We start from the raw sequence: 224,919 nt of genomic DNA on the forward strand, positions 1-224,919 counted from the left end.
GAGGCTGCTGAAGCGGGGTTCCTGGATCGTCGTCCGGAGAATGCAAAAGTTTCGGGACGTTTTGAGCCGTTGGAATGGCGGCGATCTTTCGATGACGGAGGCCGGCGAGTTGCTTGGCATGTCGGAGCGGCAATTCCGACGCTACCGCGATCGGTACGAAAAGGCTGGGGAAGCTGGCTTGCTCGATCGGCGTCTGGGCAAGAATTCGACTCGTCGGGTCATGATGCTGCATCAGGACGGCAGACGCGTTCTCAGGCTGGCGTCAATCTCGATCATGTCGGCGACGCTGCCCGTCCAGGTCCGTGACGGTGAAGCGATCTCTGGCAACTCGGCCAGCTGGGCTTGCTTGCGTCGGATATCGGCAAGGATCGGGATCGCGCGAAGATAATTCGCGATCGTATCGAGCCTGGCCGACAGCACCGACCGCTCGGCGATGCTGCGGTCGTAGTTTTCTGTCGCGTCCAGGCGCTCTGTCTCAAGGGTTTCGAAGGTCGACGCCAAGGTGTCGATCGCCTCCCTCCTCGACTTCAGTTCCGCAAGCCGCTTCTTGAACAGAGCAAGCTCGGTTCCGTGTGCCTGCTTGCGATAGAGCCTGTCCGCCTCGGCCTCGAGCAGGCTCAATGTATCGCTTGCATGCCCGAGGCCGGCGCTGGCCGTGAACAGCAGCTTGCCGAGGTCACCGCGCGATTCCAGGATTGATTTTCCACCTGCTTCCAGCGTTTCGTCGTCCAACGAGAACATGGTCTCGTAGGCGTCGCGCGACAGGCCGGCGAGATGGGATGATATCGCCATTTCGCTGACTGGTTGGCCAGTCGCGTTCAGCAACGAGTTGGTGCGCTGTTTGGTGCGTGTGAAAATCTGCTCCGCGCCGCCAAGTTCGAGCACCCCGCCGATGCGCATTGCGCTGTACTCGTGCACGAAATTGTAGCGGCTGCGCTCCTCGATGCCGAACAGCAGATCTCGAGATAGCCGGAAAGCACCGTCGACTTGCCGGCCTCATTCAGGCCGAAGACGACATGCAGGTCGGGACCGGATTCCGGTTTCGGCCCGAAGTCGATCGTCCTGTCGGTGAACTTGCCATAACGGATGAGATCAAGTCGCCGCAGCCTCATTGTGACCCACCGGCCTTGAGGCGGGCGGTAACAAGGTCGGCGCCGCTGGCAACCACCCTCTCCAGGAACAACTCCTGCTCAGTCTCGTCCTTGCCGGCGAAATCGCGCCCGTCAGGCGGAAAATCCGCGATCATCTTTTGGACCAACGCCCTCGCCTCGGCACGGAAGGCTTCCGAGCCGGCATCGGCGCGCATGGACTCTGCGAGCTCGAAAATCGGATCGGCGACGCCCTCGGATGTTTCGGCTGCGGGTGGCGAGACGTTAAGTTCGAGCTTCTCCACCCAGGTTTCGCCTACCTGGTCCGCGACCTGCTCAGCTTCCGCGAGCAGCAGATCCCGGTCGCGGATCAGTGCCCACGATAGAGGTGACGCCCCGGTCAGGCCGAGGCGAACCACAGCATGACGGGATCTAACGGAGGCGCGCACATCTTCGAGCGCGGATCGGACACGCTCGACGATCTCGGACCATTCCACCGTTTCGGTCACGTCGACGTTCACCCGCTCGAATTGCGCGATACTGGTGAGCCTTTCCTCGATCTCGATGGTGCGGTCGTCTTGTATCGTCACCAGGGTGACGGATTTCTCGCCGGCCTCGTTGATGTCCCTGCCCTGTGGAATTCCTGGCATCACCACGGTGCTTGCCCCGGGATGGACTTGGCGGACATGGATGTGCCCAAGCGCCCAGTAGTCGAAACCGTGGCCGTGCAGGTCAGCGACATTGCAGGGGGCATAGACGTCGTGGCCCGGCGATCCGGCCAGGCTGGTATGCATGATACCGACATTGACCGCGCCCTCGCGCGGCGCTGAGTACTTCGGGAGTAGACTGTCCGGCGCCTTGGGGCTGGCAAAGCTCAAGCCGTGGAACATGACGTCAAGCCCGCCGGCTGTCTGCAGCACGGTCTGGGGACGGCCGCCGAAGATCGTGACCGTGTCAGGGAACACCAGCTGTTTCGATATCCGCGACAGGGCGTCATGATTGCCACGGATCTTGAAAACCCTGATGCCGGCCTGATGAAGCCGTGTCATCTGTGACGCCAGGAAGCGGGCCGTTTTCATCGAAGTCTGATCGCCATCATAGAGATCGCCGCCAATGACCAGGGCATCGACACGTTCCGTGAGGCAGAGGTCAGCGATCGAGACAAACGCCTGACGGCTGGCGTCTCCGACGAGTTCGGCAAGGTCGGGGTTTCGCATCGCCAGCGAACGCAGCGGCGAGTCGAGGTGGATGTCGGCGGTGTCGACGAATCGAAATGGCATTGGAAATCTCCGGTTTGAACATACCGGTGTTCGACCGCGGCTCGACAGGGAAAATCTTAAGAAAATCCGGCGGCCGATACCGCCGCCCCCCTTCCGCATGAGTTCGCCGACATCTTCCGAGCTAGAAGTCTGTTCGCTTATTCGAGGACCGAGCGCGACGCTGCGGGACAGACCCTCCACAGATAAAAGCGCTGGGAAATGGTGGGGCAATGTATTGACGATACCCCCAACATTGCAGTGATACGTGATGAGCTTAAATCCCTCTGCAATGTTTAGGATGCTGACTTAACAACTCTTCCATTTGATGTCGCACGGTGTGCGTTGCTCAATTCGGCCGAACGAGGCAGTGTGTGGATTCGGGGCCTCGTCTCGGCTATGCACACACGATGGACGACAGATCCTTGTTTATGAAATCCAGCATCGACCACCTCCCGCCACCAAAGCAGCGCGAGCTGAGAAAGACGGTTGAGCTGCTCCTCGAGGAGTTTGAGGATGCCCTCAAGGGAGGGATGACCGACTTCAAAAAGCGCGGGCGCATTCTCAAGATCATACTTTTCGGGTCCTATGCACGTGGTGGCTGGGTCGACGAGCCGCATACCAGGAAGGGCTACCGTTCGGATTTCGACCTGCTTGTGGTGGTGAACAATCGCAAACTGACCGATTTTGCCGGCTATTGGCAGACGGCAGCAGACCGGTTGATGCGCGAAATCAGCACGCCAGTCAGCTTCATTGTACATTCCCGCCGGGAGGTGAACACTGCCCTCAGGGAGGGTCAGTACTTCTTTGTCGACATCCGTCGCGAGGGAATTGTCCTCTACGAGCTCGACGAAGAATCGCTGGCGCATCCGGCACCTACGAAGCCGGCCGATGCATTCCAATTAGCAGCCGAACACCTCGAAGACAGGCTGCCGCACGCCCGAGTATTTGCAAAGACAGCTGGATTTCTTCTCAGCGAATCCAATTTCAAGGAAGCGGCCTTTCTCCTTCACCAATCAATCGAGCAGGCCTACGCGGTGTTGTTGTTGGTTCTAACAAATTACAGCCCTGCCTCTCACAACGTCAAATTCCTTCGCAGCCTCGCTGAAGATCAAGCACAGGAACTTGCCGAAGTTTGGCCCCGCGACCAGCAGCGTTTCGTAGCTTGGTTCAACGTCATCAACGAGGCTTATGTGAAAGCGCGCTATTCGAGGCACTTCGAGATCACTCGCGAAGCGCTCCAGTGGCTTGCCAAGCGGGTCTCCGAGTTGATCGATCGTATCGAAATGATCTGCCGATCACGGCTTGAAAAATTGAGGAGCGAGGCAAATACGGCTGATCAGCAAGCGGGCTAACTTCGCGATTGCACCAATTCCGGTGTGATGTTCGGAATTATCTGTCGTCGTCCGAATTTAAGTGGGGCTGCCCACGTCGTGTGCGAAGTCGTTTCGGCACTCGTATAGAACCTTGAGCACATCGCTGCCGCACGACATGCCGCGAAGCGTGGTCTCTATCCGGGGAAGACGAATGCTGCCGAAGCCGCTGGTACCCGCAGCGCAATTCTGGAGGAGATGGCACAGCGCGCGAAGGGAGGTGTTTTGCCCGTAGGTGGCGATTGCCACGTAGGCGTCGGCTCCTTCAACGTTGTGTTCGGCGTCAATCCTCAAGCAGTCCTCCCGCGTCGGCTGCCCGATCTCGAAACGCATGCCGATACGGCTTTCGATCTGATCCATAGCATGGGTATCACGCCTCGTGCCCGCTAACCGATGAGTGTTGCCGGCGAGCAGTAAAGCGAAGCCGCATCGCTCCTGAAGATGCAGCAGCTCCCGCAAAACAGTGGGTGTGAAGTTCTGATATTCGTCCACCAGCAACGGGCGCGTCGGGCCGTATCGGGCGCCCAAAAAATTCATGCAATCCTTCGCAAGATCGTATGTGTGCTTGCTGTCCCTTTGGACGCCGTAGGCGTCGTGCAGCATCAGGAACATCGGCCTGATAGCCTTGGTATGCTGCGCAACCTCACAATAGGCAGCTCCGCTTTGGGCGGCTATCCAGTTGAGCGCTACAGTCTTTCCGAGTCCTCGGGTGTCTGGTCGGGCTTGCCGGTTTCCGGGTCTCGCGCGTGCAAATGCAGGATCGCGGCACCGGCCTCGGCCGCGGCGATCGCCTCCGACGCGATCTGGTCCGGTGTGATCGGCAGGTAGGGCGACATGGTCGGGGTGTGGATCGCCCCGGTCACCGCACAGGTGATGATGACCTGGTCGCCGTCGCGCCGGGCTTGCGGCTGGTTTCTTTCATTGTCCGAACTCCTGATCCGATTTTTTCTTGTGTGCCGCCAGCGCCATCAGCCGGCGATCCCGCCAGACCTGCCGGTCACCCAGTTTTTTCCTTGGCAGGCGCTTGCTGCGCTCGGCCTCGACGGTTGCCATGACCTCGCCCGCCCAGTCGACCCGGCGCAGCATCTGCGGGAAGATGTTGGAGTAGATGCCCTGGTAGCGATCGACATAATCGCGCACGCCGCCGGGCGCATTGAGGTCGATGGTCTCGAACGGCCCCATGAATGACCAGCGCAAAGCCAACCCGTCGCGGATGCCGATGTCGACATCCTCGACGCTGGCATAGCCGTCGACGAGCCGGAAGGCTTCCTCAAGCAAGGCGCCCTGCAACCGGTTCATGATGAAACCGTCGAGCTCGCGCTTCATCACCAGCGGCGCATGACCGGCATCGATAAGGAAGGCGCGGGTTCTTTCCAGCGTCTCAGCGGACGTCCATGGCGCTGGCACCACCTCGGCCGCCGGAATGAGGTAGGGCGGATTGATCGGATGCACGACCAGGCAGCGGTGCCGCCCCTGCAGATGGTCGGTGAACTTCGACGGCAACAGCGCCGAGGTGGAACTGGCGATCACCGTTTGCGGGCCGGCCAGACTGTCGATCAGGGAGAACACTTCCCGCTTCACATCGAGGTTTTCAGGCGTGTTCTCCTGGACATGGATTGCTCCAGCCAGCGCCTCCTCCAGTTCGACCGCGATGGCGATGCGGCCAAGCACGGTGTCGACGGACTGCCCACGCAGCAGGTCGTTCGAAGAAAGATCGCCAAGCACGCCTTCTATGTAGTCGCGCGCGCCGCCCGTCGCGGCGGGCGACTGGTCCCACATCCGCACGTCATGGCCGGCGCGAGCGAAGCTGATCGCCCAGGCCCGCCCAATGAAACCGCTGCCGACAATCGCAACCTTTGCCATGGATCGGCCCTCCTCAGAGCGTTTCGACGTTGCCGTCGACGCCGAGCGACTGCCCGGAAATGTTGATGCCGGCGTCCGACAGCAGGAAGGCGACCATCGACGCGACATCATAAGGGCTGGTCATGCGACGCAGCGAAATGTTTTGGAGATAACGATCGGTCATCTCCTCGTGGCTGATACCGACCTGCTTGGCGCGCGCCGAGATAACACCTTCGATGCGGGGTCCCTCGATGATGCCGGGCAGGATGGCGTTGACCCTGATGCCGTGCAGCCCAAGCTCCTTGGCGAGGCTTTGCGTGAAACCGATGACACCGCACTTGGCCGCCGAATAGGGCGTGCGGAACGCATAGCCGTGGCGGCCAGCCGCCGACGACATCGACACGATCGAGCCCCCGCCCGCCGCCTTGATCAGCGGCACGGCGCGCCGGGCGCACAGGAACTGGCCGGTCAGGCAGATGTCGATGCAGCGCCGCCAGTCGTCCGGATCGATCTCGTCGACACCGCCTGTCGGCCCGGCAATGCCGGCATTGTTGATCAGCGCATCGAGCCCGCCGAGTTCTTTCTCGACCGCCTCGAACAGCCGGTCGACGTTATCGTCGCGCGAGACGTCGGCCTTCACTGCCGCGATCAGGTCGATCTTGTCGGGCGCAGCGGCGAGCGCTTCGTCGGAAACGTCGCAGACAACGACGCGGGCGCCGAGCCGCGACAGCGTGTCGGCTATGGCAAAACCGATGCCCCCCGCACCCGCTGTCACCAGAACGCGCTGGCCTTTCAGCCCAGCCAGAAATTCGTTTGCGGAGTATGGCGCGCTCGAACTCATGATCGTCCCTCTGACAAGCTCGGCCGGAAATGATACACCCGGCGAAAAGTGACGACCGTCAGCACTTGGGCGGACGAGTTGCTTGAGCGTAAACCGGAACGGCAGGTCACAGTCGCTCTCGCCAACAAGGTAGGACGGATCGATAGCGCGTGAGGAAAGCTACCGCGCGCCGCACCCTTGAGGATGACCGACAGTCGCACGAAAAGACGTCCCCTTTCGGCAGGAGAGAACGACATCAGTGATGGAGATCCGGGCAACCCGAGGATCGGGAGAAGTGATTCAAAGCCCATCGCAGTGCAACAGCTTGATGAGGGCCGATCAACCGTCACTATCACGGGATCGTTCACACATCTTCCAGGAGAAATCCCATCTTCGGGCAAAGTATGTCGCTTCGCTCCAGCGGTTCCTTTGATTAGGACGACAAAGATGAGCACGATGCCCGGCATCATACATCTAGCCGTCCAACGGGGGCGCGAGGTGGGGCGGCAGGATCTGTACTGCGGGATCGCGCGCCAACCTTGCTGCATGTTCCTCCTTAGCTGAAGCTAGCAGATCGGGGTGGCTAAAGAGGTCCGCCGCCGTCGCCGCCAGCGCTTTGGCAACATGGATCATGCCCTTGTGTGCATGTGGCGATTTGCCCTGCGCCGTTACTTGCCATGTGTGCAAAGGCGTGCCGATGGCATAGGTCGCGCCATATGCCTGCACGGTCGGTACGGCCCAGCTCACATCGCCGACATCAGTCGATCCAAGCATCTGCTTGCCACCGGAAGCGGCGCCGACGATACCGTCGCTGAGAGCGCTGTCACTCTCCTGAAGCCGGAACATCGCATAGGCTGATTGGATGTGCTCCCTTGTCAGCGTGGCCTGGATCTGCCCCGCGAACGCTTGGTCAGCCGCATCGAATTCCGGCGGCCCCAGCATCTCGAAATTCTGCGCCATCGCTCCCTCCATAACGCGATTGCCAAGCAGGCTGTTCATCGCACAGACAAAGCGCGACTCCACTTGTGTCTCGCTCATCAGCGCTGCACCCTCCGCGATGCGCTTGACCCGCTCGACTAGCATCAACACCTCGGAGGCTCGCGGCGACCGAACCATGTAGCGCACAATTGCGGCCGCCTGCACGATGTTCGGCGCCGGACCGCCCGCATTGAGATAGGCGTAATGAACCCGGCAATCGGAGGGGATGTGTTCGCGCAGATAGTTGACGCCGACGCTCATCAGCTCAACGGCGTCGAGCGCGCTGCGGCCGAGATGCGGCGAGCCCGCAGCATGGGCGGACCGTCCAGTGTAAGAAAAATCAAGGATCGCGTAAGCGAGCGAGGCCGGCTCCATTACGCCCGCGAACGAGAAGGGGTGCCAGGAAAGCGCCGCGTCGACGTCAGCGAAAACCCCGTCGCGAACCATAAACGCCTTGCCCGATCCGCCCTCCTCGGCCGGGCAGCCATAATAGCGTACACGCCCGGGCAGGCTGTTCGCGGCCAGCCAATCCTTCGTCGCCGTAGCGGCGAGCAGTGCGCCGGCCCCGAGCAGATTGTGTCCGCAGCCATGTCCCGGTCCATTGCCGGAAAGACGCCGGTGTTCCGCTACGCCGGCTTCCTGGCTTAACTCCGGCAATGCATCGAACTCGCCGAGGAAGGCGATGACCGGGCCGCCTTCGCCTGCCTCGCCCATGATGGCCGTCGGCATGCCGGCAAGGCCGGTAGCAACTCGGAAGCCCTGATCGTTAAGCGCCTTCAGATGCTCGGCCGACGACCGATGTTCCTGATAGTTCAGTTCGGGCGTTTCCCAAACCCTGTCGCTCAGTTCGATGAAGCGCCCGGCCTGACCGTCGACATGCATCCATATTCCATGGCCGTTGCTCATTATCGCTCCGGAACTCCCTCAGACTGCGACAGTCTTGTGCTCGATGTAGTGATTGATGGCTTCCGGGCCGAACTCGCGTCCCACGCCGCTTCGCTTGAAGCCGCCAAAGGGGGAGAGCAGGTCCGAGGCCGCGTTGTTGATCGTCAGCCCGCCGCTGCGGATGCGGCGGGCGATCGCCAGACCCTGGTCAGTATCGTTCGTCCAAACCGAACCGGAGAGACCGTACTCCGACTCGTTGGCGAGCCGCACTGCCTCATCCACCCCGTCATAGGGGATGACGCAGACGACTGGGCCGAAGATCTCCTCCTGGGCGATGCGTGAGTTGTTGTCGACATTGGCAAAAACCGTCGGCTTCACGAAGGCGCCGTGATTGATGCCTTCCGGCATTCCAAGGCCGCCCGTCGCAAGTTCCGCGCCGCTTTCCAGCCCAGACTGGATGTAGTCACTGACCCGCTGGCGCTGGCGCTCGGCAGCAACCGGACCGAGGAAAGTTTGCGGGTCGGCCGGATTCCCGATCTTCATACCCGTAACATTGTCCACCAGCGCCGAGGTGAAGGCATCGTGGCGCCGGCGCGATATGAGTTCCGAGTCTGCGCAACGCAGACCTGGCCGTTGTTCGGAAACGAGCGGTAACGCAGCGCCTCGACCGTTTCGCCGATATCCGCGTCGTCTAAGACGAGCGCCGCGGACTTGCCACCCAGTTCTAGGCTGACTCGCTTCAGCTGCGCACCGGCGAGGCTGGCGATGCGGCTTCCGGCGGCGGTCGACCCGGTAAAGCCGATCTTGTCCACTCCCGGATGCGTGACGAGATACTCGCTCACTTCCCGGTGCGCTACCAGGATGCTCAGCACGCCGTCCGGCAGTCCGGCTTCGCTGAAAAGTTCGCCCAGATATTGGCCGTCAATCGCCGTCTCCGGCGCCAATTTCAGAATCACCGTGCATCCGGCAAGCAGAGCCGGAAAGAGTTTCGCTAGCGCGACCTGATGCGGTGCATTCCAGGGGATGATGGCGGCAACCACGCCGACTGGTTCGCGGATCCAGATGGACGTCCCTTTCGGGAAGCCCTCGCGCTTCACTTCCCAGGGATAGTGTTCGGCCGCGGTCAGATAAGCCTGGCCCTGATCACGGATCAGGGCCTGGATCGCCGCGGCGAACCACGCGGGAGCGCCCATTTCTGCCGTGACCAGTCGGGCAAATTCCGTGGACCGCGCCTCGTAGAGGTCGGTGAATTTACGGATGACCGCGATGCGCTCGGCTACCGGCATGCGCGGCCACGGCCCTTCGTCGAACGCTTTGCGCGCCACGTCGACGGCAAGGTCGATGTCCGCCTGTGCGGCGAGCGGAGCCGTGCCGACCAGGCTGCCGTCGTAGGGCGAACGAACTTCGATGGACTCCGGGCCGAGCGGGTCGACGCGCCTGCCGCCGATGAAATTGTGCTTGAAATTCCTGGTCATTGCCCGTCTGGCTCCTGTTCCGGCTTGCCTGGGATCAGGGATGGATGAGATCCGCCGCCCGCTCGCCGATCATGATTGCAGTCGCGTTGGTGTTGCCCGCGATGTGGCGCGGAAAGATCGAGGCATCCGCCACCCACAGCCTCTCGGTGCCGCGCACGCGCAGTTCCGGCGTCACCACCGCCTTATCGTCGATCCCCATCCGGCAGGTCCCGACCGGGTGAAGGAAGGGGACCGTTGCCTTGCGCACATACTGCTCCTCCGCATCGCGGCCGGCCCCCTCGGGCGGCACGTCGATCAGCTCGCGCACGTGGTTTCCGAATGGCGGCGTCGAAGCAAGGCGGCGAATCCAGGCCAGTCCGCGTAGAACGCAGTCCAGGTCGTCTGGGTGGTCGAGGAGCCGCGGATAAATCGCGAGCGGCGTGCGCGGATCGCTGCTGCGTAGTTCCAGACGGCCAGTACTCTTGGGGTAATTCACGTTCGCCAGAATGGTGACGAGATTGCGCGTGGGGACGCGCAGGCGTCCGCTTTCGCTGAAATAGCCGAACGGGAAGAGGTGGAACTGGAGGTCGGGCACCTCCTGCTCGGGTGTGGATTTGAGGAAGGCGAGCACCTGCGCGGTCGGCACGCTCAGCACGCCACTGCGCGACAGCGCCCACTGCCCGGCGGCGCGCAGCCGGCCCAGGGCCGACGCATAGGCATTGCCCGTCTTGACGTCCATTTCGGCGCGGACATAGAGGCCCGGATGCTCCATCAGGTTGCGCCCGACGTCGGGGCTGGCGACGCGCACTTCGATGCCATGGCGACTCAGTTCGGCCGGATCGCCGATGCCCGAAAGCATTAGGAGCTGTGGCGAGTTGATGGAGCCTGCAGACAGGACCACACCGCGGCGTGCTGTTGCCCGGATTGTCTTGTCCCCGCGCATGATGTCCACGCCCGAGGCCCGCTTACCCTCCATGACGATACGCTCCACCAGCGCGTCGTCCATGAAGGTCAACTTATTGTCCTTGAGACGTGGGAGGACGAAGGCGTCGAACGCCGAATGACGCAAGCCCCCTGTCGTGGACCCTTGATTCCAGGCGACCCCTTCATGCGAGCTCCCGTTCAGGTCCGGGTTGCGGGGCACGCCGGCATTGACGAAGCTGTCAATGAATTTCTGCGATAGTGGGTGTTTCCAGCGCAGCGATGAAACCCGGAGCGGACCCATCCCGCCGCGGTGAGAATTGTCCCTGTCGTCGTCCGCCGTCTCCATCTTGCGGAAATAGGGAAGCACGGAGGCCCAGCCCCATCCCTTGTTTCCCAGCGCCTCCCAAGCGTCGTAGTCGCCGGCCGCGCCACGAATGAAGATCATCCCGTTGATGGCCGACGAACCACCCGGAACCCGCCCGCGCGGCCAGGCTTCCTGCAGTCCGTTACGGCTCGGATCAGGCTCGGTGACGTAGTTCCAGTCGTACCGGTTGTTACCGATCGTATACATGAGCGCGGCCGGTACGCGCGTCAGGTGGAGCTTCTCGCGCTTGCCCGCTTCGAGGAGAAGGACGCTCGCACCCTTTTCGACAAGCCTGGCGGTGAGCGGTGAACCCGCACTGCCCGAACCTACGACGATATAGTCGAATTCCATGATACGCTTGCCTCATCGGGATTGCGGGGCACCGCGCCGGGGTCAGGGGCGCCCAGGACGGTCAGGGACTGCGCCGCTGTTACGGGCCGCTCAGATCGACCGCCGGCATCAGCCTTGGCGCCGACAAGCCGGCCTCGACGAGATGGCACGCGGCGTAATCCACGTCGCTTCGTTTCAGCAGCGCCGGATCCTCCGTGACGCAGCGGTCAAAAGCGAACGGGCAGCGTGTGCGGAAGGTGCAGCCGGAAGGAATGTCGATGGGGTCCGGCGGCTCGCCTTCAAGGAGATAGGTCGCCGTGTCGTAGGGCTTGTGCTCGATCGCCGGAACCGCACTGAGCAGGGCTCGCGTGTAGGGATGGCCGGGATCGAAGAACGTCGCCTCGTTGCCGGCGAGTTCGGCGATGCGACCGAGATACATCACGGCCACGCGATTGCAGACGCGGCGCACCATGCTCAGATCGTGCGAGATATAGATGTAGGTCATGCCGTGGCGGGCCTGCAGACGCTCGAAAAGATCGAGCAGCTTGCCCTGTTCCACTTGGTCGAGTGCCGACAGCGTCTCGTCGAGGATCAGGAGTTCCGGGTCCAGCACCATGGCGCGGGCGATGTTGACGCGTTGCCGCTGGCCCGCACTGAGCCCTACCGGCAGTTTGTCCGTCAGCTCGGGGCGCAACCCCACCTCGTTCATCGTGTAGGCGACCTTCTCGCCGATCTCCTTGGCGCTCATTCCGCCATGGATGCGCAGCGGTTCGGCGATCGTCCGGCCAATGGCCAAATGTGGCGGGATGGCGTTGTAGGGATCCTGCAGCAGCAGCTGGAACCGACGGCGCAGATCAAGCAGCTTCTTTCGGCCGAGATGCGCGATGTCCTGGCCCTTGAACAGGATCTGGCCGCGATTGGGTGCTTCGAGGCGGCTGAGTAGACGCGAAAGCGTCGACTTCCCGCAACCGGATTCGCCTACGATGCCAAGATTATCGCCTTTGTAGACGTCGAACGAGACGCCCCGGACGGCCTGGACAACCCGGTACGCAAACAGCCTCTCACGGTCCTTGGTTGCGTAGGAACGGTAGACGTCGCGGACCGAAAGGATGATTTCGCGTGTGTCGTCCTTGGCCAAGCCCGGCGCGGCGGTGACCTGCTCGGCGCCCCAGATGCGCGGCACGCTCTTGATGAGGTTGCGCGTGTAGTTGTGCTGGGGTTCGTCGATCAGTTTACGGGTCTGCTGGCACTCGACCACGCGGCCATCGGCGAGCACGAGGACGTTGTCTGCGATCTCGTTAACCACACCGAGCGCCGAGGAGACGAAGATGACCGCCGTGCGAAAATCGCGCTGGAGATCCCTCAGTAGGCGAAGAATCTGGGCGGCGACCGTCACGTCGAGCGGCTGCGTGATGTTGTCAGCGACGAGCAGGTCAGGGTTGGTGACCAGGGCATCGACAATCAGCACGCGCTGCATCATCCCGCCGCTGAACTGGAAAGGAAATTCGTGAAAGCGCTGCGCCGGGGAAGGAATGCGGACCGCGTCGAGGACACGAAGCACGCGCGCCTTGGCTTCCGCAGTCGAAATGCCCGGCTCGACGGCGCGCAGCTTCTCGATGATCTGCTGTCCGACCGGGATGGTCGGATCGAGTGCGCTGCCAGGGTCGGAGCCTATATAGGCCACCTTGCGCCCTCGCAATCTCTGCATCTCGGCGGGCGCGAGATCGAACAGGTTGCGGCCATGGTAGGCAATCGTCCCGCCGGTCACGACCAGCGGCGGGCTTATCCAGTTGACGAGTGCGCGCGACAGGACGGTCTTACCCGAGCCGCTTTCACCGATGATGCCGAGGACCTCGTCCTGGGAAACCGAGAGATTGACGTCCTGAAGAACAGCGCGCCTTGCGCCGCCTGGCAACGCTAGATCGACCGACAGGCCCGAAATCTCGAGAATGCTTACACTCTCCCCGCTCATAGGACACCTTGGAGTAGCTTGTTGCGGGAGCGCTCAAGGGCACCGCCCATGAGGTTGATGCTGCACAGCGATATCGCCAGCAGCAGGCCGGGAATGGTGGTGATCCACCACGCATTCAGGAGATACTTGGTGCCGTCGGCGATGATCGTCCCGAATGTAGGCGTGGGCGGCTGGATGCCGATGCCGATGAACCCGAGGATGGCTTCGAAGATCATCATGCGCGCGACGTCGAGCACGGCGACGAATGCGATCGGGGGCAGGATGTTCGGCGCGATATGCACCAGCAGTATCCGGACGTCCGATGCGCCGAGGATCTTGGCGGCGCGCACATATTCCTTGCGCCGCTCGGACATGGTGACGCTACGCGCCACGCGTGCGTAGCCTGGCCAGCCCGCGAGGATGAAGACGAGGATGACCGTCAGCGGCGTCGGCCGCGTCACGCCGAGGATGGTGATGGCGAGGATGATCACCGGGATCGACATCTGCGCATCCGTGATGCGCATCAGGATCAGGTTGGTCCAGCCGCCGACATAGCCGGCCACCATCCCGACCGCCGAACCTAGAACGAACATGCCGATGACGCTCGTAATGCCGATCATCAGGGCGTTCCGCAGGCCGATCAGCGATCGGGCTAGAAGATCGCGGCCCAACTGGTCGGTCCCTATGAAATGAGGCCAGACCGAACCTTCGGCAGGCCAGGGCGGCGAGAACTTGAGGCCGACGTTGAATTTCGTCGCGGAAAGGCCGAGCAGCCCCGGCGCGGCGACCGAGAGCAGGATCACGGCGATGAAAATGACCGCCCCGACCCGGAACTCCGGCGTCTTGAATGCTTGAAGGAAGATATTAGCGCCGAGGCTTCGGGCTTTTGGGGGAACGCTGACTTCCGCGTCGACGATGGTGTGTTCGGACATCAGTACTGGAGCCTTCTGTCGATCGTGGTCGATGCGAAATCGACGAGGATGTTCACACCGACGAGCCCGGCGCAGGCGAAGATCGCGATCGCCTGGATGATCGGGAAATCGCGCTGGAACACCGCATTGATCATGAGCAGGCCGATCCCCGGATAGTTGAAGAGGTATTCGACGACGAACAGCGAGCCGAGGATCAGGCCGACCGCCTGGATGCCCAACACGTTCAGAAGGGGTATCCCGGAGTTACGCAGAACATGCGCCGAGATCATGCGCCGTCGGGTCAGCCCGCGGATTTGGCCAACATAGACATAGGGCTCGAGGAGGTTGGAGGAGACCGAAACCGAGAGCGACCGGACGATGATCGGAATCAGTTCCACCGCCAGGACCAAGGCCGGCAGGATCGCATAGGTCCAGTTCTCGTAGCCGATTGCAGGTAGCCAGCCAGTCCTGGCCGACAACAAATAAATGAACACCAGTCCGAGCCATACATTGGGCAGCGAGACGAGGACCGAACTCAGGTAAAGCGCGAATCGGTCGGGCGCCCTGCCCGCGTTAAGGCCGGCCCAGATGCCGAGCGGAACCGCGATCGACAGTGAGATCAGGAAGGCCAGGCCGGCCAGCAGCAGGCTGTAGGGCAATGTCGCGCCGATCAGATCAATGACCGGCGCCCGGTTGCTGGCATCGAAGGTCGATTCGCCGCGCGAACCTCCAGTGCTGCCGCCCTGGGCGCTGCGCACGAAGGATCGGCCGAAATCGCCGCGGACGATCTGGGTCATATACCGCCCGAACTGGACGATTATCGGATCCCGGAGGCCGAGCTCCTTGGCCGTCTGCTCCGCCACGGACTGCGAAACCATCGGGCCGAGCATCAGCCGCACGGGGTCGCCGGGCACCACGCGCAGCAGGGTGAAGATCAACAGGGCGATGCCCGCCACAATGATCACGCCTTGGGCAAGACGGCGAACGAAGAAGTCTATTGCAAAAAGCATAACGGCAGGCTCACGAAGGAGCAGCGCCGCCGGATGGCGACGCTGCTGGGCCAAAGGTTAGACGAGATCCGCCTTCGACAGGTCGATAGGTCCGTAGGGCAGGTAGACCGCGCCTTCAAGGTTCTTGGCGGCGCCGTGGAAGGTGAGCGCAGAGAACAGTGAGAAGCTTGGGACTTTCTTGGCCATCGTCGGGAAGGTTTCCTCGGTGAGGATCTTCAGCCGCTGTTCCGGATTGGGCGCGTTGCGCTCCTTGTCCAGGACCGCGTCGATCTCGGGATCATTGATGCCCGAAATCAGCGCCGCGCTGGAGTGCCAGTTGGGCCGCAGGACGAGGTCCGGCTCAGGCGACGGCGTCATCCAGCCGACGTCGCACATATGGCCCTGGCCCTGACCGTCGGCGCGGCGATAGATCGCCACTTCCCAGGCCGCTGGCTCGAGCACCGTCAACTGCACGTTGAAGCCCTGCTCCTGGAGCATCGCGGCGATCAGTTCGCCATACTCCTTGGTCTTGGGATAGAAGCCGATCGAAGTGATATATTCGAGCTGCGGCAGCCCCGCCCCGTTCGGGAAGCCGGCTTCGGCCAGCAGACGCTGCGCTTCCTCGGGATTGTAGTCTGGATATCCCTTGATGTCGGTGAAGCCGAACTTCATCGGGGAGACGTAACAGCTTGACTCGAGCGCCGCTTCGCCCATCAGTTCGAGGATCTGCTTGCGATCGATCGAATGGCATGCCGCCAGGCGGATGCGCGGATCGTCGAAGGGCGCCTTGTTGCAGCGAAAATGCAGATATTTGTTCTCGGTCGTGAGACCCTTGCGAGTGGTGACCTTCGGATTTCCGGCGAGCGATGCGTACTGTTCCGGCTCGAGACGTTCGGCGATGTGGTACTGGCCGTTCAAGAGGCCGAGAACCCGCGTGTTGGCATCCGGAACATAGGCATAGACGACCTCATCGATCTTCGGACGCCCGCCGAAGAAGTCGTCATAGGCGTGAAGAATATTTTTGTCGCCGTTGGTCTCGACATACTTGAAGGCGTTCGTGCCGTTCGGACGCTTTTGGAGAATCTTCGGATCAGCAACATCCTTCGCCGAGAGGATCGGGATCACGCTTGAAATAAACCACCAAGCCGATGCCGGATAGCCGTGCTTCTCGGTGTGCAGTCGCACCGTAAGGCGATCGACAATTTCGACATCGACCTTTCCGGGGCAAAAGGAAGCCGCCGGGCGGGCCGGGTCGCAGGAGTATTCGAGCGTCGCCTTTACGTCCTCGGCGCTGAATTCCTTGCCGTCGTGAAATTTCACGCCGTCGCGCAGCTTGAACTCGAACGTGTTGGTGTCGATCAGCTTCCAGCTTTCCGCCAGCGCGGGTTCGAGCAGGTCCGCCTCGCCGTCCCGCATCGGGGCACGCGTCAACGCATTGAAGACGAACTTTTCGAAATTGCCCTGACCAAGGGTCGTGTGGGAAGTCGGATCCCAATTACCCGTGACGGGCCCCATCGACGCGAGCACGAGTGACTTCTTGCCCTGCGCATTGGCCGGCACCGCGAGCTTGCCGAGCACGCCGGCCACGCCAAGCGCGCCCGCGCCAACCATAATGTCTCTACGCGTAATCATTGATCCTGTTCCCCTTTTTGTATCGGCGGTTGTTTTGCCGATGTGCGGTTTAGTTTTCTAGGACCCGCTCGGCGCCGGCCCGTTGAACTCCATCCTTCGACCTGCAGCATGGCACTTATTCGCCATTGCCAGACGAGCCTTCCAAATCCTGACTGGACGCCAGATCCATCCTCAAACCGATCCAATTTCTCAAAACACACAAATCGGTCAAAAACACCAATATCGACACATTTGCCTGTGGTCAAGCGCGGCTTGGCCTACTCTCGGCGAGTGCCCAGTCCCGAACAGGTCTAAATCTCAAGGCTGTTAGACCCTAGGACTGTTGAGCGACTAAGACGGATTTGACTGGTTTGAGCATGTCGACTAGCTTGGCGCCGGGATTTTCGGTCTTCCGGCATCTCGCAGTGTTCGACGTGCTCGGGGATATGTTAAGTCCGGAAAGACCCAAATGGTCACAGGCAGATTCGGTCCATGAGATTTTCTGAGTTTCGCCAGGAAAAAATCCTGGAAATACTGCGCGCGAATGAGCGCGCGAGTGTCAATCTGCTCGCCGATCGCCTCGAAGTCAGTCCGGAATCCATCCGGCGCGATCTGCGTCTACTCGAAACAAATGGCTTGGCTCGGCGCGTCTACGGCGGTGCGGTACTGACGCCAAAAGAGGGGGACAAGCCGTTTGGCGAGCGCAGCCGGGTCAATGCGCCGGAAAAAAACTTGATCGCCGAAAGGGCTGCCAGCCTTATCCAGAACGGTATGAAGATCTTCGTCAGTTCGGGAACCACTACGCTGGCCTGCGTGAAGCACCTTGACAAGCATGCAGACCTGACGATCTTCACGAACTCCATCGCCATTGCGGCGCATTTTTTCTCCCACGGCTGGGGCACCAGTGTCCGCGTGCTCGGCGGTCCGATGGTGCCGGAATATCAGGCCACATTCGGGCATTCTACCATTACCGCGCTGAAAGGGCACAGGTTCGACCTGGCTTTGATGGGTGCCAGCGCCGTCCATGTCGATCACGGCTTCATGGGCTTTGGTGAGGACGAGGTTGCACTGCACGATGAGGCGAGGCGTCAGGCCGGCACCACCGTCATGGTAGCCGATCGATCGAAGTTCGGACGCTTCGGCTCGGTTCGTGCATTCGGCCTTGCCGACGCCCAACATGTCATCACCACTAAGGGTGTCGGCGAAGAATTCGTCCAGCGCTTCGCCGAACTGGGCGTCGACCTCATCCGCGTTTAAGTGCATCTCGGCGCCGATAGGCACGTCGGCACTTTACTCACGCCCGCATAGATATAGCATTGCGTTTCCTGCTGGCGCGCCTGTCCCCCGCTCCCTTTCGTGGACGGGCCGTCGCTGGTCGGTTGTGCTTGCTTGGATTACAAGGGTTCCGCTGGCTTCATGGAAATTGGTCTGTCGCGAAAGGGTATGGATCGCCGCATCGGCCCGATGGACATTCATCGTCTCCCGTCCGCAACAAAAGAAGTCCGTTCCCTTTTTGCGGATGACCTCACGGCGCCGGCCGACCTCTGTCTTGTGACGCCCGACGAGCCCGCCTGCTCTGGTGCCGGACCGCAGCTGTGCAGATCGGCACAGGAGATGGAGCCGGGCATTCTCGTCCCGTCGCATCGTGGCGTGGACAGCACCCGCCTGCTTCTGTCGGTCGATGGCCAGCATCCGTCGCTCCTGCTCAAAACCATTCAGCCCGACCAGCGCCGCTTCATCGATGCGGCCGCATCCTTCGATGCGCAGCGCAAAGCGGCCGGCCTCGGCTGCGCGCCCAAGATCCTTGCCATCGATGCGCGGCGCGCGACCTGCATCATGGAATATCGCGACGGCTGGGCGACCGCCCGTGTCAGCGACCTGAAAAAGCTGGACGTCCTCAATGAGGTGATAGGTGTTAAGCGCAGGGTCCACGGCGGACTGCGCTTCACGATCCCGGTGTCGCCGTTCGACCGGATCCGCGCGCTGAAGCAGGAATGCGATCGGCTCGTGGCCCAGGCTCCTCCCGACCTTCCGGTCCTGTTCGAGCAGGTTTTGCGCTTTGAGCGCATGATCGCCGCATCGGGGGTCGACAGTGTGCCCTCCCATGCCGACGGCCTGGCCTCGAACATCCTCATCGGGCCGGATGGTCGCATCGAGCTCGTGGACTTCGACGGTGCCGGCAACGTCGACCCCTATTATGAGATCGGGATCCTGATCAACGAGGTTTTCGAAGACGAGAAGGACTTCCTCCCGGCCCTCGAAATGTTCGAAGGCACGCCGAGGCCGGCAAGTCTCCGTCGCGTGCGTCTCTACGCGATCGCCGACGATCTCGCATGGGGTCTCTGGGGTCTCGTGATGGACGCCACCTCGCAGCGCAAGGATGTCGAGTTTTACCGCTACGGGTTCTGGCGCTTCATCCGCTGCCGCGCCGCGCTCGGAAGCCTCGATTTCGGCTCGTACGCCCGAATGCTCTGAGAACCCTTCATGGAACGGAAGTGCGGAGAAGGCCAATCGGCCTCCGAACTGGCATTGGAAACAATGCTTTCCTTGGTACCCCCATGGCAGGGCAAAGACATCTTTTACCGGCCAATCTTCGGGGGCTTTAGCAATTCTAACTGGCACGTCAGGATCGGAGGTGAGCGTCAGACGTTTTTCCTTAAGATGCCAGGCCCCGGGACCGAGAAGTTTATCGATCGGAGCGCTTCGCTCGAGGCCGGCAGGCGCGCGCACGAACTTGGCATCGGGCCTCGGATCTATAGTGATCTCAGCGACCGCGGCGTGGAAATCAGCGACTTTGTAGAGCGGTCTCGTCCCTGCACCACCCGCGACTTCCACTCCGCCGAGATTAGGGCGCCCACTATTAACTTGTTCCGCACCTTCAACAATTCTGCCCCGCTTCGCTTAACCAAGACCCTGTTTGACATGATCGATGAACATATCGTTCAATTGCGTGAGCTCGGGGCGGCATTCCCGCACGATTTTCCTACCATTCACATGAAGTACCGCACCGCTCGCGCCGCGCTGGAAGCGTCAGGACTGGACATCGTTCCTTGCTGCAACGATCCGGCACCAGCTAACTTCCTGCTGACTGAAGACAGGATCCTGATCGTCGACCTCGAATACGCGTCGAACAACGACCGCTGCTGCGATCTCGCCACCTGGTGTGGGGAAATGGTCCTGAGCGACGTGATGCAGGATGAGGCGATCGAATGTTATTTCGGTCGCGTCGAAGCCAGCACCAAGGCGCGCATGTTTGTCTACCAGATGCTGGGCGACTTGAAATGGTCGCTGTGGTGCATGGTCCAGAACATTACCTCGAGCATCGACTTCGACTTCTACAAATACGGCGTGTGGAAGCAGATGCGCCTGCGCTCGACCCTTCAGAATCCATATTGGGACCGCGCCCTCACGTCCCTGTAGGAGCCCGCCAGCTTCTGGCTCGAGGCTTCCCTTGCCATTCGAGGATTGTTGCTACATCTGGGCAGTGGAGGCCACCGGTGGAATGACTGCTTTCTGCGCTGAAAGCAGACCGTCAGCTTCGTTGTTGGCCACAACCGCGGGAGCCTCGGGTTTGCGCAATGTTGCGAGTGCCAACGCCGGAGGAGGAAGACCGTGGCCGGTTGAGCAGAGTGGGCAGATTAATTAATTGCGAGCAGGGAGTCTCGAAGTCCGGCAATCCTAGGCTCCGGCCGACGCTTGTCTAGGTTGCGTGGGTCTGGGTGCCCCATCAACCCAATTCGCACTGAGCCAGTGGTTCAGGGCGCGAGTCATCCCGAATGGTGGCCGGTGCAAGAAGGCGGCATGGTCGCCCTCGCTCGGAAACTGTTTGTTGCGCTGTGGAAATACGTGAATTCCGGAGTCGTTATAGAAGGAGCTCTCCTGACGAAACCATCAGCATAGAGTAACCGCCCGATTGTCACCGCCTATTCCTAGAGCGCCTCCGAGACGCCTTCGACGCCGGCCAGCTTCGCTTCTTCAGCGATCTCGCTAGCCTGGCCGACCCTGCTACTTTCTGCGCCCAACTGGCTGGACTGAAGCGGATCGAGTGGTCGTTTACGCCAAGCCCCCGTTCGGCGGTCCAAAACAGGTCCTCGCCTACCTTGGTCGCTACACCTACCGCGTCGCCATCGCCAACAGCCGCCTCGTGAGCCTGGATCATGGAGTTCTGGTCAGCTTCCGCTGGAAGGACTATCGCCACCACGACAAGTCCAAGCACAAGCTCATGACCAAGATCACACTTGCGGGGCTGATTAAGCCAGCAACCGAGAATGTCTCAAGGTAAGCCGAGCAGACGACCAATTCTTCAGACAGAATGTCAGAGGAAGCGAGGCTCACTGCTATAACATGGGGTTTCACATTGTCGTTTCGGTGAGTCAGATTTGGATCATCCGTATCAGGCTGCGATAGGTCTTCTCCAACGCGTCAAAGCCACCTTCGCCCAGTGTAATTGGCGCGGCGTTGTCGGCGATCGCCGCGAACAGCAGCGCGGCGTCGCCGGGCACGACATTCGGCGACAACTCGCCGCGCCGGCCCGCCGCCGACAGCGCGCCGGCAAACAACGCCGAGAGCTCCGCGCTGAAATGGCCGAGCATCTTCTGGCCGTCGGCATCAAGGAGGTCGGCATCCTGCCGCAGCCTCGAAATCAGGCTCCAGTTTTGCCCTTCTGTGCCGGCTGGGTTGAAATGCCGGAAGCGGGCGCGGCTGTAGGCGATCATCGCCTCGACCTGCTCCTCGAGGCTTGACCCCTCATGCGACCAGACAGCCCGCAAGCCGCTCAGCGTCGCCTGCATGTAGTCGTCAAGCACCTCGTCGACGAGCGCCTGTTTGTTGCCGAAATGATAGTGGATGTTGGCGCGCGTCGTGCCGAGCGCCGCCGAAATATCCCCGAAGCTGGTGCCGCGATAGCCGTGGCGCACCAGAAGCTCCAGCGCCGTATCCTTGATCGCCTGTCTGGTGTCGGTCTCGTCCATGCTTCCATCATAGCCAAATGCGTTGGCCGTGGACGCCGAAGCTTTGCTGCATCCCCAGCATTTGACGGAACACTGACTTGCAGGTAAGTAAGTAGAAAATCAGCGGGAGGATACGTGGTGCGGATGCGGACATTCAGCGATATCGAAGGATCGGCGCCGCAGGCCGTCCGCGCCGGTGACCTGGTCTTCATCGGCGGGCTGATGGCGACGGACGTCAGCGGCAATATCGTCGCAACCGGCATAACGGGTCAGGCGCGCGTCATTTTCGATCGGCTGGCGGCCCTTCTCGCCCAGGCCGGCGCCGGCATGACCGATGTGGTCAAGCACAACATCTATTTCAGTTGCAAGGCCGATGCCGTGGGCGCCTTGCTCGACGAACTCGATGCCGTGCGCGCCGGCTGTTTCACCGCTCCCGGCCCGACCACCACCGAAATCCGCTGCGGCCTCGACCGCGAGGGCGCGCTGCTGATGGTCGACGCCTGGGTGGTGATCGGCGGCAAGCGCGAACTGCTCGACCCCCCGGGTCACTGGCGCTGGCGCAGGGAGCTGCCCTTCGTCCATGGCTGGAAGGTCGGCGACATGCTGTTTGTCGGCGGCCAGCGCTCGCTCGATGCCGAAGGCAATGTGCTCGGGCTCGGCGACATCGAGGTGCAGACCGACGAGGCCTTCCGCAACCTCGACACCATGCTGCGGTCGGGCGGCGGCGACCGCCACAGCCTGATGCGCCAGAACACCTATTTCCGCTTTTTCGGCGAAGGCCGCGAGGTCACCGACTACTGGGAGAAGATGACCAATGTGCGCCGCCGCTACATGTCGGTGCCTTCGGCGGCCGGTGCCGGACTGCGCATCCAGGGCATGGGCAATGCCGGCGAACTGATCCAGGTCGAGGGCATCGGCATGCTCGGCGACGACAAGCAGCGCCTGCAGCCGGCCAACCATTGGGACTGGAGCATTCCCAACACCCAGTTCACGCAAGGTTGGAAGATTGGCGGGCTCGCCTTGATCGGCGGCCAGATCTCGGCCGACAACAAGGCGCAGGCCGTCGGCGACGACATGGAGACGCAGACCCGCAACGTCTTCGAGTTCATCCGCCGCACGCTGGCCGAAGGCGGGCTCGACGAAAGCGACGTCGCCAAGCTCTATATCTACTATCACGCCGAAGGCAGCTGGGCCGGGATCGAGGCGACGCGCGCGGTGATTGCCCGCGTGCAGCGCGAATTCTTCCCCGAGCCCGGTCCGGCGGTGACTGCGATCCGCGTCGCCGGCTTTGCCTTCGAGAACCTGCTGATCGAGATCGAGGCGATGGCGGTGACGCGAGGCTAATGTCGAAACACGATTTCACCGCCGCCGAATTCGCCGATCGTCTGGCGCGTGTCCGCGCCGCCATGGCCGCACGCGACCTCGACTGGCTGATTGCCGTTCACCCCGCCTCCATCCATTGGCTGACCGGCAGCGACGCCAAGAGCTACCAGGAATTCCAATGCCTGCTGGTCGGCGCGCGCAACGAGCCGCTCGTCGTGCTGACACGCCAGGGCGAAGTGCACGAATTCGAAACGGATTCAGCTGCCGACGAGGTGCATGGCTTCGGCGGCGGCGAGAACGAGGATCCGGTCGCGGCCTTCGCCGACGTGGCGCGGCGCCACGACGTGCTAGGCAGGCGCGTCGGCCTCGAAGTGCCGGCCTACTATCTTCACCCACATCATTGTCTCGGCCTTCGCGCCGTCATCGGCGATACCTTGCTTGCCGAGGCGACGGAACTGATCGCCGGCCTGAAGCTGGTGAAGTCGCCGGCCGAGATCGCTTATATCAGGCGCGCGGCGGCCCTTGCCGACCTTGGCATGGAGCGTTTTGCCGGCGAGTTCGCGGCGGGCCTGTCGGAACTGGCGCTGGCCGGCACCATCCACGAGACCTTGCTGCGCAACGGCAGCGGCATCGCCGCCAGCCCGATCAACCTCGTCTCCGGCCCGCGCTCCGCCTACAGCCACGGCGCGCCGACCGCGCGCCGGCTTGAACATGGCGATTTCGGCAATCTCGAATTCGGCGCCACCTTCAACCGCTACACAGCCACCATCGGCCGCAATTTCGCGCTGGGCAAGCCGACGCCGCGCATGGCCGAACTGCACGACATCGTGCTGCGCGCCGGCGACGCCATGATCGCGGCGATTCGCGACGGCGTGCCGGCAACCGTGCCGCACCAGGCGGCCCGCGCCGTCATCGGCGAGGCCGGGCTCGAAGCCTGCCGTGTCCACACGTCCGGCTATGCGCTGGGGCCAGGCTTTCCGCCGAGCTGGGCCGAGCCGCTGCACATGATCGGCGACAGCCCGCACATGCTGAAGGCCGGCATGGTGGTCACCATCGAGCCGCCGGTCTATATCGGCGCCGAAGGCCTTGGCGCCCGCATCATCGACAATGTGCTTGTCACCACGGCCGGTGCGGAGGTGCTGTCCCGCACGCCGCGCGACATCATCGTCGCGGGCTGAGCCTCCCTACCCTCCAAGCTCATGCGCGATCTCGGCACAAGCGAGCTTCAGCCGCGCCAGCATGGCCTCGAAATTGGGCGCGGCGCTGCGTCGGCTGACCGCCGCCACCGTCACGCAGGCCACGGCGCGCCCGTCGCCGGCGATGATCGGACAGACGACGTCGGTCACGCCGATGATGTCGCGGCTCTCGTGGATGATGGCGCCGCGCTCGCGCACCGCGTCGAGTTCGGCGGCGAGCGTCGTCGGGTCCGGCGGCTCACGCATCAGCATCAGGCATTCGGCGATCATCCGGTCACGCACGGGCTTGGGCTGGAACGCCATCAGCACCAGGCCGGAATGGGCATCCGCCAGCGGCCGGCGATAGCCGAGCTTGAGCGAGAAGTTCATGTCCGCCCCGCCCGATGCCGCCGCGATGATGACGGTTTCACCGCGATGCGCGACGACCAGATGCGCCGCCTGGTGCACCTCCTCGGCGAAGCGCTCGACGATGGGGGCCGCCGTGCTGACCAGGTCGCGGGCGCGCGCCGTCTGCATGCCAAGCCCGAACAGCTTGTTCGACAGCATCAGCCCCTCGCCGCCCTCATCGCGCTGGAGGTAGCCGCGCGCAAGCAGCACATGGACCATGCGGAAGATCTCGTTCTTCGATCGCCCCAGTTCCTCGGCGATCTGGCGCGTGCCCATGCGCTGGCCGGCATTGGCCAGCAATTCGAGGATATCCAACCCCTTTTCCAGGGCCGGCGCGCTGTAATTCAGCTTGTCGTCCGTCATTTGCATCCGCTTCATAGATGACGCTTGACGTCACATATGAAGCGACGATAGCGTGGTGTCCAGCAAATCCGAGCGGAAAATAGCGATCTGCCTGGAGTTGCATAGGGGGACGCTCTACTTCCATGAGCTATAATTTCAAATTTGATGTCCTGCTGCGCTATATCCCCGAGATTGTGCAAGGCGTGCTGCTGACCTTGCAGTTCTCGGTCGTCACCATGCTCTGCGGCCTTGCCATCGGCTTGATCGTCGCCATGGCCTCGATCAGCCCGCTGATGCCGCTGCGCGCCTGCGCTCGCGTCTATGTCGAGGCGCTGCGCAACACGCCGCTGCTGGTGCAGCTGTTCATCGTCTTCTTCGGCCTGCCTTCGATCGGCATCAAGCTTGGCGCCAACACCGCTGCGCTGATCGCGCTGTCGATCAACATGGGCGCCTATGGCGCGGAGATCCTGCGCGCCGGTTTCCAGTCGGTGCGCCAGAGCCAGGTCGAGGCTGGCCGCTCGCTCGGCCTCACCGCCGGCCAGACCTTCCGCCATGTCGTGCTGTTCCAGGCGGTCAAGACCATCTACCCGGCGCTGGCCAGCCAGTTCGTGCTGATCATGCTGACCACCAGCGTCGTCTCCTCCATCGGCGCCACCGAGCTGTTCCACCAGGCCGCCTTCATCGACTCGCGCACCTACCGCTCCTTCGAGACCTACACGCTGATCACCATTTCCTATCTCGTGCTGACCCTGGGCTTCCGGGCCTTCTTCGCCGGCGTCTACTGGATGGTCTTCGTCAGGAGGCCGCGCCGATGATCCGCGAATTTGGCGGCACCGATATCGTCTACCTGATCGAGGCCGCGCGCTGGACGATGCTGCTGGCGCTCACCGCCACGGTGGGCGGCGGGCTGCTCGGCATCGTCGTCGCCGTCCTGCGCGTCATCCCATTCAAGCCGCTCAACTGGCTGGCCATCGCCTGGATCAACCTGATCCAGGGCACGCCGCTACTCGGCCAGCTCTTCGTCTTCTTCTTCGGCCTGCCGCTGATCGGCCTCTCGGTCGACGCCTGGACGGCGGCGGCACTTTCCCTGTCGATCTACGCTTCGGCCTTCTTCGGCGAGATCTGGCGCGGCAGCCTGCAATCGGTGTCGCAGCGGCAATGGGAGGCGGGTGCCGCGCTCGGCCTCACCTACGCGCAGCGCCTCGGCCATGTCGTGCTGCCGCAGGCGATCCGCATCTCCGTCGCGCCGACCGTCGGCTTCCTCGTCCAGTTGGTGAAGAACACCTCGCTCACCGCGCTGATCGGCTTCGTCGAACTGACCCGCGCCAGCCAGATCATCAGCGGCGCGACCTTTGCCCCGCTGCCGGTCTACCTCACCGCCGCCGCCATCTATTTCGTCATCTGCTTTTCCCTCTCCCAGCTCGCCCGCATGCTGGAAAGGAGACTTCATGTCGCTCGTTGAAATCGCCGATATCCGCAAGCGCTTCGGCGCCATCGAGGTGCTGAAGGGCATCTCGCTCAACGTGGAAAAAGGCGAGATCGTCGCCGTCATCGGCCGCTCCGGCTCGGGCAAGTCGACCATGCTTCGCTGCATCAACGGGCTGGAGAAGGTGCAGGCCGGCCGCATCGTCGTCGACGGCATCGACGTCACCGCGCCCAGGGCCGACCTCAACCTTCTGCGCCAGCGCGCCGGCATGGTATTCCAGAGCTACAATCTGTTCCCGCATCTCAATGTCGAGCGCAACGTCACGCTGGCGCTGAAGCTGGTGCGCAAGCTCGACACGCCGGCCGCCCGCGAAGTCGCCCGCGCCGTGGTCGCCAAGGTCGGCCTCGCCGACAAGCTGCTTGCCTATCCCGACGAATTGTCCGGCGGCCAGCAGCAGCGCGTCGCCATCGCGCGCTCGCTGGCCATGCAGCCGACCCTGATGCTGTTCGACGAGATCACCTCGGCGCTCGACCCCGAACTGGTCGGCGAAGTGCTGCGCGTGCTCGAAAGCGTCGCCAGCGAAGGCATGACCATGATGCTCGTCACCCATGAGATGAACTTTGCCAAGAACGTCGCCGACCGCGTGATCTTCATGCATGAGGGCCGCATCCACGAGGATGGGCCAGCGCGTGAGACCTTGCTCGAGCCTCGTACGGCCGAACTCAGGAGCTTCCTGAGCGCCGTCCTTCACTAGGAAAAGAAAGTCCAACCAGAAAAAGGGGAAGTTCCATGTTCAAGCATCTCACCAGGATCGTCACAGCCGTGCTCCTGGCCGGCGCCGTCTCGGCAATGCCGGCGCGAGCGGCCGACCTGCAGAAAATCCTGTCCGCTGGCACGGTGCGCATCGGCGTGCCGATCGACGTGCCGCCCTTCGGTTCGGTCGACGCCAAGAACGAGCCGGTCGGCCTCGATGTCGACATGGCCAGGAAGATCGCCGAGGCGCTGGGCGTCAAGCTCGAACTGCAGCAGATCACCGGCGCCAACCGCGTGCCCTATCTGGTCACCGACCGCCTCGACATCGTCATCGCCGCCATGGGCGCGACGCCGGAACGCGCGCTGCAGATCGCCTTCACCTCGCCCTATGCGGCGCTTTCGATCGGCGTCTTCGGCCCCGACAGCATCACGGTGAAGAGCCCGGCCGAGCTCAAGGACGAGACCATCGCGGTGGCGCGCGGCACGACGCAGGATCTCGAACTGACCAAGGCCGCGCCCAACGCCAAGATCGTGCGCTTCGACGACGACGCCACCGCCGCAGCCGCTTTCACCTCCGGCCAGGCGCAACTGCTGGCCACCGCCGATGTCGTGGCCAAGGATTTGATGGACAAGGACGCCAAGGTGCAGCTGAAACCCAAATTCATCCTGCAATTCTCGCCCTGCTACATCGGCATCCAGCAGGGCAGCCCGGAGCTGCTTCGCTGGCTCGACACCTACATCCATCTCGGCATGCTCGACGGCTCGCTCTCGGCGCTGTCGCAGAAGTGGATCGGCACCACGCTGCCGACCCTGCCGCCGATCTGACTTCTTCGGCGGCGGGGGCCTTTCCGCCCTCGCCGCCTCTCCCTCGCCACCTCCATCCCCTAGAGTTTCAAAGAGAAACATGGCCCGCATGTCCACCGCCCGCACCACCATCGATTTCGACCGTTCCGGCAAGCAGATCGGCTTCGTCGACATTCCGCATTCGCCGCATGACGACGCCTGGGGCGCGACCCGCATTCCGCTCGCGGTGATCCGGAACGGCAGCGGGCCGACCGTCATCCTGCAGGCCGGTAACCATGGCGACGAGTATGAGGGGCCGATCACGCTCGGCGAACTCATCCGCGATCTCGACCCGGGCATGGTCAGCGGCCGCATCATCTTCCTGCCGGCGATCAACCTGCCGGCCGTGCTGGCCGGCCGCCGCACCTCGCCCGTCGACGGGCTGAACCTCAACCGCACGTTCCCAGGCGATCCAACCGGCACCATCACCCAGCAGATCTCGGCCTATGTCAGCGACGTCGTCATGCCGCTTGGGCATGCCTATATGGATCTTCACTCCGGCGGTTCCTCGCTCAACATCCTGCCCAGCGCCATCATCGAGCCGGCGCCCGACGCCGCCCACCGCAAGCGCAACACGGAGGCGGTGCTCGCCTTCGATGCTCCGCTCACCGTCGTCATCGACAATCTCGGCGAGCCGCGCACCTCCACGGCCACATCGGTGCGGGCCGGGCTGACCACGGTCGGCACCGAGATGGCCGGCGCCGGCACGGTCTCGCTCGACGCGCTCGGCATCTGCCGCAAGGGCGTGCGCAATGTGCTGAGCCACCTCGGCGTGCTGCCGCCGACAGGCAGGCCGCCTGCCGCGAGGCCCGAAAACATCCTGCGCATTCCCGGCCATGACGGCTATGTGCTGGCCACCACCAATGGCGTGTTCGAACCGTTCCACGCGCTGGGCGCCGAGGTCCATGCTGGCCAGGACGCCGGCCGCATCCACGACCTGGCCGACCCCGGCCGCGCGCCCGAGACCGTGCGCTACCTCTCGGACGGCATCGTCTATGGCCGCCGCCAGCCCGGCCGTGTCGTTGTCGGCAATTGCTGCGTCACCGTCGCTACGCGCTATGAAGGAGAGCTGGCGTGATCGCGCTGGAAGACATCCGTACTGCCGCCGCGCGCATCGAAGGCAATGTCAGGCGTACGCCGATGATTGCCGCCGGCAACCTCAAGACGCCGCTGGCCGGCGGCGTCGACCTGCTGCTGAAGCTGGAACTGCTGCAGGTCACCGGATCGTTCAAGGCACGCGGCGCCACCAACAGGCTGCTCTCGCTCGACCCCGCCGCGCTGGAGCATGGCATCGTCACCGCGTCGGGTGGCAACCATGGCATAGCCACCGCCCGCGCGGGCCTCATGGCCGGTGTGCCGGCCACCATCTTCCTGCCGACCAACGCCTCGCCGGCCAAGATCGAGAAGCTGCGCGCCTGGGGAGCGGCCACCCACATTGTCGGCTCGGCCTGGCACGAATCCAACGAGGCCGCGCAAGCCTTCGTCCGCGAAACCGGCGCCGTCTATTTCCATCCCTTCGCCGACCCGGCTGTGGTCGCCGGGCAAGGCACGGTCGGCCTCGAAATCCTCGACCAGATGCCGGATGTGACGACAGTGTTGGTCGCCATGGGCGGCGGTGGGCTGGTCAGCGGCGTGGCGACAGCGATCAAGGCGCTGGCGCCGCATGTGCGCGTTATTGGAATTGAGGCCACAGGCTCGCCGGTGCTGCTGCGCGCCCTCGAAGCCGGACACAATGTGGCCCTGGACAAGATCACGACATCTGTCGCGACGATGGCCTGCGCCAAAACCGACGATCGCATCTTCGACATTGTGCGCGATAGCGTCGATGAGATCGTGCTTGTCGACGATTCCGAGATGCTGTGCGCCGCCAAAAGCTTGTGGTTCGAGATGGGCCTTGCGGCTGATCTAAGCGGTGCTGCCGCGGTTGCCGCAATTGCGGAGGGTCGGGTGCGGTTCAGCTCAGGCGAGTGCGTCTGTGCCATCATCTGCGGCGCCGGACCAGATGGAATTCAAGGATAGAGCTGACCGAATGTCAGCAGCGAAAAATACCAGACCAAGTTCCAGACTGCGTTTTATGCGACTTTCGAGCACAGACCGGAAACATCGACCGTTTCCGTTCATCGCCCAAGGCCAGTGTAGCGTTGGAAAGCCAAAGTGGGGGTGTCGTTCGTGCGTTTCATATTCGGTGGGGAACCTGTTGACGGTTACTCCAAACAGGTCAACCCGACAGGCCCGGACCAGTGGTCGAGATGACTTCCCCCGTTGCAAGGTTCTCCAGGAATGTCGTCGACGGGACGAAGAACAATGTGCCAGTGACTGCGCGGCTGAAGTCCAGTAACCGATCGTAGTTGCCTGGCGGCCGGCCGATGAACATGTTTTCCAGCATCTGCTCGATTCTGCGCGGAGAACGGGCGTAGCCGATGAAATAGGTACCGAACTCACCCTTGCCGACGTCGCCGAACGGCATGTTGTCGCGTACGATTTCCAACTGCTCTCCGTCCTCGACGATCGTGGTCAGCGCATTGTGCGCCGAGGTCGGTTTCACGTCATCGTCCAGTTCGATATCTGAGAGCTTTTTTCTGCCAACAATTCCCTCTTGATCCTCGATTGGAAGCGCGTTCCATGCTTTCAGATCATGCAGGTACTTCTGCACGATCACATAGCTGCCTCCGGCAAATGAGGGGTCCTCCTCGCTGATGATCGCGGCCTTGACGGCGCGCTCATCCACCGGGTTCTCTGTGCCATCGACGAAGCCGATCAGGTCGCGGTCATCGAAATAGTTGAAGCCGTGCACCTCATCCGCCGTGGAGACTGCGCCGTCGAGCTGCGACATGATCTGTGTCGCCAGTTCGAAGCAAAGGTCCATACGCGATGCACGAATGTGAAAGAGGATGTCGCCCGGCGTCGAGACGGCATGATGCTGACCTTGGATTTCGCGAAATGCATGCAGGTCCTTCGGTCTGGGGGCTCCAAACAAGCGGTCCCAGACATCGGAACCAAACGCCATGACACACGAGAGCCGGCCCTCGAGGTCACGGGAGCCGACCGCGCGCAGAAGTGTGGAAAGATCGCAACATAAGGCGCGCACGGTCGCTTCGTGTTCTGGTCCGGAAATGACCGTCACAACAAGAAATATCGCGGCCCGCGTCAGTTGCGCGACGACCGGTTGAGCAACAGCGGATGGCAATGTCGAATCCACAACAGATCCCTTTCAATCTTGATCGAAACGCCACTGGTCGACCGGCATAGGGCCGGAGGGGCGGAGTTGGATTTACCCAATTCGCGGATCATCTCCGCATCAGTTGGTCACGAGTTCGCCCGATCAGTATTCGCCGACGTCTATGACTGCCTGGGCGAAAGCCTGTGGGGCTTCCTGCGGCAAGTTGTGGCCAATTCCGCCCGTGATGGTCCGATGCGCGTATCTGCCCGAAAATTTCTTGGCATAGGAACTGCTGTCGGGGTGGGGTGCGCCATTGGCATCCCCCTCAAGGGTGATGGTCGGCACCGTGATCAACGGGCTCTCGGCCAGCCGTTTTTCCAGGCCGTCATATTCCGGTTCGCCTTCGGCAAGCCCGAGCCGCCAGCGGTAATTGTGAATGACGATGCTGACGTGATCCGGGTTGCCGAGGCTCGCCGCGCTGCGCTCAAAGGTGGCGTCATCAAAATCCCATTTCGGCGAGGCGATCCGCCAGATAAGGTTTGCAAAATCGCGCCGGTATTGTTCGTAGCCGGCCCGGCCGCGTTCCGTCGCAAAATAGTACTGATACCACCATTGGAGCTCGGCCTTCGGCGGCAGCGGCATTCTGTTTGCCGCGAGACTGCCGATCAGATAGCCACTGACCGAAACGAGAGCTTTGCAACGCTCCGGCCAGAGCGCCGCTATGATGCAGGCTGTGCGCGCGCCCCAATCATAGCCGGCGACGATTGCCTCGCCGATGTTCAGCGCGTCCATCAATTCGATGACATCGACAGCCAGCACAGACTGCTGGCCGTTGCGGACAGTCTGACTTGAAAGAAAGCGCGTGGTGCCACAGCCACGCGAATAGGGAACGATCACGCGATATCCCGCCATCGCCAACAGGGGAGCGACATCGACAAAGCTGTGGATGTCGTAGGGCCAGCCATGAAGGAGGATAATAACGGGACCATTGGACGGACCAGCTTCAGCGTAGCCGACGTTCAGCAGGCCGGCGTCGATTTGCCTGAGCGCTGCGAACGAGGCAGCCGGCAATGGTCCTGCCGTTGCTCCGTCCAGCCCTGAAACGCGTTGCGCCTCGGCTGAGCGAACTGTCGCGAACTGAGCAGCAGCCAGACCCATTGCAGCAACGCCGACGAACGCCCTGCGATAGGGATCAATTTGTCCCGGCCGTCTTGTATTTTCCATTCTTGCAACCTCTTTCACGGCACCGTCCGGATGCCACCTGTTATGGCGCGGCGCCGGCATCAGCTTCATTCATCGGCTTGGCGTTCCCGGCCGGCATGCCTTGGCAACCCCCTTGGACAGCCGAGGCGTCGGTGGCTCCGCCGAGCGCTGTTCAGACATACATTGAGCTGGAATGACGCGATCACATGGGAAGGTCATGCCGAGTCCCGCCTCGCCTTCCATGCTTAGAAATTCGGGGCGTAGCCCGTCGCCGCGCTTGGTAGCGATCAGGTGGAGGTTCTGCAGGAACAGAAGCATGGACAAACTCCTTCGTAATGTGTCGTGGCTGAAGGTTGACACGACACGCGGCCGGTCTCGCACTTAGACAAGGCCCTCGCGCTTCATTGCGATGCGAACGGCCGGACGGGCCGCTATTCGGGCGCGCAACGCTTCCAAAGGAGCTGGAACAGGGACTTGGAAGCGGACTGCCCAAAGAAGCATCACGAAAAGGTAGAAGTCCGCTACGCTGGGTTTCTCGCCGAACAGAAAATCCGTCTTGAGACCGTCCGCGAAGAGATCAAGTTGCGATGTAATCGTGGTCCGCGCCTTGGCCTTTTCAGCATCGCTGCCTTGGTGCCACATGGGTTTGAAGCTTCGGTGTATTTCGGTCGAGACGTAGGTCAGCGCTTCGAGAACGCGGGTACGGCCCATTGGCCCTTCCACTCCCAGTGCCGGGTACTGCGACGCAATCCAATCGAGGACGGCGATATTTTCTGTCAGCGTTTCCCCGCTATCCAGCACGAGGGCAGGAACATACCCCTTGCGCGTGACCGTGGTGAAATCATCACCGGAGCCCGTTCGTTTGGTTTTGAGATTGACCGTTTCGCGCTCGAAGGCGGCACCCGCCTCCTCCAGTGCTATGTGGTCGGCCAGGCTGCAGGCGAGAGGGCTATAGTAAAGTTTCACGGGTTTTCCCTTTTTGAATCCTGACGAAGCTTCGCAATTGTCCGGCGGCGGCGCCCGCCTAGCTGGGCACTTGCCAGCGGCGTCCATCAGGTTCCAGAAGATCTCACTTGCCGGGGAGGAAGGCTACGACACCGACAGGTAGGCGTGCCTATGCCGAGGTATGATCAAGCCAAGCAATCGTTCTGCGATTGCCCGTGCAATGCCGGAATCCCGCTCAAGTGGGGAACGGCAACAACCAAGGATTCGCATCCACTACGCCTGGCGTCCTCGAAAGTCCCGCAGTCCTTCGCTCAGGGCTCATAAACGAAAGTATTGGACACATGGGCCCTTGGCACGATGGCCCACATCCCGCTGCGGCCGGCATAGTTCAACTCGAAATGAGCAAACGCGAACGGCGAAAGGCCGCGGCCGGGTTTTCCGACTGCACGCCGACGCACTGAAGCAGCTTTCCAATCAGAGGAGTCGTCGTCATGGCCGAGCTATCCCAGACCGAAACCGGCACTGCCGCATTGCCCGCCGAGGCTGTGGCCGCGGTGGAAGTCGACGTCTCCTCGCTGATGCCGGGAATGTCGCTGGTCGTGCAATGGCGCGGCAAGCCCGTCGTCGTGCGCAACCGCACGGAGAAGGAAATCAAGGACGGCAGAGCTGTCAGCTTGGCCGAGCTCAAGGATTCGGTCGCCCGTAACGCCAATCTGCCGGCCGATGCGCCTGCAATCGACGCCAACCGCACAGCGCCGGGCAAGGAAGCCTGGATCGTGATGGTCCAGGTCTGCACGCATAGCGGCTGCATCCCGGTTGGTCAGCAAGGCGAGTTCGGAGGCTGGCTCTGCCCGTGCCACGGCTCGCAATACGATACTGCCGGCCGCATCCGCAAAGGCCCAGCGCCCGAGAACATGGCGGTGCCGGTGTTCCAATTCATTTCCGACACCAGAATCCGTATCGGCTGAGATGGGGCAATTTCGATGAGCGACAAAAATTCGACCTATACGCCCAAGACCGGTATCGAACGCTGGTTCGACGCCCGCCTGCCGCTGCCGAGGTTGGTGCACGATAGCTTCATCGTCTATCCCGTCCCGCGCAACTTGAACTACGCCTATACGTTCGGCGGCATTCTCACGGTCATGCTGGTTTCGCAGATCCTGACCGGGATCGTGCTTGCCATGCATTACGATCCAGATACCGGGTTGGCCTTCAATTCAGTCGAGAAGATCATGCGCGACGTGAATTCGGGATGGCTGCTGCGCTCTCTCCACGCGAACGGCGCCTCCTTCTTCTTCATTGCCGCCTACATCCATATCTGCCGCGGGCTCTACTACGGCTCTTACAAGGCGCCGCGTGAGCTGCTGTGGGTGCTCGGATGCACCAACCTCTTGCTTATGATGGCGATCGCCTTCATGGGCTATGTGCTGCCCTGGGGACAGATGTCGTTCTGGGGAGCCACCGTCATTACCAACTTTTTCACGGCCATCCCACTGGCCGGCGACTGGTTCCAGCGGCTCCTGCTCGGCGGTTTCGCGGTCGGCAATCCGACGCTGAATCGCTTCTTTGCGTTGCATTACCTGTTGCCGTTTGTGCTTGCAGGTGTGGTGACCTTGCATGTCTGGGCGCTTCACGTCGTCGGGCAGAACAATCCAGCCGGCATTGATGTGAAATCAAAAACCGATGTCGTGGACTTCACACCCTATGCGACCGTCAAGGACGCGTTCGGCATCATCGTGTTCCTGTTCTTCTTCGCCTATTTCGTCTTCTACCTGCCGAACTATCTCGGCCATCCTGACAACAACACCGTCGCAAATCCGCTCAAGACGCCTGCGCACATGGTGCCGGAATGGTACTTCCTGCCCTTCTATGCGATCCTGCGCGCCATCACCTTCAATGTCGGGCCGATCGATTCCAAACTTGGTGGCGTGCTCGCCATGTTCGGCTCGATCGTGGTGCTTTTCGTCGTGCCGTGGCTCGACCGGTCCAAGGTTCGCTCGGCCGTTTACAGGCCATGGTACAGGGTGTTCTTTTGGCTCTTCGTCGCCAACGGACTGTTTCTCGGCTGGCTTGGTTCGCGGCCGGCCGAAGGGAATTACGTCGTCATGTCTCAGTTGGCGACGCTTTACTACTTCGCCTTCTTCCTGATCGCACTGCCGGTGCTAGGCTTAATCGAGAAGCCACGGCGGCTGCCCAACTCGATCACTGAAGCGGTGCTCGAGAAGAACAAGGGGGCCGGCGGCAAAGGCGCGATCGCCGTGGCCGGCGACCAAACGTAGATGGGAAGAGGCGATGATCGTGTCTCGCCAGCCCGTCTCAAAGGCGCCGATAGCAACACGCTTTGGACCGAACCGTTGCGTCGAGGCGACGAGACAACTTTATGTCGAGCGCCAGCAACCGCTCTGCTCCGAATGATGAAAAACAGGGATTGCGATCATGGTCGATCTGGGTCCGGTGATGAACTGGTGGAACTCACCTCTGATCTACATCGTGTCGCTCGGCCTCGCCGGAATCGTCGTTTGGAACCTCGTTCCGGGACGCTTCGCCAATGCGAGGTTGATCGTCCAGCTCGTCTTTTTCCTCGCAATGTCGATCATGGTTCTCGAACTGCGGGTCGTCCCATACGAGCCCGCACGAAGCGATGGGACGACCAGTGGAGCGATCCTCATCGGATCGGTCAAGCTGCTGTGGTGGGTCCATCTTGCCTGGGCGCTAATTGGGTTTGTCCGTATCTATATCGTGTTCGAGCGGCAGCCGCGCGAGGCACGCCTCCTGCAGGATGTCGTGGTCGGCATCATCTATACGGGAATGCTCCTTTCAATCCTGGCGTTCGTCTTTGCCGTGCCGGTCGGAACGCTCATCGCCACGTCGGGCGTCTTTGCCGTCATGCTAGGTTTGGCGCTCCAGAATACGCTTGGCGACGTATTTTCGGGAATCGCGCTTAACCTCGGCCGCCCTTATGTGCTTGGAAACTGGATCATTCTGAACGACGGAACCGAGGGCCGCGTCGTAGAGACCAATTGGCGCTCGACCCAACTCCTCACCCCGGCCCACAACGTCATCGCACTTCCGAACAGCCTTGTCGCCAAAATCGGGGTAACAAACCTTAGCGGCCCAGACGAGAGCCATGGACTTACCGTGACGGTAAAGATGACTCTGACCAAGACGCCGGCTATCATCGTAGACACGATGCGCATGGTCCTCCTGAGCTGCAACTCGATCCTCCAAGACCCTTCGCCCGTGGTAGCCATCACAAGCCTGGATGCGGCGGCAATCGGGATCGAGCTGTCATTTCGCGTCGCCAGCCTTGACCAGCGGATTACAGCTCGGAACGAAATTTTCGATCTGGTCTATCGCCATTCAAGGTCGGTCGGGGTGCTGCTGGCAGCGCCACTTTCGGCTTCGATTGCCATGACCTCCCAGCCAATCGACGGGACGGCGACCTCCCAAGGCTTCGCCGCGATCGACCTGATCAAGGCCATACCGATCTTCTCGACGCTAACGGATGCCGAGCAGGAGGCGCTTGCCGCGACGATCCTGGTTCGCAGCTACCGCAAGGGCGACGTCATTGCAGAACAAGGAGAGATGCTGCCATCCCTCATGATTGTCCGGAAGGGCGTCATCGTCCGGCAACATGTCCAAAGCAATGCTAACGTGCAGGAGGTTGGCCGGCTTGCACCTGGCGACTTCTTCGGCGAGACCGGCCTGCTCGCAGGTATTGGCGAGACGTCGACATTGCGGGCGATGACCCACGTCTTGGTCTACGAGATAGACCAGCAGAGGTTCGCGCCGCTCCTGCACGACAGGCCCGAGATGGCCGAAGATCTTGCGGCAACCCTGTCGAGGGGGACGTTGGCCTATGGCGAAACCGGCATCCCCGGCCAGCAGCACAAGAGCTCCAAATTTGCGCTCCTGAAAGCCATTCAGGCTGTCTTCCACACCGCCCCATTGGAGCACGCTCGAGCACGTGGTCGACCAGGCATTCGAAAGGACTAGATTCATGACCATCCGCCAAAGCGACATCGTCGGCATCGACCCACTTAGGCAGCCGAGTATGCGTGATTTTGCCGACGGTTTGAAGGTACGGCGCGTACTGCCCTCCTCGAACCGCCTGATGATCGGTCCCTACATATTGTTCGACCATTTCGGCCCCGCGGTATTCGACGCAGGTCGCGGTTTCGACATGGGGCCGCATCCGCATATCGGGATTGCGGCCGTGACCTATCTGTTCGACGGGGAGATTATCCATCACGACAATCTCGGTGAAGTGCAGACCATCCGCCCCGGCGAGGTCAACTGGATGACGGCCGGGTCCGGCATCGTCCATTCCGAACGCACGTCGCCAGAAGCCCGAGCACCAGGAAGCAATCTCTTCGGCGTTCAGGCCTGGGTGGCCCTCCCCACCAAGCACGAAGAAGTTGCCGCCCACTTTTCACATTATGGCGCTCCCGAAATCCCACGGATCTGTGGCGACGGGGTCGAGTTCACTTTAATCGCCGGGGTTTCCGACGGGTTGGTGTCTCCGGCAAGGACGTACTCCGACCTGGTCTGCGCCGAAATCGTGCTCACCAGCAGTGCGCGATATCAGGTGAAACCCGGATATCTCGAGCGTGCGATCTATGTTGTCGCCGGCGAGATCGAAGTCATGGGCCAACTTGGCACGTTCGGTGAAGGCGAATTGATCATGCTGGAGCCGGACGCTGAGATCGTGCTCCAGGCGCCTGCCTTCCATGCCGCGCGGCTGATGCTGATCGGCGGCGAGCCTCTTTCCGAACCACGTTATGTTCATTGGAACTTCGTCTCCTCCTCAGCCGAACGGATTGAGCAGGCAAAGGCGGACTGGCGCGAAGGCCGCTTCCCCGACGTACCAGGCGAACACGGGTTGATGCCTCTGCCACAGGAAGAATAGGGCGGTGACGGTTTCGGCGGTGGCCACATCCGCCGGTCGCCGGCGGCGTTATGACATCGAGTAGAGTTTGCGCATCGTGCCCTCGTCGATTTGACCGTCGAACCAGACGTCGAAGATGGTCTTGAGCAGGAACTCGTCGTTACTTGCTTCGGAAAACAGCGTTAGGGACGCGTGCAATTTCTTTGTATCTTCATCACCGAAGACCGCGCGAGCACTTAGATTGGAAAGTCGTTGCAGTGTGCCGACGCATTCCCGATAACGACCGCCCAGTATCGGCGATTGGAGGTAAGCGCCTGCCTCGTCGAGTGATGTGATCGCGTACGGATCGGCGTCAGTGTCGCTTAGCCCGGCAGCCAACCTCGGGAAGATCAACTCCATGTATGGAGTACACATCACGCCTCGACGCAGTATAGCCAGGGCGTCGCCGTAGACCGGATCCTGAGCGTTGACGAACCTCTGCAAATTATATTGGTCGTCCATCTCGACTCAGACCTTTTTTTGCAAACAGCTGTATTCGGGGCCTGATCACCCTGCAACGACATCGGTGTATTCCGGATACCTGGCGACGAAGCCGCTCATGAAGGGACACTTCAAGACCGCTTTGCGGCCCGTTTTGCGGAGCAATTCGAAGGTGCCTTGCGCCAACCGCGACGCGATCCCCTGTCCGGAAAATTCCAAAGGCACTTCGGTATGTATCAACACTACCTTGCCGTCTTGGAGCGAATAGTAGGCCACTGCGAAGGCTTGACCGGTGATCGGGAGCTCGAACCGATGCTGCTGAATGTTTTCTGTGACCTTTGCGTGCATCTCTATCTCTCGATGTGCGTTGCGTGAGGCTGGATGTAGCTTGCCCGGTCGCTATCGCATCGCGGGCAGACGTAGCGTGACAGTTGTGCCTGCCCCGGGCGCGCTCTGAATATCGATGCTTCCGCCTGACTCTTCGGCAAAGCGCTTGACCATTGGCAGGCCGACGCCGCCGAGGCCCTCCGTTTTTGTGGTGAAGAAGGGATCGAATGCGAAGGCAATCGTCTCGGCGGTCATTCCCACACCGTGGTCGGCGGTGGTGATATCCACCTGAGCGGCTGAGGAGCCATCAAAGACCACTGCGGTATTTATCGAGATCAGGCCTCCGTTGGGAGATGCATCGCGCGCGTTGAATACCAGGTTCAGAATCGCGTTCTGCAAATCCAGGCGATTGCACCTCACTGAAGGCAAGTCCGGCGTCACTCGAACCTCGAGGCGGATCTTGGGATCCGACGCACTTCGAATGAGGGTCTCGATTTCAGCCAGACAGGCGCCGACATTTGCATATTCGCTTTCTCTGCGGCTCTCTCGGGCGGAACTGATAGTCTGGCGGACAAGCGCGCCGGCTCGTTCCAGGGCAGTTCTGGCGCCCGAAATTACATGCCCAAGCGCTGGAGCCGCCGAGACGCTCGGGTCACGGGCCAGGTGATTCAATGCCGACGAGGCGACCTGGATGAGATTGCCAAGGTCATGAACGATGCCGGCGGTCGCTAGCTGAATGGGCAGGCCATCTCGTGGAATCTCGGGCGGGCTGTCGAAGACATCCACTTTCACTTCCGGACGAGACATTGTAACCCTCATGTTTGCTCACGCAGAATTCAGTTGCTTGAAGACGGTACAATAGAGGACGGGAGTGGTCGATTAGATCGAGTAAGAAGCCAAACCATATTGCAGTATATGTCCCGCGATCTGCGGACCATCGCCAGTGGGGGACCAAACATCTCGCGAGACAGATCTCCCGCTCTTTCGTGCTCATCGCACCGTCGCGAGATTCTCCTCTATTGGTAGCCAACGCCCCCGATATAGTTGGCGAGCAGCCGCTCCTGGAGCTCTTCCTGTTGGAAGAGCGCCTTCATCGCGTCGCGGATATCGAGGACGCCTATCGGCTTGGCGCCGCCGCCGAGCACCGGTAGGTTCTGGAGCCGCTGTGTTGTCATGGTCTGCCAGACCGAATGCAGGTCGTCATCGGGCCCACAGGATACGAAAGACCGGCTCATCAGTGTCGATACCGGCGCTTCCGCCGGCCCCGAATTCGCCAGATGACGGACAAGGTCGGACTTGCTCAGCACGCCTGCCGCCTCGCCACTGCCATGGCATACGACAACCAGGCCTATGGCCGGCTTGGACAGCCATAGCGCGGCTGCCCGCAGCGACGTGTCGAGGTCGACCGCCGCAAGGCGCGCCGATGTTTCTGGATGTAGACTGTCAATTCGCATGATGCCCTCTTGAGGCGTCTCGCGGCCGCAGCCGGAGAGATCAGGTTCGAGGTTTCGCTTACTCTTCGAAGGGAGTGTTCATCACAAAATCGACGGAAGACGGCGCCTTGTAGCCGGCCACAAAGCGCTCACCGAAATCCCGGGCAAAGTTGTCGTAGGTCGTTTCCGGGTTCACCTTGGCGATGTGACAAAAGCATCGCGTCATCCGCCGCTTCATTTGAAGACGCGGAAATTCGCCGACGATCCTGGCTATCTCGGCGGAAGAGATGAAACTGTATTGCAGGCCCACGACATCAAGGCAGATGCCGGCTGTGCACAGCGCCACCTCGGCCTCCTTGTAGAGGCCGATCGACGGCGTCGAGTTGAGTGCGACGCTGTCCCATATCAACTGAGCACGACGCTCGTCGAAGCCGCCTTGCCGGACGAAGGCGCGAGCCAGATCGGCGCCTTCCACCTCGAAACGGCGCGGCCCGGCGAAGGTCTCGTTGAGCGTGACGTCGTGCAACAGGGTTCCGACGGCAACAACTTCACCGTCGTGCTCGATGTTCTGGACCTGTGCGATGCGGACGGCGAAAAGCCATGATCGAACCACGTGGTTGAACAAATACGGTTCACATAGCTGGCGGGCATGTTCGATCGCCCGGCCGACAAGCGGCGTATCGGGGACCGAAACCCCTGCAAGCGTGCGCCTGGCGATCGCATCCATGTCAGTGCCTTTCCTTCGCCGATTGTGTGTCGGTTTGACGCCCTTACCTTGGCAAGGGCGTCACCAGTTCATTTCGCGTAGGTCGTCAGGTTGGTCTCGTTGGTATCGACGACGAAGATCGCAAGCAGGCGAGCGCGTTCCGTCTTGCTGGCGTTTTCACTGACGGCGTGATGGTCGCCCGGAAATTCCGAGAAGCTTTCGCCTGCACGGTACGTCTTCACGGGCCCACCGTTGACCTGGCTTCGGATCGCCCCCTCCAGCACCGTGGCATAGATGAACGCGGAACTGGGATGGGTATGCGCCGGCGATGTCCCGCCCGGCCCGTACTCGACGAGCACGGCTTTCAAGCTCTTGCCGGGCACATTTGGAAGGGCGTGGTCGTAGACGAGCTTCACGCTGTCCGCGTCTTTGGCCATTGCTGCGGTGACGGATGCGGCGGCGAGCGCTGCACAGAGGAGTTTCCTGATCATGTCCGATATCCTTGTTGGAATGAGAGCTAGGGAATGCTGGTCTGATGGGTCGCGAAACCGGCGTTCAGTACTTACGCCGGTGGCGTGTATCGGCTGAGCCAGTCGTCGAAGTGGACGGCGCCGATACGCGCGTTCTCGCCGGGGACAAGCGTTTGATCGTCGATTGCCACTTGACCGTAGTAGAGAGCGCCAGGATCCGAGACGATTTTGCGCGGATCGTTGGTGGCCTTTAGAAAGCGACCGACGAGCTCGCTCATACGAACGCGATCGGGGCCGGCAATTTCGATCGTGCCGTTCACTGGCGCTGCTAGGGCGACGTCCGCCATCGCATCGGCAACGTCGTCGGCTGCCATTGGTTGGAAGTACGCCGGTGACATGTGGACGGTATCCCCTACGGCGCCGGTGTTTGCGATGGCGGCGGTGAACTCGAAGAACTGTGTGGCGTGCACGATCGTGTAGGGGATAGCGGACTCCTTGATCAGCTTTTCCTGAAGCAGTTTGCCGCGGAAATACCCCATGTCCTGCAGCCGGTCGGTGCCGACCACAGACAGCGCGACGTGATGGCGGACGCCGGCGGCCGCTTCGGCTGCAAGAAGATTACGCCCGGATGCCGCGAAAAATTCGAGCGCGGCCTTTTCCTCGAATGACGGTGAGTTCGCGAGATCGACGACGACCTGTGCCCCGGCAAGAGCGACGGCCAGCCCTTCTCCGGTGACGGTGTTCACTCCCGAATTCGGTGAGGCCGCAAGCACGTCGTGTCCCTTCCTGCGCAGTCTTTCCACAGTCTTGGAACCGATCAGCCCGGTTCCGCCGATGACGACGATCTTCATTTCCAATCTCCTTTGTTGAGGGTGTTGATTTGCGGGGTGTTGGTCGAATGTCGGCTTTCCGGCGAGCTACTCGCTGGCCGATGCGGCGTCCTCGATAAGTGAGGTGACCTCGTCGGGGTGCGAGACCATGAGCGCGTGGGACGCACCCTCGATGACGACCGTCTTCACGGCGTGCGCGCGCTTGGCCATGAAGCTCATGACGGCTGCCGGGATATTTCGGTCATCGGTGCCGTAGATCATGTAGGACGGCAGCGTTTTCCATGAAGCTACGCCCGAGGGCTCGGCCAGGGCTGCCTGCGCGATCGGGCGTTGGGTGGCGGCCATCAGCGACGACTGCTCTTCGGGAACGTCAGCCGCGAACTGGGCTCGGAATTTGTCCGGCTGGATGAAGAGATCCTGGCCGCCGTTCGGCGACGCGACTGGAGCAAGCGCGCTTGCCAAAGTGCTGCCGGGAAACATGCTGGACAAGGTGGCGCTCGATTCGCCGTTATCCGGCGCGAATCCGGCCACGTATACCAAGGCCTTCACATTGGGATTGCCGTTGGCGGCTTCGGTGATCACGGGTCCGCCGTAGGAATGCCCCACCAGCACGATCGGTCCGGGAACCGACCGGATGATGGCCGAGACCGCCGCGGCATCGCTGGCGACGCTGCGGAGGGGATTGGCTGCCGCCTTCGCCACATAGCCGTCCCTGCCGAGTTTGGTTATGACCGCGTCCCAACTCGACGATTCGGCGAAGGCCCCGTGCACCAGCACGATCGTCGGCTTGGGCTTCGCTCCGGCCGCCTGCGCCGTTGCGCCACCCGCGACGGCAAGCGCGGCGGCCAGCGCCAGGATTCCAGTGACATTTCGCATTTGCTTTCTCCTTTGTCGGCCTTCCGTTTGACCAATGTGGAGAAGGATGCGCCGATCCGGGGCGCCGACCTATTGTGCGGAATGGTCGGTCATACGATGCCAAGGTGCAGGGTGGGTCATCGCTGCGATCAGGTGACCTGGGTATTCCGCACGCGGATCGCCGGCAGCGCAGGGGTTCGTGACCAATACAAATCCATGGAGCTGCTGCCTCCAAACACCACTGCCGCCCCGGCGTAACGGCAAGACTCCCACCGCGAACGACATTGCCCCTGACCTTAGGCCTTCACAGCCCATGCTTTCGTATGGATCAAACAGCCACATCGTCTGATCGTTCCGCAATGACGCAGCATTTATATTGTTATTGTGAATACGATCCAAAATTAACCATGGAGTTACCAAAATGAAGAACACATCTCTTGCTGCCGCAATCCTTCTTGTTGCAGCAGGAAACGCCGTCGCCGGAAGCGATCACTACGGATCAAACTCGGTCCAGCAACCCGCAACTTCTTCCGAGAGCATGCACACCTCCTCGATCAGGAAGACGGGCAACGATGCCGGCGTGCAGGAGACCGTGCGCAAGCCGATTGCTCCCAGCAAGGACCCGGGCCAGGGCATCTGGGGTCACTAGCACCCGAAAATTGTAGAACCTGGAAGGACCGGGGCGTCGCCCCGGTCCTCTTCACGCTTTCCAAAGGACCTTGAAAGTGCGTGGGGGCCCTGACACAGGTTCTGAGACCGGGGAGCTATAAAACCACCTTTCACCTTGGATCTGGCCGAGTGGGATGGCGATCGACGCTCGACCGTCAAACGGCAGCGACTTGGCTACCCCAGCTCAAAGCAATGCCATTCCGCCGTCGACCCGCAGATTGACACCGGTGACAAAACTGCTTGCGTCCGATGCCAGGAACAGAGCGGCTTTTGCCAGTTCTTCCGGCTGGCCCATTCGACCAAGGGGAATTGCTTCGGCCATGGACTTCTCGAAGGATGCTCGCATTTCGGCCGGGACACCCAGTTTGTCGAGAATAGCCGTATCCACGGGGCCGGGGCTGAGCACGTTGACGCGTATGCGACGCGATTTCAGTTCTATCGCCCAACTGCGCGCGAAGGCGCCGATGGCTGCCTTGGAGCCTGCATAAACGGCATGGCCTTCCAAGACCTTCTCGCTGGCGATTGATCCCGTCAGTATGACTGCGCCGCCATCGCGCATCAGCGGGATCAGTTTCTGCACACCAAAGAAGACGCCGCGCGCATTGATAGAGAACTGCGCATCGTACTCGGCTTCGGAAACTGCCGACGAATGCGTGATGGTGTTCACGCCGGCGTTCGCCATATAGATATCGAACGCCCCAAACCTCTGATGGATCTGTCGCGCGACATCCTCGTGGTGCGCCACGTCGGCTACATCACCCTGAATGCCCAGTGCGCCGGCTCCGATCTCGGAGACTGCCTCCTCGACCGCACGCTGTCTCCGGCCGGTGATTACGACCTGCGCCCCCTCCGACGCGAAAGCTTTCGCGGCGAATAGCCCAATCCCACTGTTTCCCCCGGTGATCAACGCGGTCTTTCCTGAAAGTATACCCATTTGCATTGCCTCTGATGATTTTCACGAGAGCCGCCGCAGTTGCCAACCGCAGTTCTCAGCGTGAACTCGGACGGCTGAGACCAGAAAGCATCTCCAGGAGCCATCGATGCTGAGTTTTCATAGTCAGGCTGGCCGCACCGGTGTTGTGCGGCCAGCCATGACCGCCGCTTGAGAGCACTAGCCCTTGATGAAGGCGAGCAGATCGGCGTTCACCTGGTCCTGGTGTGTGGCCGTGATCCCGTGGGGCGCGCCGGGGTAATATATGGCCTTTGCGCCCTTGATCAGCCGCTCCGACTTGACTGACGAATCCTTGACCGGGACGATCTGGTCGTCCTCGCCATGCAGGATCAAGGTCGGTATATCGAATTTCTTGAGGTCCTCGGTGAAGTCGGTTTCGGAGAACGCTTTGACGCATTCATATGCATTCACGAGACCGACCTGCATGCTCCAGAGCCAGAACTGATTCAGAACCCCCTGGGAGACCGTGGCGCCTGGCCTGTTTGCACCATAAAACGGCTGTGCGAGGTCCAGATAGTGCTGCGAGCGATCCTTGAGGAGGCCGGCCCTTATGCCGTCGAACACTTCGATCGGCAGACCTTCCGGATTGGCCGGCGTTTTCACCATGATCGGCGGAACAGCGGCGATAAGAACAGCCTTGGCCACGCGTTCCGTCCCGTGCCGCCCGATATAGCGAGCGACCTCGCCTCCCCCGGTTGAATGCCCGACCAGCGTGGCGTCCCGGAGATCCAGCGCCTCGATCACGGCTGCAAGATCGTCCGCGTAGCCATCCATGTCGTTGCCGGAGGTGGCCTGGCTGGAGCGGCCATGGCCCCGCCGGTCATGAGCAACCACGCGGAAGCCATTATGGGCCAGAAAGAGCATCTGTGCATCCCAGGCGTCGGAATTCAGCGGCCAGCCGTGTGAGAAGGTTATTGGCGGACCCCTACCCCAGTCCTTGTAATAGATTTCCGTACCGTCCTTGGTTGTGATGGTGCTCATTGTTTTGCGTCCTGATTGAGGGGTGGGAACATGTGGGTTTTGCTGGGCGCCGGATGACGAAGCGACTGGCAGTCCGGCTATGACCGCTGCTGAAAAACTGGCCAACAAGACGTCGCGGCGGGTTGCACCGAGGGTGAAAAGTCCATCCATACTCATCGTGTCCATCCTTGGTGAGCGGCTTCTCGGGTCGGCTCACCATCACGATCACCGGGTCGACCTGCACCGTCGCTTTCGGGGGGGAGGAGCGGGCGAAGGAGCGGCGACGCCCGATGATCGTGATGGCTTGCGAGGGAGAAGATGCGCCGATCCGCCCCGCGAACCTATTCTACGCAAGCATCTGTCGTACGATGCCAAGGTGCAGGGTAGGTACGCCGAGGTGCTGGAACTGTCGCTGAGATGGGGCAAATGATGCGATGACGTTGGTTCGTGCGCGACGTGCCGCGTGCGGCTGTCACAAACACGACCTATCAAGCCGTATGAGGATTCTTCTCAAAACGAGGAGCGGCTGATCGCGAGCAAGTCACCGCCCGAACGGACCGCGATAGGTTTCGCCTACGTGGTCCTCATGTTGAGTAATCAACTCACCGCCGGCCAGAGCGCAATATGCTTAGGTGTACAACGCGTTATTATAACGACAAAGGCTTTAAAGCTTTCGCCTTATAGAAATTGCACGGCATTTGCCGCTCTTGGAGCACTTTGTACCTCACAACCCCGGAGTGCTTTATGCGCCTTAGCTTTCTTTCTGGTTTCCTCATTGCGGTTCTTGCTGCCGGGCCATCGACTTCTGCCAGCGCACCGCACTCCGGCGTGCCGCTCGGGCAATCGACCGACCTGTCGGCACGTATCGTCGACGGCAAGGCCGACGTTAACGGTGTGGCCTATCACTATTTGCTGGCAGCAGGCGGCCCGAAAACCGTGGTGTTGTTGCATGGTTGGGGCACGACCTCATACATGTGGCGCTTTGTAATGCCGCAACTGGTGGCGCGCGGTTACACGGTACTTGCGCCCGATTTGCGCGGTTTGGGGGACACCGCCAAGCCTGCGGCCGGCTACGAAAAGGCGGCGATTGCCGAGGATATTCGAGCACTTGTCAATCAGCTGAACCTTGGTCCGGTCCTCAATCTCGTCGGTCACGATATGGGTGGCATGGTCGCTTATTCCTATGCGGCGCAGCACCCGGGGGAAGTCACCACACTGGCAATCGTTGACGTCCCGCTGCCAGGCATCGAACCGTGGAACGAATTGATCCAAGGCCCTCGCACTTGGCATTTTCGCTTCCACTCCGTACGCGACGTGCCGGAAATGCTCATTGCCGGTCGCGAGCTTGAGTATTTAAAGTGGTTTCACAATGCAGAGGGGGTAAATACTCGCGCGTTCGACACCGAAGCCGACGAAGTCTACGGCCGTTCTTATGCCCAGCCTGGCGCATTGCGCGCAGGCTTCGAGTACTACCGGGCTTTCCCGCGTGACGAAGAACAGAACAAAGCCTTTGCAAAACACAAGCTGACGATGCCGGTACTCGGTATAAGCGGTTCGGGTGGCCTGGCATCGATGTACGAAGGCCATCTCCGCCACGTCGCCGAAAACGTACGGGCCGTAGTAGTCGAAGGCTCAGGCCATTGGGTTCCGGAGGAGCAGCCGGCCGCCGTCACAAGGGCCCTGATCGAATTCCTGCCACCAGCATACTAAGCTTCGCGGCTGGCTGAAGCACAACATTAGCGATAGTCGCCGTGATGGAGATACTCCGCTCCAAAGCTTTCCCAATGCGCCGCCGTTAGCTGGCGATGCGCGGCAAGAGCTTGGTAGTGTAGCCTCAACACCAGGTTACACGCGGCGATCATCGCTCTAAACTTCATGAAAATTTGTCTGAGTCCGGATCGTCCTGGGCAGGCTACTCTTAACGGAGAAGCGCCAGCCGCTGGGCGATCCTATCGGACGGAGGCGAGGTTCACCCTTTCGAAAGTCCTGGCCGCGCCGGCCTCGCGCATCGGCGGGGGCAGCGTTTCCCAGGCCCGGATCAGCTCTCCGATGGAAGCTGCTTCCATCTTGCGCATGACATTGCCGCGGTGAAGCTTGACGGTCACTTCACTGATGCCGAGGTCGAAAGCGATCTGTTTGTTGAGGCGCCCACGCGCCACTTCATGCAGCACCTCGCGCTCGCGCGGGGTCAGCGTCTCGACACGCTCGATGTTGCGCTTGACGACCACCGCATCTGCCCGCCGCTTGGCATCCACCGCAATGCCCGCGATCACGGCGTCAAGGAGTGTTTGGTCGCGCACCGGTTTGGTGAGAAAATCCACCGCGCCCGCCTTCATCGCCTGGACAGTCATCGGTATGTCGCCATGCCCAGTCAGGAAGATGATGGGCTTGGGATTGCCGTTTGACGCAAGATGGTGCTGTAGATCCAGGCCGCTTGCCCCTGGCATGCGGACGTCGAGGATCAAGCAACCGGGGCTGTCCAAGACGTCAGCGTCGAGCAATTCTCGGGTCGAAGCGAAGCAGACCGGTTCAAAGCCCATCGACAGTATCAACTCCGACAGTGCCTCCCGAACAGACGCATCGTCATCGACAATGATGACGAGCGGCTGCTGCGGCTCGGCGTTCCGCTGCCGTGACACCGGCGTCGATCTCTGCAAGAGCGGTTGGTCAACTCTCATGTTCATCCCTCGGTTCTTGGTTGCGTAAAGCGTCGCTCACAGCCGCAAGCAGGGCCTGGCCATCGAAGGGCTTTCGGAAAAACCCGCTGATGCCTTTGGCGCGGTGCTGATCGGCTATCTCGTGACGACCGGTGATCAGGAACACCGGCAGGTCCGCACGCGTCTTCTTGACCAAGTCACGAAGTTCAAAGCCGTCCGTACCAGGCATCCCGATATCGGTAATGAGCAAGTCCACGTCAGACAGCCCGCTGACGAGCAGTGATCCCGCCGACGAGAAGATGCGGGCAGCATAGCCCGCAGACTCCAAAAGGTTCTCGAGCGACTCGAGCAATCTTGGGTCGTCATCGACAATCGCCACGACAGGTCGCACCTTGCTCACACTCCGTTCCCTCCCGTTCGTCGAGAGTGGCTGATCGGTATCTCCAACCGCTCCGCCATGCGCACGAGATCAGCGAGTGATGCCGCAACCATTTTCTGCATCACGTTCCGTCTATGGATTTGCAGCGTGACCTCGCTGATCCCCAACTCAGCCGCGGCCTGTTTGTTGAGCAGGCCACTCACAACGAGCGGCAGCACCTCGCGTTCTCGCTGCGTGAGCTCTTGATAGCGTTGCCTCAACACGGTGAGTTCGGCGCGCTCTGATCGCCTTTCCCGGTCCTGGGCGATCGCTGCCCGGATCGCGACCATGAGGTCCGTATCGCTGAAAGGCTTTGTCAGGAAGTCCACAGCGCCGTGCTTGATCGCACGCACAGAGGACGGGATGTCGCCATGCCCCGTTATGAAGACGATCGGCGGATGATCGCCCTCGGCGATCTGCTTCTGCAGATCTAGACCGTTGATGTCAGGCAATTCCACATCGAGGATCAGGCAGGCGGGGACGTCCGGCTTGTCGGCAAGGACATAGTCGCCGGCCGATCCGAACGCTACGGCGCGCATGCCATGGGACTCCAGAAGCTCACCAAGCGCTTCCCGAATACGCACGTCGTCATCGACGATGAAGACCATTTGATCGTGGGGCGTCATGCTGCCGCTTTCATTTCAACTGGCATCGTGAAGACGAACGCCGTTCCGTGCGGGTCGTTCTTCTCCACCCACAACCGTCCGCCATGGGACTCGACGATCGAACGGCAGATCGCGAGTCCCATGCCCATGCCATGCTCTTTCGTCGTAAAGAACGGCTCGAATATTCGGTCAGGAAACTCAATGCCCGGGCCACAATCGCTGATCTCGATCTGGATCGCGTCCCCTATACGGCCCACGCGAAGTCCAAGAACCTTGTCACCGGTAACAGAGTCCATCGCCTCGATCCCATTGCGGATGAGGTTCACCAGAACCTGCTGGATCTGCACCCGATCGAGCGCGACAATAGGAAGGTCGCTTTCGACATCGATATCCAGACGAACACGGCGCCGCACCGCCTCCTCGGCGATGAGGTCGCGCGCCTCCGCGATGACGCTGTCGAGTGCTGTGTAAGCCATCGCGTCTGCCGATTGCTTGAATAAGGCGCGGATACGGCTGACGACATCCGCAGCTGAGTTGGCATCACGGATAATACGCTCCACAGTCTTCTGCGCCCGCTCGATATTTGGCGGATCGGCCGTGAGCCAACGCTGGCAGGCATATGAATTGGCGACAACAGCCGCCAGAGGCTGGTTCACCTCATGCGCTATAGAGGCTGAAAGCTCGGCGAGACTCGCCGCCTGGCTCGCGCGTGCAAGTCTCTCTTGCGCCAGGCGCAGCTCTTCTTGCGTGCGAACTTCACCGTCGATGTCCAGACAGACGACGTTCCACTGAACAATCGCCCCTTCTGCATTGCGCATCGGTGCCGCGCGCGTATCGACCCAGCAATATTCGCCATCGAAGCGACGCAGACGGTGCCTCCGCGCATACGGTTCGCCAGTGGCCAACGAATGAGCATAGTTCGCTTTGACGCCCGCCAGGTCGTCAGGATGAACGCCTTCGTCGAGTGTCCCGGAAAGGCGGGATTTTCCCTTACCGTCCAATACCTCCAACTCATATCCGAGGAACTCGCGGAGCTGACGGCTTCGATATATCGGCTCACCATTCGGTGCGGCGCAATCGATCATCACCGGCAGCGTTTCAACCAGCTGCCACAGCGAACGTTCTCTCTCGCGCAGCGCCACCTGTGCGCGCATCTCCTCGTCGATGTCGATGGAGACCTGGTACCAGTGAACGATGGCTCCGTCCCGATCGCGCAGAGGCTCGCAACGCCCTTCTATCCAGCGATAGCTGCCGTCTTTCCAACGCCGGCGATACCGCATGATGAAGGAGTCGCCAGTTTTGAGGCAGCTGGCTGACCTATTGAGCACCTCGAGAGCGTCTTCGGGATGAATCAGATCTCGAGCCACCCTCGTGAAGTCTTCGAAGTTTGCCCCGGAGATGCCGAGTTCCTCCAAAGACCGCCTATTGACGTACGCAAGCTTGCCATCGGGCGTCCAGCTCCAGATGTGGACCGGCAAGGCATCGACAAGCTGCTGAAGCTCGCGCTCTCTTTCGCGCAATGCCTCCTGCGCCCGCATCTCATCTTCGATGTCGATTGAAGCCATATACCATTGAACGATCGCGCCATCGGTATCCCTTAACGGTTGCGCTCGTGCTTCTATCCAGCGGTACACGCCATCCTTCTCGCGTCGACGAAAGCGGTTCACGAAAGGCTGGCCGGACGCAAAGCCATTCGAAGCCCTCCGAAACATTGTCGGAAAGTCTTCAGGATGGGCCAGGTCCCGGGCCAGGGCATCGAAATTATTGATGTGCGTCGGTGGCGAACCGACCTTCTCCAGGTATCGCTTGCTGGTGTAGGTGATCCTGCCTGAAGGGGCAAAGCTCAGGAGATTCACGGGCACAGCGTCAATCATTTGCTCCAGTTGCCGGTTGGCTTTCCGCAGCGCTTCTTCTGCCCTCACCTGGTCGTCGATGTCGTGCGAAAGACCGTACCATTGGACGACAGTCCCACACTCGTCCCGCATCGGTTCCGCTCGGCCCGACATCCATCGGAAGACGCCGTCAGCACGACGCAGGCGATAGTTCAGGGAGAAGCTTTCCCCGGTGGTGACCGAGTGGTTGATCGCTGTTTCCAGCGTGGCGGCGTCATCGGGATGTACGACAGCCGCAATGGCCGCCTTCAGGCCATTTCCTCCGACATTCTCGTATCCTCCTACGTCAAGGCCGAGATACTCAACCATTCGCTTGCTGAAGAAGACCGGCTCGCCCGACGCAGACAGGCGCCAGAGGAAGCTCGGCACCATGTCGACCAGTTGCGAGAGTTCCCGCTCCCGGTCGCGCAACGCTTCCTGTGCGCGCATCTCGTCGTCGACGTCGATAGAGATCACATACCACTGAACAATCGCGCCGCTGTGATCACGCAGCGGCTCGCCGCGTCCATCCACCCAGCGGTACGCTCCGTCCGCACGGCGCATTCGATACTTCATGGAGTATGGTTCGCCGGTAGCCAGAGAGTGGCGGACGGTCTCCAGGAGGCGTGCCGCATCTTCGGGATAGACGAGGGACTGTATGGCCGCCGCCTGCCGGCTCATCCCCGGCTTGTCCAGATCCGCCACACCGTCGAGACCGAAGAAGTCAAGCAAACGTCTGTTGAAGAAGGTCGGCTCGCCTTCAGGCGTCAGCCGTCTGATCTGGACTGGGACCATGTCGACGAGCTGAGAAAGTTCCCGCTCCCGACCGCGCAGCTCCGCCACGGTTTTCTTGTAGACATCGTTGTCGAGCGCGATTCCATACCATCCCGTGATACGACCCTGGCTGTCGCGCGCGGGCCGCGCGGCGGTTCGGGCCCATACATAGGTGCCGTTTGCGCGCCGAAAGCGAAACTCGACATTGAAATGATCGCCGGTCCTCAGACAATGGCGCCAGGTAACCGCGATCTGCTCATAGTCGTCTGGATGAAGCAAACGCTTCCAGGCGGTGTACCCCTCGTTCAATGGAGCGTTCAGATCCTCCAGCGTCACCCCGAGGGAGCTCAGCGCGAACGGATGCAGGTAGATCCATCTACCCGCCGCATCGAACGCCCATCCGTTCCCGAATATGCTTTCAACGATTTTCGCCGATCGAATTGGCCCGGCATTGTTCTCAACCAAGTGATCCAGGTTCGCCCCGGAAAGCGGCTCCCCATCTGTCACCAGATCATCAATGTCCACACTGACACTGTAGCCGGGCTCCGATCGGGTCTCGTTCCAGCGATAACTTCCGTCGGCCTGCAGTTGCCTGTGCCTCGTTACCTGGGGGACACCTGTCCAGAACGCGCGGGCGACTGCGTGCGCCGCCGCTGTCCGGTCGTCCGGATGGACCAGTCTCAGGGAATGGTGAGCGTCGGAGGCTGCTTCCTTCTCGGCCGCAATGATCACGTCAGCGGATCGCTCTGTGGCTGCGGACGGCGAATCGCCTTCAATCAATGTGCCATACCATGCAACGGCGTTACCTTCGCTATCGCACAGCGGCTGTCCGGAGATTCGGCTCCAACCGTAAGCACCGCTCGCGCGCAAAATGCGGTGCTCCACATTGTAGTGCTCACCTGTCTGCAGGCAGCGACGCCACTCGGCCACGGCTCGGTCATAGTCGTCTGGATGGATTAGCCGCTTCCAACCCGCGGGGCCACCTTCTGACGAAGTGTTGAACTCCTCCAGCGTCGTGCCGAGAAGCGATAGCGTGCTGGGAGTAACATAGCTGAATCTGCCGGCCGCGTCTGTCGCCCACCCATTGCCGACCACGCTTTCAATGATCCGAGCCGCCCGCAACGCTTCCGCGTCGGGTTCGCCAAGCGAGTTGAACGCTGTCGTCATTGTCTTCTCCTGCCGGACAATGAAAGGCGGAGACTGTCAGCGCCTTCTTTAACTCTCATCATTGACCATCTGGGCTCGTGAATTCGTTTTTCCGATCTTAACCGGACCACGCCGCAGCCGCACCTCATGGAAATCCATGAGATGTGAGTGACCAAACCTCCGGGTGAGGCACCTACACGTCCCGATTGAAGCTATAGCCTTTCACGCGGAGAAATCGAAAACCTAGCCGTTAAAAACGCATGCCTTCACCGACATACAGAAAGCCTCGGGCCTCGCCTCAACTACGCTGAGCAGTCCCCGGAACTCCCCGTGAAATTCATCTTCGCCATGCCGGTATTTTCGTAATGTTTGCCGCAACACTCGTTCGGGGCAAAGGCCAAATGCCCGCTCGCCTCCAAGCTGCCAAGATCGGCCGTCCACAGCGTGTATCGCAATGCCGGCTTCAGGGTGATCGCGATGCCGGCCTCCGGCAGTGCCACCGATCTTGAGACGCCTGCCAATCCAAGTGGTTTGCCTATCGAAGTTTTTGACGGGCTGAGCCAAGCGCTGCAAGTCGGGCGCAGTTCTATCTCGATTTTGCGAGCGGCCCGTTCTAAGTGTTCAACCGATCCGACGCGAAGCCATTGCGAGCGTCGTTCACACATGATGGGCGCCGCCAATGCCCAGATTCAATTCATCAAGGCCTTTTCGGAGACCCACTTCACCGAACACCTCCAAGTCAATCGACTTGTCTCCGTTCGTGATGCATGGCGACGACGACTAGATCGTTCCGATCCATGACTCGGCGCTACTCTCGCGAACACTGAAGCGAGCAACACTCAAGGTCTATGAGAAATTTCCGCACGGCATGTGCACGACGCAGGCCGACACTATCAAATCCTGACCTGCTCACCCTAGTCAGGTCGTAGGCTCGCGCCGCCTCCCCCCGACAAGAGCCCAGTCTGGCTGCCGCTCCGATCGGCAGGCAATCCCCCTTCACAAACAGGAGCAAGAGAACGATCAGAACGACCATCTTCATCGCTGCTATCGCAGCCACCTCCCTATACGCTGGTGCAGATGATTTTCGGCTCGGATATCGCAATATGTACTTCGAGCCGTGTCAACCGGACGAGGTACGGACGACGAAAGCAGGGGTTTTTCCGGTTTCTCTCTGCAGCCAACGAAGAGGCAGGCGAGCTTCTTACCTGTCCGGCTTCCGATTTTTGAGCACAGGGGCATTCCGCTCTTGCGCAAAACACGATGAACGTCAGGACGAATGAGATGTCCGAGATGCCCGCGACCACCAACTTCTCCAACGCACCCGGCGCGGCCGTGCCTCAGCCGCGGCCGGCTGCCTTCGTCGAGCAGCCAGCTCGGCCCTCGGCGGAAGAGCCGAGTGCCTTGCCGGTTGGTACGGAAGCTACTCCCGGCGACGTCACTGCGGCGGTATCTAGGAGCCGCCGCCTCAAGCGGATCGCATTCGCGGCGACGTTTCTGATTTGCGCAGCCGCGGGAGGTGATTGGGGCTATGGCTACTGGACCGCAGGCCGGTATCTGGAGTCTACCGACGACGCCTATTTGAAAGCCGACTACACGACGGTGGCGCCGAAGATATCGGGCTACATTGCCGATGTGCCGGTGCATGACAACCAGACTGTCGAGACCGGGCAGGTTCTCGCCCGCATCGATGACCGCGACTTCCGTGCCGCGCTCGCCCAGGCTGATGCCGAGGTCGAGGCCGCCGAGGCGGCCGTCCGTAATCTCGACGCACAGATCGCGCTCCAGCAGTCGCTGATCCTGCAGGCAAAGGCGACAGTCGCCGCAACGCAAGCTTCGCTGGCGTTCGCCAGCACCGACGCCGACCGCTATGCGACGTTGGCAAGGAGCGGCACCGGTACTGCGCAGAAAGCCGAAGCAAGCCGCGCCCAGGCCGATCAACTCATCGCCGGGTTGCAGCGCGACCAGGCTTCCCTAGCCGCCGCAAAGGCTAAGATCGACGTACTCGCCACCGAGCGCGACAGTGCCGTTGCCCAAACGGATCGCGCCGAGGCAGCTTCCGATCAGGCCCGACTGAACCTTTCCTATGCCACAATCACGGCACCGGTCGACGGCACGGTCGGCGCGCGCACGCTCAGGGTTGGACAGTATGTGGCATCAGGCACGCAGTTGATGGCTGTGGTGCCGCTGCATGCCGTCTATGTCGTCGCCAACTTCAAGGAGACGCAGCTCGCTCATGTGCGTCCCGGGCAGCCGGTGCGCGTCGCCGTCGACGGCTTCCCTGGCGTCGAATTGACTGGTCAGGTCGACAGCCTGTCGCCGGCGAGCGGCCTGGAATTCGCATTGCTGCCGCCCGACAACGCGACCGGCAACTTCACCAAGATCGTGCAGCGTATCCCGGTGAGGATCTCCATCGACAATCACAAGCTCGACGGGCTGCTCAGGTCCGGCATGTCCGTCGAGCCGACCATTAACACCAAAGCGGCCGTGCTGGCCGACGGTCGTTCCTCAGTTTCGCGATGATTGACACTGGCGCCGTTCTTACTGGCGCTTGAGGAGTTGCAGCAATGAAAACCGCCGTCTCCTCGCTTCCGACGTCGGCCGGCGACGTCCAGAACGCGGCCGGATCTGCTGGTGCCGCCAATTCGCTGCGGGTCTGGGTGGCGGTGGTCGGCTCTGCTCTCGGAGCATTCATGGCCGTGCTCAATATTCAGATCGTCAATGCCTCGCTTGCCGACATCCAGGGGGCGATTGGGGCTGGCATCGATGACGGTGGCTGGATCTCGACGTCCTACCTCATAGCGGAGATTGTGGTGATCCCGCTGACCGGCTGGCTGTCTCAGGTCTTCTCGCTGCGGATCTATCTGATCACCAACGCGGTGCTGTTCCTCGTCTTTTCGGTCGCCTGCGCCTTCGCCGCCAATCTAGGTCAGATGATTGTCCTACGAGCGATCCAGGGTTTTACCGGCGGCGTGCTCATCCCGCTCGCCTTCACCATTGTCATCACGATGTTGCCGAAAGCCAAGCAGCCGATCGGCCTGGCCCTGTTCGCGCTGTCGGCCACCTTCGCGCCAGCGATAGGCCCGACCATCGGCGGCTATCTCACCGAGAACTGGGGCTGGCAATACATCTTCTACGTCAACCTGGTGCCGGGCGCGCTGATGGTCGGCATGCTGTGGTTTTCGCTCGACGGCCAACCGATGCGGCTTGGCCTGCTCGCCAAAGGCGACTGGCCGGGCATTGTCACCATGGCCATCGGACTGGCGGCCCTGCAGACCATACTTGAGGAAGGCAACAAAGACGACTGGTTCGGCTCGCCCTTTATCGCGCGGCTGGCAATCGTCGCCGCGGTGTCGCTGACCCTGTTCGTCTGGATCGAGCTGACTTCGAGCCATCCGCTGCTGAACCTCAGACTGCTGGTACGCCGCAACTTCGGCTTCGGCGTCCTCGCCAACTTCCTGCTTGGTGTCGCGCTCTACGGATCGGTCTTCATCGTACCCGTCTATCTCGCCCGCATTCAGGGCTACAATGCCGAGCAGATCGGCATGGTGCTCGCCTGGACCGGCCTGCCGCAGCTTGTCCTGATCCCGCTTGTACCTGGCCTTATGCAGCGCTTCGACATCCGTCTCGTCATCGCGATCGGCTTCGCCCTGTTTGCCGCATCCAACTTCATGAACGTCCACATGAGCGGAGCATATGCCGGCGACCAGCTGTTCTGGCCGAACATCGTGCGCGCCATCGGCCAAGCCCTTATATTGGCGCCGCTTTCGGCAATAGCCACGTCAGGCATCGAGACGGAAAATGCCGGCTCTGCCTCGGCCCTGTTCAATATGACCCGCAACCTCGGCGGCGCCGTCGGCATCGCGCTGCTGCAAACCTTCCTCACCAAGCGCGAGCAGTACCATTCGAACGTGCTGGTACAATCGGTATCCCTGTTTCAAGAGGCAACGCGCGTCCGCATTGTGCGGCTCACCGCCTATTTCCATTCGCATGGTATCAACGACCAGGCGCTCGCTGCACAAAAAGCGATTGCTGCGATCGCGCTGAGGGTACGCCAGCAGGCCTTCGTCATGGCCTTCAACGACACCTTCTTCCTGCTTGGCGTTAGCTTAATAATCGCGTTGTCGGCCGTCCTGTTGCTAAAGAAGCCGGGTCATATAGCAGCCGGCGGCGCCCACTAACCTACTGGGGGAAGCCGGGAACGCCACCGGACATCAATTCGCTGGTTCGAGCTCCAGGGCCAGTAGGCTTCATAGGACGCGGCTTTGGCATGGCCGCACTAGGATGCAGTGTGAATTCGCGAGCCGTGATAGGTGCTGCGCCAAGCGCTGACGATGCTCACGCCGGTTGCCGCGCCATTGCGCGACCACAGATGTGCCGGGCACCAGCGAAGAGAAATCGACCTCGACCGTAGCAAGGTCTTCAACAGGTAACACCAGCTCGGCGGGCCGTCTTTCGGGTTCGCCAGGATTGCTCATGATGAAGGTCTCTGTTGCTGGAAAGTGCTTCATCGCGCCGGCGGCAATCGAGCAGGCATGTCTGCGGCCGTGGTCATCTCTTTGCTCAAGTGGCACCATGGGGGCCGAGGCGGGATATCAGTCATTGTGCCAACAGTGTGTGCGCCCGATACTTTCGCTTATTATTTCCTCAGCGAAGGATTGGCCTGATAACCGAGAACGCCATGCGGCGACAGGCGGTCTTGGCTCTTCCGGCGACCATTTCTCACGCCAGGCTTGGCGCGCGCGGCAATCAAAGAACAATTGTCTCGGCGCGCTCACACCTCGGCATAGGCATACCTACCTGTCTGCACCGTAGCCGTCTTTCCTGCCAAGTGCGAGCCTTCCAACGCGCTATCCGGAACGACCGGCGCCAAGTGGCCGAACGGGCTCGTGCCCCTCCATTTGCGGAACGTCATCTGCATTCAGACAAGAGAAAGATCGTGAAACTCTACTACAGTTCCTTCGCCTGCAGTTCGGCTGACCACATCGCGCTTGAGGAGGCCGGCGCTTCCTTCCAGCGCGAGGCGATAGACCTCCAGACGAAACGAATGGCTTCCGGGCACGACTTCCTCACGATCTCGGCAAAGGATAGTGGCGAAACGCTGACCGGGAACGGCACGCACGACGGCGAGCATGTTTGGTTTCAATGCTGGCAAGGAGACGCAACATGAAAATTGTGGTCATTGGCGGCTCACGTTATATAAGAGCACGCACCGTCAAGAAACTGCAGCGTAAGGGCCACGAGGTGGAGGCTGCGGCCTCACTCCCTCACGTCGACAACTACATTGCGGACTATCGCGATGCTGGCTACGCTGGCCAAACTCTGAGGCGTCTGCTCCTGCATTTGGCGTCGCTCGTTCATGAGCTGTGGCGTCAAGGACGAATATGGCGCGGCAAGCTTTGCATTCGGGTCGAAGGACATGACCCCAAAGCGATGTAGATCGCAAGCGCATGACGCGCTTAGAAGCACTCTCGGCCTAGTCAAGGCGGCCGGAGTGAAGGGACTACGGTAATCGTTTTGAGGCCGGCCAGGATGCTCGGGTCAGCAGTGTCGACAAGATGCGTGAGGCCCTTGAAACAGCAGGCGCATCGACCACTGCGGCGCGATACCGCCCTTACCGACCTTCACGAGCAGGCCTTCCTTGCACATCGGGGACAAGTAATAGCGAGGGATTCCTGCATTTGACAAATCACAGGTCCGCACCTCACAGCCCTTGTAGCCAGAGCAACAGCTTGGTTGAGAAGTGATGGTTTGGGACCGCAAAGCGAAGTGCCTCCGCATGGTGTGCCGTCCAGAATTATCTGTCGCTGTCCGGAATTAATCAGGCCGTCGCCGTCGTGCGCAAGCGCCAACGCTGAGATACTGACGCCATCTGGCTCAAGTCTCAAGCGATTGGGGAGGAAGTATAGAGCTGAACCTCGGTGCTCAGGTTTTACCAATCCTGTCGTCTTGGGTCGACCAATCCGTTGTCGACCGTGAGCGGGTTTACCAATAAGGGCGGCTATATTCTACGCAAATCCAATCGCTTAATGCCAATCCAGAATTAACTGTCATTGAGGCCATTAGTAAACTCGATCTTTGATCGGAAACCCCTACCCTCAGCCAGAAAACTCTCCTGTTTTCAATCGCCCGCCCGCCAGCAACCCATAATTCCGGACTGGTTACCCCGTGAAATGCTCAATAATTCCGGACGTCGCACCAGACTGCCATTTATGCGGCTTTTTGAGCACAAACCAGGAACAACCCCCGTTTCCATTCATCGAAATGTTGCGATGCTCCCTGACGTGGGATCAGGGCCGTCGCTTGACTCAGACATGTTCCTCTGGGGTCTCGACCTCTTCAATCATAGTTATTACTGAGAAGCCCATGAGGCGCCCGCAACGCTCGCCGAACAAGCCAAAGTCGCAGCAAGGATCCCCGCAACCCTGAAGGCGACGGCGCTCGGTCAGCCTCAACCCGTGTTGACTTCATTCTCGGCCAAGCTTCGGTGCGTCGCACCGTCGCCGACAGACACTCGTTCCTCCGACTGACCCCATGGGCCAGAAACACGTTCTTCGCCAATCGTCGCGGATAAACTCCAGCCCAAAGTCTTAGACGGGATGCAACGCTGACACCATGGTGGTACTATTTGCGCCGTGAAAGAAACCGCCTCTCATGAACGACCTGGTCAGCGATTCCATAATTTCGTTGCCACCCTGGAGCGTATGTTCGCGCACCATGACGGCGTGACGGTGGATTCCTCCTTACGGTTACCCGACAAGGACACCGGGCGGCTTCGCGAACATGACGTGGTGATTATCCGTCGTACTCATCACGGGCCCAACCTGACGGCCATTGAATGCAGGGACCAAGGGCGAAAGGTGGGAGTTCCTCAGATTGAGGCCTTCGCTAAGAAGTGTGAAAAGACTGGAATCCATCGCGGAATCGTTGTTGCTGCGAACGGCTTTACACGCACCGCCCGCACCAAGGCAAAGGCACTGAACCTGACATGCATGGACTTGGCCGAGGCGGAATCCTTTGAATGGATTGGCACCGTCACCATCGTCGGCCAATTCTACAACTTCACCGCGATCGGGGCCTGCGTTGGCGTGGTGGAAAACGGGCGAAAGGTCACGAATCCATCCGCAGTCTATACGTCTGACGGCTTGCCCTACCCCGGCGAGGGTATTCAATCCCTCATCATGGACAAATTGCCCCCGGAGGCCCGCAATCCGACCCGCCAGACCCTCAACAGTCAAATCGTTGCTCCGATGGACGGACTGTACGTCATCGACGCTCTGGGCCAGCGCTTCCAAGTGAAGGATATCACATGCACTTACGCACTGGAGATTGAGGTTACGGAGCGCCCAATTACGTTCCATTACTACGCCGGAGAAAGCGCAGCGCTGGAGATCGCGTCCGGACAAATTACGTTCCCGAGTGGGCAGTCTACGTTGGCATTCATCAAATCAAAGGACGGCATTATGGGCTACCTCGTCTCAACGGGAGCGTTGGACCATCGAGTGAAGATCGGCAATCTACCGGAACGGCGCTTCGTCTAGATTCTCGTAGAATCTTCAGCAGTCGGCACTAGTTTTGGCAACCTAGGACCACGCGGCTCATAATTTGGCCGTCTCCGGCCACTCCATAGCCTCGTACCCTCGCGAACATTTCCTGTAGGCCCAGCAAATACATACATAGGATTCAGACAAATGCATTGCCGGGAGGGAATATGAAAGAGCGGTTTGAAGGCGGCAACAGTTCGGCGCTTATCGCTAGTCTGAAGCGGCAGTTTGACAGTGGTGACGCAGCGGTCGCTGAGGCAATCGCGACGGCTGGCGAGCTCGTAGAATACAAGGCCGCGGATACGCTCATTGCCGAAGGCGGTGAGGACAACGACGTGTTCTTTCTTGTCGCCGGCGGCGTCTCTGTAGTGGTCAAAGGTCAAGAGGTGCGAACTCTAAAGGCCGGTGCGCACGTCGGCGAGATGGCCGCGATAGAGCCTTCCCAGCGGCGGTCCGCCTCAGTGTTCGCTGAAGATACGGTCGTAGCGATAAAGATGTCGGGGGCAGAATTCTCGGCTTTGGCTGACAAGTTTCCGGGTTTGATCTGGAAATCCGTAGCCCAAGAGTTGTCGCGGCGGCTATTCGATCGCAATCGACTCATGACGACCCCCAACGAGAAGCCGAGGATGTTTATAATGTCGTCTGTGGAGGGGCTCGACGTTGCGAATGAAATCCAGACCGGTCTCCAGCATGACGTACTTGCAACCGTGTGGCCGAACGGCGTCTTCTGGGCGGGCGGCTATCCGCTTGAATCTCTGGAACTAGCCGTGGCCGAAAGCGATTTCGGTGTAGCGGTCGCACTATTCGAGGACATCGTCGAAACCAGCCGAGGCGCTCGCAATTCTGCCATCCGAGACAACGTGCTCTTTGAGCTTGGCATGTTCATGGGACGCCTTGGTCGGCGTCGCAGTATCCTAGTATATCCGCGCCAAACGGGGATAAACCTTCCGTCGGACCTCCATGGTCTGACGCCAGCGTCTTTCGCAACGGGCGATCCCAGCACGCTGGCGTCACGCCTTGGACCGGTTTGCACGCAAATCCGAAAAATCGTGCGGCAACTCGGCGTTAAGACACCAAATTCCTGAGCCAATCCAGACTGGCTTCCATGAGGCTCCTCTTCCTTGCTGCGGTGCCAACATCACCGACGACGGTCACCGACTCAGGAGGAAGTAATTGGGAAAATGCGGTCGCCGATAGGGCGAGCCTCGTGGAGCCGGTACGACGGACAATCAACAGGACAGCGAAATTCACGCCTACTTTCGGGTCGCTTACAATCGATCGCATCGTCCTGACATCGTCGGCACTTGGGATCGGGTCGAAGCTCGGATGCGAGTGCCATTCACCCAGATAATTGTACCGCTCAAAATCTCTGCCTGTTCGCTCGAAAAATTCTCGCAGGAATTCCGCGTGCAATACAGGATCGCGTTCGAAATGTGTGGGAGTGCCATGGCTCGTCTGGATTGAAATATCGACAATCCGAAACGTTTCGTCCGTCACGTGCTCGCCGACGATAAGACCACCGATCTCCTGGCGTCTAGCTTTCGCCAGCGCGATATTGAGCCGCGACGCTATATCATCCGGCAGGAGGAGTTTGACCAAATGATCTCCCAAGTATTTGGATAATACGTGCCCGTTCGGCAGCTACGTCGGCTTCGTCGAGAATGTTCTGCTCCGCAATAACCTGAGAGGCCAGTCCGACGTCAACAGGTTCCGTATGGAACGGCTCACTGTACAGCCATCCTTCCGCAAGCCCGATGAAATATACTGAGTGTGGAAAAATGGATGGCGAGCGAGGGATCAACAGGTCGATCGCGAATCGCGAGGCGTGAGCTGCGATAACAGACACATCTGCATCATCTGCGACCCAAGGAATGCCTACATTTCGATCCTCATATGACCTTTCGGGGCGCTCAACCACGAGTCCCTTCTCGGCGCACCAATTTTCGATCACTCGCCGCATCAGTGCTGGGCCGGGCTCAATGCCTGGCCGATGACGAGCGATCAGGCCGCCGATACCCCCGCCGTGAATTTCCGCCCATATCATTGGCTTCGCACCACTTTCGGCGGCGGCGCACAGATAGTTGAACGCCTCTGCGCTAGATGTCGCGTCAACAATAAGGTCGCACTGCGAGATGACTTCGATGAGCCCTTCGAGACTACCGCTCGACTCCTGTCCGCCAAGCCGCTGTCGACGAATGTCAGTTTGGGCCATCGGATTCACTAACTGGACGCGACGTGCAACGCCGTCTGCTTTGTGTGTCACGATATCCCGCCAATCGAGATCATGCCGCACGAAGTTACCGGGCATAAGAACGTCATCATCGACTAGAAGAAAATTCCCAACGCCAGATCTGGCAAGGCTCGCTGCAACCTTGCTACCGAGTGATCCGCAGCCTACGATAGCCACCTTCCTTTCCAAGAGAGAGCGATGGTCCTCGCCCAGTCGATCCACGACTAGCTCGGGACCGACGATGGTCACCTTGGAAACGGAGTCTCCATACATCCGAAAGGCGTGAAGCGCTTTGCCCTGCATAAGCAGGACAACCCTTCTATTATCATCCAGCGGGAACCATTGGGCAGCCAAGTCAGCGCGAAAGTCTTTAACTGTCGCAATGGTTGGAAGGCTCGTTGCCGACGGCCATGGAATTAGAACCCCGTCGATGTTGAAGGATTCCGCTCGGAGGGGCTTTGGGATTGACGCGTCACGCCAGACTTCGGCACCATTCCGAGCAAAAAGTGAAGCGTAATATATGACGGCTTCGTCGTGTACTATGCAGTCGACCTTCCCTTCCAGGGGCACGTCTTGAGTGGCGGCAAATTCCAGCAAAGATGTCGTCGCTGCAAGCCGGCTCACCGTCCAACGAAGGTCCTGGCCGAGGGTCGTCTGATGCCGAGATGGAATTTCGGAGCTTGGTATTCGCTCCACCTCCATTTCAAGCAGACTATAGGCACTTCGAACCATATCTGCGCCTGTAAAATCCGAGTTCCAGTTGTCGGCGCCAATTTCAAGACATAACTCACCGCCAGCTCCCCACTGGTGGCTGGACCATCTAGACGTATCGCCTCGTTGCATCACGAGCGGCGGTGAATGAGGAAAATGGTTGGGATATCGAAGATAAATCGGAAATATGCGTTCTCCGATCAAGATGTCGGCGTCCCAAACCAAACGAAGATGTTCATCGATTCGCCAATCGAGCGGGCGTAACCATTGGACTTCCCCAACGAGCGCTTCGATGGCGAGCCGCTCGTGCCGCGATCGATCCGCGTTCTGAAAATACCAGATCAAGAAAAGCCGTCTTTCTTGGCTGGTCCGGTCGGGCGATTCTGAAAACTGTAGGGACTTGCGGGAGCCGACGCTGGTTTCAGTAAGCCGGCGGTTGCAAAGGCCGCCGCTGCTTTGGCGACCTTGTCGCCCTTGGACGACAACTCGGTAACGGCTACATCGTAGTCCAAATTGGCGCGCTTCCGCCTCGAACCAAAAATACCGCGAACTGCATCATTGCCTTTGTCATAAGCATTCTGCCCGATAGCGGTTTCATGTTCTCCGCAACGATGCTGCTCCCGTTCCGCCTGTATGACTCCCCGGCTTACAGAACACCGGACAAGCGCGCCTTTTACCCCGAGTCTCGTGACTGTCATCGGTCCGAATTCGAACCCAACAGCAAGCCCAAGGTCTGTCGCATCAGTGCCGTCATCTTGCAGTTTCTCGATTGCCAGGTCGAAACTGCTTCGCATCCCACCGGCGCAGAGCACCATATTGCTGATCGTCGTCTCGCTATCGGTAGTCTGAGCAGTGCCCTCGACTAGAAGGCCATGCACACAATCGCCGATGAAACGAACCTTCCGGCCTGAAAAGTCTTTGTGAAGAACGGCATCGAGCTCGCTGCGAATGACATGAAGAGCGCGCACGACGTGCTTTGCACCACTGTCGTCGCCAATGTTTGCGCTGACGTAGTTGGTGAAGTTGTCGATGTCGCCGTAAACTGTCGCGGCATCTTGCCGGCGCGAATTCCGGACCGACAGCGTTTCAATATCGAGAGTGCTGTACGGCGGCGTGTGACCGCTGAAGCTGAAAGAACCAATTGGGTTGTTGGTCAAGTCAGTCTTCCACTCAGAGACGATCTGATCTGCTGTCACGCTCAGATTGGCTGATTTTTGCGATGTTTCGATTTCCGACGCCGAAAGCGGATTGACGTCTGGATTGTCGACGTCCTTCAATCCAATCACTTTGCGCGCGAGGTTCGTCAGATAAATCCCGGTAGCTTTCCCTCCCCCAGCCCGCTTGGCTGCATGGTTGGCGGGTTCACCCAAAAAAAGTGGTTCGCGGTGGCCGCGACGGCCATTGCTGACGGCAACGGCCTTCCCACTGTCGATACCCACTCGAACCTTCGCCGCAGGGTGGTCGGCGTCCTCACCTGTTCGCTTCAGGACATCAATGATCAACTGACCAATTGCCACGGCGCGATGGATACGCCCGTCTTCAGTGTCGTACGGCTTGGTGACCACTGAATGTAAGCGCTGATTGTGAAAATCAACGAAAAGCGCGTCGACTTCCTGCAGAATTCGATGCACCGCGCGATAATGGAGGTTAAGAAAACGCAAGGTCCGTTTGTGGCAGGTTTCACCCTCCACGGTCGTTACGTTCAACATATCATCGAGATTGACGATATCGGCATACAAATGCACGCCATCCACGCGATAAGCTACCGTGCGCGGAAGGTTGTCGAGGTTTATGTCGCGAACGTATTTACGGATCTCAATGTCCTCGAGGCGGACTTCACTCAGCCTAGTTTGAATGCGTTTCGCAGCACGATCACGATTCCAAGTCCGAGCCATGATTTCCCTCAAAAAAATTCCGACGACTTAAGCAGTGTTAGTGTATGTTCACGATAAGTTCCATCTAAATTTGCTGGAATTTACCTAGGAACAGCGCGCTTGTGGCTTGTGCCGTGCAGTGGGAGGCGACCGTGTGGTGTTGTGGCAGTACAATCAGTTTATGACGACGAAACACTGCGGGACGTCGTTCAGCGGCAGCCTGTCGGATTTTCCGGGGGCGAAATTCCGATATTTTGCGGCCGCCTCCCCGACGAAGCTTCACGACGGCCTTCATCCTTGGCAGCGTTGAAGTACTGCTCGCCGGGTTCTTCGATGGTGTGATCGGCCGCGTCCGCGTCGACCGCAGCTCTTTGGCTTGGTAGGTGTCGTCGGCAAAACCCTCCAGCCAGGTGTCGGCTTCGGCGTCCGAACACGCAAACCGCGCAATCGCTCGGTCGTAATCGGGCTTTTTCCGTGCGCACCATTCTAGCTTGATACCGTAGGTCGCTGCCCGACACTCTACCTGATGCGTGCCGAACATACCACGAACATATCACGTGCGGCCATAACGAGACGAATCGGAAGGCAGTGAGCCCAGGATAAATTTTGGCGGCGCACCCGATCACCCGAAAGGCCGACCGCCCGGATGAAGCGGCAGCCCAGAGTTCAAGTCGACACTCTTGATGAGATCGGTTATCATGCTATATATGTAATCACCCTCACCAAACCAACGGAGTTGGATATCATGGCACTTTCTAATGACACCATCGAACTATCGGGATTTGGCGCACTCACCGGAACGCCTAAGCAGGTTGGCGACCAACTTGATCGGCTGACAGCGGAGCAGGTCATCGCACTAACGTTCGAGCATGGGAGCGAACCCGCAGTTCGGGCGCTAGCCGACACGGTCGTCAGCATTGCGCCGTTGGTTCGAACCATCCTGATGCGTCGCCAGCGTGAGGCAATCAACTCGATAATTGAGGCCCTGGTCCCTCAGGTTCCGCCCCCACAGCATATGCTTGTCGAGGCGCGGATGGCGGCCGAGGCAAGAAAGGCCGTGCTGGAAAGCGGCGATTGGCTAACCGCTCCCCAAATCGCTAAGATGGCTGGGTTCAGCACAAGCAACCCAAGTGCACAGCCAAACAAGTGGAAGAAAGAGGGTCAGATCTTTGCCGTTCGGCATCGGGGTATAGACTATTTCCCTGGCTACGCTCTGGATTCCGCCACCGGATATCGGCCGATGAAAACGCTCGCTAAAATTCTGAGCGTCTTACACGGGAAGAAGGATGACTGGGGGCTCGCCTATTGGTTTGCATCCGTTAATAGCTTCCTCGGAGGCAAGCGTCCGCAAGATGTGCTCGCTGCGCAACCCGAGCGCGTTCTTGCGGCGGCCGAGGATGAGTTGGTAGGCGCACTCCATGGCTAAATCAAAGATTGGACGGGGACCCCTGACAACACCAGTTCCCGTCCCATCGAACGATTTGCACGACAACATAACGCGAGCGATATGGCCAGCGGACCAAACTATCCATCGCATACATTTGAATCTCTATGCCGGCGCGGAATTCAATCCAGGCTTTAAAGGCAACGCCCGATTCAGCCCGATAAAGCGTGCAAATGGGGCAAGTGTCCCAACTCTCTATGGCGGTACGACCTTCGACTGTGCGGCCATGGAAACCGTCTTCCACGATGTGCCATTCACCGCAGGCCTGAAGACTTACGACAAGGTGAAACTAGCCGATCAAGTCTATTCGCAGGTGGTGCCACGGAGGGATTTGGTCCTAGCTGATTTGAGCGTCACCGCGTTGCGGAAACTCGGCATCAAGCGCAGCCAGATTATTGACACTGAGAAGGACCGATATCCTGCAACACGCCCCTGGGCTGAAGCCATTCACGCACAATGCCCAGATATCCAGGGACTTTGCTGGATTTCTCGGCAGGACGACCGGGCTCTCGCGGTGATGCTGTTTGGCGACCGAATTCCGGCAAACATGTTGGTGCAGTCCGGCGCGTCGCTCGATTTGACCGGCAACTCTGACATCTATTCCGAGTTGCTCGAACTCGCCGACCGGATCGGCGTAAAGATCGTAGGCGTCAGCTTCTGATGGCTGAAACGGGCGACCAGGGCAAATCGGGAAACAGCAACGAGGTACTTGTTGACCTCCCCAGCCGCGTCTTCCGGCAACCATCTGACCAGAGTGTGCCGCTATCAACGCGACTTGCCCACGAAATCCCAAAACCTAAGGATTGGCAGGCGCTGCAGCGCGGGTGTGTGATCTTGTTTCGCGATGAGCTGAACGACCCGAACACCGTTGAGTACGGCCGCGGCGGGCAGGATCAGCGCGGAATCGATGTAATCGGACGTCGCAATGGCGATCCCAACCACTATGTCGGCGTCCAATGCCGAAGGGTCACAAAGCCGCTCAAGCAGGCGAAAATCCTCTCCGATTGCCGGGCGGCGCTGCAACTCGAGGCAGCACTGAAGGAGATCATTTTTGCCACAACCGCGGAAGACGATACCCATGCGACCGATGCAGCGGTTGCCGTTGAGAAAGCCCTGCGGGAAGAGGGCCACGACCTGACGGTTTCACTCTATGGTTGGGGAGCGCTCCAGGTCCTGATCGCCCTCCATGAGCGGGCGTACGCCTTTTTCTTCCCGGCTTCGGTATCCACGTCTGCCCCACAGCAGCCATTACCGGGAGACCGCGCTCCAGGCGACTTGGCGGGACAGATTGCCTTGCAAGTCGGCGAACAGCTTCGGCAAATGGGATTTGTTTCCTTACCGACAGATAGCTCATCGAATAGCAGTCTCTCCAGCGAGGATCCGGCGTTGCATGCCCGCATCGATACATTTCGCGATCTATTGGGAGAGGATCAGCCGCTTATTGCGGAGAAGGCACTTCTTGGGCTGCTAGAGAAGGAGGTCCTGGACAAGAAGCCGTGGGCCCGCTTTCGGATTGAAACCAACCTGGGCGCGGCGGCTCTCGATCTGGGCCGGGAGCCGGACGCGGCACGGCGGTTCGAAACGGCGCATTCGATCCGCCCTGATGATCCGAATGCCAATGCCAATCTCGCCTTGGCCCGGACGATTCAGGGACGATATTCCGAGGCCATGGATCTTGCGCAAAAGGCTTTGGCCGGTACGCCGCGTGCCGATCATGCGATAGGTTATCTACTCCAAGCAGCGGCGCGATCAGATTTCGCCGGCGACCCACATTCGCTCATCCCGCCGGATCTCGTCGATAGCACTCATGCGGATCTCGGTCTGGCAGAATTTTACAGCCGTCGAAACGTCTCCGATTGGGCAGAGCGAAATCGTCAGCTTGCACGAAAGCATCCCGAGGTCGCGGAATTCAAGCGAATTGGGGCCGTTGCAACGCTCTCTATAGTCGTGACATCCGGCGCCACCGTTCCGGGAGCCCGTAGCCCGATCAGTCCCGATGAACTCAACACCGCGGCCAACGATATGAAGGCAGTTGCGGAACATATGCTGGAAATCGGCTTTGCCGATCGACATGATCTTGTTGCCTATCTGAACAACGCTGGCGTCCTCCTGCGGCTGGGGGATCGGCCCGCGGAATGCGAGACACTGCTTAAGCGCGCAGCCGCCGTCGTTCACGGCGAGCCTCAGCTGCGACGTCTTCTCGCGTTATCTCTGATTGGCCAGAGCAGACCGAAGGATGCCTTGGCGACGCTGGAAGGCGATCGTGATCCCGAGAACCAGTTTCTCGCCGCTGACCTAGTCGCACTCGATGACCCCTCGGGAGCATTGGGTCGGGTGTTGGCTATTGATCCGGACGAGCTGAGCCCTGCCTTGGCAAGCTCACGATGGCATCTCATCGGCGAACTCGCGCTTGTTCTCGATGACGAAAGAAGGGTGCGGGAGGCGGTGGAAGCCCTTCGACAGCTGGGCACGGATAAAGTCGAGGCTGAGTTGCTCCTTATCCGCTGTGACAAGAAAACCGGCGTTGGTAATGATGAGATCACGACTCGCCTGCGAAAAATTGTGGAGGGCTTGCCCGACACGGTTGATGTCGTCACGCGATATCAAGTCGCCGACCAGCTTCGCCACAACGACTTGCCGGAGGAAGCTGCCGCACTCTTGGACAGCGCTGTCGACCTGAACCGTCCCGGTCCCCTGACTACGATGTATCTGCAGTGCCTCGCCGCGGCCCGTCGGGATGAGGCTTTTCGGAATGCGCTCCAGCGTGCAGCACCAATCGTGCGCGACACACCCGACGTACTTTGGGCAACCGCAACTCACGCGTGGAACGTTGGCGACCTCTCTACGGCGCGTGCGTCCGTCGAAAGGATTTTGAGTCTCGATGCTTCGGATGCGGACGCGCGCCTTCTGAGAATTGAAATCCTGCTCCGTCAGAATCAATCGACGGAGATCGTCGCCGAACTCGATCACCCCCTGGAATTTCTTCGATACCGACGCCTTAAGGATCGCTTTCGAATTGCAAGCTTGCTTGGCCACTTTGGCTACCTCGATAGGGCGGCGGCTCTTGCGTATCGCCTCTTTCTCGAGAACCGCGATCGATCGCAGGCATGGATGACGCTTTCGGCGCTCGTCATCGAGGAAGGCCGTACCGACAACGAAGATCGATCGTGGAATGCTAGAGTCGTTGCATCTGACGTTGCGGTGGACCTCAGCTACGACGACGGCGAGCGGCTCTTTCTGGTGGTCGAGCCGGATCCCGATCTCCGTCGACTCGACAATGAATCCTGGGAGCCTGACCATCCGCTCGTCCGAGCACTCATAGGACTTTCAAGCGGTGATCGGTTCCTGGATCCATCTGGCAGGCCGGGCCAGATTATAGCGCTTCGCCACAAGTACGTCGCCCGACTTCACTACGTGATGGAGCATCATGAGGGCCGCTTTCCCGAAATATTTGGGTTTCGGAAGGTGTCAATCGATATTGAGCGACCCGACGGACTCAATGACCTGATCGCCGAGTTGAAGCAAAGATTTGACTGGGTCAAGCAGGAGCAGGAAACCTACACGAACGGACCGTGGCCACTTGCTATGCTCGCGCATCGCATCGGCGTCGACACGATCGAGGTCGCAGCTGGGCTGGCGTCCCAGGGAGTGCCGCTGAAAGTCGCGATCGGCAACGAGGCTGAACGAGATACCGCCGCAATCGCCGTCCGTGAGAACGCGATCCAGGGATGCACGCTGGATCTCTTGGCATTCTGGACAGGCTGGCGGTTGAGGGCTCTCGAGACTATCGAGGCAACGTGTGGTCGAATTCATCTGCCTCAGAGCGTATCTGACCGGTTGCTTGCCCGTCGTGAACAAATTCAATTTTCTCTCAAAGACGGCCTCAAGACGGCTCAATACGACAACGGACGGATCGCTGCGACGGAAGTCGCTCCGGAGATCGTCAAGACCTGGCTCGAAGATATCGACAAGGCGATAGCGTGGGTCGAAACCAATGCCCACGTTTGTCCGTTGCTTCTGACCGACGAACTGCCCAAGGAATTGATTGAATTCTTGCAGGGTGGGAAGAGCGACTTCTTCGACAGCGTAGCCTTGGCCATCCAGAACAAGCATCTATTGATCAGCGACGATCGGCCTATCAGGGAGTTTGCGCACATTATGGGATGGAGCCGTAGTGCATGGCTTCATCAAGTGTTCGGGGTCGCGGCCGAACACGGCCATATTGACTTCGACACGTTCATTCGCTGGTCAGCTGACTTGGTAGATAGCGGCCATACATACATTGGAGTTTCGGGCATTGCTCTGGCTCGCGCATTTCGACTCGACGCCGCCGAAGGCCAGGCACCGGGATATTTGTACCGGACTTTGTGCGAGGTCATAGGTGGGCGAGGCGCGGAGCCAAAATCCCACGTGCTGGCGGCGCTACAGTGTCTTCGTGACCTCTGGTCGGATGGTTCTACTTACCCATTCCGGCAGGCTGCGACCGGATTGTTGCTCGAGCACTTGATCAAAGGGCGATCGGACTACGTTGCGTTGCTGCGTACGATTCAACGGCATGTGCAAGATCTACCGTTTCTCGTCGACTATTTGGTGCGTTGGGTCCGCGGGCATTTTCTTCCCACCGATACCTTGCGACCCACACGGCCCTATTAGCTGCAACGAGAACATCCACCATATCGATTCCCTGAGGCGGACGACCGCGCCGCTGGGCTTGCTTGGCGCGCGGCACTGTCGCTGCAGGCAAGATGCGCGTGTGCCGCAAAGGTTGCCTAGCCAGGTCCAATCGTGCAGGTTGCTACGCTTGAAGGATTCAAGCCGGCAGATGGATCAGACCAGCGATACCCGGGAGTGGGGCGAAAGCGACGGCCTGCAGTTTTTCGGCCGTCATCTCGTGGCGATCTGCGTGACCTATCGTTTAGTAAGCGCTTCCAAACAGGAAGCGCTCTCTTTTGCGGCATACAATGGCACGCTGATCGACATCGCAGGCTCCACCTGCTTCGTCACCGCAGGACACGTTCTGGCCGATCTCAAGGATAAACTCGCCGATGACAGGATCGAAGTCATCGATGTCGTTCTGGCTGACACGTTCGCTCAAGGCCGTGTCACAGACAATCCAATTCCGTTCGATGTGAGAAACGAGCCATTCTACATCGTCGATGACGATGAACAGGGGCTCGATTTTGGTGCCATTCCTCTGCGTCCCTACTATACCAACCTTCTGGCGAAGAACGGAACAGTAGCACTCGATGAGGAGCGGTGGATTCACCAGCACCGAGTTTGCTTTGATGGCTACGCGATGCTGGGTCTGCCTCAGGAATTCACATCGCCCGCGATTGACGCTTCGGGAAACGGCGCAGTCTCGCCTACCATGTTTCGCGTGTTGCGACATGAGACGCTCCCGCCTGGCACGCGCCAGACCACCTACCCGCGATTTGTTGGAGAGATCGATGACGGCTTGCAGATCTCCAGTGTCGTTGGCATGAGCGGCGGGCCGATATTTGGGTTTCGCATCGAGGGCGAAAAGAGGGTTCGCTACTGGGTTGTCGCTCTGCAAAGCGCCTGGCTTCCTAGCCGCCGTATTATCTTTGGTTGTCCCCTCCCAACCCTTGCTCCCCTTTTGAGAGATCTGATGGCGGGTGTCCCCCCGTCCGACGTGGCCTAGCCGCGGCGTTAGTCACATCGGGGAAGCTGAGAGCTAAAGCGAACTCCCCGAAGGCGATTGGCGGCTTTGCAGCTCGCTTACGATCAGGTTGTGCAAGCAAAATCTATTCAGCACTGGATCGCGAAATTATCACCTTGGCCGCGGCATGGGACCTGATTGGCTCGACGGTGCACTAGGCTCACTTCGAAAAGGAGCACCCGGCATCGAGGATGCGATCCTCATGTCGGGACCAAGCAAGCTCTTCCGATCATGCTTGCTGACTGCGTCTCCCTTCTCTCACGATGGGGCGCTTGGGTTGGTCCAGCCAGCAGCGCAAGGCACCTTGGCAAAACCTATGACGCGATGCGACCCTAAGGCACTACGGCAACACTTCAGCCGTCTAGATACGTTTTGATTTCCTCATCGTCTGCCGTTCGAATTCCGGCAAGCAAATTGTTGCGAAAATAGTAATCTTCCTTCTTGTTCTTTTTCCAAGCGTCGGCGATCTCTTGCGCGGTGCAGTATGCTCCCTTCAGCATAATTTTCGGTTTGGTCGCTGTCAGCAGAACCACGTCCAGCGAGAGCGGCCAGTTGTTTCTGAAGTTCGGCCAAGGGATGTTGAGGCGGCCATTTTCAATCACAGGCCTATCCCCGGCGGCGGCGCGGTCGGCGGCGGAAAATGCGAAATCAGCGTAACGGCTTTGCTTTTCCGTAAAGGCAGCCCAATCTTCCAGCAGCTTCGTTCGATCCGCAGCGTCCTCGTGGTCGAGAAAGCCGGGCGACGTCAGGATCGCGACACATCCCCAGCCTGCGGAGATTACGTCGTTGCCATTTGGCTGCTCCGCTCTCCAGAGTTCTTTGGCCTCCTGCACCAAATCGTCGATGCCGTTGGCAGGATTGCGACAGCGGAAGATTTTGCCAATACCAAGTCGTGGACCAAGCTCAGGCGAGAAAACCATCGTATAGGTGTTGCCACGACTAGAGGACCGCCGGCCATACCGGATCGGGACACGAACGTATTGGATCGACCGCTTGTCTGCTTTTAGGCGTGTCTCCCGCCACTTCATGCGAACTTGATCCGGCTTTCCGACAAAATGCCCGCCGTAGCTTTTGCTCTCCCAATCGAGCGATCCGACGACAAGTATCCCGATACGTAGATTGAGCGGCATGGCTCTTCCCCCTGCGCAGCTATCCAACTCCTAACCGCTTTCGCCCGTCAACGATTTCTCACGCTTGGAGCGAGCACCATCCACCATCTGCGTGGATGCTAATAGCTAGCGGGCATTTAATCTTCGATCTCGCCGTTGGAGTTTTGCTGGATTGAAAATTCCGGCATGATGTCGCCCGCCAGCAGCTTCTCCTTCGACAACAGCCCCGCGTCTTCGAGGGCTTCGAAATCCGGCAGGTCGCGCAGCGTGTCGAGCCCGAACTCCAGCAGGAATTCTTTTGTCGTCACGTAGGTGTAGGGCGCGCCCGGCGTTGGGCTGCGCGGACCGGAAGCGATCAGGCCGGCACCGCGCAGATGACCAATAAAATCGCGACTGATCTCCTTGCCGAAGAACGACGACAGTTCGGCGCGGGTAATCGGCTGGAAGTAGCCGATGCACATCAGCACCAAAACCTCCGACTGCGTAAGGTCGGCCGTCTTCCCACTTCCACCTACAGCAGCGCGGATGGCGTCTGCATAGGCAGGCCGGGTCAAATGTTTCCAGCCGCCGGCGACCGAAACCAGATCGTAAGGGCGGCCGCGCAGCTCCTCGCGGATGTCGTCGATGAGAAGATCAATGCTGCAGCTTTTCCCGACGATGCGGGCGAGCATTTCGCGGTCGACTGGCTCGCTGGCCGCAAAGATCGTGGCCTCGACGCGGTTCATCCATTCGCGCCAGCGCGCTTCCGGCGGCAGGTGATCCAGCTCCCGGTCAAACAGCTGGTCAGCTGATCGACGGTCATCTAGCCGGCTCCCTCCTCGCCTACGTGCACTCTCCGCCATTGTCTTCACAGCCCGTAGATGCGGAAGGTGGCGCGGCCGGACAATTCACGCACGGCACCGAGCTCGACCAGCCGGTCAAACAGGCGGCGCAGGCCGCGATCGCTCATGCCGGCGATTTGTTCCGAGGCGACGATCGAGTCGTCAGAGAGCAGCTTTTCCACGACGACGTCCGCCGCCTTGGCCCTGAGTTTCGGCGCAACCGCAAGCAGCCGTTCCGCGCGGCGCTCGAGTTCGGCGAAAAGATCAATGGCGCGCAGCGCAGCGCGCGCCTGCGCGGCCAGCAGGCTTTTGGCCCAATCGGCTTCCGTTTCGGCGCCGGCAGCCAGAGCGGCAGTCACTGGTCGACGCGCCCGGCCCGTACCCACAACTAAGGTCACTTCGGCGCCCAACAAAGGGATTGCATGTGTCCAGCCTAGCCGCTGCGCGAGCAAGACATCGGCAAGCCAGGCTCCGAGAACGCGCCGGAAGCCGTAACGCTCCGCGACCGCGAAGACTCCGACCAGCGTTTCGACCGTGCCGGTGTTGGCGGCAAGCTGTCGCAGATCGTCCGTCAGGTCGCTGACCGCCTCATCGTTGAGCGTGAGACCTAGATCTTCCAGCACCGCCTCGACATTTTTCTCCGTCAGCAGATCGTGCGCTGGCCGAGATGCCAGCCGCCGCCAAGCAAGAAGGAAAAGGCCGGCGGGACCGACGTTGTCGCCCGGTCTTGTGAGCAATACGGCATCGCGCAAGGCCGCTTCGTCCTCGACGCGGCCGGCCTGCTTTGCCGTTGCCGCGGCCGCCGAAATTGCCAGCCGCTGCCGCCAGGCGCCGGCCCACCGCTCCTGCCGCCGAACCACCGCATCGAGTGCGCCGATGGCGGCGCCGGCAACGAGCGCCACGTCCTCAATATCTTTTCCTGCACCGCTTTGCGCATCGGGGATGGCCCGGCGCAACCAAGCCGGCACCGTTGCCATCGGTGCGATCGAAGGGGCGCCGCCGAGCACGCCATGGCGAGACAGAGAGGGTTTGGGTCGCAGAATCATCGCAAGCACGATGAATCACGGCGGCGCTTTTAGCAATCTATTTGCACATAACCGCCGCACTTGTCGCACATATCAAACGAATGATAATGTTGCATTATCGTTCGTTAGTGGGCTACAAGGACGAATGGCCGTTTTCGTCGAGCAGAAGCCCAAAATTCACGCCCAGCGACCCTCCGGACCATCCCACAGCGCGACGGTCTTTCCTGGAACGGCTAACGATAGCGCTGGTGCATCCCACTGACGCTTTTACGCCTGCGGGCGCAAACCTGGCGCTGCCCGGTAGAAGATCACCCGCACCGACGGAACAAGCTGGCTGAGGTAATCGAAATCGCCAACATTGCCGGTCAGGACCGTCGCCCCAAGCATACCGGCCTGGTGAAAGATCAGCGCATCGTTGAGGAAGCGGCGCTCATGCCCCTCCCCTTTCGGCAGATGGTTCAGCCGGAACAACAGGCCGGCCAGCATGCCGGCGCGTTCCCAAGCGTTGGCGTCGGGTGCATGCAGCCGGTGCGCCGGAATATCCTCAATCGTATCTGCAACGGCTCCCGGGACCGACTTTGTCGTCGGGTGCGCCGGATCGAGCCGGCCGAACACATGGCTGAGCTCGGCAAGGCAGACGGCCGAGTGGTGACAGAGCCGATAGGTCAGAAGGTTATCGACCGCTTCGGGCGTGCGTCCCTGCAGGACATCCAGATAGACGCTGGTGTCGAGGAGCAATACGCCGCCGACGGGCGACTGGTCACCTGCCCAGGACAGGGCGGAATCCGGTCGCCGTTCCAGCCCAGCGCTGCGCCGCTGAGGTTTTAGGGACCGCAGTGCGCCGCCTAGATCAAATGCCAAGATCGATGTCCGCGGAGATGCTGCCCTTGCGGCCGACGAGCCGGGCGCCGAAATCATCCTCGAGCGCCAGCCGCGACAAGGCGAGCTCAAGCAGTTCGGTGTCTGAGCTCACATGGGCGCGCTTCTCTGCCGCCTCGATCAATTCCGACGACACCCTGCCGGAAAGGCGGGTGTTCTTGGCCGCGCCAAGCAGGCCGACCGCCCTCGCCTGCTCAAGCACCAGACGGTTGCGGGTGTGGGCGATCCGCTCCTCGCTTGCGGCTGTCGCTGCGCCACGTATGGTCATCTTGGGATCTCCATCTGTTGAACGGAATAGGATGTTGAACATGAAAACAAGGAGAGACCACCCTTGAGAGGCCATCCCTGGATCGGACAGGCCCGTTGCGCTCCCGCTGATGCGATACCAAGACCGGAGCGGACACAATTCCCTCAGCTATTCCGTCACACAGCTCGCGGTGGACAATTCCGGACTTTGGCCGCACCTTCGCTCGCAAGAATCGCATTGCTGCGACATTAGAATGGACGAGGCTGGATGGGCAAAGCCCGTAATTTGATGGTGTCCACCGACGCAATCGACGCCGATGACCTGCCGGACATTGTCGACGTCGTCATGGAGATGGGGCGGTCGGATGAAGGCCCCTCCCCTCTCCCGTCGGTCCTTGACCCGCGACAGACATCGTTGCCTACGCATCTCGAAAAGCTCGCCGACCGTGCGCGCGATTATGTCGAGGCAGCAAGTTCGGCGAACACCCGTCGCGCCTACGCAGCCGACTGGAAGCATTTTTGCGCCTGGTGCCGGCGCCAGTCTTTTGATCCATCGCGGCCGGACCCGCAGACCGTCGGCCTCTATATCACCGCGCAGGCTTCGGGCACTGGAAGGGACAAAAAGGCGGTAGCGACGATCGAGCGCCGCCTGTCATCCCTGACCTGGAACTACACGCAGCGCGGCCAGCCGCTGGACCGCAAGGATCGGCACATCGCCACCGTGATGGCCGGCATCCGCAACAAGCACGCCGCCCCGCCCCGGCAGAAGGAGGCGATCCTTCCCGAGGATCTGACCGCTATGCTAGAAACACTCGACCGCGGAACCTTGCGCGGCCTGCGCGACCGCGCCATGCTGCTCTTGGGTTTCGCCGGCGGCCTGCGGCGCTCCGAGATCGTGGCTTTGGACGTCGGCCGCGACCAGACTGAGGACGGCCGCGGCTGGATCGATATCCTCGACAAGGGCATGCTGGTTTCGCTTCGCGGCAAGACCGGCTGGCGGGAGGTTGAAGTCGGGCGCGGGTCGTCCGATGCCACCTGCCCGGTTGTCGCGGTGCAGACCTGGCTCAAGCTCGCCCGTATCGCGCACGGTCCCCTCTTCAGGCGCGTCACCAAGCAGGGCAAGGCGGTCGGCGCCGATCGGCTCAACGATCAGGAGGTCGCGCGCCTGGTCAAGCGCACTGCGCTGGCGGCCGGCGTGCGCGGCGATCTGTCGGAAGGTGAACGAGCAAAGCTCTTTGCCGGACATTCGCTACGCGCTGGCCTCGCCTCCTCGGCCGAAGTCGATGAGCGCTATGTGCAAAAGCAGCTCGGCCATGCCTCGGCTGAAATGACTCGCCGCTATCAGCGCCGACGCGATCGCTTCCGTGTCAACCTCACAAAGGCGAGCGGACTATAGGCCGGGCTCGCCCCTCCCCTGCCCTTCGGATGCGGAAAAGTGCGTTATCTCCAGGACAGCTGGTCCTTCGGCAACCGGCCGCTTGGGTCGAATACGGCTACCTTGTGCGGCAGACCCGGACCCCAGTCCCAAAGGACCAGGTTACGATCCTCCTTCTCGGCGCTCGGCGCGAAACTTGGGACCACAATGCCGGCAATATTCCGAGGCCGCAGCCTGTCGTAGACGGACCAGGACGCCGGGCGCTCTCCGTCGCTAAGCGCCGTCGCCCAGGCGCAGGCCATGTCCTCGAGCGCGATAGAAAATTCTCCCCTCGCCTCGTCCGTTGTCAAATCCACGATGTCATCGAAGTCGATCTCATAGGAACACAGCACGCAAGGATCGATCCGGTGCGCGAACCCCTGGTTGGCTTCCTTGACCGCTGTCATGATGGTCAGCGCCAAATAGAGCGCCGGCACGCCTTTGGGATTTAATCGCGCACCTCTGATCGCCGCCCCTTCGCCGGAAGTCGGCTTGAATGCCCAACGTGGATCGTGTGCCCGGTAGCAGGTTCCAACGAACCTCAAGCGAAACCACCGACGGCCATATGATCGAGATAATCACGGACCGCTGCGGCCTTGCCATCCTTCACCAGCGCCTCAGCGGTGCGTCCGCCAAATGCTGGAAGCGGCTGAGCCCGATACCAAGCCATCGCCTGCTCCTTGCCACCCGCCCAATCCGTCACGCGACTGATGATCTCGAGCATTTCCCGCAGACGCCCCTGTGTCTTTACCGCAGCGCTGCGCTCTGAGCGATAAAGGGTCTCGCGCGCAAGACCGGCGGTCTGGGCCAACTGGCCCTTGGACATGCCAAAACCGTCCGCGACCTGCTCGATCGCAATCTTCCCGTTCCGGTCCATATAGGACAAGATGAGAGGTCCATTCTGCTCGAGGATCTTGAATGCAGGGGCCACAGAATTCGTCCTACCATATTGAGAGGCATATTTCTTGTGCAAAAGATATGGCAGTTCTCGGCAGCTTTCAAGCCCGGGCTGCTGCCACCGCCCGAGTACGGACGCCGATCGAGCCGACCGTGCGCGCGAGCATGTCGAGGTAGCGAGTTCGGCAAACACCCGTCGCGCCTCTGCCGCCGGCTGGAGCATTTTTGAGCCCGGTGGCTTCAGGACTGTAACGCCCCTCCCCTGCCCTGATCAGGAGCCAAACAGCCGCGGCCCAGTAAAAAACGGCATAAGCTGGGTTGATCAGAATGTTGCCCGGTCGTGCGATGACATGCAGGGGGCAAGGTCTCACACGACAAAGTCGGCTAAGCATCTACAGGCAGAGCGGTCGTTTGGTCGAGCGCCCGCACAAATTGTGGTGCTCATCATCATCCGGTCATTCTTGCTGTTGCCCCATTGGCCTTCAGGGCTGCCATGAGCATCGGTCCGACCGAAAACTCTCCCGCCCTCGCCTTGTCGGTCAGCACACGCAAGTAGCCGCCGGCCGAATTGATGTGCTGCGCCCTTTGCAGGATGCACGCAATCACGATCGCGGCAACCTCCTGGCCCATCACATGGCAGGCCTCCTCGTAAGCTGAGGGCGAAACGCCAAGGTATCCCCGCACCTGGGCGGCAGTCATCATCAGATCGCGCCAGTTTCCGATCCCGTTAACGGCATAGTCCGCAATTTCGGGACAAGCGCGCAGCACCAGTCCAATTGGGTAGCCTTTCGGCTTCTCAGCCGGAGGAGATGCTGGCTCGGCCGCCGCCCTGCTTTTTTCGAAAGCTGGTTCAAATACAAAAGTAGAGTCTGTGTTTGAATCAGATTGCTGCCGCTCATTATGGGATTCATTGGCGCTAGGATTCGTGGAATTCATAAAGCTTTCCAACATCCTATCCACTTCATCGTGGAGCTCGGCGAGATCTGCAACGATGCTCTCCAGATCGGACAGGCCGGCCCTGCGCGGTATTGCCTCCACGATAGCCCTAAACCGTCTCCAGACCGCCCCCCAATCGCCCGCGGCGCCCTCCTCGATCGCGGCCTCGACAAGCTTTTGAATATCGCGTCGATGGAGCGTGATCCGTTCGCGCATCAACTTGAGCGCCAGAGCGTCGGACCGGACCTGCTCCGCCGCTCGCTGGAATTCCGCTGCCCGTGTCAGCAGCGGCGCCAGCGAGAACCCAAATGCCTCCGCAATATTCCCGCCATGCCCCTTGCGAGCAAACCTTTTGCCGTTCGGACTGTCGCGGCGGACAATCAGCCCGCAACTCACCAGCTCGGCCAGATTCCTCCGAAGCGTGGACTCGGCCATGCCGTGCGCGCGCAGCGACAACTGTGCGTTCGACGGAAAAACCATCAAGCCGTTTTCTTCACTGACCTGGTCATCCGGGTAGAAGGACAACAGCCCGTTCAGCACTGCCAGGGCGCGGTCACCCACGCCGATGATGGACTTACCTTCACATAGCCAACGGTAGACTTGCCATTTTTCGACAGCAGATCCTTGCGGGATCTCCCGTGATGCCGCATTCGCCTGCACCAGCGCAAGCGTCATCGGCCGCCGCCCAAAGGGCGTCGTCGCGTACCCACTCTCCATTTCCCTCACCTTTCAATCAGGCAAAAGAAATCTGCTCGCCGAAACGGCGCCACGACTCTTGACAGTGATTCGGGGAAATGCGATTCTCAGCTTGCTACAGACGTGAGAAGGGCTTCCGCGACGGTGACGTTCGGGGGCCTTTTTCTTTTGCGGTCTTAGTCTCCTGTTTTCTTCGCCATTTCCGACTCCCGAAATGCCTCGAAAAGCTCATCGAGTTTGCCGGCAATGAATGTACCGAAGGGCAATGCTTCCTTGGACTTAAAGGCAAGCGTAAACACTTTTCCCGTGTCGGTGATCTTGGCCTGAACGGATTTGTCCTGGGGCATCCACGCCCGCTCCTTGGGCTTCGCTGCTGCGCGTGGGCGCTTTTCTAAGGCGCTCACAAGGTCGAACAGACGGGCAAAACGGGCCTCACTGCCTTGCTGCGCGAAATCGGCGCGGCTCACGCACTCCATGGCCTTCGCCGCCGCACCAGGATGTTCCATAAGCTTGGCAAGCTGCCACCAGCGGTCTCGGCCAACGCCTTTGGCAGCCCCTACCGCCAAAATGACCTGTTCTGGAATGGTGCTGGTCACGGAGCGCATCTTCGAGAAGGTCGTATCGTCGAGCGCGAGGGCCGACTTCACCGTATCAGGCGAATGGCCCCGCTTGAGGATGCGGTCGGCAAAAAGCGTCCGTTCGATGAAGGACAGATCAGCTCTGGCGGCGTTCTCCTGGCCTTGGGCGATGACATGGTCCCTATCGTCCATCTTCTTGACGACGGCGCGCACAGGCCGTTCCAGCTGCCGGGCAACCCTGACGCGCCTGTGGCCAAAGACAGTTTGAAAACGTCCCGAAATGTCAGGGTGGGGCCTGACCAGCACAGGAGAATCCTGGCCACGTTCCCGAATTGCAACCAGCAGCTCCTGAAACGCTTCATCGTCATCGTCGATACGGTCCGACACGAATGAGGTGTCGACCAAATCCGGATCGAGATCGACGACTGAGCCCTTCGAGAGCTCCTGGAACGACTGTATGATCGACCGTGATGCACCACGAACGGCGTAGCTCGAGACGTCCTGGGCATCGGCGACTGCCGATGCGGGACCCATGACACTTCCGAAAATGTCCTTGCGTGCCATTCAATCGCTCCGATTCGCGGCTAATGGACTGAATTCACGGCAAAAATTGCCACTATTTACTGCCGTAAACCGCGTCGTCATGTCCGTCCCCAGGCGCGGTGAATAAGTGTCGTGATCTCCGAATTCACCGCGTCGAGCGATTCAATCGCCCGGTCATAGGTTGAGCGGGTAAAAGACGACTTCTCCACCTCATAGAGCGTCTGTTTCGTCAGGCCCGCATCCGAGATCGCTGTCGATTTGAGCATGGGATTTTCGAGGATCTGGCCAGCAAGCATGGACTGCATGAAGCCGACCATCTGGGCTTGCGGAATGTCTGTCGGTTCGTACCGCGTGATCAGATAGCGGAACCAATCGAGTTCGATCGCCGCGCCAGCGGCTTTGATGGTCTTCAAGATGCCGCCGAGCATCAAAAGGAACTGGCTCATCGACATCAGGTCGAGCATTTGGGGATGAACGGTGATCAGAACGGACGTCGCCGCCGACATGGCCGTTAGAGTCAGATAGCCAAGTTGCGGAGGACAGTCGACGACGACCACGTCATAGCGGTCGTCCACCTCGGACAAGGCGTTTGCAATCCTGACGAAGAACTGCCGGCCGGCAGCGGAGGATTTGTCCTGCATAGCGAGCGGCGTGTCATACTCGTACTCTTGCAGCTCGAGATTGGCCGGAATGATATCCAGGCCAGGAAAATTCGTCGGCACGATCACATCGGAGATCGGCCGGCGCTCGTCATCGTAACGGATCGCCTCATAGAGCGAGAGGTTGCGGTCGAGTTCCGGTTGAAATCCATGCAGAGCAGACAGCGAGGCTTGCGGGTCGAGATCGATCGCGAGGACCCGGTGACCTGTCAGAGCCAAGTGCTGGGCAAGGTGGGCGGCAGTCGTTGTCTTGCCGCTGCCCCCTTTGAAATTGACGACCGCAACGACCTGGAGCTTGTCGCCGGGTTTGCGGTGCGGGACATACTTCTTGACCTCGGTCCTGCCATGCTGGTCCAGAAAATGGCGAAGTTCGAGTATCTGCGCGGCCGTGTAGGAGCGGCGCCCGGAAGGCATCTGTTCCGGCAAAGGACCCTTGCGCTCAAGGTGTAGCCGCTTCAGATTGTTTTGCGACACACCGAGATAGTGGGCGACTTCTGCCATCGAAAATGAACGCAGCGTCTTGGTCGCGTTGGGTGGAAATTTCTCCATGCGCAACTGATTGAGGCGTCGCGATATCTCAGCACCCTGCTCGAGGATTTTGTCATCGAACTCGAAGCGTGGTAGCCGCATGGCGATATTCATTCTTGTCGAAACCTGAATTGGCGCTTTTTGCGAAGAAACTATTCAACAAGCGCCATTAAGCTCCGATTCGGACAGCCCGGCAAGAAGTTTTGGGTTAACAGAAGGTTAACGCCACCAGCAGGCGTCTTACTGCCGAATAGCGAGATCATAGCGGCTGCTTGTCGTCTGAACCCAGGACTCTGCCGCTGCGTGGCTAAATGCATGTTTTCTCTGCGACAAGGGCAAGTTTTTACCGCAGTAAAGATCGCGCCAGTCAAAGGTCGAGGGTGGCACAAGCGGACCGGTGCCTGGCAGGGCGGTTCCAACCCGCCCAGCGCTGACGGACGCCATCCGCCAAGCGCTGCTCAAACCGCACAGGGGCGCTGCAATTTTTGATCCTCATTGGCGCGCCCGATTGCGATCGATCCACGGGAATCCAGTTTTACATGTCGTAAAGGGCTCTGTCGGAAATCGAGCCACTGAGATCATTGGGCAGCTCACATTGCAGCGATCCTGGTAGGGCAGGGCGGCTGCCCTTGCGACTTCAGCGATGCCGGTCGAGTCTGCCTGCCATTGCCGACCGCAAACCCGGATGGCGACGCAGGCGCAAGGGCGCCGTGACAAGCAACTTCAAGAGGCCGCAATCGTCGATCGCGGCGCGACCGGTGTTGCGTTGAGAGAAGGAGTTGAACGGCTGCGTTGAGCAGCCTGCACTCTAGACGTGCCGATATGAATGGCTCTCGAATTGGCAGAGGATAGCGAGGTGGGGTTGCCCCGCCGGTGGAGCACTCTGCGTCTGCCTGCCGAGACTGCGCTGGATCGGTACGAGAAGCCAAGTCAGGGCTGGACCACGGATCGGGCACCGCCGCCCGCCTTGCAAACATGCCTCGGCGTTTTCGAATGCGCGCACGACCAATTGAAACGGCCCATGCCACAGCTGTACGTCAGAGGAGCCAAGTTTCTGAAGGCCTCGTGAAGTCGCACGATGCCCATCTGCGCTCGCAAGCAGGCGAATTGGTTCAGCTCGTTCGCGGTATCTATGTCGATGCTGCCGATGACATCGAGACCACGATCCTGAACCATGCCGTTCGGATCGCACGTTATCTCTATCCAACGGCGTATCTGTCATCGGCAAGTGCGATTCTGCTCGGACCTACGCCGGACGGGCGGCTTTTTATCAGCGGGCGACGCAACCAGCGCACCCGCCTACGCACCCTCGAGATTATTCAAAATGAGGCGCCAGCCCACCCGTCGACGATGGGCGTTGTTGTTGGAGATGACATGGGGGAGTTGCGCACCGATGCTTCGTCCCCACGACAGGGGTTTTTGGAAGCGTTCCGGCTGCGCGGCGACCATGCGAGTGCGATACCCGGGCAGATGCGGGCACAACTTGCTGTGCGTCTCATCGGTGAGTTTGGATCGCCGCAAGCAGCCGCGGACGCGGTTTGGGCGCTCGCCCGTGAGAACAGCTGGTGTCGGGAAGGGCAGGGGCAGAACGCTATCTTTCGGCGCGGGCCGACGCCGGCAAATCGCCGGCAACAAGTCCGCATTGGAGTTTCTCGTTGCCTGGCACGGGATCTCGCTTGGACAGCTGATCCATGACGGTTTCGAGAGGCGGTGGAAGCCTGCTCACCGAACAGGCGGCACGCTGCTCATTCGCGAGACGATCCCAGGCAACTTGCCACCGTTCATCGTGTCGCTCTTGCCGGAGGAGTGGCTCGCCCACATTGCGTCAGCGCGATGGAGCGCGACGTCCTCAGAAAGCGCTGAATGTCCAAAAAACTGAAGGACCGTGCGGAGCTTGCCGATCTTCGTCGAGACACCGCAGGGCGAGCTTCTGGCCTTCTTGAAGGCCGGCCTGTTCACCGGTTCCTATGCAGGCCGGCGAGGAGGTCTCGCTGGGTCAGTAGCGGCCGTGAAGTGCCGCCAAGAGGAGTTCAGCGTTTCGGCCGGTTGACCTCGATTTATCATGAAGGCGCCGGATCTGCTCCTAGGCTCCAGCGCGTGCTGAACGCGCGCCAGAAGCGGCTCTCAATGGCGGCAAAGTGCCAGGCGAACAGTCGATCTCAGCGTAGCGGCTGCACTCTGCCTTTTAGCGCAGTGCCTGCTCCAGATAGTCGCTGAAGGCGCGGGCTTTCTGCGAAGGGCGTCGCCCGGCGGGGAACACGACAAAGGCGGTCACCGGCTCGAGGCTGTAGTCAGGAAGGATTTCAACCAGAGCTCCCGAGACAAGCTCGTCCGCGCACATCCACCTCGATGCGATCGCAATACCGAGGCCGGCGCTCGCACAAGCGATAGCACCTGCGGCAGAGCGGGTTCGCACGCGCGGGCTGACGGGCTGAACCTCGGTAACGCCTTCGCGATGGGCGGTCCAATTCTGATCGCCCGTATCACTGGGACCGCCAATGAGATGGTGCTGACTAAGCTCGGCGAGTTTTGTCGGTGTGCCGCGTCGTGCGAGATAGGTAGACGCGGCCACGAACAAACGGCGGCTAGCGGCAAGTTTACGCGCCACGAAACTGGAGTCCGGCTGGTTGCCCAGGCGGAGCGCCATGTCTGCGCCTTCTGCGACGAGATTCTCGTAGCGGTCGGACATCATGAGATCGACCTTGAGCAAAGGATGCCGCTCCAAGAAACCATGCAGCAGCGGTACGATCTGCCGCACCCCATAAGTCGCCGGCAGAGCCACCCGCAATATCCCCGACAACTGATCCGCCCCACGCGCTGCGCTCTCCGCCTCTTCGATCCCAGCAAGTGCCTCGCGCGCCCGGGAAAGCAGCGCCTCGCCGGCATCAGTTAGCGAAAGTTCGCGGGTCGTACGCGTGAGTAGCTTGACGCCCAGCCGTTCTTCCAGCGCCGCGACCGTCCGCGAGACGGAGGGTTGCGACAATCCGAACTCTCGGGCCACTTTCGAGAAGCTGCCGGTTTCCACCGTGCGAACGAACATCGCGAGTTGCTGGAGCCGATCATTCATACGGAATACGTATACATTATATGAGATCGGCAGCGCTACTCGCCGATTTGCGCATGATTTAACTCCTGAGCAACACGCCACTCAACGGCGGTTCACAAAGCTGAAAGGAGTAAGACCATGGACAATCTCAGGGGCAAAGTAGCAATAGTGACCGGCGCATCGAAGGGCATAGGCGCGGAAATCGCCCGGCAGTTCGCCGAGGCGGGCGCGGCCGTTGTCGTCAACTACGCGTCGAACAAGAGCGATGCCGACAAGGTGGTGGGCGAGATCCTGGGCGGCCACGGCAAGGCCGTTGCGATCCAGGCGGACGTAAGCAAGAGCGCCGACGTTAAGCGGCTGTTCGCCGAAACGAAGACCGCGTTCGGAAGGCCCAGTATCCTCGTCAACAATGCGGGCGTGTACCGCTTCGCCCCTTTGGAGGAGGTGACGGAAGCAGAATTCCATCGCCAGTTCGACACCAACGTGCTGAGCATCCTCCTAACGACGCAGGAAGCCGTAAACGCCTTTGGCCCTGCCGGCGGCAGCGTAATCAATCTTAGTACGATTTCGAGCACCAATCCTGTGCCGAATTCGGTCATCTATTCCGCCTCGAAGAGCGCGGTGGATACAATCACCAAGGCGCTCGCCAACGAGCTCGTGGGCCGCAATATCCGCGTCAACGCGATCGCACCCGGCATGACCGAGACCGAGGGTCTGGCGGTGGCAGGCATCGAAGGTGAGACTGCCAGAAATATCGGAGCAACCTTGCCGATGGGCCGACTGGGACGGCCCGATGACATTGCGCGCGTCGCAATCTTCCTCGCTTCGGACCAATCCGCCTGGCTGACAGGCGAACGCATCACGGCCTCCGGCGGCCAGCGTTAGGCGGCCGGCCTTTCTTCGACGGCACTGCGGGAGCGTCTTGGAGTCGGCCTCCCTCATATCCTTCATCCAGAACTGACGGAGAGAACTCATGTCTGAGCCCGAACAATATGACGTGGTGATCCTCGGCAGCGGCCAAGGCGGCAAGCTGCTCGCATGGCACCTGGCCCGCGCGGGAAAGAAGGTTGCGGTCGTGGAACGCCGATGGATCGGCGGCTCCTGTCCAGCCGTCGCTTGCCTGCCGAGTAAGAATGAACTCTGGAGCGCGCGGGTCGCACACCTCACCCGTCACGCCGCGGAGTTCGGAACGGTCATCGGACCCGCTGTGACCGACATGGCGCAGGTCCGCCGCCGCAAGCAGGACATGATCGACCGGGAGGTCGCCTTCCATCTCAACGCCTACGAAACCAGCGGCGCGGAGCTAATCATGGGGAGCGGCCGTTTTGTGGCGCCAAAGACGCTCGAAGTGGCTTTGAACGGCGGCGGCACGCGACTGCTCGTTGGTGATAAAGTCGCAATCAATGTCGGGACGCATGCGGCCATTCCGAGCATTCCCGGCCTTGAGGCGGCACGACCGCTTACACACATCGAAGCCCTGGAGCTCGATGTCTTGCCACCGCATCTGATCGTGCTCGGCGGCGGCTATGTCGGCCTTGAGCTGGCGCAGGCCTACCGCCGTTTCGGCAGCCGCGTGACCGTAATAGAAGCCGGTCCTCAACTCGTCGGCCGCGAAGATCCTGACGCCGCCGATGAGATGCGTCGGCTTCTTGCTGGCGAAGGTATCGAGTTCCTTATAGGGGCGGAGCCTCTCAATGTGCATGGCCGCTCTGGCGAAGGCATCAGCGTGGCCGTGCGCACCTCATCAGGCGAGCCGACGTTGGAGGGCAGCCATCTCCTTGTTGCGGCGGGGCGCGTGCCGAACACTGCCGGAATTGGTCTCGAAAAACTTGGCGTCGAAATCGACGGACGCGGCTACATTCGGGTCAACGAGCGGCTGGAGACGAGCGCGCCTGATGTTCTGGCGCTAGGCGAATGCGCCGGCAGCCCGCAGTTCACGCATGTCTCCGTCGACGACTTCCGCATCGTCAGGGACAATCTGGCAGGCGGCAACCGCAGCACGCGCGATCGGCTGGTGCCCTACACGATGTTCACCGACCCGCCGCTTGCCCGTGTCGGGCTAAGCGAAGGCGAAGCACAACGCCAGGATGTCAGCGTGCGCGTCGCAAAGTTGCCGATGAGCAGCGTCTTGCGCACCGAAGCAACTGAGGAAACCCAGGGGTTCATGAAGGCTGTCGTGGGCGGGGATGATGACCGTATCCTAGGGTTCACGATGATCGGTTCCGAAGCCGGCGAGGTCTTGGCTGCCATCCAGACTGCCATGCTGGCGAAGCTGCCGTACCCGAAGCTTCGCGATGCCGTCATCACGCACCTGACGATCGCAGAGGGACTAGGAGCTCTCTTCTCCAACGTGCCGCCTAGGTCGAATCAATAGCGATGAAAACATCACAGGCAGGTCCAGTTGATATGACGGGATCTGCCTGCGTCTGACCTGCACATTAAAAATTGACGCTCGAGCGACGCAGCCAACGGTCTGCATCGGATCGGTCCCGACTATGCAACCGGGCACCTCAACGTTCTCCCCGGACTGATCTGTATTTCGAAGCTGCGGGTTCGTTCTCCGGTGCGGTCCTTGAACGGTTCTGTAATCAGAAGCAGCCCGGCCACGAGACTTTTCCTGCAAAGAAACGTCGGAGGGCCATAGCGACAACAACGCAGAGGGAAAGATCGCCTATCGTAACGGCCGAGGTACCGTTGCAAGCATCTGGATCTTGGATGTGAGGCGGTCGATATCTCTTCGACCTGATTTCGAGAAGGCTACCGCGCGGGGTTCTCTGGATCGCCAATGTGCGTATGCTATGCGCGGACTATCGAACAATAACGAATTGTTTTTCGTGAGGGAGCTGAGAGGCGCCACAGGGTGTTCCCACCGGGAGGTAACAAGGTCGAAGATGCGGCGCAATGATGATTTTCCGGAATGGATTTCCGTAACTGATGCAGCGCCGCATCCACAGATGAACGAAAAAGGTGGGCTTTCTGCCCGCAATGCCCGGGGTGCAGGAATTCCTGAGCGCGAACTTCTCGCGCAAATTAGCGCTTGCCGATATGGCCGCGGTTTGCGGGCTTTCATCCTCTCATTTTGTGCGGGCTTTCTCCAGGACAGTCGGGGCGCCGCCGCATCACTACGTTCTCAATCTGCGGCTCGACTTGGCGGAGAGACTGCTTGCCGACAAGCGCATGGCCATTGCGGAGATCGCCCATGTGAGCGGGGTTCTCTAGCCAAAGCCACTTTACGACCGTCATGAAGAAATGCCGGCATCTAACGCCGGCGCAGGCGCGGGTGGGCAAGGTTATACGCGAAGCTTAGGCTGCATGCTGGAAGGCGGCTGGGCGCGAGGAGATGGAGGACGGCGTGTCGAGCGTTAACATAAGCGTCGGGCCATTGCACGTCGCTCGATGCGTGACTGGATGCGGGCTTCCGCTGGCTGGCTGAAATTTGGTTGGCCTTTACCGCCGCAAGGCGCGCCGCAAGCTTGGCAGGGGCGCAGGAAGAACCAACCCATTGGGATCTCCAGAGCTTCAGCTTCGGCGGAGGCAAAGGGTCGACGTGGTGCGCGGCTCGACGCACCGTACAGGGCCAGCAGCGGCATGCGGCGAAGCGCAGGCCAGTCTCCCTGGTTCGATCCCGGAAGTCCATCTAGATCGATTGAGACAAGCGGAACCTAATTCCATAACCTGGTATCTACCAGCCCTGCCGACCATACCAGTCATCGACATCTCGGCGTACGCGATCCTTCTCGATGCCGTAGCGTTCCTGGATCAGGCCCTCGAGCTGATCGCGTTTGCCGCCAATGCGGTCGATATCATCATCAGTGAGCTTGCCCCACTGTTCCTTGACTTTACCTTTGACCTGCTTCCAATTTCCTTCGACGCGGTTCCAATCCATCGTGGCTTCTCCTTCGAATCACACATCGGAAGAACGGACAAATCGCCCTCGAGTTCCGCTATAATCGGGAGAGGCGGGCTGGGAAGATGGTGGCGCACGTTGGTTTGATCGGCGCGATGATCATTGCGGAAGTTTCTAAGCGCTCCCATCCGTTTCGCTATCCTCATCGATTTGGCGCACCGGCAGGTAGGCGTTGGTTTCCAGCCACTCGCGCAACACAATCTGAATGAGATCTGACCGGCCGATCTTCATCTCTCCGGCGATCGAGTTCAGCGCGTCTTCTGTTGCCGGCTCCAGGGGAACGCCAGCGACGTTTCGCAGCATCAAGGCGGCGCGGCGAAGGATAACTTGAAGATCCGGCCGCGGCATGTCCGCGATGCGGTCGGCGGCACGCTCAAGCTCTTCGGCAATGGATGCGCGGGTCATGGCTCCATTTTTGCCACACCGGCGGTGGCCTGCCCAGTACAAGGGCAGGATTTAGTTCGCGTCAGGCGACTTTGGCCGTGGGTTTGGCAGGAGGTTTCTTCCGAGGGACCGGCTTCCGCCCCAGACCCGACGCCTTTGCCAAAGCGGACCGCTGTTCCGCATAGTTCGGCGCCACCATCGGGTAGTCGGCTGGCAATTTTCACTTGGCACGGTATTCATCGGCCGTCATGCCAAGGTAACGAAGGTGGCGTTTCAGCGATTTGAACTTCTTGCCGTCGTCAAGACAGATGATGAAGTCCGCAGTAACCGACTTCTTTGGATTGACCGCGGGGACCTGCATCTCAACTGCCGGCGCGGCAGGCTTGCTCAGACCAGGCAGGGAAGCGTGTAGAGACGCAATGAGGTTTGGCAGTTCGCCGGCCGGCACGGGGTTGTTGCTGACATATGCGGCGACAACACCCGCGGTTAGCTCGACAATCTCAGTGACACTATTGGTCCGCTCCGGCAATTATTGGAACTCCTATTGCTTCGGCACCTTCTACTTGGGATTTGCCTCTTCGCAATTCGCGAAAGAGCAAAACGTTCTGCGGTTGTAGATTGGCGCGATCGTATACGACCGCGCTGGCGGGTGTCCCGGTGTTTCATACTCTCAAGATGATGCAAAGCCAGGCGACCAGAAGATCGCGCCAAAGCCTCGAAATTGCGGCCTAATTCGGCTTCACGTCGCGGTGCAGGCAGTCCTGCACTTCAATCGACGTTCAGGGGCCGCATCTCGAACGCTGGCGACGCGGATGTCCGTCGCGCGCTCCACGATGCTGACGGCGGCGAACCGCCGGTCCGCATTTCGCGGCAGGAGCGGCGCAGCCCGGTTGCCGTGCTGTTTCATCATATTCGGTCATCAGCGAAAGTCGCTGACCTGACCTTGGTCGTGTGTGACGCGTATCGACATCATACCGGGTTGGCGTCCGGTCGTCACCGTCGACCCTTCGATGAGGACGCCGCCTGAATGGCGCTTGGCGCCCCAATCTTGTCAACTCCTCCACGACAAATTCGGCCATCGATGGCTCCTGAAAGCCCGCCCAGCGCGTCAGCCGTATCCCGCGGTTTTCTGGATCCAGTGCTCGGCCTCTAGTGCTGCAAATTATTCTGGAGACTTGAGGTTCCGGTAACTTGCGAATTCGAACTCACTGATCTTGCGCGTGCCGAGATCGGTGACGCGCACCCAGGGTTTGCCGGATGTTCGCCCGGGCTTCAGTGGTCGCTGGACGACCTTCACAACGGCATGAACATGGCTGTGGGCTTCCACTGAGGTGGTGCTGATCACCTTCGTGCCGTTCATCGCCTCAACTTTGAAACTTGCCATCGGCCCGATCTCTCCGAGGCGATCCTAGCCAAGTCCGAATTCGAACGGAACTGTCGTGGCTGTTGCTGGTGAACAGGAATTGCTTGCTAAGGTGCTGGTGCACGAAGGCGGCTATTCGAAAGATGGGCGGCCTTGTTCGCTTAGATGCAACTGATGGTTTGGGGAGCGTTGCTACCCTTGGCCAGCATCGTCCTCCGCTGGCCGGCTCCGATGAAGCCCGTCACTGTTTCCGCAGTGGCGGGCTTTTTAACATCCGCTGACTGTGCGTGACGCCTATCCCGCCATTGCCGCCATTGCCGCCCGTGGTGGGAGCCGCATTGTCGTTGCCACCGCTGCCGCCATTGCCGCCGGTGATCGTCCCGAGGTTAGTGAATGTGGCTCCGGAGACAAGCGAAACGCCGGCGCTTCCATTGCCGCCATGACCGCCGAGCACCGGGATCGTTTGCGTCGAGCAGCAGCCGACGTTGTTGCCGCCGTTGCCGCCGTTCCCGACGAGGATTCGCAGATCGTGGCTTCAGGCTTCAACTGATCGCGTTCCACAGCCCGCTCGAGCATGAACCGGGCTGGCAGCAGCTTCATCAGGAAGAAGCTGGCGCCGAAAAGAGCTCCGCCGAGCGCCACAAGGCGCGGGCCCTCGAAATCTTCCAGCTTTCGCATCAGCGCACGGGTCGACATGGGTTACTCCTGCGTGCCAGGCGTTCAATGGCGAAAGATCGTCGGCTCGAAATTGGACTGACGCAGAGCGCCTGCCGCGCGATCGATGTTTACGGATGCATTCTGGTCTCTAGCGTCGAACATCAGTCCGACGACCGTGCCGCTGTGAGCGACCTGAACGCCAATGGCGCCGAAGCGGTCACCGACGGTTTCGATCTCTCTCAGCCGTGGTTTGGCAAGAAACCGCTCGTTGATCCGCGCGCTCGCCGTCGCAACCCTGCCCAGCATGCGGGCGTCCGCATTCTTGATGGCTGTTCGCAACAGGCTTCGAAGCGGCCGAAAGGTCTCGATCTCCAGGTGACCGTAACGCGCCGGCTCGAATTCAAGCGTATCGACCGTGAGCTGGGGGGTGGTATCGATGCTGATGAAGTCGATCGGCGGCAGCGGCTTGCGGAATGCCTCCATCACGATGCCGTCCCGGTGCGCAAACAGCACCGCTTGCTGCCTGAACAAAGTGGAGTCACAGGCCGTTTCCGCGCTGACCGCGAGCTGCATGACCTCATCCGACGCCGCATCGATCTCCAACCAATTCAATACCGCCAGGATGCTTGCCAGAACGTCGGCGGTGGAGGAGCCCATGCCACGGCCAATGGGGATGTTGCTATCCATCGAGAGATGGCCGCCGCTGCCGGGCCGGCCGAATGCATTGATGGTCAACTCGGCCGCGCGTCGAGCCTTCTCCCGCGAGGCTGGCCAGACAGTCACGTGATCGCTATCGTTTGCGCTGAACCTGGCTTTGGACCTCAGATGACGACAGGGCAGCGAGACCAGCGCGCGTCGCAACCGCGCGCCCTCATCCTCGAAAACGCCTTGAACCAGTTCCCCGTGATGGCCAATGGCTTCAGCGTATCCCGAGCCCTCAGACATGGGCATTCCTCCATATACTTTAGCAACCACTTAAGTTACTCGGTGAATACTTTCGCAGGCCGGATCGTCTACAGCAACAACCAAGTTGATAATCTTTTGTATTCCAAAACGTTGCGAGTACATGACGCGCATTTATTTCCTCTTACATATTGGTCACAAATGTAGAGCCCGACCAGGCGGGCAGGGGCGGCTGCCGGCGTTCCTCGATATGTGCTGCGGGAATGATCAGGCCGACTGGTCTTCGAGCGCGTATCCGGCGAGCCTTACAGTGCGAATGGCAACGCTTCGTGATGACCGCCTGAGTAACTTTCGCAACTGGCTCATGTGAACATCGACCACGCGCGTGCTTACACTGGCGCTATTTGTCCAGGCCACGGCGATCAGCTCATCGCGGCTGAGCACCTTTTCCGGATTTTCCAGCATGTGGCGCAGCAACTTGAACTCGATTGGCCCGAGCGATATCTCCTTGCCGGCGCAGCGCACGCGATGGGTATCAAGCTGCATCTCGATATCGCTATATGCCAGCGACTTGCCACGCCGGGATCCCTGTTCCGATGCTTGGCCCACCGCCAGCCTGGCCCGCAGGTATTCGAGCAGCTTGGCCGGGGCAAACGGCCGGACAAAGCATTCGTCAATGCCAGACCTCAGCAGCTGAATGTGCTGAGCTTCCGCGCCGGGCGACACCAGAGCGACACAGGGGAGGGCGCCTGTGCGAGCATCCTGCTTGAGCCCGGCACTTTTGGCCCCCAGCTGGTTGTCCGGTCGACAATCCAGCACCACGGCCCGAACCGGCATGCCCGCTGCAAGCTCCAGCACTTCATCGATGGAACCGGCCAGCGTACTGGCGAAGCCGTCGACCTCGAGAATGTGGCTGAGGAGCAGATAAAATTCCGCGTCCTTCGAGCAGATCACTATCAATGGCTTCATATGCGCAGCGTTAGGATCTTTCAGCTGCCATCAAGACGGGCTGGCTATATTCGAATCCCGCATTCCCAAAGGCCAGCATGCCAGAACAAGCCACCCAAAACAACAAAGCCCAAAAACGAGCTTGGCGTCGCAGCAAACATGCCGGCGGCCGGTCCGTGCTTCCCTCTACGGCAAATTCGAGTCCAGCGGCGGCCGCCGCCAAAAAAGACAAAGGGCGTATAAACCGAAATCCCGCGCGCGTCCGCAACGGCGGACAAGCCTCGCGCGTGGGATGGAGGAATTCCGCCTCGGCCGCGGTGGTGAACGGGACAGCCTAAGGAGCGTCAGCATAGCGACGGCTGAAAGCCTGGACGCGGGACTGACTGTCCCCGCCAAGGCGGTCCGCACACTGCACGATGGTCGAGGTAGGCCGTGGTATCTGTCATCGGCATCCCGCCGCAACGGATCTCGCCGGCGAACCGGAACCTATCGCCTGATCATTAATCTACTCCCAGGGGGAGCCCGATGGCCGGCGATGACCAGTTCGAAAGATGTTGCGGCCCGGAAAGCCTTACCGCGTGTTCTCGAAGGGCTGAAAGAGGCCCATCACGCCCGCAGGCTATTCATTGAGGCCGCGACGAAGGGGATATTCTGGCTAAATGGGGCCCGCTGAGTTGAGCGGCAGCCGCCTTTTCATCGAGAGCCAGATAGGCTTACTCTAAGAAGGTCGCCCGGAGCCTTCCATGTGCAACGATTATGAACAGCATGTCCTGTGGGGTGAATACTGTCGGATGATGGCGTCGCTGGCGCTCAAAATCCCGGCGCACCAAACCGAACTCGATTTGCCGCAGGCGGATGACATCCGCATTAATGACCCGGCGCCAATAATGCGCGGCGCCGGCGATGCGATTGAATTGGCATCGATGACGTTCGGATTTCCGCCGGCGGGCCCAAAGGGGGGACCGGTGTTCAACTTTCGCTCCGAAGGGAGGCAATTCGCAAACAGCAATCGATGCCTCATTCCGGCCTCCGGGTTCTTCGAGTTCACTGGTGCGAAATATCCGAAGGCGAAACATCGCTTTACGCTCAACGGCTCTCCATTTATGGCCATCGCAGGGCTTTGGCGTGAGGCCGCCGGCAACAAGCCGCCTACCTTCACCATGCTGACGACTGATCCCGGGCCCGATGTCGCACCATTTCATAATCGGCAGGTCGTTGTTCTTCAGCCGCAGAATTGGGCTGCCTGGATCAACCTGACGAAGCCCGAATCTGAACTCTTGCGGCCGCTTCCGGCGGGGTCGCTTAGAGTGGAAACGGTGCGCCCGCAAAGCGCGTAACACGAGGCCGATCCTGACGATCATTCCATGTCGGGTACGTCACCGCTGACGAAAAGCGTTGTAGGCGGGCCGTAGTCCCCAAGCGCTGGATCGGCATCGCGGCTCCATGCGATGACGCCGACATGCCTGGTAGCCAGCGCCTTGGCTATGCGAACTGCCCTTTCCTCGCTTTGCTGATCCGCCGGGCCGTAGGCGGCAAACAGATCGCCCTCGTTGCCGCGATCAAAGGCAATGACGACGATCAGCTTTGGCTTCTTCTGGCCAGGCAGGACATGGTCGGACATCATCTCTCCTTCGCATCAGCGCGAGGCCTGCTTTTCCGTCGCCGCTTCAAGCGCGTTTATTGCATCACAGACGGCTTGGCGCTTGGGTTCGACCGGCTCGTCAGGGTGGAAATGAGAAAGCGAAAGAGTGGTGAAGACGACGGTTAGGTCGCCGATGAGGTCTCGCATTTTGAACCGATCTTCGACATCGGCCGCAATGCGCCAGGCCAAGATGGAATCCCTTCCGCTAAGCGTGTCTTTGCCGCCTCGCTCAACATCTGCACGAAGCATCGCCAACGCGGTGACGCGGTCGACGAGTTGGGTTTCCGGATCGATCAGTAGCTCCAGATCCACGCTTAGAGGCTTGCGTTCTTCAGGCCAGCCGGCACAGCACGCCTCCAGGGCGGCGGTATGGGCTTGGCCCCAGGCTTGTGCGCAGGCGCCGGCTCGACCGTCCAATCCATCTTCCGGAAAGCCGTTTATATCCCAGCCTTCGAGTGCAAAGGCGCCTTGTGCCGCTTCCTCGGCTGTGAAACCGGCGCGCTCCAAAGCCGTCTCGGCGGCCGCGATGCCGCGCGAAATCTCCTCAGGCGATGCGCCTGGGACGGTCAAAACCAGGTCCATGTCTGTCTCCGGTAACTATTTTAGCTACAGTGAACGAAAAGAGAACATTGAGTCAAGACTGCTCTTGACGAGGAAGGAATATGTTCCTTATTCCTGAATGACATCTGAGCAGGAAAGAGGCATGGGAACGCGCCAGAACGCGCCGGCCGGCGAAGCTATGTCCGAACTGGAAGAGGTGGCTGAGCAGGCCATAGCCGCAGCCGGCGGCGATGTCTTGGTCGCGTTGCTGAATGTCCTTGCCAGGAACAACGACCTTGAACGGGAACTGGGCTTGTCGCGGGCCGCAGTCTCGAACGGCTATTCTCGCGGCTGGCATAAGGCGCGGGTTCAATGACCGAGACGGCGGAAGACAATTTCCGGATCGAAGTCTGGGATCGAGAGGAGAAAACCCATCTAGAAACCATATGCCGATCTCCGGACGCGGTGGTCAGCCAGGCAGCTTGGCAGGCGGCCATTCGGCGTCGGCCCGGAATGCTGCTGATTCACTACAACAGCCGCCATGTCATGGAGAAGATTATCACTCCGGGCGAGGTGAAGGTTCCACCGCAGACTGTCATCAACGGCAGCATTCATGCCGGGTTGGACGTTTCACTTGGCGATCTGCGCGAATGGCACACGTTGCGAGCTTGGTGCAAACGCTGCTCGCACTATGCCGAGGTGAAGCCAGCCGCGCTTATTCGGCGATACGGCAAGGACGCGCTGTTCAGCTCCGTTGAGAGGGCGCTTGTCTGCACGAGCTGCGATCGAGGCGGTCCGGTGAGACTGGAGATTCACAAGCTGCCGCGGAATTGAACCGGCTCCTGAGGGAACGGCGAAGGTCCTAGTGTTGCCTGCGCCAATTCCAGGGCTTGTCGAATGAGCCGGCCCACAGGCCGCGCTTTGCGGTCCTGGCTTCCTGCTCGGCTCCAACGTAGAAGCCGGCACTGTATTTCGGCCAATCAAGCGCATAGCCCTGCCTGACCATCCATTCGCCGATATCGACGCCTGCGGCGGTGCAGACAGCGACCATGCGCCTGTAGCGATCGCGGTCGACTCCAATGCACGATGTTGGGCGATGCGCATCGAGGAAATCCGCCAACACCAGAGACGCCTGCTGGCCGCAACGGTACTTCTTGCCAGAGGCGATGGCGCAGATCTGAGCACTCTCCGGCGCGTCCATGCCATTGAGGCGAATCCGCTGTCCATGAATTTCGATCGTGTCGCCGTCCACGACTGATGGAATGCCCACCAGTGGTTCGGCCACGGAAGGCAAGGTGAGGCAGAGCAAGGCGGCCGACAAGCGGCAGACGCCAAGGGCGGGAAATCGCGGCATCTCAGCCATCGCACGCGCAGCCGGGCGCTTTGTGGCATCGCTTCTCTCGCGAGATGCAGCTATCGCCACATGCCTGACCGGCCGAACAAGTCTTGCAACATCCCTCGACATAAACCGTCGACCAGGGCACCGGCGCCTGTGGGCGCCGCACGACCGACGCAGGATCCACCGGCATGAAAACGCCGCCGATCGCCAATGCGGCGATAATCCGAAACATAACTGCGCCTCCCTACGACACCCCGGCTCCGTGCCAGCGACCTCGGTGATCCAAGACCCAGGTCCTTAGTTCTCTTCTTTACCTTCTTGGTCGGGGCAGTTCTTCCCTCATCCGGTTCCGCTGTGCCGCAGACTGAACCGACATGCAACTGAGCCCCGCCACGCGGCGGGGCTTCATCAAGGTCAGGCCGCTACAGCCTGGCACCTTGCCAGGGCAGTCCCTCAGGCTTTGACGGATGCCTTGCGCGTCTTCTTCAGCGGTGACTTGATTGACGCCGCAGGTGTTCTTGCGGCTGCTAAGCGCGCTGGTTTTTTTGTTTTCTCGTTCGCGGTTGGTGCGGGCACCACCGCCTTTCGTCCAAGGCCTGCTGATTTCGCCAATGCCGAGCGCGTGGCCGTATAGTTCGGCGCGACCATAGGATAGTCGACTGGAAGGTTCCACTTCAGGCGATACTCATTAGGGCTCAGATTGTAGTGAACTCGGATATGGCGCTTGAGCGATTTGAACTTCTTCCCATTCTCAAGGCAGATAATAAAGTCTGGCGTCACCGACTTTCTGATCGATATTGCCGGTTCCTGCTTGACCACAGGCTCTATCGCCGTCGTGCCGATGCCTTTCAGAGCGGCATGAATATCGCCAATCAGCTTCGGCAACTCGCCAACCGGCAGCGGATTGTTCGAGACATACGCGGCGACGATGTCGGCCGCTATCGACACAGTATCCAGTTGGCCGTCATGTTCGAGAGCAGTGGTCATATAGTTTCCTCTTACCGTATCGGACGAATTGATCGAGCTTTGATTTGCCATACCGCCAGCGAGACAAATAGTTTATTTCCCTCTACAAGCCACATGTTTTTTCCCAAAACATGCCGAAAATACTACACCTAGGCGAGTCAACCTAGCCAAGCAGAGCCGGCAAGGCTGCCATGAACGAAACGCCGAGAGGTCGGTGTAAGAGGAGAGGCCGGGACATTTGTCGATCATGGCGGAATGAATCTATTCCCTGCGGTGATTCCCTTGCAAACAGGAAGTCGACGATATTCTCGTCATCGTCTCCAGGTAGTTCGGTAAACGCCGCTTCGAGTTTAAGGCGATCCCAAATCACGCGGCCGTCAACTTTCTTCGGCTTCGGCATGCGCCGGTCAGCAACCATCTGGTCGAATTTTGTCATGGCCGCGCCAACATATCGGGCAGCTTCTTCGCGTGAGAGACCCCGAGAAGGATAGGAAAGGGAGTCGCTTTTCATAACCTCGCCCCGGTATGTGTCCGCCCTTGTGCGTGGGCTTCCCATTCATGGATCAAGATCTGGATTGTATAGCCACTGCCGGAAGGGATCCGATCAAACGGTGCGGTGAATTGCGGTCAGGGCGTGTAAATAGGATGGTTTGCTGGTTGAGCGCCGAGTTGGTGTACTGGAAATAGACCGTCGGAATCACGCGACGACCGGTAAAAACGGTGCCCCCTTCTTCGAAGAGTGTCTTATTTTACGCAGGCATGGCACCAATCGTTTTTGATCCGGCGCCCTTCGCCGGGGGCGGTCGGTCCCGCATCCCGCCTGGCGGCGGCGCTATGCTGATGCTCCTTCGGCCGCCTCTGTTGAACCGGTCTCAGGGCCACGAACTTGCTCCAGCACCGAACTGACTTGGTCGCAATGACGGACATTTCGGTGCCTCCGCCTTGTACGCCGTTTTTCATTTGGTCGGGAAAGCAGAGCTCTCCCGACGGAGAGTTAGAGGATGGGAGGGGTTTTTCGCGACGGGTTGAAAGCGGAAGGAGAGGCCTTCGGCGCCCGTCGCGGAGAACCGCGATGTATGTCCGGACCAAACGAACCCACGCCGCCGACCGGTCGAACCTCTACGACGAGATCACCGGCAAGATAATTGCCGAGCTGGAAGGGGGTCGTTTTCCCTGGGTTCAGCCATGGGGAACTTCCGCCGCAAACGCGTCGCTTTCCCTGCCGAAGAATGCCAGGACGCATCGCGCGTATAGCGGGATCAACGTGCTTATTCTCTGGGGCGCGGTCGTTGAATGCGGGTTCCCAACGCAGAGTTGGATAACTTATCGACAGGCTTTCGCGCTCGGCGGGAATGTCCGTAGAGGCGAGCGCGGGACAACGGTCGTTTATGCCGATCGTTTTGTCCCGGATCACGAGAAGAAGCGCGCTCGCGAGACGGGTGAGGATGCTCAAGCCATCCCGTTCCTCAAGCGCTTCACCGTTTTCAACATTGAACAATGTAAAGGGCTACCTGACGAAATCGCAGCTTCGGCTGTACTGCCGGTGGCTAGCCCGATCGAACCGCGTGTCGAGGCGCTGATCAAGGCCACCGGCATCGACTTTCGTATCGGCGGCGATAGGGCGTTTTACGTGCCGGCCCACGATTATATACAGGTGCCTCCGCCCCAAGCCTACTTCGAGCCGATCAATTGGCATCGGACAGCCTTGCATGAGCTCGGTCATGCCACCGGCCACAGTTCACGTCTCGATCGCAAATTATCCGGCTCTACCGCCTCCAGGAAGTATGCGTTCGAGGAACTCGTGGCAGAAATCAACGCGGCCTTCTGCTGCGCCGCCTTGGGCATAGTGCCCACGGTTCGGCATGCCGACTACATCGGCTCATGGCTGGAGGTTTTGCGCGAGGACAATCGCGCCATCGTTCGCGCCGCCAGCCTGGCCAGCAAGGCGGCCGATTGGCTTCTTGGCCACGTGCCGGTGGAGGCCGAAGCATCCATCGGGCTGAGCGCAGGCAACGACAAATGGGCGGCATAATTTCGCTGACCCGAACAGCGCATGCACCGTTCCGCCGATCGGCATAGGTATCAAGTGCCAGCCGCACTTCGTCTGTCCGCTCCAACCATCGGCTCACGCGGAGACAACGTACAGGCCGACATGCGTGCGCGCTCGGCAGTCGAGCAACGGTGTGCCGGATTGTGCAGGCAGGAGAGGGAGAGGGTTGGAGGGATCTTGTGACGGGTTCAAGGCTGAGAGAGAGGCTCTCGGCGGCCCGTCGCGGAGACCTTCAAATGACCACTGCCGTTCAAAAGATCACGCTGTCGTCCTCGCGCGATATCCCTTTCAACAAGCTGGTGCTCGGCCAGTCCAATGTGCGTCGCATCACCGATACCATGCGCGAGCGGCTCACCGCCTACGGACTCTTCCATGAAATCATATCCTGGAAGCTGCGCATGTTTGTGCCGGCGGACGCCAGCGGGCCTGCGGTGCCGGCCAAGGTTATCGAGTGTTGGCCAGTGCAGCGCATCAGTGAGAGGGAGGCCCGCTGATGCTGCCTCGCGATGCATCCGAACTGGCAAGCCATCTTGCTCGGCAGGCTGAGGCTGTTTGCCGCCGTTACCTTTCCAACGGTCGCCGTGAGGGCCGCTACTGGCTGGTTGGCGACGCCCGCAATGCGCCGGGGCGCTCGATGTTTGTGCGTCTCAAGGGACCGGATTGCGGCAAGGGTGCCGCCGGGAAATGGACCGACGCCGCCACCGGCGAGCACGGCGACCTTCTGGACGTCATCCGTGAATCGCTTGGCCTGACGGACTTCAAGGATGTGTCCGGCGAGGCGCGCAGCTTTCTGTCCATGCCGCCCACGAACGAACCAAAGGGCCAGTGGGAGCAAGCCGTTCCCGCTGCCGGCGGTTCCCCTGAAGCGGCGCGGCGGCTGGTCTCCATGTCGCAGCCGATACGGGGAACTCTTGTGGAGACGTATTTGCGCGCACGCGCGATTACAGCCGTGCATGAGACTGGGAGCCTACGGTTTCATCCTCGCTGCTACTACCGTTCAGACCGCGGCCGGACTGAAACCTGGCCGGCAATGGTCGCGGCGGTCACCGACCTCAAAGGCAAGCTTACCGGGGCCCACCGCACCTGGCTCGATCCGGGCGGATTTAGCGAAGCCCATCTCGGCCGCGCTCCGCTCGAGACACCGAGACGGGCCATGGGCGAACTGCTCGGACACGCTGTCCGCTTCGGCTGCTGCTGCGATGTCATGGCCGCCGGTGAGGGCATCGAGACCATGCTGTCGCAACGCACTGTCCTGCCCGCCATGCCGGCACTCGCAGCCTTGTCGGCGGCGCATCTGTCCGCAATCCTGTTTCCTGACACATTGCGGCGCCTCTACATCGCCCGTGACAATGATCCGGCAGGCGACGCAGCAGTGGCAACCCTGATTGAACGCACCAGCGCGGCCGGTATCGAGGCCATGGTTCTGACGCCGAAACTTGGCGACCTCAACGAGGATCTGCGTCTACTCGGCGTCAATGCGCTGAGGGGGATCCTGCGGGTTCAGATCGCGCCACAGGATGTCGAGCGCTTCGTGAAGCTGGCGGCCTGACCGGAAGGGGAAGGGAGGGGTGGCATTTGCTAGGCGTACCTCGGTGCGCAGGGGGGCCTTCGCTGAGGCGAGGGCCGGCCCACCGGCCTTCCAGAGGGCGATCGGGCACCAGCCGGTCCGGACAGGCAATGGCTGCGCCCCGTTATTTTCCGGCGGCCCTTGCCACCCCGTGCGGCGAGCCGCCCGGGACCTCGTCTTCGGGCCTTTCCATCGCGAACCAAAATAGCCGGGCTTCGCCATCCTTCACTCCCGTTCCGGCCCTGCGCTGGCGCTTCGGGTGCAAGTCCGGATCGTCCATCGCCTTCGTCGCCATGAAGGCCGCGATGGGCGCGGCCGGTCCCACGAAGGCAAGCCGCCATGAGCACCGAGCACGATACCGACTTCGAGCCGCAACCCGCATCATCATCCATCGACCACATCCTGCACGAGCTTCAGCTCTACGGCTACCGTCCCTTCGACGATGAACCCGATCCGCGCCCGCTTCCCGAAGGCCGGGTCATAGCCGCCAGCATCGCCGACATCTTCGACGCTCTCCTGGTGGCGATGGCCGACACACGCCTTGAGCCCGACCTCGAGGAGTTGCTGTGGGGGACGGTCAATCTGTTCCATCGCGCGACCAAGCGGATCGAACGCGAGCTCGATGAAAACGAGCTTGGCCAGCAACGGCTACAGCGCGAACAAGACGGATCCGAGGTCAAGTCGGTCGAGCTCGAGCGCCTCATCGCCCAAGGTCAGACGCTGCTCGAACGCCGCAACGCCTTCGAATTGATGCGCGATCAGGCCGCCGAGCATTACGAGCGCCACACACACTCGATCTGGCGCCCGCGTTCGGGCTCTGTCGTCAACCATCGCAACCTGACCGCGGCTCTGATCGACAGCCGGGACTTCGTTGCCGCGAGGAAGCATACAGACAGTCAGGTGCTGTTGCCTCCGGGCCCGAAAGTCGCCTTCACCGGCGGGCTCGATTTCAACGATCATTGGCTGATCTGGGCCAAGCTCGACCAGGTCCATGGCAAGCATCCGGACATGGTCCTGCTGCACGGCGGGTCACCCAAAGGTGCCGAGTTGATCGCGGCCAAATGGGCTCACAGCCGCAAGGTGCCACAGATTGCCTTCAAGCCGGACTGGACCAAACATGGCAAGGCCGCGCCCTTCAAGCGCAACGACGCCATGCTCGACACCTTGCCGATTGGCGTCATTCATTTCCCCGGCTCAGGCATTCAGGACAACCTCGCCGACAAGGCCCGCAGGCTCGGCATTCCGGTGATGAGGTTCGGCGCCACATGACGGCGCCACAAGGCGAGTCGCCTCCAGTCATTCGCTTTGTTTTTCGTCGCTCCCGGCGCGTTGATCGAACGATCGCTCCTGCCGATTTGGCGGCGGTGAATGCGAAGTGGCGAACCATGAGGTTCACATCCCATCCCGTCCTGGAATGGAGAACAGGGACCCTATCCCCGCGTTTGTCGGCGCAATTCCTTGGTCCGGTCCGAGGGCCTGATGCCATCAATCCATAAAGGGTCGGACTACGCAAAGCGTGCCGCCGTTTCGGCTTTGCCTTCACGGTGATTGCGGCCCTCGGCCGGATACATCGGGCGTCTGTCACGCGGGGATCGCTCCCCGCTTCCAGAACAGGAGCCGGGAAAATGTCCCTCGTCGAAGCCAACGCCTTCGCCTTCAGCCTCGCCACCAGGCGCCGGCGACGGTACACTCACGGTCGTGCGGCCGACGAATATGAAGGAGAGGTTTCCCAGATCGTCCGCGACGATCGATCCACCCGAGCGATGATCCGGACAAGATGCGGCCGGACGTCCTTTCCGTCCTGGCCCCAGGGCAGTGCTAAAGCTCGAAGCGCAGTTGACGTTGATCCGGCGGCAACACATCGCCTAGGGAGGAAAGCGTGACGCCCAACAGGCGGATTCCCTTCCGCACCGGAAACACCGATTGAAGGAGATCGGCTGCGAGATGTTCGAAATCCGGAAGTTCGATCGGCACCGCCACCGTGCGGCTGCGCGTGATCTGCTGGAAGTCGGCGAACTTGATCTTCAGCGTGACGGTCCGGCCCCGAACGCCTTTGCCCTCACAGTAGCCCCGGACCTTGGCGACCAGCGGCTTGAGTTCGGCGATTGATGCATTGAGGTCGAATATGTCGACTGCGAACGTGTCCTCGGCGCCGATTGATTTGCGCGGCCGATCTGGTTCGACCTTGCGTTCGTCGATGGCGCGCGCGATTTGATAGTACCAGAGCCCCGCCTTTCCGAAATGCTGCTGCAGGAAAGGGAGCGACTTGCCCTTGAGATCGGCGCCGGTCTCAATTCCGAGCGCCTCCATCTTCGCGGCGGTCGCAGGACCGACACCATGAAATTTCTTGACCGGCAAACCCTCGACAAACGCCGGCCCATGGCGTGGCGTGATGACGAACTGGCCGTTCGGTTTGTTCTGGTCGGACGCCATCTTGGCGAGAAATTTGTTGTACGAGATTCCGGCGGAAGCGGTGAGACCGGTCACCATCAGGATCTTTGTCCTGATCGTCTCGGCGATCGTCGTGGCCGACGAAATATTGAGCCGGTTCTGCGTCACGTCGAGATAAGCCTCGTCGAGCGAGAGCGGTTCGATGAGATCGGTATGTTCGGCGAACACCTCGCGGATCTGAGCCGAGACTGCCCGGTAGACGTCAAAACGAGGCGGCACAAAGATGAGTTGGGGGCATTTGCGCTTTGCCGTGACCGAAGGCATGGCGGAGCGAACGCCGAAGGCGCGGGCCTCGTAGCTTGCGGCAGCCACCACGCCGCGGGCGGCCGCTCCACCGACGGCAAGCGGCTTGCCGCGGAGTTCTGGATTGTCGCGCTGTTCGACCGACGCGTAGAACGCATCCATGTCGACATGGATTATCTTGCGCGGGTCAGCGCCGCGGCAGGGGCCATTTGCCTGCAATGTCATTCCGCCAGGATATAAGCTTCGTGCTGCCGGATCCTACAATCTTCAGTTCCGGACATCGCCCCTTATCATGACCGTCAAATCGTCATTCAAGGATTGGGCCGCGTGGCTCGATCCGTCGGTCTCCGCCAAATCATTGACCAGACCGTTGCCGGCAGGGACATTGTCGGTCGAACAGCTCGGTCAGCTGGACCGTTGGCTCGATTCCAATATCATATACGCAGCGTGCACCTGTTGAAGGAGGCCGCACCAGACCAGCCAATTGAATTACAGCATAGCGTCCCTCGCCATCAGGCGTGGTCGACCGATCCTCTTGGATGCGCGCTTGCGCTTTTCCAGATAGGAAAGCAGAGCCGGCAGGCGCATCGCATTGAGGACTCGCTGCGCAGGGACGCCGCCCTTGCGCGACATCTCAACGCCCCAGTGCATGTGATCGAGCTCGCGAATTGAATGAGCATCCGGATTGACACTGAAGATGCAGCCGTATTCGAGTGCCTCCTGATGCCAGCGCCAGTCGAGATCGAGACGCCATGGATGTGCGTTGACTTCGACGGCGACGCCAAATTTGGCGCAGGCCCGAAGAACTTTGGCGATGTCGAGATCGTAGCCCGGGCGCCGCAACAGCTGGCGGCCTGTCATGTGGCCGATGATCGTCGTCCGGGGGTTGCCGATCGCCTCGATGATGCGCTCAGTCTGCTCCTTCCTGGGCAGTTTGAAGCGGCTGTGCACGCTGGCGACGACGAAGTCGAACTGCTCCAGGACATGATCCGGATAGTCGAGCGAGCCGTCCGCCAGAATGTCAGCCTCAATGCCTTTCAGGATACGGAATCTCCCACCATACCGCCGGTTCAACCGGTCGGCCTCGCGATGCTGTTCAGTTATCTCCTGCAGCGAAAGGCCACCCGCATAGTGAGCGGACTGCGAATGATCGGCGACACCATAATATTCGAACCCGCGCTTGCGCGTGGCTTCGGCCATCGTCTCGAGCGTCTCGGTGCCGTCGGACGCTGTCGTATGGGAGTGCAGGATGCCACACAGATCTTGGTCTCGAACAAGTGCGGGCAGCTCGTGGCTGGCCGCCCGTCTGATCTCATCCCTGCCTTCGCGCAGTTCGGGCTCGACGAACTGCAGGCCTATGGTCTCGTAGATATCCTCTTCTGTCGCTGAGGCGACCAGCTTTCGGCCGCGATAGAGCCCGTCACCCTTCAGGACAAATCCCTTGACGGCCGCGAGCGTCTTCAGCTGCTTGAGGTGATCTGCCGAACCGGTCGCGTCGAGGAGCCTGGCGCCAAAGTGCTTCTTGTCGGTGATGACAACCCGCAGGGTCGCATCCGCGAGCTCGGCCTGCTCCGTGCCTTGCGCTACCAGCGCGAAAGCGGAAACGAGCTCGCACCCGCGCCGGAAGTCACCGGCGATCTCGACGCGGGAGAACTCCGGATGTTCTTGCTGCAACGATGCCATTGCATGCTCCAGGAGAGCAGCAGCCTTGTGGAGATGAAGCTGCATCTGACCGCTTCGCGCGATAGCCAGGTTCTCCAGGATCTTCGTCTGAAGCGCGGCACCAAGCCCCTTGACCGGCCTGATGCGATCTTCCTTCGCCGCGGTTTTGAGCTCCGCCAGCGAACTCACGCCGAGCGCCTGGTGAAGCTTCAATATCTTGTCGGGCCGAAGACCAGGGATTGCAAACAGCTCCATCACGCCTGCCGGCACCTCTTCCCGCAGTTTGTCGAGGCTTGGGTGCGTGCCGGTCTGATGGAGCTTCGTCACGATGTCCGCGATGGCGTCCCCGATCCCCGGGATACTGGTGAGGGCGCCGGCGGCGATGATGCGATCAAGTGGTTGGGAGAGTGCCGCCAGGCTGTCAGCGGCACGTAGATACGCCTTTGCGCGATAGGGATTACCGCCGCGCAGGGATGTCCTATGCGCGTATTCCCTCAGAAGATTGGCGATGGTCCTCGTGTCGGTTTTTGCCATGGCTTCAGGCAAACGAGGCCGGTCTTGGCAGGTTCCAAAGAATCCTGGCGGGCCATGGCGCCGGGTTGGAAAAACGGCGTGGCTTCTCCTCTGCCCGCTGGCGCTACAGATGTGGCAGGGATTGATCAGCGCGCCCCCAGCCCGCCAGAGCCTTGGAAGCCGCTCGTTTCTTCAATTCGGGAGCGTCGCCGACATGGAAATGCGAGGGTGCATTGATGGTCTTCATCTCCGCCCAGGTGATCGGCGCCGCCACCGGAGCACTCGGCCGGGTTCTCGCGCTGTACGGCATGATCGCGGTCGCTCCGCGCTGGTTGCGCAGATAGTCTACGAATATGCGACCCTTGCGGCGGGCCTTCGACAACGCGGCGGTAAAATGGGCCGGATCGCTCTGGGCGACCGCCTGAGCCAGGCGGGACGCGAAATCCTTTACCTCCGGCCATTCTGCCTGTGGGGTCAGCGGAGCGATCACATGCACCCCCTTGCCGCCCGTCAGCATCGGGAAAGTCGTCAGTCCCAACGATTTGAGGATGTCGCGGAATTGAAAGGCAGCCGCGCGGACGGCTTCAAAATCCAAGCCCTCGTCCGGGTCCAGATCGAACACCAACCGGTCGGCCTTTTCGACGTCCTCGATGCGGGCTCCCCATCCATGCAGCTCAATCGTTCCCATCTGGACGCAGGTCATCAGCCCGTCGGCATCGTCCACATAGAGGTAAGGCTCCTCGTGTCCGTCCTTCTCGGTGATCCCGACGTGATGGACCTTGTCGCCAAAGCTGCCGGCGTCGTGTTTTTGGAAAAAGCACTTCTTCGCGCGGCCCTGCGGGCAGCGGACCAGACTGATCGGCCTGTTGCCGACCCACGGAAGCATGATGTCGGCGACCTCGGCGTAATGATCGGCTAGCTGTCCCTTGGTGATGTTGGATTCCGGGTAGATGACGCGGCCGCGATTGCTGATCGCAATCGTGCTGATTGCCGGTGACGGCAGGGTTGCTGTGCGGTGTTCCGTCTCGAGCACGACGGCCTCCGGCTTCTTGTCCTCGCGCAGGCCAAGATAGCTTGGATGACGCAGCGTTCCTTCGTTGGTCATCTCGGTAAAGGCGATCTCGGCTACAAGTTTGGGACGCAGCCAGTGGGCGCCGCGAACCTCCGCGCGCGGCGCCTCGACCGTGGCGGCTTTCTGCTCGAGCGGCGCCATGATCTTCATCAGCCGGGCCATCTCGGCGGTATCGAAACCGGTCCCGACCTTGCCGGCATAGCGCAGCTTTCCGCCATCATTGAAAACAAGAATCAGCGATCGAAACGCGCGATCCTTGTCTGACGGCGTCCAGCCGACGAGCACGAATTCCTGACGTTTGATGCACTTGATCTTCAGCCAGCTGCCGTCCCGGGCGCCGACATAGTCGGAATCCGCGAGCTTCGAGATTACCCCTTCCAGGCCGGCGTCGCAGAAGCGGTTCAGCAATTCCTCTCCACGGCCCTGGATATGATCGGAGTAGCGAAAGATGGGGTTCCTGGCCGGCAGAATTGCCTCCAGTTTCTTCTTGCGCTCCAGGAGCGGAAGCCTGGTCAGGTCTTCGCCATCGAGCTGCAGCAGGTCGAAGGCGAAATAGTCAATGCTCGCCGGAGCACCCTTCAATGCGTTCTGAAGCGCCTGGAAACTGGATCGTCCCTCGGTGTCGGTGACGACGGCCTCTCCATCGATGAGCGCCGAGCGAATCTTGAGCTTGCGTGCCTCGGACAGGATCGAGGGAAAACGGTCGGACCAGTCCAGACCGGAGCGCGTATAGGCGCGCGCCTCTCCGCCACCCACAGCGACGAGGATGCGGTAGCCATCGTATTTCATCTCGTGAATCCAGCGATCGCCGGGGGGAACTGTGTCCACCAGTTTTGCGAGCTGGACCGGCCGGAAGGCAGGTGGCGCGAGTTTGGCCGCGCGTCGCGAGGCTGGCTTCGTAGGGGGAGTTGAAGATCCTCTGATTGTGAGGCGACGCGACGCTGACTTGCTCACAGAATTTACTCTCACCAAACCGAATTGTCCGACGCGCCATTCCGGCGCGCGGCCTATTTCTTTAGTTTCTGCGCGGCGGCATTGAGCTTGTCGCGGTCGTTGCCGACCCGCTTTATCAGCGCCTCGGCCTGCTCTTTGCTGATGCCGTGCTTGCGGGCAAAGTAATTGACCTCGTAGCCTTCACCGCCGGAGACTTGCCGACGGTCGGCGGCGCCTCGCTTCGACTTGTTGTCTGCCATTATCGTCTTCCTTCTTGCCAGGGCGCGGAGTCACGGTGTCGACGTGTAACGCCTCGGGTCGTCTTGCGATCCTGAGCCGGGCAAGAAATTCGATTCACCTGAACTCCCGCCGTCTTGACCTTAATGTTGTCAATATGCAGACCCGGGATGTAGATGTCGCGGCTTGCGCAGTTCCTTGGGCGGCAGTTCGCGCGGATCGGGTCCCGAGCCGCCACTGCGGACGAGGTGGCGGTCGCCTCATGCCGACGTGATAAGGGCTTGATACAGCCCATGCCAAGCCGATCGAGAGACATCTTGGAGACCCGGTGGCTTGGTCTTCTAATCGCATGTGCCGCCATTTCCTCCCTCTTCATTTCACAGAGTGCACCAACGACCTCTCGAGCCGGCTGATCTGGCCGAAGGACGGCTGAAGCCTCGACCGCCTATGCCGCAAGGGCGCGTTGCGCGTTTCTTCCCCTGGGCAAAGCCCATTCCTCGCGGAACCAAGAAACGCGCGCCTCCGCCATCCTCCGCTTTTGCTGCGGTCGCAAGCGATGCGGCGGCGGTCGCCTCCGGCCCCGCGATCGCCATCGAGGCCGCATGGTGCGGGCTCGGAAACGAAGAAACGGAGACTGAAAATGGCTACCATCGGCACTTTCAAGAAGACCAATGCGAACGAGTTCACCGGCGAGATCGTCACCCTCAGCGTCCAGGCCAAGGGCGTGCGCATCGTCCCCGACACCCGGGCCAACGGCGAGAACGCTCCAAGCCACCGCGTGGTGGTCGGCAAGGCCGAAATCGGCGCCGCCTGGTCCAAGCGCTCCAACGAGGGCCGCGACTATCTCGGGCTCAAGCTCGACGATCCGAGCTTCACCGCCCCGATCTACGCCAACCTCTTCGCCGACGAGGAAGGCGAGGGCCACAGCCTCATCTGGTCCCGCCCCAACCGCCGCAACGGCGAGTAACTCTCAATCGAGCCCGTTCGACCCCGGTCGGACGGGCTTTCGCATTCGACGGTGGTCCAGAAATCGCGATCAGCTGCTCTTACGCAAGAGGATCCCATTGTTGGGAAGTACTTCAATGCCTGCTCTTTCAAGCGCATTCACGATCGCTAATATATTATTTGCAATCGGAGTCCGCGCGCCGCGTTCGAAATCAGCGATTGTCTGCCGTGCGACGGTGGCCGCGCGGGCCAGATCATCTTGGCTCCAACCCAACATTGCACGTGCGCCGCGGCACTGCTCGGCGCTGAAATTCGCCGCCTTGTCTCCAATATTATGATTGACCTCAATCAATTTGTATATTACCCCTGTCTCGAACTTGCGGTCGAAGAGGGTGCGCGAACACCCTTTTCGACCTGACCAAAGCCAAGCTGTGTGGAGCTCGGATCATGGCTGATTCCGACAATACCACGACTTTGCCTCCCGTCACGCTGGGACGGGAGAGGCAATCGCCATGCACCAAAGAACACCCTAAGCGTTCGGCCGACCATGCGGTCGTAGACCCGCCGTCGGCCGATCCAGCACTCGTCCTGTCCCTTGCCTGGATCGACGCTCATGTTGGAATGCTAGCCTCCTGTGTCAGGCAGCAGCAGGCCGAGGAGGGGCTCTTGGAGCGCGGCGCGCTCTTCTCCGTCGGCGAAGTCCCTGGGCGCGGGGAGGGCGCTGACGCCGACCGCTATCTCGATGCCCGGACGGCGGAGCAGAGCGAGGCTGAAAAGGCCGATGCCTTGTTGGATAAGATTGCAGTGACGTCTGCCCAATCGCTGGCGGGCGTTATCGCCAAGCTTGCAGTCATCGTTCGAGAAGCGGCTGACAACACAGACCTGTGCGAATTTCCGTTGCCCCACATCCGCTCGGCCCTGGCCGATCTGCGGCGCCTCACGCCTGAAGCGATAAACAGCGAGCCTGCCGGCTGGCCTGCAGGCGACCAGTCGATCGGCGCGCTGTTCGAGCAGTCTGCATCCTCTTTCGCCGCCTGGCGCGCCTTCAGCGCGTGGAGCCAGGGCGATGAGGAGGCCTATCGCGCCTGGACGGACACATTCAAGACACTGGAAGGGGCCAGCCAGTAGGCATCGCAAAGTCTCGGCCTGATGCTCGGCGCCGAGATCTCTCTCGTTCATTCGTCAATGACGGAATCCAAGGATTTCGCTCAACGCTGCGTCTCCGTATCAAATCCATGAGAAGGGAAGGATACGGATGAAGCCCGATACATCGCAGTGGTGTGACCCACAGGCATACGCGTTCGTTAAAGGCGCCGCGGCCGATGAGATTGCCTGGGAGTTCCTGCGACGAAATCCCCAGTATCAGCGGGACTTCGCGGCCTCCCGCTCGGCTAAAGCGATGCGTGCGCTGCGCAAGCGCTGGGGCTTGCAGTTTCGCCGCCAGGCCTGATCAGTCCGCGGTCGAGCAGCCGGTCTATTGGGCGCCTCAGATCGACCCTGGGGTCGTGAACCTGGTCGAGGTTCCGGCGGATATGCTCGCGCGGGAAGACAGCGCCCGCGATGTTCGGTTGGCCGCGGGAAAGCGTGACGAAGTCGGCCTTCACGTGCGATCTTCGCCGGCCGGCGTGCAGTTGGCGCTTCTCGGCGGCGCGCGACCAGGCGAGCCGCTGGCTGCCATAATTCCACTCGATGACATGGCGCATGACAGGCTACAGGCGATCGAGAGATTCGTCCGCTCGATCCACAGGCAACACCTTCCCGATGCCCGCTTGACCTCGGCCCAGCGGCGGCGTCTTGGCCATATGCTGCAGTGCCTTGACGGCCGTGAGGAGCAGGCATCTCATTTCGAAGTCGCGACGGCCTTGTTTGGTCGGAAGTTGGTCAGTGCCACTGACTGGCAGGACTCGCCTTTCCGCTACCAGACGTATCGCCTCGTGCGCGACGGCCTGAAGATGGTCGAGCGCGGCTACCGCCAATTGCTGCGCGCACGAAGGCGCCTCTCCTGAAGGGGGTCCGTCCGGCGCCTGGTCCACTTATGCGCTGTCGGCAGATTCTGGAGTGAACGGCTGCTCTTCGCCTTCAACTCCGACGTAGAGCCCGCCTTTGCGATATCCCATAAGCGCACCCGTGCGCGCGGTGTGAGATCGCATACTACCTGAAGCGGAGACCGACCCCCCGGGGTCACCGCGATAACGGCTAGGTGGGAAGATGGCCAGCGGCGGACCAGCATTGGAGAATTGTCGTACATCTAAGAAACCGCTAATATAGCAAACTGGCTTCCGGAGGGCCGTCCGATGTCGATTCACGAGGAACTGCAGGTTTTCTGGAATTCCTATGTGGCTGCCTATCGTGCTGGCGACGCCAAAACATGCGGCGCCATGTTTACGGCCGATGCCGAATTACTTTCGCCCTACGCGCCTCCTGCTCGGGGCCGGGATGCTATCGAAGCTCTCCATACAGCCTGGACGCACGGCCACGACGAGGCGCCTGAAAAGAAGATGACAGTGATACACGCGGGCAGATCTGGTGACCTGGCTTGGTGTCTGGCGACGTATACCGAGGGCCTGGAGGTTGGCAGCGGTACGTCTGTCAACGTCTTCGAGCAGCAGGCCGGCGGATCATGGCTGATACGGATGTGCAGCCTTAACAGCACCGACTGAGGCATAGGTTTGTTGCCGAGTTGGCTGAGTGTCGGCATCCATGGATGGGAGGCGACGGGAATGCAGCAACTCGACTTCTTCTATTTCTTCGGAAGCGGCTACTCGTATCTGTCCGTGATGCGCGTTGATGCGGTGTCAAAACGGTCGGGTGTTGCCGTTCGATGGCGGCCCTTCAATGTCCGCACCGTCATGGCCGAGAACAACATCGCCCTCCGCACCCAGGCGGCAAAGGTGAAGTACATGTGGCGCGATGTGGAGCGACGCGCGGCGACGCACGGGGTGCCTTATGTCAGGCCACCCATCTGGCCGACCGATCCGGACCTTGTGGCCAACCGAGTCGCCATGGTGGCGGCCGAAGAGGGCTGGTGCGAGGCTTATACCGTCGCAAGCTTCAGGGCGTGGTACCTAGAAGGCATGGATCTGGGTAGCCGTGCCCATCTGGAGCATGTGCTAGCCCCCCTCGGTCAAGATGTCGGTCGTGCGATTGCAAGGGCCGATGAGCCCGGTGCCCATGAGCGTCTCAAGGCTGAAACCGACGCGGCCCGCAACTACGGCATTTTCGGCTCTCCAGCGTTCGTCGTGGATGGCGAGACGTTTTGGGGTGACGACAGGCTCGAAGAGGCGCTTGCCTGGGCCGCTGGCCGACATGATCTGCAAGCGCTGAGACATCATTGATAGGACTGAGTGCGCCAGGCATTTGGTGAAAACCATGCGCGGATTGTCAGTCCCACGGGAGGACTCAAGTGCCAAGCCGCTGGACCATTCTTGCTGTCTTGTTTGTCGCTCGCACCGCCTTCGCATTTCAGTTCGGGAGCGTAGGGGCCGTCGCACCACAGCTTAGCCAAAGCGTCGATGCGAGCCTGGCCGACATCGGTATCCTTATAGGAGTTTACTTTGCGCCCGGCGTCCTGCTTGCTCTGCCCGGTGGCACGATCGGACGCCGCTATGGCGACAAGGCGACCGTCCTCGGGGGGCTCCTGGCGATGCTGGCCGGCGAATTGCTTATGACTACGTCGGCATTATGGAGCGTGCAGATCGCGGGCCGACTGATTGCGGGCACTGGCGGCATTCTCTTGAGCGTCCTGATGACCAAGATGGTGGCCGACTGGTTCACTGGTCGCGAAATCGCAACCGCGATGGCCATTTTCGTCAACTCGTGGCCGGTGGGCATCGCAATCTCGCTCATGCTCCTGCCATGGATCGGAGCGAGGTTCGGGCTTCATCTCGTCAACCTTGCCGTCGCGGGGTGGATTCTGATCGGCTTCGGCCTCATGGCTTTCGTCTACCGCGCGCCGGAGGCGGCGGTCTCTCTTGAAGGCGAACGAGGCAGTCTGACCTCGGAAACGGTCTATGCAGTCGTTGCCGCTAGCTCAATCTGGTGTCTCTACAATCTCGGTTTGTCGATGATCTTCAGTTTCGGGCCATCGATGCTGGTTGAGCGAGGATGGTCCATGGCTGCGGCTGGATCGACGATCAGCATCGTCCTCTGGCTCGCGGCGATTTCGGTTCCCTTTGGTGGCTTCCTCGCTGATCAGACCAAACGCGGCGAAGCCATCATTGTCGCAGGCAGCATCGCCTTTGCCCTGCTAACGGTTCTCCTGTCGCGAAGCGGCCACGTGCTTCCCATCGTCATTGCCGTCGGTGCCGTCTGCGGCCTCCCCGCCGGTGCGATCATGAGCCTTCCAGCACGTGTGCTCGAGCGGAAAACGCGGGCGATCGGAATGGGAATATTCTATACGGCTTTCTATGCCGGGAGCCCGGTTGGAGCGGCGATCGGCGGAAAGCTTTCCACCTCGATCGGCTCCGCCAGCGCCGCGCTGGACTTCGGGGCCGTCGTGCTCCTGGTTTGCCCAGCCATTCTGTGGTTCTTCCGCCGTATCGTTGCTGGCCAGAAGCGGCTGGCGCTTCCCTCGACGTAGAACGCGCAAGCAAACCTTGGTGATACCCCGGGACATGGTGTCGTTGCGTGGCACGGTAGTCATCAACGCTTTATTCTAGGCGTGGGTGTCGAAGCCAATCGTCCTGCTGCTTCTCTCGTCAGTGAGGGCCATTCGACGAGCGTCGGGACGTTGTCCGGTCGGCCACACTCGACCTGGGCTCAGATCGCTCCTCGGCGATACGGCTGGAATGAGGCGACCGCGGGTCACCCGTCCCAACCCCACAAGCATTCCCCGCTTGCGCCGGAGAGTCTCGGAGAGGTGATTCCAGAAGGTAGTCGGGATGCGGACCTCGGGTCCGATTCGAGAACCCGCGTGACACGATGCAGCGCGACGACCATGTCTCTTCGCTTTCAGCCGAAATGATGGGCAGCAATGCGCCCAATTCCGGCCGTTGAAGTTAGCGCTGCTGCTCACCAAAGCGGACTTGCACGGGGCGGGCGCGTTAGTTCAATTCCTGACCCGAAGCAGACATTGCGTTTCCCGCCAGAATCAGTTGAAATCGACAACAGATATTACCGCCTTCGGGCAATAATCTCGACCGGCCCAATCAGGCCGGCTGAAATACTTTCGCTCATGTTTCGGACCATCTGGGGCCGCCGCGCTCCCATGAGAGTTTGCACGCCCAGTACTGCCCGCCCCATGGCCACTTGGGCGCGCTGCCGTGCGAAGTACTCGAGCGCAGCATCACGCCGCTGGCGTTCCGACAAGATCTCGAACCCTGCCGCGGAAAGTGTGTCGCGGTACTGCTCTGGAGCGGCGATCGCGTTCGTATCTGCCGTACTCGCCCATGGCAGCGGATAAGACAGTTCGCCGGGTCCAGTGCGCATGACGTCGAAGACACCGAAACGCGCCCCGGGGCATAGGACCCGCGCAATGTCCGAAAAATAGTGCGCTCTTGTCGGCGATATTCATTCCGACATGCAACATGTATGCGGCAGTAAACGATCCATCTGGGAAGGGCAGCCGCAAAGCATCGCCCTGCTGCAACGAGACGCGCTCCCCTAGATGGAGCCAGCCGGAAAGGACATTGCCGGCTTCGACGTAGTCGCGAGTGAGATCGATGCCGGTGAGGTGGCAGCCATACTTCGCTGCGATCTGTCGCGCTGGTCCACCGAGGCCGCAGCCGATGTCGAGCACTCGATCCGCAGCGGTGAGCGCAAGTTGCCCTGCCAACTCTCCCGTGGCGGCGCGGCCGCCAATGTGAAACTCGTCTACGGGCGAGAGGTCCTCGGCGGTGACCGTGCTTTCGGTCTTCCCCATGGCGGCAAGACCATCGCGAATACCTGCGACCAGGCTGCCTCGCGCGTAGTGGTCAGCAATCTGTGAATGCGGCGCTGCTTCCATCATCATCGCCCCTTTGGTGCAGCCTCCGGATCATCTCCGCCTACGGACCGCTTGCGTCCGCGAATGGGTCTCCGAACTCTGTCGATCCGACGGTCATAGCATTTGCACTTCGTTCAAGCCATATTATGCCGGACGTTGAATCCAAATGTTTGGATGTCGCACACCTGCTTTGTTTTATTGCCGTCGCCGAGTAAGGCTACATTGCGCTCCCGCCGGAGCGGCCCGGCATGCAGCCCGTCTGTCAATAGGGAGGCGAGTTAGAAGTACAGCTCTTCCGCCACGGCGCACGCGGCTCCGAGTGACTAAGCGGGGGTTCCAAGTTTCCGACGATGCGCGTTCAACCCCATGCGCAGCTTGATGGTGCCGTATTCTGTTAGCCTGAGGAATGGGCGGCATTTAGGCCCGCCGCCTGGCCCTGAAAGCCTCGTGTCGGAAGACGGCGCCTATACACGCCGTCAGAACTCCGACCATGTCTACGGCCGCTTGCACCGATTCGGCCGTTCCGACGAGCTTCAAACCTCGGTCAGTTCCAAAAGCAAGGTTGAGAACCTGTCAGTGAGCGGCGGGCTGGAACAGTTCGATCACGTTCCCCGACGGTCTTCGAGCAGGATTTGCGAGCCACCGACTCCACTGATGACCTCATTGCGAAATGGCAACCCGGCGCCTTTCAGCCGTTCGACTTCCTCTTTCAGATCTTCGACAAGCAGCAGGATGCGGTTCCACCCGCCGGGCACTGGACGGCGACCGTCCGGCATCGGCCGTGCGCCGGAGCTTGCAGCGCCACTCAACATCAGCCGCAAGGGACCACGGGTCACCGACGCAAACGCTGGCCGTGCGTCCTGCTCGATGGTGAACCCAAGGTGCTGCGTGTGGAAGGCGACGGAGATTGCGACATCGTTGACAATGTACCGAACACTGGCTGGCGTCATTATGGATCACCTTTCAAACGACCCCCGGCAAGTTTATTAGAAGCGATTTCGTATGGGCAACGCAATGGACCAACAGCTAGGCGCGCCGATACGCGGGTCCGCAGGCGAAGTCTTTCGTGTATTCCTGAGGCTTGGCCTCACATCGTTTGGCGGACCCATCGCGCATCTCGGTTACTATCGCAACGAACTGGTGTTGCGTCGCAAATGGCTCGATGAGCAAGCGTATGGCGATCTCGTCGCCCTTTGCCAGTTTCTTCCTGGTCCGGCGTCCAGCCAGGTGGCCTTCGCCCTCGGCGTATTCAGAGGTGGTGGCCTGGCAGGTGGCCTTACAGCATGGCTCGCCTTCACCCTGCCATCGGCACTGATCATTGTGGCCTTCGCTTTTGGTGCGGCAGGGCTTCATGGCCCAGTCGCGGACGGCGTATTTCACGGGCTCAAGCTCGTGGCTGTTGCCGTGGTAGCACAAGCAATCTGGGGCATGGCGCGAACGCTAACGCCCGACAAGCAGCGCGCCGCCATTGCGATACTCGCGATTGCGGTTGTCGTCGTCGTCGGCGGGTCGTTCGCGCAAATAGCTTCGATCGTCCTTGGAACCCTCGCCGGGCTATGGCTTTGCCCTGGCGAGGAAACCAAGGTGCCTGGACATTTGAGTTTTCCCGTTTCGGCTCGCGGCGGCGCTGTTTCGCTAGCACTCTTTGCTGTCCTCCTTGTCGTTCCGTCGCTGACGGAACGGGCCACGGGTAGTCACGCTATCGCATTCTTTGACGCCTTCTACCGCTCTGGGGCCTTGGTATTCGGCGGAGGCCATGTGGTGCTGCCGCTGCTGCAAACGGAGGTCGTCAACACGGGCTGGGTGACGAACGAAGCCTTCCTGCAGGGCTATGGACTGGCGCAGGCAGTGCCGGGGCCGCTCTTCACGTTCGCTGCCTATCTGGGGAGCGTGGCAAGCCCCGTTCCAAACGGCCTGGCCGGCGCGGCGATCGCGCTTATCGCCATCTTCCTGCCCGGTACGCTGCTTGTTTACGGCATGTTGCCGTTTTGGGACGCCCTGCGCTCGCGTCCAGGCGCCCAGGCTGCGATGCGCGGTGCGAATGCGGCTGTGGTCGGCATCCTTGGGATGGCTCTCTACGATCCGGTATGGAAGAGCGCAGTCGTCACGCCAGGGGATTTTGCTCTGGCTGTAACCGGGTTCCTGCTTCTGGTCGTATGGCGGATGCCGTCGTGGGTTGTTGTGGCGTTGCTTGCCGCTGCTGGCGCGCTTCGCGCCGCGATGATTTGACAATGGCCTTTGCGATGGCGCGCCTGAATCCTGGCGTCGGCGAAGCAGCCGCGGACATTTGGCTGCATTCCCGTGAACCACAGACCCGGCCGCGTCGGATCATGATCGCCGCCGTTAAAAAGCGGAACGCCCTGCCGTCCAGAACGCCAAGCTTGCCCACCATCGATTCGAGGCCCGTACTATAGCCGTCGCCGCGATCACGATGTCGGGACCGATCAGATTGCGGTTAGCCAGGATCACGCCCCGAGGGGTACCCGCGTTTCTCCGGTGGCCAATCATGGCCGAAGGAGAAACGGAATGGGACACTCGTATTACAACCTCGCCGCCTCCGATCGCTGCGCATGGAATGCAGGATCGTGCTCCCCAAAGCTTATTTTTCGCGAGCGGACCACTCGGCGGTCGCCGGCGGTTCCTAGAGATCAGTCACTTCAGCGCAGAGATGCAGCGCTCCAGGCGTTGAAGTCGCAACTTGCGGGAATGGATGTGATAGCCGAGCTCCGCGAGCCTTCTTAGTTTGAATGACTCTCTTTCCGTAAGTAGTTCCATTTCGAACTGGGCGATTTGCTTTCTGAGCTGTTGAGCGTCAGCAAGCCGCAGTTCCCGAATCCAGCCTCGGCCCCGCATTCCCATGCACTCCGAATAGTCTGGTCACAAGGCTCCGAGGCCGCTGCTGCTCTGTGGAAGATCGATTGGGCGAAGTTCGGGATTTTTCAATGTTCCGTCACCATCATCAAGGTTGTGGCCCGCGCACCCAGCGAACCGCAGTGCATCCCCGCGACCCGATATGCGCCCCCGTGAGTGCATGGCAACCCTTCGAGCTCACTTTTTTGCGGTTGGGGTCTGGTCAATGACAAGCCGCTCAACTCTGGTCCACAACCGCTGCGGGTGTGGCACACGACCCTTGTTCCATTGTTGAGTTGAATCAAAAGCGAATGATCGGGAACCGGTTCATTCGGGGGATAGTTTACATTCCAGGGACGTCTGACGGCGCTCACTAAGGTGAATGGGAGTGTTCGTCTTCTAAATTAGGATTCACTAATTGAAACGTGAATGTCTTCCTGCCTCGCGCTGTGACACAGGCCGACTGATATGACTTCTTCTGAGCACGATCTGGATGCCGGCTTCGATCCACCCGAACTGGACTTGCAATCTGTTTCTTCGACAACCGATGAGCGGACGATAGCGACTCAGCGGGGCAGGGCGTCTTGTTCCGTCATGGCACCTGGTCTACACACCTTCGAGGCAAGTGATCACGTTGTCTATGTCGGTCTCGAGGCCGCACCAGGCGTGTGTGCCTCCCTCGGGGGAGCCAAGGCTGAGCGCTACGACGCGGCGGCAGGGAGCATCATCGTCAAGCCGGCACATCTTGAAGCTCGCTTGCGGCTGTCGAAGGCGCGGGAGAGCGCAATTATCGTCTACCCGGACGACAGCCTGAAGGAACTGGCCAGGCAGCAATTCGGCCCGGTGGAGACGGAGTTGATGCCTCCGCCCCTTGGCACGCGGGACTTTAATGCGTTGCGCATCGCCAAACTGCTCAAGGCGGAGCTTACGAAGAAGGAGGGCGTCAGCCACGTCCATATCGAGCAGCTGATCGCAATCATGGGCATTCACGTGCTTTACGCCTATGCCTCACGAACCAGCCGACCGGAGCAGTTCAAGGGCGGCCTTTCCAGGCAGTCCGCGCGAAAGCTGCAGGAGTTCCTGAGCATAAATCTCACCCGCAAGAAAGGTGATCGAATTGCGCATGTGGAAATTCCCGCTGGCCAGTGCAGCGGCGACGCTCGGCTTGATGGTGATGGGCACCGCGGCTTTGTCTCAAGATGTGACTTCAAAGCTGCCAGGCGGCGCGACTTCGCTCCAGGAAAGCTATCAAGACTGGAGCCTGACCTGTCAAAGCAGCACATCAACGGTAACGTGCGGTGTCTCCCAGCAACAGACGCAGCAGAACGGCCAGCGGGTCCTGGCTGTTGAGCTTAGGCGAAACAGCGACGCCACGCTCGCGGGCAATGTCGTGCTTCCGTTTGGGCTTATGCTCGACGCCGGCGCCGCATTGCAGATCGATGACAGCCAGCCCCTTGAGGCGCTGCGCTTCTCAACCTGCTTGCCGGCCGGCTGCATCGTGCCGCTCACCCTCGATGAAGGAACAGTAGCCGCATTGCGGGCGGGTTCGGTGCTGAAGATCAAGGTCAGAAGCACCGACCAGAAGGACATCGCTTTGTCCGTATCTTGCTGGAGCGTGAGACAGACAGCTGGTGGGCTGATCGGGAAGCCGCGCTACTGAAGGCCCCCGAGGAATGGTCCAGTGCTGTAATTATGATATTAAGATATTGGCTCGACGCGCTACGTCATCGGGATTGAAGCGAGAGGAGCTTAAACCCGCGCGGTTGGCTTACCTTGGGAGAATCTACAGGGCGCGCGTGGGATTTCGACAGCCCTAGACGTAAAGGCTGCTCCCGGCGAGCGGACCTATTCTCTTCAATTTCTCGATTTCGCTGTTCGCGTTCGGATCAGTTCAGCTGAGGCGCACAGACCTCCTGTTAAGTCCGCTTCTGATGATCTGAGCCTAGAAGCCAGCCGTCCGATTCCGTGAAGAGTTTCGGGCGCCGGCAGGCGTACGAAAGTCTCCGAAGAAGGAACCCTCGAGCCACAGGCGAGGGGTTATGGGGATTTCGATTTTTGGCTGGTGTCGGGGATAGCGCGACCGCCGGCGAGAAGCGGCGGGATTGATGCACGGACCGCCTTGTCTTCCGGCCGTGCGGCCTCCTCGGCTCGGCGTGCGGTCGGACGCAGCCCTGTCGAGGCCGATGATCTCCATGGACGCGCGTGGGTTCGTCGCCGGAGGCTGAGCGCCTGTGGCTGAAGGCTGGACTTCGCCATGCCGCGTCATGGGACGCTCTCCCGGTTCGTCGCCGACGCGTCCGGCGGCCCGCGCGGCTGCCTCCACGTTCGAACACGTCGATGATGATCATCCGTCCGCCGCAGCACGGGCATGGCGGGCGGAAGTCAGTCGGTTCTTCCGGAGTGCCGTCTTCGGGCAGCGGCGCGACGCTCAACAGTTTGCGCGCGAGTGCGAGGCTGGCTTTGTGGGAGCCGCCGGCGAGCAGGTCGTAGTGCCGGATGCGGTGGAAGCCACGCGGCAGGATGTGGAGCAGGAATCGGCGGATGAACTCGTCGGTGGCGAGCGTCATGATCTGCTGCCGGTCTGTGCCGTCGCGACGATAGTCCTTGTAGCGGAACGTGACCTCGGCCTCATCGAATCGGATGAGGCGGCGGTTCGAGATCGCAAAGCGGTGGGTGTAGCGGGACAGATAGGCAAGTACGGCTTGAGGCCCGGCGAAGGGCGCCTTGGCATAAACCACCCAGCGCTTCTTCCGGACCGGCGCCAGGTGCCGCAGGAATGCTCGCCGGTCGGTGAAGTGCGCCATCGATCCGAAGAAGGTGAGCCGGCCGGCATCGTGCAGCGCAACCAACCGAGAGAGGAACAGGCGGCGGAACAGCTTGCCGAGCACGCGCACCGGCAGCAGGAAGGCCGGGCGCGACGATATCCACCGGCTTCCGTCTGGCGCGATGCCGCCGCCCGGCACGATCATGTGCACATGCGGATGGTGCGACATTTCCGAGCCCCAAGTTTGAAGGACGGCGGTGATGCCGATGCGCGCGCCGAGATGCTTCGGATCCGCAGCGATCGTCAGCATCGTCTCCGATGCCGCCTTGAACAGCAGGTCGTCGACCGCCGCCTTGTTGTGGAAGGCGATGTCGGCGACCTCGGCCGGCAGCGTGAACACGACGTGGAAGTAGCCGACCGGCAGCAGGTCGGCCTCGCGCTCGGCAAGCCATGTCCGCGCCGCGGCACCCTGGCACTTCGGACAGTGCCGGTTGCGGCAGGAGTTGTAGGCGATGCGCCACTGGCCGCAGTCCTCGCAGGCCTCCACGTGACCGCCAAGGGCGGCGGTGCGGCAGTGCTCGATCGCCGACATGACCTTGAGTTGCTGCAGTGTCAGATGCCCTGCATGGACGGCCCGGTAGGCGGGCCCGGCAGTGCGGAAGATGTCGGCAACCTCAATCGAGGCGCGCACGCTCAGCCGTCGGGCGAGATCTCTTCCAGCTTGAAGAGGCCAAGCTTGTCGAGCGGGCTCGTGACGGTGCGCACCGTGAGGGTTGCAACCTTGGTGTAGAAGGCGGTGCTATTTAGCTTGGCGCGCCCGAGCAAGACCTGGATGATCCGGAATGTCGGTGCCGTCCTCCAGCAGGTGGGTGGCGAAGCTGTGACGCAGCATGTGCGGCCCGACCCGCTTGGCGATGTCGGCCGCCTGCGCTGCCTCGACGACCACGCGATAGAGCTGCCGCGTGCTGATGGGCTTCATCGCATGCTGCCCAGGAAACAGCCAGCCGTCGCGATGCATCACCCCCCTGCTGGCGTCCGCCCTTCCACCACTGGCGCAGCAACAAGAGCAGGTCTTGCGACAGCATGGCGTTGCGGTATCGCCCGTCCTTGCCGCGCTCGACGCGCAACAGCATGCGCTGGCTGTCGATGTCAGCAACCTTCAGCGTCGCCACCGCCGCCACGCGCAGGCCCGCGCCATAAGCGACCGACAGCGCGGCCTGGTGCTTGAGGCAGGTGGTGGCGTTGAGTAGCCGGGCGACCTCGTCGCGGCTCAGCACCACCGGCAGCTTGCGCGGGTGCGCCAGACGAACGAGCTTGCGCGCCAGATCGGGGCGATCGACCGTATGTGTGAAGAAGAAGCGCAGCGCCGACACGATGCTGTTCATCGTCGGCACGGGAACGCCGTCGTCCTGCTGCTCGATCTGGAATCGGCGCAGGTCGTCAGTGGTCGCTGTATCCGGCGACCGGCCGAGGAACGTCGCCAGGCGTCCGATGTCGCGGAGATAGTTGCGCTGCGTCTCCTGTGAGAAACGCCGCATATTCATGTCGTCGATCAGCCGCTGACGAACTGGACTGATAGGTGCATCAAGAACAGGACAGGGCATGGTCAGGCTCCTTGTTGAAGAAGCCTGTGATGCTCTGCCGCTGCCGAACCACCCTCAAATGCGAGCGCGACGTCCGGTTCGTGATCTCTACCTCATCCCAGCGCGCCCATCCCGCGCAGCGGGTTCGTTCTTCGGCCCAAACAGGACATTCGCAGTGTGCCGTCGCGTGCGCTTGGCACAACGGGGCAAGCCTTTGATGCGGGTCAACATTGTGGGCGGACCTCCTGGCCAACCAATCCGCTTCGTCGCCGAGCTACCGATGCCGCGATTGCCTCCCTCCTTCATTTCGCAGAGCGCACCAACGACCTCTCGAGCCGGCTGATCTGGCCGAAGGACGGCTGAAGCCTCGACCGCCTATGCCGCAAGGGCGCGTTGCGCGTTTCTTCCCCTGGGCAAAGCCCATTCCTCGCGGAACCAAGAAACGCGCGCCTCCGCCATCCTCCGCTTTTGCTGCGGTCGCAAGCGATGCGGCGGCGGTCGCCTCCGGCCCTGTGATCGCTATCGAGGCCGCATGGTGCGGGCTCGGAAACGAAGAAACGGAGACTGAAAATGGCTACCATCGGCACTTTCAAGAAGACCAATGCGAACGAGTTCACCGGCGAGATCATCACCCTCAGCGTCCAGGCCAAGGGCGTGCGCATCGTCCCCGACACCCGGGCCAGCGGCGAGAACGCTGCAAGCCACCGCGTGGTGGTCGGCAAGGCCGAAATCGGCGCCGCCTGGTCCAAGCGCTCCAACGAGGGCCGCGACTATCTCGGGCTCAAGCTCGACGATCCGAGCTTCACCGCCCCGATCTACGCCAACCTCTTCGCCGACGAGGAAGGCGAGGGCCATAGCCTCATCTGGTCCCGCCCCAACCGCCGCAACGGCGAGTGAACTGGCAGACGCCTCGCCCGGTGTCGGGCGAGGCGCCTTCTGCCGGTGCCGCGGAAGCTTTCCGCGCCGCCGGCTGCCATTACCGGCTTCCTGTCGTCTGATGCGCGACGCCGTGGAGATGGTCGAGCGCGGCTGTTCTCAATGGCTGCGCGCCGGCGCCACTGCCTGAAGGCCTCTTGGCGGTGCGAAATAGCGCCCCTCAATTGCGCACCTGATCACCGTCTCCACACTCTTCCATCCTGGCCATCGATCGCCGTTCAATCTCGACGGCCGCAAGGAGACACCCGATGAATGCCGACGCCGCGCCATTGCCGCCGCGCTACCTGCGCACTTCGGAAGCTGCGCATTTCCTCAGTCTTTCGGCGCGTACGCTGGAGAAACACCGCACCTACGGCACCGGGCCTGCCTATCGAAAACTCGGCGGCCGCGTCGTCTACGCCGTCGACGACCTCCAGGCCTGGGTGCAGCGCGGCGCGATGACGTCGACATCCGATCCGCAAGGCTCGGTGCTGCCCGCCAAGCCTCAAGCCGCCCGCCTGATCGCCTATGCCGGGCGCGAAAGGCGCTGACACGGCTGATCTCCCCTATGTCGGCACGACCACGCCAACCATCGGAACGCGGACAGCTTGATCTGTTCCACGCGCTGCCCGGTGTTGTCGCGCCACGCGATGCGCAGGACCTCATGGCCTATCCCTTCTTTTCCCTCGCCAAATCCAGGCGCATCGCGCCCATCGACTTTCGCGCCGGCGATGTGGCTATCCGTGTCGAAGCGATGCCCGACCACGGCATGGCGACGATCTGGGATGCCGATATCCTGATCTGGGCCGCAAGCCAGATCGTCAATGCGCGGGACGCCGGATTGCGCACTTCGCGCCTGATGGCCGCGACGCCATACGAAATGCTCACCTTCGTCGGCCGCGGTGTCTCGAAGCGAGACTATCTGCGCCTCAAGGCGGCGCTCGATCGCCTGCAGTCGACAAGCGTCGTCACCTCCATTCGCCAACGCGCCGAAGGCCGGCGCCATCGCTTCTCGTGGATCAACGAGTGGCAGGAGCGCTTCGATCGAAACGGCCACCCGCTCGGCGTCGAATTGATTTTGCCGGATTGGTTCTACCGCGCTGTTATGGACGATGCGCTCATCCTGACGATCGACCGCGCCTATTTCCGCCTGACGGGCGGTCTGGAGCGCTGGCTCTATCGGCTGGTGCGCAAGCATGGCGGTCGCCAGCACTCCGGCTGGCGTTTTGACATCAGCCACCTGCATCGCAAGTCCGGCAGCCTCTCGCCGCTCAAGCGCTTCGCCTTCGAACTGCGTGGCATCGTGCGCCGCCAAACTTTGCCGGGATACCTTCTGTTCACGGAGGTCGAAGCCAGCGGCCGTGTGCTGTTGGCTTTCGAGCCGGCGCCCGGATCAGTGGACAGGGTCGTGCCATCAGGAACCCGGACTATCGTGCCATCGGGAACCGGATCCTCGTGCTTTCGGGAACCGCGATCGGCCCTAAGCGGCGGGGTCGACACGGAAAATCGCGCTCTTAACTTAGAGTCTAACTCTCAATCTAACAGTCTTGCGCGCAAGCCGTCGACTGGCAGTGAGGGGCAGAAGCGGCGGTGCGCTGGCTGGCGCAAGGGAGACGACACATGACGTCGTCTACCCAATCGACGCCGCGCGACGACCTCACGACGGTCGAGCTGATCTGGATCGAGAATCGGATTGAGCATCGCATCCGCTTCGGACGTCCTGCCCATGAGACGATCATCGACAAGCGGCGCCGCGTCGTCGGATTTGCGCCAGGCAGTGTTTTTGCGTTCGTGCGCTGGGCGGCGAATGACTTTGGCACTGTTGTTTCGCGCATCGACATCGTGCGCGCGGTCTTGCCCGCTGAAGCGTATCAGACTCTGCCTTACATCCGGCCAGGCGGCGAGATCCTGCTCAAGATCGCAGGTTGGGACAAGGTCGAGCGGGTTCTCCAACTGATCGATGCGGTCGAGGCGATCGGCCTCGATCCGGTCGAGGCCGCACCGGGCTATTGGCGTCAGACCCACAACCGTCTGATTGCGGGCGGAAGGCCGCGTGCCTATTCGCTCGAGCAGCACCGCGCCTTTCTGTTGCGCAAGCGGGTGACTTCATGAGCCGCACCGCCTGCATAGCCGCGGCACTTGCAGCCGTCACCGCGACGGTCGCTCCCGCTGTCGTGGAGATGCCGCAGCTGCTGCTGTGGAACGCGTCGGCCAGCGCGCCACTCGGGCTTTATGCGATCAGGAACATGGCCGTCCCCACGGCCGGCGCGCTCGTTGTCATCGAACCGCCAGACAAGGTCGCTCGGTTCGCCGCCGAGCGTGGCTACCTTCCGCTCGGCGTGCCGATGCTGAAGCACATCGAAGGGCTTCCTGGGCAGCAAGTCTGCCGTCTCGGCCGCCTCGTCACGGTGAACGGGCTTGCGCTGGGTGCTGCACTGGAGCGCGACCGCAAGGGGCGCGCGCTGCCGGAATGGCAGGGCTGCCGCATCATCGCCGCCGCCGAAATCTTCGTCATGAACCGGAAGGTCGGGGAGAGTCTCGATGGCCGCTATTTCGGCCCGTTCCCGGCGAGCTCGATCGTCGGGGCCGCGCTGCCGCTTTGGACCGACGAGAGGGGCGATGGCCACTACACCTGGCTCGCTCCGGCGAACTGAAATTCAGTCCAGCCAACAAGAGAAGGAGATAATCCATGGCCGAGATCGGCGTCTTCCAGAAAACAGATTCGGGTTACTGCGGGCGGGTTCGAACGCTGCTCGTGGATGCCGAGCTGGTGCTTGTGCCGACCACAATATCTGACGGCAAAGCGCCGGATTTTCGTATCCACATCGGTGACGGCGGCGGCCCCGAGGTGGGTGCGGCCTGGAAGGAAACCGGACAGACGGTTGGCGACTATCTGTCGTGCCGGTTGGAGGACCCGCTGTTTGGCCGGCGCTTTCGCGCCGGTCTCTTCCGAACCGACGACGGCTCCTGGTCTCTGCGCTGGATCCGGCCGAAATCGCGGCCGGAGCGTGCTCGATGAGTGGGCCATCGGCGCCGAAACGTGCGGACGGAAGCCGCCCCGTCAGTCGGTTGCCTGGTCGGCGAGAGGCACTCTGGCTGATCGGTGGCATGCTGATCGTCTGTCACGCGATGACGGGGGCGCTGGCACAATCCGCGCCGGCCTCCCGCAAATCCGCGGACGATCCCTATGCCGCGCCTATTGCCGAGGCGTCGCATCGCTTCCGCGTTCCTCAGCGCTGGATACGGGCAATCATGCACGTCGAAAGCGCCCGCGACCCGCGCGCCGTGTCGCGAAAGGGCGCCTTGGGCTTGATGCAGATCATGCCCGCAACCTTTGCCGAGCTGCGCCTTCGTCACCAGCTCGGCCGCGATCCCTATGATCCGCGCGACAACATCCTTGCCGGCACCGCCTATCTTCGCGAGCTGTATGATCGATACGGTTCACCGGGCTTTCTCGCCGCCTACAACGCCGGGCCAGGGCGTTACGAAGCCTCCTTGAAGGGCCGTCCGCTGCCGGCTGAGACCCGGGCCTATGTTGTCACGCTTCGCCCTTTCTGGGGCGGCGGTGATGCGCCCGGCGCACTCACCGCCGGCCATGCCAAGGCCGTCAGCTGGACGGTTGCGCCGCTGTTCATAGTCCCGTCCGGGTCAATGGCCGCTTCCGGTCTTCCGGCTGGCGAAGACATTTCCGTCGAGGTTTCGTCGTCACCGTTGGTGCGCAAACTTTTCGCGGCCGGTTCGCGGCCGCGCCAGCTGTTCACAGGGTCCGACGTCCGGACATCGCAGCGATGACGAAGTCTCCGTCAGGTCGCCCCCTGGGGTCTCGTTTGACGTCGCAGCCAATGAGGCGAGTCGGGCACGAGGTAACAACCGAGGGATGGCAGGATAAAAGGGCGCACATTGCGCGGCGGTCTGGTGGTTGTTCTTGCTTGATTTTCTGGCGCGTTCCGCACATTGCCGGCCATCGGCGCAATGTGTATGAAGCAGCCAGCATATTGTATTTGCTTTTCTTTTTCCACATTGCGGTGCCGCGCCATGGCTGATGAGCGCGAGTTTCGCATTCGACCCGGGCGCATCCGCTCCACGCGCGCCCAGCAGGCCCGGCCCTTCATCGCGCAGGTGTTGGCCGCGGCGAAAAAGGCCGGCGGCGGTATTTCGCGCTCGGGCCGGATTGTACAAGCAAGCCGCTCCCGCTTTGGTCACGGTCAGCGCGCCAGCATCCAGGCCAACCGCCTCATCACCTCGCGATCGCGCGGCGCCGTCGTCAAGGCGCGAGTCGTCCGTCATTCCGTGCGCGCCGCTCCACTTGGCACTCACCTCAACTATCTGCGCCGCGAGGGTGTCAGCCGGGACGGGGAGAAGGGGAAGCTGTTCGGGCCGGGAACGGAGAATGCCGATGGCGCTTCCTTCGCCGCTTGCGCCAAGGACGATCGTCACCATTTCCGCTTCATCGTCTCGCCGGACGACGCTCTCGATATGGCGGACCTCAACGCCTTCACCCGCGATCTGGTGGGGCAGATGGAGAAGGACCTCGACACGCGGCTCGACTGGGTGGCGGTCGATCACTGGAACACCGAGCATCCCCACATTCACCTGATCGTGCGTGGGGTTCGCGACGATGGCCAGGATCTGGTCATCGCGCGTGACTACATCAAGGAAGGCATGCGCGACCGGGCTCGCGATCTGGTTACCCAGGAACTGGGTCCGCGCACCGAGCTCGATATCCGCCACTCGCTCGAAAGCCACATCCAGTCCGAGCGGTGGACGCAACTTGATCGGCAGTTGCTTCGCGACAGCCGTGACAGCGGGATCATCGATCTCGCGCCATCTCCCCAAAGTCAACCGGACGAGTATCACGCTCTGAAAATCGGTCGCCTGCGCAAGCTCGAGACCCTTGGTCTTGCCCAACAGGCCGGGCCTGGCCAATGGGCAATCGACGAACGGGCCGAAGCAACACTGCGCGAGCTAGGCGAGCGCGGCGACATCATCAAGCGCATCCACCGCGCGATGAGTGCGGCTGACATCGAGCGTGGCTCAGCCAATTATGTCCTGGCCGCGGAGAGCCTGGAGACGCCGGTTGTCGGCCGGCTGGTCGATCGTGGGCTCGATGACGAACTGATCGGCACGGCCTATGCCGTGGTCGACGGCGTCGACGGACGCACCCATCACATCAAGCTCTCCGATCTGGAGGCCGCTGGCGACAGCGCACCGGGATCGATCGTCGAGCTGCGAAAATTCGATGATGCGCGCGGGCAGCGGCGAGCCGCGCTCGCCGTGCGCTCCGACCTTGGAGTGGATCAGCAGATCACGGCATCGGGTGCGACCTGGCTCGACCGTCAGGCAATCGCGCGCGAACCGGCCGCCCTGGCCGAGGCCGGCTTCGGCGCCGAGGTTCGCGACGCCCTCGACCGGCGCGCCGAACATCTTGTCAAACAGGGGTTCGCGGAGCGCCAAGGCAGACGGGTCGTCTTCACCCGGAACCTGCTCGACACGCTGCGACGTGCGGAACTGGAGACGCTGGGCGACAGGCTCGCCGCCGACACCGGAAAACCCTTCAAGCGCGCCGCCAGCGGAGACTTTGTTGCCTGCACCTATCGCCAGCGCTTGGCGCTCGCCTCCGGCCGTTTCGCCATGATCGACGACGGACTAGGCTTCCAGCTCGTCCCCTGGACGCCCTCACTCGAAAAGCATCTCGGCCAGCACGTCTCCGGTGTCGCACGTGGCGACGGCGGCATCGACTGGAGCTTTGGCCGCAAGAAGGGTCTCGGCCTCTGACACTGGAAGAAAGGAACAACCATGTCCGCCACGAAAATCCTGTGGGGCCAGATCCTCACGGTCTTCCTGATCGTCCTCTTGACGACCTGGGCGGCGACACAATGGACCGCATGGCAACTCGGTTTCCAGATGGGGCTCGGTCCGCCCTGGTTCGAGATCGCCGGGTTGCCTGTCTACTATCCGCCCGCTCTGTTCTGGTGGTGGTATTTCTACGACGCCTACGCCCCGTCTATCTTCGGGAAAGGCGGATTGATCGCCGTGTCCGGTGGCTTCCTCTCGATCATTGTTGCCATCGGCATGTCGGTGTGGCGGGCGCGCGAAGCCAAGACTGTCCAGACCTACGGGTCGGCGCGCTGGGCCGAGAAGCGAGAGGTGGAGGCAGCCGGCCTAATCGATAACGATGGTGTCGTGCTCGGGCGCTATGACCGCCATTATCTGCGTCACGACGGGCCAGAGCATGTGTTGTGCTTCGCCCCGACCCGGTCCGGCAAAGGCGTCGGCCTGGTGGTGCCTTCGCTTCTGACCTGGCCGGGCTCGGCGATCGTCCACGACATCAAGGGCGAGAACTGGCAGCTCACCGCGGGCTTTCGCGCTCTGCACGGTCGCGTGCTGCTTTTCGATCCGACCAATTCGAGATCGTCAGCCTACAACCCGCTTCTGGAAGTCCGCCGCGGCGAATGGGAGGTTCGCGACGTGCAGAACATCGCCGACATTCTCGTCGATCCGGAAGGGAGCCTGGAGAAGAGGAACCATTGGGAGAAGACCAGTCACGCGCTGCTGGTCGGCGCGATCCTCCATGTTCTCTACGCCGAGCAGGACAAGACGCTCGCCGGCGTCGCGGCCTTCCTCTCCGATCCCAAGCGCCCGATAGAATCGACGCTTGCCGCGATGATGAAGACCGCGCACCTGGGAGATGCCGGCCCGCATCCGGTTATCGCCAGTGCGGCGCGCGAGCTGCTCAACAAATCCGACAATGAACGCTCGGGTGTGCTCTCCACCGCGATGTCCTTCCTCGGTCTTTACCGCGATCCGGTTGTCGCCGGCGTGACCCGGCGCTGTGACTGGCGAATTTCCGACATCGTTGCGGGGACGCAACCAGCAACGCTCTATCTCGTCGTGCCGCCTTCGGACATCAACCGGACCAAACCCCTTATCCGCCTCATCCTCAATCAGATCGGTCGCCGCCTCACCGAGGACCTGCCTACCAAGACAACCCGCCACCGGTTGCTTCTGATGTTGGACGAGTTCCCGGCGCTGGGCCGCCTCGACTTCTTCGAGAGCGCGTTGGCTTTCATGGCCGGCTATGGCCTGAAAAGCTTTCTCATCGCGCAGTCGCTCAACCAGATCGAGAAGGCTTATGGCCCCAACAACTCGGTCCTCGACAACTGTCATGTCCGCGTCAGCTTCGCCACAAACGACGAAAGGACCGCCAAGCGTGTCTCAGACGCGCTCGGCACGGCAACCGAAATGCGGGCGATGAAGAACTATGCCGGTCACCGGCTTTCGCCGTGGCTTGGGCATCTCATGGTGTCGAGGCAAGAGACTGCACGGCAGTTGCTCACTCCTGGCGAGATCATGCAGCTTCCGCCGACCGACGAGATCGTCATGGTGGCAGGCGCGCCGCCGATCAGGGCCAAGAAGGCGCGGTACTATGAGGACGCCAGTTTTAAGGAGCGCGTGTTGCCGCCACCCGAACTGGCGCGGTCCGGAGAGGCCGAGCCTGACGACTGGAGCGAGTTGCCGATCCTGGCTCACTTGGAGGTCACGCACGTTTCCGGAACGCTACAGCAGGGCGATGGCGATCCAACGGGATCGGAGCGCCGCCTGCAAGCCGAACTCAATCGGGCGCAGGCCGTCGAGAGGGCGGCGCCGATTGAAGACGAATTCGATATGGGACAGGACGACGATGCCGACGACGACGATGATGCCGTCCGCAACCGGCGACTGGCGCGCCTCATGCAGGGCGTTGCGCGGCAGGTTTCCCTGGATCCCGATGACGGCATGGAGTTGTAGGCGCCATGATGGCTCGCAAAAAGAAGGCGCAGATTTCCGTCTATCTCGACCGGAGCGCTGCAGGCGACGCAAGCTGGCAATCAGCTTCTTGCGCTTCAGGGCCAGCAGCTCGCGGACCTGACCGCTGTTGTCGCCGCCAACGGTCGCGCCCAGGCGCTGACCGAGGCCGAACGTGCCGCCGCGGTCGATCAGGGGCGGGAGCAGCGCCGGCGCTTCCTCACTCCCGGCTCGGGCTACGAGGTCGGCTCGGTCCAGATGTTTAACCGCTGAGGTCGATGGCCATGGACGGCAAAACCCTCGCTCGCGCGGTGGCTGTGATCTTTGTCGCGGCCGCCCTCTCGGCGGCCGCGCTCGGTATGAGCCGGAAACAGAATAAGCTGGCGGGCGAGGGCGCGCACACAAGCGCAGGCTTGATGCCGAACCCGCTTCGCGAGGGTCTGCGCCGTTGCCAGGTCCTCGGCGAGGCTGCCCTGCGTGACGATGGATGCGCGCGGCTATGGGCCGAACAGCGCGATCGCTTCCTCGGCCTGAAACAGCCATCGGGGCCTTCGATAGGCGAGCCCGACGCGCCAGATGCAGCCCTGCACGAGGCCCGATAGATATGGGCAATACTGGCGTCATCGACCAATTCCTGGCGACTTTCACCCGCTACATCGACAGCGGTTTCGGCCTGCTCGGCGGCGAGGTCGCCTTCGTCGCCACCACGCTGATCGTCATCGACGTGACGCTCGCCGCGCTCTTCTGGAGCTGGGGCGCTGATGACGACATTCTTGCGCGGCTTGTCAAGAAGACGCTCTTCGTCGGTGTCTTTGCCTATCTGATATCCAACTGGAACGGTCTCGCCCAGATCGTATTCGAGAGTTTTTCCGGTCTTGGCCTGAAGGCGAGTGGAACCGGTTTCTCGGCTCAGGACCTGCTGCACCCCGGCAAGGTGGCGCAAACCGGTCTCGATGCGGGACGGCCATTGCTCGAGGCGATCTCAGGTTTGATGGGCTACGTCTCCTTCTTTGAAAACTTCATCCAGATCGTCTGCCTTCTATTCGCCTGGTCACTGGTCCTGCTTGCCTTCTTCATCTTGGCGGTACAGCTCTTCGTAACGCTGATCGAATTCAAGCTGGCGACGCTGGCCGGTTTTGTGCTGATCCCCTTTGGCCTCTTCGGCAAGACAGCCTTCATGGCCGAGCGCGTCCTTGGCAACGTCATCTCATCGGGCATCAAGGTGCTGGTGCTGGCCGTCGTCATCGGCATTGGCTCGACCCTGTTCGGCGAGTTCACTCAAGGGTTCGGCGGCGAAAACCCCACCATCGATCAAGCTATGGCAATCGTGCTGGCTGCATTGTCGCTTCTCGGTCTCGGCATCTTCGGCCCGGGCATCGCCAACGGCATCGTCTCTGGCGGACCGCAACTCGGTGCGGGTGCCGCCGTCGGTACAGGCCTGGCCGCAGGCGGCATGGTGCTTGCCACGGGCGGCACCGCAAGCCTCGCAGCCCGCGGCGGCTCGGCGGCTTTCTCCGCAGGCAGCTCCATTGTGCGTGGCGGCTCGATTGCAGGCGCGTCGGGCCAGGGTGACACCGCAGCTGCCGCCTCCGCCCTGGGCGGCGGCGTTGGCAGCGGCGGTGTTTCGCAAAATGGCTCGCCGCTCAGGCGCGCCGCCGCGCGTGCCGGTGAATCCGTGCAATCGGCCTCCTCGGCTAGCCCACGGTCCGCCAACGCGGAACGCGGTGAGACCGCGACAGCGGGGACGGTTAGGGGCAATGCCGAACGCGCAAGCGACCCTCCCGTCTCCCGCGCGGCCGGCGCGGGCGAAGTGGCACAAAATACACCCGACTGGGCCAAGCGCATGCAGCGGTCCCAGCGCCTGTCGCACGGCGTCCAAACCGCTGCCCACGCAGTTCGCGCTGGCGACGGCCATGGCAGCGGTAGTTCCGTTTCTCTCTCCGAAGGCAAATGACCCATGAACATCTTTCGACGGCCCGCCACCCACTACGGCAAGGCGCCCCAGCCCGAGACTTCATACCAGAAGGCCGCGCAAGTCTGGGACGACCGCATCGGCTCTGCTCGCGTGCAGGCCAGAAGCTGGCGCTTAATGGCCTTCGGGTCATTGATCCTGTCGGCCGGCCTGGCCGCCACGCTCGTTTCGCAATCACTGCGAGGGACGGTGATCCCTTGGGTGGTGCAGGTTGACACGCTCGGACAGGCGCAGGCACTCGCGCCCGCCACCTCGGACTATAGGCCAACCGACCCGCAAATTGCGTGGCATCTCGCCCGTTTCATCGAGCAGGTCCGCTCCATCCCGGCCGATCCGATCGTCGTGCGCCAGAACTGGATGCGCGCCTACGAATGGACCACCGACGGGGGCGCCGCGGCACTCAACGACTATGCCCGTGTCAACGACCCCTTCTCCAGGGTGGGCAAGCAGCAGGTCTCCGTCGATGTCTCGTCCGTCATTCGTGCCTCGGCGGACTCCTTTCGCGTCGCCTGGGCCGAGCGTCATTACGAGGATGGCCAGCTCTCCACCAGCGAGCGATGGACAGCCATTCTGACAACCGTGATCCAGGCGCCACGCGACGCTGACCGGCTGCGGGCCAATCCGCTTGGCATATACGTCAACGCCATAAACTGGTCGCGGGAGATGAGCCAATGAACCAGCCATTCGGTATCATCGCCACTCCAGCTTTGAGAAAGTCGGCGTTTGCCGCGGTGTTGTTGTCGGGCTGGCTACTTGCCGGTTGCGCTACACCGCAGAAACCACCTCAGATCTCCTATGACGCCTCCGTGCCGCCTTTGCCTGCCGCTCCGGTGGCCGCACTCGATGAGAGACCCAAACCGCTGCACGTTCCACCAGGGTGGGTCCCGGCCCGCGGCGGCGCGGCCGGCAGCACGCCGGTGGCGCGCGTCGAGAACGCGAACGCGGCGGCGCGGGTCCAGCCGCGTCGTGAGGGTTATTACAACGCCATTCAGATTTATCCTTGGAGTGAAGGAGCCCTTTATCAGGTCTATGCCGCTCCAGGACAGATAACGGACATCGCGCTTGAGCCCGGCGAAAGCCTGACCGGCGAAGGTCCGATCGCGGCGGGCGATACCGCGCGCTGGATCATCGGTGACACCGAAAGCGGAGCGGGCGTCTCCAGGCGCGTCCATGTGCTGGTCAAGCCTTCGCGTCCGGACATCAACACCAATCTCGTCATCACCACCGACCGGCGCAGCTACATGATCGAGCTGCAATCGGGCGAGGAGCCTTACATGCCCGCCGTGTCATGGGCCTATCCCGCGGCGCCGGCCGGACAAGCGCGCGCGATCCCCGCGACACCGGTGATTCCCGCCATCACCGCACGCAATTATCGTTATGGTTTCACCGGCGACGCGGCCCCGTGGCGGCCCGTCAGCGTCTATGACGACGGCAGGCGGGCCTACGTCGAGTTTCCACGCGGGATCGTGCAAGGCGAGATGCCGCCCATCTTCGTCATAGGCCCGGACGGCGAGGCCGAGATTGCCAACAGCCGCGTCTACCAGAACACCCTGATCGTCGACCGTCTCTTTGGCGCCGCGGAATTGCGGCTTGGCAGTGGCAAGCGGCAACAGACCGTCAGGATCGTCCGCACCGATGCCACGAGGAGAGGTCTGTGGATGTCAGGCACCAATGCGGCGCCGAGTGCAAAGAACGCATTTCGTCAAAGGGGAGGGGAACAATCATGAGCGAGAACGAAATCCCGGCTGCCCCCATGCAGCTTCGCGCCGATCCGCCGCGCGTCACGCGCTTGTCGCGCAAGGTGCTTGCCGGCATCGGCTTATGTGCATCGCTTGGCGTCGGCGGCGCGCTGATCTACGCGCTTCGGACGAGTGAAACCGGCAGGCATGGCGACGAGCTCTACTCGACGTCCAACAGGCAGCCCGCCGAGGGACTGGCCAGCCTGCCGCGCGACTATACTGGCCCTGTTCTTGGACCGCCGCTGCCTGGCGATCTTGGCCGGCCGATGCTTGATGCCCAGAACAAGGGACAGCCCGTCGTGCCGCCTACGATCGCAACGCCGATGGTTGATGAAGCCGAACAGCGCCGGCGGGCCGAAGAGGAGGCGGCCCGAACGTCGCGTGTTTTCTTCCAGACGGGGCAGTCAATCGCGGCATTGGCCGAAACCCCGCCCGCAGGAACTTCCCCGCCGAACCTTGGCGGCCCCGACCTTGCCGGTCAGATCGGCCAGTCGACCACGCAAGACCGCCAGCTCGGCTTTCTGAATGCGGCCGCTGATCGGCGCACCGTGGCGCCGGATCGCGTCACGCCGCCGGCGTCGCCCTATGTGCTCCAAGCAGGGGCCGTCATCCCGGCGGCCCTCATCACCGGTATCCGTTCCGATCTGCCCGGTCAGATCACCGCCCAGGTGATCGAAAATGTCTATGACAGTCCGACGGGTCGCTCGCTGCTGATCCCGCAAGGCACGCGTGTCATTGGCCAGTACGACAATGGCGTCGGCTTCGGCCAGCGGCGCGTGCTGCTTGTCTGGAACAGGCTGGTCTTTCCCAACGGACGCTCCATTGTTCTTGAACGCCAGCCTGGCACTGACGCCCAAGGCTATGCCGGCCTTGAGGACGGCGTCGACTACCATTGGGCCGAGCTGTTCAAGGCGGCCGCACTCACCACCATTCTCAGCGTTGGCGCGGAGGCCGGCTCGTCCGGCCAGGAAGGTGACATCGTGCGCGCCTTGCGCAGCGGCGCCTCCGACAGCCTCAGCCAGATGGGCCAGCAGATCGTCCAGCGCCAACTCAACATCGCACCCACACTGACGATACGGCCTGGCGTCAATGTGCGTGTCGTCGTTACGCGCGATCTCGTGCTCGAACCCTACGGAGGCTGAAAATGGCCAATCTGAAACTCGGTCCGATTGCAGACGACAAGCCGGTTAAGGTCACAGTGGAACTGCCGGCGCCGCTGCACCGCGATCTGTCCAGATATGCTGAGATCCTTGGCCGCGACGGGGGTCAGCCTTCCACTGATCCTCTTCGCCTGATTGTGCCCATGCTTGAGCGATTTATCGCGACCGATCGGGGCTTTGCTAGAGCCAAGCGGGAGCGGAAAGGTTGAGGGCCACCTCTGCCGCCAAGGTTAAAACTTTGTAATGCTGTAGCACGACTGCAAAACTGCGTGGGAGGTGTCAACTCGTGGGGAGCTGACGGGCAGCGGCTTCCGCAGTGTCCTCGGGTCTGGTGTTGAGGCGGCGTTAGGCGCCGCCTTGTGGATGATGTTCACAACGGTTTCGAACAAGGGTAGCCCCTTGGGCGGCAGCCTAGGCCGCCACCGATCACCACGCAATCGTACGTCGCATTGCTCAGCGCTCCTTTGAGTGCGGCATCGGGCGTAATCATGCAGGTGTCACCCTGCCAGCCCCGTTCCTCGATTTTCGCCACGCCCAAAGCGATCCCAGCGTTGATTTTTTCGGCATTGAAGCCGGGCGGCAAGGACGGGTCCGAGAAGTCGACGGTTTCAGGTTTCTGGCCGGCAAACAGTATTCGCGTCATTGAAACACTCCATGAAGTTTCGGGTTTCCGAAAGTGGCCGTATGTCTTCGGCGACAAGGGTGCGAAGGCCGGATCTTGTTCGGGTCGAGGCAACGAGTATCCACGCAGAGACGCAGCCCTTGTGCTAGGAGTAGCCGCCCTCCCGTTTTGTGCAGAACCATAGGTGGCGGCCGGCCCGAAGGTTCGGAACGGGCACACGCCTTTTTGTCGTATTTTATGGCAATGTCAGCCACTCAGTGATTAATCCAGATTGGTCATCTCCGATTGACATCGTGTTCTCGCCAAGAATCACAGCCGAACCAGATTGATTGCCGCCCGATGCTGCAGTGCGGTCGGCGGATTGGCGGGGCTTGTTCGAGCGCGCTCAGAGACCGATTGAAAACGCCTTGAACGGTGCGATCGCACGTAATTCAAGCTTGGGATGTGGACCCGAGCGACGCGTGGCCGGATGGCCGACGTCGAGAAGAAGACCAAGCGTTATCCGTCCGATCTGACGGATGAGGAATGGTCGCGGATACAACCGTTCCTGCCGGGCGCGTCCATGACCGGGCGGCGCGTGGCGAGGGACCTGCGCGAGTCTTGAACGCGATCCGCTACATGGCCCGACCGGGTGGCGGCTGGCGCATGCTGCCGAAGGATTTCCCGCCCTGGCAGACCGTCTACTGGTGGTGCCGCAGCTTCGTGCGCCGTTTCAGTTCAAGACAATCCACGATGTGGCGCTGATGCTGGACCGTGAACGGGAGGGTCGCGAGGCGAGCCCGTCGGGAGGCGTCCTCGACGTCAGTCGGTCAAAGGTCCGGAAGCCCCGAAATGACATGGATCGCGGTGACCGCCGGTGCCATCGTTGCGTCGTCTTCCGCTTGGGCATTGACGTCTGACAAGAGACAACATTCGCTCCAAAATAGCGACAGGTTTTCGCCCATGCAATTGAGCCAGCGCAGCGACGGCGGGCGACACGATGTCGGCGTGGGCGCCGACGCGGATCTCGTCCAGTGGTCACGCATTTGCGGTGGATCAAAGCCGGGCTCGCCCACCGCGACTACCAATACCACGCAAGTTGGCCATCCGGGCCGGCATCAATGGAGGCGAAAACCGATGAAGCTAATGGCAGTTCTTTGTCTGGCGACGTATCCGGACGCAAATGCTGGGGCAGTGGCCGTAAACGCTGTTGCCGTCGCCAAGCAGATCGGAGCGGCGCTTCATGCCGTCGCCATCAATGTCGATATTCCCGACGTTTCAAATGCGCTCTCAACCTACCTCCTCGACCTCCCCTACAAGATAGCGGAAGCTGAGGCGACAAGCCGCAAGCACGGCAAAGCTCTGCTTGAGGCGGTTGCCAATGAGGCCTCATCAGGTGCGGTGATCCTGTCCGCCCAGGAGATCGCAGCGCCACTGGCCCTGATGGGAGATGTTGCCGCAGAGCACTCCCGCTATTTCGACACCTGCCTTGTCGGCTGGGCGCCCGCCAACCAGACGGCACGGACGCTGGCCGAGGCGACAGTCTTCGGCTCCGGTAGGCCGACCGTTCTTCTTCCCGATTCCACGAAGGTGGAACCCTTTGAACATGTCGTTATCGCCTGGGATGGCAGCCGAGTGGCCGCAAGGGCTGTTGCAGACGCGCGGGCGTTTCTCGAACGTGCCTCAATGGTTACGGTTGTGACCGTCACCGACGAGAAGCCGCTTCCGGGGCAAGGCATTGGCGAGCGCCTTGCTTCGGGCTTGAGGGCGCGTGGTCTGATGGCCGAGGCGGTCTCGATCCAGGCACAGGACCGTTCGGTCGCGACTGCACTGCAGGAGCATGCCCTCAAAATCGGCGGCAAGCTTCTGGTCATGGGCGGATATGGCCATTCTCGTGTCAGGGATTTCGTGCTCGGTGGCGCTACGGACGGGGTGCTTGCCGATCTGCGCCTGCCTGTCCTGCTCTCCCACTAGGGCGTGGCGACATGCAAGGCGCTCGCGGCACGGATCCTATCCTGCGCTTTCACGGCGCGGCCCACGGCGTCACCGGCTCATGCTACGAGATCGAAACCTCCCGCTGGCGGGTTCTCGTCGATTGCGGCCTTTTCCAGGGATCGAAGTCGGAACGGGAACTTAATTATGGCCAGTTTCCGTTCCCGCCGGAGACGATCGACGCTGTCATCCTGACGCATGCGCATATCGACCATAGTGGGCTGTTGGCGAAGCTGGTCAAGCAGGGCTTTTCCGGTCCCATCCATTCGACCCGCGCCACCATCGATCTCTGCTCAGTGATGCTGCCCGACGCGGCGCATATCCAGGAAATGGAAGTCGAACAGCTGAACAGACGCAACGCGCGGCGCGGTCGGCCGCTGGTCGAGCCGATCTACACTCTTTCAGATGCGGCCGCCTGCATGACCTTGTTCCGGGCCCTGGAATATGGCGAATGGACAACCGTCGCCGAAGGCCTTCGGGCCCGCTTCTGGAACGCTGGTCACCTGCTCGGCTCTGCCTCGGTCGAACTTGAGATCGATCTGGATCACCAGAAGAGACCCATGCGCATTCTGTTTTCAGGCGATATCGGGCCTGGACACAAGTTGCTGCAGACCGGCCCGGAAGGTCCGGCTGGGGTCGACTACCTGATCTGCGAATCGACCTATGGCGACCGCGAGCGCCCGGATGTATCGCCCGAGCAGCGGCGATCGCAGCTGGGTGACATCGTGCGTGGCGCCGCCGAGACCGGCGGACCTCTCATCATTCCGTCCTTCGCCGTGGAGCGAACGCAGGAACTGCTGGTCGATCTCCATCTGCTCATGCGGACCGGTGCCGTGCCCTCCGCGCCGGTCTTTGTCGACTCGCCGCTGGCGACACGCGCCAGCGCGATTTTTGAGCGGCATGCCGACGAGATCGAACAGGGTGACGCGCTACGGCAGGCCCTCAACTCGAAGGAGTTACGCTTTACCGAGACGGTGGAACAGAGCAAGGCGATCAATCGCCTGACCGGCTTCTTCGTGGTGATCGCTGCCAGCGGCATGTGCGACGCGGGCCGGATCCGCCATCACCTCAAGGCCAATCTCTGGCGCCGGAATGCCACGGTGATGATCGCCGGCTACCAGGCCCAGGGCTCTCTAGGCAGGATCCTGCTCGACGGCGCTCGGCGCGTGCGCATCCAGGGCGAGGAGGTCGAGGTCAAGGCGCATGTCAGCCTGTTCGACCTCTATTCCGGTCATGCCGACGCAGCCGAACTGGTTGCGTGGGTCGCGTCCAGAGGTCCGGTAAGGCAGGCGGTGTTCCTCACCCATGGCGAGGAGGAAGGGCTGCGTGGCTTCAGCGAGCGGCTGCAATCGATTATGCCTGACGGCAGGATCATCACGCCGCGGCTGGATGATGCCTTCCAATTGACGTTCAGTGGCAGTCTGCCGGTCGAACTCAACCAGCCCCGCCGTCTGAGACCAGAAAGCGTTGCCCGCCTCGACTGGCACAACGACCTTTCCAGACTTCTCCTCGACATCAACGAAGCGGTCGGCGCTGCGGCCGACGAGCGGGGACGTGCGGCGGTCATCAGGCGCATGCGCCGCGCGCTCGACGGCAATGATGCTTAAATCCTGCGAAGAGATGCACTGAAACGCCGACGCGTTTGTGTTCCTTCGCTGCAGCTCGACGAAACACAGGCGCAAGTCGAAATCGCAAGACTCAAGACTGTCGCCAACAACGGAGCCAGACATGACCGAGCACACGACAAATCCAGCCTCCAGTGGTGTCCTGTCCAACCGCGAGGCGTACGACATCCATGCCTATTGGCGTGCCGCCAACTATCTCACGATCGGCCAGATCTACCTGCTCGACAATCCACTGCTGCGCGAACCGTTGCGGCTGGAGCACGTCAAGCCACGCCTGCTCGGCCATTGGGGAACGTCGCCGGGGCTGAGTTTCATCTACGCCCACCTCAATCGCATGATCAGGCTCAGTGACGCGAATGTGATCTATGTCTGCGGACCTGGTCACGGCGGACCGGCAATGGTGGCGAACAGCTATCTTGAGGGCAGCTACAGTGAGCTCAATCCCGACATATCGATGGATGAGCAGGGGATGCGCAAACTTTTCCGCCAGTTCTCCTTTCCGGGCGGCATACCGAGCCACGCGGCGCCCGACGTGCCGGGCTCGATCCATGAGGGCGGCGAACTGGGCTACGCGCTTTCTCATGCCTATGGCGCGGCCTTCGACAATCCCGATCTCGTGGTCGCCTGCGTCGTCGGCGACGGAGAGGCCGAGACCGGGCCGATGGCCACCGCATGGCATTCCAACAAGTTTCTGAATCCTGAGCGCGATGGAGCGGTTCTGCCGATCCTGCATCTGAACGGCTACAAAATCGCCAATCCGACCATTCTGGCCCGTATCCCAGAAGACGAATTGCGCTCGCTGTTCGTCGGCTATGGCTATGAACCGCTGTTCGTCGAGGGGCACGAGCCGGCGCTGATGCATGAGCGCATGGCGAGCGTGCTCGACGATGCGTTCGACCGGATCCGTGCGATCCAGCAGACCGCGCGGAGCGGTTCCGCAACAGGGACTTCGCGACCAAGATGGCCGATGATCGTGCTGCGCAGCCCCAAAGGCTGGACCGGACCGAAGGAGGTCGATGGACTGAAGACCGAGAGCTTCTGGCGCTCGCACCAGGTTCCCTTGTCGGGCCTTGCGGAAAACCCGGCGCATCTCAAGCTGCTCGAGGACTGGCTGAGAAGCTACCGGCCCGAAGAACTGTTCGATGCAGCCGGCGCCCCTATTGAAGCGATCCGCGCTTCCGCCCCTGAGGGCACATGGCGCATGGGTGCCAACCCGCATGCCAATGGCGGCCTGCTGCGCAAGTCCCTCGTCCTGCCCCTAGTGCACGACCACGCGGTTGCGATCGAACGACCGGGCGCGGTGAAGACCGAATCGACACGGGCGATGGGCAAGTTCCTGCGCGCCGTCATGGAGCTGAACGAGGCGGCGCAGAACTTCCGCATCGTCGGTCCCGATGAGACGGCCTCGAACCGGCTTCAGGACGTGTTCGAGGTCACCGAGCGCGCCTGGATGGAAACGATCCTGCCCGAAGACGTTCATCTTGGCCGCGACGGCAGGGTCCTGGAGATTCTCTCGGAACACACATGCCAGGGTTGGCTCGAAGGCTACCTGCTCACCGGGCGGCACGGCTTGTTTTCCTGCTACGAGGCGTTCATTCACATTGTCGATTCCATGTTCAATCAGCATGCCAAATGGCTGGATGCCTGCCGCGACATTCCGTGGCGTCGGCCGGTGGCGTCGCTGAACTATCTGCTGTCGAGCCATGTCTGGCACCAGGAGCACAATGGCTTCAGCCATCAGGATCCAGGCTTCATCGATGTCGCTCTCAACAAGAAAGCCGATATTGTGCGGGTCTACCTGCCGCCGGATGCCAACACCTTGCTGTGCGTGACCGATCACGTGCTGCAGACATGGAACCGCATCAACGTGATCGTCGCCGGCAAGCCGCCATCGTGGCAGTGGCTTTCAATGGACAAGGCCATCGTTCATTGCGGGACGGGTATCGGCATCTGGGACTGGGCTTCGACCGACAATGGCGAGGATCCTGACGTCGTGATGGCTTGCGCCGGCGACGTCCCGACGCTCGAAACGCTGGCGGCCGTGCAGATCCTCAGGTATGCCATTCCCGAACTCAAGATCAGGGTGGTGAATGTCGTCGACCTGATGACCCTGCAACCCAAGGAGCATCACCCCCATGGGTTGTCGGACCGTGAATTCGACGCCCTGTTTACCTCGGAAAAGCCGGTGATCTTCGCCTATCACGGCTATCCCTGGACCATCCATCGCCTGACTTACCGGCGCACCAATCACGACAACATCCATGTGCGCGGCTACAATGAGGAAGGCACGACGACAACGCCATTCGACATGACGGTGCTCAATGGCCTGGATCGATACCATCTCGTCCAGAGCGTCCTTGAGCGGCTGCCAAAGGGCAAGGGCGCCAATATCGGGCAGGTGCAGGAGATGGAAGGCAAACTGATTGAGCATCGGGCCTATATCCGTGCTCATGGTCAGGATATGCCGGAGATCCTTGGCTGGAAATGGGAGCAGGGCATGGATGCGGCGCCAGACTTGCCCAATAAGCCGACGAGCGGGTTTCGGCGCACCACCGGGCCGAGAATGCGGACGGCTTCATGAGTGATGCGTTCCTTGTCCTGAACAGCGGGTCATCGAGCTTGAAATTCGCGGTGTTCGAGGCAAGCGCCGAGCTTTCCGAGCTGCTGCGCGGCAGTATTTCGTCGCTCGCACGGCATCCGCGCCTGCACGTCGCGGCCGCGGCCGGATCCCCCGAGATCGACATCAGCCTGGGCGAAAAATCGATCGATGTTGCCAAAGCCTTCTCAACGGTCGCTGCGCTGCTCGCCGATCGCAACCTTCTTGGCCGCATCAACAGGGTCGGGCATAGGATCGTCCATGGCGGGCGCGACTTCACCCAAGCGACGCTGCTCGACACGGACGCGCTCGAGGCACTACAGCTGCTGGAGCCGCTGGCGCCCATCCATCAAAGGATCAATCTCGAGATCGTTGCCCGGGCTGCAGAGCTCCTCCCGCGGGCGCGTCAGGTCGGATGCTTCGACACTGCGTTTCATGCGAGCCGGCCAGCACTTGTCAAGATCTACGGGCTGCCGCGCGCGATGACCGAGGCGGGCATCGTTTCCTATGGTTTTCACGGCCTGTCCTACAGCCATATCGCTGCGAAGCTGCGCGAGCGCTACGGTGCGGCCGCCGGCGGTCGGGTGATCGTCGCCCATCTCGGCAGCGGCGCCAGCCTCTGCGCGATGAAGGCTGGACGCAGTGTCGCCACGACGATGGGGTTCTCGACGCTTGACGGCCTCGTCATGAGCACCCGCTGCGGCGTGCTGGACCCGGGCGTCATCCTGTATTTGCTGCAGGAGAGGAGGCTGTCGAGCGAAGACCTGGCCAGCCTTCTCTACGAACGTTCGGGCCTGCTGGGCGTCTCCGGCATTTCTGGAGACATGCAGGTTCTGCTGGGCGCAAAAGAGCCTTCGGCCGTTCAAGCCGTCGACCTATTTGTTTATCGTGTCGGACGTGAAATCGGCTCGCTTGCCGCCGCGCTTGGCGGGCTCGACACGCTGGTGTTCACCGCTGGCATCGGCGAACACGCGCCACTGATCCGGCACAGGATCTGCGAAGCAGCTGCGTGGCTTGGCGTCGAGCTCGATGAGCATTTGAACCAGAAAGGTGCGGAGAGTGTCAGCGCGCCAAATTCGCGCGTCGACATTCTCGTCATTCCGGCCGGTGAGGAACAGGCCGTTGCCCGCGAGACGCTGGCATTCTGAGCGGTCTGTCTGCCGCTGGAACCGCGTGCCCAGCTACTTCGGCAACTTGGCCCCTCGCTTGCGTTGCACCAGCACGAGGGTTGCGTCATCCGGATCCGTCGTGACGGTGAAGCCCATCTCGCGCTCAAGCTCGATTGCCGCACGGTTTTCCCGGTGTTCGATCGACTCGATGGTTTCGAGACCGAGCTCATCCGCGTAGCGCGCAATGTGGGCGAGCAATTCCCAGCTGACGCCCAGTTGCTTGCGGTCATCGCGAATGCAGACAGCGACCTCGCCACGCCGGTCGGCCGGATCGCTGGCCAGTGTCGCCACCGCGATCAGCATTCCGTCTGGTGCGAATGCAAGAAAATTATGGATGTGCGCATCATCGGACCGCGTCATTGCCACCAGCCGTTCGTGCGAAACTTCCCGCACGGCGCCGAGAAAGCGGAAGCGCAGATCTTCAGGGGTCACATGGGTGAAAAACTCAGCCAGTGCCGGCTCGTCCTCGGGGCGCGCGCCGCGCACTTGGAAACAGAATCCCGTGTGGGTGGTGAGCGTCTTGTTCATCGTCTCAAATCCTTGGGTGTTGTCTGGCGTCGTCGCAGCGGCGAGGGTGGGTTATTCACCCATGTCCAAAAGCACGTCCTGCTTGAGGATTTCGATGCTGCGCAAACCGAGCAGGCGAATGACGCCTTTGTCCTTCAGTCGGGTGAAGACCCGCGACACCGTCTCGATGGTGAGGCCGAGATAGTCGCCAATATCCAGTCGCGACATCGGCAAGTCGACCTGGCGCAAGCCGCCCTGCCGTTCCGTCATGTCGACTAGGAACGCTGCGACCCGTTCGATGGCGTTCTGGCGGCCAAGGACCAGCAGATGTTCCTGAGCTCTGATCAAGCCCTTGAGCGCAAGCGGCAGCAACTGGCGGGACATGTCCGCGGCCGCAGCGATCCGGACAACGCGGATACCGGTCGCGTTGATGGCCTCGGCGAAGAAATGATGGGTGGCCTCGGCCTCGAAGCCGAAAGTCTCTCCGGCCATGTGGAAGGCGCTGATCTGCCGGCGGCCGTCGGCGAGCAGCCGGTAGACACGCACCGCGCCGAATTCGACCTGGTAAAGGGGTCCTGCCTTTTCGCCTTGGGCGTAGATCTCCGTGCCAGCCGGGAAGAAGCTGACCGGTTGCGCCATAGCCCCATCGAGGAGAGCGAAAGGGCTCGGCTGCGTTGGCAGTTCAATCTTGGCGATCTGTTGAGCGTACATGGCTGTGTTCCCGGTTGATCCGTAACACAGCAATCGCGCGAATCCGCAGATCGCGAAATTCGGTTATGTCCCTAAGGGAAACCACCTAATCCGTTCAGGCTGGCCCGTTGCATCGGCGAATGGCCATCCAGAACCGGGTGTCCGTTCGGCATTTGAACGATAGCCTTTGCGGTAGGTCAAGGCCCGCTCTATTCACCTGATTAAAGATGTTGGGAACGAGGGAAACACCCAAATGTCCCAATCCACCCGACCCACTATCGCTTTGTCTGGTCTCAGCGAGGTCGAGGCACAAGCCAGGCTCGCCCTCAATGGTTTCAACGAACTGCCCAGATCGAACCGGCGGACGCCGCTGCGGATTGCCTTCGAAGTCGTGCGCGAACCGATGCTGGCCCTTCTGTTGGGCGGAGGTGCCGTTTACCTGCTGCTTGGGGATCTGCATGAGGCGTTGATCCTGGCTGCTTTTGCCACCTTGTCGGTGGGGATAACCATCGTACAGGAAGCGCGGACAGAACGCGTTCTGGAGGCGTTGCGCGACCTGACAAGCCCGCGTGCCCTGGTGATACGCGACGGTGAACGTAGGCGCATTGCAGGGCGCGAGGTCGTGCGCGGCGATCTGGTGGTGCTGGGCGAGGGCGATCGGGTGCCGGCCGACGTCTTGCTGATCCAAAGCCTGGATCTCCAGACCGATGAATCGCTGCTGACCGGTGAGTCGGTTCCGGTGCGCAAGTTTGCAGCCAAGGATGGCGACCCGCCAGCCGAACGCCGCCCAGGCGGCGACGACCTGCCTTTCGCATTTTCCGGATCACTCGTGGTGCGCGGTTCGGGCATTGGCGAAGTTCTGGCAACCGGGCCGCTGAGCCAAATCGGTGCGATCGGCCAATCGCTCAGCATTATGGAGACCGAAGCACCCCGCTTGCAGCGACAGACGAAACGTCTTGTCGGCATCTTCGCACTGGTCGGTGGTGCGGTCAGCGTTCTGGCGGTCGTGCTTTATGGCGTTTTGCGGGGCGGGTGGCTCGACGCGGTCCTTGCTGGCATCGCGCTGGGCATGTCGATGCTGCCCGAGGAATTCCCGATGGTGTTGACCATCTTCATGGCCATGGGCGCCTGGCGCATCTCGCAGGCGCGCGTGCTCACCCGTCGTGCGGCGGCGATCGAAACGCTTGGCTCGGCGACAGTTCTCTGCACCGACAAGACCGGAACGTTGACCGAAAACCGCATGACAATCGCGGAGCTGAGAACGCCTGACGGCAAACGGTTCCGGTTACCGGACAACATGAATGCCGGGATGCCGGCGGCCTTTGGCGAGCTGGTCGAGCTTGGTGTGCTCGCCAGCGCCGAAATTCCTTTTGATCCGATGGAAAAGGCATTTCACACCCTTTCGCAGGAGCGATCACCCAGTCGCAAGGATCTGGACAGTGTTGATCGGAAACTTGTCCGCGCCTATGGGTTGCGTCCCGAGCTGCTGGCCATGTCGAATGCTTGGCGATCACCGGCTGACGGCAGCGACTGTCTGGTCGCCGCCAAGGGCTCGCCGGAGGCCATAGCGGCACTCTGTCGTCTGAGCGCGGAGCGCTTCGCTTCGATCAAGGCTTCCGTGGACGCCATGGCGACCGAAGGACTGCGCGTCCTCGGGGTGGCCCGAGCCAGTCATTGTGCTGGTGAACTGCCAGAAAGGCAGACAGGCTTCGATTTCGAGTTCATGGGCCTCGTCGGGCTGGCTGACCCCCTCCGCCCGGAGGTTCCGGATGCCGTGAACAACTGCCGGTCCGCTGGAATCAGAGTGGTCATGATCACGGGGGATTATCCGGCGACCGCCAGAGCAATAGCCAGTCAGGCTGGGCTCGATTTCAACGACGTCGTGACCGGTGAAACGCTCAAGACAATGGACGATGCGGCACTTTGCGCGCGCGTCAAGACCGCCACAGTGTTCGCGCGGATCACGCCCGAGCAGAAACTGGCGATCGTCAGAGCGTTGAAGGCCAATGGCGAGATCGTCGGCATGACAGGAGACGGCGTCAACGACGCCCCCTCGCTGAAAGCGGCCAACATCGGCATTGCCATGGGAGGTCGCGGCACCGACGTCGCGCGCGAGGCTTCATCCATTGTCCTTCTCGACGACGACTTCGGGTCGATCGTCAAAGCCATACGGCTGGGCCGCCGCATCTACGACAATTTGCGCAAGGCCATGGGCTTCATTCTTGCCGTGCATGTGCCGATCGCTGGGCTGGCCCTTCTTCCTCTGCTGTTTGGCCTGCCCATTCTGTTCGGACCGATGCACATAGCCTTTCTGGAAATGGTGATCGATCCGGTGTGTTCCTTGGTCTTTGAAGCCGAGACCGAGGAAGATGACGTCATGAATCGCCCTCCACGAGATCCGCAAGCATCGCTCTTTTCGCGCTCGCTCATAGCCTGGAGCGTTGTGCAGGGCCTGCTGGCGTTCGCACTTGTCGCAAGCATCTTCCTTTTTGCCTTCCACTGGGGAATGCCGGAGAACGAAATTCGCGCCTTGACGTTTTTTTCGCTGGTCCTCTCGATCGTCGGCCTGATCTTCGTCAACCGTACGTTCGGCGACTCGCTGCTGATTGCGTTGTTCCGGCCCAATCGATCGCTTGCTCTTGTCGTCGTGGTGGTTGCTGCAGCGCTGGGCGGGACACTTCTCTGGCCATTCGCCAGTGGTCTCTTCCAGTTCGGACCGCTGCACCTTGACGACCTCTCGATGACGCTGGCGGCAGGAGCCGCAGTGCTGGTCTGCCTTGAGTTCCTGAAGCATTTCTGGAGAGGGTGGTTAAAAGCCTGACCGCGCCATTGGTGCTGACCCTGCGGGTTTCACCAAGCCGCGCTAACCTTGCCTACGAGATGGTTGGGTACAAATCCGCCGGTTTAGGAGGCGTTTTGACGCCGCCGCCGTCACCTTGTCTTGGCCGTTCTGGCCTCGGGTTCGCAAGATGCCGTAGAGCGTTTGCAGGATCCGTTCGACCTCCGTGTGGCTCACCCAGGTTTCCGGATGCTCGGCGGCTACGCCCTCGCCCCCGGCGTTCTCCTGGTTGCGCTGGCAATCACCGCGTTACGCGCGCGCCATGCGATCGCGGTGGCCGGCGTTCTGATCGGAGGAGCGTCGTCCATCGGCTTGATGTCGGCGGTCAACTTCACAATCGGCTCCGACTTTAGGTGGCCACTCTTCGCCCGCGACTGGTCTGGGCCGTCAGCCTCATCGTCTATGGGCTCGAAAGCTCCCGCAACGACAATCGCTGACAAATAAGGAACCCACCCCATGAACACCAACAACGTGCACCGCATGTTCGATCCCCCGACCGGGTCCGAACCAGAACCGAAGGCCGAGGCAGGCGGATTTTGGACTTCGAAGGCCGGTCTGGTCACGATCGCTTTCCTGCTGATCGCCGCTTAGCGGAGCGTGATCTCCGATATGCTCGATAGCCTTATGTCGGAACGGCAAGGCTGCGGTCGACACGAATGGCAGCAACTGGCGAAATGGCGGGTGGACAACAGTGGACGACATTTGTTGGGAGAGGGGTTTCGACGGACCTTCACCTACGGCCTTGGCCGGGTCGAGGATCTGGCCGGCATCATCATCGTCCTGATTATCCTCTTCAGTGCCATCGTCGCCGGCTATGAGGCGATCGACAGGTTGATCCATCCCCAAGCCATCAGCTTCCTCGGCTGGGTTGCCGCCGCCGGCCTGGTCGGTTTCCTGGGCAATGAGGCTGTCGCGGTATTCCGCATCCGCGTCGGCCGCGAGATAAACAGCGCGGCCCTGATCGCCGACGGCTATCACGCCCGCACCGATGGCTTCACCAGCCTTGCGGTGGTGCTTGGCGCGGCCGGCGTCTGGCTAGGCTTCCCGCTCGCGGACCCGATCATCGGCCTTTTGATCACTGTGGCTATCCTCGCCATCGTCTGGCAGTCCTCAAAGGCGGTGCTGACACGCATGCTGGATGGCGTCGAGCCGGGCATCGTCGAGGAAATCCATCATGCGGCTGAACATGTGGGGGGCATCCAACGGGTCGCCCAGGTGCGGGCGCGCTGGATAGGCCACAGGCTGCACGCCGATATCGCCATCAAGGTGGCCGAGACAGCGAGCGCAAAGGATGTGGTCGGCATCGCGGAGGCTTTGAGAGGGGAGCTGTTCGACCACCTGCCGGCGCTCTCGGAGGCGAACATCCGTCTGGAAGGCGAAGTCGGATCCGTGGCGGGCGGTTCGGCCCACGCCGATCATGCGCCGGAGCCTTTCAAGGTCGTCAGCGACCTGGCAACGGGAACGCTCGAAATCGTCGATACGCCCGCTGGCGAGCGCTTCCGTCTCACCATCGACAGCCATGCCGACGATCTAGGGGCGACCGTGATCATCGACCGGTCCGAAGATCCCGAGACGCTTTCGCTCGGGCCTGTCGCCGGCAATCACCACCGTCGTGAAAGCAGCGTCGCCCCCGCCGAGCCGCACGAGTTCGAGGCGAGGCTGATCCTGACCTCAAAGGGCAAGCAACAGGTCCTGCCGTTCAAGATGGTTGAGCCGGAAGGCCACAAACACTGATCCTACTACTGGCGTGGCACCTTACGCCGCCCAAGCATCCCGAGAAGATAATCATGCTGGAAGTTCTCGCCGATCGCACCTATCGGCATCTGTTCATGGCGCAGGTCATCGCGCTCATCGGCACCGGCCTCGCCACTGTCGCGCTCGGGCTTCTCGCCTATGATCTTGCCGGCGCAGATGCGGGCGCGGTGCTCGGCACTGCGCTCGCCATCGACTGCTCCCACAAACTGCGCGGCCAGCTCGGCGCCTTCCGGAGCCATTGTCACCGGCAGCGGAGCTTCGGCCGCGCAAAAAGCCTATCAACCGGGCGAGGTCGATACCTACCCTGGCAATGGGCTCGATCGGACCGTCAATGTCCACGTTCAAGCGAATGGATTTGTAGCTCATCCGCCGGCGCCCCGTTCGCGTTTCCAGGAGCAACCTAACGTGCGACGCGGCTTGCCTTGACGGCGATCAAGCGATGCGCATGACGATGAATTTTAGAGGTACTGGGATCTCAGCGAGCAACCCGGCTGGAAAAATGCTCGAAGGCCTTGAAGGCCGGACGGCTCAGGGGGCGAACAGGGTGCCTCGCTCGCCTTTGACGATTTCAACGGCGTCCTTGAGTTGGCCTATCGCTGAAGGATTGCCAGTCGCTTGCGCGAATTCGACCGCAGCTTCGATCTTTGGCCCCATCGATCCCACTGCAAAATTCCGCCCTGATATTTCCGTTGACCGCACTTGACGAAGCGCGCGAGCGCCCGGCGTGCCGTAGCCTTCATAAACGGCGTCGACATCGGTCAGCATGAGCAGCATGTCGGCTCTCAGCTGTCGGGCGAGAAGTGCGCTTGCCAGGTCCTTATCGATGACTGCCTCCACACCGCAAAGACTGCCGTCCTCCCTTGCTATCACAGGAACACCGCCGCCACCGGTGCAGATGACGATCACGCCGCGCTCGACCAGGAACGCGATTACCGATGCTTCCAGGATTGCCAGGGGCCTGGGCGAAGGCACGACGCGGCGCCACTTGTCGCCATCTGGCGCGATCTGCCAATCGCGCTCGCTGGCAAGCCTGCGTGCGGTTGTCTCATCGTAGACAGGGCCGATAGGCTTCGTTGGATGAGCGAAGGCCGGATCCTGCGGATCGACCCTCACCTGCGTCAGCAGCGTCGCAAAAAGCCTCTCCTTAAGGAGGTTGCAGAGCTCCTGCTCAATGACGTAGCCGATCATCCCCGCGCTCTCGGCGCCAAGCACGTCGAGTGGAAATGTGCGACCGTCCGCAGTTGTCGCTGCCTGCAGGGCCAACAGTCCCACCTGCGGACCGTTGCCGTGCGTGACGACAATCGAGTGCCCTGTGTTGACCAGCTTCGCCAACACAGCGGCAGCGCGCACGATGTTGGCGCGCTGGTTTTCGGCCGTCATCGGTTCGCCGCGTCGCAGTAGCGCGTTTCCGCCAAGTGCAACGACGATCAGCATCTCAGTTACCGATCGTGGCGACGAGGAGCGCCTTGATTGTATGCATGCGATTTTCGGCCTGATCAAAAACGATGGAGGCAGCAGACTCGAACACCTGGTGGGTGACCTCCATGCAATCGATGCCATATTCCTTCGCAACGAAGGCACCGATCTCGGTATCCGTGTCATGGAACGCCGGCAGGCAATGCATGAATTTGACGTGGGGGTTGCCGGCGGCAGCCATTACCTCGCCGGTCACGCGGTAGGGTGTCAAAAGACGAATACGCTCGGCCCAGCCGGATTTGTCCTCGCCCATTGACATCCACACGTCGGTGTAAATGAAATCGGCATCCTGGACGCAACCCGTCACATTCTCGTCGAGCCGGAAGCGGCCGCCGCTTTGTGCTGCGAGCTCTCCGACATGGCCGCAAAATACCTCATCCGGCCAGAGCTCCCTTGGCGAGGCGATGCGCATGTCGATACCGACCTTGGCTGCGCCTAGTGCCAGCGACAGCGCGACGTTGTCGCGCCCTTCGCCGACGAAGGTGACGGTCATGTCCGAAAGATGCTTGTGCGTGTATTCGCGCATGGTCATGAGGTCGGCGAGGATCTGTGTTGGATGCGCCTCGTTGGTGAGGCCGTTGTAGACGGGCACGCCGGCATGCGCGGCAAGCAATTCCGCCTGGTGCTGGCCAAAGCCGCGATATTCGATCGCATCGTACATGCGACCGAGCACGCGCGCCGTGTCCTTCATCGATTCCTTGTGGCCAATATGGCTGCCGCTGGGACCAAAGTAAGTCACGTGTGCGCCCTGGTCGTAGGCCGCGACTTCGAACCCTGTGCGCGTGCGAGTCGAGTCCTTCTCGAAGATCAGTGCGATGTTTTTCCTGACCAGACGCGGGATCTCATGCCCGGCGAGTTTGGCCGCCTTGAGGTCCGCGGCAAGCTTAAGAAGAAAGCGGATTTCATCGGCGGTGAGATCGTCCAGCGTCAGGACGGAGCGGCCGTGAAGATTGGTCGACATCCAGAATTCCTTTCACGTCAGATTGCGTCGCGGACCACCGGACAGGTCATGCAATGGCCACCGCCGCGGCCGCGGCTGAGTTCAGCCCCCTCGACGGTGATCACTTCGATGCCCGCGCGGCGCAGAAGCGTGTTGGTGTAGACGTTGCGGTCATAACCGACCACCACGCCGGGTTCGACCGCAACGACATTGTTGCCATCATCCCATTGTTCGCGTTCGGCCTCGTAGCGGTCGCCACCGGTGGCGATGATTCGGAGCGTTTTCAGCCCAAGCGCTTCGGCAATGACAGCCGTGAATGGTTTTGCCTCATCCGTGACCTCGACCGCCGCCTCGCCATCGCCCGGCCGCAGCGAGAAGGAGCGCAAGCGGTCGACCACCGGTGGATACAAGGTCACAAGATCGCGATCGCAGAAGGTGAAGACGGTGTCGAGATGCATGAAACTGCGGTCGCGTGGCATCAAGGCGGCAATCACGCGTGTTGCCTCACCGGCTGCGAACAGCTTGCGGGCCAGGTCGCCAACGGCTTGCGGCGTGGTGCGCTCCCCCATGCCGACGAGAACAGTCCCGCCACCGATCGGCATAACGTCGCCGCCTTCGAGGCTCGTGCCTGTGCCTAGGTCCGGCGACACGAAAGGTATGCCGCTGTCGCGAAAGCGAGGATGGAAGCGGTAGACGGCCTCGACGTTGGCGGCTTCAGGGCGCCGCGCAGCCCAGTACATGGAATTGACCGAGACTGAGCCGTAGATCCAGCAGGAACTGTCGCGGGTGAACAGCTGGTTCGGAAGCGGCGGCAGCACGAAATCTTGGGGGGCGAGCGTCCTCCCGGTCAGACCTTTGGGTTCGAAAGGAAGCTCCGCCCTGGCAACCCCGCCGACGAGGAAGGACGAAAGCTGCGCCGACGGCATATCATCGAGCCATCCGCGCAGCTCATTGACCATGTCGAGACCGACGACCCCGGGGTGGACCCTGCGGTCGAGAAGCCACTCGCGGGCCTTGGCCAGGCTCATCGTCTCAGCCAGGAGCTCTCCGAAGGAATGGACCACGACGCCGCGTTCACGCAATGCATCGACGAAGACATCGTGCTCCTGGCGGGCGCGCTTGACCCATAGCACGTCATCGAAAAGCAGCGCCTTGCAGTTCTCCGGCGTCAGCCTGCGCAGGCTGAGGTCCGGACGATGGACCATAACCTCGCGCAGACGGCCGACTTCGGAGTGAACACCCAGGCTTGTCATCGAACCGATCCCTTCAAAGCGGGCTGACGGCGCCGGTCCACATCTCGTAAACGGCGAGGATGGCGACGGCGACGAGAGCTGCGGCGAGCGCTGCTTCGGCAGGGTGGAACACACGCTGGTTGGTTTCGCGGCGCGCCCAGATGTAGAAGATGATGCCGGGCGCATAGAGGATCGCGCACATGAACAGGTAGGCGGGTCCCGCCGCATAGACGAGCCACAGTCCGTAGACCGTGGCCAGCAATCCGGCAAAAAGAGCCCCGACGCGCTGCTCGCCATTCCCGTAACTCTCGTCGGTCAGCGCGAGCTTGGCTGCGTAAGCTCCGGAAAAAATGTAGGGAACCAGGATCGCGGCCGACGCGATGTAGAACAGCGCTTGATAGGTGCTTTGGGCGAAGAGCGTGATCACCAGGAATGCCTGGACGAGCAGGTTGGTGATCAGCAGCGAGGTCGATGGCACACCGCGTTCGCTCTCCCAGCCGAAGAACTTCGGCATTGTGCCGTCCTTGGCGGCGACATGCGGAATTTCAGCCGCAAGCAGCGTCCAGCTCAGGAAGGCGCCGACCACCGACACCACGAGCGCGATGTTGATGAGGCTAGCGCCCCACGGGCCGACAACGGCTTCTAGCACACCGGCCATGGAGGGGTTCTTCAGGCCGGCGAGTTCGGGTTGACTGAGGACGCCGAGTGACAGCAGCGACACCAGGGCGTAGAGCGCGAGGCATGTGAAGAAGCCAAGAACCGTCGCGGTGGCGATGTCCTTGCGGCGCTCCGCACGGCCAGAAAAGACGCTGGCGCCCTCGATGCCGATAAACACCCACAACGTCACCAGCATCGTGCTCTTCACCTGTGCGGTGATCGAGCCGAGACTGGCGTTGCCGAGACCGGTAAAGTCGAGGGACCAGACCTGAAGCTTGAAGGCAACGGCAACAACGCCAACGAACAGGACGATCGGAGCGATCTTTGCCGCGGTGACTATGAGGTTGACGACCGCGGCCTGCCGGATGCCGGCGAGAACCAGGATGTGGATCAGCCACAGCAGGACCGATGCGCCGAGCACCGCCTGCCAGGTGTTTCCGTCACCGAAGGCCGGAAAGAAATAGGACAGGGCGCTGAACACGATCACAGCATAGGAGACGTTGCCGACCCAGGCACTGATCCAGTAGCCCCAGGCGCTGTTAAAGCCGATGAAGGGACCAAAGCCGGCCTTGGCGTAAGCATAGGGACCGGCGTCGAGCTCGGGCTTGCGGGTCGCAAGCGATTGATAGACGAAGACCAGCGCCAGCATGCCGAACGCGGTGATACCCCAGCCAATCAGAATTGCGAGGGGACCAGCGCCTGCCGCCATGTTCTGCGGCAGGCTGAAGACGCCGGACCCGACCATCGAGCCGATGACCAAGGCGGTCAACGACCCCAATCGAAGTTTCGCAGGCGCCAAGGTACCGACTTGCGGAACCGGGATGTTGAAATCAGCCGTAGTCATGATGCTCTCCCCACTTTTGAAAGCTCTGATGGGAGGCAATAAACAGGAAGGCAGGACCGGCAGCTTTGATGCGGGTCAATAAGCGGTTGCTGAATAAAAAGAGTGGCGTTGGTGTTCCGGTTTCTGGGTCGCCGCACCAATGCCTGCTCTTATATTATCCGCTCCGCCCATGTCGCATCGCGCGCTTCCAGGGCCATGTTGAACAAGGAGCGACCGACACGCGCCCCCGATATCGGCCGGGGCGCAAATCGAATTTGGCCCATTGGCAGGTCGTCAGGCGATGTCCGCCGACTCGGCTTTGCGTTTTCGCCCGGTGATCATGGCCCGTACCAGGTTTTCGCGATGGCGAAAGCTTGCCAGCGCGACGCCGCCTATATGGAAGAGGACCAGCACAAGTAAGCCGTGCGCGCTCAGGCTGTGCGCCGTTTCAACCCGCGACACGCCGAAATAGGCGTCCGTAGTCATCAGCCAGCCGGTCAGTGCGGTTGACCCCATCGCAGCCATCAGCGCGACCACCATTGCGCCGCCGGCCGGGTTGTGGCCGATGTAGCGGGCTTCGCGACCGCTCGGTATTGCAGAGAGATAGCGCAGCACCGTCGCCGGGTCTCGCACGAATTGAGTGAACCGCGCATAGGGCGTGCCCACAACGCCCCACAGGAGCCGCATCACGACCAGGGCGGCGGCGGCGTAACCTGCCAAATGGTGCAAGACCTCGGAGGAATGGGAGGTGAACCAGGCCGTTACGAAGCTGAGCACCAGCGCCCAGTGGAAACTCCGTACGACCAGGTCCCAGACGCGCACCATCTGCGAAGATGGCTGCACGTCCGCAGTGGCTGAAACACGCAGATCAGTTTTCGCCGGCTTCGGCATTGTCGAGCTTTTCAAGGGTTTCGGCATTGTAGGCCAGGTTGACTTTCTTGCCGGCCTTGTCGACCGCGTAGACTTCGTAGCAACCCTTCTCGACCTTGATCTGGCGCACGGTGAGGCCTTGGCCGGTCAATTGCGCCTCGAGCGTTGCCTTGGGCTTGAACTGTGATTTCGGGGCGGTGCTGCAGCTGTCGCCGGCGGCGAGCGCCGGTCCTGCAATCATGCCAGCGAGAGCGGCGAGGACGAGTGTGCGATACATGATGGCTCCATTCGGGAGTTGGGCGCCGATTTTGCGCCTGCGGGTGGATTTCGATCGGTCTGTCAGACGGCCTTTTCGCCGTCATTGGTTCCGAAATAACCACTTCAACCTGACAACTGGCTGACAGTTTGGTCGGGCCGCAGATCGGGCTCGCATCGGTCGGTTTGATCTGGCGCAACGACCGCGGGTGTGCTGCGAGCATGATGACCGCCAGGATGTAGAGCGCTTCTGCTGCCGTCCTGAAAGAGGAATACCGTGGAAACCATATCGAGGAGAGTGGCGCTCGGGCTTGCGGCCGCAATGCTGATGGCAAGCAGTGCGGGCGTTGCGCGGACTGCCGAGCTTGTTCAGGTCTCGCTTTCGGACAAGGGCGCGAGTACGGAGATGCCGATGGCTCTTGCTTATGCAACGCCAGGACGCGATCTCTCGAAGGCCACCATGGGCATCAAGGCGTCCCCCGGAGCCGTGAAGGCCGGGGAGGTCACATTCAAAGTGAAGAATGACTCCAAGGACACCGTTCACGAAATGATCGTGATGTACCTTGCCGATCCCGGCAAGCCGCTTCCCTATGTTGAGGCCGAGAACCGGGTCGACGAAGACAAGGCGGGCGACAAGGGCGAGGTTTCGGAGCTCGATCCCGGCAAATCGGGCACATTGACCGTCGACCTGAAGGCTGGAAAATACCTGCTTATCTGCAACGTGCCAGGTCATTTTGGCGCCGGCATGTGGACCGAGTTCACCGTCGGTCCATGAACCCCCAAAACAGAGCAGCGCTAGGAGCCTGCGACTTGTCGCCGTTTTCGAAAGGTTGCCCGGATCGCATCCCATCGCCTGGTGCCGGGAATAGCGGAGGAGTTGATCGTAATCGGCTTCGTTTGTTTGCGGGGCAACATGGAGCGCGTCATAAGAGCAATGGTGCTCGAAAGCATAGGCACTCCCTTGAAACTGGTCGAAGATTCGACCCCTTACCGGGGATGGGTGAGATCAGGTTGAAGGTCGAGGCATGCGCTATCTGTCGGACCGATCTCACGTCATAGATGGCGATCTGCATCACCCAAAATTGCCGCTCGTTCCCGGTCACGAAATCGTCGGCATCGTCGATGCCGTGGGCAAGGGGGTGGCGCCTTCCAGGATCGGGCAGAGAGTCGGTGTGCCATGGCTTGGGCATACTTGCGGGCGTTGTCCCTACTGCGCCACAGGACATGAAAATCTTTGCGATCAGCCAGATTTCACGGGCTACACGCGCGATGGCGGCTTTGCCAGCCATGTCATTGCCGACGCGCAATTCGCCTTCGATCTGGACCGGGATGCCGACCCCGTATCGCTGGCACCCTTGCTTTGCGCCGGCCTGATCGGCTGGCGATGCCTGAAGAAGGCCGGCGACGGCAAGCGGCTCGGGATTTACGGCTTCGGCGCCGCCGCGCACATCGTCGCTCAGATCGCGATCTGGCAAGGCCGTGAGATTTTCGCTGTCACCCGGCCCGGTGACGAGCAAGCACAGGATTTCGCGCGCTCGCTTGGAGCGACCTGGGCGGGCGGTTCGGATCAACTTCCGCCCGGGCAACTCGATGCCGCGATCATCTTTGCTCCTGTGGGTGACTTGGTGCCGATCGCGCTTGGTGCCGTCCGCAAGGGCGGCCGGGTGGTTTGCGGCGGCATCCCTATGAGTGACATTCAGGCGATGGCCTACGAGTTGCTCTGGGAAGAGCGCGAACTGGTGTCGGTGGCAAACCTGACGCGCCGCGATGCCGAAGAGTTTTTCCCCATTGCCAAGCGTGCGCAGGCACGCACCCACACCAAGGTCTACTCACTGGAACAGGCCAATCAGGCACTGGACGATCTGAGGCAAGGCAGATTGAGCGGCGCCGCCGTCCTGGTACCGTGATTGGCGGTTGAGGATTATCTGGCCCGCTCGCCAAGATTTCGGATCTGGCTGATCCACTTCGCGCGGGTCGCATCGCTGGCGCCGGCGACCATGCCGAACAACGTCTCGCGCACCGGACTGATACCGACAAAATGCAGGATGCTTCGCTTCATGCCGGCGATGCCGTGTCCCAGGAACCATAGCCGGTAAAGAACGGAAGGCATACCCATCGTCACCACAACGCGCGCGGAGCGGCCGCGAAGCAGTGTCTTGGTAAAGCTGCCGCCCTTGTCCGGATAGGCAAAGGCCGTCCCCGGCCGCATGACCTGTTCCAGAAATGCCTTGAGCATGGCCGGCATGGTCCCAAGCCACAGCGGAAAAACAAAGACAATGTGCTCCGCCCAGACGATCGCTTCGGCTGCGTCCTTCAGTTCATCGGGAATTGAACCGTGCTCGAACTCCTGCATTGTCCGCAGCATCGGGAAATCGATCGCCGCCAGGTCGACCCGGCGGACGGCGTGCCCCGCCTTCTCCGCGCCCTCGCCATAGGCCCTGGCGAGACCGCGGCAGAGCCGGTCCGGGGACGGATCGGGATGGCCGACCACAATCAAGATGCGTCGCGACATGGTCTACTCCAGGGGAGCCTTGCGTCGCCGCGTCAGGGCCGCTCGACCCTCGCCACCTGGTACGTGTGCATGGCGCCGTTGCGCTCGATCGACACATACTCGCCGGTCACGAACCGTTCGTCGCCGAGACGAAAGCCGATCTCGTCGTCGCGGTCGCCGTCGGCATAGTCGAAGAACCAATGTCCGCCGGGCTTGCGCCTCAGCCGACCGACCAGATCCTCCTCGCCAGTGCGAAATCGGCGAACGCGGCACGAGGCCTTGTGCGATTTCCACTCTTGCGCATCGATCCGGCCTTCGCCGGTCAACGGAGCGAGCACGTCATAGCCCTCTTCGCGGTCGCCTTCCGGATGACCTTTCTCACGGGCGAGCAGCAGCCGGACGTTGCGGAATTTCGGGGTGAGGTCCTTCACACTGGTCATGGCGAACTCCTTCTACGGAGTTTCATAGAGCGGTGGCGGGACCTAGCTCTTGATCCGTATCAAAAAAAGCGCGAGCACAGCACTTCTATCCAGGACCGAGCAACAACAGGGCGCAGATACCCATGGCCGCGGCTATCAGTGTTGTGACGGCCAGTGGCAACCAGAACGTGATCGGACCAGCAAATACTGCGAGCGACAGGCGACCGATCGCGTTTGCTGCGAGCGCCGCGAGCACGGCCTGGCCCACGGTCTCGACGGACACGGAATGCTTGACCAGGCGCAGCGCGCCAAGCACCGAGACATCGACATCGAATGCGCCGGCCAGCGCCGAACTCGCCAGCAGACCGCGCCCACCGAATTGAACGGCCAGCCCGGCACTTGCGGTCGCGACGATGGCAAAGAGCAAGGCGAAGAGCAGCAAGGGGCCCAGTTCGAATGGATTGCGCGCGATCGCGCTGCCTTTACCGTTCCCGCTGTCACGAGCCAGCAGCAATGCGCCGCAGACAGCGAAGGCAAGCGCTGCGGTAATCGCCGGAATCACGACCGATGCGAGCACACTTGGCTCGACGATCAGAACCACGGCGCAGACGCGGAGCACCGAAACCATTGCTGCCAGGGACGCCGCCCCGGCGAGCGGCAGCGGATTGCTTGCCGACGCGGCATTGCGGGCAAGCGCCAAGGTCACTGCTGTGGAAGAGACGATTGCACCGGTGAGCGAACTGACCAGCAGACCGCGTGTATTTCCCAGAATGCGAACAGCCACGTATCCGGCGAACGAAATCGAGGCCATCAGCACCGTCAGGAACCAGACTTCCCAGGGATTGAAACCGGCCCACGGGTCGATCGTGCGGTTTGGCAGCAAGGGCAAGACGATCGCCGTCATCACCGCAAGGACCAGCGCCGAACGCAGTTCGACCCAGGTCAGTCGCTTCAAAAGACCGTGCAGGACCTCGCGGCTGGCCAGGATTACCGCCAATGCCGCGCCACCGGCGGCTGCAGCACGATAATCGCCGGCGACGGAAAGCGCGCCAAGGGCAAACACCCCCAGGCCCGCGATCACGCTGGTGACGCTGAAGTCCTCGTCATGGGCAGCCTCGCGTGCCTTGTACCAGGCAAAGATTGTCGCAAAGGCGATGAACCCGCCGACCAGCACGGATACAGCGCCGAGTGCGTTGGCGAGTGCAGCGAGCACGCCACCCAGCAGGCCAGATATGCCGAATGTCCGGATGCCAGCTGTGCGACTGCGATCGGGCGCGTCCCGCTCCTGCCAACCACGCTCCAAGCCGACAAGAAGACCTATTGCGAGCGCCAGCCCAAGCCGGGCGATGATCGGATCCATTGGCGCGACGACTTCAGGCGGTGACCGTTGGCGGCAGGCGGTCACGAACCCACCTGACGATTTGGCCTGCCGTCATTGCGCCGGATGTGCGCGCGATCTCGCGCCCGCCATGGAACAGGATCATGGTCGGAATGCCACGGATGCCGAGCCTGGCCGCGACAGCCTGCTCATTGTCGGAGTTGAGTTTGATCAGACGAACATGCGGCTCCAGTTCACTTGCCGCCGCTTCATAGGCTGGCGCCATCATCTTGCAGGGGCCGCACCAGGGTGCCCAGACGTCGACGACAACGGGCAGACTGCTGCGCGCGATCTGATGATCGAAACGCGCGGCGTCGACATCTTCCGGGTGACCCGAAAACAGCGCGGTCCCGCACTTTCCGCATTTCGCCTCACTGGCATTGCGGGCTGGCGGCAGGCGGTTGACCCCACCGCATTTGCTGCAAACCACCAGATTTTGCTGTGCCATCGCCATTCACCGATTTTGTTCTCAACCACTATGCGCGCCACAGATGCCCATCGCCAAGCGTGCGCAAGGCGTTCAGGATAACCGCGACGTCAATCCCCTCCTGAAGCAGCGCTCCGGCAACCGGCGTGATCTGCCCCATGGCCGCCGCGATCATTGCCAGCCCGGACAACGCCAGCCCGGCGATGATGCTCTGCAAGGCGATCGATCGCGTTCGCCGTGCAATCCGAACCGCGTCCGCAACCGGCTGCAGCCTGTCGGTCAGCACGATGACGTCGGCCGCCTCGGAGGAGGCGGTCGCACCACGGGCGCCCATGGCGATACCGACCGTTGCGGCGGCAAGGGCAGGTGCATCGTTGATGCCATCGCCAACCATCATTGTGGGCGCTGTTGCTTTCTCGGCCTCGACGGTGGTGACCTTGTCCGCAGGGACGGCATCGGCGATGATGACATCCAGATCAAGCCTGGAGGAAACACGCTTTGCTGCCGCACTGTCATCACCTGTAAGCATGACCATGCGCGTGATGCCAGCCGAGCGCAGATTGGCGAGCGCGTCGCGTGCATCAGGACGCAACGCATCGCCCAAGGTGAAAATCCCAGCAAGCTCTCCAGCGACGGCGACAAAAACCCTAAGCACCGGCTCGTCCCGGTATTTTTCTTCGCCGCTTTTCGCCCAGCCGGGCAGCGGCTCGTCGGCGAGCACGAAAGCCCGCGATCCAGCCGCGACCGACATGGTGTCGACCCGGCCGTTGAGGCCTGCACCGCGATGCTCGCTGACATCATGCGGATGCGAAAGCATCAGCTGCCTGCCGCGCGCCGCCCGGATGATCGAGTCGGCGAGCACATGGTGCGATGCCTGTTCCAGGGATGCCAGCAGCTGCAGCGATTGGTTCGCTTCACAGCCGGGTGCGGCTTCGATGTCGATGAGCTCGGCGCCGCCGATGGTCAAGGTCCCCGTCTTGTCGAAGATCGCGGTTCGGACTTGCGCAAGCGCTTCCAGAGCCGCGCTGCCTTTCATCAGGATGCCTGCACGCGCGGCACGCGAGACGCCGCCGATGAAGGCAACAGGGGCAGCCAGGATGAGCGGGCAAGGTGTGGCGACTACCAGCACGGCCAGCGCCCGGATTGGATCACCGGAGATGTACCAGGCGGCGCCGGAAACCACCAGAGTGGCAGGCAGCAGGAACAGGGCGAAACGGTCGGCCATGCGAATGAAGGGGGATTTCGCCGTCTGCGCTGCAGCGACCATGCGTACGATCGCGGCATAGGTGCTCTGGTCTGCCAAGGCGGAAGCCTGCATGCTGAATGTCTCGCCGGCATTGATGGTGCCGCTGCGCAGCGTGTCGCCCGCTATCCGCCGCTCGGGCAGCGGCTCGCCGGTCACCGCGGACTCGTTGAGGGAGGCCGAAGGATCAAGCAATATACCATCGACGGGAAGCAATTCGCCGGCCCGGACCAGAAGCTCGTCCCCGACAGCAACATCTTCGACGGGGACTGTCTCTGTCCCTCGGGTTGTCGTCCGATGGGCCACACGCGGCGATCGGTCGGTCAACGCCTTGAGGTTCCGTTCCGCGCGGCCACGAGCGAAATCCTCAAGGACTGTACCACCGGCATACATGATAGCGACCACCACTGCCGCAAGCGGTTGTCCGAGCAGCAGCGCGGCGGACATCGAGACCAGCGCAATCGCATCAACGCCGAAGCGGCCGATCCAGAAATCGCGCAGAATGGAGATTGCGAGAGCCGCCACCACGGGCAAGGTCGACACCGTCCAGATCGTGTGGGCTTCGATGGGACCGAGCCCCGTTCGCCAGGCTCCGGCTCCGACGGCGAGACCCAGGATAGCGATGACCAGCAATGCGCGTCGTAGAGCAGACTCGCTCATCCGATGTCCCTCAACCTTGATGGCCCCTTTGGCGCTAGAGCTCGCGGACCATCTCCTCGAGCACGCGACGCACAACGTTCGCGACCTGCGCAAGCTCGCGATTGGCGATGGCCCCCATTGAAGCGACCGGATCCACCGCCGCGACTTCTACCTTTCCTGGTTCGACCTCGGTGACGATGACATTGCAGGGCAGCATGGTTCCGATCTTGTCTTCGGCCTGAAGGGCTCGCCAGGCGAAATGCGGATTGCACGCGCCCAGGATCACATAGGGCCTGAAATCTTCACCAAGCTTGGCCTTCATGGTCTGCTGAACATTGATCGAGGTCAGAACGCCAAACCCCTTGCTTGCGAGCTTGTCGCTCACGTGGTCGATTGCCGCTGTGAACGGCATGGCGACGATCTTGCTGAAATAGTAACTCATCTTAACTCTCCAATCCTTGACCGCAGCAGTGGCTGCTACGTCGCAAGCGACCGCTTCGAACCCTCTTGCAACAGCTAATCGCGAGAACCGGACGAGGCTTTGATCCAGCGCAATGAAGGGGCAGGATCGATTGGCGACTATCGCCGCGAACGGGAGACCCACCGGTGACGATCCGAAATCTTGAACATGCGTTCGCCCCGAGGTCGGTCGCCGTATTCGGCGCATCGGTGCGCGAAGGCTCCGTCGGCCGCGTCGTCTTCGACAATATGGTCAGCGGCGGCTTCGAGGGCGAGATCTGGCCGGTCAACCCGAAATATTCGCAAGTGGCTGGTCGGCAATCCTATGCCAAGGCGGCCGATCTTCCAGGCGTTCCAGACCTTGGTGTCATCGTCACGCCGCCCCGAACAGTTCCGGCCATAGTGCGCGACCTTGCAGAGAAGGGCACGCGGGCGGCGATCGTCATCACCGCCGGGCTCACGCACGAAAACGGCCTGCGTCAGGCGATGCTCGATGCGGCCAAGCCCACCGTTTTCCGCATCATTGGGCCGAACACGGTCGGGCTGATGATCCCGCCATTGAAGCTCAATGCTGGATTTGCGCACATGGCCGCCAAACCCGGCAGCATCGCGCTGCTGTCGCAATCCGGCGCCATCGCGACGTCGCTGATAGACTGGGCGGCGGACAACAATGTCGGCTTCGCCCAGATCGTCTCTCTGGGCGACATGGCGGATGTCGACGTGGGAGATTGTCTCGACATGCTGGCGGGCGACATGCACACGCGCGCCATCGTAATGTATCTCGAAACCATCCCCAATCCGCGCAAGTTCATCTCGGCCGCGCGTGCGGCGGCACGCATAAAGCCGGTGATTGCGATAAAGTCGGGCCGGCACGAGCAATCAGCCAAAGCAGCCGCGACCCATACCGGCGCGCTATCGGGCGCCGATCGCGTCGTCGATGCGGCATTGCTGCGTGCTGGCATACTGCGCGTCAAAGGTCTCACCGAGTTGTTCGATGCGGTTGAAACGACCGCCCGTTTCGTTCCGCTGGAACGAGCCCGCGTCGGCATAGTCACCAATGGTGGCGGCGCCGGCGTGCTTGCCGTCGATCAACTCGTCGAAGGCAACGGGCACCTGGCCGAGCTATCGCCGGAAACGATCACTCGTCTGGATGCCGTCCTGCCGAGTACATGGTCCCACGCCAATCCGGTCGACATTATCGGGGACGCCCCGCCAGAACGCTATGCCGCCGCGATCGAGGCGATCATGGCCGATGCCGGCACCGACGTCGTCCTGGTCATGAACTGCCCGACTGGGCTCGGCTCGCCGCTTGCCGCGGCAAGCGCCGTGGCGGTGCTCGCGCAGGGCGGCAAGATCAGCGGCAAACCTGTCCTGACCTGCTGGCTCGGCGAACACACGGCGCGCGAGGGGCGACGTGTTCTTCAGGATGCTGGTCTTGCCAGCTTCGAGACGCCGGCGGACGCCGCAACGGCGGTTTCTTATCTCAGCGAATGGTCGCGTGCCCAGCGGGCATTGATGCGCACGCCGTCGAGCCGCAGCGACATCGCGAGCGACCGGGAAGCCGCGCTTGCAATATTCAGGGCCGTCGCCAGGGAAGGGCGGCGTATGCTGACCGAGTCCGAAGCCAAGGCGGCAATCTCGGCCTACGGCATCCCTGTCCCCGAGACGATCGTCGCCAGATCTCCTGCCGAAGCGCAACTGGCAGCCAGCCGGTTCCTCAAGACATCCGAGCAGGCCGTCGTCAAACTCCTGTCCAAGGCGATCACGCACAAGTCGGACATTGGTGGGGTGGTGCTTGGCATCGCCGACCCCGTTGCCGCCGGGGAGGCGGCACGCGCAATCGAGGCGCGCGTGCGCAAGCACGCACCGCAAGCCGACATTGAAGGCTATGCCGTTCAGCCAATGGTGGCGCGAAAACAGGCGCAGGAACTCATCCTCGGGATAAGCCGCGACCCGATCTTCGGGCCAGTCATCCTCTTTGGAGCCGGGGGCGTCGCGGTCGAAGTGATGAACGACACGGCGATCGCGTTGCCGCCGCTCGACGACATTCTTGCCGGTGACCTAATCGACCAAACCCGGATCGGCCGCGTTCTTGCCGGGTTTCGTGATCGCAAGCCGGCCGATCGGCAATCGATCATTGCTTCACTCAACGGCCTATCGCAGATGATCGTCGACTTTCCGTGCCTCGTTGCGGTGGATATCAATCCGCTGCTGGCCGACGCCGAGGGTGTGATTGCACTCGACGCCCGCATCGAGATCGAGCCGGAACGGGTGGAAGAGGCGGGGCCGAACCCGGCACTTGCCATAAGGCCCTATCCGTCGGGTTGGGAAAAGGTGTTTTCGGCGGGCGACATCGACTACAATATCCGTCCGATCAAGCCGGCCGACATCTCGCTCTATCCCGAATTCCTTGCCAGGATTTCGCCCGATGATCTGCGCCTGCGTTTTCTGTCGCCCCGCAAAAGCTTCTCCGACCAGATGCTGAAGCGGCTCACCCAGCTAGACTACGGTCGCAACATGGCTTTCGTTGCGCTGAATACGAGCTCCGGCGCGCTGGCCGGTATCAGCCGGATATCTTGCGATCCCGACCACACCGTCGCCGAATACGCCTTGCTGGTGCGTACAGATCTCCAGGGTCATGGTCTTGGCTGGGAATTGCTCAGCCAGATCGTCGATTATGCGAGGGCCGATGGGATCGGACGAATCGAAGGGATAATGCTCGCCGAGAACACGAGGATGTTGGCCATGTGCCGCGAGTTTGGCTTCTCGATAAGGCGTCATCCTAGCGAACCCGGCCTTGTCGAGGTAACGCTCGAACTCAGTTGAGGCCGATCGCCCGCTGCACCGATCAGGACGCTGTGCACAGGGTTTCGGACGCATCGCTCTCTGAGTGCCTTCTCAATTCCAAGACAATGTCGGCGAGCATCCGATCAGCGTCGATTTTTCGCCAGCCAGACTGGGTGGCATTTCGCTCCAATTGCCGCGAGAGTATCTCGATCGTGGCATCTGAAGGGCCGCCCTTGCGCTCGCTGACCCGCTGCCACAGGACAAGCGGGGCCGCCTCCAACCAAAATCCGGAGAATCTGATAGCCCGGCTGCGCGCCGCTTTCTCGATCCGCTCACGATCGGCGGGTCTGTCGAAAACGGCATCGGCCACGACCGAGCCGCCCTGCGAAAGGATCAGGCCGGCGCGCCATGCCATTTCGCGGTAGACGCGATCGGAAACTTCGGGCCGATAGGCTTTGTCCGGCAGCCTGGTCTCCGGCGGTACACCATGCATGGCCTTGCGGACGCGGTCGCTTTCGACAATGCGGGCGCCTGGCGCTGCACCGAAATGGGCGGCCAGCGCCTCGGCAACGGTCGTCTTTCCCGAGCCACTCAGACCGCCAACGGCAACGAGTCGCGCCGGTTTTTCCTGGAGAAATGTTCGGGCAAGGTCGAAATAGGATCTCGCCTCGGCAACCAGCCTGTCGCTGTCGGCGCTGCGTTCCTCGACCTGCGTTGCGATGACGTGGGCGCGCACGGCAGCCCGCACAGCCATGAAAAAGGGCAGCAGCACGAACCCATCCTCGTCGTCGGCTTCATCGAGATAGCGGTTCATCACAAGGTTGGCGAGCTGCGGAAAACCGCGATGCCAAAGATCCATCAACAGGAAAGCAAGGTCGTATAAAACGTCGATGCTGGCGATCTGGTCGTTGAATTCGATACAGTCGAAGAGGCGAGGCTCGCTGTCTAAAAGGCAGATGTTGTGCAAATGCAGGTCGCCATGGCAGCCGCGGATCTTGCCTGCGGCTTCCCGGCGGTCGAGCAATCCGGAATGCCGGGCGAGGGCGTTGCGGAAGGCCTCGGCAAAGCTCGTGACCTCAGCTTTTGCGAAAACGTGGCTGGTGGCAAAGCCAGCCTCGTTGATGTCGAGCACGCCAGCCAGATTTGATGAGCCGCCGCCATTGTGGATCGTCGGCGCGGCACGGTGGTAGCTGACGATCATGCGCGCAACCGCGGTCATCAGCGCCGGCGTCAATTCTCCGGCGGTTGCCATCCGATCGAGGAGCTTCGACTGGTCGAAGCGGACCATCTCGATCGCAGCATCGACCATTTGGCCGGTGCCATTGAAAGCCAGTTTGCCGTCGGCTTCGCGGGTGATTCGACGCACGACCAAATAGAGGCCGGGCGCGGTCTTCGAGTTGAGTTCCACCTCTTTCTCGCAAGCGGCAAGCCTGAGGGCCGGCGCCGAGAAATCGACATAGGGCAGCTTGACCCCCCGCTTCATCTTGTAGGCGCGTTGGCCAACGAGGAAAATACGGGAAATGTGAGTCTCGATCGCCTCGACGGCCCCGACCGCGCCATGGGTAGCAGGATCAAGCAGAAAAGAGGCAGCGGCTTGCTGCTCATCGACGATCATGGCCGGCCTTCCACGTGTGTTTTGCGTATTTCGTTTGCGCGAGCTGCGTTCATTGCTGCAATGTCTGGACATAGCCTGCCAACTCATGGATCCGTTCCCTGGTGACGATTTCGCCTGCGTTCGGGCCATATTTCTTCACGTCGGCAGGCAGGAATTGGCTGCCCCACACCGGCATGTCGCGCTCGCCATGCGCCGGCACCATGGCGCGGCCGTCGATCACGGCATAAACACGCCAGTAAGGGAATTCGCCGCCATTGCGCCTGGAGAGGCGCGTCAGGTCGCTCGGCCGCTTCAACAACTCGTCGCCAACGGGCCGTCCCCCTTGCCTTCCGGACCATGGCAGACCGCGCACGAGTTCATGTATTCGGCCTTGCCGTCGCCAAGTTCCTGGGCGCGAGCCGCGTTGAAGGCCAATCCTGCCAGAGCCGCCGCGATCAGGAATTTCATCTGCGTTTTCCGATTGATTAGCTGAAAACCTACAGCCCTGGTTTGGCAGTACGTTGATGCGGATCAAATGCCCCGCGGTCACGGTATTTGATTCAGCGCAATGAGCGCGCCGGGCACCCGCGCTAATGACTGAAGCCAGATTGACCTTTCAATCGAAATCAGGAGTTGCCGCCGTGACTTTCAGGACGCTGCTTACGGTTACTGGGCCGAACCAGGGCGAAGCCGATCTAAAGCTGGCCGCCTCACTGTGCGAACAGGTCGGTGCCCATCTCTCCGTGCTCGTTCTCGAGCTGGCCGCGCCGCCCTCTGGGGGCGAGTATGCCGCTGTCGTCTCGCCTGCCTGGCTTGCGGAGCGGCAGGCCGAGTTGAGAAGGCTTGAGAAACGAAAATCAGACGTCGCCGGCTTTCTCTCCCAGACTGCCGTATCGGCCGATCTGAGCGACGACTATCCCGACATGGGATGGGCCGACGACGTCATCGGAAGGCGTGCCCGCTACGCCGATCTGACCCTTCTCGGACCAGATCTGCTGGCAAGCCATGCGCTGAAGGAGAAAGTCATCGAGGGCACGCTGTTTTCATCGGGAAAGCCCATCCTGCTTGTTCCCGAGGGCTCGCGCCCGACGCTGAAGCCGAAACGCATCCTCGTTGCATGGGACGCCCGCCTGGAGTCATCGCGCGCCGTCCGCGAGTCGCTCGATATGCTGAAAGGCGCCGAAGATGTGCGCCTTGTCATCATCGATCCCATCGAAAATGAGTTCCATCACGGCGACGAGCCAGGTGCAGATGCCGCGGCTTATCTTGCCCGGCACGGCGTGAAGGTTACCGTCGAGCGGCTACCGAGTTCGAATCATTCGGTTGCCGACGTGCTTCGCCAGCATGCCGGCGACGTCGCGGCCGAGCTCTTGGTCATGGGCGCCTATGGTCATTCCCGCCTGCGGGAGCGAATCTTCGGCGGGGTCACTAAGTCAATGCTTGAGGGCTCGTCACTACCGGTCTTAATGGCGCGATAACAATCCAAAAGGGCCGGTGCAGATTGCGCCAGCCCTTCGCATCTCGCGCAAATTGATGGAATGACTACTCGCTCGCTTCCCGTCCCGATACCCGTTCGATCAGGATCCGAAAGAAGACATGCGGCGCACTGTCGGCTGTGGGAGGAACCAGCGGCTTGAGTGCGCCGGGTTCCCACCAGTCGGAGTGCTTGCTCAAGACCGTCCAGGCATGATCCCGCTCAAGCTTGTGGCCGATCCGGTCAGGCAGTTCTTCGTATCGGCCGTCAACAACGACGCTTCTCCATCCCCGCCCCTGTCCATGCTCATCCACCTGGACGCACACCAGCGGATTGGCCCGCATCCATTCGATCTTTTTGCCCGGCATGGAAAACGCGTAAAGATGGGCGTCCGAATAGGCGTAGTGGAACGGCACGACATAGGGCTGTCCATCCTTTGCGCATGCCAGGCGGCCCACGCGATTGGCCGTCAGCAATTTGGTACATTCCAAAGCAGAAAGCGTGCGGATCTGCATCAGTTCGATCTCCTGTTCTTCATGGCCTTTGAACCAGGCCGGAAACGTGCCACTGGCCAGTTTTGTACAGCTGGGCAGCCTCGTCCATAGCGGAGACAACGTCGTTGTCAGAGAGTTGCGGGAACTGGCGATAATGATGGCTCAAGGCCTGGAACTGTCCTGGCCTACTGAGGCAGACTACACGGTCCGCTTCCTGCTCCAGCGCGGCGACCGTCACTTGCGGTGAAACGGGAACCGCCACGACGATTTCCCTCGGTGACCGGCGCTTGAGGGCGCGGATCGCGATTTTCATGGTCGTACCGGTCGCGACACCGTCATCGACGATGATAGCCGTCTTTCCTGCGATCGACATCGGTTTGGTCTTGCCACGATAGGCAACGCGCCGGCGTTCGAGTTCAGGACGTTCATTTGCAATCAAGACACGTAAGGCGTCGTCGTCGAGCCCATAGGCTCGACAATTTCACGGTTCAGCACGACCTCCCCAGGGTCGCCATCGATGATTGCGGCAACAGCCAATTCGGGATTGCCCGGGGCGCCGATCTTGCGGACGATCAGCAGGTCAAGAGGAGCGTTGAGGGCTTTGGCCACTTCCACTGCGACGGGCACGCCGCCACGCGGCAATGCCAGTACGATGGGCCGATGCAGTTGAAGTCTGCTCAGCTCCAGGCCAAGCTTCGCTCCAGCGTCTTCCCGGTCACGGAACATCGGTCAATCCACCGGCCACAGGTTTCGCAGCGACTTTTTCATCGAGTTTCTGACCTGTACGATCTCGCCATGCGAAATGTGACGGTCGAGAAGCTTGAACACGGCACTGATCGCGACATCGAAATCGATCTCCTCATCGTAGCCGAAACTGTTTCTGACACTGATAATGAAGTCGCGCTTCGTGCGCTCATGCGCAGGCACCGACGGCTTCCAACCTTCGAAATAGATGCCGCGGACCAAAACAGGCAGTTGCGCCGAGAGATCGGCCATTTCCGCCGGCGACAGCCAGTCCCGCACCGTGTGCAGGACAGCCCTCAGCAGCCGGCACGCGCTCGGTTCGCTCCAGCAGAGGTCTTTGGCGAGCTCCTTGACCCATTGTTGCGCCTGCTGGCCGGCATGCGTGAAGTCAGCGAAGGACGTGTGAGGACAAGGACCCATGGCGATGCTCCTGAGATTTGGCGCCATTCTGGGGCATAATAAGGCTCTGAGCATTGAGCGGGATCAAATCGTTCGGGCTCTGCGTCAAACGAACCGGAGGTGCTGGGCGCCAGTTCAGCCAAAAGCCTGCTGCACCAGCAGGGGAATGATCCGGTCGGTCTTGGCCACGGAAGGTCGTCCTGCTGAACCATAGGAAATGCCGAGCGCGTCCCAGGTCTCGACCAGGGCGTCCTGCAGCTCGGCGATCAGCGCATCCGAATGGAACGGCGTCGGCGTGATGCGCAGCCGCTCCGTGCCGCGCGGCACGGTCGGATAGTTGATCGGCTGGATGTAGATGCCGTGCACGCCGAGCAGCCGGTCGCTTGCCATCTTGCAAAGCTCGGGGTCGCCAACCAGCACTGGCACGATATGGGTCGCCGATTCCATCACCGGCAGGCCGGCGGCGGAGAGGATCTGCTTGGTCCGCGTCGCCTGCTGCTGCTGGGCGTCACGCTCGGCCTGCGAGCGCTTGAGATGACGGATCGAGGTGGTGGCAGCGGCGGCGATGGCCGGCGGCAGCGCGGTGGTGAAGATGAAGCCCGGCGCATAGGAGCGCACGGCGTCGATGACAGCACTCGTGCCGGTGATGTAGCCGCCCAGCGTGCCGAAAGCCTTGGCCAGCGTGCCCTCGATGATGTTGATGCGGTCGGCGAGGCCTTCCCGCTCGGTGATGCCACCGCCGCGCGGACCATACATGCCCACGGCGTGGACCTCGTCGATATAGGTCATGGCGTTATAGCGCTCGGCGAGGTCGACGATCTCCCGGATCGGCGCGATATCGCCATCCATCGAATAGACGCTCTCGAACACGATCAGCTTGGCGCGTTCGCGGCCCGCCGCCTGCAGCAGGCTTTCCAGGTGCGCGACATCGTTGTGGCGAAAAATCTTCTTTTCCGCGCCCGAGCGCCGCACGCCTTCGATCATCGAGGCATGGTTGAGCTCGTCCGAAATGATCAGGCAGTTGGGCAAAAGCCGCGCGATGGTCGAGATCGAGGCTTCGTTGGAGACAAAACCGGAGGTGAAGACCAGCGCGGCTTCCTTGTCGTGCAGGTCGGCGAGCTCATGCTCGAGTTCGACCAGCGGATTGCTGGTGCCGGAGATGTTGCGGGTGCCGCCGGCGCCCGAACCCATCCGGCCCGCCGCGTTCTGGAACGCTGCGATGACATCCGGGTGCTGGCCCATGCCGAGATAGTCGTTGGAGCACCAGACGGTGATTTCCTCTGCGCGGCCGTTGGCGCGCCAGATGGCACGCGGAAATTTGCCCGCTATGCGCTCGAGGTCGGCAAAGACGCGGTAGCGTCGTTCCGCATGGAGCTGGTCGATCGCGTCCTCGAAGAACCGCTGATAATTCATGTCCGAATCTCCTTATTTACTCGCTGTCGCGCTGCGGGCATCGGCTACACCGAATTTGGCAAGGGTTGGACGTAACCCTTTGCGGCAACGGACGACCTTGATTCATGTCAAAATCACGACTCCGAGGCTCCGCCTGCTCAGGTCGATATGAACCGATGCAATGATCCGCTGCGCAGCACAGAACGCGTCACGCCGCCAAAGGTCCTCTCCAGTAGCCGACTGTGACCGTAGCCGCCGAGAACTATGAGATCGGCCGCAATATCCTGTCCGATCTGCAGGAGGATGTCCGCCGGTTCGGAGAGGCGCGCATCCAAGACCACAGATCGCGCTGTCACTCCGTGCCGTGCCAGAAAGAGCTAACGTCCGCGACATCGTCGCCACGGGACGCCAGGATGAGACTCGCCGCATCCAGCATACGATTATGGTCGACCACCAGATCGGTCGACGGCGAGCCGGTCAAGATCAAATCGGCAGCACGCGCATTGAGTGCAAGTTCGCGCGTGGGATTGCCTATCTTTGCGCGCCAAGATGCACGATTGCTGCCGTTGACGGTGCTCAGGAATTCCTCTCTCAGGCAGTCGAGGCGACCTTCTATCTCCTCCACCTGGCACCACAACGCCTTGGGCGCGGCCTGGTCGTCAGTGCCGGTCGGAAGGACAAAATGCGGCTCGGCGGCGCTAGAAGCCAGAGGTCGGCCTCGAGCCGTTGAGCCAAATCCCATGCCATCGAGATGCGCGGCGCGGCGTCGCGTCTACGTCCAGTTGCACCATAATCATCTTAAAAGCCATCGCTCATTCCATCTGCGGTTGAACCGACTTGGCCATCAAATAGAGGGAGGCGTAAAAGCAAGGAAAACGGCTGGTGCCGGCACGCTCGTACAGCCCGCAAGACCATAGGGTTGATCCTGATCAAGGACATGACGACGAATGGCGTCAACGTCGTGCTGTGGAGATTCAGAACGGAGTAGTCGATAATGCACACTCAGCCCGAGCCATCCTCATTAGGCACACAATTGTTGCCGGTGGCGGAGAATGGCCAGAAGCTCTTCCTCGCCGCCGCGTCCCTTCAGGTGCACGCCTTCAAGGCCATGATGCGCTTCAATGTTGAAACGCTGGCGTTTCTGAAGCATCGTTGTGAGCAGGACGTGAGGCTGGCCGATGACTTGATCAGTGGTCCGCAGTTCAATGATGCCTTCGACATCTTCGCTGCTTTCGTGCAGAATGCGACGTCGCAATACGTGATCGAAGCCGGCAAGGTCGCCGCATTGACCTCCAGGCTCGCTTCCGAAACGGCCAGAAACATGCGTAAGGGCGCCAGGATAGCGATCGAGGATGCCGCGGCTAAGACTGTCGTGTAGACGGCAATGCGGAGGTCGTCAGACAACATGAACGCCGTTTACAGACATAGTCGTCTCAGGGCTTCCGTATTTGCGTTGATGTTACTCGGATGTGTGCAGCCAGCCTTGGCCGATAGCGTAACGGAGCATGGCAAGGCGTTGGTGGAGGTCAACTGCGCCCGCTGTCACGCCGTCGGAAAAACTGACAGGAGCAACCATCCCGACGCTCCGCCATTTCGCACCTTGTCAAAGCGCTATCCGATCTCCGATCTGGAGGAAGCTCTTGCGGAGGGCATTTCGACTGGCCATCCGGATATGCCAGAGTGGACTGCGAGCCCCGATCAGATCGAAGCAATCATCACGTATATCAGCACGCTGCAGCAGCCGTGACCCAGTCTCGAATGCGGCAGGCGATCGGGTCTGAACGGCTCCGGCTATTCGCGGCCAATTGCCGGCCAGCAAACTGCTACCGGAGAGGGCCAGGGCAACATCCGGCCAGGGGCACGAAGAAACGACTGCGCATGCGCCAGGATCTGGGCCTCGGTAGGAGGATCCGCCGGTTCGATGCCGACAATGCGATTGTTTAAGCCGGTGTTGTACTCGCGGATGTGCGTGGCCAGCTCGTGCTTCGCCGACCCTGGTCGCGGACCGAAGGGCGCTGAGGATGTCGTGGTAGAAGGCCTGATTTCCCAATGCACGCTTGCCGTCGACCGAGCCAGCCTTGTTGTGGCTCGGATGATGCGCAAGCGTCGTCGCAAGTCTCACACTGTCGGAGGTTCTCGCGGTTGAAAAAGAACACCTTGGCTTCACAATGGTCGCAGGCGCGGCGTGTCGGGTCGCCATTGCTGGAAATCCTTGCGTGTATTGCTGAACGGCAATCTGAGGCGCTGAGGGCTTAAGCAGGCTGCGACACCAGGATTGCCAGGATCGATCCAGGTTTAATGACGGTATTCGCCGATGCGACAATGGTCGCACGCCCAGCTGCCGGCGCGACAATCTCGTGCAGCGCGCTTTCGACGCGAACCTCGGCTATGCGCTCTCCGGCCCTGATCGGGTCGCCGCTGGCAATGAACCAGTGCTCCAGGATGCCCTCTGGCAACATGCTGGCCGCCACTGCGCCTTCGTCGACCTAGGTATACCGCATGGCAAATCTCGTTTTGCCGTCGAACGATAGGCTCCTAGGCGGCGCAGTCCTTGATCACGATCAATCGGCGTATGGCGCAGATGCCGCGATTGTGCGGTGATTGACGCGGATCAAATTCTGGTTCGGCAGCCGGCCTAAGATGGCCGATCATCGCCGGAGCGAGGTCATGGAGCAGTTCAGGGAAATGGTGCCCATCGCCATGGACGTCGGATCAGATATCAATGCTGCAATCGCGATCGATTGGGCTGCCCGCGGCGCGCATGTGATTGCGGCCGGTATGGCGTCTGCCGCAGGAATTGTGGTCGACATCGGTTCGACACAGGCAATCGCGCCCGCTTTGCCGGTAATTTCAAAAAGTGATGCAGATCAAGGCGCGCCACACCGTTTGCGAAGATTTTGATGCGATGTGGAAACCAATCCTAAGCGCTCCTTTTGGTCGCGATCTAGAACTGGCCGTTTTCGACGAAGACGGCGAGCACGCGCTTGTGTTTGCCTGCAGAAGGATAAAGGAGGGCTGGAAGAATGCTGCTAGTGGTGCCCGTCTCGACATCCGGCCGACCCATTGGCGCGATTGGGATTGGGAAAGGACCGAGGTCAGAAATCGCAATCCTCTCGAGGACTCTCCCTAGGGTCGGGACTCCACGATCAACGCCATACGCACCAGGTGTGACAGACTACTCGCCTCCATTTTGCTCATGACATTGGCCCGGTGGATTTCGACCGTGCGCGGGCTGATCCCCAGATCGTAGGCAATCGTCTTGTTGGGTAAACCGGCAACGAGTCCGTCCAGCACTTGGCGCTCGCGGTCAGACAAGGTCGATAGACGCGCGCGGATATCCGCGGACTGGGGATGCGCCGCGTTCGCCTCGTTCCGGTTGGCCAGTGCAGAGCGTATCGCCTGGATCAGCATCTCGTCGTCAAACGGCTTTTCGACGAAATCGGAAGCGCCTTCCTTCATGGCCTGAACGGCGAGCGCCACGTCGGCGTGACCTGTCATGATGATGACCGGAATCTTGTGGCCGCCTGTTCTGAGTTGCCGTAGCAATTCGATGCCGTCTATTCCCGGCATGCGCACGTCCGTAACGATGCAGCCGTCGAGATGGCCATCCGCCGCTGAGAGAAAAGCAGTGGCCGACTCGTACAGGCGTACGGCAAAGTCGGCTGTCGCCAGCAGAAAACCGAGAGACTTGCGAACATCAACATCGTCGTCGACGACGTGGACCAGATCACTGTCGGCCATTTGTGACCTCATCCTTCTCAACGATGCGTAAGGTGAACCGAAAGGCGGTGCCGCCCGTCGGCATTGCCTCGGCCCAGATGTGGCCGCCGTGCGATTCAACGATGGTGCGGCAGATGGAGAGACCGACACCCATACCCTGCTTCTTGGTGGTCACAAATGGCTGGAACAGTTGCGCCGAAACCTCTGGCGCGAGCCCCGGACCGGTATCGATCACGCTCACTTCAGCCATGCCATCGTCCCGGGCAACGGTTGTGATTTTCAATTCACGGCGCTGCGTTTCCTGCATGGCCTCCACTGCGTTGCGCATCAGATTGAGCAGAACCTGCTGAATTTGGATGCGATCGGTCAAGACCAGTTCCGCGGCAGGGTCGAGCTTGTAGCCGATCTGGACATTGATCTCCCTCGCACCAACCAGGGCGAGCGACGAGGCTTCCTCGATGAGCGCCGGCAATCGCTCGACCTGGCGCTCGCTTTCGCCCCTGGCAACAAAATCGCGCAGATGACGAATGACGTCGCCTGCCCGCAGGGCCTGCTCGGCGGCCTTTTCCACGGCATCCCGCAGCATCGGCGCGTTTGCTTCCGTGCTCTTCTCCAGGAGCCGTCGGCTGCCCTTCAGGTAATTGGTGATGGCTGTCAGCGGTTGGTTGATCTCATGAGCGAGCGTCGATGCCATCTCGCCAAGGGCGGTAAACCGCGCCATGTGCAGAAGCTCCTGCTGCTGTTCCTGAATTCTTGCTTCCGCGCGATGACGTTCAGTCAGGTCGCGGCAAAAGCCGGTAAAGAAGCGTCCGGTTCCCGGGTGCATTTCGCCGACGGAAAGCTCCATCGGGAAAGTCGTGCCATCCTTGCGTGCCCCGGTCACGGTGCGGCCGAGCCCGATGATCCGACGCTCCCCGGTCGTCAGGTAGCGAAGCAGATAAGCATCGTGCTCTTCGCGATAGGGCGCCGGCATCAGCATCTTGACGTTCTGTCCGATGACCTCGCCCGACTGGTAACCGAACAGCGTTTCGGCGGCCGTGCTGAAGGACTGGATACTGCCTTGCTCGTCAATGACGACCATCGCATCAGGCACGGTCGCCAGGATTGAACGCAGATGATCTTCGCGCAACAGAAGCGCGGCATTCGCAAATGAGAGGTCGCTGACATCCGTGCCTTCAATGAAGATGGCGGTAATTCGACCGTCATCGGCCCTGATCGGCTGATAGACAACATCCAGGATACGCTCTTCAATTGGCCCATTGCTGCTGTTGCGGAATCCGACCTTCACGCCTTTGCCGCTGTAGGACTCGCCAGTCACGTACACGCGGTCGAGCCGTTCGAGGAATTCGTGTCTTTCGAGTTCGGGAAAGGCCTCGCGCGCCGATTTTCCAATAACCTGCCGGTCGCCAATGAGTTGCTGGTAGGCGGCATTGGTCAGTACGAACACATGGTCAGGCTCGCGTATCAGAGCCATGAACCCGGGCGCCCGATCGAACATTTGCGACAATAGGGATTCGAGCGTCGTCCCGCCAGGCGTCAAACTGAATGCTTCGTCTTGGATCACCCGCGGTTCCTTAGGCTCGAGACACATAAACAAGGCCTAACTATCACTTCTCCGATCAGAGACAAAACGGATCGAGGCCGAAGTCTAGATGCAAAAGCGATTGGCCGGTTCTTTGACGCGCATCAAGGAAGCCAGCGCCCGTGAATGCAATTCATAGCACATTCGAAACGCTTGAGTGAAAGGCGCGTCCAATGTCCTACAAGTCCATAATCGCGAATCTCGCCGTCGATACGCCCCCTGCTGCGATTGTGAAAGTGGGTATCGAACTCGCAGAGCGTTTCGGCGCCCATCTCATTGGTCTGGCGGCGGCGGATGTTCCGCCCTTGGTCGCGACGGGTGAAGGCATGGTCTACGAAGGGGAGGTCATGCAGATTCAGCGGACTGAAATCGAAAAGAGGCTTGCCGAACTGCGTGCCGAGTTCGAAAGCCTGGTCCCGGCTTCGATCACAAGCGAGTGGGGACAGGCCGTCTGCAGCCCGACCCGCTTCCTCAGCGTTTTCGCCCGCGCAGCCGATCTTGTCGTGACCGGTGCGTCGGGAGACGACGTGTTTCGCGCCGCCGATGTTGGCAGCCTGGCGCTCGGCATCGGCCGGCCAGTCCTGGTCATCGGAAACAACGTCGAACACCTCCGCGCTAATACGGTCCTGGTTGCCTGGAAGGATACCAGGGAGGCGCGACGGGCGGTGGCGGATGCCTTGCCTTTTCTGGCCAAGGCCAATGAGGTTGTCGTCGCCACGATCGCCGCCGCCAAAGGCGACGACAATGTTCGTGACAGTCTCGCCGATGTCGCTGTCTATCTTGAGCACCATGGCATCATGGCGCAGACGGAACTGATCACCGGTGAAGTCGATGGCGAGCAGTTGTTGACATTCGCACGCTCGATCAATGCCGACATGATCGTCTCAGGCGCCTATGGCCATAGCCGCCTGCGCGAATGGGCGTTTGGTGGCGTCACCCGCACGCTGATCGAAGAGAGCAGCATCAACCGCTTCCTGTCATACTGATGGCGAATATCGTGTCTTCTGGCGTGGACCAACATTCCGTTGCGGCGGCCGCAAGTCCGTATTGGTCGATCACCAGCGAAGATCTCGTGCGAGGTCTGGCAACTTCGCCCACATCGGGCCTGGCTGGGTCGGATGCCGCCTCGCGGCTCATCAAATACGGCGCGAATACGCCGGCCTCGAAGTCAGGCGCGTCGGCGCTTAGCGTGTTCGTTCGCCAGTTCCGTAGCCCGCTTGTCCTGATCCTGATCTTCGCGGCTAGCGTTTCGGCCTTCGTCGGTGCAGGTCAGGAGGCCGCAATCATCGGGGCGATCGTGCTGGCAAGTTGCGTTCTCAGCTTCACCCAGGAGTATGGGGCGTCGCGGGCGACAGAGGCACTTAAACAGCGTATCTCGCGCAAGGCTACCGTGCTGCGAGATGGCGTCGAATCCTCCGTTTCTGCCGAAGAAATCGTGCCGGGCGACCTCATCCGGCTATCGGCCGGAAACCTCATACCTGCCGACTGCGTCATCCTCGAAGCGCGGGATTTCAATGTCAGCGAGGCGGTGCTGACTGGCGAAACCTTCCCCGTCCTGAAGGCGGCGGGGCGATCAGATCCTGATGCGTCCGTCGCCCAACGCAACAATGCGGTGTTTACCGGTACGTCCGTGCGCAGCGGCACGGCGACCGTGCTTGCGGCAGCGACCGGCCGGCGCACCGAATTCGCCTCCATCGCAGCGGCACTGGAGCGACAAATCCCGGAAACGGATTTTGCCCGCGGGATCAGATCGTTTGGCTATCTGATGACCGAGATCATGCTGGCGATTGTCATCATCGTGTTTTTTGCCAATCTGATGCTGCATCGTCCGCTGATAGAATCGCTGTTGTTTTCCCTGGCACTCGCGGTCGGCCTCACACCTGAACTGCTCCCGGCCATTATCAGTGTAACACTTGCTCGTGGCGCCCGCGCCATGGCTGCCAATGGCGTCATCGTGCGCCGTCTCGACGCCATCGAGAATCTGGGCAGCATGGACGTGCTTTGCACCGACAAGACCGGCACGCTGACGGAAGGCGTGATCCACCTTGACGGATGGCTTGATGTCGACGGCAACCCGTCAACCGACATCCTGCTTTGGGCACGTCTCAACGCAACCCTGCACACTGGACTGAAGAACCCGCTGGACGAAGCCATCGCCGGTGCGCCGGGCAAGGGTGCATCATTGGCCGCTTTCACCAAGGTCGACGAGATCCCTTATGATTTCATTCGCAAGCGCCTATCCGTTGTTGTGCGAACCAAGGATGGCGAAGATCTTCTGATCACGAAAGGCGCAGTACAGAACGTCCTCGAAACCTGCAGCTTCGTCGGCACAGCGAAAGGCCTGGAACCTCTCGAAGACACGCACCGCGCGGCGATCGACAAGATGTTTCGACGCTGGAGCGCGGAAGGATATCGCGTTCTGGGGCTAGCGACGCGTCGATTTGAAAGCCACGCTACCTATGGCAGGAAGGACGAGGTCGATCTCGCCTTCGCCGGCTTTCTGCTTTTCCTAGACCCGCCCAAGGAAGGCGTAAAGAGCACGCTTGCCGAACTCGCCCACCGGGGCATCGCCGTGAACGTCATTACGGGCGACAACCGCTACGTTGCAGCCCATCTTGCTCAAGCGGTCGGCTTGCGTAGCGATCGGATCATGACCGGGGAGGATCTGTCGAAGTTGACCAAGAGCGCGCTCTTTGCAGCCGTGCAGGACACTGACCTCTTCGTCGAGATCGATCCCAACCAGAAAGAACGCATTGTCCAGGCCTTGCGGAGCAGGGGCCATGTCGTTGGCTATCTGGGTGACGGCATCAATGATGCGCCCGCGCTCCATGAGGCCGATATTGGGGTCTCCGTCGACACCGCATGCGATGTCGCGCGTGAGGCTGCCGATATCATCCTTCTCAAGCAGGATCTCGGAGTGCTGGTGCGGGGCGTCGACGACGGCCGCAAGACCTTCGCCAACACCATGAAATATATCTCCATCACCACCAGCGCCAATTTCGGCAACATGATAAGTATGGCGGTCGCCTCGCTATTCCTGCCTTTCCTGCCACTTCTGGCAAAGCAGATCCTGCTCAACAATTTCCTTTCCGACGTGCCCTCACTCGCCATCGCAAGTGACAACGTTGACGCAGATCAGCTGCACAGGCCGCGCCACTGGGACATCCGTTTCGTGAGGCGATTCATGATCAGCTTTGGCCTGGTCAGTTCGCTGTTCGATTTCGCAACCTTCGCGTTCCTGCTGCTCTTCGCCCATGCCACAGAGGCTGCATTCCAGACAGCCTGGTTTGTCGAATCGTTGCTGACCGAGCTTGCAATCGTGCTCATCGTTCGTACGCACCGCGCTTTTTGGGCGAGCCGTCCGAGCCCCTTGCTCGCCTGGCTGACACTGGGCGTCGGGTTTGTCGCGATCATGATTCCGTATCTGCCGTTCGCAGACTGGTTCGGTTTCGTGCCCTTGCCGCTGCCTATACTTGCCGGACTTGTCGCTATCACCGCGCTCTATCTATGGGCCTCAGAGGCGACAAAGCGCGGGTTCTTCGGCCAGGAGGAGCCGCAGTCGCACCCGAAGAGGCCGGGGCAACCTATTGGCAGAGCCACCAAGTCTCATTCTGCGTACCCGACATTATAGGCTGGGTGGAGAGGCTTGAAACCATCGTGAAAAGAGCGCCGGCATTTTGCCTTATCGCAGATTGGACAAGGGGCTGCAGGTGCTGCTCGTTCATCCAGGCGGCCCATTCTGGCAAAAGCGAGATCTTGGGGCCTGGTCGATTGCAAGGGCGAGTATAATCCTAGCGGGGACGGCGCGGCGCGAGTTCACCGAAGAGACAGGCTGGGAGCTCAAGGGCCCACTGCTGAATTTGGGTGAGTAGCGCCAGCGAGAAGGCAAACCCAGCGCTCGAGGGTGATTTCGACACCGCGATGATGCGCAGCAATCTGTCTGCTATGGAGTGGCCACCACGCAGTGGCCGGGGACAATTGTTTGTCGACGTCGACCGCGGTGAATGGCTGGATCTAGCCTTGGCCCGGGACAAGTTGGTAGTCGGCCAACGGCGTTTTCTCGACCGCCTTGTCGCTTCAGCTCAGAGCCCAAGCCCTCCCGTTTAGCCTCAGGGATTAGCAACGACGCCTGCTGTTGATCGAGATCAATGATTGCGGCCGCCGACATGACAATGATGGTCGCTAGGCAGGAGTGATCAGCATGACATTTCTCGATTATCTGGTTTCAGTCGACGCCAGGACCGCCCTGATGGGCCGCATGATGCAGAAGCTTGGCGTCGACAAACAATTGAAATCGGTGCCGGATCATGCCGCCGTCACCAACCGGGCAGTGGACCGATGCCGCTCGTGTGGGCATCAGGACGAATGCTCGACCTGGCTCGACGAACACCAGCAAGCCGATAATCCGCCAGACTATTGCCGCAACCGTGATCTTATCGCACGGCTGCAACACGCCGCCGGTCAACGTTAGAACCGTCGACGCCTCGAGCTGGATGGAGGGTCACTCAACCTCTGGAAAGACCGTACGTCTTGGAGGTCCAGCGCAACCGGATGCGTAGGCTCCGGACTCCATGGATCGCCCTGGCGGGCTTGATAGCACGGACCTCTTCAGCTGGTGGCCACATCTTCAGGCGAGCATCCAAACCCGTTTGGCATGGTAATCGGCTGGTGATGTTCTCATTCTCGACAATTCGCTGTCGAGCGAGATTGATCGTGGACCCGCGGCTTGCAGTGGCAAGTTCGTCGGGATCGTCCCGCCGCTACGAAACAAGCACCACGGACAACGGATCGGCGCAGAAGAGACCATCCCTGACAGCCTTTACGCCGGCAACGTTTTCGGCTGCCACAAAGGCTGCCTGGCGCTCACGTTCGTCGAAGATGACACCGCTCAATATCACCACGCCCTTGTTCACCATCACGTGGATCAGGTCTTTGCCGGTCCATTTGTGCTTTGCAAGCTCGCCAGCGACGTTGTGGCGAATCTGCTCGTCATCGATGACCGAACGGCCTGCATCCGGAAGGACGCTGAGCAATGCCCGCAGCAGATCAGAACGGGTGATGATGCCGACGACTTTCCCGGCATCGATGACCGGAATGCGTTTGACGTGATGTTGCGTCATGAGTTCGACGACCTCGGCGAGCGACGCGGCGGGAGACGCCGTGACGACATCGCTGGACATCACCTCCTCGATCCGTCGACCATTGGCGTGGACATATTCGTCGGCGGCCTTTCCAGGACTGACGAGAAACTCTAGCCAGCGCGAGCGCTTTTGCTCGGTGTCCAGTTCTCCTCGTCGCAGGAAATCGCCCTCGCTGACAATCCCCACCAGCGTGCCGTCGCCGCGAACAACAGGCAGGCCGCTGATCTTATTGGACAGCATCAGCCCGGCCACCTCGGCGATCGAGGCGGACGGGTCCGTGCAGATGACTGGCTTGCTCATGATGGCTTCGGCTTGCATGCTCGCTCCCCGGAGATATTTCATTCCCGGCTTCTTAGATGCCGCATGAGCGAAGGGCCTTGATTTGAATCATTTTGCCCTCGAGACAAATGACCCAAGCTGGGGCTGCAAATAACCAGGCGCGTGCCCGTCAACCAGCGATCGCGGTCTTAGCGACGTTCACGCCAAGTTCGTAGACAAGCAGTCCACCATAATAGGCCGTCGCCGTGACCAGAATTGCTCCGCCAATTTCGACCAGAGGAATAGCAATGGTCAGTAGCCGCAGTTCACGATTCCGCACCCAAAGGCCGAGCCTCACTAGGCCCCAGATCAGAAACGCGAACGCTGTGATACCTCCCAGGCTCTCGTGGATCTCCGCTATGTCACTGCTGAAGCCGGCGGCTTCAGCATGATCGAGTGCCATTCCCCCATAGAACCAGGTTCCAATCGCGAACGCCCCGGCTGCGAGAGCGATAAAGGTCGATACCGTCCCCACGCCAGAACGCTTGGTCACCGCGTTGCCGCGAGCGAGCACCACAAGGTCGATCGCCGCCAAAGTGTAGATGAGGACAATGGGAAAATGCACGAGCATGGGATGGATATGCTGGACTGGGATCATGACAAGGAAAATCTCCGGAGTGGCCAAGGGATGGCGCAGATAGAGGGGGTAAGTTTGGCGATAGCGCAATTGATCAGCGGACGCCCAGCTCAAGGGCTGGGCATAAGCTTTTCGGTATCAGTCGTCGTCCCCCTGGCCGTCCTCGTCAGTGCTGCTGAAAACGGCCTTACTGGAAGTGTGACTGTCGTCGCATTCGTGGTCATCGCCAACGCCCTTGATCGCCTTGGGACCGGTGGCATCCTGCATGGGGATGGCCTCCAGATCGATTGGGCCGGCAGGGGCAATTGAGGATGAGGATGACGCTGCGCATGAACCTTCTTCAGATTCAGCGGCTGCCGGCAGGGCAAAGGTCGAGAAGCATCCGAGTGCTGCGAGTAAGAACAGGGAATTGCGCATGGTTTCGACATCCTTTTCTCTGCGCGGCCATGATTGGCCGCGAGGATGCCGTGATAGCGAGCCTTTGCTTGCCGGCAGCTGTGGATGGTTGACAGCAAATTGAAAGCTTCGACGTGCGACATGCCTCCCTCATGATGGTCAAACTAAAGAGCCTCGCAATCCTGGGCCTGGCCGGGCTTGTCCTGGCCCAGCCACTTGCCGCGCGGGCTGACGAGGACGACGATGGCGATCATGACAGGGCGCGGGATCTCTACGAACACGGTGAGATAAAAGGCCTTTCCAATATCCTCGATATTGTTCGCGCGCAGGCTCCAGGCGACATCGTCGCGGTTGACCTCCTCCGCAAGGCCAACAAATGGGTCTATCGATTCCAGGTCGTCGGCGCCGATGGCCGGCGAAAGACTGTCGATGTTGACGCCGGTGCCGGTGTCATCATGCGCGAAAGGGAGGGGGACTGATGAAGATCCTCCTTGCCGAGGACGAGCCCCGTATCGCCGCCGATATCGCTACAGCCCTTAAGGCATCCGGTCTGGCGGTTGATATCGTTCGCGATGGAGAGGCTGCCTGGTTCGCAGGCGATGTGGAGAACTACGATGCTGCGATCCTGGACCTCGGGTTGCCGAAGCTCGATGGTCTCACTGTCTTGAAGCGCTGGCGGGCCAATGAGCGCAGGTTTCCGGTTCTCATCCTGACGGCAAGAGGTACGTGGACCGAACGCGTGGACGGTATCAATTCCGGTGCTGACGACTATCTTCCCAAACCCTTTGAGATGGAAGAACTGCTCGCCCGATTGCGGGCGATCCTGCGTCGTTCGGCCGGGCAGGCCGCACCCGTTCTGAGGTCCGGGCCGTTGCTTCTGGATACGCGCCAGATGCGTATTTCGCTCCGTGGCGTCCCCATTTCTCTTTCGCCGCTGGAATACCGGCTCCTGGCGTTTCTGATGCATCATGCTGGTCGGGTGGTGGCGCCCACCGAACTTGCTGAGCATCTCTACGATTCAGGGAACGACCGCGATCCGAACACGATCGAGGTGATCGTCGCGCGCTTGCGTCGCAAGCTCGGGAGTGGCGCCATCGAAACGCGGCGCGGCTTCGGGTATCTGATGCCCGATGATCCCGCCTGATGGGCGGCTCGATCCGCTTCAGGCTGTGGCTGGCGGCAACGATCTCGATTCTTGTCGCGCTCGCCATAGCCGGCGCCGGCTTGCGCTATCTGTTTGAACTTCACGTCGAGCGGCGCGTTGTGGGCGAGCTGACGGTCGATCTCAATGAGTTGATCGGCGCAACGACCTTCACAAGCAACGGCCAACTGGTGTTAGCCCCGGTGCTCACCGACCCGCGCTTCGCCAATCCGCTGTCCGGTTATTACTGGCAGGTCGAAGACATCGCTACCGGCGGTCTCCAGCGCTCACGATCTTTGTGGGACGCCAAGCTGGTCCTGCCTGCCCGCAGCGCAACGGGTGAGATGCGAACGGTCGAGGAGTTCACGGGACCTGGCGGAGAACTCAGCATTGCGGTCGAGCGTACAATCATCGACGCCGGAGGTCGGTCCTTTCGCGCAGTCGTGGCGGAGGATCATCGAACCATCGAGGCGTCTGTAAGCGAGTATGTTCGCGATCTTGCTCCGGCTCTCTTGATGCTCGCCGCAGTTCTCATGGCCGCGTTTTTCATCCAGATCACGATCGGTCTCGCACCTCTGGAGACCTTGCGGGCCGCCGTCGGAAGCGTGATTGCGCAGCGAACGACACGGCTCGATGTGGTGGCACCGAGCGAAGTGCAGCCGCTCGCTGACGAAATCAATCGTCTTCTCAATGCCCAGGAGAAGGCTCTTGCTCGGGCCCGTTCGCGCGCCACCGATCTGGCGCACGGCCTCAAGACGCCGCTCCAGGTCCTGTCGGCTGACATCCGTGCCTTGCGCAAGAAAGGCGAGACGGATCTGGCCGACGAGATCGAGAAGAGCACAGAAGCGATCCGGCGCCATGTCGAGCGGGAGCTCGCGCGCGCCCGCCTCGCGCCCGGCGTTTCCGGCGAGGCATCCTGCCGGGTATCGCAGGTCGCGGCCGGCGTCATTGCCGTCGTCAAGCGCACGCCAAGCGGCAAGCAGCTTTCATTCAAGATGACCGTCCCGGAGGATCTGACAGCGCCGATGGATGAAGGCGACTTGTCGGAAATCCTCGGCAATCTGGTCGAAAACGCCGCGCGCTACGCAAAGTCGTCAGTGCGTGTCGATGCATCCTCCACCGCTGACGAGGTAATCGTCACTGTCGCCGATGATGGTCCTGGCATACCGGATGCCGATCGGGAGACCGCTCTGTCCCGTGGTGTCCAGCTCGACAGCAAGGGCGGCAGCAGCGGGCTTGGCCTGGCCATCGTATCCGATATCGTCGAAGCCTATGGCGGACGCCTTGCCATGGCCAACGCCGATCCGGGTCTGTTTATGGCCATTTCCTTGCGACGACACAGTTGAGCGTCCTTCAGACGAAACCCGGGAAGTAGTCGACCCTTATCTTCGAGCGACGCACGCCCATGGCCAGCAGCTTCTTGCGCAGCGCCTTGACCATCGCCTGCGGGCCGGAAATGTAGAAAATCCGCTCGAGGTGGTCCGGTATAGCCAGACGGATCAGGCGCTCGTCGATGTAGCCAGGATACTGGCCACGCTCGCCACCTCGCGCGACGGCGTGGAACGTTCGGATGCCGAGTTCGCGTTTTGCGGCACCGAGCACGTCACGGTAGGCAATGTCCTGCTGCCCCTCGGTTCCGTAGAGGATGACGATCGGCCGCCGCTCATTGCGGTCGAGTAGGTATTGCAGCATCGAGCGGAATGGCGTGATCCCGATGCCCCCGGCCAGGAAAGCGATCTTGATTTCACGCCGGGCGGGCAACGTGAAATTGCCGGCCAGTTGCGCGGCGTGAATCGTGCTGCCTGGCTTCATGGCCATCAATTCGCGCTTGAAGGCGCTTGATTGCGGATAGAACTTGACGCCGAGGCGGACCGTTTCCTCCGTCGGCGCCGAGGCGACCGTGAAATACCGGCGGTTGCCGCGATTGTCGGCACGATGGAGACCAAGCGTCCATTCGAGATACTGACCGGCCTCGAAGGCGAGCTTGCGCGGCGAGCGGAAGATGAAGTCAAAGCTGTCGACGGCCGACTGCTCGATGCGTTCAAGAGTCAGCACGAAGCGTCCCTTGGGGCCTGCCGCATAGGCAAACAGGTTGCCGGCAAGCAGCGCCAGTTCCGGCGTGAAATAGAACGAGCCGAGATGAATGGCGGGAGCAAACAGAAAGCCGACGATCGCGGCAAAGGCGATACGCGGCCAACGCATCGTCGGCGCGGTCAGCGGCTCGGTCAGCATCACGAAGGCAAAGAACAGCAGGGGCGAGGAACTCAGTGTCTGCGTGAGCGCCGTCCAATACTGGTCCGGATCGGTCGTTGCCAGGATGGTCGCCAGCGCCGCGACAAGGAAGGTCGAGACAAGGTCAAGCCGGCGCAGTTTGCGGACAATGAGCATACCGCCGACGAGCACGAGCGGAAGCAATGGCAGATTGCCGCCCACCCACCAGGTGGCTGGTTGGTCGAGCAGCAGCGCGGACAGCGCCACGCCCAGCGCAGCCGGGTTGAAAAGGTGCTTTCGGCCGATGGCGAGAATGAATTTCGATGAAATCGCCCAGACGGACGCGAATGCCACCGCTGCGATCCCCTTTGTGTCCGTGACCGCCACCGGATCGAGGATAAGCGCCAGGATGAGCGCGGTGATGTAGGCGGACTCGTTGTTGGCCGGGACCGCGAAGACACGCGCAAAGGCCTTGTTGGTGATCCAGCAGGCGGCCAGCGCAAGAGCCGTCGTGAAGCCAAGCGCAATGGGGTCATGTGGCACCAGCTTGGCGAAGCCGAGCACGAACGCTGCGCCGACAAGCGTCATCAGATAGTAGAGGACCAGCCTGTACATGGTCAGGTGATCGAGAAATCGGTCGATGGTCTTGATCATGGCAGGCAAAGGGCTCCGAACCCGGCTGTCGGGGTGGCGCGGCCACTGGCGTCGACGAGATATCCCTCCAGGCCAGGGGTCTGCTCGATGAAGAAAATGCCGTCCCGACCCATGGCGAAGGCCGCGGTGGCGAAACGATCGGCTTCGAGCACATCGGCGCCGATCACGGTCAGGCTGACGATGTCCTGGATTGGATTACCAATCCCGTGCGGGTTGTAGATGTGTTGGCCGCGGACATAGGTGCCTGAGGTCGCGACGCCGCGATCGCGGGGATAGACGACCTTTACGATCTCGTGAGCATTGAAGGGATTGCGGATACCGACGCTCCAATCCTGACCCGAAGCATTCTTGCCGCAGGACTGGATATCGCCGCCCGCCTCGATGAAGAAATCGCTGATGCCGGCCCGTTGAACGATGCCTGCCGCATTGCGGATTGCCCAGCCCTTGACGATGCCGGAAGGATCGAGCGATCCGTCGGGCTTGCGAATATCGAAGTATCCGTCCGTCTCGTCTTTCGTCTGTCTGGCGAGAGCGAGCACTTCCATCATCTCGCCGCTCCAGTCGGCGACCGGAACGTCGCCGCGGTTGATGGCCGCGATCTCGCTGTCGGCCCGGTATGTGCTGAAGCGCCGGTCGATATTCTCGAAATAGCCAAAGACCCTGTCGATCAGCTCCCCGGTCGAGGCGCCACCGATGTCGACCGTTATGGGCATGCCCATCAAAATTCGCGTGTCGCGCATGGACCTACGACGTCGCTTTCTTCAGCGCGCCGCGCAGCGACTGGATGAAAGCCCTGCTGGTCAGGGTCGCGCCCGAAATAATGTCGACATTGGCGCTTTGGGCGCTGATCGCTTCGTCGCGCAGCATGGGCAGCGCTTGCCTGTTGATATTGATGGAGGTGCGGCGGTCGGATGGGTATTTCAATACCTTCAGCGCCTTAAGCTGCCCGCCCTGTATCAGGGCCTGAATCTGGATGATGCCGTAGTAGGCATCGGCCGTAGGGCCGGTGTAGACGCCGTCGGCATAGATCTTCATGTCGACCCGGACGACACGTGCTGGCGCATCCCGATATGCTGGCCTCGGCTGCGGGACTGGTATGTAGACGGCGGGAGTGACGGCAAATGAAGGTACCGATGGCGCAGGATCGGAGGCAGCCGGCGCCACTGGCTGCGCCAGCAGCGCTCGCGAGGGTTGTGGGGTCACCGGAACCACTGTCTGCTTGACCGGATCATCTGTTCGTTCGGCGGGCACTGCTATGCCAGCCGTCGTTTCCGGGGCAATCGGGAACCTTGTTCTGAACCGGGGGTCGAGGGGCGCCGGCAAGGTCGCCGCAAACGGGGCCGGCTCTTTTGGCTGCGCTGAAGGCGCTTCGGCTGCGTCGGCCGGCAGCGCTTCGCCGAGCATATCGTTTGCAGGGTCCTTGCCGGCCTGATCCCAGACATAAGCGCCCGACGCGGCGATCACGAAAAGTGACAAGGCAATCTGTTTCATCGGAGGTGTTTCCACGTTGACTCTCGCAGGGCGGCCTATCTGCTCTCCGGAGGCAATATCCCACGACCAAGCTGACAACTGGCTGTCAGCCGAGTTCAAGCTGCGAGTGCCCGGCAAAGCTCATGGACGACATCAAGTCGATTTGTCATAGATCAAGATATCCACATAAAGCCTGAGCTAAGAGGGCTCTCTCAAACAAGGTAGCTGCCTATGGCTGTTGTCAAAGAGCCGGCCGGATACACCGGAACCCAGATATTGCTGCATTGGACCATCGCGGTGCTGATCGTCCTGCAGCTTGTAATCGGTGAGGACATCAAGCCGGCTTACCGGGCGTTCTCGCGCGGCACCGAGCCGGCAGCTGGCGACATCTTAAACGCGAATATTCATGTCTATGTCGGTTTGGCAGTTCTGGTACTGGCGATCTGGCGGCTTGCGGTCCGTCTCAAGGTTGGTGTGCCGGCAGCACCGTCGGAAGAAAGCGCACTGTTAAAGGGGATCGCCGCTGCCGCCCATTTCCTGCTCTACCTGTTCATTTTCGGGATGCCAATTACCGGAGCGCTGGCATGGTACTTCAACATTCGAGCAATGGGTGAGATACACGAACTCGCCAAGCCAGTGATCATCATCGTTGTAGGCCTTCATGCCGTAGCGGCGCTGTGGCAGCATTTCTTCGTAAAATCGGATGTGCTCGTCAGAATGCTCCGGCCTGCTGGACGGCGCGCGCGGTGATGCCATGAGCCGCCTGCACAGTGAAAACCATCTCGTATCGCGCGTCGGCTGGCTGCGCGCCGCCGTGCTGGGCGCCAATGACGGAATCGTGTCGACGGCCAGCCTGATCGTTGGTGTGGCGGCGGCCAATGCCGCGGCCTCAAATGTTCTGGTGGCCGGCGTGGCCGGACTGGTCGCCGGCGCGATGTCGATGGCGGCCGGAGAGTATGTTTCGGTCAGTTCGCAGTCCGACACCGAACAAGCTGACCTTGCGCGTGAGAAGGGCGAGTTGGCCACGCAGCCAGATTTCGAGCGTCACGAACTTGCGGAGATCTATGTCAGACGAGGCGTCGAGCCAACCCTGGCCTTGCAGGTCGCCGACCAATTGATGGCGAAGGACGCGCTCGGCGCCCACGCACGTGACGAACTTGGTATCTCCGAGGTGACCACGGCGAGGCCGATCCAGGCCGCTCTGACCTCGGCTGCCGCATTTTCGGTTGGCGCAGCCATGCCTTTGGCGATGGTGCTTATTTCGCCGGCCGCCTGGCTTGCCACAACGGTGTCTGTCGCCTCCCTCCTGTTCCTGGCGGTTCTGGGTGCCATCGGGGCCAAAGCCGGCGGCGCCAATGTGCTGAGGGCAATGGTTCGTGTCACCTTCTGGGGCGCGCTGGCAATGGCTCTGACCGCCGGTATCGGCGCCGCCGTTGGTATTGCCATCTGACCGGCCTAGTTATTTCGATCTCGCTGTGTGGCTTGGGCTAGCGCTTCAGCACCAGCGCTCAGATCATTACATGGTCAGTGTGCGAGGCGCAGTGGAACCTGTTCGTGAAGCGAAGTGGCTCGGGATCGAAGTGGGCCAGATCAGTCGGGGTCCCAACGTCAGCAGCCTCATTGTGCTACAAGGAAGGAATTGACGGCCTCGCAGATGTCTCCAATTGCGCTGGGCACGGCTCAAGCCCGCCTCCAACGACGCTTTGGGGTCGCCACGATTAGTTCCTGGCTGATGATCTCACCGTTTGGACCGACAACTATTGTCAACTCACGATCATGAGAACGGAAGGCCAAACGGTGTTTGCCATCGTCCTCACCAACCCCTCGCTCAACCCGCCCTTTGATGCCGCCACGCTGGATCTGCCTTATGAAATACTCAACAGAGAACTTCATCGCTTTGGCGGCAGCCGCGGCATCGATCTCGGGCGCAGCATCCGCCCATTTAACCGAGATCATTCAGACCTCCACACGCAATCTCTGGCAGCGTCTTGTTCTGCATAATTCTCAACCTGCTGATTGCCCTCGGCCAACTGGCAAGGTGAATCCGCTCACCGCAGTTCTGCGTCCATTAGCATCGCGATAGATTCTAAACGACGGCCTTCCATCAAACTGCTAGCTCCAGTTTATGGCATCCCATCGGATGTTCTTTGCTCTAACGCAAGCGTCCTCGTCGCCGTGCTCGCCCCGACGGATTTCGGCCTGGACGGGCGGCTTTGCCCAGGGACGTTGTGGACTGTGGTGATTGCCTTTGGACGACTGATTAAAGCGCTCCCAAGCTGCTCTGGCCATCCTCGCGGCAATTGCTCTACGAAGGCTTGGTCTTGTCGGTCAAGCAGTTGCGATTGCGGAGATCGTTCCCTGCTCAGGCGTAATCGCGCTTGTCAGCGTCCTCACTGCTCTTGCACCGGAATGGCACCCGAAATCCCACAGGGCGATCACTAACCCGAGTAAGACGCGGATCGACCCCAGTTTGCGCGAACGCAAAGAACTATTGGGGCATGTCGGATAGCTTCTCGTAATCGACGTTCGACGACTTTGACCTGATGTGTTCGCGCGCTGCCCGAGGGGGATACGATTGCGCTTCTGCCGTACGATGCGGGATTGCTAAAGCGGTCGCACGTCGAAGCAAACAAAGGATTGCGAGGCAAATGCGAAGCGCTTTGACGGACGCCTCAGCGACCGGGAGTTCAAGGAAGTGACATGAACATGCAATTCGAGATAGGGATGGAAGACGCGATCAACGGATGCCCAAGCCTCGTATTCAGCACTGAAGCGGCGAGCGGCCCAAAGGCAGAGAAGACATGGCTGCCCATGCTCATCGCTGGGCTCGCCCCAATCGTGTTGGGTGCCACAGCGGTGATGGCCCTTGTGTAGAATGTCTGCTGCTCCGATTTGGCGAATGAGTTCTGACATGTCCCATGATCGCAGATGTTTTCATTGTATAGCTGTCTGGCGATGATCAACTCGGCTCTTTCGCGCTGGACCATGGCGTACTTCGCCTCGGCACTGGTGTCTTTGGTCGCCGCTCAGATGCTGATGATGGCCGGCTACGGTTTTCCGACTGTTGCCTTGGAAGCCCCAGAGACGCTTATGATCGTCCACATGATCACAATAGGCTGGCTTAGCCTTCTGATGTGCGGAGCCTTGTTCCAGTTTGTCCCGGTGCTCGTTGCGCGGCCACTTCGCTGCGAGTCTCTGGCCTTGCCGGCGCTGCTGTGCCTGATTGTCGGTCTGACTTGCCTGGTCACCGGATTCTTGCGCCTATCAGGAGCAATTGACGTTGATGTTCCTGCGCTTGCGTTTGCCGGGCTTCTCCTTCCGGCTGGCTTCGGATTGGTGGGATGGGCGCTCGCACGTACGTTATGGGATGTCCGACCATCCAGACTGCCACTGCCCGCGCGCTTCGTTGCGGGAGGGCTTGCCAGCATCGCAGTCACCAGCGTCTTGGGTGCCTCCTTTGCATTCTCGCTCTCCGGCGAGGTGCTAGGTGGGATTGGCATAGATGTGCAAGCGGCTCTTCCCACTCACGTGATGGTAGGCCTTGGCGGCTGGCTCGGCTTCACGGCCGTTGGTGTGAGTTACCGCTTGCTGCCAATGTTTATGCTTTCCCCGGACAGCGAACGCACCACGGGTTATCTGGTCTTGTGGGCCGGCGCTACCGCCCTGCTTCTTATTGTGTCGTCAGAGCCTTTGACACGTCTTTCCGGAGAGATAATGCTGCCTGCCGTTCTCGCTTGCTTACTCGCGTCCGCCGCGACGGTGTTCTATGCCATCGATCTCGTTTTCTTCTATCGCAGCCGCAAGCGACGCAAGATCGAATTGAACAGCAGTTCGGCGATCGGCGCCTTCTCCGCCCTTTATCTGTCGGTTGTGCTTCTCCTCGCTCTGCTGGCGACGGGAACGCTTGCGCAGCATGCAGGCGCAGTTGTCTATCTCGTTGCTTTCGGTTGGCTAACAGGGCTGGGGCTTTCGCAACTCTACAAGATCGTGCCGTTCCTAACCTGGCTCGAATGCTACGGACCGGTGATGGGCAGGAAGCCAACGCCGCGCGTCCAGGATCTTGTCGTCGAAACGCGCGGCAAGGTGAGTTTCGCACTCTTCTACGCCGGCGTGCTGGTCGGGACTGGGGCGCTTCTGACCGAGGTGCCGGGTCTGTTCCGCATGGCTACGGCTGTGACCTTAGCTGCTACGATAGCGATCGTCGCGGAACTCGTTCTTGCGCGCCGCCTTGCCAATGTTACCGCAGCCTTGCGCCTGCCCGAGGGAGCATCGCGCCCGCGCCTTTTCCTGCCCTCCTGGCGCCCATTATAGAGGAAACCCGAATGAGTGCCCCGCATTACGACCTCGACGTTCGGCCGATCCTTCGCGAAGGTGGCGAGCCCTTCAGTGCCATCATGGAAGCGGTGGCCGCACTCGGCCCGGGTCAAAGCCTGCGCTTGCTTGTGTCCTTTAAGCCCATTCCCTTGTTTCAGGTGCTTGGCGCGCGAGGCTTCGAGCCCTCGGCCAAAGAAATTGGCAATGGTGACTGGGAAGTTGTCTTCACGCCGGTTGGGGCAGCACAGCAGGTAGGGGAACCGTCGGAACGATCAGCAAGCACCGACGACATGCCACGCGACTGGCCAGAACCAATCATGGAGCTCGACAATCGCGATCTCGAGCCGCCGGAACCGATGGTCAGAACGCTGCAAGCGGTCAAGACCTTGGCACTTGGTCAGACGATGGCAGTGCTGCTGCCGCGCGAACCAGTTTTTTTATTCGATGAGTTGCAGGTACGTGGGCATCGCTGGCGCGGCACCTTCGAGCCGCAAGGGCACTATCGCATAGTCATCCGCTCTGGTGGGTCAGGAGGGCGAGTATCATGAACGGAGCGGAAGGCCAGGCACTAGCGGTTGGCATACGTGAATCCCTGCGCATGGTCATTGATCCGGAGCTTGGAGAAAATGTCGTCGATCTCGGATTGATCTACCAAGTTTCGGTGGAACAGGATGGGATAGCGCATATCGAAATGACGACCACGGCCCGTGCTTGTCCCGCGACGGGATACCTCAAGGATGCAGTCCGCTCGGCCGCCTGGATAGTACCTGGGATCCATTGGGTAGACATCCGGCTCACATATGATCCACCATGGGCACCTGATATGATGAATACAGACGCCAAGTGCCGTCTTGGCCTGACCGCAACGTGACCCATTGCATGACAGCATGGCTGCAAGGCAACGCCTCGTCATAGACGGTGCGCCGCTCTGGAAACGTCGTTGATTTACGACGGTCAAATGCGCTCCACGGCGTTGTGAAGACATCGGTCCTGATCGTCTTCATGGTTGAAAGGTGTGCGCGATTTCTGACCCGGACCCTTGCTACGGAGTTCCCGCAACCAGCGGCGCATATGCTTGCCTTGCAAGGCCGGGCCTTGCAGTGGCGCGTTTCACTTGTGGGCTTACGCTGTTCGGCCACGGCGAAGCGCGCTCGCTTTCCCGACCGTCGGAATGTTTATGACACGGGCGCTTAGCATCGGCTCAGAGTTTCCTGTTGGGGTGGCATGCCTACTCCTATGGACCAAGCAGCCTGCGCCCGCCCTCGGTGTCCAAAACGCATCTCAGCGTTGCTTGGGAAGGGGGCACACGCGGGAGGGCGCTTCCTCTTTGTCTCAGCGCAACGATCATCTGGAACAGCGGTTGCAAGATATTGCTTCCTAAACCTGGACGACGCGCATGAAGACCCGACTTCGCGACGATGCAACGATGGACGAAATAATGCTCAGGTGGCCGGCAACCATCGGAGTGGTTCTCCAGTATCGCCTGCTTTGCGTCGGCTGCCCGGTTGCCTCGTTCCACACCATTTCCGAAGCGGCGCGTGAGCACGGGATAGGCGAGGAATCACTGCGTGTCGATCTGAACGCCGCGATCGAGCGAACCGGAGCGGACTAGTTGTTCCCAGTCCGTCCTTCGGCCAGCAAAAGCAGGCGGTGAGGTTCCACCACGGTCACCTTTTCGCGGCCACTTTTAACGAGCCCCTTTTCCTCCCAAGATGAGAGCAGCCGACTCACCGTGTGCAGCGTCGTTCCTGTCATCTCGGCGATGTCCTGCCGTGATATCGGGAAATCAATCATGATTCCCTCATCGGTTTGCCGACCGGTCTGCTTGATTAACTTGAGCAGCGCATGGGCGACGCGCTGATCCACCTGTTCGGTGGACATCTCGATCACGCGCGTGTGAGCGTCCTGCAGCCTGCTGCCAACGGTTTTATAGGTATTGGCGCCAAAACTTGGGAAGGAATCCGCGAACTTGAGCCAAAGATGACCTGGCCATGCAAGAGCCACGCAATCGACGGCAGCAATTGCGCTGGCCGGATAGGTGCTGCGACCCAACGCGTGGGCAATCCCCATCAGTTCACCAGGACTAATGTAGCGCACGGTCACTTCTTGGCCGTCTGGCGTTGTCTTAACGACACGCACATGTCCGTCGAGCAACAAGAAGAAGGAGTGGGCTTCCTGCTCTTGCTCGAAGATAGGTTGATCCTTGACAACCCGCAACGATCGCGCTTGGCCGATCATGTAATCAAGATCCGTCGGGGTCATGCCCTGGAAGGCCGATAGCCCGGAGATCAACGACCGATCCAGACGGCTCAAGGGCAATTCCTCTTCCAAGATCTTGCAATGGGCATCAGCAAATCCGTGTCTCTGTCGAGCACACAATGTCATGGGTTCCCGACGGACGGCAAGGGGCACCAAGCCCGGCCTTTTCCTTCGACCTTGTTTGCGTTGCATCAAAGTTCGCATGCTGAAGTCAGTCTAAAAGCTCCCCAACGGCGAACCCGTCAAATATGAAATCACAGAAAGGTAAAATCATGAGATACGCAGTCACCATCGCCACCGCGCTCGCCGCCGCATCGCTAATGAGCGGAGCTGCTCAAGCCGCCGATCACCAGATCCAGATGCTCAACAAAGGTGAGAAAGGCGTAATGGTCTTTCAACCGGACTTTGTCCAGGCAGCGCCTGGTGACACCATCACGTTCGTGCCAACCGACAAGGGCCACGATGCCGAAACGATCAACGGCATGATCCCCGACGGCGCGAAGACTTTCAAGGGCAAGCCGGGCGAACAAATCACCGTTACACTCGACAAGGAAGGTATCTATGGCGTGAAGTGCGCGCCTCATTATGGGATGGGCATGGTGGCGTTGATCGTGGTCGGCAAGCCGGTCAATCTGGCGCAGGCAGCGGCGGTTAAGCAGTCCGGGAAGGCGAAGAAAGTGTTCGAGACGCTGTTGGGTGCAATTCCAGCAGGCAACTGAAGGTGGGGCAATTCTTGTTCAGAGACCTAAAGGACCTGCGGGCGGACGTTAGTCCGCCTATGGTTCCCTTTTGAAATGCATCCGATGGCAATCCCACGCACACGACCCGGCACTTATCCGGCGGTTCTCTCCTACGGTTTCCGGCCGTTCTTCCTGCTCGGCTCGCTGTATGCCGGAGGGGCGATCCTGCTCTGGCTGCCGTTGTTTTACGGTCGTATCGAAACCTCAAGCGCCTTCTTGCCGGTAGACTGGCATGTCCACGAGATGCTGTTTGGCTATCTCGCGGCGATCGTCACGGGTTTCTTGCTGACCGCGATCCCGAATTGGACCGGACGACTGCCGGTGCAAGGCCTGCCTTTGCTGGCACTCGTCCTGTTGTGGCTTGCGGGGCGGTTCGCCGTGTTCTTTTCGGCGCAGACCGGCTGGCTCGTTGGAGCCGCAATCGACTGCGCCTTCCTTGTGGCTGTCGCGGTCGCCGCCGCGACTGAAATCATCGCGGGTCGGAACTGGCGGAACCTCAAGGTGCTGTTGCCGGTCGCCGTACTTTTGGTGGCCAATGTGATGTTTCATGTCGAAGCGCACAACCATGCAGTCTCGGACATCAGCCGCCGGCTCGGACTCGGGGCTGCCGTCGTTCTGATCATGATCATAGGCGGACGTATCGTTCCCAGTTTCACCCGCAATTGGTTGGTACGCGAAAATCAGGGACGCCTGCCGGCCCCGTTCAGCCAATTCGACATCGCAGCGATCGCACTGTCGGCGACCGCGTTGGCGGCCTGGGCATTCTTTCCCGAAAGCAGCGCGACAGGCGCGATGCTGATCGTCGGGGCGGCCTTCAACGCTATCCGGCTTGTGCGCTGGGCGGGTGATCGCACGTTTCGTGATCCGCTGGTGCTGATCCTGCACGTCGCGTTTGCCTTCGTGCCGATCGGTCTCCTGCTCGCCGGACTTGCCGTCGTCGTGCCGGAGACAGTCCCTTCGGCGGCGGGCATTCACGCGTTCAGCGTAGGAGCGGTGGCATGCATGACGCTCGCCGTCATGACCCGAGCCACGCTTGGGCATACAGGGCGCGAATTGCGGGCGACCATTGGCACACGCGTGGTCTTTGTCGCGATCGTGCTTGCGGCCGTCCTGCGCATCGGCGCCGCGTTCCTACCTGCGCAAGCAATGCTTCTCCACATGTCGGCGACGTTGTGGGTGGCGGCCTTCCTCGGATATGTGGCCCTGTTTGGCGGCATGCTCGTTCGGCCCAAATTACGTGCGCGGCAGCCGAACAAGGCGCCTTCTTGACGCGCGAGACCTGGACCGCGCCGTATCGAAGCAAACGGAATGCCGTCGACATCGCTTGGTATGACGAATCCGGAATTTGTATCACGTTGGAGCAGCGCAATTGGCGAATTTCGGTGTTGAACCCACACTGATCGCGCCAACAATCATAGCGGCTGTTCGTCGAGATATCTCAAAGTAGCCAAGCGCTTAATGGCAGTCGTTGCCAGCATTTGAGCTCGGTCGCGGTCGGCCTGGAGGGGAAGGGTTTCCCCCGCGTTGAGGTAGGATTCGGCCAGCAGCTCGCAGAGAGCATCCAAGGATTCCGGCGATCGGTCGCTGATAGACGTGTTCGTTCCAAACGGACTGGCCGTGAGTTGTTGCGCAAGTTTTCGTGCCTCTGCCGCCAGACCGCTAAGCACGGTCTCGTCATGTTCCCCGCGAAGCGCCGCAAATGCTTTCAGTCGGATCGCGACCTGTTCTTCCATGGTTGCAAGGTCGCCAGCGCTGGCAAATGTCGCGTCGGCCTCACGACGCGAAGAGAATGCAAGCCGGCGTTCGACCCGCAGAACACGGGCATGTTCCAACTCCTCTCTGGCCATCTGCTCGGCAGCGGAGCGGATCTCCGTTGAAGGTGCGTTCGAAGCTACGTAGGACCAAAAGGCAAAAGCGCGCTCTTCGTTTCTCACTGCCATCGCAAACGAATGGTAGGGGTCCACAAGTTCCGGCGAGACCACGGCCGTGTTCTCGTCATCGAAAACACCTTTCGGCGTCCATCGGAGCTGCCTCAGATCCGGATCATTGCCACTGGATTGCCGGGACCAGCGAGTGACGTTTTCGATATGGCCCGTTTCCTCCTTGACCAGGCGCTCGAAGACCTCGGCCAGTCTCGCCTGACCCTTATCGCGCATTCGTTGTGCCAGTTCTGAGTACCTTTGAGCAGATTCCTTCTCCATCGCGAAAGCGATTGCCAGAAGTTCGGCCATCGACCTGACCGGCGCCGCCGGCTCTGCTCCCAAACGAGACATGACTTTTTCCTCCGATGCCAGTTTTTCCGACACTAAGCCAACTGCCTGGGAGTTGTTTGCGCTGCGTCAAAGAACTCCCGTCCAAAACCGCCGACACACGCGCCAGAGGCTGCTGGCGGACGAAACCAGCCGGCTCCCAGCTTGAGAACGTGATGAAGGAAGCCAATGCCGGGGAGCATTTCCACACGATATATGTTGGCCGCTTGTTTCCGACTCTGGAGGAACTGGCGCCGCCTTGCTGCGTGGGCAATTACAACCCTTGCAATCCTAACTGTCTTGTCCGCTCCCACCCATGCGGCTGGGAGCCTTAAGGATTACCTGGCAAACACCAAGCCCGGGGAGCTTATCCAGGGAGGCGACCGATACGGGGAGATGGAGGGGGTCCCGGCGCTGGCGCCAGTCTATTCGGGAAACCGAAAGATCGGATATGCCTACCTCAACACCGACTTTTCCAGCGCCGTTGGATATTCGGGAAAACCGATCAGAATTCTTGTTGGCATTGATCCCGCGGGCATTATCCGCGGAATCAAGCTGGTCGAGCACAAGGAACCGATCGTCCTCATAGGCATACCGCAGGCAAAGGTCGTTGCGGCGCTCAACTTATTGATCGGCAAGGACCTTAGTCGCGTCGCTGCTGGGGCAGAACAACTTCCGCAGGTCGACATCGTCAGCGGTGCCACCGTGACAGTTCTGGTGATGAGCGACAGCGTCGTCCGCTCCGCCGTCAAACTGATCCGGAGCAACCGTCTTGGTGCAACGGGTTCGTCCACCTCACCAGTCGCCCCAGGGCTGATTAAGAAACCGGACCTATCCAAGTCTGAAATCCGCGATTGGGCTTCGCTCCTGGGCGATGGCTCAATTCGCAGCCTCCGCCTCAGCGTCGGCGAGGTCTCCGACGCTTTCGCGCAAGCCGGCCATCCAGAAGCTTCCGTCAAGCCCGAGACAGCCAATCCAGGCGATCGCTTCATCGACTTGTATGTGGCTGCGGTCAGTGTGCCGACGATCGGTCGCAGCCTTCTGGGAGATGCCGCCTACGAGCGGCTGCAAAGGAAGCTCAAGCCCGGGCAGCAGGCAATCGTTGTTGCCGGGGAGGGCGCTTATTCCTTCAAGGGCTCTGGCTATGTCCGGGGCGGGATCTTTGATCGGATCGAACTGCTGCAAGACGGCCAAGGTGTCCGGTTCCGCGATCGAAACCACACCAGACTCGGCGACCTGGCGGCCAAAGGCGCGCCGAGCCTGCGCGAAATAGCATTGTTTTCCGTACCGGAGGAATTTTCGCTCGATCTGACGCGGCCTTGGGAACTGCAACTGCTAGCCCAGCGTAGCTTTGGTGCGCGCGACAAGGCGGTGCTTCCGTTCAATGTCGGCTATACTCTTCCCGACCGTTACCTGACGATCGAAGAGCCTCCGGTGCAGGAGGCCGTCAAATCGGTTTCGGAAGCGGCCGCGCCGGCACCTGCGTCGGCTGAAGAGCCAGGCGCGACTTTCCCCGACCAAGAACCGCTCTGGATGAAAATTTGGAGGATGGACACCGTTTCGCTCGCCATCACCGTGGCCGCCCTCCTTGTCCTTACCGCCATCTTCTTCTTCCAGAACTGGCTGGTTCGGCGGCCACGCCTGTTCGGTTGGGTGCGACGAGGCTATCTCCTTTTCACACTGGTCTGGCTTGGATGGTACGCCAATGCCCAGCTCTCCGTGGTCAATGTGCTGACGTTTTTCAACTCGTTGATCAGCGGCTTCAGCTGGGAATTCTTTCTGTCGGCACCCCTCATCTTCATCCTTTGGGGTGCGGTTGCGGCCGGGCTGCTCTTCTGGGGCCGTGGGCCGTTTTGCGGCTGGCTTTGTCCGTTCGGTGCGCTCCAGGAGCTAAGCAATAATCTGGCGCAGTGGCTGAAAGTGCCCCAGATCACGCTGCCCTTCGGCCTGCACGAGCGGCTGTGGCCAATCAAGTACATCATCTTCCTCGGCCTCTTCGGCCTTTCGCTCTATTCGGTGGGAATGGCAGAGACTTACGCCGAGGTCGAGCCGTTCAAAACCGCGATCATCCTGAAGTTCGCCCGCGAATGGCCGTTCGTGATCTTCGCGCTGGCGCTTCTGGTTGCCGGCCTGTTCATCGAACGCTTCTACTGCCGCTATCTCTGTCCGCTCGGCGCCGCACTCGCCATACCAGGGCGCATCCGCATGTTCGAGTGGCTGAAGCGCTATCCCGAGTGCGGCTCGCCCTGCCAGCGTTGCGCCAAGGAATGCCCCGTGCAGGCGATCCATCCAGAGGGCCAGATCAACGTCAATGAATGCATCTACTGCATGCATTGCCAAGAACTCTACCACGACGACCATCGCTGCCCGCACATGATCCAGGTGCGCCTGAAGCGCGAGAAATTCGAGGCGCTCTCGTCACCGTCGAGCCGGGGCAAGGGGCCGGCCAAGCCGGTGATCGCCTTCAAAGGCAAGCCAATCGAGCAAAGCAGCCCTGTTCTCAGTTCAACGACCTAAGACTCAACCAGAAGGAGACGGAATATGTCGGAAGAAGACCGCAAGAGAACCCTGAGCAGGCGCCAGCTGTTGGGTACGTCGGCAATCGTGGCGGCCGCCGGCGCATCGGGCATTGGCGGCACGCTGACATTGGGCGGAAGCATGGTGTCGCCGGCTGCGGCACAGAGCGCTGCGTCTGGAGGGCAAAAGTTCGAGGTCATGCCAGGCGAGCTCGATGAATATTATGTGTTCTTTTCGAGCGGCCAAAGCGGCGAAGTCCGCATTGTCGGTGCGCCTTCGATGCGCGAACTGATGCGGATCCCCGTCTTCAACCGCTGCAGCGCGACCGGATGGGGCCTGACCAACGAAAGCCGCAAGGTGCTGACCGAAGGGCTGCTGCCGCAAACCAAGGAATTCCTGAAGGACAAGGGCGGCATCTACCTCAACGGCGATCTTCATCACCCGCACCTCTCGTTTACGGATGGCACCTATGACGGCCGCTACCTGTTCGCGAATGACAAGGCCAATACCCGCGTGGCCCGTATCCGCCTCGACGTGATGAAATGCGACAAGATCATCCAGCTGCCGAACCAGCACACCGTGCACGGGCTGCGCGTCCAGAAATATCCGAAGACAGGCTACGTTTTCTGCAATGGCGAGGACCGGGTGCCGATCCCGAACGACGGTAAAGTCCTCGACGACAAGACGAAGTACCACGCCATCTTCACCGCCGTTGACGGGGAGACAATGAAGGTCGCATGGCAGGTGATGGTCGACGGCAATCTCGACAACGTCGATGCCGACTACCAGGGCAAATATTGTTATGCCACCTGCTACAATTCCGAAGAAGGTGTCAATTTGGCCGAGACGATGGCGAAAGAGCAGGATTGGGTCGTCATCTTCAATCTCAAGCGCATCGAGCAAGCCGTCGCCAAGGGTGATTTCAAGGAAATCGGCGGCGTGCCGGTCATCGACGGACGCCACGGTTCGCCCTACACGCGCTACGTTCCCGTTCCGAACAGCCCGCATGGCATCAATACCGCGCCAGACGGAATCCATGTGGTGGCCAACGGCAAGCTGTCGCCCACCTGCACGGTTTTCGATGTGCGCAAGTTCGACGATCTCTTCGACGACAAGATCCAGCCCCGCGATGCCGTCGTGGCCGAACCCCAGCTCGGTCTTGGGCCGTTGCACACGGCTTTCGATGGCCGGGGCAATGCCTACACCACCTTGTTCATCGACAGCCAGATCTGCAAATGGAATATCGACGATGCCAAGCGCTCCTTCGCCGGCGAGAAGGTCGATCCGATCCGCCAAAAGCTCGACGTCCATTATCAGCCCGGCCACAACCATTCCTCGATGGGGCAGACGAAGGAGGCGGACGGCAAATGGCTCATCTCCCTCAACAAGTTCTCCAAGGACCGGTTCCTCAACGTCGGCCCGCTCAAGCCTGAGAACGACCAGCTCATCGATATCTCGGGGGATACCATGGCGCTCGTCCATGACGGGCCGAGCTTTGCCGAACCACATGACGCAACGCTGGTTCACCGGTCGAAAATAAACCCCGTCAGCGCATGGGATCGGGCGGACCCGTTCTTCGCTGACGCGGTAAAACAGGCAGTTGCTGACGGCATTGACCTGCTGGCGGATAGCGAAGTCATCCGCGACGGAAACAAGGTTCGCGTCTACATGACGTCGGCTGCACCGGCGTTCGGACTGGAGAGCTTCTCCGTCAAGCAAGGCGACGAGGTCACGGTCTACGTCACCAATATCGATGAGGTGGAAGACCTCACCCATGGCTTCGCAATCGTCAACTACGGGATCAACATGGAAGTAGCGTCCCAGGCAACTGCTTCGGTGACGTTCACGGCCGACCGCGCAGGCGTCTACTGGTATTACTGCTCCTGGTTCTGTCATGCCATGCACATGGAGATGCAGGGCCGCATGTTCGTCGAGCCGCAGGCGGCGTGACAGCATGGCTCGATTGGCCACCCTCGGAACTTTGGGAATGGCGGCGTTTCTCGTCGCCATTCCTGGTAACGATGCCGGGGCGGCGGAAATCGCCGTGCCGGCCGATGAGACGCCCCTTCAAACGACCGTCGATGCCGCCGCCCCCGGCGACGTGCTGTTGCTCGCAGTCGGCAGACATCGCGGTCCTGTATCCATCAACAAACGGGTGACCCTGCAAGGCCAGGCGGGCGCAATCGTCGAGGGTGATGGCCAGGGCAACGTGATCACCGTCGAGGCCGCGAATGCTGCGGTGCGCGATTTGGAGATTGTTGGTTCTGGGTCCGACTTGGATGCGATGGACGCCGGCGTGTTCGTGAAAGAGACGGCCAAGGGCGTGATGGTCGAGGGAAACACGATCCTCGGCAACCTCTACGGAATATATCTCCATGGCGCTGCGGGCGCCGTCGCTAGGGGTAACCGCATAGAGGGCATGCGCACAGGGCGGACGAACCAGGCTGGAAATGGCGTCTCCGTCTGGAACGCGCCAGGCGCCAAGGTCGTCGGCAACCAGATCAGCTTTGGACGCGATGGCATTTTTGCGACTGCCAGCAAACACAATGAATTCAGCGCGAACACCTTCCACGATGTGCGGTTCGCCATCCATTACATGTACACAAACGACAGCGTGATCAGTGACAACGTTTCAGTCGGCAATGTTGTTGGCTACGCCATCATGTATTCCAGTAGGCTGCGGGTCACGGGCAATTTGTCCGACGGCGACCGCGACAACGGGCTGCTGCTCAATTATGCCAATGGCTCAGAAATAAGCGGCAACGTGGTTCGCGGCCGAAGGCAGCCGATCGGAAGATGGGCGAGCAACGGACAGCGTTTCGCCGACACGGACGGACTTCCTGTGGCCGACGCGGACAGGGTGGTGACTCCGACAGGGGCCATTACCCGCCTAGGCCCCGAGAAGTGCGTGTTCATCTACAATGCAAACAAGAACCGCTTTCGCGGCAATCGATTCGAGGGTTGCGAGATCGGCGTGCATTTTACGGCCGGTTCGGAAGGCAACGAGATGGCCGGTAACGCCTTCATCCGCAATCGAAACCAGGTGAAATATGTCGGTACGCGCTACCTTGAGTGGTCGAGCGGCGGCCGAGGTAACTACTGGAGCGACAACCCGGCTTTTGACCTGAACGGCGACGGTATCGGCGACAACTCCTACCGACCAAACGATATGATCGACAAAGTGCTCTGGACAGCGCCGGCGGCGAAGGTTCTCGTCAACAGCCCCGCGGTGCAGGTGATCCGCTGGGCGCAGACCCGATTTCCCGCAGTCTTCCCCGGCGGCGTCGTCGACAGCCATCCTCTGATGAAGCCGGCTGACACGAAGGAGAGCCCATGAGCGTCAACATTCAATTGAACTCCGTTGCCAGGCACTTTGGCAGGGTCAGGGCCGTCGATGACGTTTCATTCGCACTGAGTGATGCTGAGACCGTCGCCCTCGTTGGACATAACGGTGCGGGCAAGACAACCCTGATCAAGCTCATGCTTGGGCTGAGCCGGCCCACATCAGGTTCCGTGACCGTGCTGGGGCAGGATACGTCAGCCGGAAATTCCGCCGTTCGCAGACATCTTGGCTATCTGCCGGAGAACGTTTCGTTCAATCCGGTTCTGACTGGCCGCGAAATGCTTCGATTCTACGTTGGATTGAAGGGCGAGAGCCCGCGCTCCGTGAACGAGCTGATGGATCGGATCGGTCTTGCGCATGCTGCGGACCGACGCATTGGAACTTACTCGAAGGGCATGCGGCAGCGGCTGGGATTGGCGCAAGCGCTGATCGGAACGCCGCGGGTTCTTCTGCTGGACGAGCCGACCACCGGCCTCGATCCAGAACTGCGCCAGCAATTCTATCGGATCGTGCGTGAAATGCGGGATGCGGGGACAACGATCCTTCTGTCGTCGCACGCCCTCAACGAGCTCGAAGGAAACGCCACGCGCGTCATTATAATGAACGAAGGCAAGAAGATCGCGGACGGGTCGCTCGATGAATTGCGGCGGATCTCTCGCCTGCCGACGGTCATTCGGATGAGGGCTACCGACGGCGGCGTCCAGCGCATCAGGGACTGGATGGGAAATGGGCCGGATCTCCGGCAGGTGAACGGCCATACCATCGAATTGGACGCGTCCCCCGATAGCAAGATCGCGTTCCTGCGCCGGACAGGCGGCGCCGAAGTGCCATTCGACGACATCGAGATGGTGCCGCCCGGCCTCGATGAACTTTATGCCCATTTCCTCGGCGGGAGACCATCAGCATGAGTACGATCGCGCTTCTGGCCGTCAAGGAAATCCGCGAAGGGCTGCGAAACCGCTGGGTGGTGGCAGCGACAGCACTGTTGGCGGCGCTCGCGCTAACCCTGACGTTTCTCGGCAGTGCGCCAACTGGCAATGTCGGGGCCGGCGCTCTTGACGTTGTCGTGGTGAGCCTGGCCAGCCTCACCATATTCATCGTTCCGCTCATCGCCTTACTGATCTCCCATGATGCGATTGTCGGCGAGATCGAGCGCGGCACGATGACGTTGTTGCTGAGCTATCCCGTGCGGCGTTGGCAAGTGCTTCTCGGCAAGTTCCTTGGCCATCTTGCGATCCTGGCATTTGCGACCCTCATTGGGTATGGCGTTGCCGCGATTGCGCTGGCGGCGACCGGAAAGTCGATTGGCGGCGCCAGTTGGTTCGCCTTCGGAACAATGACGGCCTCATCGGTGCTGCTCGGAGCCGTGTTTGTGGCGATCGGCTATCTTGTGAGCGCGCTCTCACGCGACCACGGAACCGCGAGTGGGATCGCGATCGGTATCTGGCTCCTGTTTGTGCTGATCTACGACATGGGGTTGCTGGGATTGCTGGTAGCCGATCAAGGGCGATTCGTGACCGCCGGCATGCTAAATGCCCTGCTTCTTCTTAATCCGACCGATGCGTACAGGCTGCTGAATCTCATGGGCACTGCCGAGATCAGTTCGGCATCCGGCATGGCTGGAACCGTCCAGAGTGTCGGGCTCGGTTCCTTGTCGCTCGTGGCGACACTAGCAGCGTGGACGGTGGCGCCGATGGCCGCCGCCGCTTTCATATTTTCGACGAGGGAGTTGTGAGGATGCGCTTGGGACTGGGACTCCTCGCCGGAAGCCTCATAGCCATAGCCGGCTGTCAGCGCGGCCCGGACAAGATGCCGGCGCCGTTCGCCATGACCGAAGATGCGATGGGTCGCTATTGCGGTATGAACATCCTCGAACATCCGGGCCCGAAAGGGCAGGTTATCCTTGCCAAGTATGACGAGCCCATCTGGTTCTCCTCGGCCCGCGACACGATCGCCTTTACCATGCTGCCAGAGGAACCCAAGGACATACGGGCGGTCTACGTGTCCGACATGGCGAAAGCACCCAACTGGGATAATCCAGGTATCAACAACTGGGTGAATGCCAAGGACGCCTTTTTCGTCATCGGGAGCGACAAAAAGGGCGGCATGGGAGCTGCGGAAGCGGTGCCTTTCTCCTCCAGCGAATCCGCCCGGGCCTTTGCCAGCGAGCATGGTGGCCAGGTCCTGAACTTCACCGACCTGCCGCGCGATTACGTTCTGGGGCAGGAGTCTGAGACGGTTTCCGATCGGGGCTCGGACCCGCAATCGCTTGATCCCGACAACGTCAATTGAGGGCGCCATGATCTCCCATATGTCTCGCCGTCGATTCATTGGCATAACTGCTGCGGCTGCTGGAATGGCCTTGCTTCCGCTCGGTCGCAAAGCTCTGGCGACACCGTCGGCCGTCTCGTGGCGCGGAGAAGCTATGGGCGCCCAGGCAACGCTGCTGATCAACCATCCCGACCGAGCCTTGGCCTTGAGGCTCGTTGACCAAGTTGCCGCCGAAGTCCGCCGCTTGGAAAGGATTTTCAGCCTCTATCGTGAGGATTCGGACCTTTCGAGATTGAATCGCCAAGGATTCCTGGTCTCGCCGGCAACGGATCTCGTCGAAATCCTTCGCCGTTGCAACGACGTCTGGCGTCTTACCGGGCGCGCCTTCGATCCTACGGTGCAGCCATTGTGGCTGGCCTATCAACGCCACTTTTCCGATCCCGGAGCCACTGCGGCCGGGCCGTCGCGGCGGGTCATGCAAGAGGCCCTTGATCGGGTCGGCTTCGACAGATTGGCCTACTCGGAAGATCGCATAGAATTGCCGATGGCCGGGTCGGCGCTCACGCTCAACGGCATCGCGCAGGGTTACGCAACGGATAAGGTTGTCGATCTGCTGCGTGCCGGCGGCGTTGAGCACGCGCTCGTCAACATGGGCGAGGGCCGTGCGATCGGATCGGCGCCGGAGGACCGTCCTTGGCGCATTGGCATAACTGATCCCTTCAATTCCGATTCGATTCTGAAAGTCTTGCCGCTGACGGACAGCGCCGTCGCCACCTCGAGCCCGGCCGGCTTTCAGTTCGATGAAGACGGCCGGTTCACCCATATTATTGATCCGCGAACCGGATCCACTCCCCAACGCTATGCGAGCCTGAGCGTCGTCGCGCCGACTGCCACGATTGCGGATGCACTGTCGACCGCCTTCAGCTTGATGGACGTGGAGACAATTGCCGGTGCGGTCCGACGCCTCGATGGCGTAGACGCGTATGTTCTGTCGCAAGACACTCTATGGACGCACGTCAAGTCTTAAATCGGGGAGTGGGGATGGGCGGCAAAGGTACAAGTCCAATTGCCCGCATTGTCAGGCGGCTCTGCCAGGATCGGGTGCCAAGTGAGTCTTCTCCCGCAAGACTGCGAGATAATCGAGAAAAAGCGATACTGGCTCACCTTTAGAAATCGCCAGTCAGTCGGCACAGGTACCTGGCCTCCCACTGCCGGCGAGAACGCGGAGCCGTTGGGTCACTGGTACAACCGCGAAGGACGGGCATCTATTTTCTCAGGACGGACGGAGCGTCAGTCATGCTAGCCGTTCGCCCGTACGGCTCTTTGCGGAATGCCGACAAGCGGCAATTTCCCAATTCCTCCAGGATTCTCGGAATTGTTTGCGTTTCGACAAATAGGCTGACTGACCACGGGGTAGATTTTCGCGCCGGGATCGACCATCGCCGCCGTCTCCTGGCTCCAACGTTTCTGGCGGCCGGGAATTCCAATCGACATGGCAGACCCAGAACTTGCATCGACACTTTTGATCGACGTGCGGACCATCGCCCCGATAGATCGTCACCCGCGAATCTTCGGGGTAGCGGCCGCGTTGGTCGAGGGTTCTTCTTTCATCATCGTCAACGACCACGACCCACGACCTCTGCACTATCAGATCGAGGCCAGATATCCCGGTGTATTCGCTTGGGAATACCTTGAGCGAGGGCCGGAGGTCTGGCGCGTCGAAATCAGCAGACCGCAATCGTCTGGCTGCGACTGTTGCTGCGGCAGCTGATGACCAGCCCAACGTCCGGCAGCACTTTGCAAGGTTTCTTTTTCGTCGCCACCGACTGGTCTGGCCGCCGCCTAGGTCAAACATTCGAAACATCTAAGGCGAGGAAGGTTCCTCGCCATGAGAATGTCGCTGAAGGTTAACGGTCAGGCGATCGAGACTGAGATCTTGCCAATCTCGCGATTGAGCAGCTTTCTTCGCGACGTCCTTGGCCTGACGGGTGTCAAGGAAGGCTGTTGCGAAGGCGAGTGTGGCGCATGCACGGTGCTGCTGGATAGCCAGCCGGTTGATTCCTGCCTGATGCTGGCCTTTCAAGTCGCGGGGCGCGAGATCACCACCATCGAGGGACTCTGTGGGAGCGGCATCAACGATCTGCAGCAGGCCTTCTTGAAGATGGGTGCCGTGCAATGCGGCTACTGCACGCCGGGAATGCTGCTGGCAGCCCAGGGACTCTTACATGCCAATCCCAGCCCAGGTGAAGCCGAAATCCGCCATGCACTAGCAGGCAATATCTGCCGCTGCACCGGCTTCGAGACCATCGTGCAGGCGGTCGCTACCGCAGCCGCCGCTCGCCAGGGGGCAGGGCGATGAATGCGCTCACGGTCTCAGCGCCCGTCGACATGGCCGAGTTGCGGGCGACGCTCGCCGCGGAAGCGGGGCCGGTGCATTTCGTCGCCGGAGGGACGGACATGCTGATCGCGGGCCGTCCGCTCCCCGAAATCGGACTGCTGGTTGATCTCGCCCGTGTGGCGGGCATGGCCTTCATTTCCACGGATGGCTCGGATGTTCGCATCGGAGGTGCCACCACTGTCGCGGTGCTTGCCGCGGATTGCAGGCTGCGAGTACGAATTCCGGCCCTTTGCGAGGCTGCCGCACAGTGCGAGTCTGTCCAGATCCGCAACCGGGCCACCATCGGTGGCAACATCGCCAATGCCGCCCCAGCCGCCGACTTGATGCCCGTGTTGGTCGCCGCGGGAACAAGACTGGTGCTGCTCAAGCACGACGGGACACAACACGAGGCCGCGCTCTGCGAACACCTTCCAAGCTCCGGTCATCTGATTACGGAAGTGATCTTGCCAGCAAGCGGCCTTCTGCCGCGAAGCGCCTTCGTCAAGCTCGGATCTCGGCAGGACATGACCATCTCGCGCCTCAATCTCGCACTGCTGGCTGAGTTTCAGAGCAACCATTTCGGTGTCGTGCGGATCGCAGCCGGAGCGCTTGGTCCCGTTTCTAGCAGACTGCTCCAGGCAGAGGGGGCGCTCGCGGGCCGTAAGCTCGGTGCCGCCACGTTGCGCGACTTCATTGCGGCGTTAGTCGACGATGTCGATACGGCCATTCCCGGCCGGAATTCGCAGATATACAAGCGCCGCGCGATCGCCGGACTCGGCCTCGACCTGATCGCGCAGGCCCTGGGGCTCAGCCCACGTGGATCGGCTCTTCGAGGAAGCAGCGGGATGAACCAGATCTCCCATCGGGTGCCGCTCGTTGACGGTGTGGCAAAGGTCACGGGCGCATTGCGCTTCGCGGCCGATTTGCATGTCGAAGGATTGCTGCACTGCGCGCTCGTTTTCAGCCCGCATCCACATGCCCGCGTCGCCTGTGTCGATGCTGCATCCGCGTTGGCGGTTGAGGGCGTACACGCTGTCTTCTGGCATGAAAACACGCCCCCACGATACTACAACAGCTCGATCTGGTTCGCCGGACAGGAGGCGCTGGCAGACGAGCGAATGTTCCCGGCGGTGGTGCGCCATATTGGCGACCGGGTTGCGGCTGTGGTGGCGGACACGGAGGAGATCGCGCGGCACGCCGCACGGTTGGTGGCGGTCGAAGATGTAGATCTCCCCGCTATATTTGATCCTGAAGCTGCGCTCGGTCACGCCGGGCCAGCGATGCGGGACGATGGCATCCCGGCTTTCATGAACCCCGTGGCCGACGAGAGCTTTACGCATGGCGATCTTGATGCCGGATTTGCGGCGGCTGACCTGGTGGTGGAAACACATGTCACGACTCCGCGCAGCCATCACTGTGCCCTTGAACCTCACGCCTGTATTGCCAAGCCTGAATCCGACGGTCGAATCTTGATCCTTTCGCCGTGTCAGAGCGTTTTTGGAGTGCAGGCTGTCGTCGTCCAGGCATTGGGAGTGCCACCAGATCAGATACGCGTAGTGAAGACTCCCATAGGCGACTCCTTCGGCGGCAAGGCCGAGCCGATTCTCGATCCGTTGTGTGCATTCTTTGCGCTGGTACTAGGGCGGCCTGTCATGATCCGCTACGACCAGCATGAAACCTTCACCGCGACCCGCACGCGGTCGAGCGTTGTCGGCCGGATGCGGATCGCGCTTAGCTCCGACGGCCGAATCCTGGCGCGCGACACCGAGACGCTGGTGGACATCGGCGCTTATTGCACCGGCGGCAACTATCTGCCCAGTTCGATGCTTCAAAGACTGGTTCGGCTTTATGACGTTCCCGCCGAGCGCTACACGGGCCGCGCAGTCTACATCAACACCGCCCCGGCAGGCGCTTTTCGCGGTTACGGATCCCCCCAGATCCACACAATAGCCGAGATCACGCTTGATATATCCGCGCGGCGGCTGGGGGTGGATCCGGTGGCGATGCGGCTGAGGAATCTGGTTGAGCCTAACGCGATTGAACCTTGGCAAGGGCTCAACGTTGGCAACGCTCGGGGGAGAGAATGTCTGCTACGCGGGGCCGATGCATTCGGCTGGCAGGCGCGTAGGCAGACGGATGCCGGACGAGGCCGGTGGCGGCGAGGAGTGGGGGTAGCCTCGGCCACTCACATCAACGGCTGCTATCCCGGTTTCCACGAGGAAACGACGGCGAGGTTGAGCCTCCTGCCCGACGGGCGAGCGGAACTCGTCTGCGCGCTCCACGACCTCGGCTGTGGGGCCGACACGACGCTTGCGCAGATCACGGGCGAGACGTTGGGTCTTAGGGCGTGCGACATTGCCATCGTTCCCGCCGACACCGATAGCTGTCCATATGATCTCGGCACACGGGCCAGTCGCATGACCTATATCTGCGGCGAAGCAATCCGACTTGCAGGCGTGGCACTCTCGGAAGTGATCCGGGCTGCGGCGGTCCTGGAATTGAATACAGAAGTTGATGAATTGAGGCTGGAGGCGGGCGCAGTGCGCCGCCCGGACGGCTCGGGCCTGGCGCTTTCAGAACTCGCTGCCCGCTTGACGGTCCGCGGGGCGGAACTGCCCACGGCGACCGAGACCTATCGCGCCCAGGCCAATTCAGGCTCATACGCAGCGCATTTTGCTGAGGTGGAGGTCGACGGACTCGCCGGTCGCGTACGCGTGACAGATTATCTAGCCGCCCATGACGTCGGCCGAGCGATCAACCCCATGCTGGTGGAAGGCCAACTCCATGGGGGAATCCAGATCGGTATCGGATATGCCCTTTACGAGGATGTTGCGATCGACCCTGTCACTGGTCGAATGCGTGGCGACAGCTTCAGCCGCTATACATTGGCCAATGCCTCCGAGATGCCGCCGATGCGTGTCCTGCTCACCGAAGAGGGTGAGCCGACCGGCCCCTTCGGCGCCAAAGCCGTCGGAGAGATCGCGACAATCCCGGTCGCGGCGGCCGTGGTCAACGCCGTCAATGATGCCCTGGGCACTGAACTGACAGATTTGCCGCCAATACCCGTGCGAGTCCTCGCTGGATTGAGTTGAGGGACAATGGTCATGGAGGTGCATCTAAGCCACTGTGGTATTGCACTCGGTCCGAAGCCTAGGGTGCGCCTGCGCTTTCTGGCCGTGCATCCCTTCCATGCCTGTTCACTGCCGATGCCGCCGAACGATATCAAATGCGCGGCAAGCGCCCACACCGGATATCTCGTAGGATAGCTGGGGTAGGGCATGTCAATCGATCACGCTGTTGTGTGGCTGGAATTCCGAACAGCAAAAGTGTTCCTTTTTGAAGACGCTGCAACGCCGTCAGTCGCTGGAGAACCTGAATTCATCGGTGACATGCGGCTGACGCATGATGGTCAGAAAGGCCAACGTCGAGACGATGATTTCTTCGGGGAGGTTCTTGGCTTTCTGGAAGCTCGGAAGAAATGGATTATAATCGGAAATAGATCGAGCTGTGTCGGCTTGCTCGAGCGCATATGCCGTCAGAAGGCCGAGGGTCGTGTCGTTGGCGTGGAATTTGTCGATGCGGTCACCGCTGAGGAAGTGTTATCGCGAGCCCGTAGCTATTTTAGCGACCGCCACTAGGCATTTCCGCCACGCCATTGGCCGTCGTGAGATCAGGCCAAACTAGGATAGGGCAGGGCGAAGACCTGGCCGATGCCAACGACATCAGGGACAGGTTGGACGAACTGGAAAGGCGCGTTGGTCCACAGCGAGTTGGTGCTGACGACAACACGGTGGCTACCTCAGTACCAAGACCATCAGCCGAGGATTCGCTATGCGATCCGCGTAGCTGCAGTCGTCGTCGACGTTAGGCGGCTAGACGCGGCCTTCCGTTGCCGCGAACCGCGGGAACAGGATGTTGTTCTCCAAGTGGATGTGTTCCATCAGGTCTTCGGCAAACTGAGCCGTGCCGACGTAGAGCGCCTGCCAGGAGCGGCAGGCTCCGTCGGGCGTGACGAAGTCGCCGGTGAGGCTTTCGAGGAGCCGAAGCAAGGTGCCTTGGTCGTCGTGCTCGTGCCGCAGTTCCGAAATCGGGATATCGAACTTGCCTTTGCCCCACTGCCGCATTGCTGGAAACAGAATGGCCTCTTCCTTGGCCATGTGTTGCTCCAGTTCGCTCTGCAACTGCCGTAACGCATCCGAAAGGCCGGCCGGCACCTTCGGATGTTCGCGATGCACCGCCTCAACCTTACGCGACAGTGCAATGAGCTCGGGCAGAGCGCGCCGGTGCGCTTCGTGGTAGCAGGCTTCGATGTGGTTGATCAGTTCATCGCTGTCCATCGCAGCCGGCGCCGCTGTACCCGCAGTGTCGGTACCAAGTGCCTCCAACGCGCGCTCAAGGTCGTCGGGATCGACTCCGCGCCGGTGCGCGGCGCCATCGAGGGTGAGATCGCCATTGCAGCAGAAGTCGATCTTGAATTTGCGGAAAACGGCGGTGGCGCCAGGCAGCGTTGCGGCTATGTCGCCGACCGTGCGTTCCCATAGTTCTGGAACTGGGAATTGGGTGTTCATGACGAAGCTCCATGCATTTTCGACACAACGGCTTTGAAACTTGAAGCGGGCCCATTCGACGCGACGCAATGTCTCGAGGACGAAATCGTGCCAACCGTTGGACCATGAATTGCCCAGATAAAGGTCCGCGTCTTTGCGCTGGAACAAAGAGGAGCAGATCACCAAGCTGTCGCCGTCAGCCTCCCAGCGGGAAGCCTGAGTGCGTGCGGCGCGGCTGAGTTCAGGGCATTTGGCTCAAAGAACATAGCAATTTATCAAGTTCGGATCCTGCGTGTCCGGGCAGGGGTGCGCACCTGATCGCCTAGCGTGATAGGCCCGATGTCTTCGGCGATTGAACAGAGTTTTCCGCTGTTTCAGCCGCAGGAGGCATGAGGGCATCCGGTGCGCTTCATCCGGCCGTCGCGCAAAGGCCGCAGGCTTATGCTCTGATCGGCGGCCAGCCAAAGTCGCAATGGCCGACGATGCCGATCGCCTGCGCCATGTGATCGCAAACACGCGGTGCGCCAAGCCACTCTGGTCGAATGTTGCTTCTCAAAGCTCAAACAGGTGTGACGCATCGCAACTCGCTTGAGAAAACAATCAGGAATTCCCTCGTTGTCGCCCTCTCGCAGCTACGATCCGATGGATCAGGTGATTGTCCGCAGCTCTTAATCTAAAAGCGCTGTCGACACGGGATCATCCGAACATCGCTCGGGTATGATTGGCGCTGCGCCGATCAGTTCGAGACAGTAAGGCACGGCAGGAAAGACGGCGTTCAAGCATACGTCGATTAAAGCCGGCTTGCCTGGCAGGTTTATGATCAGCGGATGGCCGCGGACTCCCGCAGTCTGACGTGAAAGAATGGCTGTGCGGACTTGCCGCATGCTGGCCTGCCGCATGAGTTCGCCAAAACCGGGAAGTTCCTTGGTGATGACTTGCTGCATTGCCTCTGGGTAAGATCCCTTGGAGATGGACCGGTCCCTCCAGTCGTCAGGATAAGATCAACGCCGCATTGGTCGCAAAGCTCGATGAGCACATTCCGGACACTTTCCACGCCGTCAGGGACTATGCGGCGGATGAAGACGCAAGGCGATGCTACGACACGTCGAAGCCAGCGCTCGATGGCAGGCCCGCCAAGATCTTGATATTCGCCGCGGCTTGCACGTTCTGACACTGTAATGATTGCAATCTGGGTCATTTTTTCTGTTCGAGATCCACCTTCAGATCGAAGCGGTCGCTTGCCATCCGGGCTTGGCATGGGCGTATCCATCGACGAGCGTGCCGGGCAGATCGAGGCACGAGAGAATAAAACGGGCCCCCTCGCGATCCTCTCTCCCATTGGCAAGAGCTCTGTACGTCTTTGCCACCTCGATCATGTCGCACGTGTGCGGAGACAGGCGGATGCGCCGGACGCCTCTGGAGGCGAGATCCGCGGGTGCGGGGCAAAAGGCCTGCACCTGGTTGGAGAGCGTCTGCACGCCATTGATCGCGAGGAACTGCTGGTCGTCGAGCGTGTCTACGGCAAGACCGTCCGGGTCTTTCTCGCAGGTAAACTGGCACGAATCCTTGTGAAGGCCGTAAATGCGCGCATGATAGCATCGCCCGGAAGCGCGAGCGGCAGCCGACCGAAGGCGAAAATCTCGAAATCCGCCTCGGGACATGCGCTGGCCATGGCGCCGACGGCGGCGAGCGACAATTCCACTGGCGGGCATATGGTTTTGGCACCGCGATGAATGAGGAATTGCGCGGAAGACCCATTATAAACGTTCAGGAACGGACCTGTCACGAAAGGCTTGCCGGAGCGTGACGGCAGGGCGGTGACATCGTTGATCTCGATCAGCCGATCGTCGCCACAGAGGTCCTCGATGCTTCTGCGTTCCCGAACGGTCGCCGGTGCTGCCAGGGTAGACAGCACCACTTCCTTTCCGGCACGCTCGAGGCGTTCGATGATCTCAGGCCATACGGGGTCGGAAAACGGCATCCGCTTGCCGCAGACGACTTCGCCGATATGGACCCGGTCGATCGGAGCCTCGTCCGCGATCCTGCGGTAGAAGTCCGTGAGGCGGTCGGGCGACCAGTGGAAGAAGACCGGCCCAAGCGTCAACGCAATTGCGGACAAGGTGCTATCTCCACTTCTTGCTGTACGCTCCTGCCGTCTGCCGGGAACCTTCCGACTGGCCAGCAAGAATCCGATCGATCTCAATGGCGTCGCCGCCTTGCTCGACCGCGTCAACGGCCTTCCGGAAGGCGCGGACCACTTCCGTCACATAACCTTTGCCGCGCTGGCGTCCTTCGATCTTCAAGGCGGTTACGCCGGCGGCCTTCAGCCCGGCAATCATCCCGCCAGCGTTCAGGCTGACGGGATCCTCGAACAAATAGGAGGTCTTGCCGCCGGCCTTGAATTTGCCCTTGCACAAAGTGGGATAGCCTACTGGCTCGCCGAACTCGTAGCGGTCGATCGTGAACCCTGAAAGCCGTGCTGCCGTGCCGTTAGGCTCGTCGTCGTAACTCACCATTTCGGGTGGCGAACAGACGCCATTCAGATTTGGCGATTTTCCCGTCGCGTATGAAGAAAGATAGCATCGGCCTTCGATCATCACGCAAAGGCCGCCGAACACGAATGCTTCGTCTCCACGTCGATCGCGCGGTTGAGCGCCGCGATCTCCTGAACCGAAAGAACCCGCGGCAGCACGACGCGACGAACTCCGAAACTTTTCGCGTAGAATCCGATTGCTTCCGGCGTTGCTGCCGCAGCCTGTACCGACAGATGAAGACGAATTTGTTTATGGTTCTTGGCGACATGATCAAGGACGGCTATGTCCGCCGCGATGATGGCATTTGCGCCGCATTCGGCTGCGGTATCCGCTGCCTTTTTCCACAGGCCAACATCGTTGACACGCGCGAATGTATTGATGGCGACGAGAACCTTGCTGCCGTGGTTATGCGCGAAGCGGACGCCCTCGGCCAGTTCTTCCCCGGAGAAGTTGAGCCCCGGGGAAATTCCGGGCATTCGTTTCGTCGCGAAATCCGCAATAGACTGCGTCCGCGCCTGCCTGGACGGCTGCCCTCAATGTAGGCGGGGTTCCGGCCGGGCAGACAAGTTCCATGCGTCCGCTTGTCATGCCTCTGGCGCCTCGCGTCTGGAATTTCGATTGGCCATTTGGCGTGCGACGCTCAATGCGCCGAGAATGCCCGTATTGGCGAGACGAGCCAGGAAGCCACGCAGGCCGAGTAGGTCCGCGGGGCTAAGCTCGGCGTCCTCGATTGTGTTCCTCAGCGCGAGCACCGCCTCCGTGCGGCCGCTGATCGAGATGATCCGGCTGAAGAAAAGCGCATCGCCATCCAGCGTGCCGTCGAGCAGGCTCAAGAGTGTCAGAAGAGGTCCCCTGATCTGGACGTTTGATGTCGCGGCCTCACTTCTCCTGACGACACGAACGATCGAACGCTCTGCGTCCGGTACGACGGTAAATGCGAAGGCGAGGTCGACCGGGTCGATGAAATCGCAAGCTGTTCGATGTTCGCCCAGGCGGTCGAACAATCGGGGCTGGCGCCTAGCCATCGAGCGCAAGGATAGCGTCAGCAACGGCCCGAGGGGAAGTCCGGCAAAAGGTGGGAAAAGATGACGAATGACCGCCGGCAACGTCGGTTCCGTGCTGATCGTCACCATTCAGTACATCCTATCCACATGAGCTCGTTCAGCAGGCCCTTCCGGCCATCGACTTCCTGCGTCCGTCTGCCAGCAAGTCCGCGAAATTGACACTGTTGGGACAGAAATCCTGATAGTGGCTTTCGAAATCGAAGGCGGCCAGGTGGCCATGACACTGGCGGCGATGCTGGCAGGCGATGCAGATGCGTGACATGAAACGGTGCGCGGCTTCCAGCGATTGAAAGCTGTCAGGATCGATGTCAATCGAACGCATCGCGGAAGAAAGCAGGTCTTGCGAAGCGTAGGGTAGCCGCATGGCTTCATCGAATTCGCTTCGTGACAAACCGATGCCATTCAGGATGCCTGTACACTCATCCAAACCCATTGCCCAAAAGTCCCTTGTCGCTGCCATGCTCTGCCGGCGATCCGCGAGAAGGGAAATTACGGACCGCAAAGCTTCGACAGTTTCGCTAATGAGATTGCCTGCCATGTGAAATCCTTTTGGCTCGATCGCCTTCCTCGGAAATGATGTGAGAAGGGAAAAATAGCGGGGACGGATCGTTCGCTCTTTGCGCTAGCGCAAAGTTCTTCGTCAGCCCTGATGGCAAAATCGATCGCCGACGAACCGGTCGGGCCGGATTTCGCTATGCATCACCGCTGCCTTCCCTTGTTTTCAGATCTTGGCTCATTCCTTTCGTTCCTCGATCGGAACGGGCAGCTTCGTGAGGTTGGCATCCCTGTCTCGACACGGCTCGAACTGACCGAGATACACAGGCGGGTGATTGCCTCGAAAGGCCCAGCGCTCCGCGTTACGGCGCCTGTCGACGATCGCGGCGTCAAGTCAGCCTTTCCCGTCGTCGCAAATCTTTTCGGCACCCGGGAACGTGTAGCCTGGGGCCTTGGCACCGACCTTCACGGTCTGGAAACCCTCGGCGCGCTCCTTGCGTGGATGAGATCGCCTCAGGCTCCACAGAACCTTCGTCAGGCCCGACAGATGTTGCCTGCGGCGCGGGGTGCACTCGTGGCGCGGCCGAAGATCGTCTCCCCGCCCAGAGAGTGGCGCGACGCCGATCCGGATTTTTCGCTTCTTCCCATCCAGACTTGTTGGCCGGGAGACGCAGGCCCACTCATAACATGGCCAGTGGTCATTACTCGCCCGCCTGGCGAGGACGACCCGAGCACATACAATCTGGGCATATACCGGATGCAGGTGCTAGCCCGTGATCGTGCCATCGTAAGATGGCTGCCCATGCGAGGTGGAGCAGCCCACCATCGCATATGGCAGGCGAGGGGGCTTGAGATGCCGGTGGCGGTCGTCATCGGGGCAGATCCCGCGACGTTGATCGCCTCGGTGATGCCGGCGCCTGAAGGCGTGTCGGAGCTGGCACTGTCCGGGATGATCAATAATCGCCGAGTCGGATTGGCGCCCTGCAAGAGCATCATGCTTCACGTGCCAACCAGTGCGGAAATCGTGCTTGAAGGTGCCGTCTCTTCAACAGAAACCGCGCTGGAGGGCCCTTTCGGCGATCACACGGGATATTACAACACGCCGGAGCGATACCCCGTATTCAACCTCAAGCGCGTTCGCGTTCGCGACGGGGCAAATTACCTGACCACGTTCACCGGGCGCGCGCCCGACGAGCCCTCGGTTCTCGGCGAGGCACTGCTCGATGTGTACAAGCCACTCCTGCGCCAGCAGATACCGGAAATCGTTGATGTGTGGCTTCCGCCGGAAGCCTGCTCCTACAGGATTGCGGTCATCTCGATCGCCAAGAAGTATGCCGGACAGGCCAGGCGCGTGATGATGGGGTTCTGGTCCCTGCTGCCGCAGTTTTCGATGACCAAGATTGTCATCGTGGTGGATGACGATATCGACATTCGATCATGGCCGGACGTGATGTGGGCGGTCGCCACCCGGATGGATCCCTCGCGCGATCTGATGCAGGTGGACCGAACCCCTATCGACCAGCTCGATTTCGCCTCACCCCTCGAAGGGCTTGGGGGAAAGATCGGGTTCGATGCGACGCGCAAGATTGGGTCCGAGACCTCTCGCGAATGGGGAAAGGAGCTGACGATGTCAACTCATATCGAGGAGCAGGTGTCTCAACGATGGAACGAGTTTGTTTCGCAGACGACCGCTCAGGGGCAACAATGACCAAACGGCTGATAATCGGTGTGACAGGTGCATCCGGCTCCGTGCTCGCGCTGGAGACCATACGTCAGTTGGTCAGGGCCGGGGTGGAGACGCATCTCGTCGTCTCCAAGGGCGCGCGATTGGCGATCCCACATGAGCTCGGCACCGACGGCCTTGCCCAACTGACCTCCGTCGCCAACCGCGCGTATTCCTATCAGGACTTCGCCGCACCAATCGCCAGCGGCTCTTTCAGAACGGATGGCATGATCGTCGTTCCCTGTTCGATGCGGACCTTGGCAGCTATGGCACACGGTTTAGGCGACAATCTTCTCACCAGGGCCGCCGATGTCGTCCTGAAGGAAAGGCGCCGGCTGGTCATTGTTCCACGCGAGGCGCCGCTCCATGAAGGGCACCTCGACGCGATGTTGAGACTAGCACGGATGGGCGCAGTCATCGCACCGCCGGTACCGCCGTTCTATGTCAAGCTTGCCTCGATCGAGGAAATGGTAGTCGAGATGGCTGCCCGACTGATTGGCTGGGCGGGCGTTGACCCGGGCGACAAGCTCACGCGTTGGGGCGAAAAGAAAGTCGCCGCCGCGTGATCATCCTGATGGATTGGCTCAACGTGCAAGGATAGCAATGAATTTGCAGACGTCGAAAGGCGCGACATATGACGTACGGAAACTTCCACCTGAAAGGAAGCAGTCCGCTGTATTGTCAATGTTCGACGGACTCAAACCCGGTCAGACATTCGTGGTCGTTCTCGATTTTGATCCTGATAGACTCAGGCGTCAGTTCGAAGCGTTCTTTGCTGGCGAACACATCTGGCTTTGCCTTAGACCGGGGCCACCAGAATGGCTGATCGAGATAGGAAGACCTCAACCTGCGCAGTGATGTCGAGCTCTACGAAGAGGTCGCACACGCCGATCGACCGATCTGGTCACTCAAGACTCAGGTGGCAGTGACCGTGAGGGCCCCCTTCATTCCAAGCTCATAATGACCCCGTATCAGGTGGTCGTATTCGCCTTCATTGGTGAAGGCCAGACGCACCGTCTCGCCTCTTTTTACGGTGACTGAAACCGGATCGAACGCCATCGATCCATCTTCGTTCTCGACCATGCTGATCGCGATGGTACGATCTATTTTGGCCGCCATGCCCGGCTGACCGATAACCATCAGTTCATGGCCGTCATGAGTGCCGGAATGCATTCCCGCCGCAAGCGCCGGGGCGATGAAGAGGACCATGGCGATTGTTGGCATCATGCATTTCTTCAGTGCGATTTCTCCGTTGTGAAATGTGTTGAGTTTCACCCTGTCGGAGGTGGCCGCGGGCTCTGTTTTGGACCGCGATCGGCGGAACCAGGTTAGCAGGGTCGCCTGAAGCCTTCACCAGTTCTTGCCGCTGATCACCTATGGCCCGTCTGCACCGCAGATAAACTGAGTTGCCGCATCGAAAATGCACCCTCCTTTGCGGTGCTCGCGATGTCGTCAAACAGGAGAGCGAGATCCATGTAGACGCTGCGATCCCGTTCGGCTGCGCCCATTTCATCGAGATCCTGCAGGAAGAAGAGAATGGCTTCGATGCGCTCGCGTTGACAGCGGGCGTTGGCAAGATGCTCGCGTGCCGCGCGCCGCACTTCCAGAGCCGTAAATCGCGCCAGCGTCTCGTCGAGTCTGGAACGGCACTCACAATCGAGCCGGGCGTCCTTGATCAAATTTGCCAGCCTGCCGACAACGGCCATGCCAGCAAAGCGCCGGGAACAGTCGTCAATACTACTCAATGGAACGTTTTGTTTCATCTTCTTCGCTCCTAGGGCAGACGTTTCGCAGCCGGTCGCAACGCGAACAGACGACGCGCGCCCTGCCAATCGGCAGACGCGGTCTCGAAAATTGTTTTGATTATAAGCGACTATTTTTGCTGCCTGTTTGCGCTGGAGCAAACACGTAGACCGATCATCGACGGTATTGCCTTCGCATTGAGTTTTTTCCGACCGCCGATCTTGCGAGTTGAGAAGCGGCACGAGGACGTCGTGTCAGTCATCCCTGTAGAGGAATTGTCGCATGGCCGCCGACGGGAGTGTGCTTATTTTCGACGCGAAGCAGAGGCGGATGTCGGCGCCGTTTCGGCCATTCTTTCTAATCGCGGGGTTGGACGCGATTGTAGGCCCGGCGGTCTGGCTGCCGTCAACGTTCGGAATACAGGCCATCGGCCCGACCGGGATATCTCCCGGCGATTGGCATCGCGACGTGCTTCTTTTCGGGATGGTTCCAGCCATTTTGACTGGCTTTCTGTTGACGGCATTGCCTCGATGGACAGGACGACGCGCAGTCTCGCCACTTACCACGCGTCTGCTCGTCGCCCTATGGCTGTGCAGCCGGGGGACTTTCCTGTTTCTGTCGCATTCGGCCGGGCTTGCCCTCTATGCGTTTTTGGTGCTGACGCTCCTCTTGATTGCGGCGGGACGGGTGATCGCGAGCCGCGACCGCCGCAACCTGAAGATATTGTTTCTGCTGCTCGCCTTTTGTGGTGGCAACATACTTGCGGCGGCGTCCTACCAAGTAGAATTTGCGCTGCGGCTAGCCTTGGCTTCGATCGTCGGACTTGTCATGATCATCGGAGGACGCGTCGTCCCGGCGTTGACGGTGGCCTATGTCGAGAGCGCGGGCGGTCGAATCTCCGTCAACCGTTCTGCCGTTTTGGAATACGCGGCAGCGGCTATTGCGGCATGCGCCCTTGGTTTGTGGGTTGTTGCGCCGCAGGCACAACTCACCGGCGTTGCCTGCGCGCTCGCCGCCTGCGGTCAGACCATGCGAGCCGCCCAATGGAATGGTTGGCGAAGCGCGGCCTCGGCGACGGCTCTTGCCCTTCACATAGGATATGGATGGATCATCGTGGGTTTCGGACTTCTGGCGATCCACATTCTAGCACCGGAGTGGCTGGGACAGGCGGCTGCGGTCCACGCATGGACGATCGGCGCCATTGGCACGATGGCCCTCGCTATCATGGCGAGCATGATCCGTAAGCATAGCCACCGCGCCTTCGCGTCTTCGGCTCCGACGACCGGTGCGTTCATAGCGATGACGACTTGCTGCCTGTCGCGCCTCCTCGTCGAACTGTTGCCGGACTACGGGACAGGCTTGACCAACCTCTCGGGAGCAATGTGGGTTGTCGCCTTCGGTCTGTTTGTCACAGCATTCCGTAGAATGCTCATCCTGCGCAAGACGAAGCCAGACTGCCGCTCCACATCCTAAGCGACGATCAATGCCGCAGCGCGCCTGATTGAGCTGATCCGAGGGTGCCATGCCGTCGCTGCCGATTGCCTTCACACCCAATTCGTGAAGTTATTTTTGCGACAGCATAGGGCCGCCGGTTCGGTCCAGTGGAAGATGCTACCCACGCTGCTGAACGCCTTCAAGGTTGCGGCTTATACTTATCCGGGGGTTGAGATGCGTAGTATTGTGCTACTTGCTCCATTTCATCGTCCGTCATTGCGCGTGCAATATTTCGCATCTGCTGGCTAATATCGTTGCGACGACCTCCGTCTGCGAAAGCGCGCAGTTGAGCTTTGATGTAGACGGCCGACTGGCCTTCGAGCCACGGACTGCCGGCCTTGTTGTCCAAACTGCCGTGACACGAGCCGCAAGGCGCAATTCCGCGCATTGGGGCTCCATTGATGACGATGCGAGGCGCAGGAACCTTTTGCGAGGGATGATAGGCAGGCAATCGCGGCAGGTAATTATAATAGGCCGCGAGGTCGATCATGTCCTGGTCGGCAAGATGAGGCGCGAATGGACTCATTACGGCGTTCACGCGCGCGCCCGATTTGAAGTCTTTTAGCTGTTTGTATATGGCGGCTGGGTATTGCCCTGCGAGGTTGGGCGAATCGGCGCGGCTGACGCCCGTCGGGCCATGGCATATCGCGCATTGCTGAGCGAGCGTCGCACCGCGGTTGATCGACTCGTTCGAAGGATTGGCGAGCATGGCTGACGTCATGATGACGTCCGAGGTCTTGAACGTGGGCTGAACGGTCCTGGCACCCGATGTCAGTTTGGGAATGCCGGCAGCACTGCATATTGCGTCCCACAAGCCAGCCAGCTTCAGATCAGACTGTGCATAGGGAAGCAGGATGA

The 224,919-nt window shown here is 60.9% G+C and carries 218 protein-coding genes and 17 pseudogenes (1 of these 235 only partly in view); 118 read left to right on the forward strand and 117 right to left on the reverse strand.

Going from position 1 to position 224,919, the window contains the following annotated elements:
• From FJ946_RS30975 to FJ946_RS18955, 4 genes are all read right to left on the reverse strand, one after another.
• Nucleotides 1-232, reverse strand: a 232-nt coding sequence (locus FJ946_RS30975) for a hypothetical protein (RefSeq protein WP_210243627.1), incomplete at its 3' end; no start/stop codon positions are given.
• A complete protein-coding gene (locus tag FJ946_RS18950) occupies nucleotides 232-918 on the reverse strand; it encodes an AAA family ATPase (RefSeq protein ID WP_246674846.1) in 687 nt (228 codons plus the stop codon). The genes FJ946_RS18950 and FJ946_RS30975, both read right to left, overlap by 1 nt.
• Nucleotides 819-1,112: an AAA family ATPase gene (locus FJ946_RS31190; RefSeq protein ID WP_246674848.1), complete on the reverse strand. Its 294-nt coding sequence runs from the start codon at nucleotides 1,110-1,112 to the stop codon at nucleotides 819-821. The genes FJ946_RS18950 and FJ946_RS31190 overlap by 100 nt, the downstream gene beginning before the upstream one ends.
• Nucleotides 1,109-2,368 carry a DNA repair exonuclease gene (locus FJ946_RS18955; protein WP_140523209.1) on the reverse strand — a complete coding sequence of 420 codons (1,260 nt, stop codon included), beginning with the start codon at nucleotides 2,366-2,368 and terminating at the stop codon, nucleotides 1,109-1,111. Before FJ946_RS18955 ends, FJ946_RS31190 begins: the two co-directional genes overlap by 4 nt.
• 407 nt (nucleotides 2,369-2,775) lie before the next feature.
• Here FJ946_RS18955 and FJ946_RS18960 point away from each other — a divergent pair, with 407 nt between their 5' ends.
• On the forward strand, nucleotides 2,776-3,699 hold the full coding sequence (locus FJ946_RS18960) for a nucleotidyltransferase and HEPN domain-containing protein (RefSeq protein WP_140523464.1): 924 nt from the start codon (nucleotides 2,776-2,778) through the stop codon (nucleotides 3,697-3,699).
• A 57-nt stretch (nucleotides 3,700-3,756) separates the two neighbouring features.
• Here FJ946_RS18960 and FJ946_RS18965 read toward each other — a convergent pair whose 3' ends face one another.
• The 12 genes and pseudogenes from FJ946_RS18965 to FJ946_RS19015 all read right to left on the reverse strand — a co-directional run bounded on the left by FJ946_RS18965 (nucleotide 3,757) and on the right by FJ946_RS19015 (nucleotide 16,797).
• Nucleotides 3,757-4,392: an AAA family ATPase gene (locus FJ946_RS18965; RefSeq protein ID WP_140523207.1), complete on the reverse strand. Its 636-nt coding sequence runs from the start codon at nucleotides 4,390-4,392 to the stop codon at nucleotides 3,757-3,759.
• Nucleotides 4,393-4,421: 29 nt separating this feature from the next.
• Nucleotides 4,422-4,639: pseudogene (locus FJ946_RS18970) on the reverse strand (3-keto-5-aminohexanoate cleavage protein); the annotation flags it as partial.
• Entirely contained in the window at nucleotides 4,636-5,580 is a 945-nt protein-coding gene (locus tag FJ946_RS18975; RefSeq protein WP_140523204.1) for a 3-hydroxyacyl-CoA dehydrogenase, read from the reverse strand. The gene FJ946_RS18975 and the pseudogene FJ946_RS18970, both read right to left, overlap by 4 nt.
• 13 nt (nucleotides 5,581-5,593) lie before the next feature.
• Nucleotides 5,594-6,400: an SDR family oxidoreductase gene (locus FJ946_RS18980; protein ID WP_140523201.1), complete on the reverse strand. Its 807-nt coding sequence runs from the start codon at nucleotides 6,398-6,400 to the stop codon at nucleotides 5,594-5,596.
• A gap of 453 nt (nucleotides 6,401-6,853) precedes the next feature.
• Nucleotides 6,854-8,263, reverse strand: coding sequence for an amidohydrolase (locus FJ946_RS18985; protein ID WP_140499610.1), 1,410 nt, complete (start codon nucleotides 8,261-8,263; stop codon nucleotides 6,854-6,856).
• 18 nt (nucleotides 8,264-8,281) lie between these two features.
• Nucleotides 8,282-8,785 (reverse strand): aldehyde dehydrogenase family protein, encoded by a 504-nt coding sequence (locus FJ946_RS31465; protein WP_281408830.1) that lies wholly within the window; start codon nucleotides 8,783-8,785, stop codon nucleotides 8,282-8,284.
• Nucleotides 8,782-9,717 carry an aldehyde dehydrogenase family protein gene (locus tag FJ946_RS18990; protein ID WP_210243625.1) on the reverse strand — a complete coding sequence of 312 codons (936 nt, stop codon included), beginning with the start codon at nucleotides 9,715-9,717 and terminating at the stop codon, nucleotides 8,782-8,784. Before FJ946_RS18990 ends, FJ946_RS31465 begins: the two co-directional genes overlap by 4 nt.
• A 34-nt stretch (nucleotides 9,718-9,751) precedes the next feature.
• Nucleotides 9,752-11,335: a GMC family oxidoreductase N-terminal domain-containing protein gene (locus FJ946_RS18995; protein ID WP_140499615.1), complete on the reverse strand. Its 1,584-nt coding sequence runs from the start codon at nucleotides 11,333-11,335 to the stop codon at nucleotides 9,752-9,754.
• A gap of 79 nt (nucleotides 11,336-11,414) precedes the next feature.
• On the reverse strand, nucleotides 11,415-13,286 hold the full coding sequence (locus tag FJ946_RS19000) for an ABC transporter ATP-binding protein (RefSeq protein ID WP_140499617.1): 1,872 nt from the start codon (nucleotides 13,284-13,286) through the stop codon (nucleotides 11,415-11,417).
• Complete coding sequence (locus FJ946_RS19005) at nucleotides 13,283-14,197, reverse strand: ABC transporter permease (protein ID WP_140499619.1); 915 nt, start codon at nucleotides 14,195-14,197, stop codon at nucleotides 13,283-13,285. The genes FJ946_RS19000 and FJ946_RS19005 overlap by 4 nt, the downstream gene beginning before the upstream one ends.
• Nucleotides 14,197-15,186: an ABC transporter permease gene (locus tag FJ946_RS19010; protein ID WP_140499621.1), complete on the reverse strand. Its 990-nt coding sequence runs from the start codon at nucleotides 15,184-15,186 to the stop codon at nucleotides 14,197-14,199. Before FJ946_RS19010 ends, FJ946_RS19005 begins: the two co-directional genes overlap by 1 nt.
• A 57-nt stretch (nucleotides 15,187-15,243) precedes the next feature.
• The gene (locus tag FJ946_RS19015; protein ID WP_140523193.1) at nucleotides 15,244-16,797 is read right to left on the reverse strand and encodes an ABC transporter substrate-binding protein; all 1,554 of its coding nucleotides are present in this window, start codon (nucleotides 16,795-16,797) and stop codon (nucleotides 15,244-15,246) included.
• 471 nt (nucleotides 16,798-17,268) lie between these two features.
• Between FJ946_RS19015 and FJ946_RS19020 the strand changes: the two genes are divergently transcribed.
• From FJ946_RS19020 to FJ946_RS31200, 5 genes and pseudogenes are all read left to right on the forward strand, one after another.
• On the forward strand, nucleotides 17,269-18,033 hold the full coding sequence (locus FJ946_RS19020; RefSeq protein ID WP_140499625.1) for a DeoR/GlpR family DNA-binding transcription regulator: 765 nt from the start codon (nucleotides 17,269-17,271) through the stop codon (nucleotides 18,031-18,033).
• A 132-nt stretch (nucleotides 18,034-18,165) separates the two neighbouring features.
• Nucleotides 18,166-19,251: a phosphotransferase gene (locus FJ946_RS19025; RefSeq protein WP_140523191.1), complete on the forward strand. Its 1,086-nt coding sequence runs from the start codon at nucleotides 18,166-18,168 to the stop codon at nucleotides 19,249-19,251.
• 9 nt (nucleotides 19,252-19,260) lie between these two features.
• Entirely contained in the window at nucleotides 19,261-20,196 is a 936-nt protein-coding gene (locus tag FJ946_RS19030; RefSeq protein WP_140523188.1) for a choline/ethanolamine kinase family protein, read from the forward strand.
• 221 nt (nucleotides 20,197-20,417) lie between these two features.
• Nucleotides 20,418-20,676, forward strand: a pseudogene (locus tag FJ946_RS31195) (IS110 family transposase); the annotation flags it as partial.
• A 148-nt stretch (nucleotides 20,677-20,824) separates the two neighbouring features.
• Nucleotides 20,825-21,058, forward strand: a pseudogene (locus FJ946_RS31200) (transposase); the annotation flags it as partial.
• A 91-nt stretch (nucleotides 21,059-21,149) separates the two neighbouring features.
• Here FJ946_RS31200 and FJ946_RS19040 read toward each other — a convergent pair.
• On the reverse strand, nucleotides 21,150-21,746 hold the full coding sequence (locus FJ946_RS19040) for a TetR/AcrR family transcriptional regulator (protein WP_140499631.1): 597 nt from the start codon (nucleotides 21,744-21,746) through the stop codon (nucleotides 21,150-21,152).
• Between the two features lie 123 nt (nucleotides 21,747-21,869).
• Between FJ946_RS19040 and FJ946_RS19045 the strand changes: the two genes are divergently transcribed.
• Together FJ946_RS19045 and FJ946_RS19050 are read left to right on the forward strand one after the other, a co-directional pair.
• A complete protein-coding gene (locus FJ946_RS19045; protein WP_140523185.1) occupies nucleotides 21,870-23,069 on the forward strand; it encodes a RidA family protein in 1,200 nt (399 codons plus the stop codon).
• A complete protein-coding gene (locus FJ946_RS19050) occupies nucleotides 23,069-24,226 on the forward strand; it encodes a Xaa-Pro peptidase family protein (protein WP_140523182.1) in 1,158 nt (385 codons plus the stop codon). The genes FJ946_RS19045 and FJ946_RS19050 overlap by 1 nt, the downstream gene beginning before the upstream one ends.
• Nucleotides 24,227-24,232: 6 nt before the next feature.
• On the opposite strand, the gene FJ946_RS19055 is transcribed toward FJ946_RS19050, so the two are convergent.
• On the reverse strand, nucleotides 24,233-24,994 hold the full coding sequence (locus FJ946_RS19055) for an IclR family transcriptional regulator (RefSeq protein WP_181165404.1): 762 nt from the start codon (nucleotides 24,992-24,994) through the stop codon (nucleotides 24,233-24,235).
• Nucleotides 24,995-25,116: 122 nt separating this feature from the next.
• On the opposite strand from FJ946_RS19055, the gene FJ946_RS19060 reads away from it, so the two are divergent.
• The 6 genes from FJ946_RS19060 to FJ946_RS19085 all read left to right on the forward strand — a co-directional run bounded on the left by FJ946_RS19060 (nucleotide 25,117) and on the right by FJ946_RS19085 (nucleotide 30,014).
• Nucleotides 25,117-25,788, forward strand: a complete 672-nt coding sequence (locus FJ946_RS19060) for an amino acid ABC transporter permease (RefSeq protein ID WP_140499639.1) — start codon at nucleotides 25,117-25,119, stop codon at nucleotides 25,786-25,788.
• The gene (locus FJ946_RS19065; protein ID WP_140499641.1) at nucleotides 25,785-26,435 is read left to right on the forward strand and encodes an amino acid ABC transporter permease; all 651 of its coding nucleotides are present in this window, start codon (nucleotides 25,785-25,787) and stop codon (nucleotides 26,433-26,435) included. Before FJ946_RS19060 ends, FJ946_RS19065 begins: the two co-directional genes overlap by 4 nt.
• Nucleotides 26,422-27,153: an amino acid ABC transporter ATP-binding protein gene (locus FJ946_RS19070; RefSeq protein ID WP_140499643.1), complete on the forward strand. Its 732-nt coding sequence runs from the start codon at nucleotides 26,422-26,424 to the stop codon at nucleotides 27,151-27,153. Before FJ946_RS19065 ends, FJ946_RS19070 begins: the two co-directional genes overlap by 14 nt.
• Before the next feature lie 35 nt (nucleotides 27,154-27,188).
• Nucleotides 27,189-27,977 carry a transporter substrate-binding domain-containing protein gene (locus FJ946_RS19075; RefSeq protein ID WP_056570895.1) on the forward strand — a complete coding sequence of 263 codons (789 nt, stop codon included), beginning with the start codon at nucleotides 27,189-27,191 and terminating at the stop codon, nucleotides 27,975-27,977.
• 79 nt (nucleotides 27,978-28,056) lie between these two features.
• Entirely contained in the window at nucleotides 28,057-29,073 is a 1,017-nt protein-coding gene (locus FJ946_RS19080) for a succinylglutamate desuccinylase/aspartoacylase family protein (RefSeq protein WP_140499644.1), read from the forward strand.
• Complete coding sequence (locus FJ946_RS19085; protein ID WP_140499646.1) at nucleotides 29,070-30,014, forward strand: threonine/serine dehydratase; 945 nt, start codon at nucleotides 29,070-29,072, stop codon at nucleotides 30,012-30,014. Before FJ946_RS19080 ends, FJ946_RS19085 begins: the two co-directional genes overlap by 4 nt.
• A gap of 199 nt (nucleotides 30,015-30,213) precedes the next feature.
• Here the strand turns inward: FJ946_RS19085 and FJ946_RS19090 are convergent, their stop codons facing one another.
• The 3 genes from FJ946_RS19090 to FJ946_RS19100 form a co-directional block, all read right to left on the reverse strand.
• Entirely contained in the window at nucleotides 30,214-31,194 is a 981-nt protein-coding gene (locus FJ946_RS19090) for a Dyp-type peroxidase (protein ID WP_210239471.1), read from the reverse strand.
• A 123-nt stretch (nucleotides 31,195-31,317) separates the two neighbouring features.
• Nucleotides 31,318-32,379, reverse strand: a complete 1,062-nt coding sequence (locus FJ946_RS19095; RefSeq protein WP_140523455.1) for an alpha/beta hydrolase — start codon at nucleotides 32,377-32,379, stop codon at nucleotides 31,318-31,320.
• Between the two features lie 360 nt (nucleotides 32,380-32,739).
• Complete coding sequence (locus tag FJ946_RS19100; protein WP_140523180.1) at nucleotides 32,740-33,324, reverse strand: glutathione binding-like protein; 585 nt, start codon at nucleotides 33,322-33,324, stop codon at nucleotides 32,740-32,742.
• 470 nt (nucleotides 33,325-33,794) lie between these two features.
• Between FJ946_RS19100 and petA the strand changes: the two genes are divergently transcribed.
• The 4 genes from petA (at nucleotide 33,795) to FJ946_RS19120 (ending at nucleotide 38,212) form a co-directional block, all read left to right on the forward strand.
• Entirely contained in the window at nucleotides 33,795-34,271 is a 477-nt protein-coding gene (petA, locus tag FJ946_RS19105; protein ID WP_023767325.1) for a ubiquinol-cytochrome c reductase iron-sulfur subunit, read from the forward strand.
• A 15-nt stretch (nucleotides 34,272-34,286) separates the two neighbouring features.
• Nucleotides 34,287-35,582, forward strand: coding sequence for a cytochrome b N-terminal domain-containing protein (locus FJ946_RS19110; RefSeq protein ID WP_140523177.1), 1,296 nt, complete (start codon nucleotides 34,287-34,289; stop codon nucleotides 35,580-35,582).
• Between the two features lie 157 nt (nucleotides 35,583-35,739).
• On the forward strand, nucleotides 35,740-37,299 hold the full coding sequence (locus FJ946_RS19115) for a mechanosensitive ion channel family protein (protein WP_140523174.1): 1,560 nt from the start codon (nucleotides 35,740-35,742) through the stop codon (nucleotides 37,297-37,299).
• A 4-nt stretch (nucleotides 37,300-37,303) separates the two neighbouring features.
• Entirely contained in the window at nucleotides 37,304-38,212 is a 909-nt protein-coding gene (locus FJ946_RS19120) for a pirin family protein (RefSeq protein WP_140523171.1), read from the forward strand.
• Nucleotides 38,213-38,260: 48 nt separating this feature from the next.
• On the opposite strand, the gene FJ946_RS19125 is transcribed toward FJ946_RS19120, so the two are convergent.
• The 8 genes from FJ946_RS19125 to FJ946_RS19160 form a co-directional block, all read right to left on the reverse strand.
• Nucleotides 38,261-38,692, reverse strand: a complete 432-nt coding sequence (locus FJ946_RS19125; RefSeq protein WP_140523168.1) for a DUF1810 family protein — start codon at nucleotides 38,690-38,692, stop codon at nucleotides 38,261-38,263.
• A gap of 45 nt (nucleotides 38,693-38,737) precedes the next feature.
• A complete protein-coding gene (locus FJ946_RS19130) occupies nucleotides 38,738-39,019 on the reverse strand; it encodes a GNAT family N-acetyltransferase (RefSeq protein ID WP_140523165.1) in 282 nt (93 codons plus the stop codon).
• 51 nt (nucleotides 39,020-39,070) lie between these two features.
• Entirely contained in the window at nucleotides 39,071-39,805 is a 735-nt protein-coding gene (locus FJ946_RS19135; RefSeq protein ID WP_140523162.1) for an ATP-binding protein, read from the reverse strand.
• 209 nt (nucleotides 39,806-40,014) lie between these two features.
• Entirely contained in the window at nucleotides 40,015-40,452 is a 438-nt protein-coding gene (locus FJ946_RS19140) for a CBS domain-containing protein (RefSeq protein ID WP_140523159.1), read from the reverse strand.
• Nucleotides 40,453-40,510: 58 nt separating this feature from the next.
• Complete coding sequence (locus FJ946_RS19145) at nucleotides 40,511-41,158, reverse strand: hypothetical protein (RefSeq protein ID WP_140523156.1); 648 nt, start codon at nucleotides 41,156-41,158, stop codon at nucleotides 40,511-40,513.
• Between the two features lie 68 nt (nucleotides 41,159-41,226).
• Nucleotides 41,227-41,628 (reverse strand): cupin domain-containing protein, encoded by a 402-nt coding sequence (locus FJ946_RS19150; protein WP_140523153.1) that lies wholly within the window; start codon nucleotides 41,626-41,628, stop codon nucleotides 41,227-41,229.
• A 71-nt stretch (nucleotides 41,629-41,699) separates the two neighbouring features.
• Entirely contained in the window at nucleotides 41,700-42,458 is a 759-nt protein-coding gene (locus tag FJ946_RS19155; protein WP_140523151.1) for an SDR family oxidoreductase, read from the reverse strand.
• 66 nt (nucleotides 42,459-42,524) lie between these two features.
• Nucleotides 42,525-43,295 carry an alpha/beta hydrolase gene (locus FJ946_RS19160; RefSeq protein ID WP_085984582.1) on the reverse strand — a complete coding sequence of 257 codons (771 nt, stop codon included), beginning with the start codon at nucleotides 43,293-43,295 and terminating at the stop codon, nucleotides 42,525-42,527.
• Nucleotides 43,296-43,713: 418 nt separating this feature from the next.
• Between FJ946_RS19160 and FJ946_RS19165 the strand changes: the two genes are divergently transcribed.
• Nucleotides 43,714-43,941 carry a DUF680 domain-containing protein gene (locus FJ946_RS19165; RefSeq protein WP_013896614.1) on the forward strand — a complete coding sequence of 76 codons (228 nt, stop codon included), beginning with the start codon at nucleotides 43,714-43,716 and terminating at the stop codon, nucleotides 43,939-43,941.
• Between the two features lie 204 nt (nucleotides 43,942-44,145).
• Here the strand turns inward: FJ946_RS19165 and FJ946_RS19170 are convergent, their stop codons facing one another.
• On the reverse strand, nucleotides 44,146-44,895 hold the full coding sequence (locus tag FJ946_RS19170) for a glucose 1-dehydrogenase (RefSeq protein WP_140523148.1): 750 nt from the start codon (nucleotides 44,893-44,895) through the stop codon (nucleotides 44,146-44,148).
• Nucleotides 44,896-45,072: 177 nt separating this feature from the next.
• Complete coding sequence (locus FJ946_RS19175; RefSeq protein ID WP_140523145.1) at nucleotides 45,073-46,050, reverse strand: alpha/beta hydrolase; 978 nt, start codon at nucleotides 46,048-46,050, stop codon at nucleotides 45,073-45,075.
• Between the two features lie 567 nt (nucleotides 46,051-46,617).
• Between FJ946_RS19175 and FJ946_RS19180 the strand changes: the two genes are divergently transcribed.
• Nucleotides 46,618-47,583, forward strand: coding sequence for an alpha/beta hydrolase (locus FJ946_RS19180; RefSeq protein WP_140523142.1), 966 nt, complete (start codon nucleotides 46,618-46,620; stop codon nucleotides 47,581-47,583).
• Between the two features lie 239 nt (nucleotides 47,584-47,822).
• Here FJ946_RS19180 and FJ946_RS19185 read toward each other — a convergent pair whose 3' ends face one another.
• The 4 genes from FJ946_RS19185 to FJ946_RS19200 are packed head-to-tail and all read right to left on the reverse strand — an operon-like array spanning nucleotide 47,823 to nucleotide 53,365.
• A complete protein-coding gene (locus tag FJ946_RS19185) occupies nucleotides 47,823-48,551 on the reverse strand; it encodes a response regulator transcription factor (RefSeq protein ID WP_140523140.1) in 729 nt (242 codons plus the stop codon).
• Nucleotides 48,541-48,930, reverse strand: coding sequence for a response regulator (locus FJ946_RS19190; RefSeq protein ID WP_013896619.1), 390 nt, complete (start codon nucleotides 48,928-48,930; stop codon nucleotides 48,541-48,543). Before FJ946_RS19190 ends, FJ946_RS19185 begins: the two co-directional genes overlap by 11 nt.
• A complete protein-coding gene (locus FJ946_RS19195; RefSeq protein WP_023767341.1) occupies nucleotides 48,927-49,574 on the reverse strand; it encodes a response regulator in 648 nt (215 codons plus the stop codon). Before FJ946_RS19195 ends, FJ946_RS19190 begins: the two co-directional genes overlap by 4 nt.
• On the reverse strand, nucleotides 49,571-53,365 hold the full coding sequence (locus FJ946_RS19200) for a PAS domain-containing protein (RefSeq protein ID WP_140523137.1): 3,795 nt from the start codon (nucleotides 53,363-53,365) through the stop codon (nucleotides 49,571-49,573). The genes FJ946_RS19195 and FJ946_RS19200 overlap by 4 nt, the downstream gene beginning before the upstream one ends.
• A 486-nt stretch (nucleotides 53,366-53,851) precedes the next feature.
• Here FJ946_RS19200 and FJ946_RS19205 point away from each other — a divergent pair.
• From FJ946_RS19205 to FJ946_RS19215, 3 genes and pseudogenes are all read left to right on the forward strand, one after another.
• A pseudogene (locus FJ946_RS19205) lies at nucleotides 53,852-54,273 on the forward strand (alpha/beta hydrolase); the annotation flags it as partial.
• Nucleotides 54,274-54,625: 352 nt separating this feature from the next.
• The gene (locus FJ946_RS19210; RefSeq protein WP_140523132.1) at nucleotides 54,626-55,864 is read left to right on the forward strand and encodes an HlyD family secretion protein; all 1,239 of its coding nucleotides are present in this window, start codon (nucleotides 54,626-54,628) and stop codon (nucleotides 55,862-55,864) included.
• A gap of 44 nt (nucleotides 55,865-55,908) precedes the next feature.
• Complete coding sequence (locus tag FJ946_RS19215; protein WP_140523129.1) at nucleotides 55,909-57,522, forward strand: MDR family MFS transporter; 1,614 nt, start codon at nucleotides 55,909-55,911, stop codon at nucleotides 57,520-57,522.
• A gap of 740 nt (nucleotides 57,523-58,262) precedes the next feature.
• Here the strand turns inward: FJ946_RS19215 and FJ946_RS30985 are convergent.
• Nucleotides 58,263-58,475, reverse strand: coding sequence for a hypothetical protein (locus FJ946_RS30985; RefSeq protein ID WP_140624922.1), 213 nt, complete (start codon nucleotides 58,473-58,475; stop codon nucleotides 58,263-58,265).
• A gap of 32 nt (nucleotides 58,476-58,507) precedes the next feature.
• Here FJ946_RS30985 and FJ946_RS19230 point away from each other — a divergent pair, with 32 nt between their 5' ends.
• Nucleotides 58,508-58,780: an SDR family oxidoreductase gene (locus tag FJ946_RS19230; protein ID WP_140523121.1), complete on the forward strand. Its 273-nt coding sequence runs from the start codon at nucleotides 58,508-58,510 to the stop codon at nucleotides 58,778-58,780.
• Nucleotides 58,781-58,882: 102 nt separating this feature from the next.
• Here the strand turns inward: FJ946_RS19230 and FJ946_RS31550 are convergent, their stop codons facing one another.
• Entirely contained in the window at nucleotides 58,883-59,122 is a 240-nt protein-coding gene (locus tag FJ946_RS31550; protein WP_347439601.1) for a type IV toxin-antitoxin system AbiEi family antitoxin domain-containing protein, read from the reverse strand.
• An 854-nt stretch (nucleotides 59,123-59,976) separates the two neighbouring features.
• Here FJ946_RS31550 and FJ946_RS19240 point away from each other — a divergent pair.
• Together FJ946_RS19240 and FJ946_RS19245 are read left to right on the forward strand one after the other, a co-directional pair.
• Nucleotides 59,977-60,882 (forward strand): restriction endonuclease, encoded by a 906-nt coding sequence (locus FJ946_RS19240; RefSeq protein WP_140523118.1) that lies wholly within the window; start codon nucleotides 59,977-59,979, stop codon nucleotides 60,880-60,882.
• A gap of 170 nt (nucleotides 60,883-61,052) precedes the next feature.
• Nucleotides 61,053-61,970 carry a TIR domain-containing protein gene (locus tag FJ946_RS19245; protein WP_140523116.1) on the forward strand — a complete coding sequence of 306 codons (918 nt, stop codon included), beginning with the start codon at nucleotides 61,053-61,055 and terminating at the stop codon, nucleotides 61,968-61,970.
• Here the strand turns inward: FJ946_RS19245 and FJ946_RS19250 are convergent.
• The 3 genes from FJ946_RS19250 to FJ946_RS19260 are packed head-to-tail and all read right to left on the reverse strand — an operon-like array spanning nucleotide 61,951 to nucleotide 65,721.
• The gene (locus tag FJ946_RS19250; protein ID WP_181165402.1) at nucleotides 61,951-62,484 is read right to left on the reverse strand and encodes a Mov34/MPN/PAD-1 family protein; all 534 of its coding nucleotides are present in this window, start codon (nucleotides 62,482-62,484) and stop codon (nucleotides 61,951-61,953) included. The genes FJ946_RS19245 and FJ946_RS19250 overlap by 20 nt on opposite strands.
• Nucleotides 62,459-64,171 carry a ThiF family adenylyltransferase gene (locus FJ946_RS19255; protein ID WP_140523110.1) on the reverse strand — a complete coding sequence of 571 codons (1,713 nt, stop codon included), beginning with the start codon at nucleotides 64,169-64,171 and terminating at the stop codon, nucleotides 62,459-62,461. The genes FJ946_RS19250 and FJ946_RS19255 overlap by 26 nt, the downstream gene beginning before the upstream one ends.
• Complete coding sequence (locus tag FJ946_RS19260) at nucleotides 64,168-65,721, reverse strand: adenylate/guanylate cyclase domain-containing protein (RefSeq protein WP_224656322.1); 1,554 nt, start codon at nucleotides 65,719-65,721, stop codon at nucleotides 64,168-64,170. Before FJ946_RS19260 ends, FJ946_RS19255 begins: the two co-directional genes overlap by 4 nt.
• 625 nt (nucleotides 65,722-66,346) lie before the next feature.
• Here FJ946_RS19260 and FJ946_RS19265 point away from each other — a divergent pair.
• The 4 genes from FJ946_RS19265 to FJ946_RS19280 all read left to right on the forward strand — a co-directional run bounded on the left by FJ946_RS19265 (nucleotide 66,347) and on the right by FJ946_RS19280 (nucleotide 72,806).
• Nucleotides 66,347-67,126: a hypothetical protein gene (locus FJ946_RS19265; RefSeq protein WP_224656323.1), complete on the forward strand. Its 780-nt coding sequence runs from the start codon at nucleotides 66,347-66,349 to the stop codon at nucleotides 67,124-67,126.
• Nucleotides 67,119-67,805: an RES family NAD+ phosphorylase gene (locus tag FJ946_RS19270; RefSeq protein WP_140523108.1), complete on the forward strand. Its 687-nt coding sequence runs from the start codon at nucleotides 67,119-67,121 to the stop codon at nucleotides 67,803-67,805. The genes FJ946_RS19265 and FJ946_RS19270 overlap by 8 nt, the downstream gene beginning before the upstream one ends.
• The gene (locus tag FJ946_RS19275; RefSeq protein ID WP_140523105.1) at nucleotides 67,805-71,797 is read left to right on the forward strand and encodes a tetratricopeptide repeat protein; all 3,993 of its coding nucleotides are present in this window, start codon (nucleotides 67,805-67,807) and stop codon (nucleotides 71,795-71,797) included. The genes FJ946_RS19270 and FJ946_RS19275 overlap by 1 nt, the downstream gene beginning before the upstream one ends.
• 169 nt (nucleotides 71,798-71,966) lie before the next feature.
• A complete protein-coding gene (locus FJ946_RS19280; protein WP_140523103.1) occupies nucleotides 71,967-72,806 on the forward strand; it encodes a hypothetical protein in 840 nt (279 codons plus the stop codon).
• Between the two features lie 371 nt (nucleotides 72,807-73,177).
• Here the strand turns inward: FJ946_RS19280 and FJ946_RS19285 are convergent, their stop codons facing one another.
• From FJ946_RS19285 to FJ946_RS19305, 5 genes are all read right to left on the reverse strand, one after another.
• Nucleotides 73,178-73,954 carry a hypothetical protein gene (locus tag FJ946_RS19285; protein ID WP_140523100.1) on the reverse strand — a complete coding sequence of 259 codons (777 nt, stop codon included), beginning with the start codon at nucleotides 73,952-73,954 and terminating at the stop codon, nucleotides 73,178-73,180.
• A 116-nt stretch (nucleotides 73,955-74,070) separates the two neighbouring features.
• A complete protein-coding gene (locus FJ946_RS19290; protein ID WP_181165401.1) occupies nucleotides 74,071-74,775 on the reverse strand; it encodes an SMC-Scp complex subunit ScpB in 705 nt (234 codons plus the stop codon).
• A gap of 5 nt (nucleotides 74,776-74,780) precedes the next feature.
• Nucleotides 74,781-75,800, reverse strand: a complete 1,020-nt coding sequence (locus tag FJ946_RS19295) for a DUF1403 family protein (protein ID WP_140523097.1) — start codon at nucleotides 75,798-75,800, stop codon at nucleotides 74,781-74,783.
• Nucleotides 75,801-76,046: 246 nt separating this feature from the next.
• Nucleotides 76,047-76,640 (reverse strand): type II toxin-antitoxin system VapC family toxin, encoded by a 594-nt coding sequence (locus tag FJ946_RS19300; RefSeq protein WP_140523095.1) that lies wholly within the window; start codon nucleotides 76,638-76,640, stop codon nucleotides 76,047-76,049.
• Nucleotides 76,630-76,926, reverse strand: coding sequence for a hypothetical protein (locus tag FJ946_RS19305; protein ID WP_140523092.1), 297 nt, complete (start codon nucleotides 76,924-76,926; stop codon nucleotides 76,630-76,632). The genes FJ946_RS19300 and FJ946_RS19305 overlap by 11 nt, the downstream gene beginning before the upstream one ends.
• Before the next feature lie 246 nt (nucleotides 76,927-77,172).
• Between FJ946_RS19305 and FJ946_RS19310 the strand changes: the two genes are divergently transcribed.
• Nucleotides 77,173-78,300, forward strand: a complete 1,128-nt coding sequence (locus FJ946_RS19310; protein WP_140523089.1) for a site-specific integrase — start codon at nucleotides 77,173-77,175, stop codon at nucleotides 78,298-78,300.
• 44 nt (nucleotides 78,301-78,344) lie between these two features.
• Here the strand turns inward: FJ946_RS19310 and FJ946_RS19315 are convergent, their stop codons facing one another.
• From FJ946_RS19315 to repA, 5 genes are all read right to left on the reverse strand, one after another.
• Complete coding sequence (locus FJ946_RS19315) at nucleotides 78,345-78,863, reverse strand: RES family NAD+ phosphorylase (protein ID WP_140523085.1); 519 nt, start codon at nucleotides 78,861-78,863, stop codon at nucleotides 78,345-78,347.
• Nucleotides 78,860-79,195 carry an MbcA/ParS/Xre antitoxin family protein gene (locus FJ946_RS19320; protein ID WP_181165405.1) on the reverse strand — a complete coding sequence of 112 codons (336 nt, stop codon included), beginning with the start codon at nucleotides 79,193-79,195 and terminating at the stop codon, nucleotides 78,860-78,862. Before FJ946_RS19320 ends, FJ946_RS19315 begins: the two co-directional genes overlap by 4 nt.
• A 467-nt stretch (nucleotides 79,196-79,662) precedes the next feature.
• Nucleotides 79,663-80,868, reverse strand: a complete 1,206-nt coding sequence (gene repC / locus FJ946_RS19325) for a plasmid replication protein RepC (RefSeq protein ID WP_140523080.1) — start codon at nucleotides 80,866-80,868, stop codon at nucleotides 79,663-79,665.
• A 155-nt stretch (nucleotides 80,869-81,023) separates the two neighbouring features.
• Nucleotides 81,024-81,989, reverse strand: a complete 966-nt coding sequence (gene repB / locus FJ946_RS19330; protein WP_140499711.1) for a plasmid partitioning protein RepB — start codon at nucleotides 81,987-81,989, stop codon at nucleotides 81,024-81,026.
• 77 nt (nucleotides 81,990-82,066) lie between these two features.
• Nucleotides 82,067-83,269 (reverse strand): plasmid partitioning protein RepA, encoded by a 1,203-nt coding sequence (gene repA / locus FJ946_RS19335; protein WP_140499712.1) that lies wholly within the window; start codon nucleotides 83,267-83,269, stop codon nucleotides 82,067-82,069.
• Nucleotides 83,270-84,220: 951 nt separating this feature from the next.
• Here repA and FJ946_RS19340 point away from each other — a divergent pair.
• Entirely contained in the window at nucleotides 84,221-84,850 is a 630-nt protein-coding gene (locus tag FJ946_RS19340; protein ID WP_210239470.1) for a HipA domain-containing protein, read from the forward strand.
• A gap of 490 nt (nucleotides 84,851-85,340) precedes the next feature.
• On the opposite strand, the gene FJ946_RS19345 is transcribed toward FJ946_RS19340, so the two are convergent.
• Nucleotides 85,341-86,222: a LysR family transcriptional regulator gene (locus FJ946_RS19345; RefSeq protein WP_140499714.1), complete on the reverse strand. Its 882-nt coding sequence runs from the start codon at nucleotides 86,220-86,222 to the stop codon at nucleotides 85,341-85,343.
• Between the two features lie 117 nt (nucleotides 86,223-86,339).
• On the opposite strand from FJ946_RS19345, the gene FJ946_RS19350 reads away from it, so the two are divergent.
• The 3 genes from FJ946_RS19350 (at nucleotide 86,340) to FJ946_RS31205 (ending at nucleotide 89,420) form a co-directional block, all read left to right on the forward strand.
• Complete coding sequence (locus FJ946_RS19350; protein ID WP_140499716.1) at nucleotides 86,340-87,086, forward strand: glucose 1-dehydrogenase; 747 nt, start codon at nucleotides 86,340-86,342, stop codon at nucleotides 87,084-87,086.
• An 88-nt stretch (nucleotides 87,087-87,174) separates the two neighbouring features.
• Complete coding sequence (locus FJ946_RS19355) at nucleotides 87,175-88,575, forward strand: mercuric reductase (RefSeq protein ID WP_140523077.1); 1,401 nt, start codon at nucleotides 87,175-87,177, stop codon at nucleotides 88,573-88,575.
• A 593-nt stretch (nucleotides 88,576-89,168) separates the two neighbouring features.
• On the forward strand, nucleotides 89,169-89,420 hold the full coding sequence (locus FJ946_RS31205; RefSeq protein WP_224646664.1) for an AraC family transcriptional regulator: 252 nt from the start codon (nucleotides 89,169-89,171) through the stop codon (nucleotides 89,418-89,420).
• A 463-nt stretch (nucleotides 89,421-89,883) separates the two neighbouring features.
• Here FJ946_RS31205 and FJ946_RS19365 read toward each other — a convergent pair whose 3' ends face one another.
• From FJ946_RS19365 to FJ946_RS19400, 7 genes and pseudogenes are all read right to left on the reverse strand, one after another.
• Nucleotides 89,884-90,087: a CsbD family protein gene (locus tag FJ946_RS19365; RefSeq protein WP_140499719.1), complete on the reverse strand. Its 204-nt coding sequence runs from the start codon at nucleotides 90,085-90,087 to the stop codon at nucleotides 89,884-89,886.
• A gap of 135 nt (nucleotides 90,088-90,222) precedes the next feature.
• Nucleotides 90,223-90,513, reverse strand: a complete 291-nt coding sequence (locus FJ946_RS19370) for a hypothetical protein (RefSeq protein WP_140499721.1) — start codon at nucleotides 90,511-90,513, stop codon at nucleotides 90,223-90,225.
• Nucleotides 90,514-90,574: 61 nt separating this feature from the next.
• Nucleotides 90,575-91,021: pseudogene (locus FJ946_RS19375) on the reverse strand (MucR family transcriptional regulator).
• A gap of 633 nt (nucleotides 91,022-91,654) precedes the next feature.
• Nucleotides 91,655-91,876 carry a hypothetical protein gene (locus FJ946_RS19380; protein WP_140499723.1) on the reverse strand — a complete coding sequence of 74 codons (222 nt, stop codon included), beginning with the start codon at nucleotides 91,874-91,876 and terminating at the stop codon, nucleotides 91,655-91,657.
• Between the two features lie 273 nt (nucleotides 91,877-92,149).
• A complete protein-coding gene (locus tag FJ946_RS30805; RefSeq protein ID WP_181165400.1) occupies nucleotides 92,150-92,551 on the reverse strand; it encodes a hypothetical protein in 402 nt (133 codons plus the stop codon).
• Nucleotides 92,552-92,575: 24 nt separating this feature from the next.
• The gene (locus tag FJ946_RS19395) at nucleotides 92,576-93,457 is read right to left on the reverse strand and encodes a GHMP kinase (RefSeq protein WP_140523070.1); all 882 of its coding nucleotides are present in this window, start codon (nucleotides 93,455-93,457) and stop codon (nucleotides 92,576-92,578) included.
• Between the two features lie 225 nt (nucleotides 93,458-93,682).
• Nucleotides 93,683-94,384 carry a response regulator transcription factor gene (locus FJ946_RS19400; RefSeq protein ID WP_140523067.1) on the reverse strand — a complete coding sequence of 234 codons (702 nt, stop codon included), beginning with the start codon at nucleotides 94,382-94,384 and terminating at the stop codon, nucleotides 93,683-93,685.
• A 514-nt stretch (nucleotides 94,385-94,898) separates the two neighbouring features.
• Between FJ946_RS19400 and FJ946_RS19405 the strand changes: the two genes are divergently transcribed.
• Together FJ946_RS19405 and FJ946_RS19410 are read left to right on the forward strand one after the other, a co-directional pair.
• Nucleotides 94,899-95,036, forward strand: coding sequence for a hypothetical protein (locus FJ946_RS19405; protein WP_140499769.1), 138 nt, complete (start codon nucleotides 94,899-94,901; stop codon nucleotides 95,034-95,036).
• 70 nt (nucleotides 95,037-95,106) lie between these two features.
• Nucleotides 95,107-95,700: an SOS response-associated peptidase gene (locus tag FJ946_RS19410; RefSeq protein WP_140523065.1), complete on the forward strand. Its 594-nt coding sequence runs from the start codon at nucleotides 95,107-95,109 to the stop codon at nucleotides 95,698-95,700.
• Nucleotides 95,701-95,720: 20 nt separating this feature from the next.
• Here the strand turns inward: FJ946_RS19410 and FJ946_RS19415 are convergent, their stop codons facing one another.
• Both FJ946_RS19415 and FJ946_RS19420 read right to left on the reverse strand, forming a co-directional pair.
• A complete protein-coding gene (locus FJ946_RS19415; protein ID WP_140523062.1) occupies nucleotides 95,721-95,984 on the reverse strand; it encodes a hypothetical protein in 264 nt (87 codons plus the stop codon).
• A gap of 15 nt (nucleotides 95,985-95,999) precedes the next feature.
• Entirely contained in the window at nucleotides 96,000-96,587 is a 588-nt protein-coding gene (locus FJ946_RS19420) for a hypothetical protein (protein ID WP_140499772.1), read from the reverse strand.
• Between the two features lie 121 nt (nucleotides 96,588-96,708).
• Between FJ946_RS19420 and FJ946_RS19425 the strand changes: the two genes are divergently transcribed.
• On the forward strand, nucleotides 96,709-96,921 hold the full coding sequence (locus FJ946_RS19425) for a hypothetical protein (protein ID WP_140499774.1): 213 nt from the start codon (nucleotides 96,709-96,711) through the stop codon (nucleotides 96,919-96,921).
• Nucleotides 96,918-97,379, forward strand: coding sequence for a hypothetical protein (locus FJ946_RS19430; protein ID WP_140499776.1), 462 nt, complete (start codon nucleotides 96,918-96,920; stop codon nucleotides 97,377-97,379). The genes FJ946_RS19425 and FJ946_RS19430 overlap by 4 nt, the downstream gene beginning before the upstream one ends.
• Before the next feature lie 28 nt (nucleotides 97,380-97,407).
• On the opposite strand, the gene FJ946_RS19435 is transcribed toward FJ946_RS19430, so the two are convergent.
• From FJ946_RS19435 to FJ946_RS19445, 3 genes and pseudogenes are all read right to left on the reverse strand, one after another.
• Nucleotides 97,408-97,899, reverse strand: coding sequence for a thermonuclease family protein (locus FJ946_RS19435; RefSeq protein ID WP_140523060.1), 492 nt, complete (start codon nucleotides 97,897-97,899; stop codon nucleotides 97,408-97,410).
• Nucleotides 97,900-98,337: 438 nt separating this feature from the next.
• Complete coding sequence (locus FJ946_RS19440; protein ID WP_140523057.1) at nucleotides 98,338-98,871, reverse strand: MucR family transcriptional regulator; 534 nt, start codon at nucleotides 98,869-98,871, stop codon at nucleotides 98,338-98,340.
• A gap of 240 nt (nucleotides 98,872-99,111) precedes the next feature.
• Nucleotides 99,112-99,361: pseudogene (locus FJ946_RS19445) on the reverse strand (hypothetical protein).
• A gap of 561 nt (nucleotides 99,362-99,922) precedes the next feature.
• On the opposite strand from FJ946_RS19445, the gene FJ946_RS19450 reads away from it, so the two are divergent.
• The 4 genes from FJ946_RS19450 (at nucleotide 99,923) to FJ946_RS19465 (ending at nucleotide 103,736) form a co-directional block, all read left to right on the forward strand.
• Nucleotides 99,923-100,882: an ArdC family protein gene (locus FJ946_RS19450; protein ID WP_140555422.1), complete on the forward strand. Its 960-nt coding sequence runs from the start codon at nucleotides 99,923-99,925 to the stop codon at nucleotides 100,880-100,882.
• Between the two features lie 254 nt (nucleotides 100,883-101,136).
• Nucleotides 101,137-101,394, forward strand: coding sequence for a hypothetical protein (locus tag FJ946_RS31210; RefSeq protein WP_140523055.1), 258 nt, complete (start codon nucleotides 101,137-101,139; stop codon nucleotides 101,392-101,394).
• Nucleotides 101,394-102,449 (forward strand): toprim domain-containing protein, encoded by a 1,056-nt coding sequence (locus FJ946_RS19460; RefSeq protein WP_140523052.1) that lies wholly within the window; start codon nucleotides 101,394-101,396, stop codon nucleotides 102,447-102,449. The genes FJ946_RS31210 and FJ946_RS19460 overlap by 1 nt, the downstream gene beginning before the upstream one ends.
• 357 nt (nucleotides 102,450-102,806) lie before the next feature.
• On the forward strand, nucleotides 102,807-103,736 hold the full coding sequence (locus FJ946_RS19465) for a DUF2493 domain-containing protein (RefSeq protein WP_140523050.1): 930 nt from the start codon (nucleotides 102,807-102,809) through the stop codon (nucleotides 103,734-103,736).
• A 549-nt stretch (nucleotides 103,737-104,285) separates the two neighbouring features.
• Here the strand turns inward: FJ946_RS19465 and dinB are convergent.
• On the reverse strand, nucleotides 104,286-105,386 hold the full coding sequence (gene dinB, locus FJ946_RS19475) for a DNA polymerase IV (RefSeq protein WP_140523046.1): 1,101 nt from the start codon (nucleotides 105,384-105,386) through the stop codon (nucleotides 104,286-104,288).
• A 48-nt stretch (nucleotides 105,387-105,434) separates the two neighbouring features.
• Here dinB and FJ946_RS19480 point away from each other — a divergent pair.
• A pseudogene (locus FJ946_RS19480) lies at nucleotides 105,435-105,621 on the forward strand (hypothetical protein); the annotation flags it as partial.
• 29 nt (nucleotides 105,622-105,650) lie between these two features.
• Here the strand turns inward: FJ946_RS19480 and FJ946_RS19485 are convergent.
• The 3 genes from FJ946_RS19485 to FJ946_RS19495 all read right to left on the reverse strand — a co-directional run bounded on the left by FJ946_RS19485 (nucleotide 105,651) and on the right by FJ946_RS19495 (nucleotide 109,601).
• Nucleotides 105,651-107,357, reverse strand: a complete 1,707-nt coding sequence (locus tag FJ946_RS19485) for a DNA polymerase/3'-5' exonuclease PolX (protein WP_140523044.1) — start codon at nucleotides 107,355-107,357, stop codon at nucleotides 105,651-105,653.
• 103 nt (nucleotides 107,358-107,460) lie between these two features.
• Nucleotides 107,461-109,377 (reverse strand): DNA ligase D, encoded by a 1,917-nt coding sequence (gene ligD, locus FJ946_RS19490; RefSeq protein WP_318013183.1) that lies wholly within the window; start codon nucleotides 109,375-109,377, stop codon nucleotides 107,461-107,463.
• A 38-nt stretch (nucleotides 109,378-109,415) separates the two neighbouring features.
• A complete protein-coding gene (locus FJ946_RS19495) occupies nucleotides 109,416-109,601 on the reverse strand; it encodes a DUF3606 domain-containing protein (RefSeq protein WP_140523042.1) in 186 nt (61 codons plus the stop codon).
• A 617-nt stretch (nucleotides 109,602-110,218) separates the two neighbouring features.
• Between FJ946_RS19495 and FJ946_RS19500 the strand changes: the two genes are divergently transcribed.
• Nucleotides 110,219-110,545: a DUF736 domain-containing protein gene (locus FJ946_RS19500; RefSeq protein WP_042643545.1), complete on the forward strand. Its 327-nt coding sequence runs from the start codon at nucleotides 110,219-110,221 to the stop codon at nucleotides 110,543-110,545.
• Nucleotides 110,546-110,614: 69 nt separating this feature from the next.
• Here the strand turns inward: FJ946_RS19500 and FJ946_RS19505 are convergent, their stop codons facing one another.
• Nucleotides 110,615-110,875, reverse strand: coding sequence for a helix-turn-helix transcriptional regulator (locus FJ946_RS19505; RefSeq protein ID WP_224656332.1), 261 nt, complete (start codon nucleotides 110,873-110,875; stop codon nucleotides 110,615-110,617).
• Between the two features lie 95 nt (nucleotides 110,876-110,970).
• Between FJ946_RS19505 and FJ946_RS19510 the strand changes: the two genes are divergently transcribed.
• The 7 genes from FJ946_RS19510 (at nucleotide 110,971) to FJ946_RS31215 (ending at nucleotide 116,449) form a co-directional block, all read left to right on the forward strand.
• Nucleotides 110,971-111,651 carry a hypothetical protein gene (locus FJ946_RS19510; protein WP_224656331.1) on the forward strand — a complete coding sequence of 227 codons (681 nt, stop codon included), beginning with the start codon at nucleotides 110,971-110,973 and terminating at the stop codon, nucleotides 111,649-111,651.
• A 127-nt stretch (nucleotides 111,652-111,778) separates the two neighbouring features.
• Nucleotides 111,779-111,973 (forward strand): DUF6499 domain-containing protein, encoded by a 195-nt coding sequence (locus FJ946_RS19515; protein WP_140523040.1) that lies wholly within the window; start codon nucleotides 111,779-111,781, stop codon nucleotides 111,971-111,973.
• A gap of 55 nt (nucleotides 111,974-112,028) precedes the next feature.
• Nucleotides 112,029-112,529, forward strand: a complete 501-nt coding sequence (locus FJ946_RS19520) for a DUF2285 domain-containing protein (protein WP_140523038.1) — start codon at nucleotides 112,029-112,031, stop codon at nucleotides 112,527-112,529.
• A 288-nt stretch (nucleotides 112,530-112,817) separates the two neighbouring features.
• Nucleotides 112,818-113,183: a nuclear transport factor 2 family protein gene (locus FJ946_RS19525; RefSeq protein WP_140523036.1), complete on the forward strand. Its 366-nt coding sequence runs from the start codon at nucleotides 112,818-112,820 to the stop codon at nucleotides 113,181-113,183.
• A gap of 60 nt (nucleotides 113,184-113,243) precedes the next feature.
• Entirely contained in the window at nucleotides 113,244-113,858 is a 615-nt protein-coding gene (locus tag FJ946_RS19530; RefSeq protein WP_140523034.1) for a 2-hydroxychromene-2-carboxylate isomerase, read from the forward strand.
• A gap of 68 nt (nucleotides 113,859-113,926) precedes the next feature.
• The gene (locus FJ946_RS19535) at nucleotides 113,927-115,102 is read left to right on the forward strand and encodes an MFS transporter (protein ID WP_140565810.1); all 1,176 of its coding nucleotides are present in this window, start codon (nucleotides 113,927-113,929) and stop codon (nucleotides 115,100-115,102) included.
• Between the two features lie 1,026 nt (nucleotides 115,103-116,128).
• Nucleotides 116,129-116,449: a hypothetical protein gene (locus FJ946_RS31215; protein WP_246672802.1), complete on the forward strand. Its 321-nt coding sequence runs from the start codon at nucleotides 116,129-116,131 to the stop codon at nucleotides 116,447-116,449.
• A gap of 570 nt (nucleotides 116,450-117,019) precedes the next feature.
• On the opposite strand, the pseudogene FJ946_RS19545 reads toward FJ946_RS31215, so the two are convergent.
• Nucleotides 117,020-117,396, reverse strand: a pseudogene (locus FJ946_RS19545) (VOC family protein).
• Between the two features lie 52 nt (nucleotides 117,397-117,448).
• Here FJ946_RS19545 and chrA point away from each other — a divergent pair.
• From chrA to FJ946_RS19560, 3 genes are all read left to right on the forward strand, one after another.
• Nucleotides 117,449-118,675 (forward strand): chromate efflux transporter, encoded by a 1,227-nt coding sequence (gene chrA, locus FJ946_RS19550; protein ID WP_140555420.1) that lies wholly within the window; start codon nucleotides 117,449-117,451, stop codon nucleotides 118,673-118,675.
• A 1,089-nt stretch (nucleotides 118,676-119,764) separates the two neighbouring features.
• Nucleotides 119,765-120,646, forward strand: coding sequence for a hypothetical protein (locus FJ946_RS31220; RefSeq protein WP_224656336.1), 882 nt, complete (start codon nucleotides 119,765-119,767; stop codon nucleotides 120,644-120,646).
• Nucleotides 120,558-120,956, forward strand: a complete 399-nt coding sequence (locus tag FJ946_RS19560; RefSeq protein ID WP_224656334.1) for an invasion associated locus B family protein — start codon at nucleotides 120,558-120,560, stop codon at nucleotides 120,954-120,956. The genes FJ946_RS31220 and FJ946_RS19560 overlap by 89 nt, the downstream gene beginning before the upstream one ends.
• A gap of 658 nt (nucleotides 120,957-121,614) precedes the next feature.
• On the opposite strand, the pseudogene FJ946_RS19570 reads toward FJ946_RS19560, so the two are convergent.
• Both FJ946_RS19570 and FJ946_RS19575 read right to left on the reverse strand, forming a co-directional pair.
• Nucleotides 121,615-122,751, reverse strand: a pseudogene (locus tag FJ946_RS19570) (IS91 family transposase); the annotation flags it as partial.
• 2 nt (nucleotides 122,752-122,753) lie between these two features.
• Nucleotides 122,754-123,664, reverse strand: a pseudogene (locus FJ946_RS19575) (site-specific integrase).
• A gap of 549 nt (nucleotides 123,665-124,213) precedes the next feature.
• Here FJ946_RS19575 and FJ946_RS19580 point away from each other — a divergent pair.
• The 16 genes and pseudogenes from FJ946_RS19580 to FJ946_RS19655 all read left to right on the forward strand — a co-directional run bounded on the left by FJ946_RS19580 (nucleotide 124,214) and on the right by FJ946_RS19655 (nucleotide 137,423).
• On the forward strand, nucleotides 124,214-124,540 hold the full coding sequence (locus FJ946_RS19580) for a DUF736 domain-containing protein (protein ID WP_140523014.1): 327 nt from the start codon (nucleotides 124,214-124,216) through the stop codon (nucleotides 124,538-124,540).
• A 287-nt stretch (nucleotides 124,541-124,827) separates the two neighbouring features.
• Nucleotides 124,828-125,109 (forward strand): helix-turn-helix domain-containing protein, encoded by a 282-nt coding sequence (locus tag FJ946_RS19585; protein WP_140523012.1) that lies wholly within the window; start codon nucleotides 124,828-124,830, stop codon nucleotides 125,107-125,109.
• A gap of 17 nt (nucleotides 125,110-125,126) precedes the next feature.
• Nucleotides 125,127-126,182 carry a replication initiator protein A gene (locus FJ946_RS19590; protein ID WP_140565807.1) on the forward strand — a complete coding sequence of 352 codons (1,056 nt, stop codon included), beginning with the start codon at nucleotides 125,127-125,129 and terminating at the stop codon, nucleotides 126,180-126,182.
• Nucleotides 126,179-126,670: a DUF2840 domain-containing protein gene (locus FJ946_RS19595; protein WP_140523433.1), complete on the forward strand. Its 492-nt coding sequence runs from the start codon at nucleotides 126,179-126,181 to the stop codon at nucleotides 126,668-126,670. Before FJ946_RS19590 ends, FJ946_RS19595 begins: the two co-directional genes overlap by 4 nt.
• Entirely contained in the window at nucleotides 126,667-127,212 is a 546-nt protein-coding gene (locus tag FJ946_RS19600; protein WP_140523008.1) for a S26 family signal peptidase, read from the forward strand. The genes FJ946_RS19595 and FJ946_RS19600 overlap by 4 nt, the downstream gene beginning before the upstream one ends.
• Nucleotides 127,213-127,247: 35 nt before the next feature.
• Nucleotides 127,248-127,577, forward strand: coding sequence for a DUF736 family protein (locus FJ946_RS19605; RefSeq protein WP_140523006.1), 330 nt, complete (start codon nucleotides 127,248-127,250; stop codon nucleotides 127,575-127,577).
• An 89-nt stretch (nucleotides 127,578-127,666) separates the two neighbouring features.
• A complete protein-coding gene (locus tag FJ946_RS19610) occupies nucleotides 127,667-128,350 on the forward strand; it encodes a lytic transglycosylase domain-containing protein (RefSeq protein WP_318013186.1) in 684 nt (227 codons plus the stop codon).
• A 243-nt stretch (nucleotides 128,351-128,593) separates the two neighbouring features.
• Nucleotides 128,594-130,333, forward strand: a complete 1,740-nt coding sequence (locus tag FJ946_RS19615) for a VirD2 family relaxase/mobilization nuclease (protein ID WP_140565805.1) — start codon at nucleotides 128,594-128,596, stop codon at nucleotides 130,331-130,333.
• Between the two features lie 21 nt (nucleotides 130,334-130,354).
• On the forward strand, nucleotides 130,355-132,346 hold the full coding sequence (locus tag FJ946_RS19620; protein ID WP_140523000.1) for a conjugal transfer protein TraG: 1,992 nt from the start codon (nucleotides 130,355-130,357) through the stop codon (nucleotides 132,344-132,346).
• 45 nt (nucleotides 132,347-132,391) lie between these two features.
• A pseudogene (locus tag FJ946_RS31225) lies at nucleotides 132,392-132,616 on the forward strand (P-type conjugative transfer protein TrbJ); the annotation flags it as partial.
• A gap of 11 nt (nucleotides 132,617-132,627) precedes the next feature.
• A complete protein-coding gene (gene trbK-alt, locus FJ946_RS19630; protein WP_140522968.1) occupies nucleotides 132,628-132,945 on the forward strand; it encodes a putative entry exclusion protein TrbK-alt in 318 nt (105 codons plus the stop codon).
• Nucleotides 132,946-132,947: 2 nt separating this feature from the next.
• Entirely contained in the window at nucleotides 132,948-134,297 is a 1,350-nt protein-coding gene (gene trbL, locus FJ946_RS19635) for a P-type conjugative transfer protein TrbL (protein ID WP_140522966.1), read from the forward strand.
• 3 nt (nucleotides 134,298-134,300) lie between these two features.
• Complete coding sequence (gene trbF / locus FJ946_RS19640) at nucleotides 134,301-134,990, forward strand: conjugal transfer protein TrbF (protein WP_140522964.1); 690 nt, start codon at nucleotides 134,301-134,303, stop codon at nucleotides 134,988-134,990.
• Complete coding sequence (gene trbG, locus FJ946_RS19645) at nucleotides 134,987-136,042, forward strand: P-type conjugative transfer protein TrbG (protein ID WP_140522962.1); 1,056 nt, start codon at nucleotides 134,987-134,989, stop codon at nucleotides 136,040-136,042. Before trbF ends, trbG begins: the two co-directional genes overlap by 4 nt.
• The gene (locus tag FJ946_RS19650) at nucleotides 136,039-137,196 is read left to right on the forward strand and encodes a TrbI/VirB10 family protein (protein ID WP_140522960.1); all 1,158 of its coding nucleotides are present in this window, start codon (nucleotides 136,039-136,041) and stop codon (nucleotides 137,194-137,196) included. Before trbG ends, FJ946_RS19650 begins: the two co-directional genes overlap by 4 nt.
• 2 nt (nucleotides 137,197-137,198) lie before the next feature.
• The gene (locus tag FJ946_RS19655; protein WP_140522958.1) at nucleotides 137,199-137,423 is read left to right on the forward strand and encodes a DUF2274 domain-containing protein; all 225 of its coding nucleotides are present in this window, start codon (nucleotides 137,199-137,201) and stop codon (nucleotides 137,421-137,423) included.
• 161 nt (nucleotides 137,424-137,584) lie between these two features.
• Here FJ946_RS19655 and FJ946_RS19660 read toward each other — a convergent pair whose 3' ends face one another.
• Entirely contained in the window at nucleotides 137,585-137,857 is a 273-nt protein-coding gene (locus tag FJ946_RS19660) for a hypothetical protein (protein ID WP_224656363.1), read from the reverse strand.
• Between the two features lie 421 nt (nucleotides 137,858-138,278).
• On the opposite strand from FJ946_RS19660, the pseudogene FJ946_RS19665 reads away from it, so the two are divergent.
• The 5 genes and pseudogenes from FJ946_RS19665 to FJ946_RS19685 all read left to right on the forward strand — a co-directional run.
• Nucleotides 138,279-138,636, forward strand: a pseudogene (locus FJ946_RS19665) (transposase); the annotation flags it as partial.
• 31 nt (nucleotides 138,637-138,667) lie between these two features.
• Nucleotides 138,668-139,789 (forward strand): universal stress protein, encoded by a 1,122-nt coding sequence (locus FJ946_RS19670; RefSeq protein WP_224656362.1) that lies wholly within the window; start codon nucleotides 138,668-138,670, stop codon nucleotides 139,787-139,789.
• Between the two features lie 11 nt (nucleotides 139,790-139,800).
• A complete protein-coding gene (locus tag FJ946_RS19675) occupies nucleotides 139,801-141,414 on the forward strand; it encodes an MBL fold metallo-hydrolase (RefSeq protein ID WP_140555415.1) in 1,614 nt (537 codons plus the stop codon).
• Nucleotides 141,415-141,535: 121 nt separating this feature from the next.
• Complete coding sequence (locus tag FJ946_RS19680; RefSeq protein ID WP_140522954.1) at nucleotides 141,536-144,013, forward strand: phosphoketolase family protein; 2,478 nt, start codon at nucleotides 141,536-141,538, stop codon at nucleotides 144,011-144,013.
• On the forward strand, nucleotides 144,010-145,176 hold the full coding sequence (locus FJ946_RS19685) for an acetate/propionate family kinase (protein WP_140522952.1): 1,167 nt from the start codon (nucleotides 144,010-144,012) through the stop codon (nucleotides 145,174-145,176). Before FJ946_RS19680 ends, FJ946_RS19685 begins: the two co-directional genes overlap by 4 nt.
• Before the next feature lie 33 nt (nucleotides 145,177-145,209).
• On the opposite strand, the gene FJ946_RS19690 is transcribed toward FJ946_RS19685, so the two are convergent.
• Both FJ946_RS19690 and FJ946_RS19695 read right to left on the reverse strand, forming a co-directional pair.
• Nucleotides 145,210-145,725: a GNAT family N-acetyltransferase gene (locus FJ946_RS19690; protein WP_140522950.1), complete on the reverse strand. Its 516-nt coding sequence runs from the start codon at nucleotides 145,723-145,725 to the stop codon at nucleotides 145,210-145,212.
• A 51-nt stretch (nucleotides 145,726-145,776) separates the two neighbouring features.
• On the reverse strand, nucleotides 145,777-146,415 hold the full coding sequence (locus tag FJ946_RS19695; RefSeq protein ID WP_140522947.1) for a helix-turn-helix domain-containing protein: 639 nt from the start codon (nucleotides 146,413-146,415) through the stop codon (nucleotides 145,777-145,779).
• Nucleotides 146,416-146,647: 232 nt separating this feature from the next.
• Between FJ946_RS19695 and FJ946_RS19700 the strand changes: the two genes are divergently transcribed.
• From FJ946_RS19700 to FJ946_RS19710, 4 genes and pseudogenes are all read left to right on the forward strand, one after another.
• Entirely contained in the window at nucleotides 146,648-149,215 is a 2,568-nt protein-coding gene (locus tag FJ946_RS19700) for a cation-translocating P-type ATPase (RefSeq protein WP_140565802.1), read from the forward strand.
• A gap of 474 nt (nucleotides 149,216-149,689) precedes the next feature.
• A complete protein-coding gene (locus FJ946_RS31470; protein ID WP_263483449.1) occupies nucleotides 149,690-149,824 on the forward strand; it encodes a hypothetical protein in 135 nt (44 codons plus the stop codon).
• 18 nt (nucleotides 149,825-149,842) lie between these two features.
• Nucleotides 149,843-150,967, forward strand: coding sequence for a cation diffusion facilitator family transporter (locus FJ946_RS19705; RefSeq protein ID WP_224680307.1), 1,125 nt, complete (start codon nucleotides 149,843-149,845; stop codon nucleotides 150,965-150,967).
• Nucleotides 150,968-151,020: 53 nt separating this feature from the next.
• Nucleotides 151,021-151,179: pseudogene (locus FJ946_RS19710) on the forward strand (MFS transporter); the annotation flags it as partial.
• 337 nt (nucleotides 151,180-151,516) lie between these two features.
• Here FJ946_RS19710 and arcC read toward each other — a convergent pair.
• From arcC to FJ946_RS19740, 6 genes are all read right to left on the reverse strand, one after another.
• Nucleotides 151,517-152,422: a carbamate kinase gene (gene arcC, locus FJ946_RS19715; protein ID WP_140522943.1), complete on the reverse strand. Its 906-nt coding sequence runs from the start codon at nucleotides 152,420-152,422 to the stop codon at nucleotides 151,517-151,519.
• Between the two features lies 1 nt (nucleotide 152,423).
• On the reverse strand, nucleotides 152,424-153,425 hold the full coding sequence (gene argF, locus FJ946_RS19720) for an ornithine carbamoyltransferase (RefSeq protein ID WP_140522941.1): 1,002 nt from the start codon (nucleotides 153,423-153,425) through the stop codon (nucleotides 152,424-152,426).
• Between the two features lie 17 nt (nucleotides 153,426-153,442).
• A complete protein-coding gene (locus tag FJ946_RS19725; protein ID WP_140522939.1) occupies nucleotides 153,443-154,657 on the reverse strand; it encodes an arginine deiminase in 1,215 nt (404 codons plus the stop codon).
• Between the two features lie 13 nt (nucleotides 154,658-154,670).
• A complete protein-coding gene (arcD, locus tag FJ946_RS19730; protein ID WP_140522937.1) occupies nucleotides 154,671-156,137 on the reverse strand; it encodes an arginine-ornithine antiporter in 1,467 nt (488 codons plus the stop codon).
• 273 nt (nucleotides 156,138-156,410) lie between these two features.
• The gene (locus tag FJ946_RS19735; protein WP_318013168.1) at nucleotides 156,411-157,007 is read right to left on the reverse strand and encodes a cytochrome b/b6 domain-containing protein; all 597 of its coding nucleotides are present in this window, start codon (nucleotides 157,005-157,007) and stop codon (nucleotides 156,411-156,413) included.
• Nucleotides 156,985-157,263 carry a PepSY domain-containing protein gene (locus tag FJ946_RS19740; protein WP_140522935.1) on the reverse strand — a complete coding sequence of 93 codons (279 nt, stop codon included), beginning with the start codon at nucleotides 157,261-157,263 and terminating at the stop codon, nucleotides 156,985-156,987. The genes FJ946_RS19735 and FJ946_RS19740 overlap by 23 nt, the downstream gene beginning before the upstream one ends.
• A 276-nt stretch (nucleotides 157,264-157,539) precedes the next feature.
• Here FJ946_RS19740 and FJ946_RS19745 point away from each other — a divergent pair, with 276 nt between their 5' ends.
• Together FJ946_RS19745 and FJ946_RS19750 are read left to right on the forward strand one after the other, a co-directional pair.
• Nucleotides 157,540-158,016 (forward strand): plastocyanin/azurin family copper-binding protein, encoded by a 477-nt coding sequence (locus FJ946_RS19745; protein WP_224656351.1) that lies wholly within the window; start codon nucleotides 157,540-157,542, stop codon nucleotides 158,014-158,016.
• 150 nt (nucleotides 158,017-158,166) lie between these two features.
• Nucleotides 158,167-159,148: pseudogene (locus FJ946_RS19750) on the forward strand (zinc-dependent alcohol dehydrogenase family protein).
• Between the two features lie 14 nt (nucleotides 159,149-159,162).
• Here the strand turns inward: FJ946_RS19750 and FJ946_RS19755 are convergent.
• From FJ946_RS19755 to FJ946_RS19780, 6 genes are all read right to left on the reverse strand, one after another.
• Nucleotides 159,163-159,753 carry an NAD(P)H-dependent oxidoreductase gene (locus FJ946_RS19755; RefSeq protein ID WP_140522933.1) on the reverse strand — a complete coding sequence of 197 codons (591 nt, stop codon included), beginning with the start codon at nucleotides 159,751-159,753 and terminating at the stop codon, nucleotides 159,163-159,165.
• A gap of 32 nt (nucleotides 159,754-159,785) precedes the next feature.
• The gene (locus tag FJ946_RS19760; protein WP_140522931.1) at nucleotides 159,786-160,172 is read right to left on the reverse strand and encodes a hypothetical protein; all 387 of its coding nucleotides are present in this window, start codon (nucleotides 160,170-160,172) and stop codon (nucleotides 159,786-159,788) included.
• 85 nt (nucleotides 160,173-160,257) lie between these two features.
• Nucleotides 160,258-161,511 carry an MgtC/SapB family protein gene (locus FJ946_RS19765; RefSeq protein WP_140522929.1) on the reverse strand — a complete coding sequence of 418 codons (1,254 nt, stop codon included), beginning with the start codon at nucleotides 161,509-161,511 and terminating at the stop codon, nucleotides 160,258-160,260.
• A 13-nt stretch (nucleotides 161,512-161,524) separates the two neighbouring features.
• Nucleotides 161,525-161,977, reverse strand: coding sequence for a thioredoxin TrxC (gene trxC / locus FJ946_RS19770; protein WP_140522927.1), 453 nt, complete (start codon nucleotides 161,975-161,977; stop codon nucleotides 161,525-161,527).
• A gap of 28 nt (nucleotides 161,978-162,005) precedes the next feature.
• Nucleotides 162,006-163,859, reverse strand: coding sequence for a heavy metal translocating P-type ATPase (locus FJ946_RS19775; RefSeq protein WP_140522925.1), 1,854 nt, complete (start codon nucleotides 163,857-163,859; stop codon nucleotides 162,006-162,008).
• 34 nt (nucleotides 163,860-163,893) lie between these two features.
• Nucleotides 163,894-164,280 (reverse strand): DUF302 domain-containing protein, encoded by a 387-nt coding sequence (locus FJ946_RS19780; RefSeq protein WP_140523416.1) that lies wholly within the window; start codon nucleotides 164,278-164,280, stop codon nucleotides 163,894-163,896.
• 164 nt (nucleotides 164,281-164,444) lie between these two features.
• On the opposite strand from FJ946_RS19780, the gene FJ946_RS19785 reads away from it, so the two are divergent.
• A complete protein-coding gene (locus FJ946_RS19785) occupies nucleotides 164,445-167,123 on the forward strand; it encodes a bifunctional acetate--CoA ligase family protein/GNAT family N-acetyltransferase (RefSeq protein WP_140565800.1) in 2,679 nt (892 codons plus the stop codon).
• Nucleotides 167,124-167,145: 22 nt separating this feature from the next.
• Here the strand turns inward: FJ946_RS19785 and FJ946_RS19790 are convergent, their stop codons facing one another.
• The 3 genes from FJ946_RS19790 to FJ946_RS31560 are packed head-to-tail and all read right to left on the reverse strand — an operon-like array spanning nucleotide 167,146 to nucleotide 169,146.
• Nucleotides 167,146-168,699: a bifunctional aminoglycoside phosphotransferase/ATP-binding protein gene (locus tag FJ946_RS19790; RefSeq protein WP_140522921.1), complete on the reverse strand. Its 1,554-nt coding sequence runs from the start codon at nucleotides 168,697-168,699 to the stop codon at nucleotides 167,146-167,148.
• A 49-nt stretch (nucleotides 168,700-168,748) separates the two neighbouring features.
• Entirely contained in the window at nucleotides 168,749-168,994 is a 246-nt protein-coding gene (locus FJ946_RS31555; protein ID WP_318013167.1) for a hypothetical protein, read from the reverse strand.
• Nucleotides 168,991-169,146 carry a c-type cytochrome gene (locus tag FJ946_RS31560; protein WP_318013166.1) on the reverse strand — a complete coding sequence of 52 codons (156 nt, stop codon included), beginning with the start codon at nucleotides 169,144-169,146 and terminating at the stop codon, nucleotides 168,991-168,993. The genes FJ946_RS31555 and FJ946_RS31560 overlap by 4 nt, the downstream gene beginning before the upstream one ends.
• A 173-nt stretch (nucleotides 169,147-169,319) precedes the next feature.
• Here FJ946_RS31560 and FJ946_RS19800 point away from each other — a divergent pair, with 173 nt between their 5' ends.
• Nucleotides 169,320-170,156, forward strand: coding sequence for a universal stress protein (locus tag FJ946_RS19800; protein WP_140522920.1), 837 nt, complete (start codon nucleotides 169,320-169,322; stop codon nucleotides 170,154-170,156).
• 64 nt (nucleotides 170,157-170,220) lie between these two features.
• Here the strand turns inward: FJ946_RS19800 and FJ946_RS19805 are convergent, their stop codons facing one another.
• The 7 genes from FJ946_RS19805 to FJ946_RS19830 form a co-directional block, all read right to left on the reverse strand.
• Nucleotides 170,221-170,667, reverse strand: a complete 447-nt coding sequence (locus FJ946_RS19805; RefSeq protein ID WP_140522918.1) for a pyridoxamine 5'-phosphate oxidase family protein — start codon at nucleotides 170,665-170,667, stop codon at nucleotides 170,221-170,223.
• Nucleotides 170,668-170,686: 19 nt separating this feature from the next.
• Entirely contained in the window at nucleotides 170,687-171,085 is a 399-nt protein-coding gene (locus FJ946_RS31230) for a phosphoribosyltransferase family protein (protein ID WP_224656350.1), read from the reverse strand.
• Nucleotides 171,082-171,372, reverse strand: coding sequence for a phosphoribosyltransferase family protein (locus FJ946_RS31235; protein WP_224656349.1), 291 nt, complete (start codon nucleotides 171,370-171,372; stop codon nucleotides 171,082-171,084). The genes FJ946_RS31230 and FJ946_RS31235 overlap by 4 nt, the downstream gene beginning before the upstream one ends.
• Before the next feature lie 3 nt (nucleotides 171,373-171,375).
• Entirely contained in the window at nucleotides 171,376-171,810 is a 435-nt protein-coding gene (locus FJ946_RS19815) for a DUF2267 domain-containing protein (protein ID WP_140522916.1), read from the reverse strand.
• A gap of 114 nt (nucleotides 171,811-171,924) precedes the next feature.
• A complete protein-coding gene (gene hemA / locus FJ946_RS19820; RefSeq protein ID WP_140522914.1) occupies nucleotides 171,925-173,202 on the reverse strand; it encodes a 5-aminolevulinate synthase in 1,278 nt (425 codons plus the stop codon).
• A gap of 137 nt (nucleotides 173,203-173,339) precedes the next feature.
• Nucleotides 173,340-173,537, reverse strand: a complete 198-nt coding sequence (locus tag FJ946_RS19825) for a universal stress protein (protein WP_224656227.1) — start codon at nucleotides 173,535-173,537, stop codon at nucleotides 173,340-173,342.
• Nucleotides 173,534-173,806 (reverse strand): hypothetical protein, encoded by a 273-nt coding sequence (locus tag FJ946_RS19830; protein WP_140522912.1) that lies wholly within the window; start codon nucleotides 173,804-173,806, stop codon nucleotides 173,534-173,536. The genes FJ946_RS19825 and FJ946_RS19830 overlap by 4 nt, the downstream gene beginning before the upstream one ends.
• A 369-nt stretch (nucleotides 173,807-174,175) precedes the next feature.
• Here FJ946_RS19830 and FJ946_RS19835 point away from each other — a divergent pair, with 369 nt between their 5' ends.
• Nucleotides 174,176-174,559 (forward strand): phasin family protein, encoded by a 384-nt coding sequence (locus tag FJ946_RS19835; protein ID WP_140522910.1) that lies wholly within the window; start codon nucleotides 174,176-174,178, stop codon nucleotides 174,557-174,559.
• Between the two features lie 78 nt (nucleotides 174,560-174,637).
• Nucleotides 174,638-174,928, forward strand: coding sequence for a cytochrome c (locus FJ946_RS19840; RefSeq protein ID WP_140523410.1), 291 nt, complete (start codon nucleotides 174,638-174,640; stop codon nucleotides 174,926-174,928).
• 505 nt (nucleotides 174,929-175,433) lie between these two features.
• Here the strand turns inward: FJ946_RS19840 and FJ946_RS19845 are convergent.
• Entirely contained in the window at nucleotides 175,434-175,652 is a 219-nt protein-coding gene (locus tag FJ946_RS19845) for a biotin/lipoyl-containing protein (protein ID WP_224656228.1), read from the reverse strand.
• A 196-nt stretch (nucleotides 175,653-175,848) separates the two neighbouring features.
• Between FJ946_RS19845 and FJ946_RS19850 the strand changes: the two genes are divergently transcribed.
• Nucleotides 175,849-176,082 carry a hypothetical protein gene (locus FJ946_RS19850; RefSeq protein WP_140527996.1) on the forward strand — a complete coding sequence of 78 codons (234 nt, stop codon included), beginning with the start codon at nucleotides 175,849-175,851 and terminating at the stop codon, nucleotides 176,080-176,082.
• 225 nt (nucleotides 176,083-176,307) lie between these two features.
• Here the strand turns inward: FJ946_RS19850 and fixJ are convergent, their stop codons facing one another.
• Both fixJ and FJ946_RS19865 read right to left on the reverse strand, forming a co-directional pair.
• The gene (fixJ, locus tag FJ946_RS19860) at nucleotides 176,308-176,922 is read right to left on the reverse strand and encodes a response regulator FixJ (protein ID WP_140522905.1); all 615 of its coding nucleotides are present in this window, start codon (nucleotides 176,920-176,922) and stop codon (nucleotides 176,308-176,310) included.
• Nucleotides 176,909-178,399 carry a PAS domain-containing sensor histidine kinase gene (locus tag FJ946_RS19865; RefSeq protein WP_224656241.1) on the reverse strand — a complete coding sequence of 497 codons (1,491 nt, stop codon included), beginning with the start codon at nucleotides 178,397-178,399 and terminating at the stop codon, nucleotides 176,909-176,911. Before FJ946_RS19865 ends, fixJ begins: the two co-directional genes overlap by 14 nt.
• 257 nt (nucleotides 178,400-178,656) lie before the next feature.
• Between FJ946_RS19865 and FJ946_RS19870 the strand changes: the two genes are divergently transcribed.
• The 4 genes and pseudogenes from FJ946_RS19870 to FJ946_RS19885 all read left to right on the forward strand — a co-directional run bounded on the left by FJ946_RS19870 (nucleotide 178,657) and on the right by FJ946_RS19885 (nucleotide 182,954).
• On the forward strand, nucleotides 178,657-179,469 hold the full coding sequence (locus tag FJ946_RS19870; protein ID WP_140522901.1) for a universal stress protein: 813 nt from the start codon (nucleotides 178,657-178,659) through the stop codon (nucleotides 179,467-179,469).
• Nucleotides 179,469-182,114, forward strand: coding sequence for a magnesium-translocating P-type ATPase (gene mgtA / locus FJ946_RS19875; protein ID WP_224656229.1), 2,646 nt, complete (start codon nucleotides 179,469-179,471; stop codon nucleotides 182,112-182,114). Before FJ946_RS19870 ends, mgtA begins: the two co-directional genes overlap by 1 nt.
• 43 nt (nucleotides 182,115-182,157) lie before the next feature.
• Nucleotides 182,158-182,590: pseudogene (locus FJ946_RS31245) on the forward strand (NUDIX hydrolase).
• Between the two features lie 94 nt (nucleotides 182,591-182,684).
• Entirely contained in the window at nucleotides 182,685-182,954 is a 270-nt protein-coding gene (locus FJ946_RS19885; RefSeq protein WP_140522897.1) for a DUF6455 family protein, read from the forward strand.
• Nucleotides 182,955-183,243: 289 nt separating this feature from the next.
• Here FJ946_RS19885 and FJ946_RS19890 read toward each other — a convergent pair whose 3' ends face one another.
• The 3 genes from FJ946_RS19890 to FJ946_RS19900 form a co-directional block, all read right to left on the reverse strand.
• On the reverse strand, nucleotides 183,244-183,942 hold the full coding sequence (locus tag FJ946_RS19890; protein WP_140522895.1) for a CBS domain-containing protein: 699 nt from the start codon (nucleotides 183,940-183,942) through the stop codon (nucleotides 183,244-183,246).
• A 130-nt stretch (nucleotides 183,943-184,072) separates the two neighbouring features.
• Nucleotides 184,073-184,540, reverse strand: a complete 468-nt coding sequence (locus tag FJ946_RS19895) for a DUF2231 domain-containing protein (RefSeq protein ID WP_140522893.1) — start codon at nucleotides 184,538-184,540, stop codon at nucleotides 184,073-184,075.
• Between the two features lie 117 nt (nucleotides 184,541-184,657).
• Complete coding sequence (locus FJ946_RS19900) at nucleotides 184,658-184,936, reverse strand: hypothetical protein (protein ID WP_140522891.1); 279 nt, start codon at nucleotides 184,934-184,936, stop codon at nucleotides 184,658-184,660.
• Nucleotides 184,937-185,067: 131 nt separating this feature from the next.
• On the opposite strand from FJ946_RS19900, the gene FJ946_RS19905 reads away from it, so the two are divergent.
• The 3 genes from FJ946_RS19905 to FJ946_RS19915 are packed head-to-tail and all read left to right on the forward strand — an operon-like array spanning nucleotide 185,068 to nucleotide 187,402.
• On the forward strand, nucleotides 185,068-185,394 hold the full coding sequence (locus tag FJ946_RS19905) for a PepSY domain-containing protein (RefSeq protein ID WP_140522889.1): 327 nt from the start codon (nucleotides 185,068-185,070) through the stop codon (nucleotides 185,392-185,394).
• The gene (locus tag FJ946_RS19910) at nucleotides 185,394-186,059 is read left to right on the forward strand and encodes a response regulator transcription factor (protein WP_140522887.1); all 666 of its coding nucleotides are present in this window, start codon (nucleotides 185,394-185,396) and stop codon (nucleotides 186,057-186,059) included. The genes FJ946_RS19905 and FJ946_RS19910 overlap by 1 nt, the downstream gene beginning before the upstream one ends.
• On the forward strand, nucleotides 186,059-187,402 hold the full coding sequence (locus FJ946_RS19915; protein WP_140522885.1) for a HAMP domain-containing sensor histidine kinase: 1,344 nt from the start codon (nucleotides 186,059-186,061) through the stop codon (nucleotides 187,400-187,402). The genes FJ946_RS19910 and FJ946_RS19915 overlap by 1 nt, the downstream gene beginning before the upstream one ends.
• A gap of 7 nt (nucleotides 187,403-187,409) precedes the next feature.
• Here FJ946_RS19915 and FJ946_RS19920 read toward each other — a convergent pair whose 3' ends face one another.
• From FJ946_RS19920 to FJ946_RS19930, 3 genes are read right to left on the reverse strand one after another with little or no spacing between them, the layout of a single operon-like run.
• Nucleotides 187,410-188,921 carry an RnfABCDGE type electron transport complex subunit D gene (locus FJ946_RS19920; RefSeq protein ID WP_140522883.1) on the reverse strand — a complete coding sequence of 504 codons (1,512 nt, stop codon included), beginning with the start codon at nucleotides 188,919-188,921 and terminating at the stop codon, nucleotides 187,410-187,412.
• A complete protein-coding gene (locus FJ946_RS19925) occupies nucleotides 188,918-189,640 on the reverse strand; it encodes an FAD:protein FMN transferase (protein WP_224656230.1) in 723 nt (240 codons plus the stop codon). Before FJ946_RS19925 ends, FJ946_RS19920 begins: the two co-directional genes overlap by 4 nt.
• Nucleotides 189,641-189,665: 25 nt before the next feature.
• Nucleotides 189,666-190,511 carry an FMN-binding protein gene (locus FJ946_RS19930; RefSeq protein ID WP_224656231.1) on the reverse strand — a complete coding sequence of 282 codons (846 nt, stop codon included), beginning with the start codon at nucleotides 190,509-190,511 and terminating at the stop codon, nucleotides 189,666-189,668.
• Nucleotides 190,512-190,622: 111 nt separating this feature from the next.
• Here FJ946_RS19930 and FJ946_RS19935 point away from each other — a divergent pair, with 111 nt between their 5' ends.
• Nucleotides 190,623-191,141, forward strand: a complete 519-nt coding sequence (locus FJ946_RS19935; RefSeq protein ID WP_140522880.1) for a cytochrome b/b6 domain-containing protein — start codon at nucleotides 190,623-190,625, stop codon at nucleotides 191,139-191,141.
• A gap of 4 nt (nucleotides 191,142-191,145) precedes the next feature.
• Nucleotides 191,146-191,841 (forward strand): VIT family protein, encoded by a 696-nt coding sequence (locus FJ946_RS19940; protein ID WP_140522878.1) that lies wholly within the window; start codon nucleotides 191,146-191,148, stop codon nucleotides 191,839-191,841.
• Nucleotides 191,842-192,071: 230 nt separating this feature from the next.
• Here FJ946_RS19940 and FJ946_RS19945 read toward each other — a convergent pair whose 3' ends face one another.
• Nucleotides 192,072-192,347: a DUF6522 family protein gene (locus FJ946_RS19945; protein WP_140522876.1), complete on the reverse strand. Its 276-nt coding sequence runs from the start codon at nucleotides 192,345-192,347 to the stop codon at nucleotides 192,072-192,074.
• Nucleotides 192,348-193,091: 744 nt separating this feature from the next.
• On the opposite strand from FJ946_RS19945, the gene FJ946_RS30810 reads away from it, so the two are divergent.
• From FJ946_RS30810 to FJ946_RS19965, 5 genes are all read left to right on the forward strand, one after another.
• On the forward strand, nucleotides 193,092-193,265 hold the full coding sequence (locus FJ946_RS30810; protein ID WP_181165392.1) for a hypothetical protein: 174 nt from the start codon (nucleotides 193,092-193,094) through the stop codon (nucleotides 193,263-193,265).
• Between the two features lie 54 nt (nucleotides 193,266-193,319).
• Nucleotides 193,320-194,702 (forward strand): hypothetical protein, encoded by a 1,383-nt coding sequence (locus FJ946_RS19950; protein WP_318013165.1) that lies wholly within the window; start codon nucleotides 193,320-193,322, stop codon nucleotides 194,700-194,702.
• Between the two features lie 11 nt (nucleotides 194,703-194,713).
• Nucleotides 194,714-195,253, forward strand: coding sequence for a DUF2249 domain-containing protein (locus FJ946_RS19955; RefSeq protein WP_140522874.1), 540 nt, complete (start codon nucleotides 194,714-194,716; stop codon nucleotides 195,251-195,253).
• Complete coding sequence (locus FJ946_RS19960; RefSeq protein WP_140522872.1) at nucleotides 195,250-195,576, forward strand: metal-sulfur cluster assembly factor; 327 nt, start codon at nucleotides 195,250-195,252, stop codon at nucleotides 195,574-195,576. The genes FJ946_RS19955 and FJ946_RS19960 overlap by 4 nt, the downstream gene beginning before the upstream one ends.
• Before the next feature lie 525 nt (nucleotides 195,577-196,101).
• Entirely contained in the window at nucleotides 196,102-196,317 is a 216-nt protein-coding gene (locus FJ946_RS19965; protein WP_140522870.1) for a DUF1858 domain-containing protein, read from the forward strand.
• On the opposite strand, the gene FJ946_RS19970 is transcribed toward FJ946_RS19965, so the two are convergent.
• Complete coding sequence (locus tag FJ946_RS19970; RefSeq protein WP_140522868.1) at nucleotides 196,314-197,018, reverse strand: Crp/Fnr family transcriptional regulator; 705 nt, start codon at nucleotides 197,016-197,018, stop codon at nucleotides 196,314-196,316. The two genes, FJ946_RS19965 and FJ946_RS19970, sit on opposite strands and share 4 nt — an antisense overlap.
• Before the next feature lie 218 nt (nucleotides 197,019-197,236).
• Between FJ946_RS19970 and FJ946_RS19975 the strand changes: the two genes are divergently transcribed.
• Both FJ946_RS19975 and FJ946_RS19980 read left to right on the forward strand, forming a co-directional pair.
• A complete protein-coding gene (locus tag FJ946_RS19975; RefSeq protein ID WP_140522866.1) occupies nucleotides 197,237-197,683 on the forward strand; it encodes a pseudoazurin in 447 nt (148 codons plus the stop codon).
• An 84-nt stretch (nucleotides 197,684-197,767) separates the two neighbouring features.
• The gene (locus FJ946_RS19980; protein ID WP_140523397.1) at nucleotides 197,768-198,973 is read left to right on the forward strand and encodes an NnrS family protein; all 1,206 of its coding nucleotides are present in this window, start codon (nucleotides 197,768-197,770) and stop codon (nucleotides 198,971-198,973) included.
• A 143-nt stretch (nucleotides 198,974-199,116) separates the two neighbouring features.
• Here FJ946_RS19980 and FJ946_RS19985 read toward each other — a convergent pair whose 3' ends face one another.
• A complete protein-coding gene (locus FJ946_RS19985; RefSeq protein WP_140522864.1) occupies nucleotides 199,117-200,010 on the reverse strand; it encodes a ferritin family protein in 894 nt (297 codons plus the stop codon).
• Nucleotides 200,011-200,349: 339 nt separating this feature from the next.
• Between FJ946_RS19985 and FJ946_RS19990 the strand changes: the two genes are divergently transcribed.
• The 11 genes from FJ946_RS19990 to FJ946_RS20040 all read left to right on the forward strand — a co-directional run bounded on the left by FJ946_RS19990 (nucleotide 200,350) and on the right by FJ946_RS20040 (nucleotide 214,099).
• A complete protein-coding gene (locus FJ946_RS19990) occupies nucleotides 200,350-202,470 on the forward strand; it encodes a NosR/NirI family protein (RefSeq protein ID WP_224656232.1) in 2,121 nt (706 codons plus the stop codon).
• 24 nt (nucleotides 202,471-202,494) lie between these two features.
• The gene (gene nosZ, locus FJ946_RS19995; RefSeq protein WP_140522862.1) at nucleotides 202,495-204,420 is read left to right on the forward strand and encodes a TAT-dependent nitrous-oxide reductase; all 1,926 of its coding nucleotides are present in this window, start codon (nucleotides 202,495-202,497) and stop codon (nucleotides 204,418-204,420) included.
• 37 nt (nucleotides 204,421-204,457) lie between these two features.
• Complete coding sequence (locus FJ946_RS20000) at nucleotides 204,458-205,807, forward strand: nitrous oxide reductase family maturation protein NosD (protein ID WP_140522860.1); 1,350 nt, start codon at nucleotides 204,458-204,460, stop codon at nucleotides 205,805-205,807.
• Nucleotides 205,804-206,721 carry an ABC transporter ATP-binding protein gene (locus tag FJ946_RS20005; protein WP_140522858.1) on the forward strand — a complete coding sequence of 306 codons (918 nt, stop codon included), beginning with the start codon at nucleotides 205,804-205,806 and terminating at the stop codon, nucleotides 206,719-206,721. Before FJ946_RS20000 ends, FJ946_RS20005 begins: the two co-directional genes overlap by 4 nt.
• A complete protein-coding gene (locus FJ946_RS20010; protein ID WP_140522856.1) occupies nucleotides 206,718-207,548 on the forward strand; it encodes an ABC transporter permease in 831 nt (276 codons plus the stop codon). The genes FJ946_RS20005 and FJ946_RS20010 overlap by 4 nt, the downstream gene beginning before the upstream one ends.
• Nucleotides 207,545-208,105, forward strand: coding sequence for a nitrous oxide reductase accessory protein NosL (locus FJ946_RS20015; RefSeq protein WP_224656242.1), 561 nt, complete (start codon nucleotides 207,545-207,547; stop codon nucleotides 208,103-208,105). Before FJ946_RS20010 ends, FJ946_RS20015 begins: the two co-directional genes overlap by 4 nt.
• 133 nt (nucleotides 208,106-208,238) lie before the next feature.
• Nucleotides 208,239-209,111, forward strand: coding sequence for an FAD:protein FMN transferase (locus FJ946_RS20020; RefSeq protein WP_224656233.1), 873 nt, complete (start codon nucleotides 208,239-208,241; stop codon nucleotides 209,109-209,111).
• A 465-nt stretch (nucleotides 209,112-209,576) separates the two neighbouring features.
• A complete protein-coding gene (locus tag FJ946_RS20025; RefSeq protein WP_140522850.1) occupies nucleotides 209,577-209,855 on the forward strand; it encodes a DUF2249 domain-containing protein in 279 nt (92 codons plus the stop codon).
• A gap of 117 nt (nucleotides 209,856-209,972) precedes the next feature.
• Entirely contained in the window at nucleotides 209,973-210,443 is a 471-nt protein-coding gene (locus tag FJ946_RS20030) for a (2Fe-2S)-binding protein (protein ID WP_140522848.1), read from the forward strand.
• Nucleotides 210,440-213,553 carry a molybdopterin cofactor-binding domain-containing protein gene (locus FJ946_RS20035; protein ID WP_140522846.1) on the forward strand — a complete coding sequence of 1,038 codons (3,114 nt, stop codon included), beginning with the start codon at nucleotides 210,440-210,442 and terminating at the stop codon, nucleotides 213,551-213,553. The genes FJ946_RS20030 and FJ946_RS20035 overlap by 4 nt, the downstream gene beginning before the upstream one ends.
• Nucleotides 213,554-213,739: 186 nt before the next feature.
• Entirely contained in the window at nucleotides 213,740-214,099 is a 360-nt protein-coding gene (locus tag FJ946_RS20040) for a hypothetical protein (RefSeq protein WP_140522844.1), read from the forward strand.
• A 234-nt stretch (nucleotides 214,100-214,333) separates the two neighbouring features.
• On the opposite strand, the gene ric is transcribed toward FJ946_RS20040, so the two are convergent.
• From ric to FJ946_RS20070, 6 genes and pseudogenes are all read right to left on the reverse strand, one after another.
• On the reverse strand, nucleotides 214,334-215,098 hold the full coding sequence (ric, locus tag FJ946_RS20045; protein ID WP_224702965.1) for an iron-sulfur cluster repair di-iron protein: 765 nt from the start codon (nucleotides 215,096-215,098) through the stop codon (nucleotides 214,334-214,336).
• A gap of 578 nt (nucleotides 215,099-215,676) precedes the next feature.
• Nucleotides 215,677-216,206: pseudogene (gene mog / locus FJ946_RS20050) on the reverse strand (molybdopterin adenylyltransferase).
• 318 nt (nucleotides 216,207-216,524) lie between these two features.
• Nucleotides 216,525-217,127, reverse strand: coding sequence for a U32 family peptidase (locus tag FJ946_RS20055; protein ID WP_224656235.1), 603 nt, complete (start codon nucleotides 217,125-217,127; stop codon nucleotides 216,525-216,527).
• A 4-nt stretch (nucleotides 217,128-217,131) separates the two neighbouring features.
• Nucleotides 217,132-218,018, reverse strand: a pseudogene (locus tag FJ946_RS20060) (peptidase U32 family protein).
• A gap of 108 nt (nucleotides 218,019-218,126) precedes the next feature.
• On the reverse strand, nucleotides 218,127-218,675 hold the full coding sequence (locus tag FJ946_RS20065) for an SCP2 sterol-binding domain-containing protein (RefSeq protein WP_140522842.1): 549 nt from the start codon (nucleotides 218,673-218,675) through the stop codon (nucleotides 218,127-218,129).
• A 28-nt stretch (nucleotides 218,676-218,703) separates the two neighbouring features.
• Nucleotides 218,704-219,144 (reverse strand): hypothetical protein, encoded by a 441-nt coding sequence (locus FJ946_RS20070; RefSeq protein WP_140522840.1) that lies wholly within the window; start codon nucleotides 219,142-219,144, stop codon nucleotides 218,704-218,706.
• Between the two features lie 156 nt (nucleotides 219,145-219,300).
• Here FJ946_RS20070 and FJ946_RS20075 point away from each other — a divergent pair, with 156 nt between their 5' ends.
• Genes FJ946_RS20075 through FJ946_RS20085 form a run of 3 tightly spaced genes read left to right on the forward strand, consistent with a single transcriptional unit; the run spans nucleotide 219,301 to nucleotide 221,682 of the window.
• Nucleotides 219,301-220,809, forward strand: a complete 1,509-nt coding sequence (locus FJ946_RS20075) for a UbiD family decarboxylase (protein ID WP_140523388.1) — start codon at nucleotides 219,301-219,303, stop codon at nucleotides 220,807-220,809.
• On the forward strand, nucleotides 220,806-221,390 hold the full coding sequence (locus tag FJ946_RS20080) for a UbiX family flavin prenyltransferase (RefSeq protein ID WP_140522838.1): 585 nt from the start codon (nucleotides 220,806-220,808) through the stop codon (nucleotides 221,388-221,390). The genes FJ946_RS20075 and FJ946_RS20080 overlap by 4 nt, the downstream gene beginning before the upstream one ends.
• Nucleotides 221,391-221,427: 37 nt before the next feature.
• Nucleotides 221,428-221,682, forward strand: a complete 255-nt coding sequence (locus FJ946_RS20085) for a DUF2249 domain-containing protein (protein ID WP_140522836.1) — start codon at nucleotides 221,428-221,430, stop codon at nucleotides 221,680-221,682.
• A 57-nt stretch (nucleotides 221,683-221,739) separates the two neighbouring features.
• Here the strand turns inward: FJ946_RS20085 and FJ946_RS20090 are convergent, their stop codons facing one another.
• Both FJ946_RS20090 and FJ946_RS20095 read right to left on the reverse strand, forming a co-directional pair.
• On the reverse strand, nucleotides 221,740-222,051 hold the full coding sequence (locus tag FJ946_RS20090; protein WP_140522834.1) for a hypothetical protein: 312 nt from the start codon (nucleotides 222,049-222,051) through the stop codon (nucleotides 221,740-221,742).
• A gap of 143 nt (nucleotides 222,052-222,194) precedes the next feature.
• Nucleotides 222,195-222,587, reverse strand: coding sequence for a hypothetical protein (locus FJ946_RS20095; protein WP_140522832.1), 393 nt, complete (start codon nucleotides 222,585-222,587; stop codon nucleotides 222,195-222,197).
• A gap of 262 nt (nucleotides 222,588-222,849) precedes the next feature.
• On the opposite strand from FJ946_RS20095, the gene FJ946_RS20100 reads away from it, so the two are divergent.
• Nucleotides 222,850-224,040 (forward strand): NnrS family protein, encoded by a 1,191-nt coding sequence (locus FJ946_RS20100; protein WP_140522830.1) that lies wholly within the window; start codon nucleotides 222,850-222,852, stop codon nucleotides 224,038-224,040.
• A 160-nt stretch (nucleotides 224,041-224,200) separates the two neighbouring features.
• On the opposite strand, the gene FJ946_RS20105 is transcribed toward FJ946_RS20100, so the two are convergent.
• On the reverse strand, nucleotides 224,201-224,919 hold the 3' portion of the coding sequence (locus tag FJ946_RS20105; RefSeq protein WP_140522828.1) for a c-type cytochrome. 97 nt of this gene lie beyond the right edge of the window; the window shows 719 of its 816 coding nt (coding positions 98-816); its start codon lies off the right edge, out of view; it ends in the stop codon at nucleotides 224,201-224,203.

It is taken from the genome of Mesorhizobium sp. B2-4-7 (assembly GCF_006442685.1).
In the GTDB taxonomy this organism is placed as follows: Bacteria; Pseudomonadota; Alphaproteobacteria; order Rhizobiales; family Rhizobiaceae; genus Mesorhizobium.

Bases quoted from the DNA above. Each gene is read 5' to 3' on its own strand.
- FJ946_RS31190 (WP_246674848.1), bottom strand. From the start codon at position 1,112: ATGAGGCTGCGGCGACTTGATCTCATCCGTTATGGCAAGTTCACCGAC.
- FJ946_RS18955 (WP_140523209.1), bottom strand. From the start codon at position 2,368: ATGCCATTTCGATTCGTCGACACCGCCGACATCCACCTCGACTCGCCG.
- FJ946_RS18960 (WP_140523464.1), top strand. From the start codon at position 2,776: ATGAAATCCAGCATCGACCACCTCCCGCCACCAAAGCAGCGCGAGCTG.
- FJ946_RS18975 (WP_140523204.1), bottom strand. From the start codon at position 5,580: ATGGCAAAGGTTGCGATTGTCGGCAGCGGTTTCATTGGGCGGGCCTGG.
- FJ946_RS18980 (WP_140523201.1), bottom strand. From the start codon at position 6,400: ATGAGTTCGAGCGCGCCATACTCCGCAAACGAATTTCTGGCTGGGCTG.
- FJ946_RS18985 (WP_140499610.1), bottom strand. From the start codon at position 8,263: ATGAGCAACGGCCATGGAATATGGATGCATGTCGACGGTCAGGCCGGG.
- FJ946_RS31465 (WP_281408830.1), bottom strand. From the start codon at position 8,785: ATGAAGATCGGGAATCCGGCCGACCCGCAAACTTTCCTCGGTCCGGTT.
- FJ946_RS18990 (WP_210243625.1), bottom strand. From the start codon at position 9,717: ATGACCAGGAATTTCAAGCACAATTTCATCGGCGGCAGGCGCGTCGAC.
- FJ946_RS18995 (WP_140499615.1), bottom strand. From the start codon at position 11,335: ATGGAATTCGACTATATCGTCGTAGGTTCGGGCAGTGCGGGTTCACCG.
- FJ946_RS19000 (WP_140499617.1), bottom strand. From the start codon at position 13,286: ATGAGCGGGGAGAGTGTAAGCATTCTCGAGATTTCGGGCCTGTCGGTC.
- FJ946_RS19005 (WP_140499619.1), bottom strand. From the start codon at position 14,197: ATGTCCGAACACACCATCGTCGACGCGGAAGTCAGCGTTCCCCCAAAA.
- FJ946_RS19010 (WP_140499621.1), bottom strand. From the start codon at position 15,186: ATGCTTTTTGCAATAGACTTCTTCGTTCGCCGTCTTGCCCAAGGCGTG.
- FJ946_RS19015 (WP_140523193.1), bottom strand. From the start codon at position 16,797: ATGATTACGCGTAGAGACATTATGGTTGGCGCGGGCGCGCTTGGCGTG.
- FJ946_RS19020 (WP_140499625.1), top strand. From the start codon at position 17,269: ATGAGATTTTCTGAGTTTCGCCAGGAAAAAATCCTGGAAATACTGCGC.
- FJ946_RS19030 (WP_140523188.1), top strand. From the start codon at position 19,261: ATGGAACGGAAGTGCGGAGAAGGCCAATCGGCCTCCGAACTGGCATTG.
- FJ946_RS19040 (WP_140499631.1), bottom strand. From the start codon at position 21,746: ATGGACGAGACCGACACCAGACAGGCGATCAAGGATACGGCGCTGGAG.
- FJ946_RS19045 (WP_140523185.1), top strand. From the start codon at position 21,870: ATGCGGACATTCAGCGATATCGAAGGATCGGCGCCGCAGGCCGTCCGC.
- FJ946_RS19050 (WP_140523182.1), top strand. From the start codon at position 23,069: ATGTCGAAACACGATTTCACCGCCGCCGAATTCGCCGATCGTCTGGCG.
- FJ946_RS19055 (WP_181165404.1), bottom strand. From the start codon at position 24,994: ATGACGGACGACAAGCTGAATTACAGCGCGCCGGCCCTGGAAAAGGGG.
- FJ946_RS19060 (WP_140499639.1), top strand. From the start codon at position 25,117: ATGAGCTATAATTTCAAATTTGATGTCCTGCTGCGCTATATCCCCGAG.
- FJ946_RS19065 (WP_140499641.1), top strand. From the start codon at position 25,785: ATGATCCGCGAATTTGGCGGCACCGATATCGTCTACCTGATCGAGGCC.
- FJ946_RS19070 (WP_140499643.1), top strand. From the start codon at position 26,422: ATGTCGCTCGTTGAAATCGCCGATATCCGCAAGCGCTTCGGCGCCATC.
- FJ946_RS19075 (WP_056570895.1), top strand. From the start codon at position 27,189: ATGTTCAAGCATCTCACCAGGATCGTCACAGCCGTGCTCCTGGCCGGC.
- FJ946_RS19080 (WP_140499644.1), top strand. From the start codon at position 28,057: ATGGCCCGCATGTCCACCGCCCGCACCACCATCGATTTCGACCGTTCC.
- FJ946_RS19095 (WP_140523455.1), bottom strand. From the start codon at position 32,379: ATGGAAAATACAAGACGGCCGGGACAAATTGATCCCTATCGCAGGGCG.
- petA (WP_023767325.1), top strand. From the start codon at position 33,795: ATGGCCGAGCTATCCCAGACCGAAACCGGCACTGCCGCATTGCCCGCC.
- FJ946_RS19110 (WP_140523177.1), top strand. From the start codon at position 34,287: ATGAGCGACAAAAATTCGACCTATACGCCCAAGACCGGTATCGAACGC.
- FJ946_RS19115 (WP_140523174.1), top strand. From the start codon at position 35,740: ATGGTCGATCTGGGTCCGGTGATGAACTGGTGGAACTCACCTCTGATC.
- FJ946_RS19120 (WP_140523171.1), top strand. From the start codon at position 37,304: ATGACCATCCGCCAAAGCGACATCGTCGGCATCGACCCACTTAGGCAG.
- FJ946_RS19125 (WP_140523168.1), bottom strand. From the start codon at position 38,692: ATGGACGACCAATATAATTTGCAGAGGTTCGTCAACGCTCAGGATCCG.
- FJ946_RS19130 (WP_140523165.1), bottom strand. From the start codon at position 39,019: ATGCACGCAAAGGTCACAGAAAACATTCAGCAGCATCGGTTCGAGCTC.
- FJ946_RS19135 (WP_140523162.1), bottom strand. From the start codon at position 39,805: ATGTCTCGTCCGGAAGTGAAAGTGGATGTCTTCGACAGCCCGCCCGAG.
- FJ946_RS19140 (WP_140523159.1), bottom strand. From the start codon at position 40,452: ATGCGAATTGACAGTCTACATCCAGAAACATCGGCGCGCCTTGCGGCG.
- FJ946_RS19145 (WP_140523156.1), bottom strand. From the start codon at position 41,158: ATGGATGCGATCGCCAGGCGCACGCTTGCAGGGGTTTCGGTCCCCGAT.
- FJ946_RS19150 (WP_140523153.1), bottom strand. From the start codon at position 41,628: ATGATCAGGAAACTCCTCTGTGCAGCGCTCGCCGCCGCATCCGTCACC.
- FJ946_RS19155 (WP_140523151.1), bottom strand. From the start codon at position 42,458: ATGAAGATCGTCGTCATCGGCGGAACCGGGCTGATCGGTTCCAAGACT.
- FJ946_RS19165 (WP_013896614.1), top strand. From the start codon at position 43,714: ATGAAGAACACATCTCTTGCTGCCGCAATCCTTCTTGTTGCAGCAGGA.
- FJ946_RS19170 (WP_140523148.1), bottom strand. From the start codon at position 44,895: ATGGGTATACTTTCAGGAAAGACCGCGTTGATCACCGGGGGAAACAGT.
- FJ946_RS19175 (WP_140523145.1), bottom strand. From the start codon at position 46,050: ATGAGTATGGATGGACTTTTCACCCTCGGTGCAACCCGCCGCGACGTC.
- FJ946_RS19180 (WP_140523142.1), top strand. From the start codon at position 46,618: ATGCGCCTTAGCTTTCTTTCTGGTTTCCTCATTGCGGTTCTTGCTGCC.
- FJ946_RS19185 (WP_140523140.1), bottom strand. From the start codon at position 48,551: ATGAGAGTTGACCAACCGCTCTTGCAGAGATCGACGCCGGTGTCACGG.
- FJ946_RS19195 (WP_023767341.1), bottom strand. From the start codon at position 49,574: ATGACGCCCCACGATCAAATGGTCTTCATCGTCGATGACGACGTGCGT.
- FJ946_RS19200 (WP_140523137.1), bottom strand. From the start codon at position 53,365: ATGACGACAGCGTTCAACTCGCTTGGCGAACCCGACGCGGAAGCGTTG.
- FJ946_RS19210 (WP_140523132.1), top strand. From the start codon at position 54,626: ATGTCCGAGATGCCCGCGACCACCAACTTCTCCAACGCACCCGGCGCG.
- FJ946_RS19215 (WP_140523129.1), top strand. From the start codon at position 55,909: ATGAAAACCGCCGTCTCCTCGCTTCCGACGTCGGCCGGCGACGTCCAG.
- FJ946_RS30985 (WP_140624922.1), bottom strand. From the start codon at position 58,475: ATGCTCGCCGTCGTGCGTGCCGTTCCCGGTCAGCGTTTCGCCACTATC.
- FJ946_RS19230 (WP_140523121.1), top strand. From the start codon at position 58,508: ATGAAAATTGTGGTCATTGGCGGCTCACGTTATATAAGAGCACGCACC.
- FJ946_RS31550 (WP_347439601.1), bottom strand. From the start codon at position 59,122: ATGCGGAGGCACTTCGCTTTGCGGTCCCAAACCATCACTTCTCAACCA.
- FJ946_RS19245 (WP_140523116.1), top strand. From the start codon at position 61,053: ATGAAAGAGCGGTTTGAAGGCGGCAACAGTTCGGCGCTTATCGCTAGT.
- FJ946_RS19260 (WP_224656322.1), bottom strand. From the start codon at position 65,721: ATGGCTCGGACTTGGAATCGTGATCGTGCTGCGAAACGCATTCAAACT.
- FJ946_RS19265 (WP_224656323.1), top strand. From the start codon at position 66,347: ATGAAGCGGCAGCCCAGAGTTCAAGTCGACACTCTTGATGAGATCGGT.
- FJ946_RS19270 (WP_140523108.1), top strand. From the start codon at position 67,119: ATGGCTAAATCAAAGATTGGACGGGGACCCCTGACAACACCAGTTCCC.
- FJ946_RS19275 (WP_140523105.1), top strand. From the start codon at position 67,805: ATGGCTGAAACGGGCGACCAGGGCAAATCGGGAAACAGCAACGAGGTA.
- FJ946_RS19280 (WP_140523103.1), top strand. From the start codon at position 71,967: ATGGATCAGACCAGCGATACCCGGGAGTGGGGCGAAAGCGACGGCCTG.
- FJ946_RS19285 (WP_140523100.1), bottom strand. From the start codon at position 73,954: ATGCCGCTCAATCTACGTATCGGGATACTTGTCGTCGGATCGCTCGAT.
- FJ946_RS19290 (WP_181165401.1), bottom strand. From the start codon at position 74,775: ATGGCGGAGAGTGCACGTAGGCGAGGAGGGAGCCGGCTAGATGACCGT.
- FJ946_RS19295 (WP_140523097.1), bottom strand. From the start codon at position 75,800: ATGATTCTGCGACCCAAACCCTCTCTGTCTCGCCATGGCGTGCTCGGC.
- FJ946_RS19305 (WP_140523092.1), bottom strand. From the start codon at position 76,926: ATGACCATACGTGGCGCAGCGACAGCCGCAAGCGAGGAGCGGATCGCC.
- FJ946_RS19310 (WP_140523089.1), top strand. From the start codon at position 77,173: ATGGGCAAAGCCCGTAATTTGATGGTGTCCACCGACGCAATCGACGCC.
- FJ946_RS19320 (WP_181165405.1), bottom strand. From the start codon at position 79,195: ATGGACCGGAACGGGAAGATTGCGATCGAGCAGGTCGCGGACGGTTTT.
- repC (WP_140523080.1), bottom strand. From the start codon at position 80,868: ATGGAGAGTGGGTACGCGACGACGCCCTTTGGGCGGCGGCCGATGACG.
- repB (WP_140499711.1), bottom strand. From the start codon at position 81,989: ATGGCACGCAAGGACATTTTCGGAAGTGTCATGGGTCCCGCATCGGCA.
- repA (WP_140499712.1), bottom strand. From the start codon at position 83,269: ATGAATATCGCCATGCGGCTACCACGCTTCGAGTTCGATGACAAAATC.
- FJ946_RS19345 (WP_140499714.1), bottom strand. From the start codon at position 86,222: ATGAATGATCGGCTCCAGCAACTCGCGATGTTCGTTCGCACGGTGGAA.
- FJ946_RS19350 (WP_140499716.1), top strand. From the start codon at position 86,340: ATGGACAATCTCAGGGGCAAAGTAGCAATAGTGACCGGCGCATCGAAG.
- FJ946_RS19355 (WP_140523077.1), top strand. From the start codon at position 87,175: ATGTCTGAGCCCGAACAATATGACGTGGTGATCCTCGGCAGCGGCCAA.
- FJ946_RS19365 (WP_140499719.1), bottom strand. From the start codon at position 90,087: ATGGATTGGAACCGCGTCGAAGGAAATTGGAAGCAGGTCAAAGGTAAA.
- FJ946_RS19370 (WP_140499721.1), bottom strand. From the start codon at position 90,513: ATGACCCGCGCATCCATTGCCGAAGAGCTTGAGCGTGCCGCCGACCGC.
- FJ946_RS19380 (WP_140499723.1), bottom strand. From the start codon at position 91,876: ATGGCAAGTTTCAAAGTTGAGGCGATGAACGGCACGAAGGTGATCAGC.
- FJ946_RS30805 (WP_181165400.1), bottom strand. From the start codon at position 92,551: ATGTCGACCCGTGCGCTGATGCGAAAGCTGGAAGATTTCGAGGGCCCG.
- FJ946_RS19395 (WP_140523070.1), bottom strand. From the start codon at position 93,457: ATGTCTGAGGGCTCGGGATACGCTGAAGCCATTGGCCATCACGGGGAA.
- FJ946_RS19400 (WP_140523067.1), bottom strand. From the start codon at position 94,384: ATGAAGCCATTGATAGTGATCTGCTCGAAGGACGCGGAATTTTATCTG.
- FJ946_RS19405 (WP_140499769.1), top strand. From the start codon at position 94,899: ATGACCAGTTCGAAAGATGTTGCGGCCCGGAAAGCCTTACCGCGTGTT.
- FJ946_RS19410 (WP_140523065.1), top strand. From the start codon at position 95,107: ATGTGCAACGATTATGAACAGCATGTCCTGTGGGGTGAATACTGTCGG.
- FJ946_RS19415 (WP_140523062.1), bottom strand. From the start codon at position 95,984: ATGTCCGACCATGTCCTGCCTGGCCAGAAGAAGCCAAAGCTGATCGTC.
- FJ946_RS19420 (WP_140499772.1), bottom strand. From the start codon at position 96,587: ATGGACCTGGTTTTGACCGTCCCAGGCGCATCGCCTGAGGAGATTTCG.
- FJ946_RS19425 (WP_140499774.1), top strand. From the start codon at position 96,709: ATGGGAACGCGCCAGAACGCGCCGGCCGGCGAAGCTATGTCCGAACTG.
- FJ946_RS19430 (WP_140499776.1), top strand. From the start codon at position 96,918: ATGACCGAGACGGCGGAAGACAATTTCCGGATCGAAGTCTGGGATCGA.
- FJ946_RS19435 (WP_140523060.1), bottom strand. From the start codon at position 97,899: ATGCCGCGATTTCCCGCCCTTGGCGTCTGCCGCTTGTCGGCCGCCTTG.
- FJ946_RS19440 (WP_140523057.1), bottom strand. From the start codon at position 98,871: ATGACCACTGCTCTCGAACATGACGGCCAACTGGATACTGTGTCGATA.
- FJ946_RS19450 (WP_140555422.1), top strand. From the start codon at position 99,923: ATGTATGTCCGGACCAAACGAACCCACGCCGCCGACCGGTCGAACCTC.
- FJ946_RS31210 (WP_140523055.1), top strand. From the start codon at position 101,137: ATGACCACTGCCGTTCAAAAGATCACGCTGTCGTCCTCGCGCGATATC.
- FJ946_RS19460 (WP_140523052.1), top strand. From the start codon at position 101,394: ATGCTGCCTCGCGATGCATCCGAACTGGCAAGCCATCTTGCTCGGCAG.
- FJ946_RS19465 (WP_140523050.1), top strand. From the start codon at position 102,807: ATGAGCACCGAGCACGATACCGACTTCGAGCCGCAACCCGCATCATCA.
- dinB (WP_140523046.1), bottom strand. From the start codon at position 105,386: ATGACATTGCAGGCAAATGGCCCCTGCCGCGGCGCTGACCCGCGCAAG.
- FJ946_RS19485 (WP_140523044.1), bottom strand. From the start codon at position 107,357: ATGGCAAAAACCGACACGAGGACCATCGCCAATCTTCTGAGGGAATAC.
- FJ946_RS19495 (WP_140523042.1), bottom strand. From the start codon at position 109,601: ATGGCAGACAACAAGTCGAAGCGAGGCGCCGCCGACCGTCGGCAAGTC.
- FJ946_RS19500 (WP_042643545.1), top strand. From the start codon at position 110,219: ATGGCTACCATCGGCACTTTCAAGAAGACCAATGCGAACGAGTTCACC.
- FJ946_RS19510 (WP_224656331.1), top strand. From the start codon at position 110,971: ATGGCTGATTCCGACAATACCACGACTTTGCCTCCCGTCACGCTGGGA.
- FJ946_RS19515 (WP_140523040.1), top strand. From the start codon at position 111,779: ATGAAGCCCGATACATCGCAGTGGTGTGACCCACAGGCATACGCGTTC.
- FJ946_RS19525 (WP_140523036.1), top strand. From the start codon at position 112,818: ATGTCGATTCACGAGGAACTGCAGGTTTTCTGGAATTCCTATGTGGCT.
- FJ946_RS19530 (WP_140523034.1), top strand. From the start codon at position 113,244: ATGCAGCAACTCGACTTCTTCTATTTCTTCGGAAGCGGCTACTCGTAT.
- FJ946_RS31215 (WP_246672802.1), top strand. From the start codon at position 116,129: ATGGAGCCAGCCGGAAAGGACATTGCCGGCTTCGACGTAGTCGCGAGT.
- chrA (WP_140555420.1), top strand. From the start codon at position 117,449: ATGGGCAACGCAATGGACCAACAGCTAGGCGCGCCGATACGCGGGTCC.
- FJ946_RS31220 (WP_224656336.1), top strand. From the start codon at position 119,765: ATGACTTCTTCTGAGCACGATCTGGATGCCGGCTTCGATCCACCCGAA.
- FJ946_RS19580 (WP_140523014.1), top strand. From the start codon at position 124,214: ATGGCTACCATCGGCACTTTCAAGAAGACCAATGCGAACGAGTTCACC.
- FJ946_RS19585 (WP_140523012.1), top strand. From the start codon at position 124,828: ATGAATGCCGACGCCGCGCCATTGCCGCCGCGCTACCTGCGCACTTCG.
- FJ946_RS19590 (WP_140565807.1), top strand. From the start codon at position 125,127: ATGTCGGCACGACCACGCCAACCATCGGAACGCGGACAGCTTGATCTG.
- FJ946_RS19595 (WP_140523433.1), top strand. From the start codon at position 126,179: ATGACGTCGTCTACCCAATCGACGCCGCGCGACGACCTCACGACGGTC.
- FJ946_RS19600 (WP_140523008.1), top strand. From the start codon at position 126,667: ATGAGCCGCACCGCCTGCATAGCCGCGGCACTTGCAGCCGTCACCGCG.
- FJ946_RS19605 (WP_140523006.1), top strand. From the start codon at position 127,248: ATGGCCGAGATCGGCGTCTTCCAGAAAACAGATTCGGGTTACTGCGGG.
- FJ946_RS19610 (WP_318013186.1), top strand. From the start codon at position 127,667: ATGCTGATCGTCTGTCACGCGATGACGGGGGCGCTGGCACAATCCGCG.
- FJ946_RS19615 (WP_140565805.1), top strand. From the start codon at position 128,594: ATGGCTGATGAGCGCGAGTTTCGCATTCGACCCGGGCGCATCCGCTCC.
- FJ946_RS19620 (WP_140523000.1), top strand. From the start codon at position 130,355: ATGTCCGCCACGAAAATCCTGTGGGGCCAGATCCTCACGGTCTTCCTG.
- trbK-alt (WP_140522968.1), top strand. From the start codon at position 132,628: ATGGACGGCAAAACCCTCGCTCGCGCGGTGGCTGTGATCTTTGTCGCG.
- trbL (WP_140522966.1), top strand. From the start codon at position 132,948: ATGGGCAATACTGGCGTCATCGACCAATTCCTGGCGACTTTCACCCGC.
- trbF (WP_140522964.1), top strand. From the start codon at position 134,301: ATGAACATCTTTCGACGGCCCGCCACCCACTACGGCAAGGCGCCCCAG.
- trbG (WP_140522962.1), top strand. From the start codon at position 134,987: ATGAACCAGCCATTCGGTATCATCGCCACTCCAGCTTTGAGAAAGTCG.
- FJ946_RS19650 (WP_140522960.1), top strand. From the start codon at position 136,039: ATGAGCGAGAACGAAATCCCGGCTGCCCCCATGCAGCTTCGCGCCGAT.
- FJ946_RS19655 (WP_140522958.1), top strand. From the start codon at position 137,199: ATGGCCAATCTGAAACTCGGTCCGATTGCAGACGACAAGCCGGTTAAG.
- FJ946_RS19660 (WP_224656363.1), bottom strand. From the start codon at position 137,857: ATGACGCGAATACTGTTTGCCGGCCAGAAACCTGAAACCGTCGACTTC.
- FJ946_RS19670 (WP_224656362.1), top strand. From the start codon at position 138,668: ATGACATGGATCGCGGTGACCGCCGGTGCCATCGTTGCGTCGTCTTCC.
- FJ946_RS19675 (WP_140555415.1), top strand. From the start codon at position 139,801: ATGCAAGGCGCTCGCGGCACGGATCCTATCCTGCGCTTTCACGGCGCG.
- FJ946_RS19680 (WP_140522954.1), top strand. From the start codon at position 141,536: ATGACCGAGCACACGACAAATCCAGCCTCCAGTGGTGTCCTGTCCAAC.
- FJ946_RS19685 (WP_140522952.1), top strand. From the start codon at position 144,010: ATGAGTGATGCGTTCCTTGTCCTGAACAGCGGGTCATCGAGCTTGAAA.
- FJ946_RS19690 (WP_140522950.1), bottom strand. From the start codon at position 145,725: ATGAACAAGACGCTCACCACCCACACGGGATTCTGTTTCCAAGTGCGC.
- FJ946_RS19695 (WP_140522947.1), bottom strand. From the start codon at position 146,415: ATGTACGCTCAACAGATCGCCAAGATTGAACTGCCAACGCAGCCGAGC.
- FJ946_RS19700 (WP_140565802.1), top strand. From the start codon at position 146,648: ATGTCCCAATCCACCCGACCCACTATCGCTTTGTCTGGTCTCAGCGAG.
- FJ946_RS31470 (WP_263483449.1), top strand. From the start codon at position 149,690: ATGAACACCAACAACGTGCACCGCATGTTCGATCCCCCGACCGGGTCC.
- FJ946_RS19705 (WP_224680307.1), top strand. From the start codon at position 149,843: ATGCTCGATAGCCTTATGTCGGAACGGCAAGGCTGCGGTCGACACGAA.
- arcC (WP_140522943.1), bottom strand. From the start codon at position 152,422: ATGCTGATCGTCGTTGCACTTGGCGGAAACGCGCTACTGCGACGCGGC.
- argF (WP_140522941.1), bottom strand. From the start codon at position 153,425: ATGTCGACCAATCTTCACGGCCGCTCCGTCCTGACGCTGGACGATCTC.
- FJ946_RS19725 (WP_140522939.1), bottom strand. From the start codon at position 154,657: ATGACAAGCCTGGGTGTTCACTCCGAAGTCGGCCGTCTGCGCGAGGTT.
- arcD (WP_140522937.1), bottom strand. From the start codon at position 156,137: ATGACTACGGCTGATTTCAACATCCCGGTTCCGCAAGTCGGTACCTTG.
- FJ946_RS19735 (WP_318013168.1), bottom strand. From the start codon at position 157,007: ATGCCGAAGCCGGCGAAAACTGATCTGCGTGTTTCAGCCACTGCGGAC.
- FJ946_RS19740 (WP_140522935.1), bottom strand. From the start codon at position 157,263: ATGTATCGCACACTCGTCCTCGCCGCTCTCGCTGGCATGATTGCAGGA.
- FJ946_RS19755 (WP_140522933.1), bottom strand. From the start codon at position 159,753: ATGTCGCGACGCATCTTGATTGTGGTCGGCCATCCCGATCCGTCCCCG.
- FJ946_RS19760 (WP_140522931.1), bottom strand. From the start codon at position 160,172: ATGACCAGTGTGAAGGACCTCACCCCGAAATTCCGCAACGTCCGGCTG.
- FJ946_RS19765 (WP_140522929.1), bottom strand. From the start codon at position 161,511: ATGGATCCGATCATCGCCCGGCTTGGGCTGGCGCTCGCAATAGGTCTT.
- trxC (WP_140522927.1), bottom strand. From the start codon at position 161,977: ATGGCACAGCAAAATCTGGTGGTTTGCAGCAAATGCGGTGGGGTCAAC.
- FJ946_RS19775 (WP_140522925.1), bottom strand. From the start codon at position 163,859: ATGAGCGAGTCTGCTCTACGACGCGCATTGCTGGTCATCGCTATCCTG.
- FJ946_RS19780 (WP_140523416.1), bottom strand. From the start codon at position 164,280: ATGAGTTACTATTTCAGCAAGATCGTCGCCATGCCGTTCACAGCGGCA.
- FJ946_RS19790 (WP_140522921.1), bottom strand. From the start codon at position 168,699: ATGATCGTCGATGAGCAGCAAGCCGCTGCCTCTTTTCTGCTTGATCCT.
- FJ946_RS31560 (WP_318013166.1), bottom strand. From the start codon at position 169,146: ATGAAATTCCTGATCGCGGCGGCTCTGGCAGGATTGGCCTTCAACGCG.
- FJ946_RS19805 (WP_140522918.1), bottom strand. From the start codon at position 170,667: ATGCAGATCCGCACGCTTTCTGCTTTGGAATGTACCAAATTGCTGACG.
- FJ946_RS31235 (WP_224656349.1), bottom strand. From the start codon at position 171,372: ATGTTCCGTGACCGGGAAGACGCTGGAGCGAAGCTTGGCCTGGAGCTG.
- FJ946_RS19815 (WP_140522916.1), bottom strand. From the start codon at position 171,810: ATGGGTCCTTGTCCTCACACGTCCTTCGCTGACTTCACGCATGCCGGC.
- hemA (WP_140522914.1), bottom strand. From the start codon at position 173,202: ATGAATTATCAGCGGTTCTTCGAGGACGCGATCGACCAGCTCCATGCG.
- FJ946_RS19835 (WP_140522910.1), top strand. From the start codon at position 174,176: ATGCACACTCAGCCCGAGCCATCCTCATTAGGCACACAATTGTTGCCG.
- FJ946_RS19840 (WP_140523410.1), top strand. From the start codon at position 174,638: ATGTTACTCGGATGTGTGCAGCCAGCCTTGGCCGATAGCGTAACGGAG.
- FJ946_RS19850 (WP_140527996.1), top strand. From the start codon at position 175,849: ATGGAGCAGTTCAGGGAAATGGTGCCCATCGCCATGGACGTCGGATCA.
- fixJ (WP_140522905.1), bottom strand. From the start codon at position 176,922: ATGGCCGACAGTGATCTGGTCCACGTCGTCGACGACGATGTTGATGTT.
- FJ946_RS19865 (WP_224656241.1), bottom strand. From the start codon at position 178,399: ATGTTCGATCGGGCGCCCGGGTTCATGGCTCTGATACGCGAGCCTGAC.
- FJ946_RS19870 (WP_140522901.1), top strand. From the start codon at position 178,657: ATGTCCTACAAGTCCATAATCGCGAATCTCGCCGTCGATACGCCCCCT.
- mgtA (WP_224656229.1), top strand. From the start codon at position 179,469: ATGGCGAATATCGTGTCTTCTGGCGTGGACCAACATTCCGTTGCGGCG.
- FJ946_RS19885 (WP_140522897.1), top strand. From the start codon at position 182,685: ATGACATTTCTCGATTATCTGGTTTCAGTCGACGCCAGGACCGCCCTG.
- FJ946_RS19890 (WP_140522895.1), bottom strand. From the start codon at position 183,942: ATGCAAGCCGAAGCCATCATGAGCAAGCCAGTCATCTGCACGGACCCG.
- FJ946_RS19895 (WP_140522893.1), bottom strand. From the start codon at position 184,540: ATGATCCCAGTCCAGCATATCCATCCCATGCTCGTGCATTTTCCCATT.
- FJ946_RS19900 (WP_140522891.1), bottom strand. From the start codon at position 184,936: ATGCGCAATTCCCTGTTCTTACTCGCAGCACTCGGATGCTTCTCGACC.
- FJ946_RS19905 (WP_140522889.1), top strand. From the start codon at position 185,068: ATGATGGTCAAACTAAAGAGCCTCGCAATCCTGGGCCTGGCCGGGCTT.
- FJ946_RS19910 (WP_140522887.1), top strand. From the start codon at position 185,394: ATGAAGATCCTCCTTGCCGAGGACGAGCCCCGTATCGCCGCCGATATC.
- FJ946_RS19915 (WP_140522885.1), top strand. From the start codon at position 186,059: ATGGGCGGCTCGATCCGCTTCAGGCTGTGGCTGGCGGCAACGATCTCG.
- FJ946_RS19920 (WP_140522883.1), bottom strand. From the start codon at position 188,921: ATGATCAAGACCATCGACCGATTTCTCGATCACCTGACCATGTACAGG.
- FJ946_RS19925 (WP_224656230.1), bottom strand. From the start codon at position 189,640: ATGGGCATGCCCATAACGGTCGACATCGGTGGCGCCTCGACCGGGGAG.
- FJ946_RS19935 (WP_140522880.1), top strand. From the start codon at position 190,623: ATGGCTGTTGTCAAAGAGCCGGCCGGATACACCGGAACCCAGATATTG.
- FJ946_RS19940 (WP_140522878.1), top strand. From the start codon at position 191,146: ATGAGCCGCCTGCACAGTGAAAACCATCTCGTATCGCGCGTCGGCTGG.
- FJ946_RS19945 (WP_140522876.1), bottom strand. From the start codon at position 192,347: ATGATCTCGGTTAAATGGGCGGATGCTGCGCCCGAGATCGATGCCGCG.
- FJ946_RS30810 (WP_181165392.1), top strand. From the start codon at position 193,092: ATGAACATGCAATTCGAGATAGGGATGGAAGACGCGATCAACGGATGC.
- FJ946_RS19950 (WP_318013165.1), top strand. From the start codon at position 193,320: ATGTTTTCATTGTATAGCTGTCTGGCGATGATCAACTCGGCTCTTTCG.
- FJ946_RS19955 (WP_140522874.1), top strand. From the start codon at position 194,714: ATGAGTGCCCCGCATTACGACCTCGACGTTCGGCCGATCCTTCGCGAA.
- FJ946_RS19960 (WP_140522872.1), top strand. From the start codon at position 195,250: ATGAACGGAGCGGAAGGCCAGGCACTAGCGGTTGGCATACGTGAATCC.
- FJ946_RS19965 (WP_140522870.1), top strand. From the start codon at position 196,102: ATGAAGACCCGACTTCGCGACGATGCAACGATGGACGAAATAATGCTC.
- FJ946_RS19975 (WP_140522866.1), top strand. From the start codon at position 197,237: ATGAGATACGCAGTCACCATCGCCACCGCGCTCGCCGCCGCATCGCTA.
- FJ946_RS19980 (WP_140523397.1), top strand. From the start codon at position 197,768: ATGGCAATCCCACGCACACGACCCGGCACTTATCCGGCGGTTCTCTCC.
- FJ946_RS19990 (WP_224656232.1), top strand. From the start codon at position 200,350: ATGGAGGGGGTCCCGGCGCTGGCGCCAGTCTATTCGGGAAACCGAAAG.
- nosZ (WP_140522862.1), top strand. From the start codon at position 202,495: ATGTCGGAAGAAGACCGCAAGAGAACCCTGAGCAGGCGCCAGCTGTTG.
- FJ946_RS20000 (WP_140522860.1), top strand. From the start codon at position 204,458: ATGGCGGCGTTTCTCGTCGCCATTCCTGGTAACGATGCCGGGGCGGCG.
- FJ946_RS20005 (WP_140522858.1), top strand. From the start codon at position 205,804: ATGAGCGTCAACATTCAATTGAACTCCGTTGCCAGGCACTTTGGCAGG.
- FJ946_RS20010 (WP_140522856.1), top strand. From the start codon at position 206,718: ATGAGTACGATCGCGCTTCTGGCCGTCAAGGAAATCCGCGAAGGGCTG.
- FJ946_RS20020 (WP_224656233.1), top strand. From the start codon at position 208,239: ATGGGCGCCCAGGCAACGCTGCTGATCAACCATCCCGACCGAGCCTTG.
- FJ946_RS20025 (WP_140522850.1), top strand. From the start codon at position 209,577: ATGGCAGACCCAGAACTTGCATCGACACTTTTGATCGACGTGCGGACC.
- FJ946_RS20030 (WP_140522848.1), top strand. From the start codon at position 209,973: ATGAGAATGTCGCTGAAGGTTAACGGTCAGGCGATCGAGACTGAGATC.
- FJ946_RS20035 (WP_140522846.1), top strand. From the start codon at position 210,440: ATGAATGCGCTCACGGTCTCAGCGCCCGTCGACATGGCCGAGTTGCGG.
- FJ946_RS20040 (WP_140522844.1), top strand. From the start codon at position 213,740: ATGTCAATCGATCACGCTGTTGTGTGGCTGGAATTCCGAACAGCAAAA.
- FJ946_RS20065 (WP_140522842.1), bottom strand. From the start codon at position 218,675: ATGGTGACGATCAGCACGGAACCGACGTTGCCGGCGGTCATTCGTCAT.
- FJ946_RS20070 (WP_140522840.1), bottom strand. From the start codon at position 219,144: ATGGCAGGCAATCTCATTAGCGAAACTGTCGAAGCTTTGCGGTCCGTA.
- FJ946_RS20075 (WP_140523388.1), top strand. From the start codon at position 219,301: ATGCATCACCGCTGCCTTCCCTTGTTTTCAGATCTTGGCTCATTCCTT.
- FJ946_RS20080 (WP_140522838.1), top strand. From the start codon at position 220,806: ATGACCAAACGGCTGATAATCGGTGTGACAGGTGCATCCGGCTCCGTG.
- FJ946_RS20085 (WP_140522836.1), top strand. From the start codon at position 221,428: ATGAATTTGCAGACGTCGAAAGGCGCGACATATGACGTACGGAAACTT.
- FJ946_RS20090 (WP_140522834.1), bottom strand. From the start codon at position 222,051: ATGATGCCAACAATCGCCATGGTCCTCTTCATCGCCCCGGCGCTTGCG.
- FJ946_RS20095 (WP_140522832.1), bottom strand. From the start codon at position 222,587: ATGAAACAAAACGTTCCATTGAGTAGTATTGACGACTGTTCCCGGCGC.
- FJ946_RS20100 (WP_140522830.1), top strand. From the start codon at position 222,850: ATGGCCGCCGACGGGAGTGTGCTTATTTTCGACGCGAAGCAGAGGCGG.